Here is a 230,686-nt window from a genome sequence, read left to right as displayed (position 1 = left end):
GTACGGCGATTGATTGCCGCGCTCGAGCGGCTCGCGCGGCCGGCGTGCCCGCCGGCCGCCGCCGCGTTCCCGATTCAAATCCCCTGAGCAACCGATGAAAATTTCCCGATCCATTTCCACCGTCGAAGTCCACACCGGCGGCGAAGCGTTCCGCATCGTCACGAGCGGGCTGCCGCGTTTGCCGGGCGACACGATCGTTCAGCGCCGCGCGTGGCTGAAGGAGCACGCCGACGAGATCCGCCGCGCGCTGATGTTCGAGCCGCGCGGCCACGCCGACATGTACGGCGGCTACCTGACCGAGCCCGTGTCGCCGCACGCGGATTTCGGCGTGATCTTCGTGCACAACGAGGGCTACAGCGATCATTGCGGGCATGGCGTGATCGCGCTGGCGACCGCCGCGGTCGAGCTCGGCTGGGTGCAGCGCACGGCGCCGGAAACGCGGGTCGGCATCGACGCGCCGTGCGGCTTCATCGAGGCGTTCGTCAAATGGGACGGCGAGCACGCGGGGCCGGTGCGCTTCGTCAACGTGCCGTCGTTCATCTGGAAGCGCGACGTGACGGTCGACACGCCGTCGTTCGGCGCGGTGACGGGCGACATTGCGTACGGCGGCGCGTTCTATTTCTACGTCGACGGCGCGCCGTTCGACCTGCCGGTGCGCGAGGCCGCGGTCGAGCAACTGATCCGCTTCGGCGCGGAAGTGAAGGCGGCCGCGAACGCCGCGTATCCGGTCGTGCATCCCGAGATTCCGGAGATCAACCACATCTACGGGACCATCATCGCGGGCGCGCCGCGCCACCCGGGCTCGACGCAGGCGAACTGCTGCGTGTTCGCGGACCGCGAGGTCGACCGTTCGCCGACCGGCTCCGGCACCGGCGGCCGCGTTGCGCAGCTATACCAGCGCGGGCTGCTGGCGGCGGGCGACACACTTGTCAACGAATCGATCGTCGGCACGATCTTCAAGGGCCGCGTGCTGCGCGAGACGACCGTCGGCGAGATCCCGGCGGTGATCCCGGAGGTGGAGGGCCGCGCGTACGTGTGCGGCTTCGCGAACTGGATCATCGACGAACGCGATCCGCAGGCGTACGGCTTCCTCGTGCGCTGAGCGCGCAGCCCGGCTGCCGGGCACGGGTCGAACCGGTTGCAGTACCAGGCTTGGCGCGCGGTTCCGGTTGCCGGACGCGCGCCTTTTTTGCGCGCGTCGCCGGCCCGGCGGCCAGCGCGCGAACGAGCGTCGGCGAGGCGTTGCGCCGTCCGCCGGACGGCCCGCCGCGCGAGTTTTGGTACGATGCTGCCTTTCCAGCAGATCCCACATCCGCGTGAATCGCCGAAACGTGTCGTCAGTGCGTGACCTTTGTGCCAAGTGGGTCGCGCGCGCCCAACCCGTCGCGGCCGCCGTCGCCGCGTTGCTCAAGCGTCTCCTCGCCGCCGCCTGGCTCCACCTGCGTCATCCGACGCGGCGCAGCGTGCTGCTCGCCGTCGCCGCCGTGCCGGCGCTGTTCGTGCTGTACGTGCTCGCGCTGATCCCGTTCACGCCGGGCATCGGCGACATCCGCAAGGCGCGCGTCGACCAGCCCGCGCAGGTGCTGTCCGCCGACGGCAAGCTGCTCGCCGAATTCAAGCCGTCGAACCGCGAATGGGTCGGGCTCAAGCAGATCTCGCCGCACATGATCGACGCACTGATCGCGACCGAGGATCACCGCTTCTACGAGCACCACGGGCTCGACTGGCGGCGCACCGCGGGGGCCGCGCTGCACACGTTCTCGGGCAGCCGCCAGGGCGGCTCGACGATCACGCAGCAGCTCGCGCGCAACCTCTACCCGGACGAGATCGGCCGCGCGCCGACGCTCACGCGCAAGCTGAAGGAAGCGATCACCGCGCTGAAGATCGAGGCGGTCTACAGCAAGGACCAGATCCTCGAGACCTACCTGAACACGGTGCCGTTCCTGTACAACGCATACGGCGTCGAGATGGCCGCGCGCACCTATTTCGACAAGTCGGCCGACGAGCTCGACGTGCTCGACAGCGCGACGCTCGTCGGGATGCTGAAGGGCAACAGCTACTACAACCCGGTGCTGAACCCCGAACGCGCGCTGCAGCGGCGCAATACCGTGCTCGGCCAGATGGTGAAGTACGGCAAGCTGTCGCCGGCGACGTTCCAGCAGCTGCAGCGCCGCCCGCTGCGGATCGACTTCGAGCGCCAGAAGGAGCCGCCCGGGCCTGCGCCGCACTTTGCGCAGCAGCTGCGCAAGTGGCTGATCGCATGGGCCGACCGCAACGACTACAACATCTACTCGGACGGCCTGATCGTCCGCACGACGATCGACGCGCGCCTGCAGGCGATGGCGACGCAGGCGCTGAAGCAGCAGGCGAACGCGCTGCAGGGCATCGCGAACGGCGCATGGAGCGGGCGCGACGGCTGCGGGACCGACAACGAGGTGTTCCGCGCGTTCATGCGCGAAGCGCCCGAATACAAGGCGATGCAGGACGCCGGCAAGAGCGACGCCGCCGCGATGAAGGCGCTCGCCGCCGACCGCGGCTTCATGCGCGCGCTCTGCAAGACCAAGACCGACGTGCAGGCGGGCTTTCTCGCGATCGATCCGCGCAGCGGGCAGATCCGCGCGTGGGTCGGCAGCCGCGACTTCACGGCCGAGCCGTTCGACCACGTCGCGCAGGCGCGCCGCCAGCCGGGCTCGACGTTCAAGCCGTTCGTCTACGGCGCGGCGTTCGCGAGCGGAATGAAGCCGGACGACACGTTCGTCGACCAGCCGGTCGAGATCCCGCTGAAGGGCGGCGAGATCTGGCGGCCGAACGACGACGCGCCGCCGACGGGCAAGCCGATGACGCTGCGCGACGCGATCGCGCTGTCGCGCAACCGGATCACCGCGCAGGTGATGGAGAAGATCGGGCCCGCGAAGGTCGCGCGGCTTGCCTACGCGATGGGCGTGCGCGACAGCGCGCTCGAACGCGTGCCGTCGCTCGCGCTCGGCACGAGCCCGGTGACGCTCAAGGAGATGGTCGCGTCGTATGCGACGATCGCGAACGGCGGGCTGTACGTCGAGCCGCAGATGGTGACGCGCATCGAGACCCGCCAGGGCGAGGTGCTCGCCGAGTACGCGCCGGCGCCGCCCGAGCGCGCGCTCGACGCCGAGACCGACAAGACGCTCGTCGACGTGATGCGCGACGTCGTCGACCGCGGCACCGGCACGAGCATCCGCACGCGCTTCGGGATTCGCGGCGACGTCGCGGGCAAAACCGGCACGACGCAGGACAACGCGGACGGCTGGTTCATCCTGATGCAGCCGGACCTCGTCGCGGGCGCGTGGGTCGGCTTCAACGACGGGCGCGTGACGCTGCGCAGCGATTACTGGGGGCAGGGCGCGCACAGCGCGCTGCCGATCGTCGGCGACTTCTTCCAGCGTGCGCTGCGCGCGCGGCTGATCGACGGCAAGGCGAAGTTCGATACCGAGCCCGCGCCGGGCTGGCTCGAATCGCTGCAGGATCGGATGACGGGCCTGTTCGGCGGCTGGTTCAAGGCCGACACGAAGACGCCGCCGCCCGCGCCGAAAGCGCCGCGTGCGCCGCAGCCGGCCGAGCCGGAGGCGAGTGCGGCGTCGGAGGCGTCCGCGCCGGAAGCCGCGTCCGGCGGCATCGTCGAGGAATGGGTGCCGGCGTCCGAGGTGGCCGCGTCGGCGGCAGCGTTGTCGGGCAGCGCCGCCAGTGCGCCGCAGGCGCCGTCGAACGGGGCGGGCGGCGGCAACGGCGCCTCGCCGGCCGCGCCGACGTCTCCAGCGTCACCGTCGCCGGCTCCCGCGCCGGCTGCGCCCGACACGCAAGCGCCCGTCGGGGCGAGCGGCGCGGAGTGATCCCCGGGTAATCCTCCGATTCAGGTTTCGCGCAGGCTGCCGTAATACCGCCATCACGACAGCCTCGCGCGGCTCGTCCGCGTCCCCCCGATGCGCACTTCCTACCATTACGTCGCGCTCGAGCACGACGATTTCCTGGCCGGCGCGCCGCTCGGCTTCGACGTCTACGATCTCGGCGGCGCAGCGCTGCTGCCGGCCGGCACGACGCTGCACGACCCGGCGCAGCCCGCTTTCCTGTTCGACCATTTCCAGCCCGCGAGAAGAGACACGGCCGGTCTAGGCGCGGCCGGTTCAGGCGCAGCCGGCCAAGGCTCAGCGGCCGGCCCGGCGGAATCGCCGAAAGGCGACGTGCCGTCGGTCGCGCACATGGGCCTGTGGATGGGCGCGCCGCTCGGCCTGCGGCGGCGGGTCGGCGCGACGCGCACGATGCTGCGCTGCCGGCTGATCGGCCAGCGGGCGTCGCAGTCGCTGCTCATCGAGCCTCAGCATGCGACGGCGCTCGAATTCAGGCCGGGCGACGACGTCGAGGCGATCGCGATCGGGCGCGCCGCCGCGTACCGCTTCGCGGCGACCGTCGAGATGGTGCAGCCCGGCCCCGCGCCGTTCATGGCCCTGTCGCCGCCCGGCTTCATCGAATGCCTGCGGGTGCGCGCCGAGCCGCGCGTGCCGGCGCGGCTCGCTGCCCGCTGCTGCGGCGGACAGGACGGCGTGGGCAGCTTCGGGATCGTCCGCGACATCAGCTTGAGCGGGCTGTCGGTGGCGGCGAGCCAGACGATCGCCGCGGCGGGCGAGCCGCTGCGGATCCGGCTGCCTTACGAGGTCGGCGGCAATGTTGCGCTGCTGACGCTGGACGGCACGGTGCGCCACACGCACGCCGACCCGGCCGCGCCGCAGCTCGTGCTGCATCACGTCGCGTATGGCGACGATATCGAGGCGGCCGACGTCGTGCGTCTCAAGGCGCTGCTGTTCGATCGGCTGATGGCATCGGCGGAATGGGGCGGCGTGAATTGAATGGCGTCGCGTCCCGCGCCCGTGATGCGCGGGGCATTCGTTGCCGCCGGCTCGATAATCATCTGATTAATTGGCTGGGCAGACGGCGATTGTACGTTTTGCGTCAACAGTGAATTTGCGATTTAAGTATTTACCCTGATTGCCGGGGCTCCTAGACTTCCACTCATCCGCACCGAACCATGAGTCCGATGCGTTTGAAAAACAATCTCGGAGGTTCCAAATCATGAATTCGCTGATCAAGGCAGTTGCACTGGCCGTCATCGTGGCCGCCCCGGCCGTTTCGTTCGCGCAATCGAACCAGCAGCCGCTGACCCGCGCGCAAGTGCGCGCCGAACTGGTCGAGCTCGAGAAGGCCGGCTACAACCCGAACGACTGGATCAACTATCCGGAAAACATCCAGGCCGCGCAGGCGAAGATCGCCGCTACCCGCAACCCGGGCGCGCAGGCGGACACGACGGGCTACGGCGCGAATGCCGCCGCCGCGTCGCAAGCCGGCCAGCGCGTGGTCGTGCCGGTGTCCGGCGACACGTCGTCGGTCTACCGCGGCCACTGAGCCGACGCGCCGGCGCCCGCGAGGGCGGCCGGATCGCCCTGGAATGACGGAAGGCCCGCACTCGGTTCGAGCGCGGGCTTTCTCGCATAAAGGGGGGCCGCGCCGATGCTTGCCCGCATCGGCGCACGCACGCGCCCGGCGCTCATTCCCGCGTGTCGGGCGGACGCTGCGCCTGCGGCGCGGCTTTCCCGTGCGCGCGGCTGGCGAGCACGAGCGCGATGCCGCCGAGGATCGCCGCCGACGCGATCGCGAGCCGCCACGTCGGCCGTTCCGCGAGAAACAGCACCGCGCCGCACGCGGCGATCGGCGGCACCGACAGCTGGACCGCGGCTGCGCGCATCGCGGTGAGGTGTTTCAGCGCCGCATACCAGATCACGTAGCCGATACCGGACGTCAGCGCGCCCGACGCGACCGCGAGCAGCGCGCCGCGCGTCGTCGGATGAAAACGCCCGGCGAACGCCGCGCTCAGGGCCAGCGCCATCGGCGCGGCGCGCAGGAAGTTGCCGGCGGTCGCCGCGAGCGGATCGGCGAGCCCGCGTCCGCGCAGCGAATAGACGCCCCACGCGACGCCCGCGGCCGACATCAGCACGACGCCGCCCGGCGTCGGAGCGGACATGCCGGGCGACACGAGGTACAGCAGCCCCGCGACCGCGGCGGCCATCCCGACCCAGCCCGGCGCGGTGAACCGCTCGCCGGCGTGCAGCCCGGCCGCGAACATCGTCAGCTGGACCGCGCCGAACAGGATCAGCGCACCGGTTGCCGCGCTGACGCTCAGGTACGCGAACGAGAAGCACGCGACGTACGCGAACAGCATCGCCGCGGCCAGCCAGTCGGCGCGCGGCGGCGGCCGGCCGGCGCCTGCGCGGACGACGATCGCGAGCATCAGCGCGCCGGACACGAGGCGCAGGCTGCCGAAGCTGGCCGCGTCGATCTGCGCGTCGCGCAGCGCGAGACGGCACAGCAGGGAATTCGATGCGAACGCAAGCATCGCGGCGGCCGTCAGCAGCACGGTGCGCGCAGCCGGCCGCAGGCGCTCGACGGAACCGTGCGTGACGAGCGGGCGCATCGCGGCCTCACAGAAGATGCCCGGCGGCGATCAGCACCGCGCCGCCGAGCAGCGCGAAGCCGAGCGGCGCGGTGACGCGGCGCCCCCACGCGGCATTCTTCTCGAGCGCCATCGCGGCCGCGAGCGCGAGCATCCAGCCGAGGCTGCCTGCGCCGACGACGAACATCAGCAGCATCAGCGCCCAGCAGCAGCCGACGCAGAATAGCCCGTGCCGCCCGCCCAGCGCGAACGCGTGGCGCTGCGGCGCGCGCCCGCGCCAGTGGCTGATCACGAAGCTGAGCGGCGTACGGCAGCGCTCGAGGCAGCGCGTCTTGAGCGCGCTGAACTGGAATGCGCCGGCGAGCGCGAACACCGCCGCGCCGATCAGCCAGCCGCGCCACGCGAGCGCCGGCACGTGCGCGACGCCGGCCAGCAGCAGCGCATGCAGCGCGTGCGCGAGCAGCCCGAAGCCGCTCCACGCCGCGACGTAGCCGAGCCCCACGAGCGCGAGCAGGCGCGCGCGGTCCGGCCGGCCCGCGACGACGCGCGCGAACGCGTTGAACAGCGACAGCGTGGTCGGCAGCATCATCGCGAGGATCATCAGCGTCCACGCCGCGGCGTCGATCGCGGCCGGCAGCCATACCGCGCCGCCCGGCAGCGCGCGGCACAGCGCGGCGGCCGGTCCGGACTCGGTCCAGCCGCCGTGATCGAGATAACGTCCGTACGGACTGCTCGACCACGCCCACAGCGCGGCCCACGCGAGCGCGACGAGGCTCGCGAAGACGAGCGGAAAGACGCGCCGATGCGCGCGCGCGGCCATCGCCGTTGCCGGCGCCGTTCAGGCGTCGAACAGGAACGTGCTCTGCAGCGCGTTGTGGTTCGTCAGGTTGACGTCGATGCCGATCGCCGCGTTCTTCGAGCGATAGACGGGCGCCTTGCCGACGAACACGGGCGCGCCGGGCACGGTGGAGAACACGGTGTCGGCCAGCGTCGTCTGCGCGCCGCTCGGGCCGAGGTACGGCTCGAGCTCCGCGTGGTAGTCGGCGCCGATCGTCAGCGTGCCCTTCGCGCCGACGACGTCGAACCTGATCGGCGCGCGCTCGACCGATACGACGGTGCCGATCAACTGCGCCAGCTCGGCGATCGGCCCGCCGGCCTTGCCGGTATAGACGTCGAGCAGCACTTTCTCCTGTTCGTCGGTCGCGGTGTCGTTGACGAAGATCGCGGCGGTCCAGTTGCCTTGCAGCACGTTGCCGGGGATATGGCAGACGGCGGCGATCGTGCAGCCGCCGACGTCGACGTCGTCGACGGCGCCCTTGTCGATATGCCACGCGACGATCGAGTCGCAGGTGCCGAAGTCGGGATCCTCGCCGATCCAGCACGGACACAGCACGCGGCAGTTGCAGACCTCGAGCAGACGGCCTTCCAGGTGATAGCTCATTGTTTCCTCCATTGTGCGAGGGCGACCGCGCGAAGGGCGACGCACGGGCGACCGGCCGACGCGACGTCGCGCGCGTGTCGACGGTGCGAACGCGGATTGCGCTGAGGAATGCAGCGGTTGCGGGGAGCGGGATGGATGCGCTAGCGGGATCGAAACGGGGTTTCGATTTTCCAGTGTAGGCGGGCGAGGGGCGGATGCAAGCACGACACTATGCGGCTGACAATTACACGGGCGTGCGCTAGCATCGCGGTCGATGTCGCCGCGCCGAGGCGGCCGCCGCGCGTCGACACGCGCCGGCCCGGCGCGCGGCGCCGTGCTCCGAGGCACGGCAGGGCGGCCGGCCCGGCATCGTGTTCCACGACATCAACGAATAAAAGGAGCGTCCATGCGTGTCTTGACCGGTTTGCTGTTGCTGCTGGCGGTAGCGGCGAATGCCCATGCGCAGGCGAACTGCGCGAATGCCGCCGACCAGGCGTCGATGAGTGCGTGCGCCGAGCGCGCGTACCGGAAATCCGATGCGGAGCTGAACCGGGCTTACGAGGCCGTCACCGCGCGGGTGCGGGACAACCGGCCGCTGGCGGAGAAGCTCGTCTCCGCGCAGCGCGCGTGGGTCGCGTATCGCGACGCCGAATGCGGTTTCTCGAGCGCGGGCGCGGAAGGCGGCAGCGTCCATCCGATGGTGGTGTCGATGTGCCTCGACGATCTGACGAAAGCGCGCACCGAGAGCCTGCAGGGCTACCTGTCGTGCGAAGAGGGCGATCTCGCCTGCCCGGTGCCCGCAAAGTGACGGCGAGCGGACGCGTGCCGGCGGCGTTGCCCGTTACACGTCGTCCGTCTCGTCGAGCAGCTTGTGCCGCATCGCATAGCGCACCAGCGCGGCCTCATGCGGCATCTGCATCTTTTCGAGAATCCGCGTCTTGTAGGTGCTGACCGTCTTCGCGCTCACGCACAGCGCCTGTGCGATCTCGGTCAGCGTCTGCCCGGCGGCGATGCGCCGGAACACGTCGAACTCGCGGTCCGACAGCCGCTGGTGCGGCAACGTTTCCGCCGGCTCGTTCAGGCTCTGCGCGAACTGCTCGGCCATCGCGAGGCTCACGTAGACGCCGCCCGACGCGACCTTCATCACCGCGCCGACCAGCTCGGCGCTCGCGCTTTCCTTCGTCAGATAGCCTGATGCGCCCGCGCGGAACGCGCGCACCGCATATTGCTGCTCCGCGTGCATCGTCAGCACCAGCACGCGTAGCGCCGGCTTCTCGTCCTTGATCTGCTTGATGAGTTCGACGCCGTTGCGACCGGGCATCGACAGGTCGAGCACCAGCACCTGCGCGGGGGTCGAGCGCACGAGCGCGATCGTCGTCGGGCCGTCCCAGGCCTCGCCGGCGACCTCGAAGCCGCTGGCGTTCTGCAGAATGTGCCGCAACCCGTCGCGCACGAGCGTATGGTCGTCGGCGATGAGCACCGTGATCATGTGATTGAGGTTTCCTGTTGAATCGTGGTCAGCGGCAATGCGACCGAGATCGAGAAGCCGCGCGAGAGCGCGGTGTCGATCGTCACGGTGCCGCCGAGCATGTGTGCGCGCTCGCGGATGCCGATCAGGCCGAACGACTTGTCTTCGGGCGTCGGCCCGCCGGGCGCCGCGCCTCGGCCGTTGTCGGCGATGCGCAGCACGCAGAAGCCGCTTTCGACGTCGAGCGTCAGCGTGACCCGGGTCGCGTCGGCGTGGCGGGCAACGTTGGTCAGCGCTTCCTGGACGATGCGGAACAGCGTGGTCGCGCCGGCGCTGGTGAACGCGAGGCCGCCGGGCTCGATGTGCCGCTCGACGTCGATCCCGTAGCGGTTCGTGAAATCGTTCGCGAGCCATTCGATCGCAGGCACGAGGCCGAGATCGTCGAGCATCACCGGCCTCAGGTCGGCCGCGATGCGCCGCACCGACGCGACCGTCGCGTCGATCAGCCGCCGCATGCCCTGCAGGTGGGGGAGCACGTCTTCGCCGGGCCGTCCGCTGTCGGGCGCGCGCAGCGTGTGCTCGACGACCGACAGGTCCATCTTCAGCGCGGTGAGTTGTTGGCCGAGATCGTCGTGCAGCTCGCGCGCGATGCGGGTCTTCTCTTCCTCGCGGACGTTCTGCAGGTTCGCCGACAGCTCGCGCAGTTCCTCGCGCGACTGCTTCAGCGCGTTCTCGGCGCGCACGCGCTGGGTGATGTCGCGCAGCATCACCGTGTAGAGCTTGCCGGACGCATCGCGGATCTGCGAGATCGATGCTTCGATCGGGAATTCCTCGCCGTCGCCGCGCAGCCCGAACAGCACGCGCTGGCGTCCCATCTGCCGCTCGGACACGCCCGTCACGCCGAACTGGTCGACATGCTTCGCGTGCGCCGCGCGGAACCGCTCCGGGATGAAGCGCGACAGCGGCGCGCCGATCGCCTCCATCGCGGACACGCCGAACACCTGCTCGGCCATCGGGTTGAAGATCACGATCGTCTGCTTCTCGTCGATCGTGATGATCGCCTCCATCGACGAGCGGATGATGCCCATCATCCGCACTTCGTTCAGGATGCCGCTGCTGCGGGCGCCGAGCTCCGCAGCGGACCCCGGCCGGCCGCGCACCAGCGCATGCACGAGCGCCGCGAACACGACCGACGCGAGCAGGCCGGCGGCGAGCACCGTGCCCGCCGCGCGCTGCGCGCCGGTGGCGCTCGGTCGCCCGTCCGCCGAATAGGCAAGCGTCAGCGTGCTGCCGCCGAAGTTCAGCACCTCGGTCCGGCGCATCAGGTCGGACGAGAGCGACGCCTCGTCGGTGGTGGTCTCCGCGCTGAAGATCGGCCGCGGGTCGCCGTCGACGCTGATCCGCAGGTCGATCCCGCGCTCCGAGTCGAGCGCGCGCTCGACGAGCCGCCGCGGGCTGAGCTCGGCGAACAGCACGCCGTCGATGCCGCCTTCCCGCGCGGCCGGGTGCTGCGGGTCGGCGACGGGCAGGTACAGCGCGACGGCGCGGGCGGCATCGTCGTCGGCCGCCCGGATGCCGAGCACGGCGTTGCCGGTCTGCACGGCGCGCCGCAGCGACGCGGCGTCGGCTGCGCCGAAGCGCGCGACGGGTGCCGACGACGCGGGCGCGCTGAGCGCGGCGACCGCGAGCGGCACAGCCGTGGAAGGCGCGACGTCACCGGTGAGCTGGCCGCGCACGGCGGGCGGCAGCGGTGCAAAACCGAGCTGCCTGATCGGCGAACGGCTGTTGTCGATGGCGAGCGCGTCGACGTACTGGCGCCACTGTACCGGTGTCATCTGCGGCGCGAGGCCGAGCGCGCCGCGCGCGCCTTCGAGCACGGCGACGCCGCCCTGCAGCTCGTGGAGCAGCATTGCCGTCACGTGCGTGACGCGGCGCTCGAAACGGGCATGGACGGTGTCTTGCCACTGCTCGCGCACCATCAGCGCGACGCCCAGCGAGAGCGTTGCGCCGGCGCAGAGCGCGACGATGCCGGCCGCGAACGGCTGGCGTAACATGCTTTGAAAGCGCGTGCGCACCGGGGCGTCGCGCGTCGGGGTTCCGCTGGCGGTCATCTACGGGCCACTCTGTCCGAGGTCGCCCTGGCACCGGGGCGACAAAGGAAAAATCGGGCGCGGTTGGCGCCCGATGCTTGGCGGTATCTGTTATCGAGATGAAATTGTGCGCGTTTTATGACTTTTTTGTAATGGGGGCGGCGGAAATTCAGACAAAAGATCGGGGGGGCAGGGGGGCGACCGTATTTGATGCGCGTCAACGGGCGCCTGGGAGCGTGGGGCCAGACTTAGCACAGGGGCCGGCGGAACCGCCGGCGATCGGATTCGAACCTGCCTTGCGCAACGCGCAAGGCTGTCCGGTGAGAGGTGCGGAACATGTACAAGCGAATTTTCGTGGCGCTCGACGACAGCCCAAGTGCGCGTCTGGCGCTGGATGAGGCGATCAGGATCGCGGTCGCGTCCGGCGGCGCGATCACCTGTGCGTCCGTCGTCGAGCACAAGACGCAGCTCGTCGACGTCGACGCGGGTTTCGCGGACACGCGGGAACCCGAGCCGTCGGCGCTGGACGCCGCGACGCTCGTGCTCGACGACGCGAAGGCCGCGCTCGATGCGCACCACGTGCCGGGCACGGTGCGCGCGCTCACCGCGTACGGCGAGGACGTCGCGGCCGTGCTGATGCGCACGGCGGCCGAGGCCGACGCGGACCTGATCGTGATGGGCACGAGCGGGCGGCACGGCTTGCGCCGGCTGCTGGTCGGCAGCGTCGCGGAGTCGCTGCTGCGCGCGGCGGACCGGCCGGTACTGCTGGTGCGGCACGACGAGAAGACGCCGGCGCCGCCCGCCTGAGCCGTGCGTACATGAACCGTGCCGCGTGCGAGCGCGGCGATTGACGGCGCGCCGCGCAATGCGCCGAGCCGGCGCCGCACGCCCCGAGCGGCGCACCGGCCGTGGCGCGTCCGCCCGCGTTGCGACCGCGCACGCCGCGTTCAGCCGCGCGAAAGTTGCATGAAAGTTGCGCCGCGCCGCGCACATCTGGCAGCATCCTTGGCGTAGCCCTTTTTTTCGCTCATCGCCGGGCGCGCGTCTCGCCGACGCGCGACGGGGCCGGCGTCCACGGAGCCCATCACGCATGACAATATCGACCAAGGGACTGCGGCTCGCCGAGGTGTGGTTCCAGCGCGCGCTGTGGATCATCGCCGTCGTGTTCGCCGGTTTCCTGATCGGACTCGGCGGCCTGATCGTCGGCGATTTGCCGCGCGTCGAGGTGACGCTGGACCGCGACGCGCTCATCGACCGGCAGGCGGCCGCGCCGCTGCGCCAGTCGCTCGCGAAGCTGTCGGCGGACCTGACCGCGAATCGCGACGCGACCGAACAGGCGTCGATGCTGCTGACCGCGGCCGGGCAGGACACGCAGCAGGCGCGCGAAGCGTTCCGCGCGACGATCGCGAGCCGCCATGCGACCGAGCGCGCGGAACAGGATCCGGCCGTGCTTGCGCATGCGCGCGCGCTCGAGGCGGCGACGCAGCGCGAACGCGACGCACAGGCCCGCATCGGCACGCTGAAGCAGGCCGCGCAGGCGCTCGAGCGCGAGCAGGGCGCGACCCGGCTCGCGCTCGGCGAACTCGAAGCGCAGGCCGACCGCAAGCTCGAAGCCGCGCAGCGCACGCAGGAACTGCGCGTGTTCGGCATCCGGCTGCTGTTCACGCTGCCGCTGCTGCTGGTCGCAGGCTGGCTGTTCGCGAAGAAGCGCGGCAGCCGCTACTGGCCGTTCGTGTGGGGCTTCATCTTCTTCGCGCTGTACGGATTCTTCGTCGAGCTGGTGCCGTACCTGCCGAGCTATGGCGGCTATGTGCGCTATCTCGTCGGCATCGTGCTGACGATCGCGGTCGGACAGTACGCGATCCGCGCGCTGTCGCGCTATCTCGAGCAGAAGCGCCGCGAGGAGCAGCAGCCGGACGTGTCGCGGCGCGAGGCGATCGATTTCGTGACCGCGTACGCGCGCATCGCGAAGAAGGTCTGCCCCGGCTGCGAGCGGCCGCTCGACACCGCCGATCCGAACGCGAATTTCTGCCCGCATTGCGGCATCTGCGTGTTCAACGCATGCGGGCAGTGCCGCACGCGCAAGAACGCGTTCAGCCGCTTCTGCCCGTCGTGCGGCGCGTTTGCCGGCACGACCGCGCCGGCCACGCCGTCCACCCCCGCCGCGTGACGCGCGCGGCGTCCGGCGCACCGTACAGCGCGGCGTTCGTCAATCCCGTTTAGAATGCCGGACATGCCGTCCCAGCTGCGCAACTGTCGCAGCGACCGTTGCACGGCCGGACGCCGGCGTCGGTCCGGCCCGCATGTCATCCAGGAGCGCCGCCGTGTGGCACTTTCCCGTCGCGATTCCCTCGTCGCTCGGCCCGTGGGCCGTGTTCGCGAGCGTGCTCATCACGCAGCTCGGCGTGCCCGTGCCGGCCGTGCCGATGCTGATCCTGGGCGGCACGATGGCGGCGATGGGGCAGGCGTCCTATGCGGCCATGTTCGCGGCGGCCGTCGGCGCGACGATGCTCGCCGACTCGCTGTGGTTCTTCATGGGCCGCACGCGCGGCCGGCGCCTGCTCAACGGCCTCGTGCGCTTCTCGCTGTCGCTCGACACGACGCTGCGCTTCGCGCGCAACCTGTTCGAACGCCACGGCGCGCCGCTCCTCGTGCTCGCGAAATTCCTGCCGGGGCTCGGCCTCGTGTCCGCGCCGCTGCTCGGCACGACGGCGATCGGCGTCGGCGTGTTCCTGCTGTGGGACTTCGCGGGCGCCGCGCTGTGGGCGGCGTTCTGGCTCGTCGGCGGCTCGGCGGTTCATGACCAGATCGTCGAGGCCGTGCTGTGGGTGCGCGCGAGCGGCGGGACGATCCTCGACGCGTTCCTCGCGATCTTCATCACGTTCGTGCTGTACCGCTGGGTGCGCCGCGTGCAGTTCCGGCGCTGGCTCGCGCAGGTGCGCATCTCGCCGCCGCAGCTCGCCGAGATGATGACTTCCGACGAGCCGCCGCTGATCTTCGACGCGCGGCCGCGCGCGGTGCGCGAACGCGAGCCGTTCCGGATCGCCGGCGCGGTGCCGCTCGACCTCGATTCGCCGGACCTGATCGATCCCGACGCGCTGAAGCGGCCGATCGTCGTCTATTGCGTGTGCCCGAACGAGGCGACCGCCAAGCGCATCGTCGCGCAGCTGCAGCGCAAGAAGATGGCGCATCACATCAAGGCGCTGAAGGGCGGCCTCGACGCGTGGGAAAAGCACGGCTATCCGGTCGAGCCGATGCCGGACGACCTCGACGCGTCCCGTTACTTCGTGCAGCACGCTGAAGCAGCCGCAGGCGATGAATACACCGTTCGCGCTGCGCTAAGAGGCCGCTCGTGACCGAAATGACCGGGAATGCGACGCCACGGCTGCCTGGTCGACGCGATGAGCATGAATGCCAACCCGATCAGCATGCGGATCGGGTTGTGTCGGTCAGGCTGGCCGTCCTGTTACGGCCTGCCGATATGGGCGTTGTGTAGCGGAATTATTTTTCCCACCAGTGGCGATTGGCGTCCTTCAAGTTCTTCTCCACGCCTTTGCTGACGTTGCGATTTGCATCCGCCTGAGATTGCACCGCATCCGTTTCCGCTTTCGATCGCGCGAGGTCGGCATTGATGCGATCGTTTTCGCGCGCAACTTGCGCTTCCAGCTTTTTCAGCTGCAGTTCCTTGTAGCGGTTTTCGTAGCTGCGGTCCTGATCTTCGATGGCGCGCTGACGGTTGACCGCAGCTTGCCGTTCGCGATTGGCCTGCGCTTGCGCCGCGGCATGCGCCTCGCTGCGCTTGCGCTCGGCCGCAGCCGCCTGCTGTCGCTGCCTGCGGCGGTCGGCTTCGGCCTGCTGCTGTTGCGCGGCGCGCTCGTGTTCAGCGTTCGATTCGAGCGCCTGCATACGTGCGATGCCGTTATCGAGATTGACGGGCGCTTGTTCCTGCGCGAATGCGGGAAGGGTCGTCAGCAACAAAAGCGTAAAAATTTTGCGCTTCATTTACTTCACCTGCGCCGGTTGTTGTGCCGCGTCGACGACCGGACATTGCGAGTTCGGCTGAATGCGCGTCGTCTTGCCCGAGCCGACCATCAGCGCCGTACCCGGCTTGAATTCGCACACGCGGCCGACCTGAGCCGATGCAAATGCCGACTTGCCGTCGCGGTACATGATTTGCACGCCATCGACCAGCACCTTGTCGTTCACCATCGAACCGGCCGCGGCACCCACGGCACCACCTGCGACCGTACCTACGCCCGTGCGGTTCCAGCCGCCGGGGCCGGTCGTACCGCCGATTGCAGCGCCCGCGATGGCGCCGAGCATCGCGCCGGCCAGTTGCGCGGTTTTCTTGTTCTGCTCGTTGCTTACCTGCACTTTGCCCGGCAGGATCGTCAGGATTTCGATGGTGCGCACTTCTTGACGCTGATTTACATCGAGCACGTTGTACGCGTCCGCCTTGTTTTCCATGCCAGGCGTAGCGCAGCCAGCGAGTGTGAGCGAACCGGCGATGAGGGTGAGAGCAACCTTCCTCATGAATTTCCTTTGCGTGTGGTTGTTAATTGAATATCTCGGACTTCAAAAATGAGACGTCCACGGGCTGAATCGGCAGGCATCGCGCAGTGCGGGACGTTGAAATCCGGTTAACAGTTTACGGCAATATTACGAATCCCTTTAGGCGGTTGCAGCGCGAAATGTATTTAAAAAAACATGGCCGTGTGCAGTCATGGAAAGCACCGGCAGCATTCGCGAGCGGCGTCGGCACCTGCCACGCAAAATCGACTGGCGCGAATCGTCTGAACATTCATATAATCCCGCCTGCATGCGCGTAAAGGCGCACACAGGAGGCGCGGCATGCCGCGCCGAATTCGATCGAATTCCCGTTGAACGCGATGTCCGGCACGGCGCGCACTGGCGTACCGCGTCCGGCCTGTCGGCGCGTTCCCGAACAGGCACGAGCCGCTTTCCGGATTGTTTCGGAATATCCGGATAATGTGCGGCGATTCCGAACGGTTTCGCTCAATATCCGTTTCATTTCCAATCCGGAAATAAGCGGCGGGAATCATTTCGTTTTCGGTGGCCTGAGCGGCACCGGCAAGCCGTGCGCTGATATCGACACAGTGACGGCGGTCGCTCACGGCCGCCAGGAGACGCAATTGAAACAACAAGAAGACCAGCTGCACCGCAGGCTGGAAGAGCGGCACATCAACCTGATGGCGCTGGGCGCGACGATCGGCGTCGGCCTGTTCCTCGGCTCGGCCACCGCGATCCGCAGCGCCGGCCCGGCCATTCTGCTGACCTATCTGCTGGGCGGCGTCGTGATTTTCCTGATCATGCGCGCGCTCGGCGAAATGGCGATCACCAACCCGGTCGCCGGCGCGTTCAGCCGCTACGCACGCGACTATCTCGGCCCGCTCGCGGGCTACCTGACCGGCTGGACCTACTGGTTCGTGTGGATCGTCACCTGCATGGCGGAGGTCACCGGAGTCGCCGTCTACATGCACGTGTGGTTCCCCGACGTGCCGAACTGGATCTGGGCGCTGCTCGGGCTCTCGGCGATGGGCGCGGTCAACTTCGTCGCGGTGAAGCTGTACGGCGAGTTCGAGTTCTGGTTCGCGCTGATCAAGATCGTCACGATCGTGCTGATGATCATCGGCGGCGCGCTGATGATCACGCTCGGCCTCGGCAACGGCGGCATCCCGACCGGCATTTCGAACCTGTGGTCGAACGGCGGCTTCATGCCGAACGGCTGGTCCGGCGTGATCGGCGCGCTGCCGATCGTGATGTTCGCGTATCTCGGCGTCGAGATGCTCGGCCTGACCGCCGGCGAGGCGCGCAACCCGGAGAAGTCGCTGTCGAAGGCCGTGAACTCGGTGTTCTGGCGCGTGCTGATCTTCTACATCGGCGCGCTGTTCGTGATCATGTCGATCTACCCGTGGAACCAGATCGGCACGCAGGGCAGCCCGTTCGTGATGACGTTCTCGCGGCTCGGCATCCCGGCCGCCGCCGGCATCATCAACTTCGTCGTGTTGACGGCTGCGCTGTCGTCGTGCAACAGCGGCCTGTTCAGCACCGCGCGGATGCTCTACAACCTCGCGCAGCAGGGCCAGGCGCCGCGCGTGCTCGGGCGCGTGAACCGCAACGGCGTGCCGGTCTACGGCGTGATCGTGTCGGTCGCGCTGCTGCTGGTCGGCGTGCTGCTCAACTATCTCGCGCCGCAGCACGTGTTCACGTGGCTCACGTCGGTGTCGACGTTCGGCGCGATCTGGACGTGGTGCGTGATCCTGATCGCGCAGATGCGCTTTCGCCGCACGCAAGCGGCCGACAAGATCGCGCGCCTGCCGATCCGCGTGCCGTTCTATCCGCTCGGCTCGTACGTCGCGCTCGCGTTCCTCGCGCTCGTCGTCGTGCTGATGGCGTTCACGCCCGATACGCGCGTCGCGCTCGTGATCGGGCCGGCGTGGATCGTGCTGCTCGGCGTCGCCTACCTGTTCTTCTACGCGAATCGCCCGGTGGCGTCGGTCTCGACGGAATCGTAGCCCGCGCGCGTCTCGTCCGGCCTGCCGCTTGATTTTCATCATGCACGCGCGGGCCGGGCGTTCTATGCTGTCGGCATCGCTTGTCCGCGCTTCGCGCGGCCGCCCGCCGATGCCTGCGATCGTGCGTCGGCGGCCCGATCCGCCGCGCGAAGCCCCGGCGCCGTCCCCCAAGGACGGCGCGCACGAACGGAGGCCTTCGCCATGCAGCCTGACTCATCCGTCCCGCCGCTTTCGCGACTCGTGCTGGCCGTCGATCCGACGCCCGAATCGCTGCACGCCGCGCAGTACGTTCGCACGCTGCTGCGTCCCGGCATGCAGCTGCGCGTCGTCAGCGTGATCGACAATCCCCGCCTGCTGCTGCCCGACATCCCGCGCGTCGATGCGTTGCTCACGTCCGCGCGCGAGGAAATGGCGCACGATGCGCAGGCCGTGCTCGACCGCATCACGCCGCTGTTCGCCGGATGCGGCGCGGACGTCGAGCAGGGCATCGTCGACGCGTCGGTCGCGGGCGGCACGATCGCCAGCGCGCTCGTCGGCGACACCGTCGCGTGGCAGGCCGATGCGCTCGTAGTCGGCGCGAGCGCGCATCATGGCCTGCTGCGGCTCGTCGAGGGCGCGGTGTCGGACACGTTGACGCGGCGCGCCCGCTGCGCGCTGCTGATCGTGCCGGCGAGCTACGAGCGGCCGATGGACGGACCGCCGCAGCGGATGATGTTCGCGGTCGACGGCAGCGAGCCGTCGCTGCACGCGTTGCGGGCCGGCATGGCGCTCGCGACGCCGACGACGCTGCTCTACGCGGTGTACGTCGTCGATCGCGCGATTCGTCTGACGGACATCGTGCCGGTGCGCGCGCTCGAGGACGCGTACCGCGCCGAAGGCGAGGGCGCGCTCGCGCGGGTGGCGGCGCTGTTCGACGGATGCGCGAATCCGACCAAGCGCGGCATCATCGAAACGCACGCAACGAGCGATGACGTCGCGCACGCGCTGATGCGCGAGGCCGTGCGCTGGGATGCGGAGCTGCTGGTGGTCGGCACGCACGGCCGGCGCGGGCTGGCGGCGCTGCTGATCGGCAGCGTCGCGCGTCGCGTCGCCCATCTCGCGCAGGTGCCGGTGCTGCTCGTGCGCGGCTCTGACTGACGCCGGGCGGACCCATTCGGGAGCGTGCGATGAAAACCGACAGGCAGGTGAAGCAGGACGTCGAGGAAGAGCTCGCGTGGGATCCGGCGGTCGATTCGACCCGCATCGGCGTCGAGGTCGAAGACCGGGTCGTCACGCTGTCGGGGCATCCGTCGAGCGTCGCGGAGAAGGTCGCGGCCGAACACGCCGCGCATCGCGTGGCGGGCGTGAGGGCCGTCGTCGTCGACATGACCGTGCATCTGCCGCACGACGAGCGCCATACCGACGAAGACATCGCGAAAGCGGTGCGCGCCGTGCTGCACTGGACGGCCGGCCTGCGCGACGACGCGATCCACGTGCAGATCGAGAAAGGCTGGATCACGCTGAGCGGCAAGGTCGACTGGGGCTACCAGCGGCAGCGCGCGCTGCGCGCGGTGTCGGAGATGCGCGGGATCGTCGGCGTATCCGATGCGATCGAGGTGGGTGGCGACGTGGTCGCCGGCGACATCGGCGCGACGATCCGCAAGGCAATGCAGCGGCACGCGGAACGCGAAGCGAACCATATCGATGTGATCGTGCAGGACGGCACGGTCACGCTCAACGGCAAGGTCGACTCGTATGCGGAGCGCGAAGTCGCGCGCGGCGCGGCCTGGTCTGCGCCCGGCGTGCGAGCGGTGGTCGACAACCTGGTGGTCGAGTAGGCGTGCGCACGCGGATGCCGCCGGCCCCGGACACGAACTCTCCGGCACGAGGGTAGGCAGCCGTCAGGTTGCCATGGAGGACGGGCGGGGTGGTTGACCCCGCCCGCTTTCCTCGTCTCGTTGCCTGGTCCCGCTTCTTGGCCCCGCGCCGACGCTTCTCCTCGTATGTGAACCGGTGATGGACGAACGCGGCCCGGCGTGCGCACGGCCGCGCGCACGCCTGTCGGCATGACGTCCGCCATCGATGATGCCGCGCTGCGCGCCGGGCCGGTTCGTCAGCGCGGCAGCGGCGGCGTGCGCGATGTCAGGACACGCAGCCCGGACGGGCGCTGCGCCGCTGGCGCCCGCCGTGTCGCACATGCGCGCGGTGGCGCGCCGTCTCGAGGGGGCAGGTGCGGCACGGCGAGAAGCGGCGCGTCCGGCTCACGCGCACGTGCCCGCGACGCGACGCGCGCCGCACCGGCGACGGCGCGGGCGCAGCCACCGCCGCCTGCTGGCGCAGCGCGGCCGCGAACCGCTGCAATGCGGCCACCGACCCGACGATGCTCTGATACTTCTCGCGGCCGATCTGTCCGTCGAGCGTCACGAGCAGCCCGGCCTGGCGGGCGAGCGCGAGCAGCGCATCGAGATCGTCGCGGGGCGCCGGCGCGGGTTCCGCGATCGCGCGCGTCGCGCGCCGCTGTCCGTCGCCGTTGGGAAAACTGCCGAAAGCCATGGGTGGTCTCCTCCGCCTGACCTGCGTGCCCGCTCGACGGCCGGCTGCGCGATGGCCCTGCATGAACGATGTGTCCATGGCATCAGTATCGTGTGGTTAAAGAGCGCTTCCAATCAGGGCGTGCTGAAGTCTGCGTCAGGAATTCCGCCGCGCCATAGGAATTTCCTGACACGCGCACGTCGCGTTCGGCGCGCGACCGCGCGGTTTTAAGCAGGTGATTCAAGGCGCAAGCGCCTTGACGCGCCTTTTCGTCCGGTCTAACTTGGTCTTTACGCCGACCGCCGATGCCTGTCCACGACAGGTTCACAAGTCGGCGCCGCGCTTTCGGGGAAGCGTGGTCTTTCATCGGATGATCCGTGCGGCACAAGCCCGCACCGGCCAGGTTGCAGGCGATCCGCCGTCGGATCGCGGCGCTCGACGCCCGCTTGACGCTGCCCACGTCGCACAGGGTTGTTGATGCCGCGCAAGGGCACGATCGCGCGTCGCGCGTGTCGTCGCTGTTCAGTCTTTAAGCTACGAATACATCCATCTTTATTTGCCTCGACAGTAAGGAGTCCGTCGATGTCACGGGACACGTTGTTGGAAGCGCTAGCGGAAGTTGCCGCGCAGCGGTCGATCAATGCAGACCAGTTGCGCGCCATGATCGACGACGAGGTGCGCGCACTGTCCTCCGACGCACGCGTGCATGACTACATCCACGTGTTTGCAGTCCGGCATCTGCGCGAGCGGATGCGGCAGCTCGACGAGCAGGCTGCGGACGAGCCGCCGGCGCGGCAGCCCGCGGAGCCGGACGTTCAGGCGAGCCGTCGCCTATGAGGGGAGGTCGCCTGAGTTGCTGACCGAACGGCCGTGACGAGTCGCGCGCGGCCGTCGTTCTGACGATGCGCTGACGCAATACGGCCACGCCTTTTCACGAGGGCGGGCGGATTCATGCGCGCACGCGCGGATTTCCCCAATCCGGGACCGTATCCGCACACCCATGCAGCCCGCAATCGCCGGGCACCGGGTTTTCCCCCAATTGATCGATCACGCGCCCGCATGCAAGGAACGTGCTGTCGCGCGTCAAGCAACGAATCGTCTGATGAATTCGACCCTTAAGTAATCGCGAACGCCGCCGTTTACACGGAGAATTCGTCCACCGTGCGTTCGCGCTTCCTCATAGAGTCGTTGCCATGTTTTCGTCCATTCGCGCCCGCATCATCGCCGCGTGCGTCGCCATCGTCGCGGCCGCACTGCTCGCCAGCACGCTGATCAACTATTTCATCGCCCGGTCGTACAACGACGACGCGATCGACCGGAACCTCACGTCGGTCGCGAGCGGCCACGTGGTCGGGATCGGCGACTGGGTCGCGACAAAAAGCCGGATGATCGCGTCGCTGCAGGACGCGGCGCTGTCGCCCGATCCGCTGCCGGTCTACAAGCAGATGGCCGCAGCGGGCGGCTTCACCAACGTCTACGCGGGTTATGCCGACAAGACGTTCAAGTTCTCCGACCCGACCGGCATCCCGGCCGACTACGATCCGACCGGCCGCCCGTGGTACAAGCAGGCCGCGCAGGCCGGCAAGCCGGTCGTCACGCCGCCGTACGTCGACGCGGGCACCGGCAACCTGGTCGTCACGTTCGCGGTGCCGATCATGCGCGACGGCGCGGTCAAGGGCGTCGTCGCCGCTGACGTCGCGATGAACGCCGTGATCGCGAACGTCAAGTCGATCCACCCGACGCCGGCCAGCTTCGGGATGTTGATCGACAGCAACGGCCACGTGGTCGCGCATCCGGACTCCAAGCTGACGCTCAAGCCGGTCAATGACGTGTCGCCGGAGCTCGGCGCAATTGCGCCCGCGTCGATCGTGAACGCGAGCGCGCCGGTCGAGGTGGAAGTCGGCGGCGCGGCGAAGCTGGTCCGCGCGCTGCCGGTGCCGGGCACCGACTGGTACGCGATCGTCGCGCTCGACAAGTCCGAGGCGACCGCGGGGATGCGCTCGCTGCTGACCGCGTCGCTGATCACGCTGGTCGCGGACGTCGTCATCGCGTCGCTGATCGTCGGCGCGATCACCGCGACCGCATTCCGCCGCCTGTCGCTGGTCCGCCAGGCGATGGCGGCGATCGGTTCGGGCTCGGGCGACCTGACCCAGCGCCTGCCGGCGGACGGCAGCGACGAGGTCACGGACATCGCGCGCTCGTTCAACAGCTTCGTCGACAAGCTGCAGGAGGTCATGCAGCAGATCCGCGACGCGAGCGAATCGGTGCGCACGGCGGCCAACGAGATCGCGGCCGGCAACCAGGACCTGTCGTCGCGCACCGAGGCGGCGGCCGCGAGCCTCGAGGAGACGGCCGCGTCGATGGAGGAAATCACCGCGACGGTCGGCCAGTCGGCCGCGGCGGCGGGCCAGGCCGACCAGCGCGCGGAGGCCGCGTCGAAGATCGCGTCGCACGGCGGCGTGGTAGTGTCGGACGTGGTTTCGACGATGGAGAAGATCGAGGAGGCGTCGGGCCGGATCGGCGACATCATCGGCGTGATCGACGGCATCGCGTTCCAGACCAACATCCTTGCGCTGAACGCGGCCGTCGAGGCCGCACGGGCGGGCGAGCAGGGCCGCGGCTTCGCGGTCGTCGCGCAGGAGGTGCGCAGCCTTGCGCAGCGCAGCGCGCAGGCCGCTCGCGAGGTGAAGGTGCTGGTCGAATCGACCGTCGCGAGCGTCGAGGCCGGGTCCGGCCAGGTGCGCCAGGCCGGCGAAACGATGCAGGAGATCGTCACGAACGTCGCCAACGTGACAACGATCATCTCCGAGATCACGCACGCGGCGAACGAGCAGACTCGCGGCATCCAGGAAGTCAACCGCGCAGTGACGCAGCTCGACGAGATGGTGCAGCAGAACGCGGCGCTCGTCGAACAGTCGACGGCCGCGGCGGCGGCGCTGCAGACGCAGGCGCACGCGCTCGCGGCGACCGTCGGGCAGTTCAAGGTCGCCTGACGCGACACCTGTCGGACCGGGGCCGGCCGCGCGGCCGGCCCGTCACGCAGCCCCCCGCATTCCGGTCTTGTCCGGATCAAATCCCGCCGCCGCAAGGGCGAGCCAACGGACTGCCGCAGCTTGGCCAGGCAGACTGAATGAAACACGCCATGCAATGCCGTTGAAAGGCTGATCGGCCGGTGCGACCCAGGCACTGCCAGTATTGAGCCGTGCATGAAACAGCAATTCGCGCAATAACTGTTTCGATCGCGTCAATCAATTTGAAGCCCTTTGTCAGGCTGTTCGACGGAGCGTCCGGATCATGGAAAAGCTCCTTGGAAACAACCGGCAAATTCCTATACTTCGCGATATTCACCGGTCGCAGCGATGGTCAACCGATCGCTGGAGGCGGCACATGGACACGGCTTCCAGAGAAGCACCAATCTTCGCAAACGAGGACGCGGAACGCGCGACGCATGCGAGCGCGCATTGCGTTCCTGATGCATCGGATTTCCACAATCATCTTCGCATCGCTCCAACCATTTCCCATCGCGGCTGACGCACAAAACCATTGACACGACGGTGTCGAAGCCGCGGGGCGTGTTCGACTCAAACCGAAGAAGGAGGTCAGCGATGAATGCAACAACAAGGAATGGTGCTGCACCCGATCAACCGCTCATCGACACAACGCCATACGGATACGGTCCGCACGATTCAATCAGCGACGTCACCGAAATTGCCGCGATTACGCATCACACGTTGAATATCAATGGAAGGTCGATTGACTATACGGCGCGAGCGGGCCACCTTGTCACGACCAACGCCTACAGCTCACAGCCTGCGGCAAAACTGTTCTATGTCGCGTTCACCGTCGATCAATCGACGCCATCCACGCGCCCGGTCACGTTTTTCTATAACGGCGGCCCCGGATCATCGTCGGTTTTCCTGCTGCTGGGGTCGTTCGGCCCGAGGCGGATCAGGACGAGCATGCCGAACTTCACGCCCCCGTCTCCGTATGCGCTGGAAGACAACGCGGACAGTTTGCTCGAGCAGACCGATCTGGTGTTCATCGACCCGGTCGGCACGGGTTACTCGACCGCGGTCGCGCCTCACACCAACAAGGATTTCTGGGGCGTGGACAAGGACGCCGGCTGCATCAAGCAATTCATCAAGCGCTACCTGACGGTTTTCAACCGCTGGAACTCTCCGAAGTATCTGTTCGGGGAATCTTACGGAACGCCGCGCACCAGCGTGCTCACGTGGATGCTGCATGAAGACGGCGTGGACCTGAACGGGATCGTTCTGCAGTCCTCGATTCTCGATTATTCGCAGGCGGGCAACGCGGTCGGCGTCCTCCCGACGTTTGCGGCCGACGCATGGTTCCACAAGAAAGTCACGGTGTCCCCCGTGCCGGCCGATCTGCCGGAATTCATGAACACGGTGACGGCGTTCGCGAGCGGTCCGTATGCGGACGCATTGGCCGCTTATCCCGCTTTCGATGAAGGAACGCTGCGGTATCTGAGCGAGATCCTCGGCATCCCGTCGACGGTCCTCAAGTACTGGCAGCTCAATCCTTCGACGGGAAACGGTGCGTCGTTCCTGACGAGTCTGCTGCTGGACGCGGGGCTGGCGGTCGGCGCCTATGACGGGCGCGTCACCGGGATCGACACCGGCATCGCCCAGTTCGTCGCGCCGAATTCGGGCGGCAACGATCCGACGATGACCGCCGTGAGCGGTGTGTACACCGCCATGTGGAACGTGTATCTCAACGACGAATTGCAGTACACGTCGGTCGCGCCCTTCATGGACCTGAACGACAAGGCGTTCGCCAATTGGGATTTCAGTCATATCGACCCGACCGGCGCGGAAAGAGGGGGGAGCGGAAGTCTCTACACGGCGGGCGACCTGGCCGCCGCGATGTCCGTCAATCCCTACCTGAGGGTGTTTTCGGCAAACGGGTATTACGACTCGGTGACGCCGTTCTTCCAGACCTTGATCACCTTCCAGGGCATGCCGCTCGCCAACGCGCAGATCGACAGCAACCTGACGGTTCGCAACTATCCGTCAGGGCACATGATCTACCTCGACAATGCATCGAGAACCGCGATGAAGGCAGATCTTGCGTCGTTCTATGGGGCGGCGCAAGCGCATGCCACGGCATTGATGGAAGCCGGCGCGCCCGCGAGGGCGGCAATCGAGGGCGGTGCGCGATATCGCAGGCGTTCGACCCGCACGCCGTACTGAGTCTCTGACGGAAGCCCGCGCGCGGACGCTCGACCGCAGCGCCCGCCGCGGCGGCTTGCGTGCCGCGCCCGTGCAATCGCCGCGTCAGCCCTTGTCGTGCGGTTTCGAAGGCGTGTGCGGCGTGCGCTTTTCATGTTCGCCGGACGGCTTCGACGGATCGATGCGGGAAGCGCCGCCGATCGCGGGCGGATCGCTGGCGGGAAACGTTTCTTCGAGCCCTTCGTCGATGCGTTCTTCGGTCTTGTCCGCGGGCGGCTTGCGCTGCGACGCGAGCAGGCGGGACAGGCCGGCGGTCGTCAATACGGTGCTGCGGCTGCCGGTGGGATGGACGATCATGGTCGAACCTCCTTCGGTCGATGGACGAATGTTCGCAGGCATCATGCCGAGCCTTCGTCGCAGCGCCGACGCCCAGCCGCGCGGATCGTGACGAAAGCCTCCACACAAAGTCTACGTTACCGGGCGGACCTCTGCTGCGGCGCATGAAAGCCGCGCGGAAAAACCTGCGCCGAAGTGCACGCAGCGCATCGGCAGTTCACGAATTCAGCGTACACTGCATTTCATGCATGCCGCCTGCGGCTTGCCGGTACGGCAAGCGGTGCGCGGCGTTCCCCGGTTTTCATGCAGCCGTCGGATACCGCCTATGGTCATCGCTCGCCAGTTGCTGTCGCCCGGCGCATGCCGGTTCCTTTCCGGTGTGTCGACGGTCGCGGCGCTCATGGCGGCCGGCCCGCAAGCCGCACGCGCGCAGACGCCGTCGCCGCTCGGCGAGTGGCAGTTCTCGGCCGGCGTGCCGCTGATGAAGCTGTTCGAGCCGAACCCGCCGGACTGGGAAGTCAGTGTCGGCGCCGGGATGACGCTGGAGCCGCGCTACGCGGGCGCCGATCGCTATCACGTGCTCGGCGGGCCGAACGTCGACGTGCGCTATCGCGACCTGTTCTTCCTGTCGACCGGCGAGGGCATCGGCGCGAACGTGCTGCGCGGCCCCAACTGGCGCGTCAGCCTGTCGGTGGGCTACGACCTCGGGCGCCGCAGCGCGGACGACCTCGACCACCTGAGCGGCTTCGACAACATCAATCCGGCGCCGGTGCTCAAGCTGTCGGCCGATTACGTGATCTCGAAGGACTTTCCGCTCGTGCTGCGCGCGGACGTGCGGCGCAGCGTCGGCGGCTCGAACGGCTGGGTCGGCGACCTGTCCGCGTACATGCCGATGCCCGGCAGCAACGAGCACTTCTTCTGGTTCGCGGGGCCGACCGTCTCGTTTGCCGACGCGCGCTACATGAACAGCTGGTTCGGCGTCAGCGATGCGGCCGCGGCGCGTTCCGGGCTGCCGCGCTATTCGTCGGGGGCGGGAATCCGGTCGGTCGGCGCGGGCGTGACGATGGTCTGGTTCGTGAACAAGCACTGGTTCCTGACGATGGACGGCGCGCTCGAGCAGCTCGTCGGGCGCGCGGCGCGCAGCCCGGTCACGCAGCAGACGACCAACGGCGTGCTCGATCTGTCGGTCAATTACCAGTTCTGAACTGTGAAGGCGGCGGGAAGGCGATCGGTGCTTTACACAAGCGCTGGACGCGCGTCACGACCCGCGGCCGAACGCTTCGCGCAGCTTCTGCTTCGCGCGTTCGAGCGTGTCGCGACGATCTTGCGGCAGATGCGCGCCTGCCCGGTTGATGTAGAAGTTGAGCATCGACATCGCGGACTGATACGGCGTGCCCTTGCGGCGCGTGCTGCGCTCCGCCGCGCGTTTCAGCGCCTGCGCGATGTCCTCGGGATCGTCGTGCGAGAACGTGCCCGGTTCGAGATCGAGCGCGTCGCTGTGCTCGGTCACGCGTTGCGACCAGCGCTGCGCGGCCGACGGCGCGGTAGTGTCGCGGGCAGGGCGCCGTGTCGCGGAACGGCCGTCTTCACGGGAACTGACAGGCGGACGGCGGGTAGTCATCGCGAACTCCTTCGGCGCGACGCGCCGATGTGCGCCGGACGATCCGCGTGCTTCTCGGGGGCACCGGCCGAAGCACGTGGGCCGTGGCGCCGTGTGACGCTTTCGATTGTGCGCGCGTGCGAGCGGACGAGGCAACCGCGCTGCACCCGCCGCCGGTTTCACATTTGCTATGATTCCGACCTGTACAAACGTACAGTGACCGATCTCCGTGACGCCATCTTCGCCGCCTCCGCCGGCGTTTTACTACCTGACCAATTTCGAACGTGCGCTGACCTGGCTCGGCGAGCGCTACGACGACGTGCTCGACGACAGTGAGCGGGCATTCCTGCAGGCCTTCCCGTTGCTGCCGCAGGCGTCGCGCGCGCTGCTCGTGCGGATGCTGATGCGCAACGGCCCGGATTTCCGCGCGAGCAAGCTCGCCTACGACGAGATCGGCTGTCCGCTCGCGGCGGCCGCGCCGCTCGTCGCGGCGGGCTGGGTCGATCCGGCCCCGGCGCTGACGCTCGATGAAATCTTTGCGTTGTGCACCAAGGCGGAACTGCTGCGGATGTTTCCATCGCTCGGCGCCCATGCGGGCGAGCGCAAGAGCGAATGGCTCGACCGGCTGCGGCTCGCGCACGACTTGGCCCAGCCGTTCGACGTGTGGTTTTCTGGGGCCGGCCAACCGGGGGCCGGCCAACCGGGGTCCGGCCAATCGCCGCGCGACGACCACGTGCTGCGCGTGACCGTCGGCGCGCTGTGCGACCGGCTGCGGCTGATGTTCTTCGGCAATCTCCATCAGGACTGGAGCGAATTCGTGCTCGCCGATCTCGGCGTGTTCCAGTACGAAAGCGTGCCGTTCGCACCGTCCTCGCGCGCGTTCCAGCGGCGCGGCGACGTCGACGCGTATCTCGCGCTGCACGCGTGCCGCGATGCGCTCGACGCGTGGCCCGACGACGCGCCGCTCGAAGCGCTCGTCGACGCAATCGGCATGGTCGCCTGCGGGCAGCCGTGGCTCGAGACGCGCCGCGCGAAGCTGCTGTTCGCGGTAGGCCAGGCCGGCGAACGCCGCGGCGCATGGCCGCTCGCGCTCGACGCGTACACGCGCAGCGCGTGGCCCGGCAGCCGCCACCGGCGAATCCGCGTGCTGGAGCGCAGCGGATGCGACGACGACGCGCTCGCGCTGGCCCTCGACGCGCGGGCCGCATTCGAGAGCGACGAGGAACGCCAGCGCGTCGAACGAATGCTGCCGCGCCTGCAGCGCCGTGCCGGCCGAGCGGTCGAGCGCGCGCCCGCCGCGCCGGACGTGCCGCGCGACACGCTGGTGCTGGCGCGCCCCGACGCGCTCGTCAGCGTCGAATACGCAGTGCGCGACCATCTCGCGCAACCCGGCGCACCGGTCCATTACGTCGAGAACACGCTGATCAACTCGCTGTTCGGCCTGCTGTGCTGGGAGCCCGTGTTCGCCGCCGTGCCGGGCGCGTTCTTCCACCCGTTCCAGCGCGGGCCGGCCGACCTGCATGCACCCGATTTCGCCGCGCGCCGCGCGGGCGCGTTCGCCGCGTGCTTCGCGCAGCTCGATTCCGGCGCGTACCGGGAAACGATCCGCCGCCATTACGCGACGAAGCTGGGCCTGCAGTCGCCGTTCGTGTTCTGGGGCGTGCTGAGCCCGGAATTGCTCGACGAGGCGCTCGCGTGCCTGCCCCCCGCGCATCTGCGGCTCTGGTTCGCGCGCCTGCTCGCCGACATCCGCAGCAACCGCTCGGGGCTGCCCGATCTCGTCCGTTTCTGGCCCGCCGAGCGGCGCTACGAGCTGATCGAGGTAAAGGGGCCCGGCGACCGCCTGCAGGACAACCAGACGCGCTGGCTCGGCTACTGCATCGGCCACGGGATGCCGGTGCGCGTCGTCGACGTCGAATGGGCGGGCGACGTCGTCGTGCCCGCCGCCGCCGCGGGGCACTGCGCATGACCTACGTCGTCGCGGTGCGGGCGATGTGCGAGTTCACCGCGCGGCGCGGCGATCTCGATCTGCGCTTCACGCCCGCGCCGACCGCGCTCGAAGGCATCGCGGGGCACGGCGCGGTGACGTCGCGCCGCGGCGCCCGCTACGAGACCGAGATTGCGCTGACGGGCACGTGGGGGACGCTGACCGTGCGCGGCCGCGCGGACGGCTACGATCCGGCGGCGAACCGCCTCGAGGAAATCAAGACTTACCGCGGCAACCTCGACGCGATGCCCGCCAATCATCGCGCGCTGCACTGGGCGCAGGCGAAGGTGTATGCGCACCTGCTGTGCGACGCGCGCGAATTGCCGGAGATCACGGTCGCGCTCGTGTATTTCGACATCGTGTCCGAGCGCGAGACCGTGCTGAGCGAGACGCTGGCGGCCGACGCGCTCGCGGCGTTCTTCGCCGAGCAGTGCGCGTGCTTCGTCGGCTGGGCCGAACGCGAAACCGCGCACCGCGCCGCGCGCGACGCGGCGCTGCGCGCGCTGCAGTTTCCGCACGGGCAGTTCCGCAGCGGGCAGCGCGAGCTGGCAGTCGCCGTCTATCGCGCGGCGCGCGACGAACGCTGCCTGATCGCGCAGGCGCCGACCGGCATCGGCAAGACGCTCGGCACGGTGTTTCCTCTGCTGAAGGCGTGCGGCGAGGATCAGCTCGACCGCGTGTTCTTCCTGACCGCGAAGACGCCGGGCCGCGCGCTCGCGCTCGACGCGGCCAAGACGCTCGGCGCCGGCACGCCGGCGCTGCCGTTGCGCGTGCTGGAGCTCGTCGCGCGCGACAAGGCGTGCGAGCACCCGGACAACGCGTGCCACGGCGAATCGTGCCCGCTCGCGCGCGGCTTCTACGACCGGCTTGCCGCCGCGCGCGACGCGGCGATCGGCAACGGGCTGCTCGACCGCGAAACGGTGCGCGCGGCCGCGCTCGCGCACGACGTCTGCCCGTACTACCTCGCGCAGGAACTGGCGCGCTGGTCGGACATGGTGGTCGGCGACTACAACTACTACTACGACGGCAGCGCGATGCTGCACGTGCTTGCGCAGCAGAACCAGTGGCGGATCGGCGTGCTCGTCGACGAAGCGCACAACCTGCTCGACCGCGCGCGCAAGATGTACAGCGGATCGCTCGACCCGTTCGCGTTCGCGGCCGCGCGCGACGCGGCGCCGGCCGCGCTGCGCAAGGCGTTCGAGCGGCTCGGCCGCGCCTGGGGCGCGCTGAATCGCGCGCAGCAGACGCGCTACGCGGCGTATCCCGACATCCCCGGTTCGCTCGTGTCGGCCGTGCAGAACCTCGTCGCGGCGATCGGCGAGCACCTGGCCGACGCGCCGCGCGCGAACGACGACGCGTTGCTGCGGTTTCATTTCGACGCGATCCAGTTCGGCGCGCTGGCGGACGCGTTCGACGACGCGTCGATCTTCGATGTCACGCTGCACGGCGAGCCGACGCCGCGGCAGCCGGGGCTCGACGGCGTGGCGCCGGCGGGCCGGCGGCGCCGTGCGCAATCGACGCTGTGCGTGCGCAACGTGATCCCGGCCGGCTTCCTCGCGCCGCGCTTCTCGGCCGCTCGCGCAACCGTGCTGTTTTCCGGGACGCTGCGCCCGTTCCACTTTTATCGCGACACGCTCGGGCTGCCCGCCGACACCGGCTGGCTCGACGTCGACGGGCCGTTCCGCGCCGAGCAGCTGACCGTGCGCGTCGCGAGCCACGTGTCGACGCGCTGGCGCGACCGCGACCGGTCGCTCGTGCCGATCGCCGACCTGATCGCCACGCAGTACGCGGCGCGCCCCGGCAACTACCTGAGCTTCCTGAGCAGCTTCGATTACCTGCAGCGCGTCGTCGCGCTGATGCAGGAGCGTCATCCGGACGTGCCCGTCTGGGCGCAGGCGCCCGGCATGGCCGAAGCCGAACGCGATGCGTTCCTCGCGCGTTTCGACGCGAGCGGGCGCGGGGTCGGCTTCGCGGTGCTGGGCGGGGCGTTCTCGGAAGGGGTGGATCTGGCCGGCGAACGGCTGATCGGCGCGTTCATCGCGACGCTCGGCCTGCCGCAGGTCAACGACGTCAACGAGCAGATGCGCCGCGCGATGGACGCGCGCTTCGGCAACGGCTACGACTACATCTATCTGTATCCGGGGCTGCAGAAGGTCGTGCAGGCGGCCGGGCGGGTGATCCGCACCGAGCAGGACGAGGGTGTCGTACACCTGATCGACGACCGCTATCGGCGGCGCGAGGTGCGGGACCTGCTGCCGCGCTGGTGGCGGATCGGTTGAGCATGCGCGGGAGACGGCTCACAGCACGTTGAGCATCGCGAGCGCGGTTTCCTGCAACTGCGGCAGCACGCGCCGCACGGCCGCTTCGGTCGTCTCGGTGCCGATCGGCATGTTGGTGCTCAGCGCGGCGACGACTTCGCCGTGACGGTTCTTCAGCGGCACCGCGATCCCGCGCACGCCGACCTGCAACTGCTGCTCGATCACCGCAAACCCGTCGTCGCGCGCCCGGTCGATCTGTTCGAGCAGGCGCGCGTTGTTGGTGATCGTATGCGGCGTGAACGGCGGCAGCTCGGCGCCGTCGAGCCACGCGCGGACCGCGTCGCGATCGGGATGATGCGCGAGCAGCACGACGCCCGGCGACGTCAGCGGCGCCGGCACGCGCGCGCCGAGCACGAAGCCGGTCGTCATCACGCGCGACACGCCGTTGCGCGCGATGAATATCAGCTCCCACCCGTCGAGCACGCTCACGTATGCGGATTCGTTCAGCGTCGCGCTCAGTTGCTGCAGATACGGCTGGACGGTGCGCGGCAGCCGCGCGGAATCGAAGTACGACCAGCCGACCCGCAGCACGCGGGGCGTCAGGCCGTACAGCTTGCCGTCGGTATAGACGTAGCCGAGCGATTCGAGCGTCAGCAGGTAACGCCGCGCGGCGGTGCGCGTGAGACCGGTGCGGGCGGCGGCCTGGGTCGGCGTCATGCGCGCATGCTGGCTGTCGAACGCTTCGAGGATCATCAGGCCCTTCTCCAGGCCGGCGATCCAGTCGCGCTTGTCGAGTTCGGCCTTTTTCATTTCGCGCGGCGCCGCACGGCTCGCATCATTCGCCGCTCGTCCACTCGACGTTCGCGCCGACCGAACGCAGGTTCTCGACGAAATGCGGATGCGCGCGGCGGATCGGTAGCGCGTTCATGATTTCCGAACGGCCCTCGATGCTCGCGGCGACCATCAGCAGCGCGATCGCGACGCGGATGATGTACGGGCTCTCGACGCGCGCCGGCGTGAGCTTCAGCCCGCCGAACGTGATCAGCCGGTGCGGATCGGACAGCAGCACGTGCGCGCCGAACTTCGACAGTTCGCCCGACCAGCCGAGCGCGCCGTCGTAGACCTTGTTCCAGAACATCGCGCTGCCTTCGGCTTGCACGCCGAGCGCGATGAAGATCGGCAGCAGGTCGACCGGCAGGTACGGCCAAGGCGCCGCTTCGATCTTGGTCAGGATGTTCTGCGTGAACGGCCGGCGCACGCGCAGCGGGCCGTCGCGCTCCGCGCGCGACCAGCCGTCCTGATGCGTGACCTGCACGCCGAACTTCGCGAACGTGCGGTCGATCAGCGGGAAATGCTCGGGCACCGAGTTGCGCACGGCGATGTCGCCGCCCGTGATCGCGCCGAGCGCGAGGAACGTCGCGATTTCGTGGAAATCCTCGGCGAAGCGGAATTCGCCGCCGCCGAGCTTCGCGCCGCCGGTCACGCAGAGCCGCGACGTGCCGATGCCTTCGATTCCGACGCCGAGCATCGCGAGGAACTGCGAAAACTCCTGCACATGCGGTTCGGACGCGGCGTTCATCAGCGTCGACGTGCCGGCCGCGGCGGTCGCGCACAGCGCGAAGTTCTCGGTGGTCGTCACCGACGCGTAGTCGAGCCAGTGGTCGTTGGCCTTCAGCGGGCCGTCCGAGCGCACGATCAGCGAGTCGGGCGTGCGTTCGATCTGCGCGCCGAAGCGTTCGAACACCTCGACGTGCGGATCGATCTCGCGCACGCCGAGCGTGCAGCCCTTCACGTCGTTCTCGAGGCGCGCGACGCCGAAGCGCGCGAGCAGCGGCGGGATCAGCATGATCGACGAGCGCATCGCCTCGGGCAGCCGGTGGACGGCCGGATCGAACGTCGTGTTGCGGTGATGGAGCTCGAGGAGGCCGGTGTCGAAATCGATCGACACGTCGCTGCCGAGCGTGCGGAAGATGTCGAGGATCTTGCGCACGTCGGTGATGTCGGGCACGCCGACGAGCCGCAGCGGCTGGTCGGTGAGCAGGGTGGCGCACAGGATCGGCAGGACGGCGTTCTTGTTCGCGGACGGCTGGATGTCGCCGCGCAGCGGTGTGCCGCCGTGAACGATGAGATTCGACATGATATGGGGGTAGATCGGTGACTGACGTAGCCCCATATGATGCCATCGCTCGGGATGCCGGTGGAAAGTGCCAGCGGGAAAAGGGGAAATCGGGGCAGCGCTTGACAGTGTTTGACGCGGTGAGCTGCAGCTCGCCCGTGCCCGACGTTTGCACGCGGCCGGCCGTCGCAGCGGCCGGCCGCGGACAGTCAGCCCGCCGCCCGCATCCGCGCGGCGACGACCAGCGAGATCAGGCAGCCCGCCGCGAGGTAGCCGGCGACGAGGTGCCACGAGCCGCCCGCGAGGCTCACGAGCCCGACTGCGATGAACGGCGTGAAGCCGCCGCCGACCACGCTTGCGAACTGGTAGCCGACGCCCGCGCCGCTATAGCGGTATTCGGCGCCGAACAGCTCGGTGAAGAGCGGTTGCTGGACGCTCACGACCATGTCGTGCGCGGCGTTCGCGAGCAGGATCGAGAAGATCACGATCCACGCGATCGAACGTGCTTCGAGCGCGACGAAGAACGGCACCGCGGACGCGAGGCCGATCAGCGCGCCGACCAGGTAGATGCGGCGCAGGCCGAAGCGGTCGGCGAGCCACGCGAAGCACGGGATCGTCACGCAGCTCACCGCGCCGACCAGCAGGCCGATGTTCAGGAACAGGTCGCGCGACATGCCGAGATTGGTCGTCGAATAGCTGAGCGCGAACGCGGTGACGATATACATCGTGAACAGTTCGGCGAGACGCAGCGCGACGATCAGCAGGAACGCCTTCGGATGGCGCGTCAGCGCTTCGAGCACCGGCAGGCGGACCTTGCGGTTCGCGTGCTCGACCTTCTCGACGAACTCCTGCGACTCGTCCATGTTCTTGCGCACCCACAGGCCGATCAGCACCAGCACGATGCTGAACACGAACGGCAGGCGCCAGCCCCACGACTTGAACGCCGCCTCGCCGAGCGTGTGGCTCAGGATCGACACGCTGCCGGTCGCCAGCACGAGGCCGACGCCGTAGCCGACCTGCACGCCGCTGCTGTAGAACGCCTTCTTTTTTTGCGGCGCGCTCTCGACGGCCATCAGCGCCGCGCCGCCCCATTCGCCGCCGACCGCGAAGCCCTGGATCGCGCGCATCAGCACCAGCAGCACGGGCGCCCACCAGCCGATCGTCGCGAAGGTCGGCAGCAGGCCGATCGCGACGGTCGACAGGCCCATCATCATCACCGTCAGCACGAGCATCCGCTTGCGGCCGAGCCGGTCGCCGTAGTGGCCGAACACGACGCCGCCGAGCGGCCGGAACAGGAAACCGACGCCGAACGTCGCGAACGCCGCGAGGGTGCCCATCGTCGGGCTGATCTTCGGGAAGAACTCGGAATTGAACACGAGCGCGGCGACGATCCCGTACAGCAGAAAGTCGTACCAGTCGACGACGGCGCCGACGAAGCTGCCGAGTGCGGCCTTGCGGGCCTGGCTGCGCGCCCGGATGGTGCTCGGGGTGTCGACGGTGTCAAAGGCTGGGGTCATGGCGGAGTCTCCTGGCACGGCGCATCATGGAATCGTGGCGGCGCCGCGTCCGATGCTGCATTGAAGGCGTTGGGTGAACGGAGCATAGGGCGCACGTCGCGGCGCGGCAATTGGCTAAACGGCCAAAGTGCGCGATTATCGTTCAAGTTCGTGCGTTAATCGCACGATTTTCGGGTTTGCACTAGGCGGATGCCGTGCAGTCCGTTCGGCCAGGGTGCGCCGCCATGAACGGTTTGGTTAAAATCTGCACCATTGACGACATCGCGTGGAACAGTCGCAGGCCCGGACGCCGCGCACGCCGGGTCGCGCCACGGACCCGGCCCAATACACTATCGACCCCGCTTGCCTTCGGAGACTGGAATGCCTGGCACTCATCCCCCCCTGACCAGCGATACGCCGCCTGTCGAGAACCCGGCCGCCAATCCGCTCGGGATGGCCGGGCTGGAATTCGTCGAATTCGCGGCGCCGGTGCCGGACGCGCTCGCGCAACGCTTCGAGCAGCTCGGGTTCAAGGCGATCGCCCGGCACGTCAGCAAGGCCGTTACGCTGTACCGGCAAGGCCGGATGAATTTCCTGATCAATGCGGAGCCCGATTCGTTCGCCGCGCGCTACGCGGAGGAGTACGGAATGGGCGTATGCGCGATCGGCCTGCGCGTCGCCAACGCGCGGCGCGCGTTCGAGCGGGCGATCACGCTCGGTGCGTGGGCGTTCGAAGGCGAGCGGGTTGGCGTCGGCGAGCTGAAGATTCCGGCGATCCAGGGCATCGGCGATTCGCATCTGTACTTCGTCGACCGCTGGCGCGGCCGGGACGGCCAGCTCGGCGGGGTCGGCGACATCTCGATCTTCGACATCGACTTCCGGCCGATCGACGTCGCCACCGCGCATACCGATCTCGATTTCGCCGGCACCGGGCTGCAGCAGGTCGACCATTTCACGCAGACGGTCGGTGCGGGGCGCATGCAGGAATGGCTGGATTTCTACCACGACCTGCTGCATTTCCGTGAAATCCACGAAATCGACCCGCGCTGGCACGTGTCCGAGGAATCGCGCGTGATGGTGTCGCCGTGCGGCGCGCTGCGGATTCCGGTGTACGAGGAGGGCACGCGGCGCACCGAGCTGATGCACGCCTACCTGCCGGACCATCCGGGCGAGGGCGTGCAGCACGTCGCGCTCGCGACCGACGACATCCTGTCGTGCGTCGACGCGCTGCGCGCGAACGGCGTCGAGTTCATCGAGCCGCCCGCAGGCTACTACGACACGGTCGATGCGCGGCTGCCGGGGCACCATCTCGATCTCGATGCGCTGCGGCGCCGCGCGGTGCTCGTCGACGGCGAAATCGGCGACGACGGCGTGCCGCTGCTGTTCTTCCAGACGTTCGTCAAGCGGCGGCCGGGCGAGATCTTCTTCGAGATCGTCCAGCGGCAGGGACACCACGGGTTCGGGGAAGGGAGCCTGGCGGCACTGGCGCAGGCGCGCGACGCTGGCTAAATGGCCGACTGCCTCGCATCCGGCGCCGCGCCTTACATTACCTGTTAGCAACCAGATGTGACGTGTCCGGCAGACGCGGAATCGGGCCGCTGCACGCGACGTTCCACGACTCGCCGGCGCCAACCGGGGCGATCCGATTTGGGGATTGCGATGATATCAATGCTTGCATCCTGCCGACGAGGCGCTATCATTGATAGCAAACCCGACTGGAGGGATGTATGGCCAATCTACTGGTGCGTAACGTGGATGACAGTATCGTTCAGAGCCTGCGCGAGCAGGCCGCGGCGCACGGCCGGAGTGCAGAGGCCGAGCATCGCGCCATTCTCGCGAGCGCGCTCGCCCGGCCGAAGCGCAAGACCTTCGCGGAAGCGCTGAAGGGCATCCCCGAGGTTGGCGAAGACACGGATTTCGAGCGCGTGCAGGATTCCGGCGAGGCCAGGCATGTTTTTGATTGATACGAACGTCATCAGCGAAATCAGAAAGGGAAAGCGAACCAACGATGGGGTGCGGGCATTCTTTCGGCAAGCCGAAGCCGACGCGAGCGCGCTTTACCTGTCCGTCGTGACGGTGTCCGAGCTGCGGCGCGGCGTCGAGATGATCCGTCATCGCGGCGACGTCCGGCAGGCGTCGACCCTCGAAGCATGGCTGGAGACGCTCCTGTCCGACTATGCGCCGAACATCCTGCCGGTCGATATCGAGATCAGCCAGGTGTGGGGGATGCTGCGCGCGCCCCATCCGGCGCACGAACTGGACAAGCTGATCGCAGCCACCGCGCTGATCAACGACCTGACGGTCGTGACCCGCAACGTCGGCGATTTCGCGAGAACCGGCGTGAGGCTGCTGAATCCGTTCGAGTAGGGGGGCGGCGCAGCGATCCGGCCCGTCTTTGCGGCGCCCGCCGCGGCTGGCCCGGCGACGCCGTGCGACACCACATCGCATCGCAAGAACTTGACGCGGCGACCTGCACCGTGTAGTGTCCGACACCGAAGTCTTCAAGAAGCTCGATTGCTCATCATTGGCCGCTGCCCGCGGCAGTCGTTGGTCTCTCCCTCTTCAATTCTTTGTCCGTTGCCGTCAACAGGCACGACCATTCATTTGTTTTAAGGAAGTATTTATGGATACCGGTACCGTCAAGTGGTTCAACGAAACCAAGGGTTTTGGCTTCATCACGCCCGACAAGGGCGGCGATGACCTGTTCGCGCACTTCTCCGAGATTCGCGGCACGGGTTTCAAGACCCTCGCTGAAAATCAGAAGGTCAGCTACGAAGTGAAGCGCGGCCCGAAGGGCCTGCAGGCATCGAACATCACGCCGCTGTAAAGCCGTATCGGCACCGGCCTCCCGCAGGGGCCCGGTGCCGCAACGGATGCTTCGCGCGGCACCTGCCGCCATGGCGGACGCCGTCGGTTCACGACGGCAATCGCCTCCTTTTCAAGCGTCCAGCGCTCATGGACGCGCACGTATCGCCGGCGAAAGAGTCGGCACGTCGCGATCTTTGCGACGCGCCCATCGTCAGGCGCTCCATTCATCGCGCGCTCGAACGACGCGCAACGCAACACCCCCGCGAAGCGGCAGTCGCATCGCATCGAGACAATCGAAGCAACTCAAGCACGCCGAGGCCATGCCGAAGCCGGCACGGCCTTGATCCTGGCGGCACCCATGGCACCGCCTTCCTGATCGCACCAAGCAGCGACGCGTCGGGCTCCGATCACGAGCCGGATCAACCGCTCGTTTGCATGAACGCATGCGCTCGACATCGAGCCGTACATCGAGCCGTTTTGTCCGCCCCTAGCGAGGGAACAGCGCTCGACGGACCGTTGCAGCTGCGGTCAATCATCTTGTCTGGAGGAATTGGTTTGGCAAAAGAAGAACTGCTGGAATTGGACGGAATCGTGGACGAAGTGCTGCCGGACAGCAAGTATCGCGTCACGCTGGAAAATGGCGTGGTGGTCGGCGCATATGCGTCGGGCCGCATGCGCAAGAACCATATCCGCATTCTCGCGGGCGACCGCGTGACGCTGGAGCTGTCGGTCTACGACCTGACGAAGGGGCGCATCAATTTCCGGCACAAGGATGACCGCTCGCCGGCCAGGCCGCCCCGCAGCGGGCAGCCGCGCCGCTGATCGGCCGCAGCCGGACGGAAGCGGCGGCCGCAATCCGCCGCTTGAATCCGGCTGATGCGGCGGGGAGGCCCGCCGCGTCGCGACGTCGTCACGGTCAAATCCGTGACGGCAAATCGACTGATCTTTACGCGAGTGCCAGCCGAACAGTACACTCGTCGGCACTCCGCGACCGACACGCATTACAACACTTTCAACGATCGGCCACGCAGCCCGGCGAATCCAGCTTTCCCTCGAACGACGGAAGGAGGCTCCATGAGCGCAGACGCAGCGGCCGCATCAACGTCAGTCCAGTCGCCGATCCAGCATGTATTCGTGCTGATGCTGGAGAACCGGTCGTTCGACCATCTGTTCGCGTTGTCGGGCATTCCCGGCATCGTTGCCGCCACACCCGCGAACACCAATACCTACTCCGGCAACGTCTATCCGTTCGGCGGCGGCGCACCCGCGCAGATGCCCACCGATCCCGGTCATGAGTTCACGGATGTCGTCGTACAGCTATGCGGCGCGGGCGTCGAATTCCGGAAGGGCCAGCCGTATCCGCCGATCGATAATTCCGGCTTCGCATCGAACTATGCGACGACGCATACCGAAGGCGCACCGCCGCAGGCCGCCGACGTCGGCAGGATCATGCAGGCGGTCGATACCCGCACCCAGATTCCATCGCTGTACCAACTCGCCACGTCCTTCGTGCTGTGTGACGGCTGGCATGCGTCGATGCCCGGCCCGACCTGGCCGAACCGGTATTTCGTGCACGGCGCGTCGTCGGCGGGCCTCGACCATTCGCCGACCAAGGAGGAAATGGGCGGCTGGGAAGCCGTCGACGGCTTCCCGTACCCGAAAGGCTCGATCTTCGATGCGCTGGGCGACGGCAGCTACCGGCTTTACCAGGACCAGTCAGGGTCGCCGTTCGGACACGTGCCGCAGGTCGCATCGCTCAAGGGCATCAGCTTCTTCGACGTCGACGACCTCGCGCATTTCGAAGCGGATCTCGCGGCCGGCTACACGGCCCGCTACACGTTCATCGAACCGGGCTACGGCGACATCGTGGACGGCACGTACGAGAACGGCACGTCGCAGCATCCGATGGACGGTCTCGCCGGCGGCGATCAGCTCGCGGCACGGGTCTACAACGCGATCCGCAACTCGCCGCTGTGGGAACGCAGCCTGCTCGTGATTCTCTACGACGAACACGGCGGCTTCTACGACTCCGTCAAACCGGGGGCCGCGCCACCGCCGAACGATGGCGCGGCGGCCACGCTGAACGCCAACGGGTTCGGGTTCGACGTGTATGGCGTGCGGGTTCCGGCGATCGTCGTGTCGCCGTGGGTCGCGCGCGGCCACGTCGACCACACCGTGTACGACCACAGTTCGGTGCCCGCGACCGTCGAGCGCCTGTTCGGCCTCCAACCGCTGACCGACCGCGACCGCAACGCGAACGACCTGCTGTCGCTGATCACGTCGACCTGCCGCGCGGATTGCCCGTCGAGGATCGGATCATGACCCATCAAGCCACCCGTCAGGGCCCGCGCGACAACGAACCGCTGCGCGACGGCACGAGCCTGGTTGCCTACCTGCACATCCTGAAGAAAGCGCATGCGGCGCTGGTCGGGCACGACCGGGCGCATCAGCGCTTCGGCGAGGTCGTCACGCACGGTCAGGCAAGGAAATACATCGAGGAGCTGATGCCGCAGTTGCGGCAGGAGCGCGACGTGCACCGGCGACGGCGGCGCGGCTGATCGACCCGGCGGCCGGAGGCGAGCGACGGTGCGCTGCGGCGGCACCGGGACGACAACGCTGCAATGTGCAACCCCGATGCCGCCGTGGCTCCGATCAAATCGATCAGTACGACGAAAGGAAAGGGCGATCCGAAGCGCGACGTTCAAAACCTGCCGCCCGCGCGGCGGCCCGACGGTTCGCCGCCGCGATCAGGCGGCGTATTGTTCTGATCGATCTTCGCGAGCACGAGACCGTGAGTGGAGGGCAGGGTGCCGGGTACGCGAGACACCGTGTGCGCGATCCCGGCCTGCGCCGCGGCGCGTGGTGTACTGAATGACGTAGCGCCCGGTTGAGCAAGCGCCGAAACGGAAACGGCCGCCAGGGCGGCGGCGATCGCGTGCGTGTTCATGGCAACTCCTTTCGCGACGAAACCGCGTAACAACGTATTGAGTCTAGGTCGCGAAACTTAACGCCACGTCGTTGAGTGATGACGCAAGGACCCGCTCAAAAAGCATCCCGTTTCAGCCATTCCTAAGTCGAAACCAGGAGCACGTTGCGAGAAAGGAAACAGTTCTGCGCGCTTCTCACGCGACACGCGCGCACACGTACTACTCCCGATTGCCGTCCGCGCTTTTTTGCGCCGTGACGTGTGGTGGCCGGATGTTTGTGTACGCAACCTAATTCAGGGTTTGCCGCACTGGCGAAAACGTGAATGTGCTCGCGATACCGGCGCGCTCGTCGCGTGCATCCGGCGCGCGCTGGCCTTACCGTATCCGCGTAACCCTTGCGGGGCGGGGCTGTGCCGCGAGCATGGCAATGCAGCGCTCGAATCGCGCCAGTAAGAATTACGCACACGCAACGCTCGTGCCCGCCCGCGGGCGCGTGACTTCCTTGCTGCAACGCAATGCCGACGCGAGTTCGGCGATGGTATGCTGGCCATCATGTAGTTGTACGTCAGGTTGCATGCATGGCGAAACTCGCGTTCGCATATTCCAACGAGACATCCAGCCCTCTCGCCCGCATCACGGCTCAGACACGCGCACCGCTCGCGCGATTCGTCCTGCGCGCCGTGTTCGCGGCAACCTGCCGCCCGATCATCCTCCCCATCTCGCGGGCCCGGCCCGCTTCCCCCATCCTTGCCCAATAATTCTGGAGACAATCTCATGGACCGAAACACCACGGACGAAGCAATGCATGGCGCGAAAATCGCACCGCCGGCCTTCGTCAAGCATCGCGGACTGATCGAATGGGTGACGCGCATCGCTGAGCTCACCGAACCCGAACGCGTCGTATGGTGCGACGGCTCGCAAGCCGAGTACGACGCACTGTGCAACGCGATGGTCGAGCAGGGGACGCTCAAGCGGCTCAATCCCGCGAAGCGTCCCAACTCGTTTCTGGCGCAGTCCGATCCGTCGGACGTCGCGCGGGTCGAAGACCGCACGTTCATCTGCAGCGCGTCGCGCGACGACGCCGGACCGACCAACAACTGGACCGCGCCCGACGAAATGCGCGCGACGCTCGACGGGCTGTTCCGCGGCGCGATGCGCGGCCGCACGCTGTACGTCGTGCCGTTCTCGATGGGCCCGCTCGGCTCGCCGATCGCGCATGTCGGCGTCGAGCTGTCCGACAGCCCGTACGTCGCGGTGAACATGCGGATCATGACGCGCATGGGCCGCGACGTGTACGACGTGCTCGGCGAGGATGGCGAGTTCGTGCCGTGCGTGCACAGCGTGGGCCATCCGCTCGAAGCGGGCCAGAAGGACGTGCCGTGGCCGTGCAACCCGGTCAAGTACATCGTGCACTTCCCGGAAACGCGCGAGATCTGGAGCTTCGGCTCCGGCTACGGCGGCAACGCGCTGCTCGGCAAGAAGTGCTTCGCGCTGCGCATCGCGTCGACGATGGGCCGCGACCAGGGCTGGCTCGCCGAGCACATGCTGATCCTCGGCGTGACGTCGCCGGCCGGCAAGAAGTATCACGTCGCGGCCGCATTCCCGTCGGCCTGCGGCAAGACCAACTTCGCGATGCTGATTCCGCCGAAGGGCTTCGACGGCTGGCAGGTCACGACGATCGGCGACGACATCGCGTGGATCAAACCCGGCCGCGACGGCCGGCTCTACGCGATCAATCCTGAGGCGGGCTTCTTCGGCGTCGCGCCGGGCACCGGCGTGAAGACCAACCCGAACGCGATCTCGACGCTGAAGGAAAACGTGATCTTCACGAACGTCGCGCTGACCGAAGACGGCGACGTGTGGTGGGAGGGGCTGACCGACACGCCGCCCGCGAAGCTCACCGACTGGCAGGGCAACCCGTGGACGCCGGAAATCGGCAAGGAAACCGGGCGCAAGGCCGCGCATCCGAACTCGCGCTTCACGGCGCCGGCCGCGCAATGCCCGTCGATCGACGCGGACTGGGAGGATCCGGCCGGCGTGCCGATCGATGCGTTCATCTTCGGCGGCCGCCGCTCGACGACCGTGCCGCTCGTCACCGAGGCGCGCGACTGGATCGAAGGCGTGTACATGGCCGCGACGATGGGTTCGGAGACGACCGCGGCGGCGGCCGGCCAGCAGGGCGTCGTGCGGCGCGATCCGTTTGCGATGCTGCCGTTCTGCGGCTACAACATGAGCGATTATTTCGGCCACTGGCTGGCGCTGGGCGAACGGCTCGCCGCGAGCGGCGCGACGCTGCCGAAGATCTACTGCGTGAACTGGTTCCGCAAGGGCGAGGACGGCAAGTTCGTGTGGCCGGGCTTCGGCGAGAACATGCGCGTGCTGAAGTGGATGCTCGATCGTCTCGAAGGGCAAGGCGGCGGCGCCGAGCATGCGTTCGGCGTGTCGCCGTCCTACGACGACCTGCACTGGGACGGACTGGACTTCACGCGCGCGCAGTTCGACACGGTCACGTCGATGAATACCGCCGAGTGGCGCGACGAACTGAAGCTGCACGCGGAGCTGTTCGACAAGCTGAAGCTCCGCCTGCCGGCCGCGCTGCTCGATACGATGAAGCGGATCGAACAGCGCATCGGCGCATAACGCACGTCGCGCCGGCTCGTCCGGCGCAATCGCGGACAAGGTCCCGCGTCGGCCACCGGTGCCGACGCGGGATTTTTTTGCGCGCGCGTTCAGTGCACGCGCGTCAGCCGAGATCGAGCGCGTTCGTCAGATCCCCCGGCGGCGTCTGGCCGCGCGCGGCGAACGCCTGGTTGCGCGCAACCACGCCGTCGAGCGGCGCGAGCCCGTGCACCCGGCTGATGAAGCGCAGAATCGAGTTCGTGTCGTACAGCGTATGGTCGACGTAGCCCTTCTTCGCGAACGGCGCGATCACCAGCGCCGGAATCCGCGAGCCCGGCCCCCAGCGGTCGCCGAGCGGCGGCGCGACCGGGTCCCACCAGCCGCCGTTCTCGTCGTGCGTCATGATGATCACCGTGTTCGCCCACTGCGGGCCGCGCCGGATGTGCTCGATCACGGTCGCGATGTGCCGGTCGCCCGAGGCGATGTCCGCGTAGCCCGCATGCATGTTCAGGTTGCCCTGCGGCTTGTAGAACGTGACCGCGGGCAGGCGGCCCGCATCGATGTCCGCGAGCAGGCGGTTGGTCGACGGCTCGTCGCCGAGGCCCGCGTCGCGCAGATGCCGGCGGCGCGCTTCGGTGCCGGGCGCGTACTTGACGAAATAGTTGAACGGCTGGTGGTGATACTGGAAGTCGGGCACGTTGCCGGTGTCGCGATGCTCGAGCGCGTATTGCCATGCACCGCTGTACCACGCCCAGTCGATGCCCTTGTCCGACAGGCGGTCGCCGATCGTCGCGTAGCCCTGCGGCGGCATCACGCGATGGTCGTCCGGATCGGCATACGCGGCGTTGCCTTCCACGGGCGGCGGCACGTAGCTCGGCTGGTACGGCGGTGCCATCGTGTTCACGCCGTAGCCGTCGGGCGTCAGCGCGCCGTCGCTCGCGAACTTCGGCGGGCCGTCGAGCGCGGATGCCGGCGAATCGGCGGCCAGCTTCAGGCGCGTGCCGGTCGGGTCGTCGCCTTCGACCGCCGACAGCAGCTTCGCGGCCTGCGGATGCTTGTGTGCATCCGGATACAGCGGCGGCTGCGCGCCGATCAGGTACATGTGGTTGAGCCACGAGCCGCCGAACACAGCCATGAAGAAGTTGTCGCACAGCGTGTACTGCTGCGCGAGATTCCACAGCCGCAGCGTGTCGGCCGAATTGCGGTAATGCCCCATCACGAGGCCGCCGGAATCGGCCCACGCGACGAACTGGTCGTTGCGGCCCGCGTTGATCTGCATCTGGTTCTGGTAGAAGCGATGCCACAGGTCGCGCGTGATCACGCTGTTCGGCAGCGGCTTGCCGTGCGCGTCGCGGATCAGGAACGGCGCGTTGGGCAGCTTCTGGATGTCCTGCTCGGCGATCATGTAGCGCGTGCCGTCGACTTCCTGCGCCTGCGGCACGAGGCCGCCCCAGATCTTCGGCAGGACCGGCAGCGGGGTCTTGCCGTCGCGGTCGAGCTGGCGCGCCTGCGCGGGCGGCACCGCGGCGAGCGGATGCTGCACGCCGGGGAAATCGCCGTACAGGTTCGCGAAGCTGCGGTTTTCCGCGTAAATCACGACGATGTTGCGCACGTGGTGGCGCAGCGCGTCGTCGAGCCGGAGATCGGCGGCCGAGCGCGGCGGCGTGCCGGCGAGCGGCGAGGTTTCGCAGCCGGTCAGCGCAACGCCGGCAACGCTCGCGCCGAGCGCGGCGATGCCGCCGAGCACGCGGCGGCGGTCGGGATCGTCGGGAAGGTCGTCGGGGCGGGCAGGGGTGTCGTTCACGTCGTGTGCTCCTCGGATGGGCAGATGGATGTTGTCGTTCGATGCGAGGTTGCGCGCCGAAACCGCCGCGGCGCGCCGCATTGTCACAAAAATGTCACGATCGCGACTATAGCGCGACGAGGGTCGGAGTTGAAAGATCAGGTCCGACGAATCGCACCGGCGGCGCCCGCGTTCGCGTGACCGGCGACCGCGAACTAGACTGGATTTACGAGCCGCATGCAATCGCGGACCGGCATCGCCGGCCGCGCGGACGAAACCGCGGCATGCGGCGTGACAGAGTCGGTCAAGGGCGCGCGATCGCCGGCCGGTGCAGGGTCGCGCGAACGCGCAAGCGCCCATTCATTTGACGAAACGAGGCGACGATGAACCAATCGAACTCCACTCCCGGACAGTCGGCGATGCGGCACGACCAGCGGCCGCCCGCGCATACCGACGACAGCTATCACGCGCCGAAGCGGCTCAAGACCGCGACCCGTTGCACCACGTGCGGCGCATCCTACGACGACGGCCGCTGGACCTGGCACGAGGCGCCCGTCGACGCGAAGGCGCAGCAGTGCCCGGCCTGCAAGCGCACCGAGGACCATGCGCCGGCCGGCGAACTGATCCTGAGCGGCGCGTACCTGAACCATCGACGCGCGGACATTCTCGGGCTCCTCAATCATCAGGCGGATGACGAAACCCGCCAGCATCCGCTCGAGCGGATCATGGAAATCGACGACGGCGATGCGTCGCTGACGGTCCGCACCACCGGCGTGCACCTGCTGCGGCGCCTGGGCAAGGCGATGCTGCGCGCACACCACGGCAAGCTGACGCTGCATTACCCGGACGGCGAAGGCATGCTGCGGGCCGAATGGATGCGCGCGGACGCGTAGGAGAAACGACACGCCGCGCACGCGCGGCCGGCTCGATGCCATGGACAAGAAATTCGACTATCCCGGCCTGCTGATCGCGATCGGATTCTTCATCCTGTTCGCGGTGCAGCTGCTGATGCTGCACCCGACGTCGACGCCGATCGCGTACAGCGACTTCCATCGGCTCGTCACCGCGCGGCTCGTCGACGATCTCGAGATCAGCCAGGTGTCGATCTCGGGCACGCTGAAGATGCCCGAGGCCGGCGCGATGCTGCCGGCTTCCGAGACGTCCGTCGTGAAGGAGACCGGCGCGCCGTGGCGTTTCTCGACCAACCGCGTCACCGACGAACACCTGGTCGAGACGCTGACCGCCGCCGGCATCCGCTATCACGGCACGCCGGACACGAGCTGGCTCGCGGCGCTCGCGTCGTGGGTGCTGCCGCTGATCGGCTTCGTGTTCATCTGGAACATGATGCTGCGACGGCGTGGCGGGCTGCAGGACTTCAGCGGGATGGGCAAGAGCCAGGCGCGCGTGTACGTGCAGCAGGCGACCGGCATCACGTTCGACGACATCGCGGGCATCGACGAGGCGAAGGCCGAGCTGCAGCAGCTCGTCGCGTTCCTGCGCAACCCGGAGCGCTACCAGCGGCTCGGCGGCAAGATCCCGAAAGGCGTGCTGATCGTCGGCGCGCCCGGCACCGGCAAGACGCTGCTCGCGCGCGCGGTTGCCGGCGAGGCGGCGGTGCCGTTCTTCTCGATCAGCGGCTCGGCGTTCGTCGAGATGTTCGTCGGCGTCGGCGCGGCGCGCGTGCGCGACCTGTTCGAGCAGGCGCAGCAGAAGGCGCCGTGCATCGTGTTCGTCGACGAGCTCGACGCGCTCGGCAAGGTACGCGGCGTCGGCATGATGTCGGGCAACGACGAGCGCGAGCAGACGCTGAACCAGCTGCTCGTCGAGATGGACGGCTTCCAGGCCAATTCCGGCGTGATCATCATGGCCGCGACCAACCGGCCCGAAATCCTCGACCCCGCATTGCTGCGCCCGGGCCGCTTCGACCGGCACATCGCGATCGACCGGCCCGATCTCAACGGCCGCAGGCAGATTCTCGGCGTGCACGTGAAGCGCGTGAAGCTCGCGGCCGGCGTCGATCTCGCCGAACTGGCGTCGCGCACGCCGGGCTTCGTCGGCGCGGATCTCGCGAACGTGGTCAACGAGGCCGCGCTGCATGCGGCGGAGCACGGCAAGCCGGAGATCGAGATGATCGATTTCGACGAGGCGATCGATCGCGCGATGACCGGCATGGAGCGCAAGAGCCGCGTGATGAACGAGCAGGAGAAGGTGACGATCGCCTATCACGAGGCCGGGCATGCGCTCGTCGCGCAATGCCGCACGCACTGCGATCCGGTGAAGAAGGTGTCGATCATTCCGCGCGGCGTCGCGGCGCTCGGCTATACGCAGCAGGTGCCGACCGAGGACCGCTACGTGCTGCGCAAGAGCGAGCTGCTCGACCGGCTCGACGCGCTGCTCGGCGGGCGGGTGGCCGAGGAGCTGGTGTTCGGCGACGTGTCGACGGGCGCGCAGAACGATCTCGAACGCGCGACCACGATGGTGCGCCACATGGTCATGCAATACGGGATGAGCGAGAGCATCGGCCTCGCGACGTTCGACGACGGCGCGCCGCGCGCGGGCCTGCCCGGCGCTTGGAACGCCGGCGAAGGGCGCTGCAGCGAGCACACCGCGCAGCTGATCGACGAAGAAGTGCGCGCGCTGCTCGCGGACGCGCACGCGCGGGTCGCCGCGACGCTCGCCGAGCATCGCGACGCGCTCGAGCGGATCGCGCGGCGCCTGCTCGAATGCGAAGTCCTCGAACGCGACGCGCTGCAGGCGCTGATCGCGCCGCCCGACGCCACGCCGCGACATGCGGCGCCCGGCGCCGAAACGGAACCGGGCGCCGCGAACGGCCCCGGCGACGCAACCGCCGACGTGCACGATTTCATGACGTACGGCGCGCCGCACAAACCCGATCATTGACCGTCGGCGCGCCGGTCCGACGCCGGAATGCGCCGATCGCCCGGCAGGGCGCGAGTCGGCATCCGGCGCGAGCGGCGCGCCGATCACCACGATATCGATGGAGTCGCCATGAGCGAAGAGCGTGTGTCGGTCGACGTCGCGCAACGCGAACGCTTCCATTTCGAGGTCCGGTTTACCGGCACGGACCTGCCCATGATGCTGACCGACGAGCCGCCGCCGCTCGGCCTCGGCAGCGGGCCGAATCCGGTGCGCCTGCTGGCGGCGTCGGTCGCGAACTGTCTCGCGGCCAGCCTGCTGTTTGCGCTGGAGAAAAATCACATCGATCCGCAGCCGGTCGGCGCGCATATCGACGTCGACATGGTGCAGAGCGAATCCGGGCGCGTGCGGGTCGGCTCGATGGCGGTGCAGTTGACGATCGGCAAGGCGTGGACCGATCTCGCGCTGGCGTCGCGCGCGCTCGAGCAGTTCGATGCGTTTTGCGTCGTCACCGAAAGCGTACGCACGGGCATTCCGGTCTCGGTGGACGTGTGCGACGTGAACGGCGCGGTGCTCGCGGACGTGCAGACGAGCCTGTAACGCCGGACCTGCCGCACGGCATGCGGTCGATCACGGCTGGGCCGCGGCGGCAACCTCCGACGCATCGGCGAGCGCGTCGAGAAAGCGCGTGCGCCACCAGTGCACGTCATACTTGCGCACGGTCGCCATCAGCGCCGCGTGGCGCTGCCGGCGCTCGTCGATCGACATCGTGAGCGCGCGCTGGATCGCCTGCGCGGTGCCTTGCGTGTCGTACGGATTGACGAGCAGCGCTTCCTTCATTTGCTCGGCCGCGCCCGCGAAGCGCGACAGCACGAGCACGCCCGGATCGGTCTCGTCCTGCGCGGCGAGGAATTCCTTCGCGACCAGATTCATCCCGTCGCGCAGCGGCGTGACGAGTGCGACGCGGCTCGCGCGATAGAGGCCCGGCAGCCGCCGGCGCGCGACCGTGCGATGGATGTAGCGCATCGGCATCCATTCGAGCTCGCCGTAGTCGCCGTTGATCGCGCCGCACAGGCTGTCCATCTCGCGCCGCAGGTCGTCATAGGCGCCGAGATCCTCGCGGCTCGGCGCAGCGATCTGGATCAGCGTCGCGCGATTGCGGTTCTCCGGATACTGCTCGAGCAGTTGGCGGAACGCGTGCACGCGCTGCGGCAGGCCTTTCGTGTAATCGAGACGGTCGACGCCGACGAGCAACTGGCGGCGCGAATACTCGTCGCGCATCCGTTCGAACATCGCGATGCCGTCGCGGTCGCCCGCGAGCGACGCGAATTCGTCGACGTTGATGCCGATCGGAAACGCGCCCGCCGACAACGTGCGGCCGAAGGCGCGCAGCCGGCCGTCGGGCAGGCGCGCCGCGCCGGCTTCAGCCTCGACGTAGTGCTCGAAGTGCAGCAGGTCGCTTTCCGTCTGGAAGCCGACGAGGTCGTACGCGAACAGCGAGCGCATCAGCCACTCGTGCTCCGGGATCGCCGCCATGATCGGCGGCGGCGGCATCGGAATGTGCAGGAAGAAGCCGATCGGGTTCGTGCAGCCGATCGCGCGCAGCTCGGCCGCGAGCGGAATCAACTGATAGTCGTGCACCCACACGACGTCGTCGGGGCGCAGCAGCGGGTAGAGCTTGCGCGCAAAGAGCTGGTTGACGCGGCGATAGCCGTCCGCGAAACGTCGGTCGAATTGCGCGAGGTCGAGCCGGTAGTGAAACACCGGCCACAGCACGTTGTTCGAATAGCCGAGGTAGTACGCGTCGTAGTCTTGCGGATCGAGGTCGATCGTCGCGAGCTGGATGCGACCGACGTTCTGAATCTGCACGTCGTCGCCGCGGCTCGGATGGTCGTCCTCGCCGCGCAACCGGCCGCTCCAGCCGAACCATACGCCGCCCGTTTCCTGCAGGCTGTCGCGCACTGCGACGGCGAGGCCGCCTGCAGCGGCTTTACGTGGATCTGCGATGCGATTCGAAACGACGACGAGACGGCTCACCAGCTCTCCTGACGAATGATGGGGAACATGCCTGTGCGGCCGTGGCGCGCGACAACCGCCGCCATCGGCTCAATATGCACGATGGGGCCGCGTCGGTCGGGCTCGTGTCAAGGCACGCGACCCGTCGCCCGACCGGAGATGCTTTTTTTAGGATACTCGGCAATCGTCGGTTTTAAAAGTCTGCATCTACGCCGATGCGGCGCACGGCGTCAGCACCAATGTGCATCCATCTGCCCGAACGCGCCGCCGGGGAACACCGACGGGAACGTCGGATCGGGGCGGAAGATCGTGATGCTTTTCAGGCGTTCGCGCCACGCGGCGAAGAACAGCGCGTCGATTTGCGCGAGCGAGCAGCGCCGATCGACGTTGACCGTTTTCGAGATCGCCGCGTCGACGCAGGGCTGCAGCGCGGCGAGCATCGACACATGATCGGCCGGCGCGATGTCGGCCGCCTTCACGAAATAATCGGGCAGCGGCGCGTGCTCGCCATGCAGCTGACGAAACAGCCGGTACGCGTGATTCTCCGCACGAATCGCATGCAGGTGGTTGTCGCCGGTCCGCACTTCGCGGCGCTCGATCCAGTCGATCGCGGGCTCGATGCCGTGCGAGCAGTTGTCGCCGAACGCGACGCTCACGCTGCCCGCCGGCGCGAACGACATCAGGTGGCTGTTGCGCAGCCCGTGACGTGCGATCGCTTCGCGTACGGTGACGGGCAGCGGTGCGCGATGCGCGGCGCCGTCGAGATAGTCGGCGGCGTCGTAGGCGGGAAACACGCCGCGCTCGGCCGCCAGCGACGCCGATGCGGAGAATGCGTGCTGGCGCATCGTCAGCGCGATCTCGCGCGCGACCATGCGCGCGGCGCCGCAGTCGTAGCGCAGACGCAGCATCGTCAGCGCATCGGCAAGCCCCGTCACGCCGACGCCGATGCGCCGTTTCTCATGCGCTTCGCGCGCATGCGCGGCGAGCGGCCACACGGTCAGGTCGATCGCGTTGTCGAGCAAGCGCACCTGCACGCGCACCGCGTCGGCGAACGCCGTGAAATCGAAGTGCGGCTTGCCGTCGACGCCGAACGGATGGCGCACGAACCGGGACAGGTCGATCGGCCCGAGCACGCTGCTGCCGTATGCGGGCAAAGGCTGCTCGCTGCACGGGTCCGTCGCATCGATGCGCTCGCGCGCGCGCAGCGAATCGGCCGCGTCGATCGTGTCGAGAAACAGCAGCCGCGGCTCGGAGCTGTCGCGCGCTTCGTTGACGATCACATGCCAGAGCGCACGCGCGGGCACCGTCGCGTAGGTCCAGCTGCCGTCCGGCAGCGCGGTCTGCGTGCAGACGGGCGAGCAGGGCGGCGCGCGGTGCCGCAACGTCCACGGCAGGTTGCCGGCGACCGCTTCCATGAAGGCGTCGGTCACGCCCACCGCGAGGCTGAAGGTCGGCCAGCGCCGCCGGCCGTGCTTTGCTTCGACGAATTCGATGATGTCCGGATGATCGCAGCGCAGGACCGCCATCTGTGCGCCGCGCCGCGGGCCCGCGTAAGGCAGCGCGCGGCACACGATGTCGAAGCGGTCGATCGCCGCGCAGACGTCCGGCGTATCGGCGCCGCGCCGCTCGTAGGCCGTGGCCGGCGGCAGCGGCGAAAAATCGTAGCCGACGCCGCCGCCCATCAGCAGCGTGATGCGCGCCTCGTCGAGCGCCTGCGCGAGCGCCGCTTGCACGGCGGCGAGCGAGGCGACGCCGGGCATCGCGACCGGATGCACGAAGCAGTTGACCATCGTCCCTTCCGCGCCGGTGCCTGCGTTGGCCATGATGCGTCCGGCGCCGATCGCGCCGCGCTGCATGTTGCGATAGAACAGCTGCTCGACGCGCGCGCGCGATGCCATCGGCTCCGCGAGCGCGAGCGCATGCGCGACCCGCCGGAAAATCGCCGCGCGCGTCGTCTCGCCCGCGCGTGCATAACGATCGGCGAGCACGGCGGCGGATAGCGGTTGTTCGTCCATGGCAGCGCTTTCGTTCCGGCAATGAGGACACTTTATGAAGCGCGCGAAGATTGATTTTGATCAAACGCAATTCGTCCACGGTAGGACGAATGCCTGCAGTGCGATATGAACGTCGAAAGGGCGCGTGACAGTCCATGCGCAAGGGGTTTGCGAAACGCGAGACTTCTACGCATGCGCGTTTACGTGTACGCCGCGTGCAGAAAGATTCTCCCTACGACACGTGTTCGTCCGACGTGACGTGACGTGACGGCACGCGGCATGCACGCATGCCGCGCACGCGAATCATCGCGAACCTCGTCACGCAGCGACCGCACGCCACGCGCCGCGCGCGCCGGCCGCATCCGGACTGGCGCTCGACTGCGCCCGTTCGCCGGCCGGCATCCGGAACGCGGCGACCGTTTCGCTCAGCTCGTGTCCCTGCGCCTCGAGCGACTTCGACGCCGCCGCGGCCTGCTCGACGAGCGCCGCGTTCTGCTGCGTCGTCTGATCCATCTGCGTAATCGCCACGCTGACCTGCTCGATTCCGCGGCTCTGTTCGGCGGACGCGGCCGCGATCTCGCCCATGATGTCCGTCACGCGCGCGACTGCCTGCGTGACGTCGCGCATCGTGTCGCCGGCCTCGCCCGCGAGCGTCGAACCGTCGCGAATCGTCTGCACCGATGTGGTGATCAGTGCCTTGATCTCCTTCGCAGCGCTCGACGAGCGCTGCGCGAGGCTGCGCACCTCGCTCGCGACGACCGCGAAGCCGCGGCCCTGTTCGCCCGCGCGCGCGGCCTCGACGGCCGCGTTCAGCGCGAGGATGTTGGTCTGGAACGCGATGCCTTCGATGATGCCGGTGATGTCCGCGATCTTCGACGAGCTGTCGCCGATCTCCGTCATCGCGTCGACGACGCGCCCGACCACGGCGCTGCCGCGTTGCGCGACGTCCGACGCATTCGCGGCGAGCGTGCTGGCCTGCTGCGCGCTTTCCGCGTTGTGGCGCACCGTCGACGTGAACTCCTCCATCGTCGCGGCCGTTTCCTGCAGCGACGCGGCCTGCTCCTCGGTCCGCTGGCTCAGGTCGAGGTTGCCCGCCGCGATCTGGTCGACCGCCGTGGCGATGCTGCTCGACGTATCGCGCACGCGGCTCACGATGTCGACCAGCCGCCCGTTCATCGTACGCAGCGCGTGGAGCAGGTCGCGCGTCTCGTCGTTGCCGTGCACGTCGATACGACTGCCGAGATCGCCGTCGGCGACCGTGCGCGCGACGCCGACCGCCGTGACGATCGGCGACGTGATCATGCGCGTCATCCACAACCCGCCGACGATCGCGAACGCGATCGCGATCACGCTGATCGCCGTGAGCACGTTGCGGTCGAACGCATAGCGGTCCGCGAAGGACTGCGCGATCGTGCGTTCCCGTTCGTGCGTGAAGGATGCGTACGCGTTGGTTGCGCTCACGAGCTCAGCGAGCAGCGGACGGCAGTGGTCGTTCATTTCCGCGATCGCCTCGTCCCTCTTGCCGCTCTGCGCGAGGCTCACGATCTTGAGCGCGACCGGCCCGTAGCTGGTTTCGACGCGTGCGATCTCGGCGACCAGCTCGCGCGCCCGCGCGGTCGTGCCTGTCGTCATCATGTCCTTCAGCTTGCCGAGCCGTTCCTGCACGTCCTGGTGCGCGCGCTGCACCTCGGCGAGCTCGAATGCGACGTCGGCCGGTTTCGTGACCAGCACGAGGTTGCGCGCCGCGAGCGCACGCCGGTCGACCGCGGTGCGAACCTGCGCGGACAAGCTCGCCCGCGCGTTGACGCCGTTCACGTAGCGGGAAAACTCGTCGTTGGCGTCGGACAACGCGTTCAGCGCCATGCCCGACACGATCACGACGACCGCGGCAAGCATGCCGAAGCCGCCAAGCAGTTTTGCTTTGATGGTTATTCTGGCGATTTTCACGACAGGCCCCTCGGATGAATGAAGATCGGGTGATTTATTTTTCGATCGATAATCCGGATCGTGCCGGCTTTAACGGGCGACCCGGATAATTCTTTACCCTTCCCAAACCCTAACCCTCACCCTTGCTGCCCGAAATCCGCTGACAGCAAAGGCTCGCGCCGCGCCGTCATTCGGCGCGAGCCGTGATTATTGTCAAAGGGATCAATCGCCCCGGATTCAGTCACCTTATATTCAAGAAATCACCGGGATGATTGTCGAATGATTCAATTGATTCGTTTGTTTTGAAAAATAGCCAGTAAATGCTTCAATATTTTCCCGAGGTTTTAAATGGGCAGGGCCAAGCGCCCGCGGACGCCGCCGCGGGCCGTGACGTCAGAACGTCGTCCGCAAGCCAGCCATCACGCTGCGGCCGCCTTCCGGCGCGAAGTCGCGCACCACCGAGCTCGCGTAGCGGATGTCCTGGTTCGTCAGGTTGTCGCCGCGCAGATACGCAAGCCAGCGCGTCGCGCCGACGCGGAACTTGCACGTGAGCATCACGCCGAGCGACGTGTAGCCGGTGGTCGGCAGGTCGTGGTCCGGCACGCGATGCTGCGACCACGCGTGCGTGATCTGCGCGCGCGCGCCGAACGGCCCGTAGCCGTAGTCGGCCGCGAGCGTCGTGCGCAGCGGCGCGATGCGCGGCAGCGGCTGGCCGGTGTCGACGTTGCGTGCATGCGTATAGTCGGCGGTCAGCTCGAGGTCGACCGTGTGGCCGCGCCGCGCGAACGCGCGCCACTTGCCGTCGAGTTCGACGCCGTAGAACTCCGCGCGCACGCCGCGGTAGACCGCCTCGGACAGCGCGCCGTCCGCGCCCGGCGCGACCGGGTCGCCGTCGCTGTCGACGATGCGGCCCGTATTGAACTCGGTCAGGTAGTTCGAGAAGCGGTTGTAAAACACGCCGACGCTGCCGCGATTCGGCCCGCTCGCGTAGCGCAGCGACAGGTCGGTCGACACCGCCTTTTCCTTCGACGCGTTCGGGTTGCCGATCAGGAACTGGCCGGTCGCGTCGTGCGGGCCGTTCGAATACAGCTCGTAGAACGTCGGCGCGCGCTCGGTGTACGCGACGTTCGCCGCGACCGACCATACCGGCGTCAGCGAGAACAGCGCGCCGGCGGACACGCTGCCCGCGTTGACGTCGCGCGGCTGCGCGCCGGCGAATTTCCCGGCGCCGTCCGCATCGGGCCGCAGCTCGACGTGCTCGTAGCGGCCGCCGACGCTCAGCTTCAGCGCGTCCGACACCTTCCATTCCTCGAGCCCGAACAGCGCGACGCTCGTCGTGCGCGTGCTCGGCACGAGCGTTTCGTCGCCGAGCGCGGAGAAGCGGTTCTGGCCGAACTGCACGCCGAGCGCCCCCTCGAACGGGCCGATCTTGCGGTGGCGGGCCTCGATGCGCGCCTCGTAGCCGCGATTGCGGAACATCGTCGCGGTTTCGCCATGGTCGACCTCCTTGTGCCGGTAGTCCGTGTATGCGAAATCGAACTTCAGCTGCGAGAACGGCCCGCTCAGGTTGCGCACTTCGGACGCGAGCGCGAGGCGCTCCTGGCGCATCTTCAGGCGCACGTCGTCTTCGGCGACCGAGCCGTAGTTCGATTCGTAGCCGCTGTACGACAGCCCGGTGAAGCCGTCCGCCCACGTGTACGACGCGCCGACCGAGCCGCCGTGCGTGCGGCCGTCGCTGTTCGGCACGCTGCCGTACGGCTGCGGCCGGTCCGGACCGTCGAGCGCGCGCTGCGCATCGCTGCGTGCGTAGCCGGGAATCCGCAGCTTGCTCGTCTCGCGATCGAACGCGTCGACGTGGAACGCGAAACGGCCATTGCCGCCCTCGACCTGCGCGGCGCCCGCGCGCACCGCGTTCGCGCCGCCGTAGCGCGCATCGACTGCGCCCGTCACGCCTTCGATCGCGTCGCGCGGGATGCGGTTGTCGATCGTGTTGACGACGCCGCCGACCGCGTTGCCGCCATACAGCAGCGCGGCCGGGCCGCGCACGATCTCGACGCGCTCGATCGTCAGCGGGTCCTGCGGCACCGCGTGGTCGTACGACAGCGACGACGCGTCGTAGGCGGCGACGCCGTTCTGCAGCAGCCGGATCCGGTCGCCGTCCATGCCGCGGATGATCGGGCGGCCGACCATCGGGCCGTAGGTCGTCGTCGATACGCCGGGCAGGCCGTTCAGCGTCTCGCCGAGCGAATCGGCCTGACGGCGCGTCAGCGCGTCGCCGGACAGTTGGGCGGTCGGCGCGATCAGCTGTGCATCGCCGAGCGGGTTCGCGGTCACGAAGATCGGCGCGAGCGGGCGGTCGGCGGACTGGCCGGGCGCTACGGGCCGAGTATCGGCCTGGCCGTGGGCCACGCCGGCGAGCAGCATCAGGGAAAGCGGGGAGAACGGGCGAAGCGGGTGACGAGGGTGGTCGCGCATGGTCGATGAATCTTGTCGAAGGAGGAATCAACCGGGGACATGGCGCAGCAACGATATATTGTTGCATTTGCTGCGCGCAGTAACCCCGTAGAAGCATGCTTTGGGCGCCCCGGCTGATCTCGGGGCGGCACGTCAAGCGGTTGCGATGATACGTTATATCATCTCAAAGCGACAACCCGGCATGTTCGTCTGACCGCGCTTGAGGCCACGCGACGCCGCGATGCAGGACCGGCGGGACGCGCGGATTTCTTTTCCCTTGGAAAGGTTGATTGGTGACAAGTCCGCTCAGTCAACTTGAACAACCTTAAAATCGAGATATTCCAATCTTGAAATATGGCCCTTGAATTCTCGCCATTGGTCGATTATTGTGTTCAACGCATCACGTTTTTCACAAACTCGAAATCAAGGACGGCGAATGACACGACCTAGCTTCACTGCCGCATGGGCCGCTTCGCAGCGAATTTACGATGCCAAAGATCCAGGCGCCAAGGTTGCCAATGTAATCGGTGGACATGTTGAGAGGAACATCAATAATCCCGTTCCAAAACAACGCTGGAGCAACACCTGCGCGGTGCGAATGAGTTACATCTTGAATCATGCCGGATTAACCATTCCAGCCATTCGAGGGCAGACGGTATCAGGGGCAGATAAACGCCAATACTTCTTCCGGGTTAAAGACCTCATTGCATTTCTTGAGCAACGATGGGGCAAACCCGAAATCGTCAAATATCCCCCGTCGGGCGGAGGGACGCTCGCCAGCAAGAAAGGCATCGTATTGTTTGAAGTTTCCGGCTGGGACGATGCCCAGGGGCATGCCACGCTGTTCGATGGCAAAGCCTGCTACGACCACTGCTATTTCAACGAGCCAGAAGCGAGATACCGCACCGACCGTGCGAACTTTTGGAGCCTGCCGTGATGAAGCGCTTATTTCTCGTCCTGCTGGCCATGTTCGCGTTAATGGCAACGACAGCGCGCGCAAAGGATCAGGCCATTACTTCGCCGCAGGCGGGCGCTCGAACCTACGCGCAGAATTACAGAGACATGATTCTCGCCACGTGCATAGCAACTGCCTATAAAAACGACAAGGACGCACCGGTTGATGCCGGCAGCAGCATAAGCGCACTGCGGGATTGGACCTCCTACGATATGGAAAAGAGTCCGGATGCAGTCAGGTCATTGGTGGATCGCTATTTGGCCCGCGATTATCACAATCCGCTGGCCGAGTCGGAAATCAAGGGCGTCAGATTCGACTTTCTCAAGTGCCTGGACCTGTATCACAGCAAGGAGCTGGATAGCCTGGTCAAGCGGCTTGTCATTAACCCGGGGCGCACTTATCGGCAAGACAATGCTTCGCCGGCAGCACGAAAGTGAGAATGCCTGCCCGCGTCAACGGCGCTCGACGCAGGATTACCGAGCCAGGCGATACAGAACATCGGGGCAGCCTTCCTCATTGCTGCTTCCATCACGGTGCGCGATCGCGACAAACGCATGCCGTTCGTAGAAGGCCGCGGCGGCACGGTTCATCGCGAACGTATAGAGCTGGACGGGAAGGCGGGTGCGTGACGTCACCGAATTCAGCAGGAGCGTGCCGATTCCGCAGTGCTTGACGCTGGGGCAGACATACAGCTGATCGAGCCAGACGACGCCGTCGGCCTCCGATCGAGCGGCCATGCCGACGATCGTGCCGTGGTCCACCGCGACCGTGACGTCGCCTGACGGAACAAGCACGTTGGCGACCCAGTCGCGCACCGAAGCATCTGTGTGCGCGAGCGGGGCATAGGATGCCAGTTCGGATCGCGACCGCAGGTACAGGTCGGCCAGTTCCCCGGCATCGGCCGAGGTCGCGGGACGCAAGGTCACGGCCATGCGCGCTCCTTTCAAGTCGAGGCAAGACACGATTCGATGCGGCCCGGCTAGTCGCGCTCGGGCGCGCCCAACGGGAAGAAGCGCCGATAAGGCCGCGCCTCGTCGACGACGCGGGCCACGGACGGGCGGGACAGCAGCCGAGCCCGGTACGCGGCGAGCGCGGCATGACGCGCCGCAATCGGATGAACCCAGTCCGCATAGAACAGCGCCGGCGCGGCGGCGCAATCGGCAATCGTGAACCGGCCGCACGCGGCCCATTCCTTCGCCTGCAGACGCGCGTCCAGCCACGCGTAGCTGCGATCGAGCAGCGCATGCGCGTCGGCAACGCCGCGCGGGTCCCGCTCGTCTTCCGCGCGCAACGCATCGCCGACGATGCGCTGCATCGGCGCGTTGACGTAATCGTCGAACACGTCGGCCATCACCCGCGCGTCCAGCGCCTCGCGCGGGTCCGCCGGCACCATCGGCCCGCCGTTGCCATGAAACAGGTCGAGATACTCGATCACGGCGTTGCTCTGCGTGATCGCCGTGTCCCCGTCGACCAGCGCCGGAAATTGCCCGGTGGGCGAGAGCGCGGCCATGCGCGCCTGGTTGTCCGGATGATCGGGATCGACGATCCGGAACGTGAAGGCCACCTCGCGCTCGTAGAGCGCGATCAGCGGCTTCCAGACGAACGACGCGAACGGGTGTCCGTAAAGTTCGACCGTCATAGCATGGCTCCCGAGGATCGAAGGACGGTCCCGATTGCGTCGTACATGAATGCGCTCCCTTGGCGGCGATCGGCGGTGCCGTCCTTGCCGTCCAGAAACACGATCTGCTCGGTGTAGGAAACGCGCGTCCCGTCTGCCTGAGGTTCGAGCTCGAGACTCGACAACGTGACCGAATGAAAGCGCCCCGAGTGATGCAGATCGTAGCTGTAGACGAGGCGCCGGGCCGGCTCGATCAGGTGATAGCGGGCCTCGAACAGCGTCTCCATGCCGCTTTCGTCGAAGCGGCCTTCCAGCACCTCGGCGCCGCCCACCCGAAAATCCATCGAGCGGCGCAGCAGCGTCCAGCGCTCGGCCGGGCCGGTGAACCACTGGGCCTTGAGGTCCGGATCGGACCACGCGGCGAACACCCGGTCGGGCCGGGCCGCCCACACGCGGCTCAACGTAAACGTGCCGTGGAAAAACGGGGTTTCCGTCATCATTCGTCTCCTTTGCGTTCATCGCTTTCAAGCAGTTTGCCAAGGCGATCGAAGCGGCTCTCCCAGAGGAGGCGACGCTCGCTCAGCCAGTTTTCTACGCGCTGGACCGCCTCGCTGGAGATCCGGCATTCGCGGACGCGCCCGCGCTTTTCCGTCACGACGAGCCCGCTCGCCTCGAGCACCTGCACGTGCTGATGGATCGCGGCGAGGGACGTGCCGTAAGGCTCGGCCAGTTCGCTCACCGACGCCGGCCCGCGCGACAGGCGTTCGAGCATCCCCCGGCGCGTCGCGTCCGCGAGCGCATGGAAGGCCCTGTCAAGTTGTTCCGAATACTCAATCATTCGCTTAAGTTATGGCGCGCTCCCGAAAAAGTCAAGCCATCGCTTAAGTATCGTTGCGCGACCGGGTGCCGCGTCCGCGCCGCGCCTTTCCGTCTCGTTGACACACGTCAACCGTCCCCGATTCCGCGTGCGGATACTGGTTCGCTCATTGATCCATCAGGAGCGACGCATGACGCAAACCATGAAAGCCGCCGTAGTGCATGCCTTCGGCGAACCGTTGCGCATCGAGGAGGTGCCGGTGCCGACGCCTGGCCCCGGTCAGATCCTCGTCAACATCAAGGCGTCCGGCGTCTGCCATACCGACCTGCATGCGGCCGACGGCGATTGGCCCGTCAAGCCGACGCTGCCGTTCATTCCGGGCCACGAAGGGGTGGGCGTGGTCGCGGCGGTCGGCGCGGGCGTCACGCACGTGCGCGAGGGCGACCGGGTCGGCGTGCCGTGGCTGTATACGGCGTGCGGACATTGCGAACACTGCTACTCGGGCTGGGAAACGCTGTGCCACGGGCAGCAGAACACCGGCTATTCGGTGAACGGCAGCTACGCGGAATACGTGCTCGCCGATCCGGACTACGTCGGCCACCTGCCGGCGCAGGTCGCGTTCGACGAAATCGCGCCGATCCTCTGCGCGGGCGTGACGGTCTACAAGGGGATTCGCGTCACCGATACGCGCCCCGGCCAATGGATCGCGATCTCCGGGATCGGCGGCCTCGGGCACGTCGCCGTGCAGTATGCGCGCGCGATGGGGCTGCACGTCGCGGCGATCGACATCGCGCCGGACAAGCTCGCGCTCGCGAAGCAGCTCGGCGCGGAGCTGACCGTCGACGCATCGAGCGCCGATCCGGCCGCGGTCCTCCAGAAGGAAATCGGCGGTGCGCACGGCGTGCTCGTCACGGCGGTGTCGAGAAGCGCGTTCGCGCAGGCGCTCGGGATGGTGCGGCGCGGCGGCACGGTCGCGTTGAACGGACTGCCGCCGGGCGATTTCCCGCTGCCGATCTTTTCGACCGTGCTGAACGGCATCACGGTGCGCGGCTCGATCGTCGGCACGCGGCGCGACCTGCAGGAGTCGCTCGACTTCGCGGCGGACGGGCTCGTGCGCGCGCACATCCACCGCGACCGGCTCGGCAACATCAACGACGTGTTCGCGAAGCTGCGCGCGGGACAGGTCGACGGCCGCATCGTGCTGACCGACATGCATTGACGCCCACGCCCGCCCGCGGCGACTACCGCGGGCGGGCGGTCCGTCACGCCATCCGGCTGATGGTCTGGCGGAACCGTTTCAGCGACGCCAGGAACAGCACGCCGCCGATCGCGAGCAGGAGCGCGAACTGCGGCCACACCGCGTCGAGGCCCGCGCCGCGATAGAGGATACGCTGCGCAAGCTCGACGAAATGCGTCGTCGGCGCGGCGAACATCACGTCCTGCACCGCCTGCGGCATGCTCTCGCGCGGCGTGAGCCCGCCGGACAGCAACTGCAGCGGCAGCAGCACGAGCACCAGCAGCATCCCGAACTGCGGCATGCTGCGCACGAGCGTCGCGAGGAAGATCCCCATCGACGTCGTCGCGAACAGGTGCAGCGCCATGCCGGCGACGAACAGCCCGAGCGAGCCCGCGATCGGCACCTGCAGCGCGCCGCGCACGACGAAGACGAGCGACGCCAGCGCCGCGACCGTCACGACGAGCCCCATCGACCAGACTTTCGCGAGCATGATCTCGGCGGGGGTGACGGGCATCACGAGCAGGTGCTCGATCGTCCCGTGCTCGCGCTCGCGGATCAGCGCCGCGCCCGTGAGGATCATCGACAGCATCGTGACGTTGTTGATGACCTCCATCAGCGCGCCGAACCACACCTCGTCGAGATTCGGATTGAAGCGCATGTGCACCGCGAGATCGACCGGCAGGTCGGGGCCGCCGCGATAGCGGCGCACGAACGTGTCGATCTCGCCCGACACGATCTGCTGCACGTAGCCGCTGCCGGTGAACGCCTGGCTCATCCGCGTCGCGTCGACGTCGAGGCGGATCGTCGCCGGGCGGCCGGCCAGCACGTCGCGCTGGAAGTTCGGCGGGATGTCGAGCGCGAACGTGTAGTCGCCGTCGTCGAGGCCGCGATCGACCGACGCGGCGCCGACCATCGCGGGCAGCGTGAACTGCGGCGGAAAGAACGCCGACGCGATGCGCGCCGACAGCGGCGACGCGTCCTCGTCGACGATCGCGATGGGCGCCTTGTGCAGCGTATCGGGCCGCGCGGTGGCGGCCGCGTAGATCGACGCGCTGAACGTGTAGACGATCAGCACGAGCATGATCGGGTCGCGCGCGAGGCTCCACAGTTCCTTGATGCCGAGCCGGTAGATCGTGAGCAGACGCTGCATGGTCAGGTTTCCTGCTTGCGGAGCAGCGCGACGGTGGCGGCCAGCAGGACCGGCACCGATGCGAGCATCGGCCAGAACTGCGGCCACAGGTCGGCGAGGCCGAGCGCCTTGTTGTACACGCCGCGGCTGATCGCGAGCATGTAGGTGGCCGGGTAGAGCGTGCCGATCCACTTGCCGGCGCCTTCGAGCGACGACAGCGGCGTGAGCAGCCCGGAGAACTGCACGACCGGAATCAGCGTGCCGATGATCGTCATGAAGATCGCGGCGATCTGGCTGCGCGTGAACGTGGATGCGAGCAGCCCGACGCCGGTCGCCACGACGTTGAAGATCAGCACGGCGAGCAGCAGCGTCGCGAAGCTGCCCTTGATCCGCACGCCGAACGCGAGATCGGCGAGCACCACCATCAGCAGGAAGTTCAGCATCGCGAGCACGATGTACGGCGCCTGCTTGCCGATCAGGAATTCGGTGCGCGTGACGGGCGTCACGTACAGGTTGACGATCGAGCCGAGCTCGCGCTCGCGCACGACGGCGAGCGCGGTCAGCATCGCCGGCAGCATCAGCAGCAGCATCGGCATGATGGCCGGGATCATCGCGGGCAGGCTCTTCACGTCGGGGTTGTAGCGATAGCGCACCGCAATCTCGACCGCCGGCGCGAGCGACACGCCGAGCCGGCGTTTCGCCTCGTCGCGCAGCCAGTTCTCGTGCATGCCCGCCACGTAGCCGCGGATCGTCTCCGCGCGCAGCGGCATCGCGCCGTCGATCCACATGCCGATCTGCACGCGTCGGCCGCGCGCGACGTCCCGCGCGAAATCCGGCGGAATCTCGATCGCGAGTGAAAGCTGCCCGCTGCGCATGCGCCGGTCGAGGTCGTCGTAGCCCGTCAGCGCGTCGCGCTGCACGAAGTAGCGCGAACCGGCGATGTTCTGCGTGTAGCCCTGGCTCAGAATGGTCTGATCGCGATCCAGCACCGCGAACGTGAGGTTGTCGACGTCGAGGCTGATGCCGATGCTGATCACGCACATCAGCACCAGCGAGCCGAGCAGCGCAAGCGTCGCGCGCACCGGGTCGCGGCGCAGCTCCAGCACTTCGCGCCACGTATAGCTGCCGGCGCGCGCAAGACTGAAGCGCGGCGCGGGCCGGGCGGCGGCGGTGGACGGCGGCGCGCCGGCATCCCCGCCGGCGTCCCATGACGCATCGTCCGGCGCGGCTTGCGGCGCGTCGCCCGTGCGCTGCGCGTCGACGAGGTAGCCGATGAACGCTTCCTCCAGCGTGGCCGCGCCGCGTTGCCGCACCAGCTCGGCGGGCGCATCGCTCGCGAGCACGCGGCCCGCATGCATCAGCGAAATGCGGTCGCAGCGCTCGGCTTCGTTCATGAAGTGCGTCGAGATGAAGATCGTCACGCGGTCGCGCCGCGCCAGCTCGATCATCAGCTGCCAGAAACTGTCGCGCGCCACCGGATCGACGCCGGAAGTGGGCTCGTCGAGAATCAGCAGTTCCGGCTTGTGCACCATCGCGACCGCCAGCGACAGCCGCTGCCGCATGCCGAGCGGCAGGCTGTCGGGCAGCGCGTCGAGCGCGCCGGCCAGGCCGAAGCGCGCGGTCATCTCGGCCACGCGCGCGGCGACGTCCGCCTCCGGCACGCCGAACAGGCGCGCATGCAGCACGAGGTTCTGCCGCACGGTCAGCTCGCCGTACAGCGAGAAGCCTTGCGACATGTAGCCGACCCGGCGGCGCGTGTTGATGTCGCCGGCCGCGACGGGCCGGCCGAACAGCTTCGCGTCGCCCTCGGTCGCGGGCAGCAGGCCGGTCAGCATCTTCATCGTCGTCGACTTGCCGCAGCCGTTCGAGCCGAGAAAGCCGAAGATCTCGCCGCGCCGGATCTGGAAGCTCACGTGATCGACCGCGACGAAGTCGCCGAACCGCATCGTCAGGTCGCGCGCCTCGATCGCGTAGCCGGCGGCGTCGTCCGCCTGCAGCGGCGTCACCCGCACCGGCACGTAGCCGCGCCGCTTCTCGTCCGGCAGCAGCGCGATGAACGCCGATTCGAGCCGGTCGCAGCCGGTGCGCGCGAGCAGTTCGTCAGGCGTGCCGGTGGCCAGCACGCGGCCGGCGTCCATCGCGATCAGCCAGTCGAAGCGCTGCGCCTCGTCCATGTACGCGGTCGCGACCACCACGCTCATCGACGGGCGCGCCGCGCGAATCCGGCCGATCAGCTCCCAGAACTGCGCGCGGGCGAGCGGGTCGACGCCGGTGGTCGGCTCGTCGAGGATCAGCAGGTCGGGATCGTGGATCAGCGCGCAGCACAGGCCGAGCTTCTGCTTCATGCCGCCCGACAGCTTGCCGGCCGGGCGATCGAGGAACGGGTCGAGGCCGGTGCTGCGCGTCAGGCTGTCGATCCGGCGCCGCCGCTCGGCCGCGTCGTGACCGAACAGCCGCGCGAAGAACTGCAGGTTCTCCTCGACCGACAGCGTTGCGTACAGGTTCTTGCCGAGGCCCTGCGGCATGTACGCGATCCGGCCGCACACGCGATCGCGGTGCGCGACCGACGCCATGTCGCCGCCGAGCACGGTCACCTGGCCTTGCTGGATCGCCCGCGCACCCGACGCGAGCGCGAGCAGGCTCGACTTGCCGACGCCGTCCGGGCCGATCAGCCCGATCATGCGCCCGGCGGGCACCGCGAGCGTCACGCCGTCGAGCGCGCACGTCGCGCCATAGCGCAGCGTCACGCCGGACAGGCGGATCACGTCGCCGTCGGCGCCGCCGGCCGAAACCGGCTCACGCTCGACCAGGCCGGTGGCGTCCTGCTCGGGCGTCACTGCGGCACCTTGACCGCAAGCGTGTCCGGCCAGCTCGCGTGCGGATCGATCTTCAGCCACGCGACGCCCGGCAGCCCGGTCTTGACGAGCCGGAGATGGCGCAGCAGCAGGTCGCGGTCGATGCGCGCCTTCACGCGGAACATCAGCTTCTGCCGTTCGTTGGCCGTCTCGACCGTCTTCGGCGTGAACTGCGCGGTGCTCGACACGAACGACACCCGCGCCGGGATCACGTACTGCGGCGCGGCGTCGAGCACGATCCGCACGTCGGCGCCGAGCGGCACCTTGCCGACCACGGTCTCCGGCAGGAAGAACGTCATGTAGACGTCGGACAAATCGACGACGTTGAGCACCTTGCCGCCGGCCGGCAGCACTTCGCCGGCCTCGGCCACCCGATACTGCACGCGGCCGTCGCGCGGCGAGGTCAGCTCGCTGTCCGAGATGTCGGCCTGCACGCGCGCGACGGTCGCCTGCGCGGCCGCGACGGCGGAGTGCGCGGCGACGAGCTGCGCCTTCGTCGCATCGATCGCGGCCTGGGCCGCATCGACCTGCGCACGGGCGGCCCGCACGGTCGCTTCCATGCTGCGTGCGCGGGCGCGATCGTCGTCGAGCTCCTGCATGGACGAAGCGCCTTCGCGCGACAGCGTTTCGGAGCGCGCGAGCCGGCGCCGCGCGGCGTCCAGCTCGCTTTCGCGCTGCACGACGGACGCCTCGGCCGCCGCCTTGTCGCTGCGGCGCTGCGCGACCTGCGCGTCGACGCTCGCGGCCGTGTTCAACGCCTGCTGCTCTTTGGCGCGCGCCTCGTCGAGCTGCGCGTGCAGCACGAGCACGTCCATGCTGGCGAGCGGCTGGCCGGCCTTCACGAAGTCGCCTTCGTCGACCCGCATCGCGCTGACGCGCCCGGGCAGCTTGGTCGCGACGTCGATCTCGGTTGCCTCGATGCGGCCGTTGCCGCTCACGAGCCCCGCGTCGGCACGGCCGTCGCGCCAGAGGGTCCAGCCGTACCAGGCGGCGCCGAGCACGAGCGCGGCCGCGCCGAACCCGATCAGATAGTGGCGGTTGGGCATCTTCATTGGATGGAACCCGAATCGGTCGAAACGTGAGGGGAGAGGGCCGGCGCGTTGTCGTCGCCGGCCTGCGGGGCGCCGCCGAGCGCGCCGTACAGCGCGACGCGGCTCGACAGCAGCGCGCGGCGCGTCTGTACGAGCTGCTGCTCGGCATTCAGCAGGTCGCGCTGCGCGTCGAGCACTTCGAGAAAGCGCACCGCGCCGCTGTCGTAGCGCAGCTTCGCGAGCCGCGCGCGCTCCGTCTGCGACGCGAGCGTCGCGCGTTCGACGCGCAGCTGCTCGGCCAGCCAGTCGCGCGCCGCGAGCGCGTCGGACACGTCGCGGAACGCGCTTTGCACGGTTTTCTCGTATTGCGCGACGGCCTCGTCGCGCTGCGCCTGCGACAGCGCGAGATTGGCGCGATTGCGTCCGGCGTCGAAAATCGGCATCGCCAGATTCGGAATCACGCTCCATGTGCCGGTGCCGGACGTAAACAGCTTGTGCAGCTCGCTGCTGCCCGAGCCGATCGCGCTCGTCAGCGCGATGCGCGGGAAGAACGCCGCGCGCGCCGCGCCGATATTCGCGTGCGCCGCGCGCAACTGGTGCTCGGCCGCGATCACGTCCGGACGGTTTTCGAGCAGCGCGGACGGCAGCCCGGGCGCGAGCGCCGGCATCACGGCCTGGTCGTCGAGCGTGAGCGGCGCGGCGGGCAGCTCGGGCGACGCGCCGACCAGCAGCATCAGCGCGTCCGCGGCGCTCGCGCGCGCCTGGCCCAGCTGCGCGCCGAGCGATTCGGCCTGCTGCAGCAGGATTTCCGATTGCGTCAGGTCCAGCCGCGAGATTGCGCCTTCGTCATGACGCCGCCGGAAAATCCGCAGCGACTCGCGCCGGCTGTCGATCGTCGCGCGGGTCAGCGCGATGCGCTCGTCGTATGCGCACACGGCCAGGTACGCGTCGGCCACCTGCGTGATCAGGCTCAGCGACACCGCGCGGCGGGCCGCGTCGCTCGCCAGATAGCGTTCGCGCGCCGCATCCTTCAGGTTGCGCACGCGACCCCAGAAATCGATCTCCCATTGCGTTTCCGCGAGCTGCACGTCGTAGAGCCGGCCGATGAACGGCGACGGCGCGAGCAGGCCGCCGGGCGTGCGAAAGCGTGCATACGCGGCACCGGCATTGATCGACGGCCATTGATCCGCGCGCCGGATGCCATAGACGGCGCGGGCTTCGTCGACCCGCGCGACGGCCACCCGCAGGTCGCGGTTGTTCGCGAGCGCTTGCTCGATCAGCGTGCGCAGCCGTGCGTCGGTGAAGTACGTGCGCCAATCGGGGACGGCCGTCGCGTTCGCGGCTTCGTCGGCCTTGCCTGCCGGATAGGTCGCGGGCACCGGCTGCGCCGGACGCGTGTAGTGCGGCGCGAGCGACAGGCAGCCCGACAGCAGCCCGCCGCACGTCAGTGCGATCGCAACGCGCGCGGCCCGTGCAAGGGCGGCGCGCGCCCGGGCAGGCGGCGGGTCGGGGAGCGCAACGTGGCGCATAACTTTCCTCGTTATCGGTTGGCAACCGTGCGTGACGTTGCCATTGCTGGGGCGCCCGGCGAGCGCCGGGCCGCGCATTACCGATGCGCTCGCCCGTTCGCCGGAACGCGTCCAGTTATAGCCGATGATTGCAGTGACAACCGTTGATCTGGGTCAGAGGCGGACGGAAGTGCGTGTCGAGCGTTTCCTCGCTTGACACGCGCGCGGCGCCGGGCGGCTGCGGCCAGCGGATGCGCCGACGAGCGTCGGCGCGAGGCGATGAAGAGGATTCTGACCGGCCGCCGGGAAGGCGGCCGGTCGGCCGTCACGGCGCGAAGAACACGTCCGTGCGGTTCGCGAGATTGTTGGAATTGGTCTGGATGAAGAACGGATGGAACGACGACGACGGCCCCACGTCGAGACCCTGGTAGTCGCCGATGAAGAAGCCCTCCGCATTCGGCGCGACCTTCAGGTCGAACGGCCCGCCGACGCGCCGCTCGGCGACGAACGTGCGGCCGCCGTCGAGCGAGATCTTGCGCCAGAAGCCGGTCGGCAGCGTCGTCGTATCGCCGGCCGGCAGGTCGCGGAAGTCGTAGTGGGTGACCATCACCGCACCGCCTTCGTTGACGCGCACCGACGGGTTGAACGCCGCGCGGCCCGTCGGCGTGTTGACCTGCAGCGGCGCGCTCCAGGTCGCGCCGCCGTCGGTCGACGTCGACAGCGCGATCTCGTCGAAGTTGCCGCCGTTGAAGCGGCTGTCCTGCCAGACCACGTAAAGCTGCCCCGACGCCGGGTCGATCGCGGGCTCGGGAATGATGTCGCCGGTGCGCACCGGCTCGCCGGTATTCGGATCGGTCACGCCCACCGTCTGCAATCCGGCGATCACCTGCGGCTGCGTCCACGTCGCGCCGTCGTCGGTCGACTTGATGAACGCGACCTTGCCGGCGGCCTTGCTGAACGGCGGCTTGATCAGGTTGAAGAAGTTGTAGAGCGTGCCGCTCTTCGGATCGACGACGATCTGGTTGCCGATCGTCTGCTGCCGCGACGGCACGTGGACGATGACCCGCGCCTTGCGCCACGTCTTGCCGCCGTCGACCGTCTTCGAGAACAGCGTCGGGCCGCGGAATGCCTGCGTATGCAGGTTCGCGCGCGGATTGCCGTTCGGCTGCTCGAGGCGGTCCCACACCGCGTACGCGGTGCCGGCCTTCACCGGGTTCGCGGTCACCGATTCCTTGTCGTTGAAGAACTGCGTCGTCGGCTCGTTGTCGGCGATCAGCAGCGCCGGGCTGCTCCACGTCTGGCCGCCGTCGGTCGACACGGACGCCCCGACCGCGTTGCTGTTGTTCGACTGGTTGAACGAGATCGATACCGAGTACGCGGTGCCGTCCGGCCCGAACGACACCCACGGATCGGACGCGCGCTCGTAGGGCAGCCCGCCCGGCGCGCAGGCGCTGAACGGCTGCGGCGTCTGCGCCCAGGTCGCGCCGCCGTCGAACGTGTAGCCCGCGACGAGGCCGTGCGCGCCGCCGTTCGACCAGCGGTCCTGCTGCCAGACGCCGATCATGTTGGTCGGACGGGCTGGATTGACCGAGAGCCACGGCTCGACTTCGGCATTCACGTAAACGGTGCCGGGGCCGCCGGTCGTGCAGGCGGCGAACGGGCTCGGGCCGGACACGCGCACGGGGTCCGCGTGGGCGGCGGCCGTGAACGCGAGCGCGGCGGCAATGGTCAGCCGGGTAACGAGCGGGTGAGGCAGGGTGATGCGTCGCATGGACTGCTCCTCGTTGACGTGCGGAAGCCTTGGCCAGACAGGCCGCGGCCTCGCGCGTCGTCGCGCGGGGCGTGCGCCTGGACTTCAACGCAGCGCGTCGACGCCTCGGATTTCGCGTCGGTGCGTGCCGGCCAGTACGCCGCTTCTGCCATCGCAATCCGCCTTCGCTGGGTTCCGCCAGCGCATCGGTCAAGACTCCTTGTGATTCTTGTTGCCGCAGGGGCCGCTGCCCTGCCTGTGTCCTTTCGATACGACGATTGCCGTGAGGTGGACTGCAATGTAGGCCAACAAAACCCCGGACAGCAGGCGATTTTTTGTAACAGAGCGTAGCCGGCAAGCGTTGCCGAAATCGCATGCGCGTGGGCAGAAAAAATTGCGGGAAAATTCGCGGTATCGCGAGTGGAGAATCGAATCGAAGCGCGAATTGAAATCGATTCGGAAATCGATTCGGAAATCGCTGGGGAAATCGCTTCGCGTTCAGCGATCCGCCGGAAAGCGCGCCTGCAGCGTGCGCAGCCAGCGCGCGACGACGTCGAGCTCGTCGTCGGAAAACCCGTCGCACAGCTTCGCGTTCAGCTCGCGCAGCAGCACGCGCGCCTTCTTCAGCGCGGCGTGGCCGTCGTCGGTGAGGAACAGGCGAGTCGCGCGCCCGTCGTCCGAATCGCGATGGCGCGTGAGCAGGCCGGCCTTCGCCATGCGGTCGGCGAGGCCCGTCATCGCGGACGGCGCCAGTTGCAGCGCCGCGCCGACTTCGCCGACGAGTGCGCCGTCGTGCTTCGCGAGATGGAACAGCACGCCGGCCTGCGCGGCGCTCGCGTGCGTATCGGTTTCCGCCTTGCGGTCGACCCAGCGCTGCGCGCGCCGCTGGCCGATGTTCAACAGCAAAAACAGTCGTCGATCGTCGCTCAAGCTCGGTTTCCTGCTGGCGTGGAGGAGGGCGCGCGGTCCGCATCGCGCGGCCGGTCGAGCGCCTGCGCGAGCCAGTCCGCGACGCCCGGCCACAGCACCGCGCCGGGCCGGCTGCGGAAGAAGCCCATGTGCCCGACCGGCCCGCTGCCCGTGGCGCGCGGATCGATCTGGCGGCGTTCGACCGCCGCATGCGTCAGATAGCTTACCAGCAGGTCGATGGCCACCGGGTTCGCCCATGGGTCGTCGTCGAAGCCGAGCGCGAGAATCGGCAGCCGCTGCTGCGCGAACCGCTCGGCCGCGCCGAGCGTCGGGTCGTCGAAAAAGTAGCGCGGCAGCGTCGTCCAGCCGCTCCATTCGCGGAACACGCCGGCCGGCAGGTCTTCGCCGAGCCCGAGCCGACGGCCCGGCACGTAGCCGAGCAGCGTGGCCGTCAGCGGCCCGAGCACGCGCAGGATCAGCCGCACCTTCAGCCGTTCGGCCGCGCGCGCGATCAGCCGCGTGCTGCCCGCGTGCGCCGCGACCATCACCGCCGCCCGCAGGTGGCGCGACCCGGCCGACAGGCCGATCGCGTGGCCGCCGACGCTGTGGCCGACCGCGAGCAGCGGCACGCCGGCGAACGCGCGCCGCGCCCACGCGGTCGCCGCCTCGACGTCGAGGTCGACCCAGTCGCGCATGCGCGCGCGCAGGCGGTTCAGGCGAGCCGGACGCGACGCGTCGATGCCCCGGTAGTTGTAGGTCAGCGCCGCGAAGCCGCGCTCGGTCAGGTAGCGCGCGAAGCCCGCATACAGGCGCTCCGGCACGGCGGTCGCCGGATGGATCAGCACCAGCGCGGACGGCTCGGCGGCCGGCCGCCACAGCGTGCCGCGCAACGGGTAGCCGTCGGCGGCGGAGAATTCGATGGGTCTGGGCGTCGTCACAGTCTCGAACATGGAGTTATTGCGCGTACGAAATATAGTCCAGAGTTTATTTCGCGTGCGAAATACAATTCGAGGAAGGGCTCGAACCCAAGTCAAGCCGCTGCGATATGCGCGATCGACGGCGCCGGTGGCGCGATCCGGAGTCGTTTCCGCAGCGGCCGGCCTGCATCTCGCGATGCGCACGCAAGGCGACATGTCTGGTTCAGATCGCGATCGACGAGTTGATCGCATTTGGTATCACGCTGTTTCGCGCGGTCGACCGGCACGTACGGTAGCGGATCCGCCGCCGCATGACCACGCCGTTTTTGGCCCCGGCCAGCGTATTGTCGTTGCGGCGCCGCAGGCGCGGTGGTCCCCGCATGCAAGCTTGCGAAGTCCAGATGCCGCGGACATTGCAGATTCAATTGAATATTATTAGAATTTTTGCGATAGACGCGAGGGTTGATATTTAAAAATAAGGTGATCATGAAAATTTCCTATATTCTGGCTTCAACGAAGCATGGAACGCTTATCGTCAATAGAAACGATGAAAACCATAGCGAAGAATACGGAACTTATGGAGTGGGATGGAATATCCTGGAGACCGGTAGTTTCTACAATGACGACATCGAATTGCTCACTTCGATTCTGGAATTGAAGAAGCGTGAACTGAACGGCAAGCGGCCCATCGTCGCGATCGACTGTGGCGCCAATATCGGTGTGCACACGATCGAATTTGCGCGAGCGCTGGGCAGCGCGGGGAGTGTGATCTCGATCGAGGCGCAGCGATCAGTGTACTACGCGCTGTGCGGGAATATCGCCATCAATAATTGCTTCAATGTTGATGCCAGAAATGTCGCAGTCGGCGGCGAAAGCGGTTCGTTGAGAATACCGTTCGTGGACTACCATAAAAAATCAAGCTTCGGCAGCCTGGAGCTCGTCAGGAGCGCCGGCAACGAAAATATTGGCCAGCAAATCGATTACGACACCGGATACGACGTCCCGCTAATCACGATCGATTCCTTGAATCAACCCGACGTCGATTTTATAAAAATCGACGTCGAGGGCATGGAAGAGGCTGTCATTGCCGGCGCATTGGGAACATTGAGCGCTTCGGGCCCGATCATGTTTATCGAAAAAATCAAGTCAAATCTCGGCAGCATGTATCAGACACTGGTCGACCTGAAATATGATATCCATGACATTGGCCCCAACATTCTTGCGGTTTCGCGCAATGATCCGATATCGCGGGAAATCCGCAAATCCATCGAAGGTCAACGCAGATTGTCCGCAGCGAGCGATGTCTGACCGTGTTCGCCCGGCAGTGGGATGTCACGCACGGGAAGCGATCGGTAAGGGAGCGTGACCTTGAAGGCCGTACCCTTGCCGACATCGCTTTCTACGGATATGCGCCCCCCCAGGACCTCAACCAGGCCACGGACGACCGCCAGACCCATACCGTATCCGGAAATCGCCGAGTTGTCCGGAAACTGGGTTTGAAAGAACGGAGAGAATAGGAAATTTATCTTGTCCTTGTCAATGCCGATTCCCTGGTCGACGATTTCTATCTTTACCTGGGAATCGTCCGATTCTGAAAAAATCCCGCACTTTATCTCGATCATGCCGTCTGACGAGAATTTGAGCGAATTCTCGACGAGATTGTCGATGATCTGCTGCACGCGTTGCGCGTCGGAGATGAATTGCGTCCGTGGTGTGTAGATCGTCGCTTGCAGTCGGATGCCCTTTTGGTCCGCCTTGGGCTTGAACCTGCGGACCACCTCGTTGACGATCTTCTGCAGATCGATGAGGGAGATGCGAAGGTTGACCTTGTTCGTCCTGAGTCTCAGGTAGTCGGTCAGATCTCGCATATGGGTTTCGATATGTTTTACCGCTTGGTCAATGTTGTCCACTGCGTACATCAGCTCGCGACTGGTTGCATAGTGCGAGATGTTCTCCGTCGCGGACACGATGGTCTGCAGCGGGTTGCGCATTTCATGATTGATTGCGGCGAGAAATACCTGCTTCGTGTGCGCCACTTGCTGCGCGGTTCGCAGCGCCTGATCGAAATTTCGAATCGATCGCGAAAAGATCAGCACTGCGATGAAAAACAGCGCGGAAACGCCGATGTTGCTGTAGAGAAGGATGCTTCTGTTTTGCAACGCGTCGGATAACAGCGAGTCGCGCCGTCTGACCTCGGAGAGTCCGACGGCGCTGACGAATCGGTCGTAGGCGCTGTCGAAGATGGACGTTGCTTCGATCAGCGAATCGGTCGCGCTTTCTCCGTCCGCCGGAAATCGACTCATCAATACGTCCATCCCGGAGAATGCCTTGTTGAGATCCTGGATGGTCGACGAATACAGCGGCTGCCGATAGGCAAATTGTGTCGTCTCCGAGCGCTGGGAAATAATGAAGAATTTCGACCTCAGAATTTCATATTTTAATTTTATTTTCCCCGGATCATGTCGTGCGCCGTATTTGTATTTAATCAGCGACGTTCTGAAATCGTCCGCGGAGATGCGAAACTGCGCGATACCCCAATAAGGGTTTTCAGTGGGGCCAACGAGATCGTAAACCGATTGTTGCTTGATGATGCATGTCAGAAGAAAGAATAACCAGATCAGCAGCAGCGCGATCAGCGCCGGAATCAGACGCCGGGACTTGAGGAGTTTGCTTGCAAGGATGAATCTCATTTTACGACGATGGCCTTGATTTGCCTGATTTCCCGAGTGGAGTAATCGGATGTCTTCAGCGATCTCTGATGCCTGTCTCGCGGGTAGACCAGGAACAGAGGCCCCAGGTCTCGCAGCTTCAGGAATGTTCCGTCCTTCATGTATGCCAGCAGCGGATGAAAGGCAACGATATCCGTCGTCGGGATGTCGTGTGCGACATAACCGTCATAAGCCTCGATGTCCAGATGAGTCCCTGTCGCCTTCACGCGATCGAGCACATCCTCGAGCAGTGGGCCCCTGAATCTCGCGACAGGCGTCCACGGAGTCGACGTGTCCATCTCGTACTGCGGAAGGGACTGCAGCGAACGTTGATCGAAGCAATACGTCTGGTGGTTCGTATCGTTATGGATTTGTATTTTCCCGGATACCGTCAAGGCAAGCGGAACAATGTCGGCATGTCCAGTCGCACTCATCGAGAGCGCGAGGCAGGAGACCATGAATTGCAGCAGGCGGTGAGCGATGGTCGACATGATCGGGTGGGGTGCGCTGATTCATCGTGTGCAATAGGGTTCGAGGGCTGCTGCAATCACCGGGGCACGAGCGGGCTTCTCGTACGGACCAATGATCTTGTGAATCGTCATCATTTCCGCGATGGCGATCGCGTGCCCCGCATGCCCCATGTAGGCGGTCAAGATGATAATCGGAGAATCAATGTTGTGTTTGACCCTGATCGCCTCGATGCACCTCCGGGCAGTCTCGCTGCCAATCATCCAATCGAGGATGAAGCCGCTGAAGCGCGTCCTTTCCACGGCGGCCAGCAGTGCATCGATAGAGTAGAACGGGACGGTCGAAAAGTCCCTTTTCTGCAGTGAGCGAGAGAGCTCGTCCGCCGCATTCGAATTGTCGTCGAGAATGGCAATGATCGGTTTATCGGCCAGCGGGCGCCTGCCGTCGATCTCGATTTTTTCCACCTGATATTGCTTTCCGGCTGGCGCTTGCCCGGTACGATAGACGCGCCACTGCTCACCAATCCGCAATGCGACAAACAAAGTAGAAGGAGCGTCAGTCGTGACCTCGCCGCCGATCTGCGCGATGCATGTCAGTTCGTCGTTGCCGACCATCAAAACGGAACGTTGGCCAATATAATTCAGATTATCGAAATCATCCACTTCCTGAAATAATTCGGCGGGCGCGACATCGAATGCCGATGCAATCTCCCTTATCTGTGCCAGTGTCCACGGGCTCTCGCCCTTGATCTTGCGATGCGCCTGCGATGGGCTCAGGTGCAGGTATTCGCAGATCGTTGCGGCATGGCGGCGCTTCGTGATGCCTTTTCGCTCGAAGAGATTTCTGACGCGTTCCGCGATCAGGCGAGCATCGAGGTCCGATTGAATACCATCCAGTGGCTGTGAGTCTGAGGTCATTTGTGATCACAAGAAAGTTGCATGCCATGCGATTTTAACCGCACAAAAATATCTTGACGAGACTATTCGACAGGGATATCGTCTGATCAATCTCATCGTATGCTACGAATAGCAGTTGAGACAACTCGACAGTCGTATCGGTCACGCTTCTTTTCGCATTGCATGCGATATGGCACCAACAAGAATGATCCAGTGTGTGACTGGATGACGTTCTAATTGACGTTCGATGTTACCCCGCCAGGATCGACGACGCGCTTGCCAGGTTGCAGCGTATTGGTGGGCAGTGCATTTGCTTGATCTTGTTTGAGATCGCCACTGTTTCATTCGATTTCGCATCAATCGTCGTACTTGAAGTCGTCATGCAGCAAAACCGCCTAACGCGGTTGTTGTGCTTGCCATCGTGTCGTTGTATTCAGCATCGTTAATTTAAAAATCTGGGCGAAGCCTCGGATGGTTGAGACTCGACCCCGAATATCCGGTCCGTTGCGGCCGGCGAGGTGCCGTCCGAGATAGCTGATCGGATTTCTGTTTGCAGTTTGATCGAAGGATCCAATTCACCTTTATCCAATTTATTCGGCCATTTGGAATCTCAATCATGGAAGTCATTTATCTGAATGCAGAGGGCGGCGATCTGGATGTTTGGAGAAAAATATACAGCAGTAAAGTCGAGATCAAGCTGACGCAGGGAGCATGGGCCTCGACCGATGCCGCAGCCAAGGTGCTCCGGGAGTTCGTGGAAACCAAGAAGACAATTTACGGCGTTACCACCGGGTTCGGGAATTTCTCAAATACCCCTATCTCCCCGGATGAGCTCAACGAGTTGCAAAGCAACCTGGTGCTGTCAAATACTGTGGGCGTCGGCGCGCCGCTTCCCGATGACATCGTCAGACTGGCGATGACGCTGAAAATCGCCACGATTGCCAAGGGCCATTCCGGAGTCAGTCGCGACGTTGTAACGTTCTTTCTCAAGCTGATCGGCGAAGATGCGTTGCCGGTCATTCCCTCGCAAGGATCGGTTGGCGCGTCCGGAGACTTGGCGCCGCTGGCCCACATGTCAGCGGTACTGCTTGGCAAAGGAAGCATTCGATTCAAGGGGGAAATCCTGCCGGCGGAGGTGGTTCTTCCCAAGCTTGGTTTGACTCCGGTCGTGCTGGGGCCGAAGGAAGGACTGTCGTTGCTGAATGGGACGCAGGTTTCGACAGCTATCGCGTTAGCGGGTTTGTTTGAAACGGAGCGCTTGTTCCGCAGCGCAATTGTGACCGGCGCCTTGAGCACGGAAGCGACGCTCGGGAAGCTCGAGGCATTCGACCCCCGTATTCATGAAATCCGCCGGCAGAAAGGACAGATTACCGTTGCGTCGGCGCTGCGGGCGCTGCTCGCGCCGAGCGGATTCAGGCGTGAATCCGCACATTCCGGGCGCGTGCAGGATCCCTATTGCATTCGCTGCCAGCCTCAGGTCATGGGCGCCATCCTGGATCTTTTGAAATTTGCGGCTACGACGCTGCAGTTGGAGGGCGATGCGGTGACAGATAACCCTCTCCTGTTCACCGAGACCAAGGAAATATTGTCAGGCGGGAATTTCCATGCGGAGCCAGTCGCCTTCGCGGCCGACATCATGGCAATCGCGGTGAGCGAGATCGGCGGAATCTCGGAAAGACGAATTGCGATGCTCGTCGATAGCACCCAGTCCAAACTCCCTCCGTTTCTCACCAAGGGAGCCGGAATCCATTCCGGTTTCATGACGGCACAAATCGTGGCCGCTGCACTGGCAGCTGAAACCAAGCAACGAGCGAATCCCGCGAGCGTCGACAGCATTCCCACTGCCGCCAATTTCGAGGACTTTGTATCGATGGCAACGCATGGCGCGCGTCGAGTCCTGGACATGGTGGAAAACGTCAAATCCATCCTCGCGATCGAGTTGCTGGCGGCCATCGAGGGTTGCGACCATCGGGGCCTGGAGCACGGCGATCGGCTTGGCCCGTTGCGCGATCGCGTCAGGCAAGATGTCGCGTCCATGGCGTACGACCGGTGGTTTGAACCCGCGATTGCCGCCGGCAAGGCATTTATCGATGACGGAACGGTTGCGTCGATCCTGACCCGTCAGGATCTCGAATATCTCGGCTCCTGATTGACTAACGGACACTCGCTATGCGTACCATTGAAAGCGCTTCGACTTCGAGGGCTGGGGAACGTCACGAGATCGGTCTGACGCAGGGCAAACAGTCTGCTGAAAATGTCTACGATCTGTTTGTGCAGCAAGCACTAAGGACACCTCATCGAGTTGCCATTGCCGGTGACGATGGGATAGTGACGTACGAAAAATTGCAGGAGAGGGTACAGGTCATCTCAGGGCAGTTGTCCCTGCTCGGCGTGCGGAGAAAGTCGATTGTTGCGTTATCGGTCGCACATGGATCCGATCTGATTGCGGCGGTGTTTGCCGTCCTGAGGCTCGGAGCCGCGTATTTGCCGATTGATATCCGGAATCCTGCAGATCGAGTGTCGAGGATACTGGAGAACAGTGAGGCCGATCTGCTGCTGTACTCCCGATCCCATGCCGACAGGCTGAAGTCGGCCACGACGAAATCCCTCTGCATCGATGCCATTTCAGGTGACGCAGAAGGCGGGGTGGAAGGCGCGGCCGCGATCGCGGGAGATGATACCGCCTACATCATCTACACGTCCGGATCGTCGGGACAGCCAAAGGGCGTGCTTGTCACGCATGCCAATTTGTTGCATTACACGAAGTTCGCCATCGAGCGATACATCGACTCTTCGTCCACCAGGATCGCGCTGTATTCGACGCTCGCGTTTGACTTTACCGTGACGTGCATATTCCCGCCGTTGTTGGTTGGGGCGTCCGTGAGCGTGTTCGATGGAATATCCGATCCCTTGGTGATTAAAAAGATCGTTCGCGATCGATCTATCGATGTCGTGAAGATCACACCGGCCTATCTGCAAGTGCTCGAGGCATACGCCGACTCGAGGGTGAGTATCAAACGCCTCATCGTGGGTGGGGAGGATCTGAAAACGAAGGTGGCGCGTGAAATCACCACCAAGCTGCCGGCAGTCGAGATCATCAATGAATATGGGCCGACTGAAGCGACGGTCGGATGCATGGTCCATCGATACGATCCTCGGGTCGATATCGGCGTTTCGGTGCCGATCGGCGTGCCTATCCCAGGGGTGGGTATCGCTTTGCTGTCGGATGAATTGGTGCCTGTCGCTGCCGGAGAGATCGGCGAGATATATATATCGGGGCCAAGCGTTGCTGCCGGCTACTTGAAACAGCCCGAGAAGACGCGAGATGCATTTATTTCCGATCCTCGCGCGGAGAGTTCCATTTTTTACAAAACCGGGGATTTTGCGTATAAAAATCGCGAAGGGTTGTTGATTTACGTAGGGCGGGAAGATGGGCAATTGAAAATAAACGGCAATCGGGTGGAGCTGGGGGAGGTGGAGTCTGCACTACTGAAATGTCGGGGCGTGCGATCGGTTTATTTGACCGTGTCTCAAGATGGGGGAGGCAATGCAATTCTGGTAACGGCGTTGATCTGTGACGAGGGATCGAGTCTGGATGCTATCCGAAAGGCGCTGCGTGAGATGGTCCCAGATTACATGATCCCATCACGAATGGTGCTGGTGAGCGATTTTCCGTTGACTGAAAATCAAAAAGTCTGTAGGCGAAGTGTGCTGGAATTATTCAATAAGGACATGAAATGAATGCATTTATTGAGTCTAGCCGTGCTGATTTCGAGAGAAAAGTCTTGCCGATCTGGCAGAAAATATTGAGCGATGATTCGGTCGGAACCGAAGCCAACTTCTTTGAGTCCGGCGGTCATTCACTGACCGCCATGTTGTTGGTCAGTCGACTCGAGGTCGAACTGGGTATTGCTGTCCCGCTTTCGGAGCTGGTATCGAACCCGAGCGTCAGTTCGCTTGCCGCCTACCTGGCGAGAGCGTCAAAGGAAACCGCGGGTTCGCACGAACCGTACAGCATCGACGGCAAGGAAACGCAGATTCAATATCTGTTGAATTACAATAATTCGGACAAGCAGAGCGCCAGAGCGGCTTCATACGAGAAGTATTACGCGGAGGCGCTGTCGAGTGCCGCGCATGCCGAGTTCTGCAGGCGGGTTTATGGAGAAAACTTCGGCCAGCATGGCATGGCTGATTTCAAGCAACTCGACGTGATGCTCGCGAAGCTGAATCCGACACCGAACGATCGCATTCTGGATGTCGGCTGCGGCTATGGATTGATCGCCGAGTACCTCTTCGATCGGACCGGTGCGAAGATCACCGGCATCGACCTGGCCCGAAGCGCCATCCAGGAGGCGCAGGCACGCGTATCGAAACTGAACAAACCTCTCGAATTTCGCGAGATGGATTTGCAGAATCTGGAATTTCAGGACAATTCATTCAATTTTGTAGTATCGATCGATACGATTTATTTTACGCGTGATCTTGCCCATACCCTGAAGCAGTTCCGGGATATCACGGCGCCCGGCGCGAAAATCGCCATCTTCAGAACGTTTCCGAAGCGATCGTTCACGAGGGATACATGGCGCCCCGAATTGACCGAACTGGCTCATGAACTGAAGAAGAATTTCGGCAATTATGAGGCAATCGACTTCTCCGCGGAGGAAAACGAGCATTGGGCGAAGAAGGTCGAGATCCTGAGGTCGCTGGAGAAGGACTTCCGCGACGAAGGCTCGGATGATCTGTACAAGTTCAGGCTCGACGAGGCTGCTTACGAGGCCGGCATTGAACAGTTCAGATATTTGTTCATCTCGGAAAGAAAGTAATCTGATCGTTTTCGTAAACGATCGCCGTCATATTTAATGGCGGATGACTCTGGATGAGCGATGAACCGCGATCACCTGATCATCAGGCGAATATAATGAACGTATTCTGGAATATAATAGAATTGCTCGATAGGTCGGCAATCGGCTTCGAATTTATTCCTCACATTCCGGAGGGGCGCACCGACGTCGCGAGCATAGTTCGCCGCCACGAGCTTTCCGAGGCGGCAAAATCCATGCTGATCGAGGTGCGGTACTCGAAGAAAAATGAAGACAAAAGATACGTTCTGGTCGTGGTGCCAGGGAACAAACGCGTGGATTTCAAGGCCGTTGCCATGCTGATGGACGGGAGGAACGCACAGCTTGCCACCGAAGGCTCGGTGCATTCGATGATGCATTGTGTGCCAGGTGCCGTTCCTCCTTTCTCGTTCAATTCCAGTGTTCCCGTTATCGCCGACTCCAGCTTGCTCGCGAGCAGCAGGATGATATTCAACGCGGGCAGGCTGGATCGATCGATTGCGATCAAGACGAAGCACTATTTCGATGCTTTTTATTTTCAGTGCGGGCTGGTGTCCATGCAGTAAATCTGCCGGCTTGAACCTGGATTGCGAGAGGTGGCTATGTGTGATGAGAAAGTCATTGGTTCGGTAAAAAAGAACATGCTGAACGCGGACGCCGATGAGCAGGATTTTTTCCGCCGTATGCGCGAGAAGATCGACCATCGCCCCGAGCGCGCCTATTCTCAGCAAATGTCCTATCCGTTCTGCGTCGAGGATCTGACGCATGCGCTGCATGAGAATTTTCCGACCTTCATGGGATCGCAGCAGTTCTTTTTTACCAGGCAGTTCAATCACGGGGATCACGGTTTCAACCAGTGGGAATGGCGGGTCGTCGAGCACACGGGAACGCATGTGGACGCGCCGCTGCACTTTACCGCCGATGGGAAATCGGTCGACGAAATCCCGGTCGAGGACCTGGTGTTGCCGCTGGTGGTGATCGATATCAGGGAGAAGGCTCGCAAAGACGCGAATGCCAGTGTGACGCCCGACGATCTGAGGACGTGGATGGACCGGAACGGGGAGGTGCCTGACGGTGCCGCGATCGCCATGTTGTCAGGGTGGGACAAGTATGTGTCGGATCGAAAGTTCAAGAATATGAGCGCCGACGGGGCGTCCATGCATTTTCCGGGATTTCACGTGGAGACCGTCCACGCCATCCTCGAGTCGACGATGGCGAAAGCATTGGTTGTCGACACGCTGTCGCTGGATCCAGGCGCGGAGAAGGATTTCCCGGTGCATCGGCTTTGGCTGGGAAGCGGACGCTACGGAATCGAGGCGGTATCCAATCTGGACAGGCTGCCCGCGAAAGGCGCGATGCTTTCGGTTGGGGCGCCAAAAGTACGTGGTGGAAGCGGTGGGCCGAGTCGGGTTGTGGCATTTTATTGAACTCAAGATTTCGAGGTCGGACTTCGGACATGATGAAAAATTCGATGAGTCAAGCTGGAGAGCGGTCTTTCCGGGGGCCCGCAGGCGACATCAGCGCCGGTACGACCTTCCTGTTTGCAGCGGCGGTCGCAGTCATCGCGCTGAACCTGTACGCGTCACAATCGCTGGGCGCCGACATCGGGCGCTCCTTCGGAGTGCCCGCGACCTTGGCCGGGTTGGTTACCACGGCATGCCTGCTTGGGTACGCCATCGGCCTGTTTTTTGTCGTGCCGCTAACTGACCTCATCGACAACAAGTACCTTCTGAAAATGGCGTTGTTTTTCGACGTGCTCGCGTTGGTGCTGATGTGTGTCTCGATGAACTTCACGTTCATGGTGATCGTGTCGTTCGTGTCCGGCGTTACCACGAGCGCGACTCAATTGCTCGTACCGATGGCCGGACTGCTGAGTTCCGAGCAGCGGCGCGGACGTGTCGTTGGCAACGTAGTCAGCGGATTGATGTTGGGATTCCTGCTTTCCCGGCCATTGGCGAGCATTGCCACGGATTTCGCCGGCTGGCGATCGTTCTATGCGCTACTGGCCTGCCTGGTGGCGTGCGTGGTGGTGGTGATTGTGCCGAAGATTCCGGCGCGCTCGGTCTCTCGAGACGAGAGGTATTTCAGATTGATCGGCTCGGTCTGGATGCTGCTGGTGCAGGAGAAGCAGTTGCGCCGGCGAGCCCTGTATCAGGCGCTTTGCATGGTTGCGTTCGGGATGTTCTGGACTTCGATTGCCCTCAGGCTGGCCCAGTCGCCATTCAATCTGGGAAAGATCGGCATAGCGATGGTCACGATGTCGGGCGTCGCGGGCGTGTTTGTCGCGCCCATGGCGGGCCGTTTGGGCGATAGAGGACTGACGACGATCGGGACGATCGTCTCCCATCTGCTGATCATCTTTTCGATGCTGCTGGCGGCCGCCGGCGGATGGCTCGTTCCGAGGCTCGCCATACAGCACGGCGTGCCGGTGGGGCTGGGCTTGCTGGTGTTGTCTGCCCTGGTGCTGGATGCCGGTGTCATCGGCGACCAGACCTTGGGACGCCGGGTCATCAATCTGCTTCGCCCGGAAATCAGGGGCCGCGTGAACGGGGCGTTTGTCGGCGTGTTCATGGTCGGCGGAGCGATTGGTTCGGCGATTTCCGGCTGGGCGTGGGTCGAATACGGATGGCTGGGCGTGTGCGTGCTTGCCGCGCTGTTCGGGCTGCTTGCATTGCTGGCGTTCGTCGGTGAGTTGGTGCGGGAAAGACCGGCACATTGAGTGGCGGTGGTTCCTGCGCGTCGATGCGAAGCGGTGGCGATGACTGGCTTGGTATCGATGACATGGCAGGGGCGGCGCGTTGCGTCGGGTTCGCGCATGTGCCGCTCTAATCGAGAAACGTGATGCCCTCGCGGGCCGGAACAGTGATGCACGATCAACTCAGTGACGATCAATCAGATGAGGTCAAACGTCACATTGAGTCGTCGATTCGCTATCTCACGGAGAGCCGCAATATTGCGAATTTATTGGCGCTGACCGTCAATGTTGCGCCACCGGGAATTCAATCGCTTGAAATTATTTTCCCGTTGATTAATCCCGGATACAGGGTTAGATGGGGGTTGTTCGCCAAATATGTCGCCGATTGGCGATTGATTCACGCTGCGCTTTGCGAAACGGGGAGGTACATGTCCACGGAAAGTCATCACGCAGGCAAATTCGATGACTTTTGCAAAACCGCATCGAATGACATGAACATTTCCGAGCGTGCCTTCCGGGCAATCATCATGATTGCGATCAGCGGTTCGGATGTGATGCTGGAGATCCGGGATATCATCGACACTCTCGGAATCGGATTTGTGGCCGGCAGGATTGAATTGGTTCGCGATCAGATCAAATTTTCAAATCTCATCGGATGAGTCAAGTCGCCGTTGCCCTGATCGTTTTCATTCGGGCGCTCTGCACGGAAGCGGCCGCTTGAGCGGCACCCGATCGGTATCTGGTGCGCCCGGCTCGGCCTCGGGCGACTTTACATTCATGGTTCGGCGCATGCTGCCCAACGCGGCGAAATTCATCAAAACGCCGGCAACCCCGGCGGATTCGTCTCCGCACGCGCCACGGCCTCGTTCTGCAGGCCCCAGCGCGCAAGCGCCTGCCCATACCGCCCATTGGCAATCAGCGTATTGGTGGCAAGCGTCAACGCGGCGGCCAGGCCGCTGCCCTTGCGCGTCGCGATCGCGACGTCCGCATTGGCGGGCCAGCCCGCATTGACGAGCCCGACGCGCCGCAGCTTGCGGTCCCGCGCCGCTTCATAGGCGAGTGCCGCGTCCGGGTTCAGTACTGCATCGGCGCGCCCCGACAGCAGCGCGACGCGCGCGGCCGCGTCGTCGTCGAAATACTGCAGCTCGGTCGGCCTGAGCCCCTGCGCGACGTTGCGGCGGCTCCATTCGAGCAGGATCCGCTCCTGGCTCGTCCCCGCGCCCGTGATGATGCGCAGCCCGGCAACGTCCTTCGGTTCGGCGATCTTCACGATCGGGCTCGCGGTGCGCACGTAGAAGCCGTGCAGCCCGAGCCGGTAGGTCGTGAAATCGTATTTCTCCTTGCGCTTCTCGGTCACGCCGACGTTCGAGATCACCGCGTCGTACTTGCCCGAGGTCAAGCCGAGCGGCCAGTCGGCCCACGCGATCGGCACCAGCGCGAGCGTGCGGCCGAACGCGTCGGCCACGAGCTGCGCATAGTCGGGGTCCGCGCCGACCACGGTGCGGGCGTCCGTCGCGTAGGTCGATACGGGCGGCGCATGCGGCGAGATCGCGACGGTGAACGCGCCGTCGCGCACCCAGCGGTAGCCGCTCGCCGCACGAATCGCGGCCGGATCGCGCGGCGCCCGCACGCGGCCCGCCTGGCGCGGGTCGAGATCCGCGAGCGCGGCGGCGGCGAACGCCGTGCGCAGCGGCAGGCCCGCCGTCGCGGCGAAGGCGGCGGTGAGGAACAGGCGTCGGTCGATCATCGGCATGTGTCTCGCTGGTCCGGAGAGGAAAGCGGGCGTCACAGCACCCGCGACAGGAATTCGCGCGTGCGCGGATGGGTCGGCTGGTCGAGCACGATCGCGGGCGGCCCCGCCTCGACGATACGTCCGCTTTCCATGAACAGCACGTTGTCCGCGACTTCGCGCGCGAAGCCGATTTCGTGCGTGACGATCACGAGCGTCGTGCCGGAGCGCGCGAGTTCCTTGATCACGTCGAGCACCTCGTTGACGAGCTCCGGATCGAGCGCGGACGTCGGCTCGTCGAACAGCAGCACCTTCGGCCGCAGCGCGAGCGCGCGTGCGATCGCGACGCGCTGCTGCTGGCCGCCGGACAACTGGCGCGGATACGCGTCGGCCTTGTCCGCGAGCCCGACGCGCGCGAGCAGCGCGCGCGCGGTGCGCTCGGCGGCGTCGCGGGTCGCGCCGCCGACGGCGACCGGCGCCTCGACCAGGTTCTCCAGCACGGTCAGATGCGGGAACAGGTTGAAATTCTGGAACACCATGCCGACCGCGGTGCGGCGCTTCAGCACGTCGCGCTCCTTCAGCTCGTAGAGCACGTCGCCGTCGCGCCGGTAGCCGATCAGCTCGCCGTCGATGTCGATGTAGCCGTCGTCGACGCGCTCGAGATGGTTGATCGTGCGCAGCAGCGTCGACTTGCCGGAGCCGGACGGCCCGACGATCGCCGTCACGCTGCCGCGCGGCGCGACGAACGATACGCGCTCGAGCACGCGCTGCGCGCCGAACTGCTTCGACACCGCGTGCACCGCGACCTCGCCGCCCCGTTGCGGTGCGGCCGTGTCGGCCGCGGCCGGCGCCGCCGCAACGGCTGCGTTGCGCACGGCCAGACGCCGCCACAGCGCGCCGGCACGCGCAAGTACGAAGGTGAGGGCGGACGGCGGCGGGTTGCGCAGCGCGCCGCGCGCGTAGTGCCGCTCGACCTGCACCTGGATCGCCGACAGCACCGTGAGGATGATCAGATACCAGACGGTCGCGACCATCAGCAGCGGAATCACCTCGAGATTGCGCCGGTAGATCACCTGCACCGTGTAGAACAGCTCGGGCATCGCGAGCACGTACACCATCGACGTGCCTTTCGCGAGCATGATCAGGTCGTTGAACGCGGTCGGCAGGATCGCGCGCATCGCCTGCGGCAGCACGATGCGCGTCGTCTGGTGCGCGCGCGGCAGGCCGAGCGCCGCCGCGGCCTCGAGCTGGCCCTGGTCGACCGAGAGGATGCCGCCGCGAATCACTTCGGCGGAGAACGCCGCGTGGTGCAGCGTCAGGCCGAGCACCGCCGCGAGGAACGGGCTGATCAGGTCGGTCGTCGCGATGTCGACGAACGTGATGCCGGTGAGCGGCACGCCGAGCCGCACGTGCTCGTACAGGTAGCCGAGATTGTTGAGGATCAGCAGCAGCACGATCAGCGGGATCGAGCGGAACAGCCAGATGAACGTCCACGCGCTCGCCGACAGCAGCCGCGAGCGCGACAGCCGCGCCAGCGCGACGAACGCGCCCAGCACGAGGCCGAACACCGCGCCGAGCGCCGTCAGCGCCAGCGTGCGCGCGAGCCCGGACAGCACCGGCGGCGCGAAGAACCATTCGGCGAACACCGGCCAGCCCCATTGCGGATTGCCGATGACCGAAACCAGCACGAGCGCGATCAGCGCCAGCGCGAGCACGGTGCCGGCCGCGCTCGAACGATGCCGCGCCGGTACGATCCGGAAGCGCGTGCCCGCGTCGCGCGCGGCGGGAGCGAGGGGTGAAAGATGCGGCGAGGCCGCGCCGAGGTGGGTGGTGTCGCTCATGTCGATACGGGCTCCGGTACGGTTCCTGTGGTTCCGCCTGTCTGTCGGCCGGCGCGCCGCATGCGGGCGGCGGCCGGCCGAATGGTCGTCGTCAGGCCTGCGCGTCGGCCACGGTGGCGCGCTCCGCCTCGGCCGCCGCGTAGCGGCTCGCCTTGCGCGGCAGCCCGAGGTGATCGCGCAGCGTGCTGCCGGGCAGGTCGCGGCGATAGCGGCCGCGCGCCTCCAGCACCGGCACCACGAGCTCGAAGAAATCGTCGACGCCCTGCGCCTGCACCGCGAAGCCGAGGATGAAGCCGTCGGCGGCGCCCGCGTCGATCCAGCGGATCAGCTCGTCGGCGACGTGCTCGGCGGTGCCGATGAAGTTCGGCCGCGGCGTCGCGACCTCGAGCGCGGTTTCGCGCAGCGTCCACCCGTGCTGCTTCGCATCGGCCTTGATCCGGTCGGTGGTCGAGCGGAAGCTGTTGCGGCCGATCTCGCCGAGCTCGGGGAACGGCGCGTCGAGCGGGTATTGCGAGAAGTCGTGGTGATCGAAGAAGCGGCCGAGGAATGCGAGCGCCTCGTCGATCGTCAGCAGGTTGCGGATCGCCTGGTATTTTTCCTCGGCCTCGGCGGCCGTGCGCCCGACGATCGGCCCGATGCCCGGAAACACCTTCACGTCGTCGGCGCGGCGGCCGTGCTCGACCGCGCTCTGCTTCACGCGCTGCGTGAACGCGCGCGTGTCGTCGAGCGTCGGCGAATGCGTGAACACCGCGTCCGCGTACTTGCCCGCGAGCGCGATCCCCGTGTCGGACGACCCGGCCTGGAAGATCACCGGCTGCCCCTGCGGCGAGCGCTGGATGTTGAGCGGCCCCGCGACGTCGAAGAAGCGGCCGTGGTGGTCGAGCGTGTGGAGCTTGTCGCGCGCGAAGAACTGCCCGGTCGCGCGGTCGCGCACGAACGCGTCGTCGTCCCAGCTGTCCCACAGCCCCTGCACGACGCTCAGGTACTCGTCGGCGATCTCGTAGCGCAGTGCGTGATCGGGATGCGTCTTGCCGAAATTCTTCGCGGTGCCTTCGAGCGGCGTGGTCACGACGTTCCAGCCGGCGCGGCCGCCGCTGATCGCGTCGAGCGACGCGAGCTGGCGCGCGACCGTGAACGGCTCGCTGTACGACGTCGAGATCGTGCCCGCGAGCCCGATCTTCTCCGTCGCGGTGGCGAGCGCGGACAGCACCGTCAACGGCTCGAAGCGGTTCAGGAAGTGCGGGATCGACTTCTCGTTGATGTAGAGGCCGTCGGCGACGAACGCGAACGCGACGCCGTGGTCCTCGGCCTTGCGTGCGATGCGCGTGACGAAGTCGAGGTTGATGCTCGCGTCCGGCGGGTTGCTCGGATGCCGCCACGCATTCATGTGGCTGCCGGCGCCTTGCAGCATCAGGCCGAAGGTGATGGATCGTCTGGTCATGGGCGGGTCACGGATGAGAGTCGGTGAGAAGGGGAATTCCTGCGACAACGGCGTCGTCTGCGCGTTGGGGCGTGGCCGCGAGCGCGCCGCCGAGCCATTCGACCGATGCGAGCCGCGCCGCATAGTCGGTCAGCGGCGAATCGACGACGAACTCGTCGACGTCGAGCCGCCGGCTCAGCGCGTCGAGCGCGCGGTGCACGCGCTCGGGCGTGTCGGCGAGCACGGCCGGACGCAGTTCGTCGATCCGGTAGTCGGTCGCGCCGCTTTGCCGCGCGAACTCGGCCGCCGCCTGCGCGCTGGCGAGGTTGAAGCTCTGGCCGCTCGCCAACTGCAGCTTGAAGATCCGCAGCGGCCCGATCAGCCGTTCGGCGTCGTCGCGGGTCGCCGCGGCGACCGCATACAGCGCGACGAGCGGCTGCGTGCCGCCGGCGCGGCGATACGCGTCGAGCGAACGCTCGATATTGGCTTCGTCGCCGTTGAAATGCCCCGCGTAGCAGAAGCGCCAGCCCCGGCGCGCGGCGAGCTCGGCGCTGTCCGGCGAGCCGCCGAGCAGGATTCGCTGCGGCGGCTGCGGCGGCACCGGCGTCGCGACCGCGCCCGCGAGCGGGTGGTCCTCGGCGACGCCCCAGCCGAGGAACGCGTCGAGCTCCGCGAGCTGGCCGGCGAAGCCGGGCTTTTTTGCGCGGTCGTGGAACCACTGCAGCGCGCGGGTCGTCAGCGGCAGCCCGCCGGGCGCCTTGCCGACGCCCAGGTCGACGCGGCCGGGCGCGAGCGACGCGAGCAGCTTGAAGGTCTCGGCGACCTTGAACGGGCTGTAGTGCTGCAGCATCACGCCGCCGGAGCCGACGCGGATGCGCGACGTATGCGCGAGCAGGTGGGCGACGACGATCTCCGGCGCGGAGCTTGCGAACCCGGGCGCGCCGTGATGCTCGGCGACCCAGAAGCGGCGGTAGCCGAGCTGTTCGGCGCGCTGCGCGAGCGCGACGGTGAAGCGCAGCGCGTCGGCTGCGCTCGTGCCGTCGGCGATCGGGCTCTTGTCCAGCAACGATAGCGAGTAAGACATGATGGGCGGCGAATCCTGCGGATGACGTTGACGATGGCGCGCGGATCAGGACTTCGGCAGGCCCGGCGGATTGGTGCGCGCCTCGCCGATCGCCTCGGAGCCGAGACTCCAGCGCTCGAGGATCCGCTGGTACAGGCCGTTGCGGATCAGCCCGTTCAGCGCGATCGTCACCGGCTCGGCGAGGCCGCTGCCCTTGCGCGTCGCGACGGCGATGTCGGCGGTGCGCGGCCAGCCGCCGCTGATCGCGCCGACGAGCCGCGTCTTGCCCTGTTGGGCGCTCTGGAATGCGAGCACCGAGTTCACGCTGAACACCGCGTCGGCGCGGCCCGACTGCACCGCGACAAGCCGCATCGCCTGGTCGTCGTAGTACTGGACGGCGACCGGCTTGAGGCCATGCGCGACGTTCTCGCGATCCCATGCGAGCAGGATCTTTTCCTGGTTGGTGCCCGCGTCGGTCACGACGCGCAGGCCCGCGACGTCCTTCGGCTCGCGGATCGCCGTGATCTTGCTGTCGTTGCGCACGTAGAAGCCGACCTGGTCCTTGCGGTACGACGAGAAGTCGAACTTCTGCTTGCGCTCCTCGGTGACCGTGACGTTCGAGATCACCGCGTCGACCTTGCCCGACGCGAGCGCGAGCGGCCAGTCGGGCCATGCGAGCGCGACGATCTTCACCTTGCGGCCTAGGCTGTCCGCGACGAGCTGGCCGAGGTCCGCGTCGAAGCCGACGACCGTGCGCGCGTCGGTCGCATAGGAGCTGATCGGCGGCAGGCTCGGCGCGATGCCGATGGTCAGCGTGTCCGGCTCGGCGAACCGGAACCCGGCGGGCAGCGCATGCTCGGCCGCCGGGTCCGCGGCGCCGCGCGGGCGGCCGCGCTGCTCGGGGCTCAGGTCGAACGTCGCGGCGGCGGCGGCGAACGCGCTCAGGCCGAGCAGCGCGGCGGCCAGCGTGCGGATGACGTGGGAAGCGAAGGGAGCGGCTCGTTGCATGGAAAGCGTCCTGTTTCTATCGTGGAGGGCGGAGTCGGATGGGAAGGCGGCTCAGCGCGGCAGCGCCGGCTCGGGCGCCCACAGGTCGGCGAGCGTCGACGTGCGCGACGGGTCGATCAGGTCCTTGCCGAACGGCAGATGGAAATACGCTTCGGGATCGATCGACGAATCGAACAGGCGCGCATAGCCGGTGCGGTCGTACAGCGCCCACGCTTCGGGCTGGCGAAAGCCCGTGGTCAAGTAGAGGCGGCGATAGCCCTGCTGCGCGGCGCGCGCTTCGAGCGCTTCGACGATGCGCCGCGCGAGCCCCTGGCGCCGGAGGTCCGTGCGCGTCCAGATGCGCTTCAGCTCGGCCGTCTGCGCGTCGTAGCGCTTGAATGCGCCGCCGCCGATCGTCTCGCCGTCGCGCAGCAGCAGGATGAACGCGCCTTCGGGCGGCGCGAACCGTTCGGCCGGGTAGCGTGCGAGTTCCTCGCGCGCGGAGGCCCGGCTATCGGGGCGGTACGCGTCGTAACGCGTGGAATACTCTTCGATCAGCGCGTCGATCAGCGGTTGCGCGCGGACGTCGAGCGGCGTCGTGTCGAGGATGCGGTCGGTCGTGGCCATGGGCGTCGCGAAAGGCGCGCGACGCGGACGTTCGTTGCGGGGCTCGGGCACATGGCCGGTCCGTTATCGTCCGTTATCGCGGCGCGGTTGTCGTGATGACGGCGGCCGGTGCGCATCCTGCGATGCGAGTGGCGGTCCGCCGCCGTTTCGAACACGTTAGCGGCGCGGCAGGCAAAGGCGAACGAAGCAATTTCGATAAGTATTTCGCGGGGAACGTCAGAAGGCTTGCAGGGGGAGCGGGGTAGGTGGGCGAAGGGGGCGCGCATGCGTCGAAGATCGGGCTCCACGCATGCGCGATATCGAATGGCGCGCGTCTACGCCGCGCGTACTTCGGCAAGCAGATCCGGATGACGGTCCAGGATCTTCAACAATTTCACCAGGGCGAGCGGCGGGTTCGTCTTGCCGGTCTCGTAGCGGGAGAACGCGTTGATCCCGCCGCCGAAGAGTTCCGCTGCCTCGCGCTGATCCAGCATCAGCTTCTTGCGCACCTTCGCGATGAACTTCGGGTCGACGATGGTCGCGTTCACCTGCTTGTTGAACTCCGTTACCGCTTCGCCGAGACGGGTCGCCTCGTCGATGTCCAGCACCGACTCTCCGCAGGCCGGACAGAAATCGCCCGTTATGCCGGGAACGACCGTCGATCGCCCCTTGTAGGTATAGGGAATGTCTCGTGTGTCACGGATCAGTTTTGCGGCACCGCACGCAGGACACTTCATTGTCATTGCTCCTTGAAAGACACGATCAGCACGTCGTCGATCACCGTCAGTTTCAGATACACGTCGCCACGCTCGGTGCGGCGCCGATACACGTCTTGCCATATCGTGTGGTCGGCATAGGTCGTCATGCTCTTGTGGAAATCGACGACTGTCAGCGACATCACGACGCCGATTGCTTCCAGTTCGGTGAAGCCCAGTTGTCGGGCGCCGATTACCGCTGTTGCGGTCAAACGCACCTTGCCGATCTCGACGAGCGCTTTGACTCGGGACAGCTTGCAGTGAGGCGTATTCTTTTCCATCTGCGATCATAACCAAAAGGGTTAATTTGTCAAGTTGGTTAATGGCGCACGCATGCCGTCCGCCACGTATGGCAGACAGCACGAGGAAAAGAGGGATCCGGTTTTGGCCTATCGGCCGATGCTGGGCGGGTCGGCCGGCTCCGCGAGCTGGAACAGGCAGTCGCCGCGCTGCACCTGCGCCTGCACGCGCTTGCAGACCACTTCGCCGTCGCCCGCGAAGCGGTGCAGCACCGGCTCGCGCAGCGGCGTGTCGGGGAAGTGCACCCACGCGGCCGGCTGTCCGGCGCGCACCTTGTCGCCGAGCTCGGCGAGCGGCTCGTAAAGGCCGCGCTCGTACGCGTACACGTGGTGACGCTCGCCGTCGACCCGCATGAAGCGCGTGACGGCGGGCGGCGCGGCGGGCACCAGCGCGCCGTGCAGCAGGCCGATGAAGCCGAGGTAATGCAGCAGCCCGTGGCGGCCGAGCCGGATCAGCGCCGGATCGGCCATGCCCGCGCCGCCGAGCTCGGTAACGATCGAGATCGCGCCTTGCCTGCGTGCGGCCGACGCCGAATGCACGGGATTCGGCGCGTGCAGCAGCGCGTTCGGCAGCCCGAACGCGACCAGCAGCGCGTTGAGCCGCGCGGCTTCGTCCGCGTCGAGCGGATCGATCGCGAGCATGTTGCCGCTGTGATAGAGCAGCGAGCTGCCGCCCGAATGCAGGTCGACGAGGTATTGCGCGCGGGACAGCAGCGCGTGCTCGATGTAATGGGCGATCATCTGCGTCGGCGTGCCGGCCGGATCGCCGGGAAAGCTGCGGTTCAGGTTGCCGCCGTCGAGCGGCGACACGCGCAGGCCCGCGTCCGCCGCGGGGAAGTTCGCCATCGGCAGCAGGATCAGCTGCCCGCTGACCATCTCCGGCTCGATCTCGCGCATCAGCTGCGACACGATGATCTGGCCTTCGTATTCGTCGCCGTGGTTGCCGGCCATCACCAGCGCGACCGGGCCGTCGCCGTTGCGGATCGACACGATCGGGATCGGCAGCCACCCGTAGGCGGAGCGGTGCACCGAATGCGGCAGGCGCAGATAGCCGGCATGCTTGCCGGGAGCGTCGAGGTCGATTTCACAGCGGATCGGGTTGCTGGGCTGATAAGTGGCGGTCATGTTCGTCGGAGCGGGCGTCGAGCGGAGCATGCGCCATCTTATCGGGAAACAGGCGGGATGCGACGGACGGACGGGCCGCGCGGAGCGGAGCGGTCAACGCGCGGGGATGCGCCGGTTGGCCGGGCGACGCACGCCGGTCACGCATCGCGCGCAGCTTCGCGTCGAAGGCCCGTGCGCGTCGTATCGCCAACAAACATCGCGGATGCAATCGCTACGCGCAACGATCGCCGCGGTTGCATCGATGAAACCATCCGGCGTCACGCCGGCGGCGGCGCATGCGCCGCGTCGCGCGCTGCCGCCTGCTTCGGCGCGGCGCCGGCGCGCGACTGGCGTCACCGCGCATCGGTTTCAGCTTCGATACGTCCTTCTTCCCACAAGGCCCAGAAGCGGCTGCCCGCGCGATACGGATTCGCGCGGCGCGCGGCGTAATCCTCGACGCCCTGGCGATATGCGCCGTACAGCGTCAGCGGCGGGTTGTCCATGCACGCGGTGTCGCGCGGGTCGGGACTGCGGACGGTGGTCAGGCGGCGGATCAGCGCGGCGCCGTCGATCACGCTCTTTTCGTTGATCGGCTCGTTGCGGCAGATGACTTCGACGGTATCCATGATTGCGCTCCCCGGGCACGTTCGTTGTTACCCGTTGAACAGCAATAAGAGTGCCAGGATGGAATACCTTGCCGATGCGCCGATCATGCGGGCTTCTGCAGCGAACTGCACGGCCTGTTCGGCCCGATGTTACGGAACATGTAACGTGACGCCGCGCGCGGCGCATGAATCGTATCGAGCGTGAAACCGGCCGTGCCTGGGGATGCCGCACACCCCGGATGATGAACCGCGAGCGCCGTCAGCCCGCCGCAGCCGGCGCGACGCTCCGGCTGCCGTTCGAATAGAAGCGGTAGATCCCCTTGCCGGACGACTTCGCGTCGTACAGCGCGCAGTCCGCCTGCCGGATCAGCTCGTCGGGCGCGTCGCAATCGCGGTCGAGCGCGATCCCGATGCTGATGCCGAGGCTCACGGTCTCGCCGATCGACAGCGTGTACGGCGCGGAAATCTTCCGGATGATCTGCGCGGCCTGGGCCGAGCACGCCTGCATCGTCGTGTCGTCGATCGCGACGACGAACTCGTCGCCGCCGATCCGCGCGACCAGCTCGCCTTGCGACAGCGTCTCGCTGAGACGCGCGGCGACCTGCGTCAGCACGTCGTCGCCGGCATGATGGCCGAAGCGGTCGTTGATCGCCTTGAAGCCGTCGAGATCCAGGTACATGACGGCGGGCGCAAGGCCGTGACGGCGCGTGCGCCGCGCGAGCATGCGCTTCAGCTCCGCATGAAGCTCGTGCCGGTTCGGCAGGCCCGTCAGCGCATCGTGCCGCGCCAGGTGGCGGATGTGCATCTCCGCGCGGCGGCGTGCGGTGACGTCCTCGACGATGATCACCGCGTTGCCGTCCGGCACCTGGCGGCGCGTCATCTCGAGCTGCCGCCCGTCGGCCAGCGTGATCTCGAACGGCGCGGGCTCGCGGCCAAGCCAGCCGGTGCAGCGCGCGGCCAGCTCGGCGCCGTCCGGGTCCGCGGCCACGCCTGCGCCGAGCGCGGCCACGGCGTCCGGAAACGGCATGTTCAGCATGATCTCGCGCGGCGAGCCGAACAGCTGCGCGGTGCGCCGGTTCGCGACGATCACCCGGTTGTCGCCGTCGACCATGCACAGCCCGTGCGGCATGTGCGTGAGCGCGGCGTCGAAGCGCGCGACGAGTTCGGCGTTGCGCTGGCGCGCGGCGATCAGCGCGACCAGCACCGTGTAATGCCGCTGCACGACCGTGCGCATCGCGACGAGGTAGATCGCGATCGGCGGCAGCAGCAGCCATGCGCCGCTGCGCGGCGCCAGCAGCGCGCCGAGGGCGATCGGCAGCACGCCGAGCGTGATCTGCGTCATTGCGAGCCGCGGCAGCGCCGAATTGCGCGACGCGATCCCGCCGAACACGCCGCCCGCGACCAGCACCGACAGCGTGCCCAGCTCGACGTCGGCGGCTTCCACGCAGCCCATCGTGCCGAGGCCGAGCAGGAAGCACGCGACGAGCGACACCGGCGCATAGCGCAGCGCCCAGTATTCGGCGCGATCGCCGCCGGCCTCCCGGCGCGCGACGCAGACGCGCGCGATCGAGACTCGCGCGGCGAGCAGGCCGATGTCGGCGATCAGCCAGATGAGACACCACGTCTGGTGCAGCCGAAGCAGCGCGACGATTGCGACGAAGCCGCTCGCGAGGCCGGACAGGAACATCGGCCGGATGTCTTCGAACAGGGTGGAAAGCAGGGACGGGCGCATCGCCGCCGTGACGCGGTGATTGCCGGAAGGAGGCGTAGCGAGAACGGAGTGCAGGAGTGACGTCCTGACTGCCATGATCGATATCCTCGACACGAAGAGGGCTGGCAACGCTCGCACGGCACCGTTGCGGGCGAAACCGTTCGCCGGATGCGCACGACATTATCACGAAACATGGCCGTCCGGTCGGGCAAGCCCCGGGCTCATCACGATGCAGCGGGCCGGCGCGCACGGCGCTTGCGCGATCGGCGCGCGCGTATCTTGCGCTCGCATGGGCCGCGCCGGCCGTAACGCGTGCGCGGGCATCGTCGGCGTCCGGTCCGCAGACGCCCGGACTGTCATTCCCGCCGCGCATGGCGGGCCGATGGCGCCGTCGGCCGGGCCGAGCGCCCCGTACGGATGACGAGGCCGGCGGCGTGCCGCCTTCCCGCGATGACCGTTATAAGCATTCCAATAAGTAATACATGCGAGAAACGCTATAGCCGCCATCCTGTAAAAAATGACAGAATGCGCGCCGCTCCGAACGCCGCGACACCCGCCCGCCTTCGCGAGCCGCACCAGGAGGTCCCCCCATGAAAAACCACGGCCTGTCACGGCGAGGTTTTCTGAAAGCCGGCGTGCTGGCGGGCGTCGCGGTCTACGTCGCGCCCATCGGCAGCCGCGCATTCGCAGCACTCTTCGAAGAAAAGCTCCTCACCCCGGTCAAATGGAACAGCGTGACCGGCATCCCGCAATTCCGCATCGACGGCATCGCGAAGGTCACCGGCGCGAAAGTGTTCGCTCGCGACGTGCGTGCGGCCGACATGCCGCATTGGCCGCAACAGCAGTCGCACGCGCTGATCCTGCGCGTCGCGCAGGCCGACCGCGTATACGAAGGCTTCGACCTGTCGCTGCTCGGCGACGACCTGAAGCCCGACCGCATCGTCACCGCCGACGATCTCGCGCGCGACGGCGTCGCCTTCCCGGCGTTCTACGGCGACGACATGCTGCTGCCCGCCGGCAAGACGCCCGCGTATCTCGGCCATGCGGTCGCGATCCTGATCTACCACGACTTCGCGCGCTTCCGCTTCGCGAAGAACCTGCTCAAGTTCCGCGACGACGTGATCCGCTACGGCGCGGTCACGGGCCCGCTCGAACGCGACCCGTGGGGCACGTTCCGCTACGTGCGCGTCGGCGGCAAGAGCGCCTACGACGACGACGCCTATTCGAGCCTGAAGGACGCGCCGATCTTCCCGAGCATGATGCGCAAGCACCAGCCGGTATGGCCGGACGGCAAGGAGCACGGCAAGCTCGACGAGCAGGGGATGTTCCATGCGGCGCGCATCGCCGACGAGCTCGACCATCCGTCGGCCGACTGGCTCGTGTTCGACCGCGAGTACAGCACGCAGTCGGTCGACACCGCCGCGCTCGAGCCCGACAACGCGAACTGCTGGTACGACGCCGCGACGCAGGCGCTGCACCTCGTCGTGCCGACCCAGTCTCCGCTCGAAGTCGCGGAAAACGCCGCCGCGATGGTCGCGAAGTGCCGCTTCCCGGTGAAGAAGCTGTTCGTGCATCCGTGCTACACGGTGGGCTACGGGTCGAAGGACCACTTCAACGTGCCGTTCTACGGGCTCGTATGCGCGCTGTACGCGGACGGCCGCCCGGTGCGCTTCGCGAACGACCGCTACGAGCAGTTCCAGACGTCGCTCAAGCGCCACGCGTTCAGGATGCGCTACCGGATCGCCGTCGACCGCAATACGGGCCTGCTGCAGTCGTTCAAGGGCGACTTCGAGGCGAACGGCGGCGGCCGCAGCAACTTCTCGCCGTCGGTCGCGATGGTCGGCGCCACCGCCGCGCAATCGATCTACTACTTCCCGAAGAGCGATCTCGCCGCGGTCGCGATCGCGTCGCGCGCGATCGACGCGGGCTCCGCGCGCGGCTACGGCACGCTGCAGAGCATGGCCGCGACCGAGATGGCGATCGACGAGATCGCCGCGCAGCTGCGGCTCGATCCGATCGAGTTCCGCCTCAAGAACGCGCTGCGCTCGGGCATGAAGAACACGCAGGGGGCGATTCCCGCCGGCGCGTTGCGCGTCGACGAGGTGCTCGAACGCGCGCGGCAGCATCCGCTGTGGACGCGCCGCGCGGCGCGCAAGGCCGAATTCGAGGCCGCGCATCCGGGCCGGCGCTACGGCGTCGGCTTCGCGTGCGTGCAGAAGGACTTCGGCACCGGCGCGGAAGCGTCGTTCGCGAAGGTCGAGTTCGACGAGAACGGCCGGGTCACGCTGCATCACACGGCCGCCGAGATCGGCACGGGGATGTCGACGTCGCAGGCCGTCGCGGTCGCGAAATGGCTCGGCCGGCCGGCGACGGAGGTGCGCGTCGCGGTGACGGAATGGCCGGACCTGCCGGTCGAGACGAGCGGCGATCCGTATCTGATGTCGCAGGCCGACCAGGACCGGCTGAGCGCGAACCCGCGCTGGACGCCGAGCGTCGCGTCGCCGTCGAGCGCGACGAATTCCGCGTACTACTTCACGCACAGCACGCGTGAAGCCGCGCGCGCGGTGTTCCGCTACGGGCTGTGGCCCGCGGCGATGTCGATCTGGACGCGCGGCCTCGGCGGCGGCCAGGCCGCGCCGTACACGGTCCGCATCGAGGATGCGCGCTGGGTCGACGGCAAGCTGACTGCCGACGGTCTCGAGCCGCTGCCGTTCGAGGAGCTCGCGAAGCAGGCGCATGCGCTCGGCCTGCCGACCGGCGCGGTCGTGCACGTGTTCAACCGCTGGCAATGGACCGACGCCGAGTTCGAGATCGGCGGCGCCGTCGAGCGTCTGCCGATCGACGGGTTGTCGCTGCGCATCGGCGCGCCGAAGACGGGCGACGGGAACGCGCCGGTGCCGGGCACCGCCGCACCAGCCGGCGCGACCGCGATGCGCGGCACGCTGCCGCCGACCGCGAACGGCTATCGCGTGCTCGACCGCAAGCGCGTGTTCATCCCGCCGACCAGCCGCAACAACGCGGCCGTCACGTACTACACCGCGGTCGGCACGCTCGTCGAGCTGGCCGTGCACGAGGCGACCGGCAAGGTCGAACTGCTCACGCATCACTCGATCATGGAGTGCGGCAACCAGATCTCGCCGCAGCTCGTGTCGGGCCAGCTGCAGGGCGGTCTCGCGATGGGCATCGGCCACGCGCTGCACGAATACCTGCCGCTGTACGAGGACGGCCCCGGCAACGGCACGTGGAACTTCAACCGCTACCGGCTGCCGCGCGCGTCCGACGTCGCCGTGTGGACGCAGACGGGCGAAGTGCTGCCGCCGCTGTCCGAAACCGATCCGCCGAAGGGCGTCGCCGAAGTGGTGATGATCCCGGTCGTCGGCGCGATCGTGAACGGCATCGCGCACGCGATCGGCCATCGTTTCACCGACTTGCCGGTGACCCCGCAAAAGATCCAGGAGGTGCTCGCATGACGACCGCCCAAACCGCCGCGTCGACTGCCAGCGCTACCAGCGCCGCCGGCGTCGTTCCCCCGGCCGCCGTCCCCGCCGTCTCCACCGGCGCGGCCAGCGCGCCGGCTCCGGCATCCGCCGCTGTCCCGGCGCCGGCGTCCACGCCTGCCGCGCCGGTCGAGCGCCCGCTCGTCCGCTATCGGCCGAAGCCGCTGTCGGTGACCATCAACGGCAAGTCCGTCGGCCCGATGCAGGTGCCCGAAGGGCTGATGATGATCGAGTTCCTGCACGAGTATGCGGGGCTGACCGGCTCGCGGCTCGGCTGCGGGCAGGGCATCTGCCACGCGTGCGTCGTGATCCTCGACCAGCCCGACGGCACGAGCGAGGAAGTTCGCAGCTGCATCACCGGTGCGCACTTCTTCCACGGCCGCTCGATCCGCACGATCGAAGGCCACGCGAAGCGCAACGACGCGGGCGAAGTGGTCGAGCTGTCGCCGATCCAGCAGAAATTCCTCGAGCATTTCAGCTTCCAGTGCGGCTACTGCACGCCGGGCTTCGTCAACGCCGCGACGGTGCTGATCGAGCGGCTGAAGCGCCAGCCGGTCGCGAAGGCCGACGTCGAACGCACGATCACCGAAGCGCTCGACTCGCACCTCTGCCGCTGCACCGGCTATGTCCGCTACTACGAAGCGGTGAAGGACGTCGTGATGACGACGCCGGGACTCGTGAAGGACGCCGCATGACACGCACATTCGCCCAACGGGCCGCGCGCGTTGCCCGCGTGCCCGCGCTCGCGGCCGCCTGCGCGCTGCTGCTCGCCGCCTGCGGCGGCCGCGATGCGCCGGCCGCCGGCATCGCGCCGACGCCCGAGCAGATCGCGCGCGGCCGGTATCTCGTCAAGGCCGCCGACTGCGCCGCGTGCCATACCGCGAAGGACGGCGCGCCGTTCGCCGGCGGCGCGAAGCTCGATTCGCCGTTCGGCACGTTCTACGGCTCGAACGTCACGCCCGACAAGGACCAGGGCATCGGCAGCTGGAGCGCCGACGACTTCTACGCCGCGCTGCACGACGGCAGGGCGCCCGGCAAACGGCTGTATCCGTCGATGCCGTTCACGTCGTACCGGCAGCTCACGCGCGCCGACTCCGACGCGATGTACGCGTACCTGATGTCGGTCAGGCCGGTCGCGCAGGAAAACCGTGCGCACGAGCTGAGGTTTCCGTACAACCTGCGGTTCGGGATGGCGGCCTGGGATCTGCTGTTCCTGAAGGACAGCCTGCCGGATGCGTCGACCGGCCAGTCCGCCGACTGGCGGCGCGGCCGCTACGTCGCGAACGCGCTCGGCCACTGTGCGGAATGCCATACGCCGCGCAGCTTCACGGGTCAGCTCGACGGCGCGAAGCCGTTCGCGGGCGCCGCGCTCGGTCGCGTAGCCGCGCCGGACATCACGCCGGCGGGCCTCGCCGCGCGCGGCTGGACGGGCGCGGACCTGCAGACCTTCTTCAGTGTCGGCATCGCGCCGCAGGGCTCCGCGTTCGGCGAGATGTATCCGGTCGTGCACCTGAGCACGCAGCACCTGGCGAAGGACGACCTGCGCGGGCTGTCGGTGTACCTGCTCGGCGACAACGCGCCGGCGCCGCAGCCGGTCAAGCCGGTGTCGGCCGACGCCGCGCAGCTTGCGGCGGGCCGCTCGGTGTACGTCGCGGTGTGCGCGGGCTGTCACGGGCTGAACGGCGAGGGCAAGCCGCACGTCGCGGTGCCGATGAACGGCAACTCGACGCTGCGCCAGGGCGATCCGCGCAACCTGCTCGTCGCGATGCTCGACGGCATCGACGAGCAGAAGTTCGCCGGCGTCGAAAACATGCAGCCGATGCCGGGCTTCGCCGCGACGTTGAGCGACGACGAGCTCGCGCAGTTGTCGAACTACCTGCGCGCGACGTGGGGCGGGCAGCCGGCCGGCGTGACGCCGGCCGACGTGAAGGCGATGCGCTGACGGAAAGGGCGGGGCGGCCGGCTGCCGGCAACCCCGCGCGCGTCAACGATAGACCAGATCCGCGCGCCGGTTCTGCGACCACGACGCCTCGTCGTGACCGAGCGCCACCGGTTTTTCCTTGCCGAGGCTAACCGCTTCCAGTTGGGTCTCCGGCACGCCCAGCGTCACGAGCGCGCTCATCACCGCGTGCGAGCGGCGCTGGCCGAGCGCGAGGTTGTATTCGGACGTGCCGCGCTCGTCGGTATTACCCTGGATCAGCACGCGCTGCGACGAGTGGCGGCGCAGGTAATCCGCGTGCGCCTGCAGCAGCGTCAGGTATTCCGGTTTCACGTCGTAGGCGTCGAAATCGAAATAGATGCTGCGCTTCGCGAGCGGGCTGTTCGGATTATTGAGCTCGTCGGTCGCGACCGACGGCGTGGAGGGCGCCTGGCCGCCCGCGCCCTGATTCATGCCGGCGTTCTCCGGCGTCTTCGCCGCGTGGTGGCAGCCCCCCAGCAGCGCCAGGACCACGATCACCGCATATCGGTTCGTCTTGTTCATCGTTCGTCTCCTGCGGGGTTGCTCGTACCACTGCAATCAGATTAGGAAAAATGTCATGACGTGACCAGTCGCGCCGAGCGTCTTGCGGCCGGTTGCAGCGGAGCGAGCAGGGGACGGGATACGCGGCTTGCGGTTCGCGAAGCCGGTGGTGCGCCATGGTTCGGGCAGCCGGTCAGCGTGACGCCAGCCGACCTGGAGCCGATGCGCCGCAAGGGAAGGGTAAGGCGCCGCGGCGCGACGCGGCCGGTTTCCGGCGCTCGCGCGACGCGGGCCAGACGACGGTCGAAAGTGACGGGTCAGTATCCGCCACCGCCGCCGCCCCCACCGCTTCCACCGCCGCCCGCACCACCGTAGCGGCCGACCGAGTGGTTCTGCGAAGCGCCGTTGTCGGACATGCATCCCGCGGAAAGCAGGAGCGTCAGCGCCGCAACCACGGCTGCGACAAACGCTGTCGATTTCATTTCAGACTCCTGTTGTCGACATGCAGGCGGCCCGATCGCATCGTCCGGCCGACCGGCCGGACAGGGCGCCCGCGCGATCACGTAACGTTCGGGGCAGCCGGCTTATTCCATGTCCGGGCCAGCCCCGTTTTCGGGCTTCCGGCCGGCTGAGCGGGAATCCGCCGACGCGTCGCACGTTCAGGCGTCCGGCGCATCGCCGGAATCGTCTTGCGTCAACCGCGCCAGCACCTGCGCGACCACCCGGTCGCATTGCGCCCCGCGAAAATCGAACGCGTCGCGCCCGGCCATGTCGAGATCGAGCGTCAGCGACGTACGCAGCATCCGCCGCGCGCGATGATGCCGGCTGCGCACCGTCGCCTCGGGCAACGCGAGGCATTGCGCGGTTTCCTCGACGGTCATTTCCTCCACCGAGCGCATCATGAACACGATCCGGAAGGCCGACGGCAACGCATCGATCCGGCGCTCCAGCAGGTTGCGCAGCTCGGCGCACGCGGCCGACCGCTCGGGCGAATCGGACGAGAAATCGATCATGTCTGTCTCGTCGAATGCATCGCCGACGTCGCGCATCGGCAGCGCGCCGGCGCGCCGTCTCGCGCGCCGCGCGCGGCCGAAGCATTCGTTCAGCACCAGCCGCGACAGCCACGTGCCGAGCGTCGCGTCGCCGCGGAATCGCGCGATCGACCGGTATGCGGACAGGTACGCGGCCTGCAGCGCGTCCTCGGCTTCCGCGTCGTCGCGCAGGATCGCGCGGGCCAGCCGGTACAGGCGCCGGTTGTGCCGGCGCATCACCAGCTCGAACGCACCGGGGTCGCCGGCGACGATCCGGCGGATCAGGTCGGGTTCGTCGCCGGGCGACGCAAGCACGCGCGAATCGGAAACCGTCGTCATGGGCGACACCTCGTCGGCGAATCTAACGGACGATCAACGTGCCGTGCATCGTCGGATGAAACGTGCACGAGTACGGGAACCGGCCGTGCTTGCGCGCCACGTAATGCCACGACGCCTGCGGCGCGATGCTGCCGGAATCGAACCCATTGCCGTCCGCGCTCGCCGTATGCGGAAACAGGTCGCGGTTGACCCAGGTTACTTCGTCGCCGCGATGCACGGTCAGCTCGGCCGGCGTGAAGCGCATCTGCTCGATCACGACCACGTGCGACTCCGCGTTCGCCGCAGACGCCGCGAACAACGCGAACAGCAGCGCTGCCGCCAGCGCACCGATGGGCGCCGTCAGCGCATCATTGCGCGCCGCCACCGCCTTTCCCCAGCGTCGACTGCAGACGCCGCGCATGTTCGAGGTGCGCGACGAACGCCGGCTCGCTCTTCACGAGCAGCGCCTTCAGCTCGGCATTCTTCGCCGACGGGATCAGCGTGTGATCGATCGCGTCGAGCACCGCTTCATGATAGGTCACCTCATGATCGATGTAAGCGCGGTCGAAACGCGCGCCGTCGAGCTTGCCGAGGTTCTGCAGATTGGTATCGCCGCCCTGCTTGAGGTTCATGCTGGTCGGGTTCTCTTCGGGCGTCACGCCCAGCTTGTGCACGAGGTCGGTCGCCGCCTTGTTGACCCCGGTGTGGTCGGTCACCATGCGGCCGGCGAATGCCTTGACGTCCTTGTTACGGGTTTTCGATTCCGCCAGCTTTCCCGCGTCGATGTCGACCTGGTTGGCGGTGACGACGATCGCCGCGATCTGCGGGTCGGTCGGGCCGGCCTGCTGCGCGGACACGGGGAGGGCGACGGCGAGCAGCGCGCTGCATAGCGCGGCATCGAGGACAGTGTTCATCTGAATTTTCCTCCGGACATTGGCTGACGGAATCACGCCGTCACGCGGACGCGGTTCGGGGCCGCTCAGTCAATTGGATGTCGCGTGCCGCGCGCCCGTTTCCGGCGCGCGGCCGGGGAGGGCTCGATAGCGTGCGGGCTTGATACACTTCGGCGGGCCGCCATTCCGACCACCGACAAGAACATGAAGACCGCCGCTCGACGTCAGCCGCGCCACCGCCATAGCCCCCTCGACCGCGTCGTGCTCGGCGTCGCCGCATTCGCGATCGGCGGGCCGCTCGTTGCCGCGCTCGTTGCGCCGACGATTGCGTTGATCATCTGGTGCGCGTTCGGCCAGCCTTTCTGGGGGATTCTGAAGTTTGGCGCCGGCATGGCGGTGCTGATCCTGTTCGGCTCGGTCCGGTTCGGCTATTTCGTGCCGATTGCCGTGACCGGCGGCATCATGGGTGCGCTCGGCACGCGCGTACGGCGCCGCTGGTTCGTGCTGCTCGGCATGCTCGTCGGCACGGCGACGATGATCGGCTATGTCGTTCTGGACGCTCTCCAGATGCACGCGCTCGACGAAGAGATCAGCGGCCTCGACGTGATCGTGATCGCCGATGCGTTCATCACGTCGGGCGTGCTGTCGGGATGGCTGCACCGGCGGCTCGCGCGGCAGGCGAAAGCCAGCGAAGCGGTTCGATCGAATGGGGGCGACTGTCCCGACGCGCCGCATCTGTCACCGCCCGCGCCGGACCAGGCCGCGGCCGACGCCCAGCCTGGACCGGCACCGGCACCGGCAGACCGCGCGTCGCCGTAGTTACCGCGACGCCATTGCCGTGCCGCGTGGCGTCACGGCGCCCGTCACATGTTCCAGAGGAACACTTCGTGAACGTGCGACGACGCCTGCACCTGCACGCTGCGCCGCTGGGTCTGACCGTTGTAGGTCGCCGTCACCGAATAGCGTCCGGCCGGCAGCGCGGCCAGCAGTAACGGACCCTCGGTCACTGTCGACAGAACCTGACGGCCGTGCGCGTCGGTGACGTTCACCGGGATGTCCGCCAGATATTCGTTGTTGCCGCTGCCGGTTCGTCCGGCGAACTCGAGCGCCAGCGAATAGTCGCGCATCTGCTGCTTGAGCGCGGCCGACTGGTCGCTGCCGATGCCGCCCGACACATAGGCGACCTGGCCCTCGTGATTTTGCGGCGGCAGCGACGACGCATCGGCGGCCAGCACAGATTGGCCGCCCAGGCCGATCGCCACGGCGGCGATCCCCAGTTTCAAGGTGGATAAGCGTTTCATCGTGACCTCCCTCCATTGGCGCCATGCAAAACCGCACATGAATGCATATGCGGGACTCGCGTCCGCAGTCGCTGGCAGGCGTTCGCGATGGCATCGAACACGCGGCAATGGCGCGACGGCACGCATCAGGTCGGGACCGGCGATGGATTGGCGTTCGGGAAAGCGCGCCAAGTCAGACGCGGAGGAACGCCACCGGCTCGTCGTATTCGGGGTCGGGTTCAGGTGTCGATGCCCGCCTTTCGACGCTGCGCCGTGACGTTTGCGGTACCGGTTTGCCGTACCGTCAAGCAGACCGTGGCGGCTGACGCGCGGCAGCGGGCGCGGGGAAAGGGGCGGTAAAACCGCGCCGCGCCGGCCGCAGCGGAGGCGAGGCGGTCACATCGAAGAATGCAACGCGTATTCGCACGTTGCGTGCCATGCCTGGCTCCTGTCGCATGGCGTGGCCGTAAGCCCACGCATGACGCGCCGGGCCGGAATGGCCGCTTCACGGTACGACAATTTCAGCCTAGGTCGAAAGGATTAAGACAGGCTTAAGCGCGCACTTTTAACCGGCACGCATTAAGCTGACGAACGACGCGATGCATGGACGCGATGCGCGAGAATCGGAAATGTGCCGGACCATTCCGGCTTTCAACGAACCGAGTGGAGGGCAACATGCGCTACGAGCTTTATTACTGGCCCGGCATCCAGGGCCGCGGCGAATTCGTACGGCTCGCGCTTGAAGCGGCCGAAGCCGACTACGTGGACGTCGCGCGCCGATCCGGGCGCGGCATGGGCATGCCGGCCATGATGCGCGTGCTGGAGAGCACGACCGAAACCTGCCTGCCGTTCGCGCCGCCGTTCCTGAAGGCCGGCGACCAGATCATCGGGCAGACCGCCAGCATCCTGCTGTTCCTCGGCGGCCGGCACGGCCTCGCGCCTCAGGACGAAGCGGGGCGGCTGTGGGTCCACCAGCTCCAGTTGACGGTGGCCGACTTCGTCGCCGAGATTCACGACACGCATCATCCGATCGCCGGCAGCCTTTATTACGAGGATCAGAAGGCGGAGGCCGCGATGCGGGCGGAGGATTTCCTCAAGCATCGCGTGCCCAAGTTCCTCGGCTACTTCGGCAAGGTGCTCGCGCACAACCCGCACAAGAGCGGCTATATGGCAGGCGGCGAACTCAGCTACGTGGATCTGTCGATGTTCCAGTTGATCGAAGGGCTGCGCTACGCGTTTCCGAACGCGATGGCCCGCATCGCGCCGAAGCATCGCGGGTTGATCGACCTGCACGACCGGGTCGCGCAGCATCCGCCGGTCGCGCGCTACCTCGCGTCCGCACGGCGGATTCCGTTCAACGAAGAGGGGATCTTCCGGCATTACCCGGAACTGGACGCGTAACGCGCCGGGCCGCGAACTCAGGCGACCAGTTGCACCGCGAGACTCCCGAGCGCGCCGAATCGTACGGTCAGCGTCTGGCCGAGCGGGGTTTCGATCGCACCGGCATACGAACCCGTCGTCACGATCTGGCCGGCCCGAACGGATTCGCCGCGCGCGGCGAGGAAATTGACGAGCCACAGCAGCGGCCTGACCGGATGTCCATCCGGGTGCCGGCCGTCGATCGACCGGTTCACGCCGCCGTGCAGCTCGAGCGCGATCGCGTCGAGCGTCGCGTGCAGGCCGCCGGGCACGGCCGGCCCGACGCACAGGCCCTGGTTGAACTGCCCGTCCGCGAGCAGTTCCGGCACGGTCGCCCGCGACGGCTCCGCGTAGCGGCAGCCGAGCACTTCGAGCGCGAGACGGACCTCGCGGATCGCGCCGCGCACGTCGTCTTCGTCGTAGGGCCGCTCGCGCGGCGGCAGATCGCGGTCGATCACGAACGCGATTTCCGGTTCGATCCGGACGGTCGGCGCATCGGCCACGACCCGAAACGGGCCGCCTGACGCGTGGATCGTCGACGCGAGGATCGGCGCGACGACGACGCGCCCCGGCGGCGGCAATGCGCATTTCCATCCGCCGACCGGCTCGCCCGACAGTTCGACGACGCGGCGCTGGATCGCGAGGGCCGTTTCGATGTCGTCGGGCCGGCAATCATCCGGCAGCAGGGGGCCGGCGACGCCGGTGCGGCGGGCTGCAAGCAGATGGCGGGCGGCGCGTTCCACGCGTTCGGGGGTGTTCGTCATGTCGTTTCCGGGAGTCGGCGGCGCCTCGCGGTGGGTTGCGCGTCGCGAGGCGAAGGGATCGATGATAGCGGGTTTGGAGCGGTTCGATTGGCCTGGAAAGGCATGCTGACTCGTCAATGTCATGCTTGAATGTGCAACCGACATGCGGACGAAAAATACTCGTCCGGTTTTCGGTTGTGACGCATCGAGCCGAACCCACATACTGACGGCACGTTCAATCGAGGAGCTATCCATGCACTTTGCCCGACTGCACCATCAAGCCGAACCGCTGCTGCTCGCCAACGTCTGGGACGTCGCAAGCGCCGTTGCGGCGAAAGCCGCGGGCTATGCCGCCATCGGCACGTCCAGCGCGGCCATCGCCGAGATGCTGGGCTATGCCGACGGCGAGGGCGTGAGTTTCGCGGAACTGAAAGCCCTGGTCGCACGTTTGCGTGCTGCGACCGACTTGCCGCTGACCGTGGACATGGAAGCCGGCTATGGCGAGACGGCCGGGACGGTTGTAGCCAATCTGCGCGAGCTGGCGGCCCTGGGCGTGGTCGGCGTCAATCTCGAAGACAGCGTGGTACGCAACGGCCAGCGAACATTGTCGGACGCGGAAGCCTTCGCCCGGCGTCTGCGCGACATCCACGCCGGCTTGCAGGCGGCCGGCGTGGAATTGTTCGTCAACGTGCGCACCGATGCCTTCCTGCTGGGCATCGCGAATGCTCGTGCGGAGACCATCGCCCGCGGCCAGAGCTATGCCGCGTGCGGCGCCGACGGCCTGTTTGTGCCCTGTGTGACCGACGAAGCGGATATCGCCGCCATCGTGGCTGGCGTGTCCTTGCCGTTGAACGTGATGTGCATGCCGAATCTGCCGTCGTTCGAGCGCCTCGCCGCGCTGGGCGTCAAGCGCATCAGCATGGGCAATTTCCTGCACGGGCGGGTGCAGCAGACGCTGCGGCAACTCTTTGCCGCCGTGCGCGACGAACAATCCTTCCGGGCGCTGTTCGACCATGCTGGTCACTGATGCCCGACAAATCGACGCCTACTACCGCGCGCTGGTCGAGCGCGCGGCGGACCATGTCGGCATCTTCTACGTCGCGGTGAAAACCACCGGCGTGTTCTGCATCGCCACCTGCCGGGCACGCAAGCCCAAGCGCGAGAACGTGGTGTTCTACACCGACCTCAAGGAAGCGCTCGACGCTGGCTACCGGCCGTGCAAGGTATGCAAGCCGACCGAGAACGCCAACGCCGCGCCGCCCGACGTGGCCGAGGCTATCGCATGGGTACGCCAGCACCCCAAGGAGCGCCTGAGCGACTGGCACCTCAGGCAGCGCGGCCACAGCCCGGAGCGCATCCGGCGCTGGTTTCAGCAGCATTACGGGATGAGCTTTCAGGCTTTTCAGCGCTCGCTGCGCATCAATACGGCGCTGGAGGAGCTGAAGACCGGTCGGCGCACGACCGATGCCGCACTCGACAACGGCTACGATTCGCTCAGCGGCTTCGGCTACACCTGCAAGAAATTGACCGGCGGCGCGCCGACGGCGGCCGCCCACGTCATCCTCATTCACCGCTTTACCACGCCGTTGGGGCCGATGTTCGTCTGCGCAAGCGAGCGCGGCGTCTGCCTGCTGGAATTCGTGGACCGCCGGATGCTGGAGACCGAGTTCAAGGATCTGCAAAGGCGCCTGCGGGCACGCATCCTCGCCGGCGAAAACCCGCATACCCGTCAGGCCGAGCGCGAAGTCGGCGAGTATTTCGCCGGCACGCGCCGCCAGTTCGAACTGGCGCTCGACACGCCGGGCAGCGCGTTCCAGCAGTCGGTGTGGCAGGCTCTGCAGGCCATTCCGTACGGCAGCACCGCGAGCTATTCCGAGCAGGCCGGGAAACTCGGCAAGCCGCAGACGGTGCGAGCCGTGGCCGGCGCCAACGGCGCCAACCGCGTGGCGATCGTCGTACCGTGTCACCGGGTGGTCGGAAAGAACGGCGCGCTGACCGGCTACGGCGGCGGGCTCGCCCGCAAGCAATGGTTGCTGGAGCACGAGCGGCGGCACGCGTCGAGTGGATAGGCCGTGGCGCGGCTTCGCCGGCAAGCCGGCCCGCGCCAAGCGCGCGGCCGGCGTCCGTCGCGATCAGACCATCGCGTTGTCGCTGCCCGGGATCTCGTGCGCCTTGATCTGCTTGCGGTGCAGTTTGTACAGCAGTTTGCCCAGCATGCCGTCCTCGTGATACATCCGCGTGATGTTGCGCACGTATTCGTCGTCCGGCGCGATCGCCTGGGCGCCCATGATCCAGCGCACGCTCTCGCGGTAGTTGTAGAACGTCTTGTCGCGGCCGTCGCACAGGATCACCGACAGCGCGGCCATCGCCGCCGGATGGCCGCCGTCCGCATAGCGGCGCAGCTCGTCCATGTAACGGTGGCGCGACGGGATGTCCTCGAGGACGCCGATGTAAATCAGCATGTCCTTCAGGCCGTCGGTGTGCCCCATCTCGTCCGCCTTGCGCGCGGCCTCGATGGCCTCGATCCTCAGGTGCTTGCGTTCGTCGGGGTCCTTGCTCGCATTGGCGAGGCGATAGCAGGCATCCGCGAGCATGTACGCCCCCATGTTGCCGCCGCTTTCCATCGTCAGCCGATAGTAGTGGGCGGCCCTGTACAGGTCGGGCTGCACATGGATGCCGTCTTCGTGGAAGAGCCCGAGCAGGTATTCGCAGGAATCGCCGCCGGCGGCCAGCCCCAGCTCGGCGATCGCGAACGCTTCGGCGCAGCGTCGACGCTCGAAGCGCAACGCGGACGCCACCTGGTTCCAGGCCAGCGACCCGGGCTCGTGCGCGCGCGCAGCGTCCAGCCAGGCTTCGCCGCGCGCCTCGTCCAGCGCAAAGCCGAACGTGCCGTGGCGGTGGCCGTAGCCGCGCAGGATTAGGGCCGCCGTGCATTGGTGCGCGTCGGACGCGCGCTCGATGGCCCGGGTCAGCCAGTTACCGTCTGGATCCTGTCCCAGCGTCAGGTTCACGGCCATCGCCATCGCGCGGTTGTTGTCGATCGGATGGTGGCGCTCGGCTTCCAGCAGGCACGCGTAAGCCGGCTCGTATTCGCTGCGCATGAAGTGGCTGACCGCAAGCCAGTGCAGGGCCTCCCAGCGGTGAAACGGGTGCAGCGCGGCGTCCGCCCGGGCGCGCGTCTCGGCCATCCAGTGGCGCACGTCGTCGGCATCATCGTCCTCGTCCGCGGTGTCGTTCAGGTACTCGTCGCGCCAGATTTCGTGGCGCAGCCGGTCTTTTTCGACTTCGCTCAGGTGCGCGCAGGCGCCGGAGCCGATGAACGCGAGGATCTGCTCGTGGGTGCCGCCCCAGCGCGGCTGCATGTACCAGATGAACTTGCGCAGCACGAAGAACAGTTGCGGATGGAGATGCAGCGTGGCGTCCATCCAGTACCACTTGCCGCTGCGCATCTTCCTGCCTTGAACCGGGCCGGGCAGTGCGTCGGGAAACTCGGCCGGGCAGGCGACCGGTTCGTCCGGATTCAGGCCCGAGCGCGCCAGCACGCCCAGCAACGCGTCGCGTGCGGCCGCGTCGTCCACCGGCAGCTCGTCGTTCAGCTCGGTGACGGGCCACTGCCGCTGCTTCACCAGCCGGGTGAGCCAGCCGGGCTCGCCGAACGACGCCACGCTCTGGAAGAGCAGCGCGGGCGCGCCCCACATCGTCGGGGACAGCAGCAACGCCCGCAGCGCGGCCACCGCGGTGCGCGTCGCGCACGCGTGGGCGCAGGCCCAGCTCGCCTCGGTGACCGATTCCGCCCAGCCGGCGCCCCGGTATTCGTAGGCCCAGTGGTGCCAGTAATGCGCTTCGCACAGCCACGCGTGGGCCGAGCGCGGATTGGCCGCCTGCCACGCGCGCAGGCGCGCGAGCCCTTCGGCGCCGGCCTCGGTGCAGTGCCGCAGATCGCCGGGCAGGGCGTCGACGTAGCGCGCCTCTTCGTCGCGATCGGTCAGGCTGGCGGCCAGCGCCGCATCCAGTTTCGCGTCGAGTGCGGCATAGTCGCCCGCGCGCAGCAACGCGTCGATGTCGAACAGGAACCATTTCGACGGTGCTGGCGGGATCAGGTCGTGAGGGGCGGAGGACATGTCGGTGTCGGCGTTCATGATGAAACGGGTTGGGGATCGAAGATGCGATAGCGCTTCCAGGGCAGCGTGACCCAGTTGCCGGCCGGATTGCGCAGATGCTCGCGCACTTCCTGCGTGGCGCGAGAGGAAGCCGGGCCGTCCTGGCCGCTGCCGCTCAGCCATTGCCGGCGGGCGCGGGCGTAGGCGAGACCGAAGTCTTCCCAGCCGTCGAAGCTGTCCTGCGCGCGCTGGGCGTTGAGCAGCAGCACCAGCCACGCCTGCGGCTCGGGCGCCCAGCCCAGCAGCGCAAGACAGCGGACCAGAAAGGCGGTGCGGGCGCAATCGAAGGCGAGCGCGTCGCGCACGCGCCCCTCGGCGGCCAGTTGCTCGTAGAAGCCGTCATGCGAGCGGCCGACGCCGCCGACCCATCCGGCCAGCACGTGTTGCACACGCTCGGCGATCTGCGGCTCGGGCAGGTCCGCCGGCAGATCCAGTTCGCGCAACAGCTGGCGGGCAAGCTGCTCGCGCTGCGCGTCCGGCAGCGCATAGACGAGCGCGTCGCAATCGCAGCGCATACCGTTGCGGATCAGCAGGATGTCGGCCAGCGCGAGCGCCCAGCGGCGGCGGTTCGGCGGCGCCTGTTCGGCCTGGCTCCGGGCGAAGCGCATCGCGGCGCTGTCTCGCGCCGGCACGGCCTGGTCCGTCCCGGCGGCCTGCTCGGCGTCGACCTCGCGCACCAGGCGGGCCGCGATCCGGAACGTGCGCAGCACGTACCACGCCAGCACCAGCCCGACGAGGCAAAGCAGCAGCTTCAGCATGGCTCGTCTCCGTGCGTGGCCGAATCGAGCACGAGCGGGCCGCAGAGCGCCGGATCGATCGGGATGCCTTCGATTGCGAATGCAACGGGCGCCGCCGGCGTTGCAGCGGGGTGCTGCGCGACGGGCACAGCGTTGCCCGACAGCGTTTGCCGCGCGGCGGCCGCCACCGCGGGATCGATTTGCCGAAGGCGGCCCAGCGCGTGAGGCGCGTTGCGCAACAGCAGCCATTGCAGCACGGCAGGCGGCTGCTCGAAGTGCTCGATCAGATGGAAGTTGGCGCTCATCACGCTCAACAGGTAGTCCGGGGAGCGCACGTCGGTGACGAACGTCCATTCGCCCACCGCGGCGCCCGGCGCTTCCGGCTCGAACACCAGACCCATGCCTTCGCAGTCCGGATGGCGTTCGCCCTTGGGTGCGAGTGCGCGCAGGAACTGCCGCACGTCGTCGGTGTAGCGGCGCACCGGATGGCGGTTCTGCTTGCCCTTGATCTGGTCGATGCGCAGGCCGTCGGCGCGCATCGACAGGCTGATCGTCACGTGCGGCTGATTGCCCGCGCCGCGCAGCGTGAACAGGCGCAGCCGCCCGTCCCGGACGGCCTCCGCATACTGCTCGCCATAGCCGCCGCGCAATTGCCGCCGGTCTGCAAACTGGCCGAGGCAGTGCTGCATGTGATACGACTCGTAGGCCATCTCCTCGCGCAGCGCAGCGTGGCTGCCGACGAATTCGAAGATCATCCCGTTCGCGGTGCGCAGCACTTCGTGCAGTGCCAGGCCGCTGCTGGGCACCCAGCCCTTGTCGCGTCGCGCCTGCATGCGCTGGTGTTCGCGCTCCCACATCGCGAGGGCCATCGCACACGTGATGCGCTGCAGCTTCTGCGCGAGCCGCGTGCCCGTGCGCGAGCGCAGGAACTCGACCAGCACGCGCTCGCGATCGATCAGCAGCAGGTGCTCGGGATCGATGAAGTAGAGCGGCTTGGGCAAGGCCGGTGCCCGCGATGCCACGGCGTCGGCCCCCGGTGCATCGGCCCCCGGTGCATCGCCTGACGCCGGACGCGGCATGAACCGGCGCACCAGCCATTCGGGGGCCGGCTGGTCCGCGCCGGCGACCGCGCGGTAGTCGGCCAGCGAATGCAGCGGCTGTGCCTGCTCGAAGCCGCCGATGACCCAGCGGAAGAAATGGTTGGCCAGCCAGGCCGAGATGTCGGCGGGGTCGCCGCGTTCAGCGCTGCGACGCGCGATTGCCGCCTTGATGTCCGGCGCGTTGACCACATCGCGCGGCTGATACGAGGCAGACGAGACCGGGGACTCGGTCACCATGCGGGACCTCCGGTCATCGGGAAATGCTCCGTCGCGCACCGGGGTCGGGCTTTAGAAATTCATTATGCATATTGGTTGGATGGCCCTGAACTGCAGCGCCGTTCTCTCGGGCGGCGTCGTGCCGGCATTCTAATTTAATCGGCGGCCCGATGGCTGAAAACGGCGTTGACGCTCGATTCCCGGCATCGATGGCTTGTTTCGAAACTGAAACAGCTTCCGTGTTTTTTCTCGGCCTTATGTGCCAGGGGATACGGCGAACCGCAATCAAATCATTCGGTTACCCGCGTATGGCATGAACGATGCGTGCTCGCGCAGACGGAGCCGGAACTCGACGTGCTCCGGCCAGCCCGGCAGAGACATTCAACGACGAAGGCACACGAGGGGCAGTCGGCTTCCCGGAGAAGATCATGCTCAAGAAATTGAAATCGGAAATCCTGATACCGCTTCTCGGCATTCTGCTGGTCATCGCCCCTGGCTTGCCCCAGGCAAGGACGGTTTCGCCTTCGCGACTCGTCACGCAGGTCATCGATGAACGCCAGACCGTGGAATTGCCCGGCAATATCCGTCAGGAGGCAAGCGCCGGCAACGATCGCGGCCGGGTTGACGACAGCCTGGTTCTGGAACACATGCAGCTGCTCCTCAATCGTCCCGCGGAAACCGAAGCCGCGCTCGATCGCTTCATCGATCAGCTCTACGATCCGAATTCAGCCAATTCCCATCGCTGGCTCACCCCGGAACAGTTTGGGGCCGAGTTCGGTCCCGCCAAGGAGGACGTGTCGGCGGTCACGGATTGGCTGGGCCGGCATGGCTTTACCGTCAACAACGTGCAAAAGAGCGCGATGGTGATTGATTTCTCGGGAACGGCCGAGCAGGTTCGCCGTACGTTTCTGACCGAAATCCACAAGCTCGATATCAACGGCGTTGCCCACATCGCGAACATGAGCAATCCGCGCGTTCCGCAGGCGCTCGCCGGTATCGTGCGCGGCGTCGTGTCCTTGCATGACTTCCGCCCCCATGCGAGCTTCAAGCCAAGGCGGGCCTATACGATCCCGTCGCTGTTCGCGACGTACAACGCCGTCGTCCCGGCCGATCTTGCGACCATCTACAATCTGCAGCCGCTGTTCGCGGCCGGAATCACCGGCAAGGGGCAGACGATCGGCGTCATCGAAAATACCAACATGTACGACGTTGCGGACTGGACCGCATTCCGTTCGACCTTCGGCTTGTCCGGCTATGCGACAGGCTCGTTGTCGCAGATCCACCCCGGCAATTGCGCCGACCCCGGTGTCGTCGCCGGCAACGAGATGGAAGCCGAACTCGATGCCGAATGGGCCAGCGCGGCGGCCCCGGGCGCAGCCATCGTGGTCGCGTCGTGCAAGGACACCAGCACCACGTTCGGTGGGCTGATCGCACTTCAGAACCTGCTCAACAGCGGGAGCGCGCCGGCTATCGTCAGCATCAGCTACAGCGAATGCGAGGCGGAAAATGGCGCGGCCGCCAACGCGGCCTACAACGCCGCGTATCAGCAGGCGGCCAGCCAGGGCGTTTCCGTGTTCGTGGCGGCCGGCGACGAGGGGGCAGCCGGCTGCGACCCGAACGTCACGAGCGCCACGCACGGCATCGGCGTCAACGGCCTTGCATCGACACCCTACAACGTCGCTGTCGGCGGCACCGACTTCGGCGACACCTACGCAGGGACGAACTCGACCTACTGGAGTTCGACCAACAGTTCCACTTACGGCTCGGCGCTGTCGTACGTCAACGAAATTCCATGGAACGATTCCTGCGCGAGCACGCTGCTCGCCGCGGCAAACGGCTACTCGACGACATACGGACGCGCGGGCTTTTGCAACAGCTTGTACGGCCTGTTGTTTTACCAGACCACGGCAAGCGGCAGCGGAGGACCGAGCGGTTGCGCCACGGGTGTCCCGCGCCAGCAGGGCATCGTCGGCGGCACGTGCAAGGGCTACGCCAAGCCGTCCTGGCAGATGTCGCTCGTCGGCAATCCGTCCGACCTCGTGCGCGATCTTCCCGACGTTTCGCTGTTCGCCGCCGACGGCGCGTGGGGACATTTCTATGTGTTCTGCGACTCCGACGCCGCGGATGGCGGCGTAGCCTGCACCGGCGAGCCGAGCGGCTGGGCGGGGGCGGGCGGGACGTCATTTGCCTCGCCGATCTGGGCCGGATTTCAGGCGCTCGTCAACGAGAAGATGAATGCGAGTCAAGGGAATCCGAATCCTGTTCTCTACCGGCTCGCCAAAACGGAATATGGGGCTGGCGGAAGCAGCAGCTGTAATTCGAGCAACGGCAGGAATGTCGGCGGCAGCTGCATTTTCTATAACGTCACGCAGGGTGACATGGACGTGGACTGTACGGGTTCGATCAACTGTTATCGAGCGGGCGGCGTCAGCGGCGTGCTGTCGACGACGAGCAACAGCTACCGGAAAGCCTTTGGCGCCGGTGTCGGCTGGAATTTCGCGACCGGCATCGGGACGGTCAATGTGACGAATCTGGTGAACAGTTGGTGAGGTGTGGGTCGTTTGGCTAGTGCCGCTCGACCTGTCGTCGACTGACATCGAGTCGCTCCGCGGCTCGCCACGGCATCAGCCGTCCTTCGACGACTGCTTCGACAACTTTGAGTCGATCCAGCTCGCGCATGCTCATGGTGATCGTGTTGGTGTTGGTGTTGTTGGCCACGGGCGGCTCCTGGTTGACCATCAGGAGCCGCTCAGGATGAACCAACCAGCAGCCAACTACGACATTTCAACTTTGCCCAGATACGACATTAGAACTTTGCTCCCACATGCGATCTGGTGATAATTCACGTTATGTCAACTTAAAATCCAATCAAAGCCACTGCACAGTCGTGACCTGCAACAGTGTAAGCCCCAGAACCGCATCTATCGATAAGCCTGCCATGAGCTCTGGCAATCCGTTTCAAGCGGGCATTGTCCGTCATGTTCCCCGGTAAGTGTGACCGCGATCATCCGATCTGCTCCAATCGCCTTGCAGCGGAACGCCCATGGTCGAAATTTGATTAAAAATCGCCTCGATTATTGGTTAATTGTTGAATTAAAATTGCGCCGCAGTTTCCATAACAGCCGAGCCCTGCATTGACGCCGTGAACCATACACGGCCGATTGGAGGGGCGCCAAGGCAAATTACAAAACACTGTGCTGCCGTGCCCACGGGCGAGCAGCCGGAACCACCGCTTCTTGATGAGCACCGTAGACCAGAACCCTGTCCTCGCCTTCGCGGATCCGCGCGGCGAGACGAAAAGTCATGCCTCGCGCCAAGCGCCAGGCTATCGCCCCGACATCGATGCCTTGCGCGCCCTCGCTGTCGTAAGCGTCGTCATATTTCACGCCTTCCCGAACTGGCTCCCAGGCGGCTTCGTCGGAGTCGACGTATTTTTCGTAATCTCGGGCTACCTGATCACATCGCATATCCTGCGCGAACTCGATGAGTCGACATTCTCGTTCGGAAGCTTCTATGGCAGGCGCATCCGCCGCATTTTTCCCGCGCTGCTGATCACACTTGTCGGCACCTACCTGGTGGGGTGGTTCAACCTCCTCCCCGAGGAATTCAAGGCTTTGGGCAAGCACATCGCGGGCGGCGCATTGTCGGTCGCCAATCTCGTCCTGTGGCGCGAGGCGGGATACTTCGATGCGGCCGCCGACCAGAAACCGCTGCTGCACCTCTGGTCGCTTGGCGTGGAGGAGCAGTTCTATCTCTTCTGGCCGATCATTCTTTGGGGCCTGTCGCGCGCGAGACGATCGCCGATGTGGGCAATCGCCATCCTCGGCACGCTGTCATTCGTATCGTGCATCATCATCGTACGCACGAACCCGGTATTCGCGTTTTACCTGCCAGTCACGCGCGCGTGGGAATTGATGGCCGGCAGTGTGCTGGCATATCGAGAACGCCAGCGCGTCGAGCGCGCGATAGGATTTTCGGAAGGTGGCGTGGTTGCCGGCGCCCTCCTGCTCCTGATTTCCATTGCGCTGCTGAACTCGCATCTCACGTTTCCCGGATGGTGGGCCATCGGCCCGACGCTTGGCACCTGTCTCGTGATTCGCGGCGGACACGATTCGGCGCTGATGCGCAGAGTGTGCACCAAGCCGGTCCTGTTGCTCGGCCTGATCAGCTATCCACTCTACCTCTTCCACTGGCCGATCCTCTCCTTCCTACGGATAATGTCCACCGGTGTACCAGCCTGGCACCTCCGCGCAGCGGCAGTCGCAATCGCCATTCCGTTGGCATGGCTCACCTATCGCTGTGTCGAACGGCCGATTCGGCGTGTACGGCGCCCCAACCTCCTCGCCCTGTCGCTCCTGATCCTGGTCCTCGGCGCGGGATTCGGCGGCTACAACGCGTACGCCCGCAACGGCATGGAGTTCCGCATGTCCCGTCTTGCGTCGCAGTTTGCTGACGGCGCGCGTTTCGACCGCGACCGTGAATGGCGCCGCGGATCTTGCTATCTCGAGGGAGCAGACGAAGAAACCTTTGCACCCGAGTGCGTCGGGCGCGGCACTGCGCCCATGGTGTTCCTCTGGGGTGATTCGCACGCAGCCGCGATGTACCCCGCTTTCCGCGACGAACAAGCCCACTATGGGGTGCGCGTGGCAGAGTTCAGCGCATCCGGTTGCCCACCGCTGCTCGGCGGTAACGATCACTGCGGCCGAATCAGCAAGCGCGTGCTGATCGCGCTAAAGCGTGCTGTGCCGCATACCTTGATCCTGACCGCGAACTGGAGACCCGATACGTTCGCCGCCCTCAAGACGACCGTAGCGGCCGCCCGTGATGCCGGGGTGAAACGTATCGTGCTGCTGGGGCAGGTCGCGACCTGGCAGAGCTCGCTTCCCAAGCTGTATTGGCTCTACTGGCGTCAACATCATGAGGTTCTGTCCGCACGGTCGTGGTTCGCCGTCGATCCCAAGGCATCGGAATACGATCGCCTGGGCAAGGCTACGGCAGAGGAACTGGGCATCGAATACGTGTCTGCGTACGGCGCGATGTGCGATGCCGACGGATGCATTACCCGCACCGGGAAAGGACGCGGCACGCTCGTGACGTTCGATGGGTCGCATCTCACGCCGGCAGGAGCGCAGGCGGTGATGAGCGCGACGGCATCAGCGCTGTTGAAGTAGGCGTCATGTACTGGCTGCGTCGTGGCTATTCCTGGGCGTCGTGTTCGATGCTCGACTAATCGCAGGTAATATTGGACTCGCGTCGCCCGGACCTCGCGCTCGCACCTGACGAGGTTATCTCGCGCGGCCTGCGGCGACACCCGCATCCGGCCAAGACAACGCGCCATCTTCTGCGCGGCGGCGTCGAGTGCCGATGCGACATCGCGCTCGCGGAACTGCAGCATGCCGTTGGCGCGTGCCCCACCCGGACGACCGCAGCGCCATAAATAAAGCAAAACGATCGCTCACTGGAGACAGGCTTGAACACGGCAACCCGATCAGACCTCGCACTAGACGCGGCAAGCGGACGGAACACCTTGGTGCTTGTCGTGTTCACCGCGTTAACGAATCTCGCGGACGGCGTGACCAAGGTCGCGCTGCCGCTGATGGCGACCGCGCTGACCCAGTCGCCGCTCCAGGTATCCGGCGTGTCGCTGACGCTCACGTTGCCGTGGCTGCTCGTCGCCCTGCATGTCGGCGTGCTGGTCGATCGCGCCGATCGCCGCGTGCTGCTGTGGCTCGCCAACGGGATGCGGCTTGCCGCCATCGCGGTGCTCGTCCTGCTGTCGCTGTCGAACGGTATCACGCTGCCGGTGCTGTACATCGGCGGCCTCACGCTCGGCATCGCGGAAGTGATCGCCCTGACCTCCGCCGCCGCGCTGGTTCCCGACGCGGTGGCGCCCGCCGGGCGCGAGCGCGCGAATGCATGGGTCGCCGGCGCGGAAACGGTCTGCAACGAGTTTTGCGGGCCGCTGGTGGGCGGCCTGCTCGTCGCCGCCGGCACCGCGCTCGCGCTCGGCACGGTGGCAAGCGCATACCTGATCGGCGTGCTGGCGCTGTGCTTCCTGGTCGGACGCTTTCGCGTCGTTCACGCGCCGGACGCGCCGCGCGAGCCGGTACACCGGCAGATCGCAGAAGGGCTGCACTACCTGTGGCGGGAACCGATCCTGCATCTGATGGCGGTCACGCTCACGGTGCTGTGCGCATGCTGGGGGGCCTGGCTCGCGATCATGCCGTTGTTCGCAACGAAGGTGATGGGCCTCGATGCGCGCGGTTACGGCGTGATGCTGAGCGCGCTCGGCATCGGCGGCTTCGTCGGCGCATTGAGCGTGACCACGCTGAATTGCTGGCTCGGGCGGCGTACGGTGATGTTCGTCGACCTGCTCGGCACGCTCGCGATGATGGCGATGCCGATAGCGACCGTCAATCTGTGGGCGGTGGCGGCAAGCGCGTTCGCGGGCGGGCTGGGCGGCACGCTGTGGAGCGTCAACTCGCGCACCATCAGCCAGGCGCTCGTTCCCGGCGCGCTGTTCGGACGGTATAACGCCGCCGCGCGCCTGTTCAGCTGGGGCGCGATGCCGGTCGGCGCGGGGCTCGGCGGGGTGCTCGCCGAACTCTTCGGCTTGCGCGTCGCGTTTGCGGGATTCGCCGTCGCTACATTGCTTTTGATCGTGCCGTTCCTGCGAATCGCTACGCCAGCGGCGTTGAATGCCGAGAAACCCGGACCGCGCTGAGCGCGACGGCCGTGATGTCGCTATGCGCGGAGCCACTGTCGCTCTGGTATCGATGACATTCGTTCGCGAAGTCGACCAGCCCGCCGACAAATTCGCCGTCGGCGACTGGCGGCTCGCCGTGAATAACCTTCCCTACTCGCCGATGCGCAATCGAACCTCGTATGCCGCGTCGCGTCTGTGTTCGAGCATGGCACTCACAAGCGCCTTCGTCGGCAATTGAGAACGATCACGAACGGACAGGCGGTGGCGCCGTTGCTCTACGCAAACGGCACGTATGGCACGCTCGCGGAGATAGATCGATGACGGTCATTCTGCGTCGTCGCAGCTCGACTCCAGCAGCAGGTACTCGCCGTCTTCCGCGGCGCCGGCGCCGATCTCGGTAAAGCGGCTCGCGCGATAGAACGCCAGCGCCGGCGCGTTGGCACGCAGGCACTTGAGCCGGTAGCGCGTCGCCGGCCAGCCCGGCAGCGCGCGCAGCAGCGCCCGGCCTATGCCGCGCCGGTGATGCGACCGGTCCACGTACAGGTGATGGATGAAATGGTCCGGCTCCCAGACCGACACGAAGCCGGCCAGTCGCCCGCCGTCGTCCTCTGCGACCAGCAGTCGCTCGCCTTCCGTCTGCGCGTCGAAGTCGGCCAGCTGGAACGCATCGCCCGGTTGCCAGACGAAGGTTTCGCGGCGCGATCGCAGGAAAAGCTCGCGCAAGAACGGCACATCCTCGGCCACGGCGGCGCGTATGGTGATGCTCATGAATCTGTTACCTCGCAGTGTAATGGTCGCCGGGGCCCACGGCCGCGACGGTCTGTCGAGCACGGTCCTGCGAGTGACTGGATTACTGCACTCCCGTTTCATTCTTCACTTTGTGATACTCCTGAAGCCTGTGGCAATCATGGCATGCATACCCCTGATGGTTCGCGTCGCTGTATGTCCATTGCCTTACGGCTCTGCTGTCCTCGTCTATGCCGCGCTGAATGCCTCTTGCTTCGGCGTGGTTACAAGCCGAACCGGGCACCTTGTCATCATGGTGGTGCCCTTCGTGTGCTGGACGATCCGGGGCGAAGTGTTCAGGTTCGAGATTACCGCTGCCTGGCTTGTAGTTCGGATTGGGAGAATCATAGCCAAGCCCGGTGTACGGCCTTGTTCTTGTCTCCGTCTCACCCTTGTTTTTCGGCGTGAACGCGTATGTATCGCCTCCGCCATAGCCCAACGGACTCTTTTTCCGATTTCCCGGGATAATCACGTCTTTGTCCATGTCGAATCCGTGATTTCCCAGCCGGTCGAACGCGACCGCCACCTGTGCAGGACTCAATGTGCCGTTTGATGTGATCGCAATTCGCCCGTCCTCCAGTTCGGTGAGGGCGGTCACGTTGCGTCCATCCGGGTTCGTCCCCTTCCCGCTATGGTAGTAGTCCCATCCGGCCCGATGAATGTCCGCCACGATCTCATTCCCCTGCTCCGCCGTCAGCGTGGGCCGCTTGTGCGGAACGTCACTGTTGCCTTCCTTGGCTTGCTCTTTCGAAGGCCCCAGATCGGGATGCTGTGCACCGTCCTCCGACGAAGCGGCTGCCTGTTTGTTGCTGTGCAGCCCGCGCAGATCAACCGAAACAAGCGGATTGGGGACATAAGCATAGAGATTGACGCCGCCCGCTTGTCCCTTGGGATCCGACTGCAAATACCGCCCAAGGTCCGGGCTATATGATCGGAACCGGTTGTAGTGCAGCCCGATCTCTCGCTCGAGCCAATGCCCCGGCCATCGCAAGTCGTACTCCAGTGCGTTTCCCGCTTCGACCCGTACGGCCCCATACGCGTCAATTGCTTGCGCGCGCCAGACCACTTGGCGGTCGCTGTCTTCGATCCACTCGGGCAGGCCAGCCTGATTGCAGAAAACGAAGTACGCTCGGCCGGCCTCCGGTGACGCGTGAACACAGGGATAGTCGATAAACATGAAAGGCAGGAGCGCAATCTCGTTCACGTACACGTAGACCCGCAACTCACCGTTTGGCGCAATTTCAGCGGCAACGCGGTCACCGTCCCAGTAGTATTCAGTGTGTTCAGCGCCCATTGTCTTGCTGACTCGCCGGCACAGTCCATCGTACTTCGCAGTCCATACCTCGTTGCGGTCGCTCCAGCTCACCTTTACGAGCAGGTCCAGACTGTTGTAATGCCAGGCGGTGCGAGCGTTGCCGCCGAGTTCTTCACAAAGGTGATTTCGGTCGTTGTAACGAAACGTGCTGAAAGACGACGTCGCAAGACGATTACCCTCGTCATAGCGCATCCACTCGCGTGCCGGAGTCGACAACAGATTGCCGCCGGGGTCATATTCGTAGCGTCGCACACGCCACCCATCCCGAGTTTCTTCAATCGGCCGATGCGCCGCATCGTACTGATACTCGGTCATGCCTTTCGCGCTATCGATTACCCGCCGCAGGTCACCCGTCGCGCTGTACCGATACTGCACCCAGCCGATATCCATTGCGCCGCCCCCTGTCCAGACGATGCGACCGCCACAACGTCCGGCCTCGTCGAAACCGTATAGCGCATTGGTTCCATTGCCGAGGCATAGCAAGATCCGCCCGTCGCACGTACGATAAACCTTGTGGGAGCCCCCTGTGGGAGGATGAATCCGAACTTCTCCGTCGCCCACCGCCTCGTAATGCACCTCGAAACGATCGAGGTACGTCGTCCTCGCGAGCTGGCCTCCTGCATAGGCGTGCTCGACACCACGACCATCGCGCTTGTCGACCGTACGGCGATTGAGGGCGTCGCGAGACATGGAGACATCGAACTCATCAGTCGAGACCTTTATCAAGTTTGCGCGCGCGTCATATGCGTAGGTGTGTACCTCGCCGCTCGCGCAAATGCGCTTGCTGTACAGGCCATCGTCGCCGACTTCGAACTGCAACAGGACATTTCCCGCGCCGTCCCGCTTCTCGATAACCCGATCGCCGGCGTCGTAAGCGTACGTCTCCCGCAGCACGCCATGGCGCCTCACGCTGGTCACGCGATCCTTGAAGTCATAGGTGTACGCGCTTTCGTTGCCGTTTGCGTCGACGATCGCCGCAATCCTTCGCTTCGGCGTATACCGATACCGGACCGTGTTGCCCAGCGGATCGGTTTCGCGCTCACGCAGGTTCCAAGACGTCACGCTATAGTAATAGTCGCGTCCGTCCTTGTCGCGACGCTGCTGCAAATTTCCAGCCCCGTCGTATGTCAGCCGTTCAATCCGGCCATGTTCGTCGGTACGGGCGATGACCCGCCCTGCCGCATCGCGCTGTTCAGATGGTGATGACGCCGGTGCGTCTGGGGCGAAGATCGTTGCGGCTTTCTTCGCTATTTCGGGCGGAAGCAATACCGTATCAGCAAGCCGTATTCGCCCGCCCTTGCCCCACTGCAAGTCAAGTGGCGATCCAGGTTCGGGGTGGGCGAAAGGATTGGGCAAGACTGGCGCCTCATCCTTCGTGGGCCAGCCGTTCCCCCAGCGGTCAACGCGCGCCGTGTTGCGGCCGCGCTCGTCATAGATCCAGCGCAACACACGGCCGCTCGAATCGACCTCCTCGATGACGCGCCCATCTGAGCCCGTCACCCGCTCCTCAGCTCCGCCATACGGATCTATTATCCGCGTAATCGTGCCGGCCTCGTTGTACAGGACTGTCCACTTACCGCCGTCGCCCTCGATAACGATCGTGCGTCGAGGATGGTACTGGAAAGCGACGCGCCACATCCCGTCTTGCCCGGTGCTCTCGACGCAACGGCCTTCGCTGTCGTACTGGTAAAAGAATGAATATCCGCTCGGGTCAGTGAGACGGATGACGCGATGCCCGGAATCGTACGCGTACGTTGACGTTGCGCCCATCGCATCTTGGTGCTCGACAAGACAGCCTTCGGTATCGTATTCGTAATGTGCGATCCGTATGGTCTGCCCGTCAGGGTCGGTCAGCAGGACCTCAATTATTCGTCCGCGTGAATCGTATTGAAATTCTATTGTTCGCCGGACGTTGCCGTTCTCGTCAGCCTGCGCGATCCACTCGATGTCTCCCGCGATGTTCCGGCGGAAGGTTGTCCGAACACCATTACGATCATGAAAAACGAAACGGGCCAACGACGTGGTTTCACGGCTCCGCTCGAAAAACAGATGTCCGTGCGCGCCATGCCAGAGAACGAACTGGTTAGCGTCGTGCTGCTCGAGTTCATAGCCATCACTGCAGCCGGCATAACTTCCGTCCGCATTCTTGTCGAATTCGAATTCGCGGCCACGCGGGTCAGTATAAATCGCTCGCGTTCGCAAAAGCCGAAGCTCGTGCTGGAAGGTATGTCGAAACCCGCATCCGAGAAGCCCGTCGCGCTCGTGCCATGCGCTGCTGTAGTGACGACCCCATTCGAACGGTGCAGTTTCGTTGGTTTCATAATCCATGAACCGGTTTTCGACATCACCCGTTACCGGATTGATCGGCTCACCTCTTCCATCGCACTCGTGATGTTGCGTGCGTGCCCTACGCTTTCCAGGGTTGACATTCTTCCTCAGCCCCCACCCAGCCATTGCCGCCGCCATCGCATCCGGCATCGGAAACCCGCCGACCAGCACGGTCGGATTGCCCGCGAGCAGCATACCCATGCTCGGCTCGATGCCAGGATCCTTGCCCATCAGATTGCCAAGCAGCATCATCGCTGCATCCGCAACCGTCTGCGCGGCCATCATCGCGGCCGCCAGTCCCTCGCCATGCGCTGCGTCGGCGGCAGCACCCGCTGCGCCCGACGCAGGCCCAACCGCCGCATTGCCGACCTTCCATGCCTTGCCTGCGCGTCCCATCCAGCGCGCCCGGCCCGACACCTCTGCGGCCTCGCTCGCAGCCTGCTCGCCTTTCTCCGCAGCGCTCCCCGCTTCCTCACCGGACTTCCCCGCATGCCCCATCGGATTGCAATGCCGCGTCATGTCGATGCCCATGCGCGCCGCACGCATCCCGCCGAAGAACGTATTGCTCGATCCCGTCTGAATATCGAAGTAAGGCGTCAGCCCGCCACAGGTAGGCGCAATGCCGATGTCCAGCACGCGGGCCGCAGGAATGCCGCCGATCAGCACGCTCAAGCAACCGCTGCCGATCGTCGCACCCATACTCGGCAACGGAAAACCGCTGCTCGGCGGATGACTGTGCGCATGCGGCGTGCCGAGGTGCGGCACGCCGATGGTGGCCGCCGGCATCCCCGGCATCTTGTCGAGCAGCGGGATCTGCGCGATGCCGGTATTGAGCAACTGCGACGGCGCGCTTTGCAGGGATGCAAGCGCATTCACGGCCTCGCTGACATGATGGAGCGCGCTGCCGTCCGACGAGAACGTCTGCTTGAATGGATCGAAAGTCGACTTGACCGTATCGAGCAGCGAGTCGCACGCAGTGTCCGCCTTCGATTCCGATGGCGCCGCATGGCTCTCGGACGGCTCGGATGCGCGCGTCAACCGGTTTGCCGGTTCACTCATTGCCGTGCCCGTTCATATCCGGCCATCGGATCATGCGTGACCCGCGCCGCGGCGCCACGCAGGCGAGCCACGTAAAGCGGATCCTTTTCCAGTTCGTACGCCCTCGCCTCGGTTTTCAGTCCGGCGTTCCCGTAAAGCGACACGAGCCGATCGAGGATGCCGATGCGCTGTCGTTCGCAGCCGAACTGCTCGCACAGACCCTTCGCATCGATCCAGCCCTTCGCGGCTTCCGCCGCCTTGCCGCACGCGAGCAGCGCGACGCCGGCCTTCTCCATCGCCTCGATTTTCGTATGCACGAGCATCAGCCTGCCGGCGGCGCCGCTCGCCAGATCGAAATAGACAGCCGCCTTCGCATGTTCGCCGAGCGCGTTGCAGCAATTGCCTACCGCCATCAGCGAATTGAGCACGACCAGCAGATTGCTGCCGTCGAGCGCCGCCGGCAGCGCCCGCACGTACCAGTCCTTTGCATCGCGCGGCGACCCGTGGCGCAACGCCACGTCGCCCAGGCCATGCAATGCCACTGCGCAGCCTGTCGCATCCTTGCGCTCCGCATGAAACGCAAAAAGCGCGTAATACTTGCGCTGTGCGTCGGGCAACCGGCCGTGCGCAAGGTCGATCGCCGCGATCTGCATCAAGGCTCCCATGCGCTGCTCGATCGGCTGCGCCGCATCGTTCGCGGTGGCGACCAGGTTGCGGGTTGCCTTTTCGGACGAGAAATCCACCGGAAGGATCAACACATGCTCCGCTTTTTTCTCGCGAGCGAGCGGAATCAGGCAGGGATGATTCCGATCGTCGCGAATGCAGAACCGATGCCCCTCCATCCAGTCCTCAAAGCCGTTCAGCGCCAGGCATTGCAGCAGCATCTTCGCGAAGCCGCCGACGTCGCCGACCGGTGACGGCAACCACGCCCAGACGACCTTCACGCCTTCGGGCACCAGCATGCGAACATGCATGACGGCATCGCGCAGCCGTTCCGCGGGTGTGCGCCTCGGATCGGTACACGTCAGCGGCAAGGGCGGCCAGCCCGCTTCGCCACGCTCGACGCGCGCCGCGCTCTCTTCGTCGACCTGGCGGGCGAGCGTCTCCATGCACGTCTGGAGATACGCGCCGGCCGCGTCGCATGGAAACGGAAAGATCAGGAAAATCGCATCGCCGACGCGCTCGTCGAGCGATTGCATCATTTTGAGAACAGGCACGACGTCGTTATCGGTCGCTTCGAGCAACAGCGTCGGATCGTCGGGCTGCTCGATGAAGGCTTCGATCGACGATTCGATGGCGGCGAATTCACGATGCATGAGGGCGCGCTTCCTTGTCAGTTCAACCGGACGTACCGGCTGCGCACCACCGTGTCCGCCTCGGTTCGGATGTCGACGCCGCCGCGCCCACCTTCGAGTTCGAGCGTCTGCGCGCTCAGCCGAAGCTTGCCGGCGACTTCGATGTTCACGTTCCGGTTCAGCAACGTCACGACCGGCCCGTCCGGCGACGCACGCACCTGCAGCAGCGGGCAGCCCGACGCATCCGTCACCTGCACGCATTTGTCCGGTTCGAGCGCAAGCGCCACGGCCGGCTCGACGATCGGCTCGACCGGCTCGCCGCGGCCGGCCCGCTTCAGCAGGCCGGAGACCAGATACTCAGGCCAGTTCACCGGCGACTGCAGCAGCACGCGATCGCCGATGCCGGGCTTCACGCCGTCCACGCATTCGAGCCAGCGCTCGCACGCATTGCCGTCCTGCATCGACCATTTCACGCGAACCCGCCCCATCGCGTCGGGATGATGCGTATCCGTCACCTCGCCGATCAACGTTGCCGATTCGGCGCGCTCGACCGGAGGGGAAGGTTCGGGCGGCATGTCGTTCTCGAACAGCCGCCGCAATGCACTGACGGTATCCGCTTCAAGCGCATCGTCGATCGTCATCTGATCCGCTTCGTTTTCCATCGAATGCCTCCCATGCTTCGAATGCAACCGGGCAACCGGCAAGCGCCGGTGTAAATCAATTGATATGGGCGATCGTCCCCTGTATCGTCACGCCCGAACCATCGAGCGTGACGGAGCCGCCTTTCGTCGAGAGGACGATCTTCGTCGCCGTGACGTTGACTTCACAACTGTCCGTACCGTTGTCGATATGGATCTTCGGTGCCTGCAGACTCGCCGTCGCCTTGCCTGAAAGCTTGAGATCGTCCTCGCCGTAGATCTTGACGCCTGGCTTAAAGCCGGCAATGTCCACGCCCTTGCCATCTCCGACGATGCTCACGCCGCCGACGCGGCCTGAGAGACTGACACCGGAGTCGCCGCCGGTCCCGTCGATGACCACTCCGACCTTTTCCTTGTTGATTTCCACAAAGCTCTTCTCGACGCTCATCGCGATGCAATCGCCTGCGACCGTCGACGCAATTTTCTTGACGTCGACCGCATGATTTCCCGACTTGACTTGCGCGGCATACGAGCCGGCTTCAACGACATGCGTGCTGTCCCCCTTGACGAACACGTCATGCTTTCCGCTCACCACCGCGAGGCTGTGATTGCCTTTCGCAACGGTATGCGAACTATCGCCTTCGACGGACACGCTGCGGCTCCCCCCCACCCCATGCGTCTCGTTCCTCACGATCTGCGCGACCCTGTCCTGCCCGATCGTCACCGTCTCGTCCCGCCCGACGCTGCGTTGCCGGTTTTTCTTCACCTGCATCGTCTCGTCGTTGCCGACCGTATGCGTATGGTCGTGCCCGACCGACAGCGAATGATCGGCCTCCGTCTCCGCGTCGAAATTCCGCTCGGCATGCATCCATAGCTGTTCCGCGCCCTTCTTGTCCTCGAACCGGAACGCGTTCGCATGCTCGGTCGTCCCGCCCGGCGACGACCTCGACAGCAGCCCGCTTTGCGTCGCGCTCCCGGGCAGCCCCCACGGCGGCATCCGCTCGCCGTTGTATACGCGCCCGGTCACGATCGGCTGGTCGGGATCGCCGTTCAGGAAATCGACGACCACCTCGTCGCCGATGCGCGGAATCTGCACGCCGCCGAAGCCGCCGCCCGCCCACGGGCTCGACACGCGCACCCAGCACGACGAATCCTGGTTGCTCTGACCGTACCGATCCCAGCGGAACTGCAGCTTCACGCGGCCGTACTGGTCGGTCCAGATCTCCTCGCCCGGCGGCCCGACGACGGTCGCGGTCTGCGGGCCGCTGGTACGCGGCCGCGGTGTCACGCGCGGCGAGCGGTACGGCAGGCTCGACGGCTGCACGACCACCTGCGACGCATGCACGACCGCATCGGCGCCGCCGCCGGTCGCGTACGCGTTTTCCTGGAACCGGTACGCGCATTCCACGATCAGGTATTCGCGGTTCTGGTCGGCGCGCGGGCAATGCGCGAGCGTGAACAGCCACCCCGGCGCGATCCCGCGTACGTCCGTGCTCGCGCTCGCGCGCTCGTGCTCCGCCTGCCGCTCCTCGAGACGCACGCGGCTGTAGCGCACGCCGGGCGCGTCGTCGCGATAGCCGCCCGGCCATTCGAACGACGCGAAGCCGTCGTGGTCGTGGCCGCGCGGATCGATCTGCTGCGCGGATAGATCCGCGCGCGGCTTCGTGTAGTCGTAGTCGCTGGTCTGGTGCTTGCCGATGCTCACCTCCTGCGCGGGCAGCCAGCTGTCGACATGTTCCTCGTCGGCGATCGCCGTGCGGTCGGGCGCGATGAACGGAATCGTCGCGTAACCGGGCAGCGCCGCATGCGACGACATCGCGTCGCACAGCACGAGCGTATGACTGTCCGCCGCGTGCCTGAAATAAAAATAGATGCCCTCGAACTCCATCAGCCGCGACACGAACGCCTCGTCGGTCTCGTTGTACTGCACGCAGTAGTCGCGCGGCGCGTACGACTCCGTCAGCCGGCTCTCGATCGGAAAACCATAGGGCGCGAGCACCTCCTGCACGATTTCGGGCACGGTCTTGCTCTGGAAGATCCGGCAGTCCGAGCGGCGCGTCGCGAGCCACAGCCACGGGCGCACGACCAGCGCGTAGCCGTAGTAGCGCTCCGCGCGCCGGCCGGCCAGCGACGCACGCGCGACGATCCCGTTCAGGTAGCGCGTCGCGCCGTCCTGCTGCGCGATCCGCACCGTGACCGGCTTGCCGAGCAGGTCCTTCAACGACAGGCTGTGACTGTCGGCAAGCGCCTCGATCCGGTATTCGAACAGGCGACCGAGCGCTTCCTCGCCGTCGAGCCGGTGGAATTTCAGGTCGTCGCCGTTCGGGCTGTCGAGTGTGAACACGCGGGTCACGTCGTCTCCTCCTCGCCGGACTGGCCGACAAACCGATAAACGAACTGGCCGTCGGCCGCGCTCACGTCGATCGCCGCGAGCGCGCGGCCGTCGAGCGTCGCGCGCAGGATCGCCTGGCTGATGCGCGGCAGCACGGTGTGCGTGAGGATCGCGTCGACCATCCGGCCGCCGGATTCGATCGTCCGGCAACGCTCGACGATCAGCGCGGTGGCCGGGTCGGCGCAATGCAGTCGGATGCCGTGATGCGCGTCGATCCGCCGCTCGATGCGCCGCAGCTGCAGCGCGACGATGCGCGCGAGCAGCGCGTCGGTCAGCGGGTAGTACGGCACGACGGTCAGCCGGCCGAGCAGCGCAGCCGGAAACACGCCGAGGAGCGGCGCGCGCAGCGCCTCGGCGAGCGCCTGCGCATCGGGCAATTGTTGCGGATCGCGGCACAGCTGCATCACGCGCTCGGAGCCGACGTTCGACGTGAGCAGGATCACCGTGTGCCGGAAGTCGATCGCACGCCCTTCGCCGTCCTCCATCCAGCCCTTGTCGAACACCTGGAAGAACAGCTCGTGCACGTCGCGATGGGCCTTCTCGATCTCGTCGAGCAGCACGACGCTGTACGGCCTGCGCCGCACCGCCTCGGTCAGCACGCCGCCCTGCCCGTAGCCGACGTAGCCGGGCGGCGCGCCCTTCAGCGTCGACACGGTGTGCGCTTCCTGGAATTCGCTCATGTTGATCGTGATCGCGTTGTGCTCGCCGCCGTACAGCGTGTCGGCGAGCGCCAGCGCGGTCTCGGTCTTGCCGACGCCGGACGGGCCGCACAGCAGGAACACGCCGTGCGGCTTCGCGGGATCGTCGAGCCGCGCGCGGGCGGTCTGGATGCGCTCGGCGATCAGCTCGATCGCGTGACGCTGGCCGACGACGCGCTCGCCGAGCGTATCGGCGAGGTTCAGCACCGCCTGCGTCTCGTCGCGCACCATCCGGCCGAGCGGAATCCCGGTCCAGTCGGCGACGACGGCCGCCACCGCGTGCGCATCGACCGCCGGCAGCACGAGCGGCGCGTCGCCCTGCAGCGCGGCAAGTGCCGCCTGTGCGCCGGCCAGTTTCGCCTGCAGGTCCGCGCGCGCCGAGGCGTCCGGCGTTTCGTCATTCAGCAGCGCCGCGCGCGCGCCTACGATCGTCTCGAGCGCGTCGCGCTCTGCCCGCCAGCGCGCGTCGAGCCGGTCGAGGTCCGCCTGCGCGGCGGCGAGCGCCGTGTCGATCTCGTCGAGCCGCGCCGTATCGCCGGCGCCGAGCGCGCACTCGCGCGCGATCCGCTCGCGTTCGACGCGCAGGCCGTCGATGCGCCGGCGCGCATCCTCGACCTGCGCCGGCACTGCGTGCTGGCTGACCGCGACGCGCGCGCACGCGGTGTCGAGCAGGCTGATCGCCTTGTCGGGAAGCTGGCGGGCCGGAATGTAGCGATGCGACAGGTTGACGGCCGCCTGCAATGCATCGTCGAACACGAGCACGCGGTGATGCGCTTCGAGCTTCGCGGCGAGCCCGCGCAGCATCGTGAGCGCGGCGTCCTCCTCCGGCTCGCTCACCTGCACGAGCTGGAAGCGCCGCGTCAGCGCCGGGTCCTTCTCGATGTGCTGCTTGTATTCGGACCACGTCGTCGCGCCGATCGTGCGCAGATGGCCGCGCGCGAGCGCCGGCTTCAGCAGGTTCGCGGCGTCGCCGGTGCCGGCCGCGCCGCCCGCGCCGACGAGCGTATGCACTTCGTCGATGAACAGGATCACCGGCCGCTCGCCGGACATCGCTTCGTCGATCACGCCGCGCAGGCGGCTCTCGAACTCGCCCTTCACGCCGGCGCCGGCCTGCAGCAGCCCGAGGTCGAGCAGGTACAGCGCGACGTCGCGCAGCGGCGGCGGCACGTCGCCCGCGACGATGCGCAGCGCGAAGCCCTCGGCGACGGCGGTCTTGCCGACGCCGGCCTCGCCGACCAGCAGCGGGTTGTTCTGCCGGCGCCGCAGCAGGATGTCGACGATCTGCCGGATCTCGCCGTCGCGCCCGACCACGGGGTCGATCTCGCCCGCCCGCGCGCGCGCCGTCAGGTCGACCGCGAAACGCGCGAGCGCCGTGCCCGGTCCGGCGGAAGCGTCCCGCGCGTCACCCGCGGCGGCGCGCGCGGCCGGCGGCGGCGCTTCCGGCGAACCGTCGACGATCGATTCGAGCGCGTCGGCCAGCACGTCCGGCACGACGCGCTCGAACTCGCGCGCGATCCCGTACAGCACGCTGCGCAATTGCGGCGTCTTCAGGATCGCGAGCAGCAGCGTCGCGCCGCGGATCTGCGCCGCATCGTATTTCAGCGTCGCGTAGACCCATGCGCGCTCGACGGCGTCGTCGATGTGCGCGGACAGGTCCGACACCGAACCCGCGCCGCGCGGCAGCCGGTCGAGCGCGGCGACGATCCCGCGATCGAGCGCGGCGGCGTCGACCTCGAAGCGGCGCAGGATGCGGTGCAGGTCGCCGTCCGGCCGCTGCAGGATCTGCTTCAGCCAGTGCGCGAGCTCGACGTACGGGTTGCCGCGCAGCCGGCAGAAGCCGGTCGCCTGCTCCAGCGTCTCGTAGAGGAGCGGATTCAGTTTTCCGAACAGGGTGACGCGGCCGATATCGGACATGGCGGCTCCGGCTTGGTTGATTTACGCAGGTTCACGATGACGCGCGGCCTGGCGGATGACCAGATCGCGCGCCGGTCCCGGGTCGAGCCGCCGCCCGAGCCACGCGGTGCGGCCGATCCCGTGCGGCGCGCCGAGCGCGAGAGCCGGCACCGCGTCGTGCGCGAGTTCGAGCTGCACGTCCCAGTCGAATTCGACGCCGGCGTACTCGCGCACCCACTGCGCGAGCTGCCGCGCATACGCGCCGCCGGGCAGGAACCGCCGGTACGCGTCGAGCGACAGCGGGCCGAGCACGATCCGGAAGCGCGACTGCGCATCGCGCACCGCGAGGCCGAGCACCGCGCCGCCGAGCGGCTGGGTCGGCCGCGTCGCGTGGAGCGCGCAACGCTGCGCGCGGTCGATCGCCACCCATTGCGGCACGTGCTCGACGATGCGCGCCGCGACGCCGAAATGGCGGCGCAGGATCTGCACGAGCCCTTCGGGGTTGCGCGTATGCCGCACCAGATGGCCCGCGTGGAAATAGCGCGCATGCGGCGCGAGCGCATCGGCCGGGGCCGCCGGGGCATCGGCCGCGCCCGCACGCCCGATCAGGCTCGCGACGTAGCCGTCGAAGCGCGCACGCGCGGGCCGGTCGAGGCTCACGGTCGGCTGCGCGTCGGCCCATGCGCGATAGAACAGCAGGATCAGCCGGTGATGGAACAGGTCGGCGAACGCGGCGAACGCGCGATCGCCGTGCTGGCTCGCGCGCTCGTGCGCGTATTCGGTCAGGTGCGACGGCAGCGGCCCGTTCGGCCCGAACAGCCCGAAACCGTGGATGGCGATGCGCGGCACGCCGCCGCCGTCATCATCCACGCCGGCCAGCATCGCCGCCGCGAACGCGAGCGACGGCGCCTGGCCGAGCCGCACCGGTTCGTCGCGCGCTCGCGCGGCGCGGCCGAGCGGCGCATGCGCGGGCGACAGCGCGTCGAGCCAGCGCAGCGCGTCGAACAGGTCGTACCCCTGCGGCGCGGCGCGCAGGCGCGCCCAGAACGCGTCACGACGCGCCGCGGTGTCGGCGGCAGCGGCGGCGGGATGCGTTGCGGCCGACGGGCCGCGCGGGTCCGGTGCGCGCGTCATATCGCGGGCCGCCTGCCGACGCGCGCCGGCCAGTGCGCGAGCCTGCCGCGCTGCGCGCTCGTCAGCACGCATTCGGCGAACGCATTGATCGACACGTGCCGCGCGAAGAACTGTTCGAGCACCGCGCCGAGCAGGAACGGGCTGTCGCCGGAAAACGCGTGATCGTCGACGGTCACGTCGACCTGCACGCCGCGCCCGAACATCAGCGGCCCGGCGGCGGGCAGGCGGTGGAACACCGGCGCGAACGCGACCCGCCGCACGCCGTCGATCTGCCGGCGCATCGCGGCATCGGCCGGGTCCGCGTGCAGGCCGAGCAGTTCCCGCAGCACGTGCGCGCCCTCCTCGTCGTCGAGATCGGTCAGCGTGTGCCGCGCGAGCCCGAGATGGCGGATCAGCCGCCATGCGGTCTGCGCGTCGGCGATCGGCGGACGCGGCCGCGACGGCCCGCGGATCGCGACGATGCGCTCGACGGGCGCGGACACGCGCAGCGTGAACGTGTTCGCGTCGCCGGGCGGCTGCAGCAGCACGAGATCGCGGTTCGTGCACAGCGTGTCGACGGCCAGGTAGCGCATCGACTCGTCGTACGGCGCGCACTGGCTGTCGACCAGCGACACGTAGACCTCGCTGCCGACGTAGCCGGTGCGCGTGCCGTTCGCGCGCACCTGCGCGGACACGAGACGCGGCTCGCGCCGCACCGTGTAATACGCGCCGTAATTGCCGTCGTCGCCGGCGAACGACGCATGAAACGGCCGGAATTCGCGCGTCTGCCCGCGCACCTGGCCGTCATCGCGCGGCTCGCTCGCGAGCCGCTCCACCGCATAGACCTCGTAGTCGAGCGGCCGGCTGCGATCGACGACGACGTGATGCTCGCGCACGCCGGGCGCCACCGGGATGCGGTCGCCGCGGCGCTTGAACAGGTTCACGGCCGGCGTGCAGTTCAACGCGAGATGCCGCGCGTCGACGGCAGCCTCGAGCGCCGCGTCGTGGCGATCGAACAGCAGCGTCAGCTCGCATTCGTCGCCGGTCGCGCGCGCGAGCGCGGGCCGCAGCCCGTCGATGCTGAAGAACAGGAACCGCGCGGGAAACGCGAAATACTCGCGCAGCAGCCGGTAGCCGTGGAAGCTGCGGCCGTCGTCCGGCAGGATCGCCTGCTCGGCGTCGAAGCCCTGGTGGACGACCGCGTCGGCGCCGAGCGCATGCGCCCAGCGCGGCGGCTGGCCGGGATCGTGAACGACGACGCCGAGCGTATGCGCGGCGATCAGTTCGAGCAGATGCAGCGCATCCCGCTCCGGGCCGGCGAGATGGAACATCAGCCGGTCGAGCGGCAACTGCGCGAGATGCGCGCCGCCGCGCGCGCGCAGCCGGATCCGCAGCGCGCCGCGCACGTCGCGCCGGGCCGGCACGATCCCGCGCGGCAGGGAGGCCGGCGCGCCCGTCACCGCCGCGTCCGCCAGTTCGAGCGGCCACAGCGTCAGGTCGTGCGCGGTGCGGAATTCGCATGCGGTCGGCTGTTCGGCCGCGGCGGGCCGCGCGCGCAGCGCGGTGCCGGCCGGCAGCCGCCAGCCCTGCGCGAGGCTGCCCTCGTTCATCACCGGCGCGAACTGCACGATCGCCATCGACGGCAGCGGCGCGACGTAGCCCGGATACACCGCGTCGAGCAGCGCGTGCGTGAAACGCGGAAACTCCGCGTCCATCTTGAGCTGCACGCGCGCGGTGAGAAAGCTGAAGCCTTCGAGCAGCCGCTCGACGTACGGATCGGGCGGCCCCGACTCGGGCAGCCGCAGCCGCGCGGCAACCTTCGGGAACTGCTGCGCGAACTCGGCGCCCAGCTCGCGCAGGTACGCGAGTTCGCGGTTGTAGTACTCCAGCAGGCGCGTCTCCATCGGTTCAGGCTCCCGCCGCCGATTGCAGCGACATCGCGCCGGTCTCGAGATCGAGATCCGAGCGCAGCACGAATTCGACCGGATGCGGCACCGACCACAGCGTGCCCCGGATCTCGAACAGCAGCACGTTGTGCCGCCGCTCGCCGGCCGCGCCGCCGGGCGCATCGGGCACGCTGCGCACCTCGACGCTGGCGGGCGCGATGCGCGGCTCGAAGCGGACGATCGCATCGCGGATCGACGTCTCGACCGCGATCCGCTCGACGCCCGACATCGGCTTGCCGACGAGCGGCCGCATCCCGTAGTTGAGCACCGACGCCTGCGCGTGCGCGAACGCCGACCAGTCGACGAAGCCGTCCTCCGCGTTGCGCGTGTTGAGCAGCCACGCGAGATCGCGCAGCACCGCCGCACGCAGCCGCTCGGCGCCGATCCACTGCGCGCCGGGCGGCTCCGCGCGGCGCTGCGGGTCGGTGTCGGTCAGCCGGTCGAGCAGCGCGGGCTGCAGCCGGTCGCGCATGCCGCCGTCCCGGTCGTCGCCGGGGCGCAGGTCGTCCATGGTTCGGCCTCCGCGCCGCTACATCTCGGAGTTTTCCTTGATGTTCCAGCCGACCGACACCTCGGCGCCCTTGCCGCCGTTGTCGTTCTGCTGCCAGTACTGCTTCTTGACCTTCGCGGCCTGGAAGCCGTAGTGCATCAGCAGCCGGTCGGCGGCGTCGCCGGGGTCGACGCCCGCGACCTGCGCGGACGTGACGAGCACCTCCTGCAGCGTCACGCGCATGAACTCGACCTGCGTGCCGCCGGTCTTGCACGCGGAGATCTCGACCGACGGCAGGTGCTTGCCGCTCGCGCAGTTCTTGATGATCGCGGGCGCGCCCTTGTCCATGTAAGCGGCCACGACGAGATCGTTGAAGCTCGCCTTGCCCGCGTTGCCGCCGCTGCCGCTCGCCATCGCGCCCGGCTGGCTCGCGCCCCACGAAAACGTCTGGATGTCGGTCCAGCCCTTGTGCTGGGCGTCCGCCGATTCGCCGGTGACGCCGTCCACCTTCATAAACATCGCCACGCCCATTGCTGCCTCCGTCTGGTTGAATGCCGGTCGCCGCTCACTCGCCTGCCGCCTTCGCGGACGGCAGCTTCGAGATGAGCCGCAGCGATACGGTGAGCCCTTCGAGCTGGTAATGCGGCCGCAGGAAAAACTTCGATGCGTAATACCCGGGGTTGTCCTCGATCTCGTCGACGACGACCTGCGCGGCCGCGAGCGGCTTGCGCGCCTTGGTTTCCTGCGACGAGTTCGCCGGATCGCCGTCGACGTAGTTCATGATCCAGTCGTTCAGCCAGCGCTCCATGTCCTCGCGTTCGCGGAACGAGCCGATCTTGTCGCGCACGATGCACTTCAGGTAATGCGCGAACCGGCAGCACGCGAACAGGTACGGCAGGCGGCCGGACAGCCGCGCGTTCGCGGTCGCGTCGGGATCGTGGTATTCGGCCGGCTGGTACAGCGACTGCGCGCCGATGAACGCCGCGAAATCCGAGTTCTTCCGGTGCACGAACGGCATGAAGCCGTTCTTCGCGAGCTCGGCCTCGCGGCGGTCGCTGATCGCGATCTCGGTCGGGCATTTCTGGTCGACGCCGCCGTCGTCGGTCGGGAACGTGTGGCACGGCAGCCCCTCGACCGCGCCGCCCGACTCGACGCCGCGGATCGACGAGCACCAGCCGTACAGCTTGAACGAGCGGTTGATGTTGGCGGCCATCGCGTACGCGGAGTTCGCCCACGTGTAGCGATCGTGGCTCGCCGCGCCGGTGTCCTCCTCGAAGTCGAATTCGTCGACCGGATTGGTGCGCGCGCCGTACGGCAGCCGCGCGAGGAAGCGCGGCATCGCGAGCCCGACGTAGCGCGAATCGTCGGACTGGCGCAGGCTGCGCCACGCCGCGTACTCGGTGTTCTGGAAGATCTTGGTCAGGTCGCGCGGGTTCGACAGCTCCTGCCACGAGTCCATCTGCATCAGCTCGGGCGACGCGCCCGCGATGAACGGCGCATGCGCGGCCGCCGCGATCTTCGACAGCTCGCCGAGCATCTCGACGTCGGGCGGACTGTGGTTGAAATGGAAATCGCCGACGAGGCAGCCGAACGGCTCGCCGCCGAACTGGCCGTATTCCTCCTCGTAGACCTTGCGGAACAGCGGGCTCTGGTCCCACGCGACGCCCTTGTAGCGCTTGAGCGTGCGCGCGAGCTCGTTGCGCGACGCGGGCAGCGCCTTGATCTTCAGCAGCTCGTCGGTTTCGGTGTTCGTGACGAGGTAATGCAGCCCGCGCCACGCGCCTTCGAGCGTCTGGAACTCGCCGTGATGCAGGATCAGGTTGATCTGCTCGGACAGCTTGCGGTCGATCTCCGCGATGATCCGCTTGACGCTGCCGTACGCATCGGTCGTCATCCCGACCGTGTTTTCCAGCGCCTGCTGCGCGAGCGTGCGCACGGCCCGCTCGACCGATTCGCGCGCCTCGGCGGTCTTCGGCTTGAACTCCTTCTGCAGCAGCGCGGCGAACTCGTCGCGCGCGACGGCGGGCTGCGCGGCCGGGCGCGCGTCGGGTCGGGTCTGGGCGGATTCATTCATCGCGCACCTCCGGTTGGGTCGTGCCGTCCGGCAAGGCCGGCGCGTCGTTTGCTACTGCTGTTGCCGCGCTCGGCTGCCGCGACAGCGACTTCAGCAGCTCGGGATCGTTGATCGCCTGCTCGATCAGCTGCTCGGCGCCGTGCTTGCCGTCCATGTACGACAGCAGGTTCGACAGCTCGGTGCGCGCCTCCAGCAGCCGGCGCAGCGCGTCGACGTTGCGCGCGATCGCGGCCGGCGAGAAATCGTCGATGCGCTCGAACGTCATGTCGACGTTGAGCATCCCGTCGCCGGTCAGCGTGTTCGGCACCTGGAACGCGACGCGCGGCGCGACCGACTTCATCCGCTCGTCGAAGTTGTCGACGTCGATCTCGAGAAACTTGCGCTCCGGCAGGTCCGGCAGCGGCTCCGCGCGCTTGCCCGCGAGATCCGCGATCACGCCCATCACGAACGGCAGCTGGACCTTGCGCTCGGCGCCGTACGTCTCGACGTCGTACTCGATCTGCACGCGCGGCGCCCGGTTGCGCGCGATGAACTTCTGTCCGCTGCCCGCCCCTTTGATTCTGTCCGTCATCGTCTGCTCCTTCGCATCAAGTTGCGCCGTTCGCCGCCGCCCGCGCGGCATCGTGTCATTCGCTCCGCTGGCCGCTCAGCAGGTCCAGCTTCGGCAGGCTTTCCGGAGCGAGATCCCGGATGATTTCGTAGAAGTCGAGCGCGAGCAGCCGCTGCGCGCGCCGCAACAGCAGCGGCGCGGGATGGCTCGGCTCGTGCAGCTCGAAGTACCGGCAGATCTTGTCGAGGCCGATCCGCACGTCGTCGCGGCTCGTCACCTCGGCGTCGCGCCAGGCGCGGCCGTCGGGCTGCGCCGGCGCGGTGGCCGCCGCGTGCGGCGCGGCGGTTCCGGATGCGTCGGCCGGTTCGCCGGACGGGGCCGCCGGCTGCGGGCCGGACACCGTGAGCACGTCGAGCGCGATTCGCCGCAGCGCCTTCTCGAAGTCGCTCTCGTCGGGCGCCCATTCGCCGCCGAGCTTGTCCGTCACGCGCGCACGGATCGCGTCGAGCGCGTCCAGCACGGCAAGGCCCGCCTGCATGGACCGCGAGCCGTCGCCGCGTACGTGCGCGAGTTCGGCGATCAGCCGTTCGCGGGCGCCCGGCGCACGCTCCGCGTCGCCGTCGCGGCCGTCGAGCACGCGCTCGGCGTCGCGCACGCTCGGCCCGCCGTCGAACAGCGGCTGGCGGCGCGCCGCGCGCGCGCAGTCGTGTGCGCCCGCCACGTCGGCCAGCGCGTTGATCCGCAGCGTCGGGTCGGGGTCGCCGTCCGCATCGACGCGCGGATGCACGTCGTCCCACCACCGGTCGAGCAGGCCGGCGACGACGGCAAGCCCGTCCGCGTAGCCGGCCACGCCGTGCAGCTCGGTCCAGCTGCGCGCGAGGTGCGCGGCGATGCGCAAGTCCTTCGTGCGCGCCGACAGCGCGAGCGCGAGCCGCTCGACCGCGCTCCAGTCCGGCGCTTCGGCCGGGATCACGGTGTCGCCGTACTGCTGCTCCGGACGCGGCGTCGCGCGCTCCTGCAGTTGCAGGAACTCCGCCTCGTACTCGAGATTCGCGCCGCACGGCGCGTCGGGCGCGAGGCCGGCGAGCAGGCGGTCGATCAGGTCGGCGCGCGGCGTCTGCATGCGGGCTCCGTTGGCGGGTGCGGCGGCGGCGCGCGCCGTTTCGCTGGCGTCATTCGAATGCATAGTCGATGCTGATCGGCTTGCTGCCGGGGTCGATCGTCACGGTGCGCCGCAGCGGCGGCAGCGCGCCGTTGCGGATCTCGATCTGGTAGGTGCCCGGCGCCAGCGACACCGAGCGCAGCGGCGGGCTCGCGCCGCGCCGCACGCCGCTCACGTAGATGTCGCCCCACGGCCGCACGTGAAAGCGCACCGCGACGGTTTCCGGCCGGTCGGGCGGACGCTGCTCGTCCGGGGCGGCGGCGACGGCCTCGGCGGCGGACGGGGCCGGCGGGGCGGACGAAGCCGGCGGCGCCGCGGCGTCCGACGGCGGCACGGTGACGACCCGCTCGGACGCATCGAGGCTCGCGGCCGGCGCGATGCGCGAGCCGGGCGCGGCCGGGGCGGCGCTTGCGGTGTTCTTCGCGATCTGTGGCGGCGGTGTCGCGGCGGGTTCGCTCGCGACCGCCGTCGCGACTGCCGGCGTCGGCTCTTGCACGGATGGCTCTGCCGGTTGGCTCGACGGCGGGATGACGATCGGCGTGGGGCCGTGCTGTGCGGCGGCGAGCCCGGTGTCGCGGCCCGGTTCGGGTGCCATCGCCGGCGCCGGCGCGGCTGCCTGCGGCACGCTTGCACCCGATGCCGGCGAGTCGGCCGTGCGCACCGGTTTCGCGAGATAGGCGGCGCCGATGCCGATCGCCAGCAGCACGGCGAGCGCGCCGCCGACGTAGACGCCCGCGCGGCGGCCGCCGTGCCACGGGGTGTGCGCGGGGCGCCGGGCGTCCGTTCTCTGCGGACCGCTGGCCGGAGCGGCGGCTGTCGCGGCGTTGGCGGCCTTCGCGGACACGCTGGACGTGTCGGCGACAGGCTGCACGCCGGGCGTCGAAGATGCCGCGCCGGATTGACCCGATACGGCGTTTTCATCACGCGCGGGCTGGCGTTGCGTCGACGTCGCGGGCGTCTCGCTCGACGCAGGCGCTGCGGCACTGTCGGCGCTGGACGCCTCGTTCGACGCAGCCGCCGCGGCATTCCCGGCCCCGGCCGCCTGACGCTTCAGCGCCGGCTCGGCATCCGCCGCCGGCGAGGCTTGCGCGGACGCCGGCGCATCGCCGGACGAAGCGGCCGCCACGTCGGCCCCATACCCCACCCGACCGAACCCGCTCAGCCCCAGCTCCGCCGCGAACGCGGCCACCGATTCAGGCCGGTCCGCGATCCGCAATTGCAGCGCGTGATCGACTGCCGCGAGAAACCCCGGGCTGTACCGCTCGCGCGCCGGCAGCTCGCGCGTCGCGAGCGGCCGGTACGTATCCTTGATGCTGCGCACGACCGCGGCCGGCGGCAGCTCGCCGGTGATCATCGCGTGCATCACCGCGCCGAGCGCATACAGGTCGGTCCACGGCCCCTGGCTGAACGCGGGATCGTCGGTGTACTGCTCGATCGGCGCATAGCCGGGCTTGATCATCATCGCGCCGTCGTCGACGAGGTCGCCGATCTGTTTGCGCGCCGCCCCGAAGTCGAGCAGGATCGCGTTGCCGTCCGGACGGATCAGCACGTTGTCGAGCGCGACGTCGCGATGGAAGCACTGCGCGCGATGCAGCGTGTCGAGCGCGCCGAGCAGCGCGGCGACCACGTCGCGCAACTGCGTCTCGCTCATCTGCACGCCGCCGTCGAGCAGTTGCTTGAGCGTGCGCCCCTCGTAGAACGGCATCACCATGTACGCGGTGCCGTGGCTCTCCCAGAAATGCAGGACCTTGACGAGCCCCGGATGATCGAACTGCGCGAGCAGCCGCGCTTCGTTGAGGAACGCGCCGCGCCCCGCGTCGAACGCGGGCGCGAAGCGCTCCGAGCGCAGCGACACCGTGTAGTCGCCGCCGCGCGTCGCGAGCATCGACGGCATGTATTCCTTGATCGCGACCGCGCGCCGCAGCGTGCGGTCGAACGCCCGATAGACGATCCCGAAGCCGCCGATGCCGAGCACCTCGTCGAGCTGCAATTCGCCGAGCCTGTGACCAAGCGGCAGCGGCCGCACCGTGACTTCGGCCGCGTCGCCGCGGCTCGCCGTGTCCTGTCCGTTGTCTCTCGCGATTGAATCCTTCATGTCCAACCCTCTCGATGCCGCTACGCGTCGCCGCCGAACAGCCGCAGGAACAGCCGGCTGTCCGGCGCGCCGGTATGCGCGAGCGTACGCAGCGGCGATCCGTCGGCGCGATTGGTCCACCAGAAGCTCGTCGCGCCGTGCGGATCGAAATACCCGGACAGCCCCGGCCATGCGGGCGCCACCGTCTGCTCGGGCCGCTCCGGCCACGCCTGCGGCGACGGCGCGTCCGGGTCGCCGTCGCGCGCGGCCGGCCCTGCGCCGTCGGGCGCGAGCCGCACCTGTTCCAGCACATCCTCGAGATCGACCGGCGTGCGCGCATGCCGGATCGCGTCGAGCAGCGCGCTGCCGATCTGCCAGTAGAACGCGTCGGCTGAGTCCGGCAGCCCGCTCCAGTAATCGGCGGTGTTGAGCGGCAGCGTGACGAGCACCGGGTAATAGCGCCCCACCCGATCGCAGCTCGGCGCGACGCAGCCCGGCTGCACGCACGCCGCGCCGGCCCCCGCCGGAATCAGGAAATTCCAGACCGGCGCGACCGTGTAGTGGCGCGCGATCTCGTCCGCGCCGCGCTGGCGCAGCGCGGCCATGCCCTGCTGAAGCCAGCGCTCCCACCAGCCGGCGAGCGTGTGCGGCAGCCGGCGGTTCACGAAGTCCCCCGCGCCCGGAATCTTTCCGTACCAGGCCGGCGGTGCGCCGCTGGTCGTGTGCGCCGGTGTCGTGCTCATGGCTTCGGAGGGCATGCGAAGGACTCCATCTGGGCCAGCCTGAACGGATTGCGGACGCTGCTCGCGGTCACCAGCAGCACGATCGGTTTGCCGTCGACCGAGAAGCGCGCGACCATCTGCTCGGACCCGCGCCCGGCCGACAGCGCCGCGCGGTCGAACAGCCGGTGCAGCGCCCACGGCCCGTCGGTCGTGATGCCGTCCGCCGCGCCCGTCGTGCCGGTCGCCTGCAGCCGCACCTGGTTGCTGCCGCGCGGGCCCGGCCACTGCACCGCGCTCGGCACGAGCGGCCCGTGCGCGTAGCGGACGATCTGGCCGTCGACGTCGAGCACCATCTCGGCGATCGCCGGGTCCATTTCGAGCGGCTGGATCTGCGCCTTCAACTGCGCGGTGCGCGCGCCGCCTCCGAAATACACGTCGCGGATCACCGCGGCCTTCTCGAACGACGCGAGCATCGCGGCCGCCGCCGGGTCCGCGTCCGCGTTGCGGTTCGCGAAGCGCCACGGATGCGACGTCGTGTCGACGATCGGCTGCAGGTTCTTCTGGAAGAAGTCGTCCATCAGGCCGCCCGGCGCGAACAGCTGCGCGAAGTCCGACGGCGCGACGTCGCGCGACGAGCCGCGCGCAAACGGATAGCGGCCGTCGATCGCCTGCCGGCAGAAGTCGCCGACGTTCGCGCCCGCGCGCTGCGCGACGCTGCGCTGCTCGACGGTCGCGACGCTGCCGTTCGCGACGTTCGACAGGTCGTCGAGCACTTCGCGGAACGGCGTCGGCAGCCGGCCGGCCTGCGCGCGCAGCCGCGCCGGCGCGTCGGACGGAGGCGGCGTCGCGCCGCTCCTCAACGCGTCGTCGGTCGCGGTCAGGTACGTGTACAGCACGTCGATCGCCTTCAGCACCGAATCGAACGACGCGGCCTGGTCGCCGCTGCCCGGCGCGAACGTGCGCAGGCCCGCGAAATGGCTGTCGACGACCTGTTCCGGGCTCGCGGGCGCGGCGGCCCCCGCATCCGCATCGCCGCCCGGCTGGCCCGCGAAGATCTGCGCGAGCGAGCTGCGCGCCTCGTCGACCTTGTCCTGCGCGCGCGATGCGAGATTGCGTGCGCCGCCGGGCGCATCGCCGAGCGCCGTGTCGCGCGCGAGCGCGACCATCAGCCGGGTCAGCGGCGAATCCGCCGACGACAGCGCGCGCGCGACCTGGATGCTCTGCGCAAGCGACGACGTGCGCTGCAGCCGGACGTCGCCGAGATAGTCGTCCCAGATCTTCAGGTAGTCATTCAGGTAAAGCTGCCGGACGTCGCGCGCCCACGCGGCCGCGTCGTTCGCGCCCGGCATCTCGGACGCGCCGAGATTCAGCACCCACACCTCCTCGCGTCCGAACGCCTCGACCGCACCGGCCAGGCGCGGCGCGAACACGTTGCGATAGCCGTTGCGCGTGTAGAGGCCCGGCACGCCGTCCGCGAGCGGCTTGCCGCTCTGGCGGCGGAACACCATCGACGCGTCGGGGCCGACCGCGCGCGCGACGCTGAAGTCGAACGACGCGGTGGCCGGCCGCAGCGTGCGCGCGAGCTGCCGGTACAGCCGCTGCGAGAACGGCACCTGCCGCAGCCGATCGCGCACGTCGGCGACGAGCCGCTCGTTCATCGGGAACGGCGACACCGCGACGCGATTGCCGAACAGCGCCGCCAGATGCGCGCGCAACGCCGCGCGCTGCGACGGCGTGAAATCGGCGGGCAGCGCGCGCTCCATCTCGAGATCGACGACGGCCTGCACGAACGCGGGATCGTAATGCGCGCCGTCGTAGAGCATCAGGTACGCCTTCAGCGCCGCGTACGCGTATTCGACGTCGTCCGGCCGCGCTTCGCGCAGCGCCGCTTCCATCCGGCTCGCGGCGATCGGCAGCAGCACGTCGTCGAGCGCGCGCCGGTAAATCGCGTCGACCGCCTCGTCGATCTTCTCGCCCTGGAACAGCCCCCAGCGATACGCGAGCGGCGGATGCGCGAGATCGACGCCGCCCGCATTCGACAGGCTGCCCAGCGCATCGAGCACCGGCAGCAGCCGGGCGACGTCGGCGGCGCCCGCGATCGTCGCGCCGGCGATCTGCACGTCGACGGCCGGCACGCGCGCGGCGATCTGGTCGAGATACGCGCGGTTGTTCGAATAGCTCTTCAGCCACGCGGCCAGCATCGCGATGCACAGGAACGCGAGCGCCACGTAGCCGGCGAGCTGCAGCACGCGCCGCCGCTGATGCCAGCGCAGGTTGCTGCCCGCGAGCGCGGCCTCGCGGAAGATGTGGTCCTGCAGCAGCGATTTCAGGAAGAAGCTCTTGCCCGTCGCCCCCGACTGCGCGACGGGCGGCACGCCCTCGATCTTCAGGAAGCGCTTGATGCCGCTCATCACGCGATCGAACGCGGTGCCCTCCTGCGTGCCGCTCGTCAGGTAGACGCCGCGCAGCATCGGCATCGGCTCGAAGCTCGACACCGAGAACACTTCGGCGACGAACTGGCCGAGCAGGTCCTGCAGATCGGCGATCTGCTGCGGCAGCAGATAGCTCATCTCGCGCTGGCGCGCATCGGTCTGCGACGCGAGCAGCTCGGGCAGCGCATCGTTGAGCCGGCGGTGCAGAAGCCGGTATTCGCGGTCGAACGCCGCGCGCAGGTCGAAGCCCGATGCCTCGGCCTGCGCGAGCGGGAACGTGAAGCCCCACACCTGCGCGCACTCCGCGCGGCCATATCCGCCGAAATACTCGGCGAAGCCCGCGAGCAGGTCGGCCTTCGTGACGAGCAGGTACACCGGGAAGCGGATGCCGAGCTGCGCGCGCAATTCGAGCAGCCGCTTGCGCAGCACCATCGCGTGCTGCGTGCGCTCCGCTTCGGACGCGCCGAGCAGGTCGGCGACGCTGATCGTCAGCATCGCGCCGTTCAGCGGCTGGCGCGCGCGGTATCGCTTCAGCAGGTCGACGAAGCCTTTCCACTCCGCCTCGTCGAGCGCGCGGTTTCCCTCGTGCGTCGTATAGCGGCCGGCGGTGTCGATCAGCACCGCGTCGTTCGTGAACCACCAGTCGCAGTGCCGCGTGCCGCCGACGCCGCGGATCGCCGCGCGGCCGAACTGCTCGGCCAGCGGAAAGCTGAGCCCCGAATTGACGAGCGCCGTCGTCTTGCCCGAGCCCGGCGCGCCGATGAACACGTACCACGGCAACTGATACAGGTACTGGCGCGACATCCGTTCCAGCCAGCGCGGCAGCCCCTTGCGCGCGCCGCCGTCGGCCTGGCCGAAGCGGACTTTCTTCAGCAGCGTCGCGGCCTCGTCGAAGCGGCTGCGCAGCTCGTCGAGCTGGGCTTTCGCCGCATCGTCGGGGCCGCCCGAGCGCGGCGCGGCGTCGCGCAACTGGTTCAGCAGCTGCGCGTTGAGCCGGCCCGCGCGCCAGCCGCGCCACGCGAGGCGCCCGCCCCATGCGGCGAACAGCACGACGATCGTCAGCGCGCGCGCCCAGCCGCTTTCGAGCGGGCGAACCTCGGCGAACGCGAGCAGCGGGCCCGCGAGCCAGACGAAGCACGCGAGCACGACGAGCCCCGCGAAGGTCCAGATTTCCCGCGACGGCAATGGGCGGACGAAGCGTGCGACGGCCTGGCTCATGGTCAGCGCGTCTCCCTGGCGGCTGCGGCGTCGCCGCCCGGCGCGGGCAGCAGCGTGATCTCGACGCGCCGGTTGCGCGCGCGATTGGCCGGCGTATCGTTCGGCGCGACCGGGTCGAGCGTGCCGCGCCCTTCCGCCGCGAGCCGCTCCGGACGGTCGAGCCGCGCCGCGAGCAGGCTGCGCACGCTTTCCGCACGCTCGCGCGACAGGTCCCAGTTCGATGCGAAGCGCGCGGTGTGCACCGGCGTGTCGTCGGTATAGCCGCTCACGCGCACATTGCCGGGCACCTTGTTCAGCGCATCGGCGACCCGCGCCAGCACCGGCAGGTAGCGGTCGATCACCGACGTCGAGCCCGACTGGAACAGCCCGTCGCCGCGCAGCACGATCACGCTGCGGTCCGCGTCGTCGCGCACCGACACGAGCCCCGCCGCGATCTCCGGTTCGAGGAACTTCGCGATGCGCGGCGCCGGCGCGGGGCGCGGCGCCGGCTGCGCGGGCTGCAGCTTCGGCACGTGCAGCGCGTCGATCGACGCGAACAGCCGGTCCGAATGCCCGGCGAGCGCGATCCGCAGGCCCGCGAACACGCCGAAGCCGAGCAGCAGCGCGAGCGCCGCGCACACCCACAGCGGCATCGTGAAGCGCCGCGTGACGTCGCGCGTGACGACGTCGCGCCAGTGCGGAGACAGCGCCGCATCGAACTCGCCGCGCACCGAGCGGATCGTCTGCGCGAGCTGGCGGCGCAGCGCGTCGAGCTGCGCGTGGCCGTTGTCGAGCACGCGATAGCGGCCTTCGAAGCCGAGCGCGAGACAGAAATACAGCAGCTCCAGCAGGTCGAGATGCTGGCGCGGCTGCTGCGACAGCCGTTCGAGCAGGTGGAAGAACTTCTCGCCGCCCCAGGTCTCGTTGTGGAACGACACGAGCAGGCTGTGCGACGACCACACGCTGCCGCCCCACGGCGTCAGCGCGGCGGCCTCGTCGAGCGCCGTGCACAGGCAGTAGCGCGCGCCGATGATCGCCTCGGACGCGACGCCCGCCTCCTGCGCGCGCGCCTCGAACTGCCGGATCTCGACGACGAGATGCTCGCGCAGCCACGCCGGGTTCGGGTGGTGCACCGTCGAGCGGATCTGCGGCACGAGGTTGAGCAGCGGGTTCGCGGCGGCGACGAGCGGGTTCGTGCCGCTCGCCGCCCAGCGGCCCGGCCTCGGCTGCATGACGGACGCACCGGCCGGGCCGGCCGCGGCCGCGTCGGCAGCCGCGTGCATGCCGCCCGGGTTGGGCGGCACGAAGCCGCCTGCGCCGGTGGAGAACGAATCGGTAGAAGGGTTCATCGCGCGCCTCCCGCCCTTATCCGCGAATCGCCCAGAACTCCATCGAGAGTCCCGGGAATTCGCCGGCCAGATGCAGCGCCAGACCGCCGGAGCGCGCGAGCTGCTTCCACAGGTCGCCGCCCTTGTCGATCTCGAAGTAGGTATGGCCCGCGTGATACGGAATCTGCCGCGGCGCGACCGGCAGCTGGCGCATCGCGATCCCCGGCAGCTGCAGCTGCACGAGATCGCGGATGCGCTCGACGGGCCCGAGCTTCGCCTGCGCCGGAAAGCGTGCGCGCAGGCTGTCGGCCGGCACGTCCGCGCGCACCGCGAGCACGAAGCCCGCCGTGTCGCGCAGCGACGGATCGGCGAGCGTCGCGACCCGCATCCCGTTGCCCGCGTCGCGCAGCTCGATCTGGATCGCGTTCTGCTCGAGCACCGTCGACAGCGAGCGGCGCAGCTCGACCATCAGTTCTCCGAAGCTCGCGCGCAAGTCGTCGTGCCGGTAGATCGCGAGCGTCTGCGGCCGCCGGCCGGCCGCGGTGAACGTGCTCAGGTCGCACGCGAGCTTCAGCCAGTCGCAGAACAGCGTCTCCGGATGCGCGGCGACGTCCTGCTGCGCATGCCAGGTGAGCGCCAGATAGCGGTTGACGAGCTGCAGCAGCAGGAAATCCGCGACCTCCGACACGCCGCCGCGCCCCGGCTCCGACAGCCGCTCGGCCAGCGCCTCGCTGCGCTGCGTCAGCAGCCCGTGCAGCTCGCGCGTGTGGCGCAGCAGCACCGGGTCTCGCTGCGCGACGAGCCGCGGCGGGATGTAGCCGTCGTCGACGAGCAGCCGGCCGTCGGTGCGCCGCTCGACGATCCGCGCGACGCCGAGCGCGTGCCAGTCGCCCGTCAGTTCCGCTTCGAGCATCAGCCGCACGTTGAGGCGGCCCGTTTGCAGCAGCGCGGGGCCGAGCGCGACCGCGTTCGCGTCGGCGATCTCGTATTCGCGCACGACGTAGCGCGCGACGTCGGCGTCGCCTTCGCCGCCGAACGACACCTCCTCCGCGCCGCCGCGCCAGTGCGGCAGCGCAAGCACGACGAGCTGGTCCTTCGCGTCGGCGGGCACGTCGAACGGCTCGGGCAGGTCGTCCGGATGCGCGAGGTCGAACGGCGTGCCGTCGCGCATCACGCCCGACGCCGCGCGCAGCGCGACCTTGCCGAGCGCGAGCAGCTCGCGATCGATCTCCAGCGCGTCGAACCCCCAGCCGAACCCCAGCAGCGGCAGGCAGCGCAGGCTCACATAGCGTTCCCAGTGCCGTTCGAGCTGCTGGAAATGCTGCGGCCGCAGGAACATCCCTTCGGTCCATACCACGCGCTGACGCAGGGCCGCGACCGGCGTCGCGGACAATGACGGTTCGTTCATGGGCGCCCCCGTGCATCGCCGCCGAGCCCGATTCCGCCGTTGCGCACCGCGATCGACAGCTTCAGCTCGCCCGGCGAGGTCTGCCAGAACTTGTAGACGTTGAGCTGCTTCGCGCGCGGCAACGGCACGGTGAGCCGCCAGCGGTTCTTTTCGAGCACGCGGTATTCTGCGACGACGCCGAGCGCGCCCGCTTCCACGTTGCCGCGGTAATGCAGCGTGCGCGCCTCGCCCGGCCGCAGGATGATCCGGTCGACGCCGAGCAGGTCCGCGCCGAGCACGCCCTCCGGCTTGTCCTGCAGCGAGAAGAAATCCGCACTCTCGAATGCCGACGCGGCCTTGAGCTGGAACACCTTCAGCACGATCGGCGACGGCTTGCGGTTGAGGTCCGGATTGACGTCGGGCGCGACGTCGACCGTGATCGCATACGGCACCGCAGCGGCGCGCTCCGTCGCGCCGCATCCCGGGAGCAGCAGCACGCACCCCAGGACGATGAAACCACCGGACCGCCGTCGCATATTCGATCCTCGCAGCGCAATCAGTCTCCACCGGTTTCCCGACGACGAAAACCGGCCCGATCGGTGAATCAGGAGCAATGCTTCATTCGGTAATTATGTAATTCCGATTTCCTTTCATCACGATCCAATTCGGCAATTTATTCATTTAAAAGCCGGGTCGAATCATCCTTGCTTTCCGAAAAATCCTGAATCGGAAAAACGGAAATCAACTGGAATCGATTCCCGACCGATTCCCGGATGCGTGGCTTGCCGACGCGGCACGAATCTCGTACGCGGACACCCATCAGACGGACGCGCGGCGCCGTCCTCCGGCCTGGAAGCCGGCGGCGGCATGCGACTCGGGTGACGTGCCAAGCTGTTCACGCCGCCGGAATAAACGGCCCGCTTTTACGCACTGGGATGAGCGCTGCAAAACAACTGACGAAACCAAAAAGCACACCGAACTATAGGTTCGATTTTCCGGATTCACAAGGCGCATTCCGAATCAAATAAGGCGCCCGCCCCGGATTATTGTTTCAAGATGAAACGAAACGTAACAGCCTGTCCGGTTCCGATGATTGGCACTAGAATCCAACAGCACCGCGCGTCACCCGTCCAATCACCGGAAACCGTCCAAACAAGAATGAAAGGCCGTTCGTCGCTGGTTGTCTGCCTTGGCCTCGTGTTGCTGGGCATGAGCGGCTGCAGCAGCACGTCCACGAGCACATCGCCGACCCAGTCGGCCGCGCGTGCCGCGGTCGACAGCGCGCGCGCCGCGTACGCCGCGGGCGACTACGGCCGCACCATTGCGATCCTCGGCCATGCGCGCGAAATCGACGGCGCCGACGTCGGCACGCAGGTCGCCGCGCACAAGCTGCTCGCGTTCAGCTACTGCGTGACGAACCGCGTCGCGACGTGCCGGGCCGAGTTCTCGAAGATTCTCGATCTCAATCCGCGCTTCGAGCTGTCCCCCGCCGAGAAGGGGCATCCGATCTGGGGACCGGCGTTCGAGACCGCGCGCCGCAAGCATGCGTCGGCGTCCTGAACGAACCGGTTTCCCGGCGAGCGCTTCATTCAGCGAGCGACGTCTGACATGCAACTGATCGTGATCGAACATGCCGGCGAGCCGGTCGGCAGCGACCGCTTCGACGCCGTCGTGTTTCACCCGCCGGGCGGCACCATCGGCCGGGACGGCGACAATCATCTGGTGCTGCGCGACGACACGCGGCAGATCTCGCGGCTGCAGGCGCTGCTGCAGGTCGGCGACGACGCGTGCCTGCTGAAGAACCTCAGCAGCGTGTCCACCATCGAAGTGAACCGCGTGCCGATCGCGTATGCGCAGGAGCGGCCGCTCAACGACGGCGACATCGTGCGGATCGGGCCTTACGTGCTGCGCGCGGAGCGCGAGGATGCGGCCGGGCGCAACGATGCGGCCCCGGCGCGCACGGTCGATATGACCGGCGGCGCACGCGATCCGGCGGTGCCGCACGACGATGCGAAAGTGACCGGCAACCGCCTGTGGGGCCGGCTGCACGACCGCTTCGCGCGCGGCAAGACGCCGGACGAAGCCGCGCCGCGTGCGCCTGTCGGCCAGGACGGCAAGCCTGCCGTGCACTCCGCCGCGGCGCCGTCGTCCACGCCGCCGCGCGACCTGCATCAGTTGTCGACCGATCCGCTCGATCTGTTCGCGCAACCGTCGGGGGACGCCGGCCCCGACGATGCGCACCGTGCGGCCGAAGGCTCGCAAAGCGCATTTACGCAGGCCGACCATGCGCCCGAATGGACGCAGCACGTGCGCGTGCAGCCGGCGGCCGCAGCCGCCGAAGCGCCCGATGCCGATGCCGACGCCCCGCCGCCCGCAGCACACGCGCCGGAACCCGCGACGCCGGACGCGCTGCTGCGCGCGTTCTTCGAAGGCGCCGGGATCGACGCCGCCGATCCGCATCGTTGGTCGGCCGAGCAGTTGTACATCGCCGGCCAGTTGCTCGCGCTGTTCGCGAACGGCACGGTCGAGCTGCTGTCGTCGCGCAGCATCCTGAAGCGCGAGGTGAAGGCGCACATGACGATGCTGCTCGACCGCGAGAACAATCCGCTGAAGCTGCTGCCGGACGGCGGCGCGGTGCTGCGGCAGATGTTCGGGCTGCCGCTGCCGGGCTTCATGTCGCCGCAGAGCGCGGTCAGCGATGCGTTCCAGGATCTGCACGCGCATCAGATCGGCATGGTCGCCGGCATGCGCGCCGCGCTGATGGACCTGCTGACGCGCTTCTCGCCGCAGCGCCTGCGCGAGCGCGACGACACGCCGCCGCCGTGGTACGAGAAGCATCTGCCGGTGCTGTACAAGGCGCGGATGTGGGACCGCTACGCGGCGACGCATCGCGACACGGTGTTCGCGATCGAGGACGATTTCGCGTCGGTGTTCGGGAAGGCGTTTCTGGCGGCTTACGACGCGGAAGTCGAGAGCTATCGGGGGAGCGGCCGGCATTGAGGGGGCGATGCCGGCCGTGTCGCATGGATCGCGCGACGAACGTCAAACCAGCGGCGGATGAACCGCCTGCTTCAAGCCGCTCGAGTAGTGCTTGTAGTCCCAGGCCACGCTATCGCCGGGTTGCAGCGTGTAAACCGCACATGAGACTTCGAGCATCTGGCCGTTGACGAAATACACCCACCAGTAGCCGTTGCCGCCCTGGTTCGCCTCTACTCCACCCAAGCCCGTAATGAACAGGCTCGCCCCTGAGCCCTGCCATTGCGCGTTGAGGGCGGGCGACACGCCGTCGGCCGTCAGCAGATCGAACACGGTTGTCACGCCGGGGGCGATCGCGATGCGGTCGTTCGCTTGCCACGGAGGATTGTGAAATTCAGAACCCCCAATCGACGAATTGATTCGCTACCGAATTGGCCATGACGATATCTCCGTAGTGGTGGTGAATGCCTGAACTGCGTCCCTCTGCTCTATTTCGTTATCAGGCGGCGCAGCACGGTGATTGCCGCACGTTCTGTCGGCATGATCCCCGTTTCGTATCGCGCATTTTCCGTTCTTCTCTGACAGGCGCCTTTGCCGTCCGTGAAGTCCTGATATTCGTATTGATCAGAGAATAGGCGATGGCCCCGCACCTCGCAATGTCAGTCAATCGACGGGCCCTGGTTCACTTCAGCGCGGACGTCGATCGTCACGGCAAACAAAGGGACCCCGGCGATCACCGCTAGTTTTCGATGCGGTTGATCTGCTCGGTGTAAAAAAGGTCCGTGCGCAGCACATACTTCTCGCCCGAATTGACCGACCTGCCTTCGTGCCATACGCGATGTTCGAAAAGGAGCGCATCCCCCGCGCGTGGCGAAATCGGCCGATAGGCCCACTGCTCACGCGGACCATAGGGCATCAGTACCGTTTCCCCGCCATCGGCGTCATTGAGATAGAAGAGCGCGGTGACGAGACTTTCGTTCTGCCCGTCCTGTTGCGTCCCGTCCCGATGGGGCTTGAAATACTGCCCCTCCCGATAGCGGTAAAAGCGAAAATGGCTCCCCGTCGCCACATAGCGCATCCCGTCCAGCAAACGAGGAAAGCCATCTCTCATCGCTTTAAAAAGATGGGCTTCAAGCCGTGTCGCGAGTTCAGGATTGTCCCACTCGAGCCGGTCGTTGTTCCGCACGGATTCCCGGCGCTGTATCTCGCCGTAGAAGTTGACCGGCGCCGCTTCGAAAGCCCGCTGGCGCGCGTACTCGAGCAACTCGGCGCACAGATCGGCTGGAAGTGCTTCAGACAGGTGTTGGATGAACATTGGTTGCGGACGAAAGCGTTGACGGCATCCAGATCGAGATGGCGCTCAATCATTTAAAAGGATTATTATTGAAATAAATGTCAATATCGTATCAGAATAAATAAACCAGGCGCGTCGAAGTGGCGGTGCAATGATCCCTGTCGCACGTCGTTGCGTCGGCGCGCATGGCCTGGGGCATTTGAAACGTTGTAGAGAACAACTGTGACGAGGAGGTTGTAAATGGAAAGCTTGATCCCGGCAGCGAAGCGGCATGGACACATGCGACACAGGTTGCGTCGGCACTGTGCGATGCTGCTGCTCGCCGGCTCGGCCTGGGGAATGTCGGGCGCGGCGCATGCGGCGCTCGCGTGCGACGCGCCCTGGATGCACAAAGGTGGCGGTTTCACGATGTCGGTGTTGCCGGCGGGCATCGTCCTCGAGGTCGAAATGCTTGATTTCAAAAAGACCCTCGACGGCAATTGCAGCGGTACGTTACGGGCGAACGGGACGCTGAACGTGGCGGGCCGCACTTCGCGCAGCCAGAACGACATGGCGCTCCGGATCGTTGACGGTCACGCCCGCTTTGGGGCGCTCTCTTCCGATGGATCGATACGCGCATCGTCAAACGACGCGTCGATGGCGGGCTCGGTATCGGCGCAAGCGGCCGGCCTGCTCAGCTACGTCGGCGAATCCCTGACCGAGGGCGCAACGCTGCCTGCCACACGCAGCGAGGTGTCGTTCGCGGGCACGGTGTCGGCAATGGGCATGAACGTCAATCACATCTCGTTGCCGAAGGCGGTCGTGACGACCACCGCAAAGCGCATTGGAAAACCGGAGCAACTCGACACGGTTGCCGGTCGGCTCGTGTGTGTGCCGATCAGCTACGACCAAACGCAGCAAGCGGCCAAGATCACCATGCTCGGCCACGCGACGACCGTGCCGGCCGCTACGCAGCACGTCGTCGATCATTTCTGCCCCGCGACCGGGCTGGTGATGCTCAAGGACGCGGGCGACAACGGCAAGAGTGGAGCGGTGAAGATCACCGCAATGCATTGAGCGCGCTGCGGTGTTATCGCGTAACTCGGTTCCTGTCTATTGGACCTTCAGTGGAAGGCGCGCCCCCGAACGGAATTCCAGCATGACTTGGTATCGATCGATTCTCGCCGCAGCGTGCGGCACACTCATGTTTGCCTCCCACGGCGCACAGGCCCAAGGCGGGAGCGAAGTACCCGGCGTGATTCTGACGCAGCTGACGATGTTCATCACGAGCGCCTATCTGAAGGCGGGCAAGATCGAGGAGGCCCCCGACCTCGACGTTCCTGAGCCTGCAACGGCTGCCGCCCTGCAAGCCAAAGTGTTCGCCGGCACGGCTCAGACCCTGCGCATGCGCAAGAAGAAGTGTACGAATGTCATTGGCGCCCGAGTGCCGGAAGACAAGCACGATACCCGCACGATCGCCGTAACCTGCTCGGATGGCGGTCGCTACATGATCGTCGTAGACGAGGCAACGATCACTCCGTGAGCTCGATTTCCCGATATTCGTATTGATCAGCGAATAGGCGATGGACCGGCGGCCCGCAATACCGCTCGGGCGTGACTGGGCGTGACTAACACGCAGCCCCCTCCGCTCCCCGCGCAGGTCACAACAGCCCGCCCCGAGCGTCCCTTCCTCCTGTGTCCTTCATCCCATGACGTCGGGCAGCGCTTTCGGCCCATAGGCCGTCTGCGTGCGCCTGCTTATCGTTGACGCATGCCCGCTCGTGGGCCTTCTCCCATCCACGAAATCACTGGAGCCCGTTCATGGATATCGATCGTCACCGTATCGGCGGCACCCTGGGGATCGCCGCATGTTCGTTTGCCGCCGCACTTTCTTTCGCCACGCAGGCGCAGGGGGCGACCGCCTGCTATGCCGTCGACATGCGCGGAGGGCCGCTCTACGTGACGTCGGATGTGTTGCGCGATGCCGCGCTCAGGGTCGCGAACGCGCAAGTCGCCGCCGCCGTGAATATGCCGTTGACGCCGGTCACGCCCCCGCCCGACCCGAAACGTTGCGACGGGGCGAACGATCGCCTTCCTGCGGAGGGGCCCGGCGCCCGCAACTACTTCGGCAATGTCGTGAGCCCGTTGAAGTTCCTGCGTCTCGCGGCCTATCAATGCGCGGGAGCAGGCGGCCAAAGTCAGTTCTTCTCGATGAACCAGGCCATTTATTATCGCCAGTGCGGCGGCGGGCAATACTCGAACTACATTCACTTCTGGGGACGCGCGAACGGGAACCCGAGCACGTGTTTCGCCAGCGACTACCCGACGATGTTTGCCAAGGCCACCAAAGACAGGAAGCCGGCGGACCTGCTCAACGCGATGAAGACGGTTTACTCGGGCGGCCTGAGCGGAACCGCCGCGAACGATCAGGCGCTCGGCAACGCGATGGCGGCGATCCTGATCGCCGAAAGCAATCGTGACTATCTCGTCAATCTCGAGAACTACATGCTGATGGACCTGGCCGACGTGAAGAAGGCCACGCCGGAGCAAATCATCGGGGGCCACTGCGTGCCGAATGCCGGGTCCTGCCAGAACCGCGGCGAGTCGCAGAACGGCAAGCACCCGATCGCGTGGGGCGGAGCCCAGGAAACCATGATGGTGAACGGCTGGGGCCAGGGGGCAGGCGCCAATAGCCCCTTCGGCATGACATTCGAAGGCAATCTGTCGTCCGAGTGGGCGGTCGCGAAAGGAAAGGCCACGAGCGCGAAGGTCGCCCAATGCGGCGCGGTTCCGCCAACCTACGGAAATCTGACCCCCGACCAGCAGAGCGCAGTGAGAGCCGTCTTCGAGGGCATTCTGCCGGCCCGCTGAGATTCGCCGCCGGTCAACGCGCCAGGAAAAGGCCGCCGCCCCCATACGCGGAAGCGGCGGCCTCACTACGCTCGCCCCGTTGTCAAACCGCCATCACCGTCACCGACTTCGTCACGAGATACGGCTCGAGTGCCTCCGGCCCGCCTTCGGACCCATAGCCCGAATCCTTCACGCCGCCGAACGGCATTTCCGGCCACGGCGTCGCCGGCTGGTTGATCCACAGCATCCCGACCTCCAGACGCTGCGTGAGCAGGTGCACGTTCGCGAACGACCGCGTGAACGCATACCCGGCGAGCCCGTACGGCAGCCGGTTCGCTTCCGCGATCGCGTCCTCGAGCGAGTCGAAGCCGCGAATCGCCGCGACCGGCCCGAACGGCTCGTTGTTGAACACGTCCGCCTCGAGCGGCACGTCGGCCAGCACCGTCGGCGCGAAGAAGTTGCCTTCCGTGCCGATCCGCTCGCCGCCCGTCTCGACGCGTGCGCCGACCGCGCGCGCGTTCTCGACGACCGACGTGATCGCGGCGATCCGGCGCGCGTTCGCGAGCGCGCCGAGCGTCGTGCCCTCTTCGAGCCCGTTGCCGACCTTCAGCCCTTCCGCATGCTTGACGAGCGCGCGCGTGAATTCGTCGCGGATGCTGTTGTGCACCAGGAAGCGCGTCGGCGAGATGCACACCTGCCCCGCGTTGCGGAATTTCGCGCCGCCGGCGGCCTTCACCGCGAGCGCGACGTCCGCATCCTCGGCGACGATCACCGGCGCATGCCCGCCGAGCTCCATCGTCGCGCGCTTCATGTGCTGGCCCGCGAGCCCGGCCAGGTGCTTGCCGACCGGCGTCGAGCCGGTAAACGTCACCTTGCGGATCACCGGATGCGGAATCAGGTACGCGGAGATCTCGGCCGGATCGCCGTACACGAGGCCGATCACGCCGGCCGGCACGCCCGCGTCGACGAACGCGCGCAGCAGCGCGGCGGGCGACGCCGGCGTTTCCTCCGGCGCCTTCACGAGGAACGAGCAGCCGGTCGCGAGCGCGGCGCTCAGCTTGCGCACGACCTGGTTGACCGGGAAATTCCACGGCGTGAACGCGGCGACCGGGCCGACCGGCTCCTTCACGACCGTCTGCTGCGCGCCGAGGTTGCGCGGCGGCACGATGCGGCCGTACACGCGCCGCCCTTCGTCGGCGAACCATTCGATGATGTCCGCGGCCGCCAGCACTTCGAGGCGCGCTTCGACGAGCGGCTTGCCCTGCTCCTGCGTCATCAGCTGCGCGATTGCGTCCGCGCGTTCGCGCACCAGCGCGGCCGCCTTGCGCATCGTCGCCGCGCGCTCGTGCGCGGGCACCCGGCGCCACTGCTCGAAGCCGCGCTGCGCGGCGGCCAGCGCGCGGTCGAGATCGGCGATGCCCGCGTGGGCCACCTTGCCGATCACCTTGCCGGTCGCCGGGTTGACGACGTCGATCGTCTTGCCGCTCGCGGCATCCGCCCATTCGCCGTTGATCAGGAGTTGCGTATCCGTATAAGTCACGTGAGCCATCCAGACACCCCTACTGTTGCGTCAAAAAAGGTACGCCGCCTCGCGAACGAGCGCGCACCGGTCAACCGGATCGCCGCCAGCGCGCGACGCGCGCAGCGGCAGCCTCGTCGGCAGGCAGCATACCCGCCTTTCGATTTTCATGCGCGACCCGGGCCGCGCTCAGCGCGCCGCCTGCGTCGCCCGGCGCAGCTTCGCAACCTCCGCCGCCTGCACGGCCGGCGCGCCATTGTTCCAGCCGGTGCGCATGAACGTCAGCACGTCGGCGATCTGCCGGTCGTTCAACTGGTCCGCGAACGCGGGCATCGGATACGCGGACGGAACGCCGTCGATCACCAGCGTCTCGCTGCCGTTCAGCGTCACGTTGATCAGCGACGTCGCGTCGCGCTCCAGCACGTTCGGATTGCCCGCGAGCGGCGCGAGCAGCGGCGCGAACGCCTTGCCGTCCGTGCCGTGGCAATGCATGCAGTACGCGGTGTACACCTTTGCGCCCGGGTCATTCGCCGGCCGCAGCAGCACCGCCTGCGTCGCCTTCGGATCGTCGCGGTAAGGCGGCGCACCCGTGCCGCCCGCCGCCGGCAGCGACTTCAGGTAGCGGGCCATCGCCGTCAGGTCGTCGTCGGTGAGCGCCTGCGTGCTGTGGTTGATCACGCTCACCATCGAGCCGAACGCGGTCGCATGCCGGTTCGCGCCGGTCTTCAGGAACTGCGCGACGTCCGCCTCGCTCCAGCGGCCGAGCCCCGTATTGTGCTCGCCCGTCAGGTTCGATGCGAACCAGTTGTCGATCGACGCGCCCGACAGGAACGCCGCGCCGCCCTCGTCGAGCGCCTTCTCCTGGAACCCGACGCCGCGCGGCGTATGGCATGACCCGCAGTGCCCGAGCCCCTGCACGAGATACGCGCCGCGATTCCACATCGCGTCCTTTCCCCGCTTGTCGGCATAGGCGGCCGTGTCGACGAACACCGCGTTCCACAGCTTGAGCGGCCAGCGCTGGTTCAGCGGCCACGGGATGTCGGACGCGCGGTTCGGCTGCTTCACGGGCTCGACGCCATTCATGAAATACGCATAGAGCGCCTTCACGTCGTCGTCCTTCAGCTTCGCGTACGACGGATACGGCATCGCCGGATACAGGTTATGGCCGTCCTTCGCAACGCCCGCGCGCAGCGCGCGCGCAAAGTCGCCTTCGGTGTAGCCGCCGATGCCCGTGTCCGGGTCGGGCGTGATGTTGGTCGAGTAGATCGCGCCCATCGGCGTGTCCATCTTCAGGCCGCCGGCGAACGGCGCGCCGTCGTGCGGCGCGGTGTGGCAGGCCACGCAGTCGCCCGCCTTCGCCAGATACGCGCCGCGCGCGACGAGCGCCGCGTCGGGCGTCGCGGCCTTGGCTGCCTGTGCGGCAGTGGCGGCCGCCAGCGCGACGGCGACTGTGAACGCCTTCGAGGCGCGCGCCAGGGGTGTGATTCGAATCATCCGGGTCCTCGATGTCAGGCGGTTTTCAGCTGGTTGCCGACCGGCAGCTTGCGCACGCGCTTGCCGGTCGCAGCGAAGATCGCGTTCGCCAGCGCGGCCGCGAGCGCCGCAGTGCCGGGCTCGCCGATCCCGCCCGGCGCTTCGCCGCTTTTCACGATGTGCACGTCGATCGGCGGCGTCTCGTTGATCCGCAGCATCCGGTAGTCGGTGAAGTTGCTTTGCGCGACGCGGCCGTTCTCGATCGTGATCTCGCCGTACAGCGCGCCCGTGATCCCGAAGATGATCCCGCCCTGCACCTGCGCGTCGATCGTGTCCGGATTCACGGCCATCCCGCAGTCGACCGCGCATACGACGCGCTTGACCTGCACGTCGCCGTCGTCCACCGCGACGTCCACGACGATCGAGAAGAAGCTGCCGAACGCGTGCATCACCGACACGCCGCGCCCCTGGCCCGTCGGCAGCGGCGTGCCCCAGCCCGCGGCCTTCGAAGCGACGTCGAGCACGTTGCGCGCACGCGGCGACTTGCCGAGCAGCGCGCGGCGGTACTGCACCGGGTCGGTCTTCGCTTGCGCGGCGAGTTCGTCGATGAAGCTCTCGACGACGAACGTGCCGCGCGTCGGCCCGACACCGCGCCAGAACGCCGTCGGCACGTGGCGCGGCTCCTGCCGCACGTAGTCGACGAGCTGGTTCGGCAGGTCGTACGGCAGCTCGGCCGCGACCTCGACCGCGTCCGGATCGACGCCGTTCTTCACTGCGGGCGGCGCGAAGCGCGCGAGGATCGACGAGCCGACGATCCGGTGCCGCCACGCGATCGGCCGGCCGTTCGCGTCGAGGCCGGCCGAGATCCGGTCGTAGTAGTACGGCCGGTACATGTCGTGCTGGATGTCTTCCTCGCGGGTCCACATGACCTTCACGGGCGCATTGACCTGCTTCGCGATCTTCACCGCCTGCGCGACCATGTCGATCTCGAGCCGGCGGCCGAAGCCGCCCCCGAGCAGATGGTTGTTCACGACGATCTTCTCGCGCGGGAAACCGGTGATCTGCTGTACGGCGTCGAGCGCGCGCGTCGGCACCTGGGTGCCGACCCAGATCTCGCAGCCGTCAGGGCGCACGTGCACCGTGCAGTTGACGGGCTCCATCGTCGCGTGCGCGAGCAACGGCTGCTCGTAGACGGCGTCGATGCGCGTCTTCGCGTTCGCGAATGCGCGGTCGACGTCGCCGTCCTTGCGCGCGACGGCGCCCTTGCCGCTGTCCGCCGCCCGCGCATGATCCGCCGCGATGTCCTTCGTCGACACCTTCGCGCCCGCGCCTTCGTTCCATTTCACGACGAGCGCCGACGCGCCGCGCTTGGCCGCCCACGTGTGGTCGCCGACCACCGCGACCGCGTTATCGGCGCGCACGATCCGGCGCACGCCGCGGATCTGCCTGGCCGCCGTGTCGTCGACGCTCGCGACCGTGCCGCCGAACACCGGGCTGTTGACGATCACCGCAACCAACATGCCCGGCAGCCGCACGTCGAGCCCGAACCGCGCGGTGCCGTCGACCTTTTCCGGCGAATCGAGCCGCTTGACCGGCTTGCCGACCAGCTTGAAATCCGCGGGCTTCTTCAGCGCGACGTCCTTCGGCACCGGCAGCTTCGCCGCGGCGTCCGCGAGCTGGCCGTACGACGCGCGCCGTCCGCTCGGCGGGTGCAGCACCTCGCCGTTCTCCGCGCGGCAGGCGGCCGGATCGACGCCCCACTGTTTCGCCGCCGCACCGACGAGCAGCGTGCGCGCGGTCGCGCCCGCCTGGCGCATCGGCTCCCACGCGTAGCGGATCGACGTCGAGCCGCCCGTGAGCTGGCCGCCGAGCAGCGGGTCGAAGAACAGCTTCTCGTTGGGCGGCGCATGGTCGAGCGTCACGTTCGACAGCGGTACTTCCAGCTCCTCGGCGATCAGCATCGGCAGCGACGTGTAGACGCCCTGTCCCATCTCGACCTTCGGCATCACGAGCGTGACCTGCCCGTTGCGGTCGATCTGCACGAACGCATTCGGCGCGAACACGCCGGGGCGCGGCGCTTCGTTCGCATTGCCGTCGACCACCGAGCGGCGCGCGTCGCCGCCCGCCGCCGGCACGCTGAAGCCGAGCAGCAATCCGCCGCCCGCCGCCGCGCCGAGCGTCATGCCGAACTTGAGGAACGTGCGGCGCGACACGCCCGCGCCTGCCTGGCCTGCTTCGATCAGTCCGCGCGACATGTCAGCCTCCGCAGAGCCGCCTCAAGAAGGCTGACCGCCCCCTCGGGGGGCAACGAGCAAAGCGAGTGTGGGGGTCGTTTCATCTCAAACCTCCTTCGCGGCCTGCTTGATCGCCGCGCGAACCCGGTTGTAGGTGCCGCAGCGGCAGATGTTGCCGGCCATCGCGGCGTCGATGTCGGCGTCGCTCGGGTGCGGGTTCGATGCGATCAGCGCGGCGGCGGCCATCACCTGGCCCGACTGGCAATAGCCGCACTGCACGACGTCGAGCTCGCGCCACGCCTGCTGCACCTTGCGCCCGGCGGGCGTCGCGCCGACCGCCTCGATCGTCGTGATCCTGCGCTCGCCGACCGCCGCGACCGGCAGCACGCACGCGCGCGCCGCGACGCCGTCGAGATGCACGGTGCACGCGCCGCACTGCGCTATGCCGCAGCCGAATTTCGTGCCGGTCAGCCCGACGAGATCGCGCAGCACCCAGAGCAGCGGCATGTCCGCGGGCGCGTCGACCGCATGGACCGCACCGTTGATGTTCAGATTGATCATTCAGCCTCCGGGCTGGCGTAGTGTGGGGACGGCGCGACGCGCGCGCCGGGGGGCGGACGGCTTACGACTGCGCGGCGTCGAGCGCCGTCAGCACCTTCACGACGGGCGGCTGCGCGAGCCACTCGCCGGCCTTCGCGCGATACGCGTTGTAGTGCGGGCTCGCGCGGTGCGCTTCGAGCGCCGCCGCGTCCTCATAGACCTCGAACAGGTCGAAGCCCGGCGAACCGTCCGCCTGGCGGAACAGGTCGTAGCGCAGGTTGCCCGGCTCGGTACGCGTCGCGGCGACGAGGCCGCGCAATTCGGTCTCGACCGTCTGCGCATGTTCGGGTTTCGGGATCAGGCTGGCGATGACGTAGACAGGCATGTTGATTCCTTCTTTCCTTCGTTGAATCGTGATGGACGATGCCGCGCGCCGGAGCCGGCGCACGGCGTGGAACATGGGACGTGGGCTCAGACCAGCTCGTCGGGGCCGACGCGCACGACGACCTTGCCGAAGTTCTTGCCGGCGAGCAGGCCGATCAGCGTGTCCGGCGCGGCGGCCAGACCGTCGACGACGTCCTCGCGCGCCTTCACCTTGCCGGCGGCGACCCACTCGCCCATGTCCTTCAGGAACGCGGCATAGCCCTCCGCAAAATGATCGAGGATGATGAAGCCCTGCATCCGGATGCGCTTCGCGAGCAGCGCATACGTCAGCAGCGGCAGGCGATCCGGACCCGCCGGCAGCGCGGTGTCGTTGTAATGCGCGATCAGCCCGCACACCGGCACACGCGCGCCGATGTTGAGCAGCGGCAGCACCGCCTCGAACACCGCGCCGCCGACGTTCTCGAAATAGACGTCGATGCCGCCCGGGCATGCGTCCGCCAGTTTGCGCGCAAAATCCGCGTCGCGGTGATCGATGCACGCGTCGAAGCCGAGCGCCCCGGTGACGTACGCGCACTTGTCCGCGCCACCGGCGATGCCGACCACGCGGCAGCCCTTCAGCTTCGCGATCTGCCCGACGACGGCGCCGACCGCGCCGCTCGCCGCCGCGACCACCACGGTTTCGCCGGCCTTCGGCTCACCGATCTTCAGCAGCCCGTGATACGCGGTGAAGCCCGGCATCCCGAGCACGCCGAGCGCGTACGACGGGTGCGCGAAATCGCGGCCGAGCGGGAACAGGCCGGCGCCGTCCGACAGCGCGTAGTCCTGCCAGCCGCCCATGTCGACGACGAGATCGCCCGCGCGGAACGCCGGCAGGTTCGACGCCACGACCTGGCTGACGGTCCCGCCGACCATCACGTCGCCGAGCGCCACCGGCGGCGCATAGGACGGCGCGTCGTTCATCCGGCCGCGCATGTACGGGTCGAGCGACAGCCAGATCGTGCGCAGCAGGACCTGGCCCGGCCCCGGCGTCGGCACCGCGACGGTTTCGGTGCGGAAGTTGTCCGGCGTCGGGGCGCCCACCGGGCGCGAATTCAGGACGATCCTGCGGTTTGCGGTCTTGCTTTGCGACATGAAAATCTCCGTCAATGGGGATGCGCGCTCTCGCACGATCCGGTCAGGAAAGGAACCCGGCGACACGGCAGGCGACGTCCGCGCGTCGCTCGGCGGCATTGCCGATTCAGATAAAGTAGACCAGTCGTCTATTATCGGGACATAAAATAAGGCGCGCGATGCGCGCCTCGCTTACTGCCACGCTCCGTTGCCGGCCGACTGCGGCAGATTCAGCATCCGCAGCGTCGCGACCATCGCGGTTTCGAGCGGCTTGCGGTTGCGGTGGATCTTCTCCAGCAGCGTCGCGCCGAGCCACAGCTCGTACAGCGTCGCGGCGGTGTGAGACGGATCGTCGATCCCGTGCAGCGAACCGTCGGCGAGCCCCGTTTCGATGCCGGCCGCAAGCCGCTCGATGATCTGCCCGGTGCCGCGCCGCAGGACCGAGCGCATCGCTTCGGACAGATCCGCCACCTCGGCGCCGAGCTTCACCGCGAGGCACTTGCCTTCCGGATCGTCGTTGCACTGCGTGCGCAGCCAGTTGTTCCAGTAGCTCATCAGGCGCGCGGCGCCCGTGCCCGGCTGCCGGACCAGCAGGTTGTCGAGATGATCGAGATAGCCTTCGAAGTACGCTTCGAGCAGCGCTTCCCCGAATGCCTCTTTCGAGCCGAAGTAATGATAGAACGAGCCCTTCGGGATGCCCGCCGCGGCGAGAATCTCGTTCAGACCGACCGCCGAAAACCCCTTGTGGAGCATGATCGGCTTCGCGATATTCAGGATGTGCTGGCGGACTTCCGCGCCTGAAGATGCATTCATGATGGCGTATGGTAGCAACGATTAGACCGGTCGTCTAGCAATGTGCAACCGGCATTTTGAGTCGCACTTTACCTGATCCCCGATAGGTTCCCAATGCCCCGCTCCGTTCATGGGCGGGAATGTGCCCCCCACCGCGCCGCCGCGCCGCCGCGCGATGCGCGCGCATTGAACCGACGGCAGTCGCGCCGTCAGCTCGACGCCTCGTCAGCGCGCTTCCTCGCACGCGGCTTGCGCTCGCCCTGGGCCGCAGCGGACGTTTTCCTGGCGGCACGCCCCGGCGGCGTGCGGCTCGCCATCGCCAGCGCGGCGATCTCCCGCCTCAGCGTGTCGAGTTCGCTCCCGTAAACCGCACTCGTCGCCTGCGCGCCGTCGAGCTGCCCCTGAAGCACGCCGCATCGATGCAGCGCATCGCCCAACTGCGCCTGCAACGCGGCCAGATCGTTCCGATACTGGATATCGCGCTGCTCGGCGCGCGCGGACAGCGCGTCGAGCTCCTTCTGCAGCCGCGCGGCCGCCACACGCTCGCGGTCGATCTCCTGCAGCGCCCGCTTCTCCGACGCGCGCAGGCGCTCTTCGGCACGATTCGCGTCGTCGCGCAGCCGGTCGAGCTGCGCTGTGAAATCCGCGCGCGCCTGCGCGAGCGCACGATCGCCTTCCGCGTTGTCGGCCTTCACGCGCTCGATCTCGGCCGTGAGCGCGCGCTGAGATGCGCTGTCGGCAGCACGGGTCTGCTCGAGTTCCTGAATCCGCACCTGCGCCGCGAGCAGCGCGGCCGTGCGCTGCTCGAGCGCCGTCTCGGTGCGCGCGAGTTCGGCCTGCAACGCGGCGACCTCGTTCCTCGCGGCGGCCCGCTCCGCTTCCACCTCGGCGCGCAACGCGTCGAGCGACGTCGTGGCCGCGGCCGCCGATCGGCTCCACAACGCCGCCACCAGCTCGCCCGCCGCCGCCTGCAGGTCGGCCGGCAAGTCCGGATGCTCGATCCGCACGCGGCTCTTTTCCCGCAGCTCGGCCCAGAACTCGCCCAGCACCGCCGTCGGCGTGCTCATGCTGCCCCTGCGCACCAGCTGATACAGCCGGTTGGCGGTCGGCGTGATGCCGAAGCGGAAGAACAGCAGGGCACACACCTCGCGGTACAGCTCGCGGGTTTTCGGGAAGTCGGCCTTGAGGCGCTCGATTTCGGCGGCGACGCGGGTTTCGTCGGGGGCGAGGTCGGACATGGTCGGGATTGGCTGGGGATTTCGTTAATAATATAACGTAAACCGTCATATATCCAACCAACCATCCTTATATATTTGACATTATTTCTATAATGTTGAAATTCTGACCTGCAAGCTTGCGTAGATTTGCAACCGCCTAACGTGGCCGCCCCCAGCCCTGCCGCGCCCCGGTCAGCAGCGGCGACTGATCACGCTCAGCGTCCGGCCTGAGCCCGGTAGCTTGCCGGCCGGCCGTGACGCTTCCCGAGCGTGAACGAGAGCGCCAGATCCACGAACTTGCCGAACGGCGCGCGCAACAGGCCCGGAAGGTTCCAGCGCCCCTGGACGAACACCCCTTTCGCGTGGCTCATCGCGCGAAAGCCCTCGACGCCGTGGTACGCGCCCATCCCGCTCGGCCCGACGCCCCCGAACGGCAGATCGTCCTGCGCAACATGCATGAGCGTGTTGTTGATGCCGACATTGCCGGAGGTGGTCCGCTTCAGCAGCGTCTCGCAGTCGGCGTCCCGGGCGCCGAAGTAATAGAGCGCGAGCGGACGCGGCCGTTCGTTCACGTAGTCGATGACCTCGTCGATCGCGCGATAGGTGCGCACCGGCAGGATCGGACCGAAGATCTCCTCCTGCATGATCGCCATGTCGTCGGTGGCCCCGACAACCATCGTCGGAGCCAGCGTGCGCAGCCGGGCAGCGGCGCGCTCCGGACTCACGCCCGCCTCGATCACCCGCGCCCCCTTGCGCCGGGCATCCTCGATCAAGCCTTTCAGGCGGTCGAAATGCCGTTCGCTCACGATCGATGTGTAGTCCTTGCTGGTTGGCCCGTCCGGATAGAAGCCGGCCACCGTCGCGTCGTACTGCTTGACGAACGTGTCAAGGTCATCTTCATGGACCAGCGCGTAGTCGGGCGCGACGCAGGTCTGGCCGCCGTTCGACAGCTTGCCGAAGACGATGCTGCCGAGCGTCCGGGCGTCGGCATGGCCGCGCGCGACGATCGCGGGGCTCTTGCCGCCCAGCTCGAGCGTCACCGGCACGAGGTTGTCGCTCGCAGCCTTCATGACCTTGCGGCCCACCTGGGTGCTGCCGGTGAAGAGCAGATGGTCGAACGGCAGGCCGCTGAACGCGGCGCCGACCTCCGGGCCGCCGAGCACGACAGCCACTTCGTCGGGCGGGAAGCTGTCCGCGAGCATCCGCCGGATCACCTCGCTGGTGCGCGGCGTCAGTTCCGACGGCTTCAGCATCGCGCGGTTGCCGGCGGCGAGCGCGGTCGCCAGCGGGATGATCGTCAAGGAGAACGGGTAGTTCCACGGCGCCATCACGCCCACGACGCCCACCGGCTGGTATTCCACATGAGCACGGCCGGCGCGGTAGAACATGCCGACATGCCGGCGCTCGGGCTTCATGAAGCGGCGCAGGTTCCGGGTCAGGTAGTCGATCGACTGGATCACGCCGACCAGTTCCATGATGCCGGTCTCATGGTGCGAGCGATGCCCGAAATCGGCGCTGATCGCCTCCTCTACTTCACTGCGACAAGCGAGAACCGCGGCGCGCAGCCGGGCGAGCCGCGCCTTGCGCTGATGCAGGCTCGGCGGGCCCTCCCTGAGGAAAGCGCTGCGCTGGAGAGCCAGCAATGCCGTTGCGTCAATTACGTGGCCGGGTTCGGCAGGAATGGTCATCTTGCACCTCATGAGGTAATTGCAATGTAGACACCGTCAACTTGATACGTGGCGATGATAGGAGCACAATGTGTTCCCTGTCAACATCGATTGGGAGCAAATGAAATGACGTCGGAAGCGCTCGCCGAGCAGAAGCCGTATCACCACGGCGACTTGCGGCGCGTGATCATCGAAACGGCCCTCGACACGTTGCAGGAGCAGCAGGGCTGGCAATTCACGCTGCGCGAAATTGCCCGGCGGGCGAATGTCAGCCACTCGGCGCCCTACCGGCATTTCCCGGACAAGGCCGCATTGCTGCGCGAGCTGGCGCTGATCGGGTTCGACCGCCTGCGCGACGAACTGGACGCGGCGCTCGATCCCGCGCTGGATGCGCCCGTGAACTTGATGGCACTGGCTTATGCGCACCTGGACTTCGGCGCCAGGCGCCCGGACCTGTATCGCCTGATGTTCGCGGCGGATGCCGGGGAGCCGTCGGACATCCACCTCGATCCGCGCGCGCAGGCCCCCTTCCTGCTGGTGATCGACGTCCTGGAGCGAGGCCAGAGCGAGGGCACGATCCGCCGGCGCTCGGCGCTGGGTCAGGCGACCGCCTGCTGGGCGCATCTGCACGGCCTGACGATGCTCGCGATCGACGGCCGGCTGGTGCCGGCGAAGGTGGGTGATCACGCTATCGAGGATGCGCTGACGACGCTGCTGGATGGGCTGGTGCTGGACGAGGCGCGGCCCACGCAAAGGCAGGTAAAAAGACCTTGACCTTGGACTTCACTTGAAGGTTATGGTTGGACATGGCAAGCGTATCGCGGCCATGGGTATGTTTTCCGCAATCAGACAAAAGGCGGCATGTCCACGACTGCCGCCCGTGGCCGATGAAGAGGAGGTGTCCAACATGACCAAACGCATACTTCACGTCGTCAGCAATGTCGCCAATTATGCGGACCAGTCCGAGCCAACCGGCCTGTGGCTGTCGGAGTTGACCCATGCCTGGCACGTCTTCGCCGGGAAGGGGTATGACCAGCGCCTCGTCAGTCCCAAGGGCGGCGCATCCCCCCTGGAACCCCGCTCCCTGAAATGGCCGCTTGCCGATGCGTCCGTGAAGGAGTGGCTGAACGACAAGGACCGCCAGCAGCTCTTGGCGACCACTGCCCGGCCCGACCAGATTGATCCGGCGGACTTCGACGCGATCTATTTCACGGGCGGGCACGCCGTCATGTGGGACTTTCCCGACGACGCGGGGCTGCAACGGCTCACGCGCGACATCTACGAGCGCGGCGGGATCGTGTCGTCCGTCTGCCACGGCTATTGCGGCCTGCTGAACACGAAGCTGACCGACGGCACGCTGCTGGTTGCCGGCCGCCGGGTCACCGGCTATTCGTGGGTGGAGGAAGTGCTGGCCGGGGTCGCAAAGAAGGTGCCCTACAACGCGGAGCAGGAGATGGTGCGACGCGGCGCACGCTACGAGAAAGCGTTGCTGCCGTTCACGTCGAAGGTCGTTACGGATGGCCGCCTGGTGACCGGCCAGAATCCGCAATCCGCGAAAGCGACAGCCGAGCAGGTCGCGGCGCTGCTATGACGGCAGGCCAGCCTTTACATTGCGGCATGCATACTGCCTACGAGCGGCGCCGGCCTCCCTTGACGACGCCGGTCGCCGGGGCTGAGTCGTCCTTCGCCCCCCGCCTCATCCGCGACAACACGCGGGTCGCGTTGGCGGCGCAGTCGATTTTCTCCGGCTTGGCCTCGATCTCCGCCATCAGCGACACGAGGTGCACCTTGCTCTGCGCAAGCCGCGCCTCCATTTCCTCGATGTCCCGCACCTTGCGGCGGAGCGTTTCGAGCAGCGGGCCATGCTGCCACTGCGCGAGGTCAGGCGGCAGCAGCATGCGGATCTCGTCGAGGCTGAAGCCCGCCTTCTGTGCCGTCGCGACCAGTCCGAGCACCAGCACGGCTTCTGGCGGATAGATTCGATAGCCGTTTGGCTGGCGTTCGACCACCGTCAACAGGCCGATGCGTTCGTAGAAGCGGATGCGCGAAGGGGTAAGGCCAGTGCGCTCCGCCAGTTCCCCTATCTTCATGTTCTCGATGTCCGTTCGATTTGCCGTAAACCCCTTAGTTGAAGCGTGCCACCCAGCGTAACGGCAGCGTTTGCATCAGCACGCCCACGAATGCCCACGGCAAGCCAGGAACACAGGCCTCGTCCGGTTCGCGCTCGATGGTCTTTACCATGTAGTGACAGCCGAGATCCTCACGGATCTCGAAAGGCAATTTCTTCGCCCCTGCGTTGAGTTCCGTGCGGATATAACCGGGAAACAGCGTGCTGACCTTTATCGGGGTATTCAGCAACTCCGCGCGAATGCCTTCGGCAAGGTGAGCCACTGCTGCCTTGCTTGCCGCATAGGTAGTCAGGTGCCTGGGCAGGCCGCGCTTTGCACTCATGGAGGAGATGACCACCAGATGCCCGCTGTTCTGTTTTCGGAAAATCCCCACCGCCGCTTCGCATTGTGCAAGCGCCGCTATGAAGTTGGTTTCGGCGGTTCGCAGGTTGGTGGTGAAATGGCCGGTGCCGATGCGTCGCCCTTCACCAATCCCGGCATTGACGACGATCCGGTCGAGCCGACCGAACATCCGCGCGAACTCGTCGAATATGGCGAACACCTGGTCGTGCTCATTGACGTCGAGCGCCCTGACCTCAACGCGTACGCCGAACGTTCCGCATAGCTCCGCCTCCAGTTCCTGAAGTCGTTCAGTGCGTCGCGCACAGAGCGCAAGGTTGTAGCCGCGCGCGGCGAATTTCCGGGCCATGCCGGCTCCCAGCCCCGAACTGGCACCGGTAATCAGGACAGTCTTGGATTGCTGTTTCATTTCGATCTCGTCCGGTTCGGTCCTTCAGCGCCAAGTCAGCAGATGCTGACAGTCGCCGTGAAAGTGCGAATACTCGTTAAGGGTCATGAGCCGGCGTTTGTGCTGACCGCTCGCCTGTATTGCCGTCATGCCGGCATTGGCCAACGTCCAGTTGACCTGCATCGCGGCCGCATCGCCAAGGCCGAGCATTGCCTGAGCAATCACCGCGATCACCCCGCCCGAGGTCACCACCAGATGCGTCTCGTCCGGCCCTGCCCGGTTCAGCACCTGCTCCAATGCGGCCAGGCAGCGCGACTGGAACCGGCACCACGGCTCGTCGTAGTCTTCGTCGGCAGTGCCACCGTACCAACGCGCCAGCGCCGCGCCAAACATGCTGAAAAACGCATCTCGCGGGTTATTTGCGGCGGCGAGCTCGCTCATCATCACCTTGTGGTCGGTATAGCGAGGCTCGTAACGGACGATCACCTGCTGGTGGTCGAACTCGTCGAAACCTGCAAGACAGTGCTGCTCAGGCGCCCAATTGGCGCCCTTGAGCAACCCTTCCGCAGTTTGCCGGTGACGTTGGAGCGTTCCGGACCAGAGCGCGTCGATCGTTTCGCCGCGCTCGCGCAGTACCTTGCCGAGATGCTCGGCCTGCTCGAGTCCCTTGGCGGAGAGACAGTCGTAGTCGGCGGCGCCGAAAGAAGCCTGACCATGACGCACCAGAATGACGCGCGTCATGATCGAGCTCCGTTGCCCTGGCGGATCAGTTGCCGACAGCGTCGATGGAGTGCATGAACCATCAGCCAGAAATGCTTGAATGCCGGATTGTTCGTTTGCTTGTGGTGATAGCGGTAGTAGATCTGTTGAATGATGACCGCCAGCCGGAACAGTCCGAAGACTTCGTAGAACACCCAGTTGTCGACCCTGAGGCCGGTCTTGCGGAAGTAGTAGTCGACCACTTCCCTGCGCGTCAGCATGCCCGGCAAATGGGTCGGTTGACGTCGCGCCGCACGCATCAGGAAGTTGTCGTCGGCTTGTATCCAGTAGGCCAGCATGGCGCCGAGGTCCATGAGCGGATCGCCCAGCGTGGCAAGCTCCCAATCCAGCACGCCGATCACCTGAGTGGGTTCCTGAGCGGACAATACGACGTTGTCGAAGCGCCAGTCGTTATGGATGATGCAGGTACGACTGTCCTCCGGCGTGTTTGCCCTCAGCCACGCACGCACGCTCCGAAAGCGCGGTACGTTCCAGGTCAGGCTTTTCTCGTAGCGGCTATCCCATCCGTCGACTTGACGCTTGCAGTAGCCGGCCCCCTTGCCCAGCGAACCGAGCCCGGCCGCCTGGTAATCCGTCTGGTGAAGGGCGATTAGCTGGTCCAGCACGTTCAGGCACAGTTCACGCACGCGTGGCGCTGTGAAATTGAGCTCTCGGGGCAGGTTCGCGCGCGGGATGATCCCGGCGACGCGCTCCATCACATAGAAGTCGCAGCCGATCACTGAATGGTCCTGACACAGTGCAACGGCGTCAGGCACCATTGGGTATGCCGGCTTGAGACTTTTCTGAATCGAGTATTCGCGCGCCATGTCGTGCGCGCCTGCCGCCTTGGTCCCTGCTGGCGGACGCCGCAGCACGAGGTCGCGGTTTCCGTACTCGAGCCGGTAGGTCCAGTTCGAAGCGCCACCAGAATACTGGGTGATCCTGGGCTGCCCGGACAGGCTGCTGTCCTGCGCCTTGAGCCATCGATCGACAGCCTCTACGTCAAGCTCTTCGCCCGGGCGGACCGTTCCCCCTTGATCCATGACTGTCATGCTTGGCTTCTCCAATATCCGCGTATCGCCAGCGACATCCTGGCAATTCCGCTTTTTTTTTCAAATTCATCGAGCCCGTTTGTCGAACCCTGCGTTACGTCTCGCGACCGATGGCCGTCAGCCAGACGGCGTTCCTCGATCACGCATCGGCACAATCGAAAGTCTTCAACCGCGTCGGCAGATTCAGGACCAGTTGCGCGTCCTTGACCACGTCCAGGCGGACCATGGTGGAAGCGCCCAGCCCGTCGAGCAATTGACTCAGCGGGCCGCCATGGCGCGACAGCTTGACGTCTCGAGGAAAGAGGCGCTGGGCGAACGACAACATGTTGGTCTGCACCGAGGTCTGGTGCCATTCCCCGTCGATCCGGTTGATCATGGTCGTCGTCCCCATATGGGACTGGGGCGCGACATTGCGCAAGGCCGGCAGCGGCGCACTCAGGGTCAAGTCCGGCTTGCCGCCGGGGCCGGCGATGCTGGCCTTCACGTCGGCGCCGATGTTCACGTCGATGTCGGTGCGCCACTTCGGCAACTGATAGCCATGCACGCCACGCACCCGCGCGATTTCGGTGGTGACGGGCAGCGCGAGCACATGCGCGAAGAAGCTTCGGCGTCGCATGGAATTGAGCAGTTCCAGCGTATGGGATCCCCGTGCACCCGGCCGACGGATCACCACGGCAACGGACACTTCGTCGTAGGGGTCGTTATCGCAAACCGAATATGAGAAAAAGGTCAGCGCCACCAGCCCGTAGCCCGTAAACGCGCGCAGCGGCTCGAGCGGCATCGGCAGCATCGCCCGCAACCGGGCGAGAGGCGCAAGAAACAGCAGTTGAATATTGCTGGAGCGGTAGTAGAAGTTCGGCGCCCAGGTCGGGCCGACTCTCGATGACACCAGTTGCTTTGGAATCCTTCGGAAGAAATCGATATTGCCCGCGGCAGGATCCCGTGCCACCTCATCGAGGTTCGGATTCATCCGGAAACGGTCGTAGTATCCGCCCGCAGGCACTTCGACCTTGTGTGTCCCGAATTCGACCTGTGTAAACCGCTTATCCATATTCGTTGACCTTTCTCGGTGATTGAACCGGCGGGCAGCCCCCAAAGGCATGCCGATGAACAGCCAGCAGCAACCACTCTAAGATTGAATATGACTTTAAGGTCAAGCACTCTGATACGAATCGGTACGGTTGGCCTCCGTTACGGCCGGGCATGTGCACGCATCCTCGGCCGCATTGGACAATCCGGGCGCGTCAGACAGGGCCTGTAGCCGAATCATTGGAGAACCGGGAACGGATGTCCCGGTCGATGTTCTGCCTGCATCGAGCATGCAGGTGTTCTCGCAGCCCAGCGGGTTTTCCGGGCTGACATGACGATCAGCCGAGGTCGGAGCCGTCCAGCTTGTCCAGTGCCGACGCGCCCGCTGCTTCGCGGAGGCGGTCCAGCACGCGCTTCTTGTTATCGGTGCAATTGATTCCGTCAGGCCTGTTCTCGATGCTCTCGATCGCGACGAGCAGTTGCGCCCGGTTCTGCACGAGGCGCTTTTGAAGGTTCTCGATTTCGGCCACCTTCTGCTTGAGGGCATCCAGCAGCGCGTCATGATGCCAGGCGCCCGGCCCGACCGGCAGCAGTTGCCGGATCTGCTCGAGCGTGAACCCCGCATTCTGGGCGATGGAAATGATCCCCAGGATCGCCGCCGCCTCCGGAGGGTACTCGCGATAGCCATTCGCCTTGCGCTCCACCACCCTGATCAATCCGGCCGCCTCGTAAAAACGGATACGGGAGGCCGTCAGGCCGCTGAGCTTCGCCAACTCTCCAATTCTCACACTACACCCCAAAAAACCATTGACATTAACGTTGACTTTAATCCTAGAGTTGTCCCATGGCTACGCGAGGCAACACAATGGATTTGTTCGACAAGCAAACGTTCCCTGACCGCTCGAACATTTCAAATTGTCTCAACAAAGCCTATCCGAAGGAGAGCATCGTAAACACGGACTTGGCCCGGTCCGGGAGGATGATGCGTCTCCACCAGGCCTGAGCAAATGGTGACGCCGGCCTGCGTATCACCGGCAACGTGGCTGGAGACATGTCTCCAGCCACGTTGCCGTCTCGATCGTCACCATCATGAAAGGAGCCGAACCTTACCGAGCAGCCACGATCATCGAGCACGTCACTGAATTTTCAACTTACATATTGAACAGGAGTACAGACCATGGGATACGTCACAACGAAGGATGGCGTTGAGATCTTCTACAAGGACTGGGGTCCGCGCGATGCGCAGGTGATCTTCTTCCATCACGGCTGGCCGCTCAGTGCGGACGACTGGGATGCCCAGATGCTCTTTTTCCTGTCGCACGGCTACCGGGTCATTGCGCATGACCGTCGCGGCCACGGGCGATCCAGCCAGGTCTGGGACGGTCATGACATGGACCACTATGCCGACGACGTCGCGGCAGTGGTCAAGCACCTCGGCGTGCAGAAGGCCATCCACGTCGGCCATTCCACGGGCGGAGGCGAAGTCATCCATTACGTCGCCCGTCATGGGGAGGACCGCGTCTCCAAGGCGGTGCTGATCAGCGCGGTCCCGCCGCTGATGGTCAAGACCGAGAGCAACCCGGGCGGCCTTCCCAAGGAAGTGTTCGACAACCTCCAGGCCCAGCTCGCGGCGAACCGGGCGCAGTTCTATTACGACGTTCCGGCAGGCCCCTTCTACGGCTACAACCGCGCCGGTGCGACGCCGTCGCAAGGCGTCATCTGGAACTGGTGGCGGCAAGGCATGATGGGCAGCGCCAAGGCCCACTACGACGGCATCGTCGCCTTCTCGCAGACCGACTTCACCGAAGACCTGAAGAGCGCCACGATCCCGGTTCTCGTGATGCATGGCGACGACGACCAGATCGTCCCTTATGCGGACTCCGGCCTCCTGTCTGCGAAGCTGGCCAGGAACAGCACGCTGAAGACCTACAAGGGCTTCCCGCACGGCATGCCCACCTCCAACGCCGAAACGATCAACGCCGATCTGCTCGCGTTTATCCGCAGCTGAAAGCCGCGGGTGTCAAGGGGACAGCCTCCTGGCACCCGCCTGCCCCCTGCGGGGGGCAAATAGCCATACTGAAAAAACGCTCAAGCGTTGTGCAAATGTCCGTTTGCGCGGCTCGCAGCACGGGTGATGATCGGCCCCGGCGAGTCCTGCGTGCGTGACGATACATCTTCACGTCCTCACACAGAGGTGCTTATGTCGAAGGAAGGGCAGTGCCCGTTCAACCACGCTGCCGGTGGCGGCACGACCAATCGTGACTGGTGGCCAGGAGAATTGCGACTGGATCTGCTCAGCCAGCACTCGAGCAAATCCAGCCCGCTCGATTCGAGCTTCAACTACGCCGAGGCCTTCAAGCGCCTCGATCTCGCCGCGGTGAAGGCGGATCTGGCGGCCCTGATGACCGACTCGCAGGACTGGTGGCCGGCCGACTTCGGCCACTACGGCCCCCTCTTCATCCGCATGGCCTGGCACAGCGCCGGCACCTACCGCATGGGCGACGGCCGCGGCGGCGCCGGGCGCGGCCAGCAGCGTTTCGCGCCGCTCAATAGCTGGCCGGACAACGTGAGCCTCGACAAGGCTCGTCGCCTGCTCTGGCCGATCAAGCAGAAGTATGGCCAGCAGATCTCGTGGGCCGACCTGCTGATTCTCACCGGCAATGTCGCGCTCGAGACGATGGGATTCAAGACCTTCGGCTACGCCGGCGGCCGCGAGGACACATGGGAGCCGGATCGCGACGTCTACTGGGGCAGCGAGACAACCTGGCTCGGCGGCGATCTGCGCTACGGCAAGGGCGCGGCCGACGAACCGCAACACGGCAACGAACCCGCTCGCAACCTAGAAAATCCGCTCGCCGCGGTGCAGATGGGCCTCATCTACGTGAACCCCGAAGGTCCGGATGGCAATCCCGATCCCGTCGCGGCGGCGTACGACATCCGCGAGGTCTTCGCGCGCATGGCGATGAACGACGAAGAAACCGTCGCGCTGATTGCCGGCGGCCACGCGTTCGGCAAGACGCACGGCGCCGGTCCGGCCGACAACGTCGGTCCCGAACCCGAGGCCGCCGGCCTCGAGCAGCAGGGGCTTGGCTGGAAGAACAGTCTTGGCACCGGCAAAGGCGCGGATACGATCACGAGCGGCCTCGAAGTCACGTGGAGCGACACGCCCACGAAGTGGGGCATGAGCTTTTTCAGGAACCTGTTCGGCTACGAATGGGAACTGACGAAGAGCCCCGCGGGCGCGCACCAGTGGGTGGCAAAAAATGCGCAGCCGACGATTCCGCACGCGCACGATCCGTCGAAGAAGCTGCTGCCGACAATGCTGACCACCGACCTCTCGCTGCGCTTCGATCCCGCATACGAGAAGATTTCGCGTCACTTCATGGACAACCCCGACGTGTTCGCCGATGCGTTCGCACGCGCGTGGTTCAAGCTCACGCACCGCGACATGGGGCCGCGCGCCCGCTACCTCGGGCCGGACGTGCCGGCGGAAGAACTCATCTGGCAAGACCCGGTTCCGGCCATCGACCATGTGCTCGTCGATGAAAATGACGTTGCCTCGCTCAAGGCAAAGATCCTGGCCTCGGGGCTTTCCGTGGCCGAGCTGGTGTCCACAGCGTGGGCCTCGGCCTCGACATTCCGCGGCTCCGACAAGCGCGGCGGCGCCAACGGCGCGCGCATCCGCCTCGCGCCGCAGAAGGGCTGGGCGGCCAACGAACCTGCGCAACTGGCGAAGGTGCTGAAAGTGCTGGAAAGCATCCAGGGCGAGTTCAACGGCACGCAATCCGGTGGCAAGAAGATCTCGCTGGCCGACCTGATCGTGCTCGCCGGCGGCGCCGGTATCGAGCAGGCGGCGAAGCTCGCAGGCCATGATGTGCGTGTGCCGTTCTCGCCCGGCCGGACGGACGCCTCGCTGGAACAGACCGATGTGCATGCCTTCGCGGTGCTCGAACCGGCCGCCGACGGCTTCCGCAACTTCCTCAAGGGCAAGTCCGCCGTGCCGGCCGAAGCCCTGCTGGTCGACAAGGCGCAATTGCTGACGCTGACCGCCCCCGAGATGACGGTGCTCGTCGGTGGCCTGCGCGTCCTGAACGTCCACACCGGTAATGAACACGGCGTTTTCACCAGCCGGCCCGAAACGCTGACCAACGACTTCTTCCGCAACCTGCTCGACATGGGCACGGAATGGAAGCCGGTCTCGGCGGCTGACGTGTTCGAAGGGCGCGACCGTCAAACCGGCGAGCTGAAGTGGACAGGTACGCGCGTCGATCTGGTGTTCGGTTCGAACGCCGTGCTGCGTGCGCTGTCGGAAGTCTATGCGAGCGCCGACGGCGAGGATAAGTTCATTCGCGACTTCGTCGCGGCGTGGGTCAAGGTGATGAACCTCGATCGCTTCGATCTTGCCTGAGCGACGACGCCGGAATGCGGATGCGGGCGAACTGCCGAAGCAGCTTGCCCGTTCGTTTCCCGGCTGATGAAAGTCACGCGACCCGCCACGACACGTTGCGGGTCGCGTGATGTTTTGCAGGCAGGCGTTCGATGCGGCGATGTCATTCGCCAGAATGAGCACTGGCGGGACTACCCATGGTGCCCATGAGAGGCGGTCCCTCCGCAGGGAGGCCGCCTTCACTTTCAGCTCTTGATGAACTTCAGGATGTCCGCGTTGATGACATCCGCATTGGTCGTCAGCATCCCGTGCGGGTAGCCCGGATAGATCTTCAGCGTAGCGTGCTTAAGCAGCTTGGCGGACAGCACGCCGGCATCCTTGTACGGCACGACCTGATCGTCATCGCCGTGCAAGACCAGTGCCGGCTGTGTGATCTTCTTCAAGTCCTCGGTGAAATCCGTTTCCGAGAAGGCCTTGATGCAGTCGTACTGGGCTTTGATTCCACCCATCATGCCCTGGCGCCACCAATTGCGAACGATGCCTTCGGACACTTTGGCGCCCGCCCGGTTGAAACCGTAAAACGGTCCTGCCGGAACATCGAGGTAGAACTGCGCCCTGTTGGCGGCAAGCTGCTTCCTGAAACCGTCAAAGACTTCGATCGGTGTTCCATCGGGATTGCGCGCGCTCTTCACCATGACCGGCGGCACTGCACTGACCAAAACAATCTTGGCGGTTCGCTTCATGCCGTGGCGCGCAACGTAGGCAGCGACTTCACCACCGCCAGTCGAGTGCCCGATGTGGATGGCGTTTCTGATATCGAGCGCCTCGGTCAGGGCCGCCAGGTCGGCGGCGTAGTGATCCATGTCATTACCGTTGGCTGTTTGCGTGGATCGCCCGTGTCCCCGGCGATCATGCGCGATCACGCGATATCCATGCTCGACGAAGAACAGCATTTGAGCGTCCCAGTCATCCGCGGACAGCGGCCAGCCGTGACTAAAGACTATCGACGGACCTTTGCCCCAATCCTTGTAGAAAATCTCGACACCGTCCTTCGTAACGATCTTGTTACCCCGGTCCGCATCTCCTGCCGACGGATATATCGGATGCTTGGTTGTTGCGGCACTGGCCGTGCCACTCGCGGAAAACAGAGGCAGCGCCATTGAGGCAGCAGCTACCGCACCGGCTCCGATCATCAGTTCGCGACGAGATTTGCTGATGACGTCGACTTCACCCTTACCGCTCATGACAGCCTCCTTTGGTAATCGAAAAGCGGTTACACCTGACCACCGGATACTCGGACCGAGATCGACCACGCTCTCGGTACCCCCGTTGCGCGAACTCAATGACAGCGCGCCCCGTTTCCTCTTGCTTGCTCCGCCCGTATCGGCAGCCAATCAATTCATTTCCCTGATCCGCTTGACCACTGCTTCGGCAATTTCCTTGCTCGATTGCGGGTTTTGTCCGGTAATGATCCGATCATCACTGACGACATAAGACGTAAAGGGAAGAAACGCCTTCTTGTAGTGAGCACCACGGCTCACAAGCGAATCCTGCAAAAGGAACGGCACCTGGGACTTCACTCCGGACAGCGTCTCCTCCATATCGGAGAATCCCGTAACCGGCACGCCTGCGAGGAGAGACTTGCCTTCGGCATCCTGGAGCGGCAACAACGCAGATACGCCGTGGCAAACGGCCGAGACAATGCCCCCCTGACGATAAATCTGCTCACTGACGGCTTTCAGTGCCGCGTTATCGGGAAAGTCCCACAACGTGCCGTGCCCACCAGTGAAGTAGATCGCTTTGTAGCTGGAGGAATTGACGGCAGCAGCCGGCAAAGTTGCCTTCAGTCGCATCATGAAAGCAGGATCGGCCAAATGCGCGCGTGCCGAATCGTCCAGGTAGAAAGACTTCAGGCTGCGCTCGTCAATCGGAACTTCGCCACCTTCCGGACTCGCAAAATCCATTTGCAGTCCAGCTGCCTGGGCGACGTCGTAGAAATGCGTCAACTCGGTGAACCAAAGCCCGGTCGTATCCGATCGAGACGGATACTTGGAGTGATTGGTCATCACGACCAGAATCTTGCCGTTTGGCTGTTGCACGCCCTCGTTCCGCGCAACATCGGCTGCATAGGCGTATCCGCCCGTCAACAAGGAGGCAATGATGGCCAGGAGCCAGTGCCTGAAAAACCAACGCTTAAACATTTCCGATTCCTCATATGAGTCGGTGCGATGTCGGGTCATGAGCCAGATCGCACCGCACAGAAGCAACGACGCGAAAGGATGCAGACGAAATCCTAGGATTGAAGTTAAGTTGAATGTCAAGTGATTGGAGCGTTGCGTCACAACCGCCATGCATATCGATGCCATGCCACTCAACCGTGTAGCTCTCGACCATCCGCACCATCACTGATCGAAGCGATGTTGCCGGGTTGTCGATGCGGTTCGATGCACGTGCCGGCTGACTGCAGACCGACGAAGCATCCGTGGCTTGGATCGCGTCAGCTCGCGTACCATGGGCGCTTCATCAAACCGCATACAAATAATTTAGTTTGCCGAAATATAGATGAAAATCCGCGACCATCTATCACTCAGCAGAGCCTCACGAATGCGCTGATCATCGACCAGCTCAAGGCTGGCAAGCAACCCAAGGTGCCATTGCGTGACGACGCACGGCGAACGCTCATCTGGACGCCCGACGCGAGCCGTGCGCTCGCGACCCTGGGCAACACGCCAGATGCGTTCGGGCAGACCTGGCATCTGCCGTGCTGCGATGACCGGCCGACATGCCGGGAGTTTGTCGCCATGGCCAGCGAGGCCTTCGGGCGAAAGCCTGCCTATACGGCAGCGTGCAGTGGCTTGTGATATGTGTCGTGGTCGTAGCCGCGATCGGCCTGCACGACGACCGGCCTGGAACTTGCAATGCCGATTGTCGTCCGCTGCCCCGGCCGTGACACGTGTGACTGCGCCGGCCAGCCCGCTGCGCCATGCGCGATTCAGAATGCGTGGCGCAGCCCCACCATGCCCACGAACTGCGAAGGCCCGGACGACGGCGTCGTATTCTGCGAGTCGCCGACGACCGCCACCGCGTCCGCGATGCTGGTACCCGCGCCCGACGTGATCAGCGACTTGCCGCGTGCGTGTTGATAGGCTTCCAGCGCATAGATCGTCGTGCGCTTGGACAGGCTATAGGTCTGCTCGAGCGAAATCTGGTGATAGCGCGCCGGGTCGGTGATCCCGTTCGACTTGCTCGCCATCGTGTAGCTGTATCCCGCGCCGACCGTGATCGCGGGCGTGAAGCGGTACGTCGCGATCACGCCGTACGTGTTGAACACGGCCTCGTTCGCGAACAGCGACTTCGAGCCCGGCGCGTACTGCACGTTCGAATAGTTCACGCCGACCATCAGGCTGTTCATTTCGTAGCGGGCCGCGGCGGCGATCAGCTGCACGCCGCGTGCCGTTGCATAGCCGTTGTTGACCGGTGAATTGGCCGCGAAGCTGCCGAGCGCCTGACTGGTCGCAATTTCTTTCAGCTTCACGTAACCGGCTGCCACCGAAAAGGGCCGATAGTCATAGCGCATCGCCGCGCTGAAATTGCTGCCGCTCGCGACGCTGCCCGGCACGCCGCCGAGCGCGTACTGGCCGCTGAACACCAGGCCGCCGAAGGCCGGCGACACGTAGGTGATCGAATTGTTGAACCGCAGCGTCGTATCGAGCGCGTCGACATCGCCCGGGTGCGCGCCCGTCGCGCCGGTCAGCACGCCTGTCGGCCCCAAGGCGCCGACCATATTGAAGTACGGCGTGTACTGGCGGCCGAGCGTCACCGTGCCGAACCTGTTGTCGCTCAGGCCGACATAGGCCTGTCGGTTGAACATCACGCCTGCGCTGCTCTGCGCGCCGGTCAGCGAGTTGAAACCGCTTTCCAGCCGGAAAATGACCTTCGTGCCGCCGCCGAGATCTTCCTCGCCAAGCAGGCCGAACTTGCTCGCCTGCAGGTTGCCCTGGCTCATGTAGAAATTCGAATGGCCGCGCTGGTTGCTCGAATAGGCGAAGGCATTGTCGACGACACCGTACAGCGTCACGCTGCTTTGCGCGAATGCGCCCGTCGACAGCACTGCACCGGCCAGCGGCAGGCACGAGAAGACAAGCGCACGCGCTCGCGTGCATCCGGTTTTTTTCATGGTTCGAAGATCTCCAAAATGTCATGCGGCCGGCCGATCCGCCGGTCGATGTTGTTATCAACGGGAAAGCGGAATGGTCAGGTGGCGCCAGCCGTCGGCCACGCGCTCGTCGGCGATGTCGCCGTGCGTGCAGACGGCGTCACGCCGGTCGGCTAACGGCACGCTCACCCGCACGTGCGTCTGGTTGCTGCGCATCGGGTCGGCGCGATCGACCGAGATGCGCAACGTCGCCGCATCGCTCGCCACGGTGACGTTCCATCTCCCCTGCTCGCCGCCGCGCCATGCTTCGGTTTCGCCGTCGTCCTCGACACAGCCGCCCATCGCGACGCCGCTGCCCGCATGCGGCACGACGACGAATGCGCGCTCGTCCGCGGGGCGATTGAAGTGCTGTTCCGCGACGTTCAGCGGCAGCACGGCGCCCTCGCGCAGCAGCATCACGGGCTGCTCGAACGGCGCCGGCAAGGTGACCGTCCGTCCCCCGTCGAACGTGTCGCCGCTCCAGTACGACACCCAGCGCGCGCCCGCCGGCAGATACACTTGACGCTCGCGCTGCCCTTTCTCGACCACGGGCGCTACGAGCAACGACGGGCCCAGCATCATGTCGTCGCCGTCGACGAGGCACAGCGGATCGTGCGGAAACTCGGCGAACGTCGGCCGCAGCACGGGCTCATACGCGCTGTGCGACTGCCACAGCAGCTCATACAGATAAGGGATGAGTCGATAGCGCAGCTTGATCAGCCCGGCGATCTGGCCGGTCACGTCCGGATACATCCACGGCTCGTTGACGGTGCCGTCGTCGTTCCACGAGTGAATGCTGAAGCGCGGCAGGAAGCAGCCGAACGCGACCCAGCGCAGCAGCAGTTCCGGTTCGGGCGCCGGGCCGGCGAAGCCGCCGATGTCGTGGCCGCTGTTCGACACGCCCGACATCGCGAGGCCGAGCCCCATCTTCAGGTTGTAGCGCAGCGTTTCCCACGACGTGTAGTTGTCGCCGGACCAGGTCTGCACGTACCGATGCATGCCGACGCCGCCCGAGCGCGACACGAGAAACGGGCGCCGCTGCGGCGCATGTTCGCGCTGCGCGTCGCGCGACGCGCGCATCATCAGCAGGGTCTGCAGCACCTTCGCCTCGCGCGCCGGGAACGGCTGGCCGAAGCCCTGCGCGATCGCTTCGGGCGACCAGATCTCGAACTCGTTGTTGTCGTTCCACGTCGCGGCGATGCCGTGACGCAGCAGGCTTTCCTTCACGCGCGCCTTCCACCAGTCGATCGTCGCGCGATTCGTGAAGTCGAGATAGGCGCCCACTTCGTCCCAGAACTGCACCCACGCGGGATCGCCGTCGCGCGCTTCGATCAGCAGGCCCGCTTCGGCGACCTCGTCGAAAGCCGGATGGTCCTGCAGCAGGCACGGCTTGATGTTCGCGCACAGACGCACGCCGTGATCGAGGTAGCGCCGCACGAAGCCGTCGACGTCCGGGAATTTGTCGTGATTCCAGTTGAATACGTAGCGCTTCGGGCCGATCGACGTGTAGCCCGACGACAGGTGAAACGAGTCGCACAGGATGTCGTGCTCGCCGCACCGCGCGAGGAATTCGCCCATCCGCTCCTGCGCGTCGGGCGCATCGGTGTAGCTCATCGTCGAGCCGGAATAGCCGAGCGCCCATTTCGGCATCAGCGCCGGCCGGCCCGTCAGCCACGTGAAGCGCCGGACCGCGTGCAGCGGCGTTCCCGGCGACGCGATGAAGTAATAGTCGAGATCGCCGTGCTCGGCGACGAAATGGCGGTAGTGCCCGTGATAGTTGTCCAGCTCGCGCCCCATGTCGAAGCGGCAATCGGCGAGCGTGTCGTAGAACAGGCCGAACCCTGTCGCCGCCTGCGGGTGCCACGTCACGTAGAACGGGATGTGCTTGTAGAGCGGATCGCTCGTGCGCGCGCTATAGCCCATCGCGTCGATATTTCGCATCTCGAAGCGCTGGTTCGCGCGATCCAGCGCGCCCGCACGCTCGCCGAGGCCGACATACATCTCGTCCGGGCGGCGCTCGACGTAGTGATACGCGCGCGCGTCCCACCAGCCGAAGTTGTATGCCTGGGTCTTGCGATCGTTCATCACGCGCTGCCATGCGCCGTCGTGCAGGATGTCCCACGCGCAGAAGCCGCCGTCGAGCGCGACCGTGAGCCGGACGCGCGCGGTTTCGATCGTCACGCGATCGGCATCGACCGCCGTCGCGTACGGCACCGCGTCGAAACCGCTCATGTCGCGCCGGTCGCGCCCTTCGAGCGGCACGTCTTCCATGCCGGGCGCGATCGCCCACGTGCGCGGCCCGCGCAACGCGCCGTCGGGCAGCACGAGAACGCGGATGATGTCGTCGGCGAGGACGAACAGTTCGATCCGGCAACCGTGCGCGGCCGTCAGAACGAGGTGATTGCCCTGCCGGGCGGACAACGCGAAGCGCGGTCGATTCTTCAAGGTGGCCATGATGGATGTCGAGGTCAGGTCAGGCGGCGGAATGCGCGCCGTTGTCGATCTTTTGCGGGCTCGCGTCGCGCGTCACGCCGCGCATCAGGAGCACGAGCAGCGTCGCGCCGATCAGGTCGAATGCGCCGAGCGCGCCGAACAGCGGCCCGTAGCCGAGCTTGTCGGCCAGCGCGCCGACGAGCAGCGAGAAACCGAGCCCGCCGGTCCACGCCGCCATCCCCGCGAAGCCCGCGGCCGTGCCGACTTCGCCGGGCTCGAAGACGTCGGCCGCGAGCGTGTTCACGAGCGCCGAAATCATCTGGTGCGCGAAGCCGCCGACGCAGAACAGCGCGATCGCCTGGTACGGCGACGCGACGAGCCCGATGCAGGCCGGGCCGATCATCATGAACGCGCCCAGCACGACGCCGGCGATCCGCGACCAGATCAGCGGCATGCGGAAGCGCTTCATCAGGAACGGCGACAGGTAGCCGCCGAACAGCCCGCCGAGGTCGGCCGCGAGGAACGGCAGCCACGCGAACAGCGCGATCTGCTTCAGGTCCATGTGCCGTTCGGTCGCGAGATACAGCGGAATCCAGAAACTGAACGTCTGCCACGCCGGCTCCGCGAAGAAGCGCGCCTGCGCGATCGCCCAGAAGCGGCGCGTGCCCAGCACTTCGCGCACGCGGCGCTTGTCGCGCGCACCGGACGCCGCCGGCGTCTGGCCGCCGACGATCGCGTCGCGCTCCGTCGTGCTGATGCGCGCATGATCGGTCGGCGAGCGGTAGAACAGATACCAGATGGCGGCCCAGACGAACCCGAGCGCGCCCGTGACCGCGAACGCGCTCTGCCAGCCGTAGCGCAGCGAAAGGAACACGACCAGCGGCGGTGCAAGCAGCGAGCCGAGCGAGGTGCCGGCGTTGAAGTAGCCGACCGCGACCGACTTCTCGCGGTTCGGAAACCATTCGGCGACGACCTTCATCCCGGCGGGAATCGCGACGGCCTCCGACAGCCCCATTAGGCCGCGCAGCGCCGCGAGCGACAGCCAGCCGCCCGCGAAACCGTGCAGCACGCCCGTCAGCGACCAGAGACATGCGAACACCGCAAAACCGATGCGCAAGCCGATCAGGTCGATGATCAGTCCGCACACCGGCTGCATGATCGTGTAGCCGACCTGGAATGCTCCGACGACATATGAGTATTGCTGCGTATTCATGTGCAGCAGGGTCTTCAATTCAGGCGCCATCACGCCGAGCGCGTTGCGCGACAGGTAATTGACGATGGTCCCAACGCATACGAGCGCGATGATCCACCAGCGCAAGCCCATGATTTTTCGCAAGATTGTCTCCATCCATATACGGGACTGCGGCCGGCCCCGCTCGGCGACGTGGCGTTCGTCCGATGCTCGAATTCGAACATTGCATCGATATCCCACGTCGGTCATCGTATCACTTGAAAACTCGACCGGCATCAGGGAAAACCATGCCGGCGTACCGGCCAACCCCTGTAGGCCTTGCTGGATTGGGCGATCGTGACGTCTGGACCGGGGGCCGGCCGGATCTCGCATGCCAGATGGATTGTTCGTTTTGATGTTCGAATCCAGCTTCATGCGCGAATTGGAACTTTTTTTAAATGTAATGCGACGAGATCGGCGTGACTCGTGGGCCGAATTCATGCAAAAAGCCTTTGCATCAATTTGTTCTTCCGGCTCGCAACCATGCGCCTCGATTTTCCGCAGGACCTGCCGTTAACCCGGCTTTCGCCTCCCCGTCCGGACTAACTAGACCGACCACCCGACAGCCGTTCAAGCATGTCCGCATCCATTTCAATCGAGAAAATTGCCGACTGGGCGGGACGACACCACATCGTCGTCGGCGCGCTGGGCACGTTGATGTCGTTGGCTGCCGTCGGCGTCAGCATGATCACGCTTTGGGCCGCGAGAAGCGAAGTCGTCGCGCATGCGCACGAGACGTCCCGGAACGTCACCGCCGTCCTGGTCAGCGAGATCGAGCGAACCGTGGAAACGGCCAATAGCGCCCTCTTTGTTCTCGCGTCCGAAATCGGCAATCCCGCCGTTCAGCGCATGGATCCTCTATTGCGGCACGATTTGCTGTTCGAGCGCACCGCCGCGCAATACGTTACCGGGATGGGCGTAACGGATCGCTACGGCCAACTGATCGACGGCTGCTGCAGCACGCCGCATATTTGGGATTTCAGCGATCGCGACTATTTCACCGTCCATCGCGAGTCGGCTGACGTCGGTCTTTACGTATCGGAGGCCTATCGGGCGCGTTCGCGCGACGGCAAGGAGTCCATTGCGCTGTCCAGACGAATCAACCGGCCGGATGGTTCATTCAACGGCATAGCGGTCGTCGCCATCGACCTGAACTACTTCGGCCGGCTCCTTTCCAGGCTGAACGTAGGGCCCCACGGCATCAGCGCAATCCTGCGCGCGGACGGCACCGTCCTGGCCAGAAATCCCCCTCTCAGCGAGCACCAGTTGATCCGGCTGCGCAACTCGAAGGCATTCGCGCGCATGGTCAGCCGCGATTCCGGGTTCTATGCCGCCCGCTCGACCATCGACGGGATCGTGCGGCTGTATACGTTCCAGCGCGTTCCGGGTACGCCGCTCATCGCCGTCGTTGCGCCGGCCGAGCGGGACGTGCTGGACAACACCACGCGCATGTCCTGGAAAGTCGGCATTTCCGCTTCCCTGATCGCGGCATTGTTCTGTGCGGTGGTCTGGTTGCTGGCGTTCGCATTGCGAGACAACCTTCGCAAGCAGAGCCTGTTGACGGATCTCACCCGGACCGATCCGCTGACCGGCCTGCGAAATCGCCGCGCACTCGACGCGGCTCTCTCGGACGAGTGGGAAAGGCTCCGTCGCAGCAGCAGCGGCAGGCTGTCCCTGCTGTTTATCGACGCGGATCATTTCAAGCAATACAACGACCGTTACGGACATGCGCAAGGCGATACGGCTTTGAGATATCTCGCCGAATGCATCCGGAAACATACGCGGCGGCGCTGCGATATCGCAGCGCGGTACGGCGGCGAGGAATTCGTCGCCGTCTTGCCGGACACCGACGAAATCGGGGCCGCGAAGGTTGCGGAAGCCATTCGCGACGCAGTCGAACGCAATCGGCTGTCCGGATTTCCTGACGCCGTGCCCCCTTTCACCGTCAGCATCGGCTGTGCGACCGCCCGCGACTCATGGCCTGCTTCGCTCGACGCGTTGGCAAGTCACGCGGATTCGGCGCTGTATGCCGCCAAACGCGAGGGAAGAAACCGGGTTTCGAGCAGCAAAAACACAATATCCTGAACCCCGGAAAATCGAGAGCGGATTACGACGCAGGTTCGCAATCCGTCCAATACGCAAAGGGATCACGATGATCGGGGTAGTTCTCGTCAAGCCATTTCAGCAATGTCGTTCGCGCACGGTCCAGATCGGCTTTCAACGACGAACTCGTTATTTCATGTACTTCGCCGGATTTCTCCCGATCCATCACGAAGCATTGCCAGTCGGGGCCGTCCAGCTCAGGATCATCGGCCGCCATCGATGATCGTCCCCAGGCGAACCCCTTGCGTGCGTCGATATGGTATCGAGGATGCACTTTCAGATAGGACATCTCGCCGCCCTGCAAGCTGCTCTCCGCTCGCAATACGTCGTGCCTGTCGACGATCTGCGTGACGCCCGGAAGCTGGCGGAATCGCCATCCGGCAGGCAGCTTTGCGACGGCCTGAACGTTGTCGTATGCGCCCCACTCCAGGCCCCAGGCTTCGGCCATGCGCTTCATGAACGCGTCCGCATTCGGGTAGCCGCGCAACTGGATTCTCGTCGACAGCGCGACTTCGACTCTGCCGCGAACGCCCGGATCGACGCCGGCGCCGTCATCCGGCGCGTCGAACGGACTGCCGGAACGTGGCGCGCGATTCGCGTCCGCAGGCGGGACGCCCGAAAACAGTTGGTCAAGTGCCGCGCGTGCTTTTGCCGACTTGTCTGACCGATCCATCACTCACCTCTCGTTCACATGGGGAATCTCGATTCGAAACACTAACACGCATTTCTGTCCGAGCTTCGCAATGCGCGACCTTACAATGCCACCTCCGGCGGCGGCTGCCTGAACCATCGCGTAATCCACGCCAGATAGGCAACCCCGATCGCGAACCACGCGAGCCCGAGCACGATCGCCGTCCGCTCGAGACTCGTGAGCAACCAGATATCCGCAACCAGACCGATCATCGGGAAGACCAGTCCGCCAACGAGTCCCATGCGCCTGTTTTCGTGACGGCCGGACAGATGGATCTTCGCTACCGACAGGTTCACCATCGAGAACGCGAGGAATGCGCCGAAATTGATAAACGACGTCGATGTCGTCACGTCGAGCTTCAATGCAAGCAACCCGATCGTGCCCGCAATCGCGATATTGAACACCGGCGTCTTGAAGCGCGGGTGAATGAACCCGAACACCCGCTTCGGCAGCACCTCGTCACGCCCCATCGCATACAGCAACCGCCCGACGCTCGCCTGGGCCGAAATCCCGGACGCAAACTGCGCAATGATCAACCCCGCGAGAAATACGCCGACGAACACGTCGCCGCCGACCTTCTTCGCGACTTCGAACGCAGCCGAATCCGCGTCATGGAATTGAACGCCCGGATGCGCGAGCTGCATCGAATACGCGGCGACGATAAAAATGATCCCGCCGATCAGCGCAATTCCGACGATCGCCCGCGGAATGTTCTTTTCCGGCTCGACCGTCTCCTCGGTCAACGTCGACACCGCGTCGAATCCGAGATACGAATACGCCGCGATCGCCGCACCCGCGAACATCGACGACACCGGCACATCGGCCTTGAAGAACGGCGCGGCCATCGCAATGCCGCCCGGGCCCGCCGCCGACGACGCATAGTGCCAGCACAATGCGACGAACAGCACGAGGATCGCAAACTGCATCGCCATCAGCACGATGTTGAATCGCGCCGCCACTTCGATGCCGACGATGTTGAGCACGCTCGTCGTCACGATGAATGCCACGATCCACACCCATGCAGGAATCGCCGGAAACGCCGCCCCCAGATACGCGGCGCCGATCAGCCAGATCACCATCGGCAGAAAGAAATAATCGAGCAACGTCGCCCAGCCGATCAGGAAGCCGAGATTCGCATTGAATGCCTTGCGCGTGTACGTATAGGCGGAGCCCGCCATCGGATAAAGTCGCGCGAGCTTGCCGTAGCTCATTGCGGTGAACACGATCGCGACGAGCGCAATCAGATAGGACAGCGCGGCCGTATCGCCGCTGGCCTTCGCAAGCACGCCATACGTGCCGTATACGATGAGCGGCGCCATGTAGGCCAGCCCGAACAGCAAGACGGACGAAAAGCCGAGCGTCCGCTTCAGATGTGAATGTGTCTCCGTGTCGCGCATCGCGCTTCCTGCCTTGTCTCGTTGTATGAAGTCGTCAACGGCCGCCGGATACGTGCCGGCGGCCTGTCGTAGCAAGCGGTGCGCTTATGCGGCGCTCCGCGCCTTGCGCGGGATGACCAGCGCGTTCGCCCCGTCTGCCGCCGCCGGGCTGCGCGTCAGATCGAGCGACACCCGCGCATCGTCCAGATACCGATAGTCCTTGCGGCTCGCCGCAAGCAGCGAGCGGTCGATCCGCGCCTTGATGGTGGTTTCGCCGGCGCCCGCCAACGCGACGACCTCGCCGAACGGATCCACGAGCGCCGATTCGCCGGGGAATGTCAGGTCGTCGTCGCCGTCGCCGCAGCGATTCACCATGACCGCGAACGCCTGGTTCTCCATCGCCCGCGCGGCGATCGCTCGCCGGTGCACCGGGCCGAGCGGATCCATGTTGCCGTCGGTGACGATCAACAGATCGGCGCCGAGCGTCGCGAGCGCACGCGCCCCTTCGGGGAATTCGATGTCGTAGCAGATCTGCAGGCCGACGGTCATTCCGTTCCATGCGCAGGTCTCGTAACGGTCGCCCGGCGTGAATACGCCGACATCCGTCGCCCACAAATGAACCTTCCGATAGCGCAACACGATCTCGCCGCTTGCGTCGATCAGCACCGAGGTGTTGTAGCATTCGCCACCGTCGCGCTCGGCGAGACCGACCACGACCGCCACACGCGTACGCCGGGCCGCCGCACGGACTGCGGTCAATGCCGCACCGTCGATCGGCTGCGAGATGTCAAAGACGTTCTCGCGCGTCGGAAAGCCCGACAACGTCGTCTCGGGAAAGACGACGAGCTGAGTGCCGCCGGCCACGTCGGCGGCCTCGATCGCGTTGATCACTTTGCGCGTGTTGTGCTCGACGTCGCAGTCGACGAGTGTGAGCTGCGCGAGTTCGACTTGCATCCGGATGCTCCTTTTGAATATGCAGCAGTGGTTGGCCGCTTCGTCGCGGGCCGCCTGACTTGATCAACGCATTATCTTCATAATGTTTTTGTCCGTAACGCCCCGGATGGGTTACCTCAATGGAGACGTCATGAACCTCGAATGGCAGGATCTCGCTTTTCACCGCGAGATCGGCACCTTGATCGACGCGCTGGACGGGCCGCATTTCTGGGCAAGGCTCACGCGTGTGCTGGAGCGCCACGTCGCGGTGGATGCGTGGGTCACGTTGCGCTTCGCGCGTCATGGGCCGCCGCTTGTCTGCGCCGAGCAGGCGCTGCCCGACGGCCAGGTCGACCTGCTGTTCCAGGAGTACGTCGCCGCGTTCTATCAGCTCGACCCGTTCTATCTCGACGCGTTCGAGCGCCGCGCGTCCGGCCTCTGCTTGCTCGCCGACGTCGCGCCCGACAACTTCAAGGCGACCGAATACTATCAACGCTACTTCCGACGGAACATCGTCGGCGACGAGGCCCATTTCAACCTGGTCGTCGATTCGGATCATGTGATGGGTTTCTCGATCAGCAAGAAGCGGCGTTACGACGAGCGCGAAACGTCACTGCTGACCCTGTTTTCGCCATGGGTGCTGGCGCTGATGCAGCAGCGCCTGCGTTTCGAGGATTTCGGCAAGCCGGCGTCCGGTTTGCCCGCCGCGCAAGCGCGCGCGCCCGATCTTCGCGATCGCCTGACGATATTTTCCGAACACGTGGGACACGGCGGACTGACCGCGCGGGAAATCGACGTGACGATGCTGTCGCTCAGCGGGCACTCGTCGCGCGCGATCGCCGACAAACTGGCGATCTCGTTCGAAACCGTCCGCACGCACAAGAAGCACATCTACGCGAAGCTCGGCGTGGGCTCGCAATCGAGCCTGTTTTCGATGTTCTACGAGTGGTGCGGCACGGAGGAAGCGGAGGCGGCCGTGGCCAAGCGCGCGCGTCGCGGCGGCCGCGCCCGCGACGACGAATCCGCATAGGCGCCCGGCCGCTCGCGCCCACGACGATGCGTCGGCACGCGCGGCAGCCTGAACGGTGTCACGCCCGCATCCTGCCCGCTCGGCGCGGGTGTTATCGCGGCGACTGCAACCGCGCAACCAGCGCCTTCGCCACGAGGCTCAGCGCATCGCCGCGTTCGAGCGGCGAGCGGTCGCGCTCTATCCCGCTTTGCGCATCGCGCGCGCGGGGCGCAAAATCCGGCGACGACGAGAATTTCACGATCGTGAGCGCGGCCTTCGGATCGACGAGGATCGCTTGCCCGAAGCGCCCTGCGGCAGCAAACGAGCCGTCGCCATCGCCGAGCTGATACCAGTAGTCGCGATACGCATAACCGTCCTTGCCCGGCACGACGTTGCCCTTCGCGAACAGCGCCGTGTTTTGCGCGGGCCGCAGCGCCGCGCGGATCGTCGACGCCGGGAGCACGCCCTGCGCGCCGCCGAGCCCCATCCGCATGCGCTCGGCAAAGCGCGCCGCATCGCGCAGCGTCGTATGCAGGCCGCCGCTCGCCATCGCCATCCCGTTGCGGTCGACCGCGACATACGCATCGTCTTCCGCGAAATCGCGCCACAACCACTGTTCGACCAGCGCGCTCCATGATTGGCCGGTCGCGCGCTGCATCGCCCATGCCACGGCTTCGGGCGACCCGTTCTGATAGAACCACACCGTGCCGGGCGCCGCGTCCGCGGCCGGCTGCACCGTCTTCAGGAACGCGACGATGCTGTCCGGCGCGTCGGCGCGGCGCGGCAGCAGGCCGACCGCGCCGAACAGGCCGAGATCGGGCGGCAGCCCCGGCGCGTAGGTCATCGGCACTTCCATGTCGAGGTTCTGCTGCAGCGTCGCCGCGCCGAACGGCGTGGCGGCCAGTTCCGGCACGTCACGTGCAAGCGTCGCACCGGCGTCGAGCGCGCCCGCTTCGATCAGCCGCGCGGCGAGCAGCCCCGTCACGGACTTCGTCATCGATGCCCACGCATGCGGCCGGTCGGGCCGGAAGCCGTCGAAATACCGCTCATAGACGATCCGGCCGTGATGCACGACGATAAAGCCGTCGGTCGCGGTATGGCGCAGATAGTCGTCGAGCGTCAGTGTCGCGCCGCCGATCGTGACCGGCAATGCGTCGAGATCCGGCACCGCGCGCTCGGGCAGCGGCATCGGCGCCGCCGCGTGGCGGATGCCGTCGGTCGGCACGAGCAGGCGCGTGTTGCGCAGCGCCCAGCGCAGGTTTGTCGGCGTGAAGACGTTCGCCTTGCCGACCACCTTGTCGGCGGGCGGCGGAAAGCCCTGCATCACGTCCGTGGCGCGCAGGCCGGTTGCAGCCTGCGCGAACGCCGCGCCGGACGCGAGACAGCCGGCCAGCATCAGCGGGACGGCGATCCGGCTTGCGCCGGCCGGATCGCGAAGGAATCGATGGATCTGCATGAGTGAGTCGTCCGGTAAAGACGACGGCCGCACGCCGTGCGGCCGCGTCGGTGTCACAAAGGCTGGTCGTCGATGCGCAACTGGCTCGTCACCGATACGACGCCGTCTACGTGCTTCGCGACGGCTGCCGCGAGGTTCGCCTGGCTCGTGTCGGCGACCGAGCCGGCGAGCGTCACGCTGCCGTCGCGCACCCGCACGAGAATGCGTGTCGCGTTCAGTCCGCGGGTGCGGCCCAACGCCGCGCTGACCTGTCTCATCAGCTTGCGGTCGGCCGTCTTGCGCTGCTTCGGCGTCAGGCTTGCGGACGCCGCCTCCGCAGCGGATGCCGACGGGCCGGCGTCACCGGGCTGCGCGTGCACGGGCGCGAAGGTAGCAGCGCCACCCAGCGCACCGGCCAGCATGAGTGAAAAAAGCGTGAATCGGATTCGCATGATCGGGATGGACTCCGGGTCGATGGTTGAAAGAAAGGTCGCCACTCAGAAGCGCGTCATCAGGCCGAGCGACACGCCGGTCGTCGCGCTCGCACCGGGCCGCAGGCTCAGCGCGGCAAGCGTCGCGGGGTCGCGCATGTAGGCGCCGGTCACCCCGTTGCGATCGACTTCGGCATATATCTCGGTGCGCTTCGACAGGAAATACTCGGCGATCGCATAGGTCGTCAGCTTGTGGCCACCTGCACCCGGGACGTTGCCGAGATCGCGCGCGCGGTCGTAGTAACCCGCAGCGGTGATCTGCAGGAACGGCGTCGCCTGCACGACCACGCCCAGCGACGGGATGTCGTCGCGCCGTGTCGGCGCGCCGGCTTTGCGCGCGGTGACCGCGAGCGATGCGTAGCTCGCGTAGAAGCGTGCGCGGCCGAGCTGCAGCGTGCCGCCGGCCTGGATCGTCTGCGTGGACTGCGTGCCGTCGGCGCTGTACGTCTTCGCATACGATGCTCCGCCGAGCACGTTCTGGAATGCATACATCGCCGCCACCGAGAAGTTCGTGCCGGCGCGCACATTGCCCGCGACGCCGCCCGGCGACCAGCTCGCGCCGAACCGCAGGCCGCCTGCCTGCCCGAGATACTTGACCGTGTTGTTGAAGCGCGAATCGAGCGTGAAGAAGTTGCCGTCGAACAGCACGCCGGGCTCGACCGCGAGCGACTGCCCGCGCCCGCCGAGCGGATCGAGCGCGATGCCGAGGTCTTCCGCCGCGTTGAACTGGCGCCCGAGCGTGATGCGGCCGAAACCGCCGGACAAGCCCGCATAGGCGGCCTGCGAGAACAGCATGCCGGCGGTCTTCAGCGCACCGGTGCCGCTGTTGAACGCGCCGTCGAGCACGAACAGCGCCTGCATGCCGCCGCCCAGGTCTTCCTTGCCGTGCAGGCCGAACTCGTTGCCGGCAATGACGTTGTTGTTGAAACCGACCTGGCTGCCGCCCGTCAGCCCGTTCACCCAGCGCACGCCGCCGCCGATCCGGCCGAACAGCGTGACGCTCGACTGCGCGTGCGTTGCCTGCGGCAGCCCCGACAGCGCGCCGAGCAGCGCCGCCACCATCACCTTCTTCATGCGTCTCCTCCTTCTCTTTCGTTGAACTGCCTGTCTCCATCCTTCTTTTCGTACGACTGATTTCCTGTCCGTCTACTTCGAATCGGCCGGACTTGCGCGAGCGATCCTGCCTAGCCGCGAGAGATCCGCATCTCCGCGGAAGCACATCGCGGTTCGCGCGCCATGCGCCGCAGCGATCGCTGCGGATCGAGGCACAGCGCGCAGAGCAGTCCGCACGCAACGAGCACGACGCCGCACACGACGCACGCCTGCTCGAAACCGCGCGCGGTCGATGCGCCGCTCGCGTCGATCAGCATCCCTGTGACGACCGGCGCGCCCAGCCCGGCGAGCGACGCAAACCCGTTGCTGAGCGCGAGCACGCCGCCGCGCTGCGCATCGGGCGTCACTTCGGCGAGCATCGCCGGCCCGATCGAATACATCGTCAGCGTCATCCCGCTGCCGAGCGTCAGCAGCGCGAGCTTCACCGCGGGCGGCAGGCCCGGCGTCACCATCGCCGCGAGCATCAGACCGGCGACGGCAAGCGTCGCCGCGACGAACGTGCCGCGCCCGTGCCGCGACGGCACGCCGCGCGCGAGCAGGTATTGCGAGCACCACGCGAACGCGAGGCTCAGCGGCGACGTCGTCGCGACGAACAGCGCGAACAGCCGCCCCGCCTCATGCGGCCCGAAGCCGAGCCCGAGCTGCAGATAGCGCGGCATCCACGTGAGCGTCATCGCGAGGATCCAGTTCGCGGCGAAGTGCCCGAGAAAATTGCCGATCACGGTGCGGTCGGTGAGCAGCAGGCCGTACCGCACGCGCTCGCCGCCCGCCCGTTGTGCTGCGCGCACATGTGTGCCTTCCGCGCCGAACACGGCCCATGCGACGCACCATGCCGCACCGAGCAGCGCGAGGAGTGCGAAGTTCGCGCGCCAGCCCCAGTGCGTCGTGACGATCGGCATCGCGAGCCCGGCGATCAGCAGGCCGAGCGCGCTGCCCTGGTGCAGCAGCGCGACCGGCAGGTTGCGCCGCGCGTCCGGAAACCACTTGTAGAGCGCATGCACCGCGACCGGCGATGCGGGGCCTTCGCCGATGCCGAGCAGCACGCGGCATGCGATCACGACCCAGATCGAACCGGCGACGAGCATCGGAAGCTGCAGCACCGACCACGCGGCCGCCAGCCCGAGCAGCAGCCATTTCGCGGGCCAGCGGTTCGCGGCGAGGCCGCCCACGACGGCCGCGATCGCGAACAGCCAGTTGAGGCTGCCGCCGATCAGGCCGAACTGCGTCGGGCTCAGATGCAGGTCGCGCATCATCGGCACCGACACGAGCCCGAGCACGACCTTGTCGAGGAAGTTCACCAGCATCATCAGCGCGAGCAGGGTCGCGATCGACCATGCCCGCCACGGACGGTATTGCGCACCGTCTGTCGTCATCCGAGTCTCCATCTGTTGTCCTTTTCTTCGCCGGCTTTGATGCCGGCCGGTCAGCCGCCGTGTTCGCCGAGCGCCGGCACGTGATCGTCTCCGTCCGGCAGGCCGAGCGAGAACTTCACCGGGAAGCGCACCGCGAGCGAGCCGTCGCCGGCGATCTCGCGCGCGATGCCGCGCGCACGCACGTGCGGATCGGCGAACAGTTCGTCCGCATCGTGCAACGGCGACACCGGCAGATCGAGCGCACGCAGCGTGCGCATCCAGTCGGCCTGCGTGCGCGTTGCGAAGACTGCGCGCAGCAGCGCACTCACGTCGCGCTTGTGCCGCTGCCGGCCCGCGCGCGCGGCAAAGCGCGGATCGCGCAGCGCGCGAAACGCGTCGCCGAGCGCATCGGCCAGCGTGTTCCAGAACTTGTCTTCGAGTGTCGCGAGCGCCACGTGACGGCCGTCGGCGGTCTCGAACAGATCGTTGTCCGGCATGACCCATCGAACATCGTCCGGCGCGTCGCACTGCCCGCGCATCGCCCACGCCGCCGGCGCGGTCCACGCGCACATCGCGTCGTGGATCGACACGTCGAGATGCTGGCCGCGACCGTTCGCGCGCGCGCTCATCACCGCGACCGACAGCGCGAGCGCGGCGTGCAGCGCGGCCGCGTAATCGGCGAGCCGCACGCGCGGCCGCGCGAGTGCATCGTCGATCTGCGCCGGAATCGCCCAATAGCCCGCTTCCGCGAGGAAATTCAGGTCGTGGCCGGGGCGCGCCGCATACGGGCCGTCCTGCCCGTAGCCCGAGATCGAGCACAGCACGATGCGCGGGTTGATGCGCGCCAGCGCGTCGTAGCCGAGCCCGAGCCGCGCCATCACACCGGGCCGGAACCCTTCGACGACCGCGTCCGCGTCGCGGGCGAGCGCGAGGAAGCGTTCACGGCCGGGCGCCGTCTTCAGGTCGAGCGCGACCGAACGCTTGCCGCGGTTGAACTGCGCGAACGCGTCTGCGCCGAAGTGCCGCAACGCATCGCCGGTTCCAGGCGGCTCGACCTTGACGACGTCGGCGCCGAGCTGCCGAAGCAGCGCACACGCATGCGGGCCGGGCAGGAGCTGGCTGGCGTCGACGATCGTCACGCCGTTCAGGCACGACCACGACGGCTTGCCGCCGCCCGGCGCAGCGGCGCCGTCACGTTCCGGAGCGGCCGCCATGCGTCACGCTCCCGCGCCGGCCGGCTCGAGGATCGCCTTCGCGATCGTGTTGCGCTGGATCTCGCTCGTGCCGGTCAGGATCCGGAACATCCGCAGCTTGCGGAACGTCTGCTCGACCGGGTGATGGCGCGTCACGCCGACGTTGCCGTGAATCTGCACGGCCTTGTCCGCGACTTCGAAGCAGCGCTCCGACACGTACAGCTTGCACGCGGCGGCCGTCATCCGCAGATCCGCACCCGCGTCGGCGAGCGCGGCGGTATGCGCGATCATGCTTTCGCACGCCCACAGCGCGGCGGCCATGTCGGCGAGCATGTGCTGGATCGCCTGGAAGCGCGCGATCGGCCCGCCGAACTGCCGGCGCGTGCGCGCATAGTCGAGCGACGCTTCGTAGGCCGACATCGCGAGGCCGAGCATCGTCGGGCAATGCAGCAGCCGGTTCACGTTGATGCGCGACATCCCGAGCCGGAAGCCGTTGCCGACACCGCCGAACACGTTCTCGCGCGGCACGCGCACGTTGTCGAAGCGGATGTCCGCGTCGATATGCTGGCCCGACATCGGCACGTACTCGTGCTCGACCGTCACGCCCGGCAGGTCGAGATCGACCAGCACCGCGGTGATCTGCGGCGGCGTCGCCGACGCGTCGGTCACGCACATCACGATCGCGAAATCGGCGAACGGCGCGCCGCTGATGTAGTGCTTCGTGCCGTTCACGACAAGCATGTCGCCGTCCTCGACCGCAGTCGTGCGAATGCTCATCGCATCCGAGCCCGAATGCGGCTCGGTCAGCGCGAAGCAGGTCGACTTGTCGCCGCGCATCACCGGCTTGAAGTAGCGATTGAGCTGCGCGGGCGTCGCGTACTTCAGCATGTTGCCGACGCGCGGCGGCCCGCCCAGCTCGCCGAGCACGTGCGGCGCGAGCGCCGCGCCCGAAGCGGCAAGGTCCGCCTTCAGCGCGCACAGCTCGACGATCGACAGGCCCTTGCCGCCGATCGCGACCGGCAGGCTCGCCGTATAGAAGCCGAGCTCGGCCGAGCGCCGCCACACGCGGCGCAGCACATCGCGCGGCCACGCGTCCTCGGAGCCGAGGCCGAGCTCGCGCTCGATCGGCCGCAGTTCCTCGTCGACGAAGCGGCGCACGTCGGTGCGCAGCGTCACGAATTCCGGGCGATTCAGATGATCGAACATGGGCATCCCCTTCAGTTGACGCGTCGTGCGACGCCGTGCCAGTACTGTTCGCGCACGAGCTTGCGGGCGATCTTGCCGCTCGCGTTCTTCGGCAGGTCCGCGACGAAATCGACGGAGCGCGGCAGCTTGTAGTCGGCAAGCCGCGCGCGGCAGTGCGCGACGAGATCGCCAGCCAGTGCGTCGCGGCCCGGCTTCAGCACGACGACCGCCTTCACCGTCTCGCCCCACTTGTCGTCGGGCACGCCGACGACGCACGCTTCGAGCACGTCCGCGTGCTGGTACAGCGTGGCCTCGACTTCGGTCGGGTACACGTTGAAGCCGCCCGAGATGATCATGTCGTTCTTGCGGTCGACGAGGTAGATGAAGCCGTCGCCGTCGGTGCGCGCGAGATCGCCGGTATGCAGCCAGCCGTCGACCAGCACGTCGCGCGTCAGCTCGGGCGCATTCCAGTACCCCTGGAACACGTCCGCGCCGCGAATCACGATCTCACCGATCGCGTCGCCTTCGACCTCGCGGCCTTCCGCATCGACGACCCGGACCTCGGTCTCGCCGAGCGGCCGGCCGCATGACGCGAGCCGCGCGCGGTCGCGCAGCAGCGCATGCGCGTGATCGGCGATGCCGAGGCGCGTGACGCCCGACGTCGATTCGCTCGCGCCATAGCCTTGCGACAGCACCGGGCCGATGCGCGACCACGCCTCCTCGATGCGCGCCGGCGCCATCGGCGCTGCCCCGTAGCCGAGCACCTTCAGGCTGCGCAGGTCCGCGCTCACGAGATCGGGCTCGTTCAGCACCATGTTGACCATCGCCGGCACCATGAACGCGTGCGTGATCCGCAGCCGCGCGACCTCGGCAAGGAAATGCGCGGGGTCGAACGCGTCGAACAGCACGAGCGTCGCGCCGCAGAACAGGTACGGCTGCATCAGCATCCCCGACGCATGCGTGACCGGTCCGATCAGCGCGAGCCGGTCGCCGGGCTGCGCGGGGCGATCCATCCCGAGCACGATCTTGCGCAGCGACGCGAGCCGGTTGCCGTAGCTCTGCATCGCGGCCTTGATCCGGCCCGTCGAGCCCGACGAGAAATGCAGCACCGCGAGATCGTCGGGCGCGGGCGCGTAATCGGGCGTGGCGGCGCTCGCCTGCGCGAGCAGCGTTTCATAGTCGAGATAGCCGTCAGCCGAATCGTCGAGCGACACGAACCGCTCGACCGACCGGAAGCCCGGCGAATCGGGTGTGTAGTGCGTGTAGCCGCGCCCGCCGATGAACGCGACCGGCGTGCAGTTGCCGACGACGTCCGCCGCCTCGGCAGCCGTGAAGCGCGGGTTCAGCGCGGCCTTCACGAGGCCCGCCTTGTACAGCGCGCACTCGATCTCGACGAGTTCGATGCAATTGCGCGCCTGCACGGCGATCCGTGCGCCGGGCGCGAAGCCGAGCCCGCGCAACGCGTTCGCGAGCCGCGACGAACGCTCGTCGAGCTGGCGGTAGGTGATGCCGCGGTCGCGGTGAAGGACGGCGGGCTGGTCGCCCCAATAGCGCGCCGCGCGCCGCAGGAAGTAGGCAAAGCTCAATCGGGTTCTCCGTAGTCCAACAGTGCCGCCAGTCTGTAAGATGTGCAGGCATCACCACAATGCAGTGATGGCTATAAAGGCATAACCAAGAGGAATCCCCTGATGGAGACGCGCGACCTGGAATACCTGCTGGCCGTGGAGCGGCACGGCAGCATCGGCAAGGCGGCCGACGCACTGGGCCTGAGCCAACCCGCGCTGACGAAGGCGATGCAGCGGCTGGAGGCGCAAATCGGCGTGACGCTGTTCGACCGCACCGCGAACGGGATGCAGCCGACGCCGGCCGGCGCGCAGTTCATCGCCCGCGCGCGCCGCATCGCGCTCGAGTACGACGACGCGATGAAAGAGATGCGCGCGATCAGCAGCGGCGAACAGGGGTTGGTCCGGATCGGCTATTCGCCGACGGTGCCGAACGGGCTCGTGCTCGGCGCATGCCGGCAGCTGATCCGCGAGCGGCCGGCCGCCCGGCTGCGCCTGCGGCGGCGGCTCGCGCGCGATCTGCTCGACCTGCTGGCGGCCGGCGAGCTCGATCTGGTCGTCGCGCCGGAACCGCAACAGACGCGCGACGCGCTCACGGTCGTCGAGCTGTTCCGCGACCGGCTGTCGGTCCTCGCGGACGACGCGCACCCGCTGCAGCGCAAGCGTGGCCTCACGCTCGCCGATCTTGCCGAACAGGAATGGCTGCTGCCCGAAACGACGATTCCGGTGCGCCGGCAGATCGACGACGCGTTCCGCGCGCGCAAGCTCGCGGGGCCGCGCCTGCGCATCGAAACGGATTTCGGCAGCACGGCGCTGATCCAGCTATTGCGCGGCACGCAACTGCTGTGTGTCGGCGGCACCGAGGCGCTCGACATGCTGGCGGGGGTGCGCGCGCTCGACTTGCGGCCCGGAGAGCTCGAATTGCGCAGGCGCATCGGCGCGATTCACCGCACGGATGCCTACGTGTCGCCGCTGGCGCAACGGATGATTGCGTTGCTGCAGGAGCACGTCAGATAGCGACGACTGACTCACGTTGGGTGGAAACGCAACGACTCGTCATCGCACCACAGGCAAACCGGACCGGCTGACCTAGAATGGTTTTCGGGCTTTGTCCCTTTCTCGCGGTCGTGCCGTTGCCGCGGCAAAGCCTGCGTTTCCCTTTCCACGTGTTCTTGCTTCCGGTGCTCGCGCCCCGGTCGAACGACGACGAAGGGTCGCCGTCCGGCCCGGCGGAACCGGATCGGAGATAGCAGATGCCTACTTCAATGTCGCGGCGCGCCTACGTGGTACTCGCCGGGCTCGCGTGCGCGGGATCGATGACGCTCGCGCAGGCGGCGCCGATGTCGTTTTCCGTGCCGCTGGCCGGCTCGCAGGAAGTCCCGCCCGTGCAGACCCAGGGCACGGGCACGGCCGACCTGACCTACGATCCGGACACCCGCGTCGTCAAGTGGACGGTCACCTTCAACGGCCTGTCGAGCCCCGCCATCATGGCGCACTTCCACGGCCCGGCTCCGGTCGGCAAGAATGCGTCGCCCGTGGTCTGGCTGTCGCAGAAAGGCGTGATGTCGGCCGAGAGTCCGCTCACCGGCCAGGCGACGCTGTCGCCGTCCGACGCGCAGGCGTTCCAGGCCGGCAACCTGTACGTCAACGTGCATACCAAGGATCACCCGGCCGGTGAAATCCGCGGTCAGGTGGTGCCGCCGAAGTGAAGCCGAAAGGCAACTGACGGCCGCCGCAACGAGGAACAGCGGCGGCCGTCCCGCCGACGCCGGCCGTGGCGCGGGAATCGCGCATTCGACGGTGCCGCTCACTTGCGCGTTCCGGCACGGCCGCCCCCCATCGATTCGAGCAGCGGCCGCAGCGCGTCGAGCTCGGCGCCGAAGCCGGCCCAGTCGCCCGCCTTCAGCCGTTCGAGCGCGCGCTCGTAATGCGCGAGAGCCTCGCGGCCACGCGCATCCGTCGCCCCCGAAGGCGGCGCGCCCGCCGATGTCGTCTCCTTGAACAGCGCCGCGAGCGCCGCGCTCAACGTGTCCTCCATCACGACGCGCTCGCCGTACGCGGCGATCACGCGCTTCAGCTCCGGCAGTTGTCCGGACGCCGCGCGCAGATAGAGCGGCGAAACGTAGAGGATCGAGTGCTCGATCGGCACGACGACGAGATGGCCGCGGATCACGCGCGAGCCCATCTGGTTCCACAGCGAGATCTGCTGCGAGATCTCGGTGCTCTGCTGGATGCGCGCCTCGATCTGAAACGGCCCGTACACGAGCTTGTCCTTCGGGAACGTGTAGACGATCAGCTTGCCGTACTCGGGCGGATCGCAACGCGCCGCCAGCCACGCGATCATGTTCTCGCGCTGGCTCGGCACCATCGGCAGCATCAGCACGAACTCGGCGCCTGCGTCTCCCGGCAGGCGCATCATCGTGTAATACGGCGCCATCCGCGTGCCCGCGGCATCGCCGCCGTCGATATCGCTCAGCTCGCGCGGGAACTGCCACAGATCCTCGCGGTTGTAGAAGACTTCCGGCGTATCCATGTGATAGGCGCGGTACAGGTTCGCCTGGATCAGGAACAGGTCCTCCGGGTAACGGACATGCCGCCGAAGGTCCTGCGGCATCGCCGCGAGCGGCTTGAACATGCCCGGGAAGATGCGCGCGTAGGTCCGCACGAGCGGGTCGGCCGGATCGCTGACATAGAAGTCGACCGTGCCGTTGTACGCGTCGACCACCACCTTGACCGCGTTGCGGATGTAGTTGTCGCCGTCGCCGACGCCCGGCGGCGCATACGGGAACCAGCGGCTGGTGGTGTACGCGTCCTGGATCCAGAACAGGCGTCCGTTGCTCACGACCGGATACGGATCATGGTCGAGCGACAGAAACGGCGCGATCATGCCGATCCGGTCGCGGATGTTGCGATGAAACAGGATCCGGCTGTCGCGCGTGACGTAGCGGGTCAGCAGGATGTTGGGATCGTCGAACTGCCACGCGAACAGGCTGCGCCGCGCGATGCCGCCGATCGCGACGCCGTCGCGCCCGCCGTACGTCGTGTAGACGTTGCCGTCCCCTTTCGGGTAGTCGAATTCGGGCACGCTGCCCTTCACGATCACATAGCCCTGCTCGCCTTCGCCGAAATAGACGCGCGGCTCGCTGATCGCCGGCCCGCCGTCGGCGACGGGCGGAATGTCCCGCAGATAGAGCGACGGCAGGCCTTCCGTCGATTTCTCGGTGACCGGCGACATCACGACGCCGTTGCCGTGCGTGAACAGCAGGTGCAGGTTCACCCAGGTACGCGCGTTCCCCGCGAGCATCGCCGGCTCCAGTTCGCGCGCCGACAGCATCACCTGCCGGTAGCCGGACGCGAGCGCGTAACGGTCGATATCGACGGAGAAGAACTTGTAGTAGGTGCGAATCTCCTGCAGCTGCGCGTAGGTGTCCATCAGCGGCTGCGCATCCCACAGCCGGATGTTGTCGATGGTCGCGCGATTGGCCTCGAGCGACGCGGGATTCAGGCCCTGCCCCGCGTCGAAAGGCTGGACCGCGATCTGCGTGAGACCGTAGGCCTGCCGCGTGAGCGCGATGTTGTGCGCGAGATACGGCGTCTCCAGCTGCAGTTCGCTCGGCTTCACGTAGAAGCGCTGGAACAGCGCGGGATAGACGATCCCGAGCACGAACCCGCCGCCGAATACCAGCAGCGCGGCGGCGGCCGGCAGCCGATAGCCGGGCCGGCGCAGGTTGACCGCCAGCGCGGCGGCCGCCGCGATCGCCACGCCGATGAGCAGCCACAGCACCGGCAGCACGACGTGGACGTCGGTATAGCCGGCGCCGACCACGACGTCGTTGTTGTCGTAGAGCAGCAGAAAACGGTCCAGCCACCACGACCACGCCTTCAGCAGGAACAGGAGCGCCAGCAGCACCGAACCGTGAATCGCGGCGGCTGACGCCATCCCTTTCGGCGCCCGCAGCACGAGGTCGCCGCGCAGCCAGTAGACGGCGCCCGCGACGAGCGCGCTGCAGACGAGCAGCTGCAGCAGCCAGTTTTTGATCGCGATCCACGCCGGCAACGAGAACAGGTAGAAGCCGATGTCCTCGCCGAAGATCGGATCGCGTTCGCCGAACGGCACCTGATGAACGAAGCGCAGCGCGATCGGCCAGTTCGACATCTCGTTGCCGGCGATCGCCAGCGCCAGCACGGCCGCGGCGACCGCGATCACGAAGCGCCACGGAATGCGCGCCAGGACCTGCCCGGCCAGCGCCCTGACGGCCTCCTCCGCGCGCGTCGACAACGCCTCTTCCACTTGCCAGATCTCGATGCGCGTCGCGTAACGATGCGCGAGCAGGCCCGATGCGCCGATCGTCGCCGCCGATGCGGCGAACGCGACGACGAACAGCAGCATCCGGGTGAGCAGGATCGTCCAGAACACGCCCGCGTAGCCGACCGACGCAAACCACAGCCAGTCGACCAGCACGCCGGTGATGCGCCCGACGGCGATCAGGCCGGCGACGACGATCGCGGCCGCGATCGCATAACGTCTGACGCGTGACGCGGAAGTCGCTTGCGGGCGCATCGAGGCTCCTTTGCCGGCCCGTCACGCTCGGCCGGCCGCGACCGGTCCGTGGTGCACGGCTCCTCCGCCAGGATCGCGGCTGGCCGGATTCCTCATGCTACGCCTGTCGCCGGCGCGCGGCCATCGGGCGGGACACGCGGCGCGGCGCGCAATTGCATGCCCTCCGGACCCGGATCACAATGAACGTCCACGCGGCTCGCCGCGGCGGAATGGACGGAGGGAGACATGGACGATCCCTATGACCTTCGGCGCTTCGTCGATGCGCAGGACCCGGTGTATGCGCAGGTCTGCGACGAACTGCGCAGCGGGCGCAAGCGCAGTCACTGGATGTGGTTCGTCTTTCCGCAGATCGAAGGGCTCGGCGACAGCGTCATGGCGCAGCGGTACGCGATCGCGTCATTGAGCGAAGCCGACGCGTATCTTCGGCATCCGGTGCTCGGCGAACGGCTGCGCGAATGCACGCGGCTCGTCAACCACGTCGACGGCCGCTCGATCCAGGAGATCTTCGGCTATCCGGACTATCTGAAATTCCGGTCGTCGGTCACGCTGTTCGCGCATGCGACCTCCGACAACGCGGTGTTCGTCGAAGCGCTCGAAAAATACTATGGCGGCGAAGCCGATCACAGCACGCTGGCGCGGATCTAGCGCGTGTTCACGCTACGCCGCGCACTGCTCCGTCTCGCCTGCGGCGTCGCGCGACCTGCCCAGATACGCGTCGACCCGGTCGGCCACCTGCGCCACCGTCGCGCGCGGCGCAAGCCGCAACTGGCGATCGTAGAGCGCCAGCAGGCCGCCGATCGCGTCCGATGCCGCGGCGCTCGCCGGCGCGCAGGCGCCGGCCACGGCCGAGGCGGGATCGCACCGGTTGATTGCCTCCTGGGCCGCATCGAACGTCGCGCGGCGCTCGCGATCGTCGCTCACCCCCGCCTCCAGCAGGAAGTGCGTCGCGACGAGCGCGTGCGTCAGCACGGTCAGCGTATGGCAATCGCCCCGGCCGGAGCGGAGCGTGCACAACGCCATATAGCATTCGAGCGCGATCCTGTCCCGTTCCGCGGCGGGGATGGGCAGCAGATCGCCCTTGGTTCGAACGGCGGTCTTCAACGGTCTCATGTGAACAGAATGGCGGGCGCTATCAAACGTTTGCGATAGCCGGTGATAACGGCAGGTATGCCCATAGCTTTAGGGTCGGTTTACCCTGGGCCCTGGCCCGGCGCGGTTCCGAATGCCCCCGCTCCTGGCCCGATCCGCCACCGGCATCCACGCCGGCGCCCGCCCTCAATGCACCCTCGGAAAGCCGTGCCGCTGCGCGAGCAGTTCGAGAATGCGGCGCGGGTCGGTGACGAAGCGGACCTCGCCGAGCGCCAGCGCGTCCGGCGGCGCCGGCTGGTCGCTGCCGAGCACCAGCGCCGGCAGGCCCTGATGCGCGTCGTCGAGCGCGGCGATCACGTCGTGGCGCGGCCGCGCGAAGCCGACGCGCCTCACGTCGAGCGACGCGGCGCGCGCCGGGTCGCTCGCGAGCAGCCCCTCGATCGACAGCCCGTGCGGACAGACGAAACGCTCACCCGGATGCGTCGGATCGCTGAAGCCCGGCTCCAGCAGAAACAGCACATCTCGACTCATCGTTGCATGCTCCCTGGTTCGGATCGTTCGAACACGATACGACCGCCGACGGCGATTCCGAACCAAGCAATTCACCTATCGATATGCCGCGATCCGTCAATCCAGATAATCCGCGTACTCCTTGTGCGCGTAGGTTTCGAGCGCGTGCCACGGCAGGCCCTCGCCGCGCTCGGCCGGAACCTGCGTCAACGTCAGCTTGCGCGCGACACGGCCGTCGGCGCTTCGATACTCGACCGCGAGCGGGGCCTGCAGCCGCTCGCTCCAGAGTATCCGGTTCACGCCGCGCGCACCGGGCGTATCGATCGTCTGCTCGTACCAGCGGGTACCGGGCGCATTGCCGGACCTCGCCGCACCGAGCCGCTTCAGCTGCGACGGCGGCGTGATGTAGTACGCGTTGTCCCATGAACCGTCGAAGCCCGTGGTTTCGTACTCCGCCGGCGGCACCCGCACGACGGTCCGGCCTGCCGCGTCGACATACTCGATCCGCACCGTCTTCCCGTCGTACGTCACGTGCCGCGCCGCCGCCTGGAAGTCGAAGTGCTTGTGTCCGGCATGAGTCGCGGCCTGCTGCACGCCACCGCCTCTCGTATCCGGGTGAACGTGAGCAGGATCGTGGCCGTGATCACCATCGCGCCCGCCGCTTGCGGCTGCAACGGGGCGCACGCGCTCGACCCAGACATGCCCGTCGCGCCGCACCATCCGTTCGCGATACGTCACGGTGCGGGTCACGCCGTCTGCGCTCACCGTACTGCTTTCGTGCAGCAGCACGGCGTCGAGCTCGCCGGCCGCGAATGCGGGCGACACCGCGAGCCAGCACGCGATCACGCCGATGCTTCGTTTCATCGCTCGTCCCTGTCTGCCATGAAAAGCGTCGGTCAGAACCCGAACGCGGACCTCACGAGACCGAACACCTTCGTATTGTCGATCGTGCCCTTGAACGCCTTCGCGCCCGCACCGTCGGCGAACAGCATCACGTCGCCGCCGCCGTGCGTCTCGGAGCCGGCGCTGCCCATCCGCACGCCGACTTCCTGCAGATACGCGCTGTCGAGCGCCGTCGCCGAATCCACCGGCGCGCGCACGTTCGGGCGGTTCGCGCCGTTGCCGAATACGAGCGTCGTGTACGTGTTGCCGTCCGCGTCCTTGCTCGGCTGGCCGTCGCGGTAGCTGCGGCTGATGTCGAGGATCGGATTGCCGCGTTTCGAATAGCCGTTGATCGTCATCGTATGGTCATGGTCGGCCGTCACGACGATCAGCGTGTTCGACAGATCGACCTTCGACAGCGCGACGCGAATCGCGTCATCGAATGCGGCCGTGTCCTCGAGTGCGCGCTTCGCGTTGGTGCCGTGCAGCGCATGGTCGATGCGGCCGCCTTCGACCATCAGGAAATAGCCGTTGGAATTTTTCGACAGCAGGTCGATCGCCTTCGACGTCATCTCGGCCAGGCTCGGTTGCGTCGCGCCTTCGCCTTTGCCCGCGACGCGATCGAGCTCGTATTCGAGATGGCTCGTCGAACTGAAGAGGCCGATCAGCTTGCCGCCGCCGGCCTGCGCCAGCTGATCCTTCGTTGCCGCGACCGTATAGCCTTTCGCCTTCATCTCGTCGAGCAGATTGCGCCCGTCCGCGCGGCCGCGCTTGTTGGCGGCGGGATCGAACGGCGTCCAGTGATTGCGGCCGCCGCCCATCAGCACGTCGACGCCGTCGCCGAGCGCCGCGTTGTAGCCGGCGCCGCCCGGTGCCGCCTGCGCGGCGATGTCGTACTGTGCGTCGCGATGGCAAATGTGCGAATAGGTTGCGGCGGGCGTCGCGTGCGTGAGCTCGGTCGTCGTGATCGCGCCGACTGCCTTGCCGCGCGCCTTGGCCAGCTCCAGCAGCGTGGCGACCGCCTTGCCGTTGCCCGGCGCGCAGTTGTTGACCGTACGGTTGCCGTTCGCATCGGTGCCCGGCGCGACGGCGCGCGTGCCGGACGACATCGACAGCACTTCGTTGTTCATCTTGACGCCGGTCATGTACGCGGCCATCGACGGCGCGCTGTCCGTCGTCTGCGCATCGTTCGAAAAGGTCTTGATGCGCGCCGTGCGCGCGAGTTTCTCCATCGTCAGCTGCCCCGACTCGCCGACCTTGTAGATCCGGCTCGCCGTCACGGTCGTCGGCCCCATGCCGTCGCCGAGGAAGAAAATCACGTTCTGCGCCTGGCCGGCGGCGTGCGCCGCCTGCCCCAGCGGGCCGCCCGCGAAACCCGCAGCGGCAAGCGTCGCCATTGCGATGCGCTTGATAGTCGACATCCTGTTTTCCCCTGTACCTGTAGAGACCGCGCTTACAGTTGCACCGCGCTGCGCACCAGCTCGAAGACCTTGTTGTTCTCGATCACGCCGTGAAAGCCGTCGGCGCCCCGGCCGATCGCCCCGAGGAATACGTCGGTGCCGCCATGGGTTTCGCTGCCCTTGTTCATCCGCACGACCGCTTCCTGGCGGTAGTCGTCCGCGCCGGTCACCGCGTCGGTGAGGTTCGTTCCCGCGCGGCTGCCCTGCACGCGGCTCTCGCCGTTGCCGAAACCGATGATCGTGTAAGGCGCGCCGTCGGCGTCCTTCGCGATCGAGCCCGTCTGATAGCTGCGCAACACGCCGAGCACGCCCGGCTTGCCCGCTTCGGTCTTGCCGGTGCGCGCCGCGTAGCCGTTCAGCACCAGCGTGTGGTCGTGGTCGGCCGTCACGACGATCAACGTATTGCGCAGGTCCGGGTCGGTCTTGCGCACCTTGTCGAGCGCCGCCTTGATCGCGTTGTCGAACGCGACCGTGTCCTGCAGCGCGCGCTTCGCGTTGGTGTCGTGCAGCGCGTGGTCGATGCGGCCGCCTTCGACCATCAGGAAATAGCCGTTCGCGTTCTTCTGCAGCACGTCGAGCGCACGCGTCGTCATGTCGGCGAGGCTCGGCTCCTTCGTCGCGTTGCGATCGAGGTCGTAGCTCATGTGACTCGACGCGAACAGGCCGACGAGCTTGCCGCGCTTCGTCGCGTCGGCGGCCAGCAGGTCCTCGCGATTCTGCGCGACCGCGTAGCCCTTTGCCTTCAGTTCATTGACCAGATTGCGGCCGTCGCTGCGCTTGCCGCCGCCGTCCTTCGGCGCAAAGAATTGCGAACCGCCGCCCAGCACGACGTCGACCCCGTCGCCGAGCGCGGCGTTGTAGCCCACGCCTCCCGGCACGAGCTGCGCGGCGATGTCGTTTTCCGCGTCACGATGGCAGACGTGCGCGTAGGTCGCGGCAGGCGTCGCGTGGGTGACGCGCGTCGTCGTCACGACGCCCGTCGCCATGCCTTTGGCCTTCGCGATCTCGAGCAGCGTCGGCGCCGGCTTGCCGTTGTTCGCGCCGCAGTTGCCGGTGAGATTCGCGGTCGGCTCGAACGCCTTCGTATCGGGCGTCATCGAGATCACTTCGTTGTTGGTCTTCACGCCCGTCATGTACGCGGACATCGACGGCGCGCTGTCGGTCACCTGCGCATCGTTCGAGTAGGTCTTCACGAACGCGGTTTCGGGCAACGTATCGAGCGTCAGCTCGCCGTCCTCGCCGACCGCATAGATCCGCGCGGCCGTCAGCGTCGTGAGGCCCATGCCGTCGCCAAGGAAGAAGATCACGTTGCGCGCGGCCGTCGTGCCGGGCGTCGGTCCGTCGTCGCTGCCGCAACCCGCCAGCGCGAAGGCGCTTGCACACAGCAGCGCCGCCAGTCTCGTTCGCTTCATGTTTTCGGCTTTCCCTTACGTGAATGCTTTCTGAATGAAAGGATGGTAAGGAGCCAGTGTGACGCGATCGTGAATGCGATTTGGAAGAAAAAGAAGGATTGTTGAAAGATACCTGCCACAAGCCGGGCGAGAGGCCTACGCCGGGTCGCGCTCCCGTGCGGTTCTAGCGGTCTTGCTTGTGCATCACGTCGATGCGCGCGGGCGGGATGTTTCTCCAGACGATAGGACTCCGCGTGACCACGAAACCCGGGTATCGGGATGGACGGTAAGCCGGCGACCGCAAGTCGTAGGTGAACTGAATCATGACGCCGTCACCGGACAGCGCGCGGTGGCATTGCCCGACGATGGTCGACACCACCTGTCGCGGCAACGAGCGCAGCGGCAGGCACGACACGATCGCGTCGACCCGCGCATCGGGCGGCAGCAGGCGATCGAGCTCCGCCGCGTCGCCGTGCGCGATCGTCACGCCTGGGAACCGCGCCTGCAGATGTCGTGCGAACACGTGCGAGCGCTCGACCACCACGAGCCGCTCGGGGGCGATGCCGTGCTCCAGCAAAGCGCGCGTCACCGCGCCGGTTCCTCCGCCGAGTTCGATCACGAGCCCTTCGCCGGCCGGCACCGCGGATGCGATCTCGCAAGCGAGACGCGGCGAACTGGGGCACAGCGCCCCCACCGCGGCGGGACGGTCGACCCATTCGCGCACGAACAGCGCGGACACGCGCCATGCGTTCGGCCAGATCACCGGATGTCCTTGGTCGGCTTGACCTTCATCTTCGTTGCGGAGCCCATGCGAGCAGGTACGGCCAGAGCAAGCGCGATGAATGTCACTTTCATGGGAGTCCTCTGTGATGAACGGGTCGCGCGTCAGGGAGAGCGGCGATCGAGCGAATTCTAGGAAACGCAAACTTAAGCCCACGTGAAGACGTCGCGCTGCCATCGTTGGGCGACGACCTCCGTCTCGAATGATAGCTTGCGACCGCGCGTCGACTTGCCCGGGTATGTCCGGAGAAATTGCCGCTTGCCGCCCGGCGAATCGAGCGCACCAAACATCAGACGTCTTCACGACAACCCTGCAACCCGCTAACATCGCTCGTGGCACGCTCTTCCGGCCACGCCGCAAAAAGCTGACAAAACGCTTTCGGACGGCGCGGCCGCGCGTCGAAGAATCCCCGTCATGACCCGCACCACATCACACCCCGCCCTGCTCTGGATCGTCGCGTCCGCGTTCTTCATGCAGACGCTCGACACGACGATCGTCAATACCGCCCTGCCTTCGATTGCGCAAAGCCTGCACGCGTCGCCGCTCGCGATGCAGCCGGTGGTGGTCGTCTATACGCTGACGATGGCGATGCTCACGCCCGCATCCGGCTGGCTCGCCGACCGCTTCGGCACGCGTCGCGTGCTGTCGGCCGCGATCGTGCTGTTCGTGCTCGGCTCCGTGTGCTGCGCGGCCGCCCGCAGCCTCGACCAGCTCGTCGTCGCGCGGGCGCTGCAGGGCGTCGGCGGCTCGATGCTGCTGCCGATCGGCAGGCTGTCGGTGCTGCGCGGCGTGCCCGGCGAACGGTACGTGTCGGCGCTCGCGTTCGTGTCGATCGGCGGACAGCTCGGCCCGATCTTCGGGCCGACGCTGGGCGGCTGGCTGTCGGAAGCCGTGTCGTGGCACTGGATCTTCCTGATCAACGTGCCCGTCGGCGCGGTCGGCTTCGTCGCCGTGCAACGTTATCTGCGGCACGATCACGCGACGCAGCCGCCGCCGTTCGATTTCATCGGCTGCGCGCTGCTGTCGGCCGCGATGATCCTGCTGTCGCTCGCGGTCGATCCGCCGGCGCAAGTGCACCACGCGCTGTGGCCGGCGGGCTGCGCGGCGCTCGGCGTGGCCGCCGCGCTCGCCTACGTTCCGTACGCGCGCCGGCGCGCGCGGCCGTTGTTCAGGCTCGCGCTGTTCCGCGAGCCTAACTTCGGCGCGGGGCTGCTCGGCAACCTGCTGTGCCGGATCGGCTCGAGCGCGGTGCCGTTCATGCTGCCGCTGCTGATGCAGGTGCAGCTCGGCTACACGCCGACGCGTTCGGGCCTGATGCTGCTGCCCGCCGCGATCGCGGGCGTGCTCGCGAAGAACCGGATCGCGCCGCTCGTGAAGCGCTACGGCTACCCGGCGTTCCTCGTCGTCAACACGGTGATCATCGGCGTGACCATCGCCGGGTTCGCGCTGGTGTCCGGCCAGTCGTCGCCGCTGCTGGAAGGCGCGCTGCTCGTCGTGTTCGGCGCGGCCAATTCGATGCAGTTCGCGGCGATGAACAGCGTGACGCTCAAGGATCTGTCGCACGCGGACGCCGCCAGCGGCAACAGCCTGTTCACGATGATGCAGATGCTCGCGATGGGGCTCGGCGTGTCGATCGGCGGCGCGCTCGTGAACCTGTTCGCCGCACGCTCGGGCTCGGCCGCGAGCGGGTTCATGCTGGCCTTCGTGTGCGTCGGCGCGATCACGCTGCTGTCCGCGTTCGTGTTCCGGCGGATCGGCCTGCCCGCGCCGCAGCGCGGGAGCGCGAGCCGGCTGTCGGGCGGCACGACGGCGGAATAGACCGGATTCCCATGACCACGCCCACTCCCGGCGATTGCGCGCTGCGCCCGCTGCCGATCGACGCGCTGACCGTGCCGGCCGCGCTCGACGGACGCGCCGGCGCCAACCGCGCGCGCGCGGGTCACGCGCAGATCGCCGCGACCAACGATCTCGATGCGGTGCGCGCGTGGCTCGCCCGCTTCGTCGACACGCCGGCCACGTTCCAGAACTACCGGAAGGAAGCCGAGCGCCTGCTGCTGTGGGCCGTGATCGCGTGCGGCAAGCCGCTGTCGTCGCTCACGCACGAGGATCTGCTCGTCTACCGGCAGTTCCTGCTCGCGCCCGCGCCGGCCGACGTCTGGTGCGCGAGCGGCGGCCGCAAGCATCCGCGCGGCGATCCGCGCTGGCGGCCGTTCTACGGGCCGCTGTCGCCGGCCAGCCAGCGGCAGGCGATGGTGATCCTGAACGTGATGTTCGCGTGGCTCGTGCAGGCCGGCTACCTCGCCGGCAATCCGTTGTCGCTGTCGCGGCAGCGCATGCGCAAGCCCGCGCCGCGCGTCACGCGCCATCTCGGGCCCGCGCTGTGGCAGTCGGTCAAGGACGCGATCGACGCGATGCCGCGCGACGATGCGCGCGCGTGCTTTCACTACGACCGCGCGCGCTGGCTGTTTACGCTGCTGTATCTTGGCGGGCTGCGGATCACCGAAGCCGCCGGCAACACGATGGGCGGGTTCTTCTGCCGGCGCGACGCCGAGGGACGCGACCGCTGGTGGCTCGACGTGACCGGCAAGGGCGGCAAGCAGCGGCTCGTGCCGGCCACCGACGAGATGATGGCCGAGCTTGCGCGCTACCGGCGCGCGCATCAGTTGCCCGCATTGCCGGGCCCCGGCGAGGACACGCCGCTCGTGCTGCCGGTCGGCCACGCGCGCAAGCCGCTCACGCGCGCGGCGCTGCATACGATCGTGAAAAGCGTGTTCCGGCACGCGGCGGACCGGCTGCGCGCGCAAGGCGACGCGGGCGAACAGCAGGCGCGCGTGCTCGAACAGGCGTCCGCGCACTGGCTGCGGCACAGCGCCGGCTCGCACATGGCCGACGGCCGGCTCGACCTGCGCATCGTGCGCGACAACCTCGGCCACGTGTCGCTGACCACGACGAGCCAGTACCTGCACGCGGACGACGACGTGCGGCATCGGGAGACCGAGGAGAAGCACCGGATCGGGTGGTGAGCGGCGCTATCGCCTGAGCCCCGAAGCCGTTTGGCCGGCGCGGCAGAAACTTGAAAAGCGCACGCAACAAGAATGTCGGTTTTCGCGGCCTGCTTATTTATGGCGCGACATCTTTCAACGCCGCCATTAATGATGGACCTGCACATATAGATCGCAAATGTTTCAATTTCCGATCATGCGCAAAACATGTGCCAAAAATCATTTTCGGCCCGCCCGGGAAAATACCGACCATATCGACCAAATACAGCCGCTAATCTTCATTCCAGTCACACAACTCCAAGAATAAGAGACGTTAACTGGACCACTGAACTGCCATCTCACGGTTCCCATTCAGGCGACGTCGTTCGCTCGTCGAGCGACGCCCCTCTTGCGTGCCCGCTCCGTGAATTTGCGCGCCCGTTGATCGCGCGGTTTTCCGCGAAAGAGCCAAACACTCGGTGACGTGTTGAGGCGATGTCACGCCCAATCAGTCCACGTCGTGCGTGGATGCGTCACATAACCCAAGGAAGCGAGACATGTCGAATTGCACAGTCTTTCGGCGGGCCTTGTGTGTAGGCGGTCTGGTCGCGGGTTTGGCCCAGTCCGCGCCGCTCGGCGCCCAAGTTGCCAAACTGCCCGCATTCAACGTCGATATCAAGCAAACGTCGGTTTCGGGCCTCTCTTCGGGCGGATTCATGGCGGTTCAATTCGACGTCGCCTACTCGTCGATCGTGAAAGGCGCCGGCATCATCGCCGGTGGCCCTTACGCGTGCTCCCAGGGAAGTCTGGTCATCGCCATGACGGCCTGCATGGATGCCATCATGCCGACCGACATTCCCACCCTGATTCAAATAACGAACGCAAATGCGCGCAGTCAGGCGATCGATTCGACCGCCAATCTGGCCAACCAGAAGATCTGGATGTTCTCGGGCAGTCAGGATTCCGTCGTCATGCAGTCCGTAATGAACGACCTGCGGACCTATTATCGGCACTTCATCAGCACCGCCAACATCAAGTACGTAAAAAATGTCCCGGCCGAACATGCGATGCCCACGGATTTCTTCGGGAACACCTGTGATTTCAAGGGCAATCCGTTCATCAACAACTGCCACTTCGACGCATCGGGCGAGTTGCTGAAGTGGATCTACGGCCCCCTGAATCCGAGGAACACCGGCAGCCTCGACGATCAACGCTTCATCGAGTTCGACCAGAGCGAGTTCATCGGCACCCCCCGTCAGCACAGCATGGCCGACACGGGCTGGATCTACGTGCCCGCCGATTGCGCCAATGGGCAAGCATGCCGGCTGCACGTCGTATTCCACGGGTGCTTGCAGTACCCCGCCTTTTCGGAAGGCGAAGCCACTTTCGGCACGACGTACGTCAGGAATACCGGCTACAACCAGTGGGCGGATACCAACAACATCATCGTGCTCTACCCGCAGCTGTTCATCGGCCAAGGCGACCCGGAAACGTTGAGCAATCCCAATGGTTGCTGGGACTGGTTTGCTTACGACGATCCGAACTTTGCCACCAAGACGGGAAATCAGATGAAAGCCGTAAAGGCGATGATCGACAGAATCTCGAGCGGAGCGCATTAAGCGTTGCCAGCCAACACAAGTCGTGCATGGCAAGCGTTCCGGCCAACCTCCCGAATACGACACGGCTCAGAGCACAGGTCGGTTTCCTGCGCCGCCCCCGAAGGGGCGAGCGCAGGGATCTTCGGTCGGGACGCTTCGCGTGGCAGGCGACAAACCGCCTTGAACGGCCTACTTGGGCGTTGCAAACTTGATAACACCCAAGCCCGCGGTGGCGTCGAAGATCGTGTAGTAGCCGTTCATGAGCGGCAAACCAAGGATTGCCCCGCCATCCGCCTGCGCTGGCGAAATGGCGGCAATCGCTTGTCCCGCTTGGCCGGCGTCGAGTTGCCAGTAGTTCTCCGGCGGCACTTGCAGTGTTACGTCGTGCCCGCCGCTTATCCCCTGGAGCGTGAAAGACAGCGTCGGCCACACCGAAAGGTCCAGATCGGAGTTGGGTATCAATTTCCCACCCATCGATCTCTTGAGCAACGCCTGCTGGGCAGTTGGCAGAGCGGACAGGATACGGTTGATGATCGTCGGACCGAGGACGAGCGTGTTCGTGCCGCTATCGACAATCGAGTTTGTCGGCATACCTGTCTGGGGCCGCGATGAGACAGGGAATTGCTGATCGCCAATGCCCACCGACACGAGGTTTGTGCTGTACCAGTCGTCTGCCAGAACCGCAGCAATTTGAAAAGTCCCGGTATAGAGATCGGTCGCCTCCTCTCCTCCTCCAAGGATAAAGGTCCCCTCGTTCAACGGATCAGTGCCCGGAGTGGGACCGACCTTCACGAATGAGCGACGTGTACGAAAGGCCATCTTCTCCAGCAGCAAGCCCTCATTGGCCAACTGCATCAGGCACGGGACAACGGTCGTCCGCTTGCCGTGCTCGATCTGGGACGGCGTGTACTTTTCCGGCCACGTGGGGCCAGGTAGCAAAAACGCATCGTCGAGCCCCTGATAGGCCAAGCCCAGAATGCCATCCGCGCCGCGGAACATGGAATCCGTAGCGTCGTAGGCAACCGCAACCGGGACATTCGTACCGGTAACATCGCCGATTTGGACGGTGTCTCGCAGGACCGCGCCCGCAAAGCTGCTTCCATCACCGTAGGATTCGACCTGGCCGAGGTTCGTCGCTGCTGTCCCGGCACCGAGTACAGGCGAATACTTCTTGTCGCTTACCGCCAAGGCGCTGCTACCCGTGTCAAGAATCAAATTCAAAGATTTGGCGCTCTCGCCGACGCCGACCGTGACGACACCGGTATAGTCACCGTCCATGTTGATGTTGGTGATGGGTATCCGTACATAGCTTGGCATAATCGACTCCTCTCCGAACAAGTTTGAGGATCCGCGTCTCCGAGTCAGGTTCTTTCCTTCGACGAAGCCGGGAGTTGCACAGCAACACCTACAACAGATCTAAACAAGGGCATGTCGAAAAACGCCTCTCCAATGCATCGTCCTTTTCGGAATTCATGCAGTCGTCGAGGTCGTTCTTATAACCTCGCGTAATGCCTCATTGAAGCGCGTGTACGACCGTATGCATCGTTGACGGCCGACGACCATACGCCCCCGGCGTCCGGAACAATGGAGCGTGCAATCGACATCCGCACAAATGCAATGGCGCGGACGCGCAAGGGAGACGTCCCTTGCAGCGCAAACGGCGTCGCAAAAATTGAAACTGAGAGTGGAAGCCCCGTGGTCATGTCGAGTGGCCAATTAAAGTTTCTAATTCTTTCAGCCATCTATGGCGTAAAGATTAGCCTACAGTTTTGGCATTTCCGTCAGTACTTTCCCGGATAAATCGAAGGCGGCTATTTGACATCTTTATTGCGCCGACCGCTACCGTGTCGCTTTGTCGATGTCCAGCATACAGGCTGCAAACACCTTTCATTCAATTTCGATTTTTTAAAATCCATCGATGCAATGGCTCTTCATAAAAATCAGTTTCTGTCGCTCCAGTTGATTCGTCTTACTAGTAGAAATTTCCGGAACATATCGTTCCCCCAATGAACAGGACGATGCATGGGACCGTCTCGCCGAATAAAAAAACGCCAACCCGCACGGGTTGGCGTTTTGCTTGGGGTATGACTGGCATCAGAACTGATTCATCGTGTTGTCCTTACCCGCCGCCTTCAGCGCCGCTTCGCCGCTGAAGTATTCCTTGTGGTCGTCGCCGATGTCCGAGCCGGACATGTTCTGGTGCTTGACGCACGCGATGCCCTGACGGATTTCCTTGCGCTGCACGCCGGCCACGTAGCCCAGCATGCCCTGGTCGCCGAAGTATTCCTTGGCCAGGTTGTCGGTCGACAGCGCGGCGGTGTGGTACGTCGGCAGCGTGATCAGGTGGTGGAAGATGCCCGCTTCGCGCGATGCATCGGCCTGGAAGGTGCGGATCTTTTCGTCGGCGAGCTTCGCCAGTTCGGACTCGTCGTATTCCACGCTCATCAGTTGCGCACGGTCGTATGCCGACACATCCTTGCCCGCGGCCTTCATCGCGTCATACGCCTGCTGGCGGAAATTCAGCGTCCAGTTGAACGACGGGCTGTTGTTGTACACCAGCTTGGCGTTCGGGATGACCTTGCGGATCTCGCTGACCATGCCGCCGATCTGCGCGATATGCGGCTTTTCGGTTTCGATCCACAGCAGGTCGGCGCCGTTTTGCAGCGACGTGATGCAATCCAGCACGCAGCGCGCTTCGCCCGTGCCGGCGCGGAACTGGAACAGGTTGCTGGGCAGGCGCTTCGGACGCAGCAGCTTGCCGTCGCGCTTGATGACGACGTCACCGTTGCCCAGTTGGTCGGCCGACAGTTCTTCGCAGTCGAGGAACGCGTTGTATTGGTCGCCCAGGTCGCCCGGCGTGTTGGTCACGGCGATCTGCTTGGTCAGGCCGGCGCCCAGCGAGTCGGTACGGGCGACGATGATGCCGTCGTCCACGCCCAGTTCCAGGAACGCGTAGCGGATCGCGCGGATCTTGGCCAGGAAGTCCTCGTGCGGCACGGTGACCTTGCCGTCCTGGTGGCCGCACTGCTTCTCGTCGGACACCTGGTTTTCGATCTGGATGCAGCATGCGCCCGCTTCGATGAACTGCTTGGCCAGCAGGTACGTGGCTTCCGCGTTGCCGAAGCCCGCGTCGATGTCGGCGATGATCGGCACGACGTGGGTGACGTGGTTGTCGATCTTTTCCTGGATCGCGGCCTTCGCAGGGCCAACGGCCGCGTCCAGCTCGCGGAACAGGCCGCCCAGCTCACGGGCGTCGGCCTGGCGCAGGAACGTGTACAGCTCGCGGATCAGCGCGCTGACGGAGGTTTTTTCGTGCATCGACTGGTCCGGCAGCGGGCCGAACTCGGAGCGCAGCGCGGCCACCATCCAGCCGGACAGGTAAAGATAGCGGCGCTCGGTGCTGTTGAAGTGCTTCTTGATGGAGATCATCTTCTGCTGGCCGATGAAGCCGTGCCAGCAGCCCAGCGACTGCGTGTACTTCGACGGGTCGGCGTCGTATGCGGCCATGTCGGCGCGCATGATCTTCGCGGTGTACCTTGCGATGTCCAGGCCCGTCTTGAACTTGTTCTGAGCACGCATGCGGGCGGCATACTCGGGGCTGATGGCATTCCACGCGCTGCCGTGGTTCTCTTTCAAACCAGCAACTGCCTTGATGTCGTCTTGATATTGGGACATGTCTATCTCCTGGGAACGAAGCGCAATTGAGTAAAGGGTTCAGCGTGCCCGCCTCGTCTGTCGAAGCGAACTGCATGACCAAATAGTAGCGCTGCTTCGCTGCATTGCGGCGAAGTCTTATATAAGACATAAGATATAAATTTCCCTTGCTTTTCAATGAGATAAGCAGCTGTTTTTGCGATGCAAAACATATTTTCAATCGATGAAACGACGACGGACGCGGGAATCCGAAGTGGATTCCGCAATGCGAAACGCGCTTTCGGCTGCTGGAGGCATGACAAGCACGTGGGCCGCCGCCCCCACTGTCACAACCCGGCAAAACTCCCCGTCAACAATGCGTGTCGCCGGGATCCCGCTCGTTTCCGGCCCACGCGTGCGCCAGCCCGTGTTGCGCGGACTGAGCCGCTTCGCGTCCTCGTGCTCCTTTCACCGAGAATCCCGACCATGTCGAACCAGGACAACGCCCCCGATCAACAAAACGAACCGGTCGCCGCCGTCTCGCGCCGCGGCTTCCTGAAACTCGCCGGCGTGTCCGGCCTCGCGACCGCGGCGGGCGGCCTCGCGGCAGCCGGCAAGGCCGCCGCGTCGAGCCCGGACGGCACGCCCGAGCAGATCCACCTGACGTGGGGCGACGACCCGGCGTCGGAAGTCGTGATCTCGTGGGCGTCGCTCGCGCCGGCGGTCAATCCGCGCGCACGGATCAGCGCCGACGGCGAGCATCCGCACGTCGTGCACGGCGTGCAGCGCCTGTATACGGACGGCCTCAACGGCGAGACGGTGTTCACCTATCACGCGCGCGTGCACGGCCTCAAACCGGGCACCCGCTATCAGTACGTGCTCACGGCCGACAACGACGGCAACGCCGCGCAACCGTTTACCGCGAGCTTCGCGACCGCGCCGCGCGGCCGCGCGCCGTTCCGCTTCACGAGCTACGGCGATCTCGCGACGCCGAACGGCGCCTGGGTGCTGTCGTCGCCGCAAAGCCGCTTCGCGGTGCAGGCGGTCGAGCAATTCCAGCCGCTGTTCCATCTGCTGAACGGCGACCTGTGCTACGCGAACCTGAACCCGGCGCACCAGCCCGAGGTGTGGCGCGACTTCGGCAACAACAACCAGACGTCGGCCGCGAATCGCCCGTGGATGCCCTGCCCCGGCAACCACGAAGTCGAGTTCAACAACGGCCCGCAGGGTTTCGATTCGTATCTCGCGCGCTACGCGCTGCCCGGGAACGGCACGCACTTTCCGGGCCGCTGGTACAGCTTCCGCGTGAGCTCGGTGCTGTTCATCTCGCTCGACGCGGACGACGTGGTCTACCAGGACGCGGGCGCGTTCGTCGCCGGTCCGAACCCGCTCGCGCCCGCGGCGAGCACCGGCCATCCGCCGATCGAGCCGGGCACGTCGTTCTACATCCGCGGCTACAGCCGCGGCGAGCAGACCCGCTGGCTCGAACGCACGCTGCACCACGCGTCGAAGGACGACGGCATCGACTGGATCGTCGTGCAGATGCACCAGGACGCGCTGAGCTCGTCGAAGACCGGCAACGGCTCGGACAAGGGCATCCGCGAAGCGTGGCTGCCGCTGTTCGACCGCTACGGCGTCGATCTCGTGCTGTGCGGCCACGATCACGACTACGAGCGCAGCTACCCGGTGCGCGGCTGCAACCACCGCGCGGGCGTCGACGCCGCGACGGGCGAAGTGGTCGACACGCTGCAGCCGCGTCCGGTCGTGACGGCCGATCCGGCGCGCGCGACGTTCGACACGAGCCACGGGACGATCCACCTGATCCTCGGCGGCGGCGGCACCAGCGCGCCGCTCGACGTATACGGCGAAAACCCCGCAACGGGCTTCGCGCAGGCGAAGGTATTCACCAAGCCGAACCGGCCGGTGCCGGGCACGACGCCGAATACGTTCGTGCGCAAGCCCGCCGACGCGCTCGAGGACGCGATCTGGTCCGCGCGCCGCGATACGGGCACCGGCTACGGGATTGCGGTGTTCGACCACGATCCGGGCACGCCGGGCGGCGACACGACGATCACGATGCGCTACTACCATGCGCCGGGCGCGGACCAGCAGCCGACCGCGCAGTACGAGCTGTTCGAGACGATCGTGATGAGCAAGAAGCGCCGCGAACGGTAAGCAAGCGGCAAGCGGGTTGCGCGGCTTCATGCACGCAACCCGCCGGCAATTGGATGACGGGCGACAATCCCGGGGCTGAAACAGCGTGTATTGCAAAACATCGAATACGCCGTTCGATCGTGCAGGTATCGATAAATAACTGATGCCGGGAGGGAAACCGCGTTCCCTCCCTCCAAAATCTCCGATTAAAAACAACGGCACACCTGTCAACTCAGGCAGCCTGCTTGCCAAAAGCCTCCGTTAAAACAATACTGCATTAGCGGCGAATATATGGGGCCGGCCAGCCATTCAGGGGACAACCAAACAGGAGCCGAAAATGTCCAAACCTTTTGAAATCGTACATCCCGCGGAAAACGAGATCCTTGCTCCAGGACCACTGCGCATCCGGGGCTCGGGCCCAGTCGAGCACCAGGTTCATGTTTGCCTCAAGAAGGCGGGGAAAATCGTGACGGATGGCGAATGGAAAGTGACGATCGACGCCGATGGGGAATGGCGAGCATCCTATCCCTTCGTCATCATTGGGGAAGATTGGAGCGCTCATGCGACGCTCATCACAAACATTCCAATTGCACCGGAAACGAGAGTAGTCAATTTTAAAGTGTTATGAGATTTTCACGCCGGGTACGCTGGCTTATCAACCCGGCGTGCCCTATGCTGATCGAGAGCGAATGGAGCGTGCCGCTCGATCAAGTATTCGCGCCAAATCTTTTAATCGATTATTTTAATTCCGTAACCAATATCGCATACGTGCCGGCCTGCGCGCCGTGCGCGGTTCGTCGTCGATGCGATTCTTGAGCCATTCAGGAAGGAGCCGAACATGAACCGAACAACCCGGGCCGTGCTGTGGTGGCTGTGCCTTTTCGTCGCGCCGCTCGTGCTGGCGACGATCGAGCTGTTTCATCCTGCCGGGTTCACGCAGGAACCCGGCATGTTCGATTACCTGTCGAAGCCCGAATACGATCACCATCACGAAGCGCTTGCGTATTTCGGCCCCGGCTGGTGGTTTGCGCTGCACATGATCCAGACGCCGTGCGTCGTGCTCGTCTGCATCGGGCTGTGGCTGCTCGTCGGCGACGATCCGGGCCCGGTCGCATGGCTCGCGCGCCTGTCGACCTTCGTTTTCCTGGTGGCCTACACGGTGCTCGACGCGGTCGGCGGCATCGGGCTCGGCCGCTTGCTGCAGATCGCCGCGCAGATGACGCCCGACCAGCACACGGCCATCGCGACGCTGCTGAACAACTTCTGGGTCGACCGCTGGACGGGCGGTGTCGGGTCGTTCATCAGCCTGACCGGCTCCTGGGCGGCGTTTTTCGCGACGGCGTTCGTCGGGCTCGAACGCTGGCTGCGCCGGCGCACGCGAGCCGCCGTGGTGCTCGGCATCATGCTCGCCGTGGCGGGATATCTGCTGCAGATCAGCCATGCCGCGATGACGGGCCCCGCCGCGTTCGCGTTGCTGACGATCACCGCGCTGGCGATGCATTTCCTCGAAAGGCGCGAAAACGCGAAAGCGCCGCAAGCAGCCGCCGCCCCGCTCGCCGCGCCGCCGGACACGCGCCAGCCCGAGCTGGGAGCGTGAGCTCAGCGGAACACGTCGCGGATTCTCAACCCTTCGTTAGCCAGGGTCGCGGCAATGCAGGACGCGTTAGACTGTCCGCCATGGACACATGCCGTTATTGCCAGAGAATCCGTGACGAATGGGACTGCCACGGGGACGAATGCCGCCGGGCAATCGCGAAGGCGCTGCGCCGGCAGCGCGCGGGCCTGCCGATGGTGGCCGACCGCATCCGCAACGAACTCCCTTCCGGCGCCCCCACCCAGCAGGTGATCGCCGTGCTGTCGCGCCAGCGCCTGCGGGCGCGCCGCGGCAACGAGGAGCGCCGCGAGCGCAAGGAAATCGACGACGCCGACAGCGTCTGACCCGCTGCGTCACTTGGGCGCGCCGCCTGCCCCGATCCATTACAAGACTCACCGCAATCATTAGGGACCGACGGCATTTTTCTCGAAATTGTTATCTCAGGCGCAATGATCTTTCATCCAAATCAACGTTTACCCTGAATCCTCCGACGCCTACGATGTATTCAACCGCTTACGACATGGTGTCGAAACGCGGAAAGCCAAACAAACATCGGAGGTCATCATGAAATCGCTCATCGCCGCAGTCGTTGCCGCCACCGCCCTGTCCGCCTCGTTCGGCGCATTCGCGCAAAGCACCGTGACCCGTGCGCAAGTGCGCAACGAACTGGTCCAGCTCGAGCAGGCCGGCTACAAGCCGAGCGTCGCGAGCCCGCACTACCCGGACGACATCCTGGCCGCGCAAGCCCGCGTGCAGGGCGCCGACAGCACCGGCTACGGTGCGCAGGCCGCACCGGTCGTCCAGGGCGGCGCCCCGGCGATCAACGCACGCAACCCGCGCGACTCGGTCTACTTCGGCCACTAAGTCCGCCGCTGCGCACCCGGCGCGCAGCCCCGCTCCCACGATGAGCCCGTCCGACGACGGGCTCATCGCATGGGCGGCGCCTACGAAGACGCATGCCGCGCGCCGTCCGTGCACGCGCCGGCGACCAGATCCTGGTAGCGCACGTACTCGCAGCGCGCCGACGCCTTCGCCGCGTACATCGCGGCATCCGCCTTGACCAGCAGTTCCTCGGCCGACGCGCCGTCGACCGGATACTCGCTCACGCCGATGCTCGCGCCCACCGCCATGCGCCGCTCGCCGAACTCCAGCTCCTCGGCCATCACGATCTGGATGCGCGACGCGATGTCGCCGATCAGCCCCGGCGCGCGCACCCCGGCGATCAGCACGATGAACTCGTCGCCGCCGAGCCGCGCGGCCATGTCGCCGCTGCGCAGCACCAGGTTCAGGCGCTTCGCAACCGCGACGAGCGTGCGGTCGCCGGCCGAATGCCCGAGCTGATCGTTGATCTGCTTGAAGCGGTCGAGATCGACGAACATCACCGCGAGCCCTTCGTTCGTCGACGCCGCGTGGCGGATCGCGCCGTCGAGCCGCTCCATGAACAGCATCCGGTTCGGCAGGCCCGTGAGCATGTCGTGCCCGGCCAGATGGGTGAGCTCCTGCTGCTTCGCGCGCAGCATCGTCACCTGCGTGCGGATCTCGACGCGCATGCAGTCGAAGCAGCGCGCGAGAATGCCGATCTCGTCCGAGCGCCCGACCGGCAGCCGCTCGGCCGCGGGGTCGTCGAACACGTGCATCGCCGCACGCGCGAGCACCTGCAGCGGCCGCGTGATCGCGCGCGCGAACAGGATCGCCAGGATCACCGCGAGCACGCTCGAGATCAGCACCATCCGCACGATCCGCTCGCCGAGCATGCCGGCCGGCGCCAGCACCTCCGACAGCGGCCGGGCGAGCCCGAGCACGACGAAACGGTTGCCTTCGCCACGGCTGAACGGCGTGCGCGCGAACGCGAGCATCTGCCCGATTGCCTGCTCGGGATCCGCGAGGCCGTTGATCGTCGCATGCGTGCGCGCCTCGTCGAACAGCGGACGCGTGACCGGGAAGCTGTCCTGCATCAGCACGCGCCGCCCGCGGTCGAAGCCGAACGCCTGCGCGGGATCGGGATGGACCAGAAAATCCCCCCACTCGTTCGCGAGATAAACGAGATAGCTTTCCGGCAGGTCGCGCTCGAGCCGCGTAAACACACGCGTCAGGTCGATGTCGATCACGAGCGCGCCGACCGTCTCGCCGAGCGCGTCGACGACCGGCGTGCCGACGCGCAGGATCGGCTGCCCTTCGGCCGCGTGCGAGCCGATCTCGTGGTTGATCGCGATCGGCGACAGGTAGACGTGGCCCGGCGCGGTCGACAGCGTATCGAATACATAGGAGAACTGCCCTTTCTCCTGCAGTGCGCTCCCCGGCAGCACGACGACGCCGCGCGCATCGCGATCGACGCGAATCCTTTCGATCCCGTAGTGCGCGCGCGCGATCAGGCGGATCTGCATGTATTCCGGATGATGCGTCATGAAACTGTAGTACACCTGCTCGAGCCGCAGGCGCTGCGCGGCGCTCGCTTGCATGACGCCCTTGTGCATGGCGCCCTTATGCACGTCGCCCGCGTCGCTGCCGACTGCGACGGCCGGCGACGACGGCATCGTCGCGAGCACCAGCGCGTCGTCGGCGACGTCGCCGAGCGCGGCGGTAAAGCGCTGCCCCAGCAGCTGCGTCGACATCAGCAGGCTGTGCTGCGCCTCCTGCACGAGCATCGCGCGATTCGCGCGGTACGTGTAATAGCCGGTCGCGCCGGACGCGACGACGCCGATGCATGCAAGCAGCACCGACAGCTTCGACGTGAGGCCGAGCTTGATCATTTGTCGAAACGCTCCGGCCGGTCGCCCGACACGATGCGGCTCCACAGCGCTTCGCGGCGCGCGATGTTCTCGACCGGCTGGATCCACACCAGATGCTGCCGGCCCGCGTCGAGGCCCGGCGGCGGCGTGAGCGTATTCGCGAGCCCCTGGCGCTGCGTGAGCAGCGAGCCGATCGCCGGCTCGAGCATGTAGTTGATCCACGCGAGCGCCAGCTCCGGATGCTCGACGCCGCGCGTCATCGCCCAGCAGTCGAGCCACGCGAGCGCGCCTTCGTCCGGAATCACGTAGCCGACGTCCGCACCGGCGCGGCGCAGCAGTTCGACCTGCTGCGTGCCGTAGTTGCCGAACATCAGCGCCGCGCGATGCAGGACGAACAGCGCGGTCGCCTCCTCGGGCAGCGTGTAGTAGGTGAGCAGGTTGCGGCGCAGGTCGATCAGCTTGCGCGCGACGATGCGCGTCTGCGCCGGCGACAGGTGGAACGGATCGGCATAGCCGAGCGCCAGCGCGGTGAACGAGAAATTGTGCTGCGCGCTGTTGAAGTCGAGCACCTTGCCGCGATAGCGCGGGTTCCACAGCTCGAGCATCGAATGCGGTGCGACCGGAATCTGCTTGCGGTCGTAGATCAGCCCCATCGACGAATACGTGAACGGAATCCCGTATGTCGCGGCGCCGCGCATGAGCCCGCCGATGTTCGCGACGTGCTGGAAGTTCGGCAGCTGCAGCCGCCGGTTCGGGATCCGCGACAGATCGAGCGGCGCGAGCAGGTTGTCGCTCGCATAGCGCTGGATCTCGGCGGTGTTCGCCGCGAGCACGTCATAAGGCGGCGGCGACGCGCTGTGCATGCGCGACCATAACGCTTCGTCGGAATCGACGAGCGTCACTTCGACGCGAACATGAAAGCGCGTTTCGAATGCGCTGACGACGTCGTTGTCCGCGTAACCCGGCCACGCGAGCACGCGCAACACGCTTTCGTTTGCGGACTCCGGCGCGGCAAAGCCCGCCGGGCACCCCAACCCCAACGTCAATGTGACGAGAATCGTGCGCAACGCTACGTTGACCCCGCGCCAACCCGCGCCGATTCCCCTGAACAATCGGACTGTGTCCGCAACGCCTGGCTGCATTCGACTGTCCTTTTTTCTCTAGTCGATGCGATAGCTTGAGCTTGCTACAAGACCATAAAAAGAATCCTCACGCAATAAGCACTCGCCGCATGCATCTTTATTTTTTACGGTTTATTTCATGGAAAATGGAATGATTCGCGATACGGATTTAATTCGATATCCTGATTCGTTGTGCCCGCAAGCAAATCACAATTGGCCGGGACAATTGCGTGCGGGACTCACGCGGATCGCAATCTTCTTATCAACATATCAATCGGCAGCGCGTGCGCGAATTGACGCTCGTTGCGAGGCAATCTTCTCCGCACGCACGCCAAACTCATCGCGGCGCCTGCGTGAACTCGGCGATCACGCGCGACGGATGCGCGCGCATCTGTCGCGCGGCGTCCGCATCGCGGTGACCATGTGCAGCAGCACGGCATTACCAGCGGATTCGGCGATGCGCAGATAAAACCGGCGATCGGCTGCATCGTCGGCGCACAGCCCGACAAGCTTTCCTTTTGCCGACAGCCATTGGACAATGAGCCCGCTTGCCGCACGCGGCTCCTGTCCTGTTCGATGAAACGCTACGAAACCCTCGCCCACACGATCGCCGACGAGATCCGCAACGGCAACCTCGCGGTCGGCACGCGCCTGCCGTCGCTGCGCCAGATCATCGCGCAGCACGGCGTCAGCCAGTCGACGGTGTTTCGCGCGTATTACCTGCTCGAACAGTGGGGGCTGATCCGCGCACGCGAGCGCTCCGGCTACTACGTCGCGCCGGGCGCCCGCCCGAGCACGAAGCGGCGCGCGCCCCGCGCCGCCGCGACGCGCAAGGTCGACATCAGCGACCTCGTGTTCTCGGTGCTCGACGCCGCGACGCAGCCCGGCATCGTGCCGCTGGGCTCCGCGTTTCCGGCGCCGCAGCTGTTTCCGCTGCCGCGCCTCGCGAAGTCGATCGCGCAGGCGACGCGCCTCGTCAGCCCGTGGAGCACCGTGGTCGACCTGCCGCCCGGCAACGAGCAGTTGCGCCGGCAGATCGCGCTGCGCTATCTCGCGATGGGCGTGTCGCAGCCGGTGGACGAGATCGTCGTCACGAACGGCGCGCTCGAAGCGCTGAACCTGTGCCTGATGGCCGTCACGCGGCCCGGCGACGTGGTGGCCGTCGAAGCGCCGGGCTTCTACGCGGCGCTGCAGGCGATCGAGCGGCTCGACCTGCGGGCGGTCGAGATTCCCGTCGATCCGCGCACCGGTCTCGACCTCGTCGCGCTCGAGAACGCGCTCGACCGGCACGACGTGCGCGCTTGCTGGTTCATGACGAATTTCCAGAATCCGACCGGCGTCACGCTGACGGCGGAGAAAAAGCGCGCGCTCGTCGAGCTGCTCGCGGCGCGCGACGTGCCGCTGATCGAAGACGACGTCTACGGCGAGCTGCACTTCGGCCCCGACTATCCGCTGCCCGCGCGCGCGTTCGACAGGCACGGCCTCGTCATGCACTGCAGCTCGTTCTCGAAGACGCTCGCGCCCGGCTACCGGATCGGCTGGGCCGCCGCGGGCCGCTATGCGGAGAAGGTGCAGCGGCTCAAGCTGATGACGACGCTGTCGGCCAGCATTCCCGCGCAGGCCGGCATCGCGAACTATCTCGAGCACGGCGGCTACGACCGCCATCTGCGCAAGCTGCGCGGCGCGCTGCAAGGGCAGCTCGAGCGGATGGACGACGCGCTGCGACGCTGGCTGCCCGCCGGCGTCGAATGGGTGCGGCCCGACGGCGGGTATTTTCTGTGGCTCGAATTTCCGCAGGCGATCGACGCGATGGAACTGCATCGGCAGGCGATCGCGCGCGGGATCAGCTTCGCGCCGGGGCCGCTGTTTTCCGCGGCGCACGGCTTCGAGCGCTGCGTGCGCGTGAATTTCGGCCATCCGTGGAGCCGCGAGATCGAGCGCGCGATCCGCGTGCTCGGCGAGCTGGTGGGGGAGCCGCCGGTGCGCAAGGCGGGTTGAGCGCGCCGCCGCCGTCATCTGCTGCGCAGATTGCGCCCGCATCTGCTGCTTGTTCGCCCGCCCCGCCTTCCCTACCCTGTCCTACCTCGGCGCAACGCCTGTCGCGCCTTCCCCAACGAGCGGCCAGCGTCCCGTGCGTCGCCGCTTTCCACGCATCCGACGTCATGTATCGATATACGGTATTCGACCGCGCGCTCGTCCGCAGCCGCGCGGCCCAGTTTCGCGACCAGCTCGAACGCTGGCAGCGCGGCGCGCTGAGCGAAGACGCGTTTCGGCCGCTGCGCCTGCAGAACGGCTGGTACGTGCAGCGCCACGCGCCGATGCTGCGTGCCGCCGTGCCCTACGGCGAGCTGTCGAGCGCTCAGCTGCGCGTGCTCGCCCGGATCGCGCGCGACTACGACGTGCCCGACGCGGCGACCTACCGCGCCGCCTGCGACGCGCAGGCCCTGCTCGGCACGACGCGCCTGCCGACCCGCAACGCACACTTCACGACCCGCACCAACGTGCAGTTCAACTGGATTCCGCTCTCGAAAGCGGCCGACGTGATGGACCTGCTCGCGACCGTCGACATGCACGGCATCCAGACGAGCGGCAACTGCATCCGCAACATCTCGTGCGACGAGCGCGCGGGCGTCGCGCCGGACGAGATCGCCGATCCGCGCCCGTTCGCCGAGGTGATGCGGCAATGGACGACGCTGCATCCCGAGTTCGCGTTCCTGCCGCGCAAGTTCAAGATCGCGATCACCGGCGCGGCCGAGGATCGCGCGGCGACCGACTGGCACGACGTCGGCCTGAAGCTCGTGCGCGACGATGCGGGGGAACTGGGCTTTCGCGTGAGCGTCGGCGGCGGGATGGGCCGCACGCCGATGACCGCGACGCTCGTGCGCGCGTTCCTGCCGTGGCGGCACGTGATGAACTACATCGAGGCGATCGTGCGCGTGTACAACCGCTACGGCCGCCGCGACAACAAGTACAAGGCACGCATCAAGATCCTCGTGAAGACCGAGGGGCAGCGCTACATCGACGACGTCGAAGCGGAGTTTCGCCAGATCGTCGAGCACGACGGCGGCCCGCATACGATTCCGCAGGCCGAGTTCGACCGCATCGCCGCGTGCTTCGTGCCGCCGTCGCGCGAGCCGCGCAGCGTCGACCTGCACGACGCGAACGCACGCGTCGCTGCACACGCGCACCGGCATCCGGCCTTCGCGCGCTGGCTCGCGCGCAACGTCGCCGCGCACCGTGACCCGGCGCTGCGGATCGTCACGCTGTCGTTCAAGCGGCGCCTGCAGGCGCCCGGCGATGCGTCGCCGGAACAGCTCGACGCGCTCGCCGAGCTCGCCGAGCGCTACTCGGCCGGCGAGGCGCGCGTCACGCATGCGCAAAACGCCGTGCTGCCGTGGGTGCACGTCGACGACCTGTTCCCGCTGTGGGAAGACGCGCGCGCGGCCGGTCTCGCGAGCGCGAACGTCGGCCTGCTGACCGACATGATCGCGTGCCCGGGCGGCGACTTCTGCGCGCTCGCGAACGCGCGCTCGATCCCGATCGCCGACGCGATCGCCGAGCGCTTCCAGGATCTCGACGAGCTGCACGACGTCGGCGACATCGACCTGCACATCAGCGGCTGCATCAACTCGTGCGGCCATCACCACAGCGGCCACATCGGCATCCTCGGCGTCGACAAGGACGGCGCCGAGTGGTACCAGGTGACGCTCGGCGGCTCCGACGGCTCGGCCGCGAGCGGCCCCGCGCAGCCGGGCAAGGTGATCGGCCCGTCGTTCTCCGCGGACGAGATCGTCGACGTCGTCGACGCGCTCGTCGCCACCTATCTCGACGCGCGGCGCGACGTCGGCGGCCGCAGCGAGCCGTTCATCGACACGGTGCGCCGCATCGGCCCCGAACCCTTCAAGGCCGCCGCCAACCACGCGCGGCGTCTCGTCGCGAACGCATGATGAACACACGGCAAATGAACGCTCCACAGCGCATCCGGCTGCTGACGCCTGCCGAACACGATGGCGAAACGCGCGACGCGGCGCTGACGATCGCGAACGACGACGAGCTCGAACCGCATGCCGAGCAAATCGCGCAAGCGACGCGCATCGACCTGCAGTTCCCGGCGTTCACCGACGGCCGCGCATACAGCCAGGCGTATCTGCTGCGCAAGCGCTTCGGGTTCGCGGGCGACCTGCGCGCGACCGGCGACGTGCTGATCGACCAGTTGCTGCTGATGGAGCGCACCGGCTTCTCGAGCGCGGTGCTGGGCGCGGACGCCGATCCGGAAGATGCGCGGCGTCAGCTCGAACGATTTTCCGGGTTCTATCAGCGGGATGTGCGATCGGCAGCGCCGAATTCGCGCCGGAACGGCAGAGCGGACGATTAGCCGACGCGCGACGAAAGCATTCGTCAGGCCAGCCCGTTCATTACCCGGCAATATCTGCGCAATCCCGCGCCAGATCCTTGCATTGCTTGACATTTCAGGTGCGTGACCTAGCTTGACTCTACGGATCAAACGCGCGGCGAATCCAGGCCGGTTCGCATAACGACACGCCGATCGCGCGAACGCCCGTCAAAACACAACTCGTCTTACAAATTCATTCCAACCAGGGGACTCGCCATGGACAAGTCATCGTCTCTCGGCGTATCGAACACCGCTGCATGCATCTGCTTGCCCCACCGGGCTGATCCCGCTGTCTCGTTCCTGATTCGCTCCATCGAAGCAAAGCAACGCGTCCCGCCGATCGCCGTCGGCGCGTGACTTTTGCCCGCGCGCGGAACGCGGGCGCGATCACTCGCGAGCTTGCATATGGACAATTCGAAACCGTTTGCAGTCCGGCCGCCGCCACGGAACCCGGTGAGGATGAGTCACTGGACGGCCCGTTGCCGCGCGTATTTGCTGAGCGGCTATCTGATTTTCGTCAACGTGGCCGGCATTGCGATCGCCACGCTCGCGACCAACCGACCGATTCACGAGAGCAGCTTTTGGAAAGGGTTTTGCGCGATCCAGTGGCCCTGGACGGTCATCCTGGTC

193 protein-coding genes and 3 pseudogenes (2 of these 196 cut by a window edge) are annotated in these 230,686 nt (G+C 66.6%); 77 read left to right on the top strand and 119 right to left on the bottom strand.

Annotation, left to right across the window (positions count from 1 at the left end; genetic code table 11):
• The 5 genes from HWX31_RS19220 to HWX31_RS19200 form a co-directional block, all read left to right on the top strand.
• On the top strand, positions 1-13 hold the 3' end of the coding sequence (locus tag HWX31_RS19220; RefSeq protein WP_174960372.1) for a branched-chain amino acid ABC transporter substrate-binding protein. Its footprint begins 1,109 nt before the window's first position; only the last 13 of its 1,122 coding nucleotides appear in the window; the start codon falls outside the window, past its left edge; the stop codon is at positions 11-13.
• An 81-nt stretch (positions 14-94) separates the two neighbouring features.
• A complete protein-coding gene (lhpH, locus tag HWX31_RS19215) occupies positions 95-1,102 on the top strand; it encodes a trans-3-hydroxy-L-proline dehydratase (protein ID WP_059613509.1) in 1,008 nt (335 codons plus the stop codon).
• Between the two features lie 238 nt (positions 1,103-1,340).
• Complete coding sequence (locus HWX31_RS19210) at positions 1,341-3,863, top strand: penicillin-binding protein 1A (protein WP_244143782.1); 2,523 nt, start codon at positions 1,341-1,343, stop codon at positions 3,861-3,863.
• Between the two features lie 90 nt (positions 3,864-3,953).
• On the top strand, positions 3,954-4,874 hold the full coding sequence (locus tag HWX31_RS19205; protein WP_174960368.1) for a PilZ domain-containing protein: 921 nt from the start codon (positions 3,954-3,956) through the stop codon (positions 4,872-4,874).
• A 223-nt stretch (positions 4,875-5,097) separates the two neighbouring features.
• Positions 5,098-5,427: a DUF4148 domain-containing protein gene (locus tag HWX31_RS19200; RefSeq protein WP_060284469.1), complete on the top strand. Its 330-nt coding sequence runs from the start codon at positions 5,098-5,100 to the stop codon at positions 5,425-5,427.
• 142 nt (positions 5,428-5,569) lie between these two features.
• On the opposite strand, the gene HWX31_RS19195 is transcribed toward HWX31_RS19200, so the two are convergent.
• From HWX31_RS19195 to HWX31_RS19185, 3 genes are read right to left on the bottom strand one after another with little or no spacing between them, the layout of a single operon-like run.
• Positions 5,570-6,493, bottom strand: coding sequence for a DMT family transporter (locus HWX31_RS19195; RefSeq protein WP_174960366.1), 924 nt, complete (start codon positions 6,491-6,493; stop codon positions 5,570-5,572).
• Between the two features lie 7 nt (positions 6,494-6,500).
• The gene (locus HWX31_RS19190; protein WP_174960364.1) at positions 6,501-7,292 is read right to left on the bottom strand and encodes a DUF2182 domain-containing protein; all 792 of its coding nucleotides are present in this window, start codon (positions 7,290-7,292) and stop codon (positions 6,501-6,503) included.
• An 18-nt stretch (positions 7,293-7,310) separates the two neighbouring features.
• On the bottom strand, positions 7,311-7,913 hold the full coding sequence (locus HWX31_RS19185; protein WP_174960362.1) for a DUF1326 domain-containing protein: 603 nt from the start codon (positions 7,911-7,913) through the stop codon (positions 7,311-7,313).
• A gap of 385 nt (positions 7,914-8,298) precedes the next feature.
• Between HWX31_RS19185 and HWX31_RS19180 the strand changes: the two genes are divergently transcribed.
• On the top strand, positions 8,299-8,700 hold the full coding sequence (locus HWX31_RS19180; RefSeq protein ID WP_174960360.1) for a lysozyme inhibitor LprI family protein: 402 nt from the start codon (positions 8,299-8,301) through the stop codon (positions 8,698-8,700).
• A gap of 33 nt (positions 8,701-8,733) precedes the next feature.
• Here the strand turns inward: HWX31_RS19180 and HWX31_RS19175 are convergent, their stop codons facing one another.
• Both HWX31_RS19175 and HWX31_RS19170 read right to left on the bottom strand, forming a co-directional pair.
• Complete coding sequence (locus tag HWX31_RS19175; RefSeq protein WP_059773892.1) at positions 8,734-9,381, bottom strand: response regulator; 648 nt, start codon at positions 9,379-9,381, stop codon at positions 8,734-8,736.
• The gene (locus tag HWX31_RS19170; protein ID WP_174960358.1) at positions 9,378-11,471 is read right to left on the bottom strand and encodes a PAS domain-containing sensor histidine kinase; all 2,094 of its coding nucleotides are present in this window, start codon (positions 11,469-11,471) and stop codon (positions 9,378-9,380) included. Before HWX31_RS19170 ends, HWX31_RS19175 begins: the two co-directional genes overlap by 4 nt.
• A gap of 315 nt (positions 11,472-11,786) precedes the next feature.
• On the opposite strand from HWX31_RS19170, the gene HWX31_RS19165 reads away from it, so the two are divergent.
• The 3 genes from HWX31_RS19165 (at position 11,787) to HWX31_RS19155 (ending at position 14,806) form a co-directional block, all read left to right on the top strand.
• Entirely contained in the window at positions 11,787-12,257 is a 471-nt protein-coding gene (locus HWX31_RS19165; RefSeq protein WP_174960356.1) for a universal stress protein, read from the top strand.
• A gap of 283 nt (positions 12,258-12,540) precedes the next feature.
• Positions 12,541-13,620, top strand: a complete 1,080-nt coding sequence (locus HWX31_RS19160) for a zinc ribbon domain-containing protein (RefSeq protein WP_174960354.1) — start codon at positions 12,541-12,543, stop codon at positions 13,618-13,620.
• 154 nt (positions 13,621-13,774) lie between these two features.
• The gene (locus HWX31_RS19155; RefSeq protein WP_174960352.1) at positions 13,775-14,806 is read left to right on the top strand and encodes a VTT domain-containing protein; all 1,032 of its coding nucleotides are present in this window, start codon (positions 13,775-13,777) and stop codon (positions 14,804-14,806) included.
• Positions 14,807-14,951: 145 nt separating this feature from the next.
• On the opposite strand, the gene HWX31_RS19150 is transcribed toward HWX31_RS19155, so the two are convergent.
• Together HWX31_RS19150 and HWX31_RS19145 are read right to left on the bottom strand one after the other, a co-directional pair.
• The gene (locus HWX31_RS19150; protein ID WP_174960350.1) at positions 14,952-15,452 is read right to left on the bottom strand and encodes a DUF5384 family protein; all 501 of its coding nucleotides are present in this window, start codon (positions 15,450-15,452) and stop codon (positions 14,952-14,954) included.
• Positions 15,453-15,983, bottom strand: coding sequence for a hypothetical protein (locus HWX31_RS19145; protein ID WP_174960348.1), 531 nt, complete (start codon positions 15,981-15,983; stop codon positions 15,453-15,455).
• Positions 15,984-16,603: 620 nt separating this feature from the next.
• On the opposite strand from HWX31_RS19145, the gene HWX31_RS19140 reads away from it, so the two are divergent.
• From HWX31_RS19140 to HWX31_RS19130, 3 genes are all read left to right on the top strand, one after another.
• Entirely contained in the window at positions 16,604-17,986 is a 1,383-nt protein-coding gene (locus HWX31_RS19140; protein WP_174960346.1) for an amino acid permease, read from the top strand.
• A gap of 201 nt (positions 17,987-18,187) precedes the next feature.
• Positions 18,188-19,123, top strand: a complete 936-nt coding sequence (locus HWX31_RS19135) for a universal stress protein (protein ID WP_174960344.1) — start codon at positions 18,188-18,190, stop codon at positions 19,121-19,123.
• A gap of 29 nt (positions 19,124-19,152) precedes the next feature.
• Positions 19,153-19,803 carry a BON domain-containing protein gene (locus tag HWX31_RS19130; protein ID WP_174960342.1) on the top strand — a complete coding sequence of 217 codons (651 nt, stop codon included), beginning with the start codon at positions 19,153-19,155 and terminating at the stop codon, positions 19,801-19,803.
• A 493-nt stretch (positions 19,804-20,296) separates the two neighbouring features.
• Here the strand turns inward: HWX31_RS19130 and HWX31_RS35390 are convergent.
• Positions 20,297-20,518 (bottom strand): annotated as a pseudogene (locus HWX31_RS35390) (hypothetical protein); the annotation flags it as partial.
• A gap of 82 nt (positions 20,519-20,600) precedes the next feature.
• On the bottom strand, positions 20,601-20,864 hold the full coding sequence (locus tag HWX31_RS19120) for a hypothetical protein (protein WP_174960340.1): 264 nt from the start codon (positions 20,862-20,864) through the stop codon (positions 20,601-20,603).
• A gap of 215 nt (positions 20,865-21,079) precedes the next feature.
• On the opposite strand from HWX31_RS19120, the gene HWX31_RS19115 reads away from it, so the two are divergent.
• From HWX31_RS19115 to HWX31_RS19105, 3 genes are all read left to right on the top strand, one after another.
• Complete coding sequence (locus HWX31_RS19115) at positions 21,080-21,334, top strand: DUF3562 domain-containing protein (RefSeq protein ID WP_059773905.1); 255 nt, start codon at positions 21,080-21,082, stop codon at positions 21,332-21,334.
• A 356-nt stretch (positions 21,335-21,690) separates the two neighbouring features.
• Complete coding sequence (locus HWX31_RS19110) at positions 21,691-23,490, top strand: methyl-accepting chemotaxis protein (RefSeq protein WP_059649954.1); 1,800 nt, start codon at positions 21,691-21,693, stop codon at positions 23,488-23,490.
• Positions 23,491-24,069: 579 nt separating this feature from the next.
• Positions 24,070-25,713 carry a S10 family peptidase gene (locus HWX31_RS19105; RefSeq protein ID WP_415494063.1) on the top strand — a complete coding sequence of 548 codons (1,644 nt, stop codon included), beginning with the start codon at positions 24,070-24,072 and terminating at the stop codon, positions 25,711-25,713.
• An 84-nt stretch (positions 25,714-25,797) separates the two neighbouring features.
• Here the strand turns inward: HWX31_RS19105 and HWX31_RS19100 are convergent, their stop codons facing one another.
• Entirely contained in the window at positions 25,798-26,049 is a 252-nt protein-coding gene (locus tag HWX31_RS19100; RefSeq protein ID WP_059613544.1) for a hypothetical protein, read from the bottom strand.
• 304 nt (positions 26,050-26,353) lie between these two features.
• On the opposite strand from HWX31_RS19100, the gene HWX31_RS19095 reads away from it, so the two are divergent.
• Entirely contained in the window at positions 26,354-27,232 is an 879-nt protein-coding gene (locus tag HWX31_RS19095) for a MipA/OmpV family protein (RefSeq protein WP_174960336.1), read from the top strand.
• Positions 27,233-27,286: 54 nt separating this feature from the next.
• Here the strand turns inward: HWX31_RS19095 and HWX31_RS19090 are convergent, their stop codons facing one another.
• Complete coding sequence (locus tag HWX31_RS19090; protein ID WP_174960334.1) at positions 27,287-27,649, bottom strand: DUF3175 domain-containing protein; 363 nt, start codon at positions 27,647-27,649, stop codon at positions 27,287-27,289.
• Between the two features lie 208 nt (positions 27,650-27,857).
• On the opposite strand from HWX31_RS19090, the gene HWX31_RS19085 reads away from it, so the two are divergent.
• Both HWX31_RS19085 and HWX31_RS19080 read left to right on the top strand, forming a co-directional pair.
• Entirely contained in the window at positions 27,858-29,597 is a 1,740-nt protein-coding gene (locus HWX31_RS19085; RefSeq protein ID WP_174960332.1) for a VRR-NUC domain-containing protein, read from the top strand.
• Positions 29,594-31,894 carry an ATP-dependent DNA helicase gene (locus HWX31_RS19080; protein WP_174960330.1) on the top strand — a complete coding sequence of 767 codons (2,301 nt, stop codon included), beginning with the start codon at positions 29,594-29,596 and terminating at the stop codon, positions 31,892-31,894. Before HWX31_RS19085 ends, HWX31_RS19080 begins: the two co-directional genes overlap by 4 nt.
• Before the next feature lie 18 nt (positions 31,895-31,912).
• On the opposite strand, the gene HWX31_RS19075 is transcribed toward HWX31_RS19080, so the two are convergent.
• From HWX31_RS19075 to shiA, 3 genes are all read right to left on the bottom strand, one after another.
• A complete protein-coding gene (locus HWX31_RS19075; protein WP_174960328.1) occupies positions 31,913-32,683 on the bottom strand; it encodes an IclR family transcriptional regulator domain-containing protein in 771 nt (256 codons plus the stop codon).
• Between the two features lie 25 nt (positions 32,684-32,708).
• Positions 32,709-34,010, bottom strand: a complete 1,302-nt coding sequence (locus tag HWX31_RS19070; RefSeq protein ID WP_174960326.1) for a UDP-N-acetylglucosamine 1-carboxyvinyltransferase — start codon at positions 34,008-34,010, stop codon at positions 32,709-32,711.
• Positions 34,011-34,198: 188 nt separating this feature from the next.
• The gene (shiA, locus tag HWX31_RS19065; protein ID WP_174960324.1) at positions 34,199-35,506 is read right to left on the bottom strand and encodes a shikimate transporter; all 1,308 of its coding nucleotides are present in this window, start codon (positions 35,504-35,506) and stop codon (positions 34,199-34,201) included.
• 360 nt (positions 35,507-35,866) lie between these two features.
• Between shiA and HWX31_RS19060 the strand changes: the two genes are divergently transcribed.
• From HWX31_RS19060 to HWX31_RS19030, 7 genes are all read left to right on the top strand, one after another.
• Positions 35,867-36,994 (top strand): 4-hydroxyphenylpyruvate dioxygenase family protein, encoded by a 1,128-nt coding sequence (locus HWX31_RS19060; RefSeq protein WP_174960322.1) that lies wholly within the window; start codon positions 35,867-35,869, stop codon positions 36,992-36,994.
• A 218-nt stretch (positions 36,995-37,212) separates the two neighbouring features.
• Positions 37,213-37,449, top strand: coding sequence for a FitA-like ribbon-helix-helix domain-containing protein (locus HWX31_RS19055; RefSeq protein WP_174960320.1), 237 nt, complete (start codon positions 37,213-37,215; stop codon positions 37,447-37,449).
• The gene (locus tag HWX31_RS19050) at positions 37,436-37,852 is read left to right on the top strand and encodes a type II toxin-antitoxin system VapC family toxin (RefSeq protein ID WP_059613565.1); all 417 of its coding nucleotides are present in this window, start codon (positions 37,436-37,438) and stop codon (positions 37,850-37,852) included. Before HWX31_RS19055 ends, HWX31_RS19050 begins: the two co-directional genes overlap by 14 nt.
• A gap of 256 nt (positions 37,853-38,108) precedes the next feature.
• Complete coding sequence (locus HWX31_RS19045) at positions 38,109-38,312, top strand: cold-shock protein (protein ID WP_010089472.1); 204 nt, start codon at positions 38,109-38,111, stop codon at positions 38,310-38,312.
• A 536-nt stretch (positions 38,313-38,848) separates the two neighbouring features.
• Positions 38,849-39,115 carry a translation initiation factor IF-1 gene (gene infA, locus HWX31_RS19040; RefSeq protein ID WP_010089473.1) on the top strand — a complete coding sequence of 89 codons (267 nt, stop codon included), beginning with the start codon at positions 38,849-38,851 and terminating at the stop codon, positions 39,113-39,115.
• A 252-nt stretch (positions 39,116-39,367) separates the two neighbouring features.
• A complete protein-coding gene (locus HWX31_RS19035; protein WP_174960318.1) occupies positions 39,368-40,615 on the top strand; it encodes an alkaline phosphatase family protein in 1,248 nt (415 codons plus the stop codon).
• Positions 40,612-40,851 carry a hypothetical protein gene (locus HWX31_RS19030; RefSeq protein ID WP_174960316.1) on the top strand — a complete coding sequence of 80 codons (240 nt, stop codon included), beginning with the start codon at positions 40,612-40,614 and terminating at the stop codon, positions 40,849-40,851. Before HWX31_RS19035 ends, HWX31_RS19030 begins: the two co-directional genes overlap by 4 nt.
• A gap of 143 nt (positions 40,852-40,994) precedes the next feature.
• On the opposite strand, the gene HWX31_RS19025 is transcribed toward HWX31_RS19030, so the two are convergent.
• Entirely contained in the window at positions 40,995-41,240 is a 246-nt protein-coding gene (locus HWX31_RS19025) for a hypothetical protein (RefSeq protein ID WP_174960314.1), read from the bottom strand.
• 754 nt (positions 41,241-41,994) lie between these two features.
• Here HWX31_RS19025 and HWX31_RS19020 point away from each other — a divergent pair.
• Positions 41,995-43,860: a phosphoenolpyruvate carboxykinase (GTP) gene (locus HWX31_RS19020; protein WP_174960312.1), complete on the top strand. Its 1,866-nt coding sequence runs from the start codon at positions 41,995-41,997 to the stop codon at positions 43,858-43,860.
• A gap of 103 nt (positions 43,861-43,963) precedes the next feature.
• On the opposite strand, the gene HWX31_RS19015 is transcribed toward HWX31_RS19020, so the two are convergent.
• Complete coding sequence (locus HWX31_RS19015) at positions 43,964-45,643, bottom strand: acid phosphatase (RefSeq protein WP_174960310.1); 1,680 nt, start codon at positions 45,641-45,643, stop codon at positions 43,964-43,966.
• A gap of 362 nt (positions 45,644-46,005) precedes the next feature.
• On the opposite strand from HWX31_RS19015, the gene HWX31_RS19010 reads away from it, so the two are divergent.
• From HWX31_RS19010 to HWX31_RS19000, 3 genes are all read left to right on the top strand, one after another.
• On the top strand, positions 46,006-46,515 hold the full coding sequence (locus HWX31_RS19010; protein WP_059613576.1) for a BCAM0308 family protein: 510 nt from the start codon (positions 46,006-46,008) through the stop codon (positions 46,513-46,515).
• 40 nt (positions 46,516-46,555) lie between these two features.
• A complete protein-coding gene (ftsH, locus tag HWX31_RS19005) occupies positions 46,556-48,523 on the top strand; it encodes an ATP-dependent zinc metalloprotease FtsH (protein ID WP_174960308.1) in 1,968 nt (655 codons plus the stop codon).
• A gap of 108 nt (positions 48,524-48,631) precedes the next feature.
• Positions 48,632-49,099, top strand: a complete 468-nt coding sequence (locus tag HWX31_RS19000) for an OsmC family protein (protein WP_174960306.1) — start codon at positions 48,632-48,634, stop codon at positions 49,097-49,099.
• A 30-nt stretch (positions 49,100-49,129) separates the two neighbouring features.
• Here HWX31_RS19000 and otsA read toward each other — a convergent pair whose 3' ends face one another.
• The 4 genes from otsA to HWX31_RS18980 form a co-directional block, all read right to left on the bottom strand.
• On the bottom strand, positions 49,130-50,536 hold the full coding sequence (otsA, locus tag HWX31_RS18995; protein WP_174960304.1) for an alpha,alpha-trehalose-phosphate synthase (UDP-forming): 1,407 nt from the start codon (positions 50,534-50,536) through the stop codon (positions 49,130-49,132).
• Positions 50,537-50,745: 209 nt separating this feature from the next.
• A complete protein-coding gene (locus tag HWX31_RS18990; RefSeq protein WP_174960302.1) occupies positions 50,746-52,530 on the bottom strand; it encodes an adenosylcobalamin-dependent ribonucleoside-diphosphate reductase in 1,785 nt (594 codons plus the stop codon).
• 297 nt (positions 52,531-52,827) lie between these two features.
• The gene (locus HWX31_RS18985) at positions 52,828-54,405 is read right to left on the bottom strand and encodes a methyl-accepting chemotaxis protein (protein WP_415493521.1); all 1,578 of its coding nucleotides are present in this window, start codon (positions 54,403-54,405) and stop codon (positions 52,828-52,830) included.
• Between the two features lie 423 nt (positions 54,406-54,828).
• Positions 54,829-56,859, bottom strand: coding sequence for a TonB-dependent receptor (locus HWX31_RS18980; protein ID WP_174960447.1), 2,031 nt, complete (start codon positions 56,857-56,859; stop codon positions 54,829-54,831).
• 466 nt (positions 56,860-57,325) lie between these two features.
• On the opposite strand from HWX31_RS18980, the gene HWX31_RS18975 reads away from it, so the two are divergent.
• Entirely contained in the window at positions 57,326-57,826 is a 501-nt protein-coding gene (locus tag HWX31_RS18975) for a type VI secretion system amidase effector protein Tae4 (protein WP_080405199.1), read from the top strand.
• Positions 57,826-58,281 (top strand): type VI secretion system amidase immunity protein Tai4, encoded by a 456-nt coding sequence (locus HWX31_RS18970; protein ID WP_059651248.1) that lies wholly within the window; start codon positions 57,826-57,828, stop codon positions 58,279-58,281. The genes HWX31_RS18975 and HWX31_RS18970 overlap by 1 nt, the downstream gene beginning before the upstream one ends.
• Before the next feature lie 36 nt (positions 58,282-58,317).
• On the opposite strand, the gene HWX31_RS18965 is transcribed toward HWX31_RS18970, so the two are convergent.
• From HWX31_RS18965 to HWX31_RS18950, 4 genes are read right to left on the bottom strand one after another with little or no spacing between them, the layout of a single operon-like run.
• On the bottom strand, positions 58,318-58,776 hold the full coding sequence (locus HWX31_RS18965) for a GNAT family N-acetyltransferase (protein ID WP_174960298.1): 459 nt from the start codon (positions 58,774-58,776) through the stop codon (positions 58,318-58,320).
• 47 nt (positions 58,777-58,823) lie between these two features.
• Positions 58,824-59,483, bottom strand: coding sequence for a glutathione S-transferase family protein (locus tag HWX31_RS18960; protein WP_174960296.1), 660 nt, complete (start codon positions 59,481-59,483; stop codon positions 58,824-58,826).
• Positions 59,480-59,959: an SRPBCC family protein gene (locus tag HWX31_RS18955; RefSeq protein WP_174960294.1), complete on the bottom strand. Its 480-nt coding sequence runs from the start codon at positions 59,957-59,959 to the stop codon at positions 59,480-59,482. Before HWX31_RS18955 ends, HWX31_RS18960 begins: the two co-directional genes overlap by 4 nt.
• The gene (locus HWX31_RS18950) at positions 59,959-60,234 is read right to left on the bottom strand and encodes an ArsR/SmtB family transcription factor (protein WP_373373835.1); all 276 of its coding nucleotides are present in this window, start codon (positions 60,232-60,234) and stop codon (positions 59,959-59,961) included. Before HWX31_RS18950 ends, HWX31_RS18955 begins: the two co-directional genes overlap by 1 nt.
• A 235-nt stretch (positions 60,235-60,469) precedes the next feature.
• Here HWX31_RS18950 and adhP point away from each other — a divergent pair, with 235 nt between their 5' ends.
• The gene (gene adhP / locus HWX31_RS18945; protein ID WP_059660210.1) at positions 60,470-61,498 is read left to right on the top strand and encodes an alcohol dehydrogenase AdhP; all 1,029 of its coding nucleotides are present in this window, start codon (positions 60,470-60,472) and stop codon (positions 61,496-61,498) included.
• A 43-nt stretch (positions 61,499-61,541) separates the two neighbouring features.
• On the opposite strand, the gene HWX31_RS18940 is transcribed toward adhP, so the two are convergent.
• From HWX31_RS18940 to HWX31_RS18905, 8 genes are all read right to left on the bottom strand, one after another.
• Positions 61,542-62,666 carry an ABC transporter permease gene (locus HWX31_RS18940; RefSeq protein ID WP_059613514.1) on the bottom strand — a complete coding sequence of 375 codons (1,125 nt, stop codon included), beginning with the start codon at positions 62,664-62,666 and terminating at the stop codon, positions 61,542-61,544.
• A 2-nt stretch (positions 62,667-62,668) separates the two neighbouring features.
• Positions 62,669-65,455, bottom strand: a complete 2,787-nt coding sequence (gene rbbA, locus HWX31_RS18935) for a ribosome-associated ATPase/putative transporter RbbA (protein ID WP_174960445.1) — start codon at positions 65,453-65,455, stop codon at positions 62,669-62,671.
• 23 nt (positions 65,456-65,478) lie between these two features.
• A complete protein-coding gene (locus HWX31_RS18930) occupies positions 65,479-66,552 on the bottom strand; it encodes an HlyD family secretion protein (RefSeq protein WP_059613516.1) in 1,074 nt (357 codons plus the stop codon).
• Positions 66,549-68,060 (bottom strand): efflux transporter outer membrane subunit, encoded by a 1,512-nt coding sequence (locus HWX31_RS18925; RefSeq protein WP_174960292.1) that lies wholly within the window; start codon positions 68,058-68,060, stop codon positions 66,549-66,551. The genes HWX31_RS18930 and HWX31_RS18925 overlap by 4 nt, the downstream gene beginning before the upstream one ends.
• A 304-nt stretch (positions 68,061-68,364) precedes the next feature.
• Positions 68,365-69,810, bottom strand: a complete 1,446-nt coding sequence (locus HWX31_RS18920) for a sialidase family protein (protein ID WP_174960289.1) — start codon at positions 69,808-69,810, stop codon at positions 68,365-68,367.
• Positions 69,811-70,287: 477 nt separating this feature from the next.
• Positions 70,288-70,719, bottom strand: a complete 432-nt coding sequence (locus tag HWX31_RS18915) for a MarR family winged helix-turn-helix transcriptional regulator (protein WP_059613521.1) — start codon at positions 70,717-70,719, stop codon at positions 70,288-70,290.
• Complete coding sequence (locus HWX31_RS18910; RefSeq protein ID WP_174960287.1) at positions 70,716-71,648, bottom strand: alpha/beta hydrolase family protein; 933 nt, start codon at positions 71,646-71,648, stop codon at positions 70,716-70,718. The genes HWX31_RS18915 and HWX31_RS18910 overlap by 4 nt, the downstream gene beginning before the upstream one ends.
• Before the next feature lie 80 nt (positions 71,649-71,728).
• A complete protein-coding gene (locus HWX31_RS18905; protein ID WP_174960285.1) occupies positions 71,729-72,103 on the bottom strand; it encodes a hypothetical protein in 375 nt (124 codons plus the stop codon).
• On the opposite strand from HWX31_RS18905, the gene HWX31_RS18900 reads away from it, so the two are divergent.
• On the top strand, positions 72,102-72,923 hold the full coding sequence (locus HWX31_RS18900; RefSeq protein WP_174960283.1) for an FkbM family methyltransferase: 822 nt from the start codon (positions 72,102-72,104) through the stop codon (positions 72,921-72,923). The genes HWX31_RS18905 and HWX31_RS18900 overlap by 2 nt on opposite strands.
• On the opposite strand, the gene HWX31_RS18895 is transcribed toward HWX31_RS18900, so the two are convergent.
• From HWX31_RS18895 to HWX31_RS18885, 3 genes are read right to left on the bottom strand one after another with little or no spacing between them, the layout of a single operon-like run.
• Entirely contained in the window at positions 72,890-74,305 is a 1,416-nt protein-coding gene (locus HWX31_RS18895; protein ID WP_174960281.1) for a sensor histidine kinase, read from the bottom strand. The genes HWX31_RS18900 and HWX31_RS18895 overlap by 34 nt on opposite strands.
• Entirely contained in the window at positions 74,302-74,814 is a 513-nt protein-coding gene (locus tag HWX31_RS18890; protein WP_174960279.1) for a putative pterin-binding protein, read from the bottom strand. Before HWX31_RS18890 ends, HWX31_RS18895 begins: the two co-directional genes overlap by 4 nt.
• Before the next feature lie 21 nt (positions 74,815-74,835).
• Entirely contained in the window at positions 74,836-75,708 is an 873-nt protein-coding gene (locus tag HWX31_RS18885) for a helix-turn-helix domain-containing protein (RefSeq protein WP_174960277.1), read from the bottom strand.
• A gap of 595 nt (positions 75,709-76,303) precedes the next feature.
• Between HWX31_RS18885 and hutH the strand changes: the two genes are divergently transcribed.
• The 7 genes from hutH (at position 76,304) to HWX31_RS18850 (ending at position 83,879) form a co-directional block, all read left to right on the top strand.
• A complete protein-coding gene (gene hutH / locus HWX31_RS18880) occupies positions 76,304-77,836 on the top strand; it encodes a histidine ammonia-lyase (RefSeq protein ID WP_174960275.1) in 1,533 nt (510 codons plus the stop codon).
• Between the two features lie 20 nt (positions 77,837-77,856).
• Positions 77,857-79,428, top strand: coding sequence for an amino acid adenylation domain-containing protein (locus HWX31_RS18875; protein ID WP_174960273.1), 1,572 nt, complete (start codon positions 77,857-77,859; stop codon positions 79,426-79,428).
• A complete protein-coding gene (locus HWX31_RS18870; protein WP_174960271.1) occupies positions 79,425-80,510 on the top strand; it encodes a class I SAM-dependent methyltransferase in 1,086 nt (361 codons plus the stop codon). The genes HWX31_RS18875 and HWX31_RS18870 overlap by 4 nt, the downstream gene beginning before the upstream one ends.
• Before the next feature lie 53 nt (positions 80,511-80,563).
• A complete protein-coding gene (locus HWX31_RS18865; RefSeq protein WP_174960269.1) occupies positions 80,564-81,091 on the top strand; it encodes a YbaK/EbsC family protein in 528 nt (175 codons plus the stop codon).
• A gap of 36 nt (positions 81,092-81,127) precedes the next feature.
• Positions 81,128-81,952 (top strand): cyclase family protein, encoded by an 825-nt coding sequence (locus tag HWX31_RS18860; protein WP_174960267.1) that lies wholly within the window; start codon positions 81,128-81,130, stop codon positions 81,950-81,952.
• Positions 81,953-81,981: 29 nt separating this feature from the next.
• On the top strand, positions 81,982-83,244 hold the full coding sequence (locus HWX31_RS18855; protein ID WP_208456084.1) for an MFS transporter: 1,263 nt from the start codon (positions 81,982-81,984) through the stop codon (positions 83,242-83,244).
• Between the two features lie 146 nt (positions 83,245-83,390).
• Entirely contained in the window at positions 83,391-83,879 is a 489-nt protein-coding gene (locus HWX31_RS18850; protein ID WP_174960265.1) for a hypothetical protein, read from the top strand.
• Positions 83,880-84,034: 155 nt separating this feature from the next.
• Here HWX31_RS18850 and HWX31_RS18845 read toward each other — a convergent pair whose 3' ends face one another.
• The 11 genes from HWX31_RS18845 to HWX31_RS18795 form a co-directional block, all read right to left on the bottom strand.
• Positions 84,035-84,967 (bottom strand): ABC transporter substrate-binding protein, encoded by a 933-nt coding sequence (locus HWX31_RS18845; protein ID WP_174960263.1) that lies wholly within the window; start codon positions 84,965-84,967, stop codon positions 84,035-84,037.
• A 38-nt stretch (positions 84,968-85,005) separates the two neighbouring features.
• The gene (locus HWX31_RS35200) at positions 85,006-86,790 is read right to left on the bottom strand and encodes an amino acid ABC transporter permease/ATP-binding protein (RefSeq protein WP_174960261.1); all 1,785 of its coding nucleotides are present in this window, start codon (positions 86,788-86,790) and stop codon (positions 85,006-85,008) included.
• Between the two features lie 91 nt (positions 86,791-86,881).
• Positions 86,882-88,231, bottom strand: coding sequence for an LLM class flavin-dependent oxidoreductase (locus HWX31_RS18835; RefSeq protein WP_174960259.1), 1,350 nt, complete (start codon positions 88,229-88,231; stop codon positions 86,882-86,884).
• Between the two features lie 7 nt (positions 88,232-88,238).
• Positions 88,239-89,294 carry an LLM class flavin-dependent oxidoreductase gene (locus tag HWX31_RS18830; protein ID WP_174960257.1) on the bottom strand — a complete coding sequence of 352 codons (1,056 nt, stop codon included), beginning with the start codon at positions 89,292-89,294 and terminating at the stop codon, positions 88,239-88,241.
• Positions 89,295-89,339: 45 nt separating this feature from the next.
• Positions 89,340-90,281, bottom strand: a complete 942-nt coding sequence (locus HWX31_RS18825) for an ABC transporter substrate-binding protein (RefSeq protein ID WP_174960255.1) — start codon at positions 90,279-90,281, stop codon at positions 89,340-89,342.
• Positions 90,282-90,332: 51 nt separating this feature from the next.
• Positions 90,333-90,887 (bottom strand): GNAT family N-acetyltransferase, encoded by a 555-nt coding sequence (locus HWX31_RS18820; protein WP_059970091.1) that lies wholly within the window; start codon positions 90,885-90,887, stop codon positions 90,333-90,335.
• Positions 90,888-91,201: 314 nt separating this feature from the next.
• A complete protein-coding gene (locus HWX31_RS18815; RefSeq protein WP_010096397.1) occupies positions 91,202-91,603 on the bottom strand; it encodes a type II toxin-antitoxin system MqsA family antitoxin in 402 nt (133 codons plus the stop codon).
• Between the two features lie 2 nt (positions 91,604-91,605).
• Positions 91,606-91,902 (bottom strand): type II toxin-antitoxin system MqsR family toxin, encoded by a 297-nt coding sequence (locus tag HWX31_RS18810; RefSeq protein WP_174960252.1) that lies wholly within the window; start codon positions 91,900-91,902, stop codon positions 91,606-91,608.
• Positions 91,903-92,010: 108 nt separating this feature from the next.
• Positions 92,011-93,045: a succinylglutamate desuccinylase/aspartoacylase family protein gene (locus HWX31_RS18805; protein WP_059613585.1), complete on the bottom strand. Its 1,035-nt coding sequence runs from the start codon at positions 93,043-93,045 to the stop codon at positions 92,011-92,013.
• Between the two features lie 332 nt (positions 93,046-93,377).
• Positions 93,378-93,650, bottom strand: coding sequence for a hypothetical protein (locus HWX31_RS18800; RefSeq protein ID WP_059588792.1), 273 nt, complete (start codon positions 93,648-93,650; stop codon positions 93,378-93,380).
• Between the two features lie 238 nt (positions 93,651-93,888).
• Positions 93,889-95,436 (bottom strand): sensor domain-containing diguanylate cyclase, encoded by a 1,548-nt coding sequence (locus HWX31_RS18795; RefSeq protein WP_174960250.1) that lies wholly within the window; start codon positions 95,434-95,436, stop codon positions 93,889-93,891.
• A 494-nt stretch (positions 95,437-95,930) separates the two neighbouring features.
• Between HWX31_RS18795 and HWX31_RS18790 the strand changes: the two genes are divergently transcribed.
• The 3 genes from HWX31_RS18790 to HWX31_RS18780 are packed head-to-tail and all read left to right on the top strand — an operon-like array spanning position 95,931 to position 100,779.
• On the top strand, positions 95,931-98,810 hold the full coding sequence (locus HWX31_RS18790) for a xanthine dehydrogenase family protein molybdopterin-binding subunit (RefSeq protein ID WP_174960248.1): 2,880 nt from the start codon (positions 95,931-95,933) through the stop codon (positions 98,808-98,810).
• Complete coding sequence (locus tag HWX31_RS18785) at positions 98,807-99,532, top strand: (2Fe-2S)-binding protein (RefSeq protein ID WP_174960246.1); 726 nt, start codon at positions 98,807-98,809, stop codon at positions 99,530-99,532. The genes HWX31_RS18790 and HWX31_RS18785 overlap by 4 nt, the downstream gene beginning before the upstream one ends.
• On the top strand, positions 99,529-100,779 hold the full coding sequence (locus HWX31_RS18780) for a cytochrome c (protein ID WP_174960244.1): 1,251 nt from the start codon (positions 99,529-99,531) through the stop codon (positions 100,777-100,779). The genes HWX31_RS18785 and HWX31_RS18780 overlap by 4 nt, the downstream gene beginning before the upstream one ends.
• Before the next feature lie 42 nt (positions 100,780-100,821).
• Here the strand turns inward: HWX31_RS18780 and pal are convergent, their stop codons facing one another.
• From pal to HWX31_RS18755, 5 genes are all read right to left on the bottom strand, one after another.
• Positions 100,822-101,319: a peptidoglycan-associated lipoprotein Pal gene (gene pal / locus HWX31_RS18775; RefSeq protein ID WP_174960242.1), complete on the bottom strand. Its 498-nt coding sequence runs from the start codon at positions 101,317-101,319 to the stop codon at positions 100,822-100,824.
• A gap of 296 nt (positions 101,320-101,615) precedes the next feature.
• Positions 101,616-101,780 (bottom strand): hypothetical protein, encoded by a 165-nt coding sequence (locus HWX31_RS18770; RefSeq protein WP_174960240.1) that lies wholly within the window; start codon positions 101,778-101,780, stop codon positions 101,616-101,618.
• Between the two features lie 177 nt (positions 101,781-101,957).
• On the bottom strand, positions 101,958-102,668 hold the full coding sequence (locus tag HWX31_RS18765; RefSeq protein ID WP_174960238.1) for an RNA polymerase sigma factor: 711 nt from the start codon (positions 102,666-102,668) through the stop codon (positions 101,958-101,960).
• A gap of 22 nt (positions 102,669-102,690) precedes the next feature.
• Positions 102,691-103,032 carry a cupredoxin domain-containing protein gene (locus tag HWX31_RS18760; RefSeq protein WP_244143781.1) on the bottom strand — a complete coding sequence of 114 codons (342 nt, stop codon included), beginning with the start codon at positions 103,030-103,032 and terminating at the stop codon, positions 102,691-102,693.
• The gene (locus HWX31_RS18755) at positions 103,016-103,561 is read right to left on the bottom strand and encodes a DUF4142 domain-containing protein (RefSeq protein WP_244143780.1); all 546 of its coding nucleotides are present in this window, start codon (positions 103,559-103,561) and stop codon (positions 103,016-103,018) included. The genes HWX31_RS18760 and HWX31_RS18755 overlap by 17 nt, the downstream gene beginning before the upstream one ends.
• A 183-nt stretch (positions 103,562-103,744) precedes the next feature.
• Between HWX31_RS18755 and HWX31_RS18750 the strand changes: the two genes are divergently transcribed.
• Positions 103,745-104,359, top strand: coding sequence for a hypothetical protein (locus tag HWX31_RS18750; protein ID WP_174960234.1), 615 nt, complete (start codon positions 103,745-103,747; stop codon positions 104,357-104,359).
• A gap of 44 nt (positions 104,360-104,403) precedes the next feature.
• Here the strand turns inward: HWX31_RS18750 and HWX31_RS18745 are convergent, their stop codons facing one another.
• Positions 104,404-104,841, bottom strand: a complete 438-nt coding sequence (locus tag HWX31_RS18745; RefSeq protein WP_244143779.1) for a carboxypeptidase regulatory-like domain-containing protein — start codon at positions 104,839-104,841, stop codon at positions 104,404-104,406.
• Between the two features lie 654 nt (positions 104,842-105,495).
• On the opposite strand from HWX31_RS18745, the gene HWX31_RS18740 reads away from it, so the two are divergent.
• Positions 105,496-106,221, top strand: coding sequence for a glutathione S-transferase (locus HWX31_RS18740; protein ID WP_174960232.1), 726 nt, complete (start codon positions 105,496-105,498; stop codon positions 106,219-106,221).
• 17 nt (positions 106,222-106,238) lie between these two features.
• Here the strand turns inward: HWX31_RS18740 and HWX31_RS18735 are convergent, their stop codons facing one another.
• On the bottom strand, positions 106,239-107,003 hold the full coding sequence (locus HWX31_RS18735) for a 2-keto-4-pentenoate hydratase (RefSeq protein WP_174960230.1): 765 nt from the start codon (positions 107,001-107,003) through the stop codon (positions 106,239-106,241).
• Between the two features lie 232 nt (positions 107,004-107,235).
• Here HWX31_RS18735 and HWX31_RS18730 point away from each other — a divergent pair, with 232 nt between their 5' ends.
• Both HWX31_RS18730 and HWX31_RS18725 read left to right on the top strand, forming a co-directional pair.
• Positions 107,236-108,009, top strand: coding sequence for an isocitrate lyase/PEP mutase family protein (locus HWX31_RS18730; protein WP_174960228.1), 774 nt, complete (start codon positions 107,236-107,238; stop codon positions 108,007-108,009).
• Entirely contained in the window at positions 107,996-109,051 is a 1,056-nt protein-coding gene (locus HWX31_RS18725; RefSeq protein ID WP_174960226.1) for a bifunctional transcriptional activator/DNA repair enzyme AdaA, read from the top strand. The genes HWX31_RS18730 and HWX31_RS18725 overlap by 14 nt, the downstream gene beginning before the upstream one ends.
• A 63-nt stretch (positions 109,052-109,114) precedes the next feature.
• Here HWX31_RS18725 and HWX31_RS18720 read toward each other — a convergent pair whose 3' ends face one another.
• Genes HWX31_RS18720 through HWX31_RS18710 form a run of 3 tightly spaced genes read right to left on the bottom strand, consistent with a single transcriptional unit; the run spans position 109,115 to position 113,216 of the window.
• Positions 109,115-111,103, bottom strand: a complete 1,989-nt coding sequence (locus tag HWX31_RS18720) for a DUF4034 domain-containing protein (protein ID WP_244143778.1) — start codon at positions 111,101-111,103, stop codon at positions 109,115-109,117.
• Positions 111,104-111,117: 14 nt separating this feature from the next.
• Positions 111,118-111,900, bottom strand: a complete 783-nt coding sequence (locus tag HWX31_RS18715; RefSeq protein ID WP_174960222.1) for a DUF1266 domain-containing protein — start codon at positions 111,898-111,900, stop codon at positions 111,118-111,120.
• Positions 111,894-113,216, bottom strand: a complete 1,323-nt coding sequence (locus HWX31_RS18710) for a hypothetical protein (protein WP_244143777.1) — start codon at positions 113,214-113,216, stop codon at positions 111,894-111,896. The genes HWX31_RS18715 and HWX31_RS18710 overlap by 7 nt, the downstream gene beginning before the upstream one ends.
• Positions 113,217-113,623: 407 nt before the next feature.
• Here HWX31_RS18710 and HWX31_RS18705 point away from each other — a divergent pair, with 407 nt between their 5' ends.
• Complete coding sequence (locus HWX31_RS18705; protein ID WP_174960220.1) at positions 113,624-115,744, top strand: S53 family peptidase; 2,121 nt, start codon at positions 113,624-113,626, stop codon at positions 115,742-115,744.
• A gap of 16 nt (positions 115,745-115,760) precedes the next feature.
• On the opposite strand, the gene HWX31_RS18700 is transcribed toward HWX31_RS18705, so the two are convergent.
• Complete coding sequence (locus HWX31_RS18700; protein ID WP_174960200.1) at positions 115,761-115,913, bottom strand: helix-turn-helix domain-containing protein; 153 nt, start codon at positions 115,911-115,913, stop codon at positions 115,761-115,763.
• Positions 115,914-116,434: 521 nt separating this feature from the next.
• Here HWX31_RS18700 and HWX31_RS18695 point away from each other — a divergent pair.
• Both HWX31_RS18695 and HWX31_RS18690 read left to right on the top strand, forming a co-directional pair.
• The gene (locus tag HWX31_RS18695) at positions 116,435-118,366 is read left to right on the top strand and encodes an acyltransferase family protein (protein ID WP_174960218.1); all 1,932 of its coding nucleotides are present in this window, start codon (positions 116,435-116,437) and stop codon (positions 118,364-118,366) included.
• Between the two features lie 359 nt (positions 118,367-118,725).
• Positions 118,726-119,919, top strand: coding sequence for an MFS transporter (locus tag HWX31_RS18690; protein ID WP_174960216.1), 1,194 nt, complete (start codon positions 118,726-118,728; stop codon positions 119,917-119,919).
• Positions 119,920-120,225: 306 nt separating this feature from the next.
• On the opposite strand, the gene HWX31_RS18685 is transcribed toward HWX31_RS18690, so the two are convergent.
• The 18 genes from HWX31_RS18685 to tssJ form a co-directional block, all read right to left on the bottom strand.
• Positions 120,226-120,669 (bottom strand): GNAT family N-acetyltransferase, encoded by a 444-nt coding sequence (locus tag HWX31_RS18685; protein WP_174960214.1) that lies wholly within the window; start codon positions 120,667-120,669, stop codon positions 120,226-120,228.
• Between the two features lie 82 nt (positions 120,670-120,751).
• Positions 120,752-125,389 carry an RHS repeat-associated core domain-containing protein gene (locus tag HWX31_RS18680; protein WP_174960212.1) on the bottom strand — a complete coding sequence of 1,546 codons (4,638 nt, stop codon included), beginning with the start codon at positions 125,387-125,389 and terminating at the stop codon, positions 120,752-120,754.
• Positions 125,386-126,924 (bottom strand): hypothetical protein, encoded by a 1,539-nt coding sequence (locus HWX31_RS18675; protein WP_174960210.1) that lies wholly within the window; start codon positions 126,922-126,924, stop codon positions 125,386-125,388. The genes HWX31_RS18680 and HWX31_RS18675 overlap by 4 nt, the downstream gene beginning before the upstream one ends.
• A 456-nt stretch (positions 126,925-127,380) precedes the next feature.
• Positions 127,381-129,654, bottom strand: coding sequence for a type VI secretion system Vgr family protein (locus HWX31_RS18670; RefSeq protein WP_174960208.1), 2,274 nt, complete (start codon positions 129,652-129,654; stop codon positions 127,381-127,383).
• On the bottom strand, positions 129,651-132,305 hold the full coding sequence (gene tssH, locus HWX31_RS18665; protein ID WP_174960206.1) for a type VI secretion system ATPase TssH: 2,655 nt from the start codon (positions 132,303-132,305) through the stop codon (positions 129,651-129,653). Before tssH ends, HWX31_RS18670 begins: the two co-directional genes overlap by 4 nt.
• A gap of 21 nt (positions 132,306-132,326) precedes the next feature.
• Complete coding sequence (gene tssG, locus HWX31_RS18660) at positions 132,327-133,451, bottom strand: type VI secretion system baseplate subunit TssG (RefSeq protein WP_415493587.1); 1,125 nt, start codon at positions 133,449-133,451, stop codon at positions 132,327-132,329.
• Positions 133,415-135,301 (bottom strand): type VI secretion system baseplate subunit TssF, encoded by a 1,887-nt coding sequence (tssF, locus tag HWX31_RS18655; protein ID WP_174966153.1) that lies wholly within the window; start codon positions 135,299-135,301, stop codon positions 133,415-133,417. The genes tssG and tssF overlap by 37 nt, the downstream gene beginning before the upstream one ends.
• 4 nt (positions 135,302-135,305) lie before the next feature.
• Positions 135,306-135,854 (bottom strand): type VI secretion system baseplate subunit TssE, encoded by a 549-nt coding sequence (tssE, locus tag HWX31_RS18650; protein ID WP_059660142.1) that lies wholly within the window; start codon positions 135,852-135,854, stop codon positions 135,306-135,308.
• A gap of 18 nt (positions 135,855-135,872) precedes the next feature.
• On the bottom strand, positions 135,873-136,364 hold the full coding sequence (locus HWX31_RS18645) for an Hcp family type VI secretion system effector (protein ID WP_059610250.1): 492 nt from the start codon (positions 136,362-136,364) through the stop codon (positions 135,873-135,875).
• A gap of 34 nt (positions 136,365-136,398) precedes the next feature.
• Positions 136,399-137,907: a type VI secretion system contractile sheath large subunit gene (gene tssC / locus HWX31_RS18640; RefSeq protein ID WP_042587906.1), complete on the bottom strand. Its 1,509-nt coding sequence runs from the start codon at positions 137,905-137,907 to the stop codon at positions 136,399-136,401.
• Complete coding sequence (gene tssB, locus HWX31_RS18635; RefSeq protein ID WP_059714690.1) at positions 137,900-138,478, bottom strand: type VI secretion system contractile sheath small subunit; 579 nt, start codon at positions 138,476-138,478, stop codon at positions 137,900-137,902. The genes tssC and tssB overlap by 8 nt, the downstream gene beginning before the upstream one ends.
• A gap of 55 nt (positions 138,479-138,533) precedes the next feature.
• The gene (gene tssA, locus HWX31_RS18630; RefSeq protein ID WP_174966154.1) at positions 138,534-139,580 is read right to left on the bottom strand and encodes a type VI secretion system protein TssA; all 1,047 of its coding nucleotides are present in this window, start codon (positions 139,578-139,580) and stop codon (positions 138,534-138,536) included.
• A gap of 49 nt (positions 139,581-139,629) precedes the next feature.
• A complete protein-coding gene (locus tag HWX31_RS18625) occupies positions 139,630-141,714 on the bottom strand; it encodes a serine/threonine protein kinase (RefSeq protein ID WP_175933947.1) in 2,085 nt (694 codons plus the stop codon).
• Positions 141,715-141,734: 20 nt separating this feature from the next.
• Complete coding sequence (tagF, locus tag HWX31_RS18620; protein ID WP_244143775.1) at positions 141,735-142,451, bottom strand: type VI secretion system-associated protein TagF; 717 nt, start codon at positions 142,449-142,451, stop codon at positions 141,735-141,737.
• Complete coding sequence (tssM, locus tag HWX31_RS18615; RefSeq protein ID WP_174962946.1) at positions 142,433-146,065, bottom strand: type VI secretion system membrane subunit TssM; 3,633 nt, start codon at positions 146,063-146,065, stop codon at positions 142,433-142,435. Before tssM ends, tagF begins: the two co-directional genes overlap by 19 nt.
• 2 nt (positions 146,066-146,067) lie before the next feature.
• Positions 146,068-147,393: a DotU family type VI secretion system protein gene (locus HWX31_RS18610; RefSeq protein ID WP_174962947.1), complete on the bottom strand. Its 1,326-nt coding sequence runs from the start codon at positions 147,391-147,393 to the stop codon at positions 146,068-146,070.
• 16 nt (positions 147,394-147,409) lie between these two features.
• Positions 147,410-148,780, bottom strand: coding sequence for a type VI secretion system baseplate subunit TssK (gene tssK / locus HWX31_RS18605; protein WP_059610256.1), 1,371 nt, complete (start codon positions 148,778-148,780; stop codon positions 147,410-147,412).
• Positions 148,777-149,295: a type VI secretion system lipoprotein TssJ gene (tssJ, locus tag HWX31_RS18600; RefSeq protein ID WP_059610257.1), complete on the bottom strand. Its 519-nt coding sequence runs from the start codon at positions 149,293-149,295 to the stop codon at positions 148,777-148,779. Before tssJ ends, tssK begins: the two co-directional genes overlap by 4 nt.
• A gap of 622 nt (positions 149,296-149,917) precedes the next feature.
• On the opposite strand from tssJ, the gene HWX31_RS18595 reads away from it, so the two are divergent.
• Both HWX31_RS18595 and tagH read left to right on the top strand, forming a co-directional pair.
• Positions 149,918-150,319, top strand: a complete 402-nt coding sequence (locus tag HWX31_RS18595; protein WP_059637888.1) for a TssQ family T6SS-associated lipoprotein — start codon at positions 149,918-149,920, stop codon at positions 150,317-150,319.
• Between the two features lie 48 nt (positions 150,320-150,367).
• A complete protein-coding gene (gene tagH, locus HWX31_RS18590) occupies positions 150,368-151,759 on the top strand; it encodes a type VI secretion system-associated FHA domain protein TagH (RefSeq protein ID WP_174962949.1) in 1,392 nt (463 codons plus the stop codon).
• A 42-nt stretch (positions 151,760-151,801) separates the two neighbouring features.
• Here tagH and HWX31_RS18585 read toward each other — a convergent pair whose 3' ends face one another.
• Entirely contained in the window at positions 151,802-152,068 is a 267-nt protein-coding gene (locus tag HWX31_RS18585) for a DUF4430 domain-containing protein (protein WP_174962952.1), read from the bottom strand.
• A gap of 406 nt (positions 152,069-152,474) precedes the next feature.
• Positions 152,475-153,050: a prolyl hydroxylase family protein gene (locus HWX31_RS18580; protein WP_174962954.1), complete on the bottom strand. Its 576-nt coding sequence runs from the start codon at positions 153,048-153,050 to the stop codon at positions 152,475-152,477.
• 219 nt (positions 153,051-153,269) lie between these two features.
• Between HWX31_RS18580 and HWX31_RS18575 the strand changes: the two genes are divergently transcribed.
• From HWX31_RS18575 to HWX31_RS18565, 3 genes are all read left to right on the top strand, one after another.
• The gene (locus tag HWX31_RS18575) at positions 153,270-154,085 is read left to right on the top strand and encodes a hypothetical protein (protein ID WP_174962956.1); all 816 of its coding nucleotides are present in this window, start codon (positions 153,270-153,272) and stop codon (positions 154,083-154,085) included.
• 82 nt (positions 154,086-154,167) lie between these two features.
• The gene (locus tag HWX31_RS18570; RefSeq protein ID WP_174962958.1) at positions 154,168-154,551 is read left to right on the top strand and encodes a hypothetical protein; all 384 of its coding nucleotides are present in this window, start codon (positions 154,168-154,170) and stop codon (positions 154,549-154,551) included.
• Between the two features lie 278 nt (positions 154,552-154,829).
• Positions 154,830-155,879, top strand: coding sequence for a hypothetical protein (locus HWX31_RS18565; protein WP_174962960.1), 1,050 nt, complete (start codon positions 154,830-154,832; stop codon positions 155,877-155,879).
• Positions 155,880-155,961: 82 nt separating this feature from the next.
• Here the strand turns inward: HWX31_RS18565 and HWX31_RS18560 are convergent, their stop codons facing one another.
• From HWX31_RS18560 to HWX31_RS18520, 9 genes are all read right to left on the bottom strand, one after another.
• On the bottom strand, positions 155,962-157,407 hold the full coding sequence (locus tag HWX31_RS18560) for an NAD-dependent succinate-semialdehyde dehydrogenase (protein WP_174962962.1): 1,446 nt from the start codon (positions 157,405-157,407) through the stop codon (positions 155,962-155,964).
• Positions 157,408-157,566: 159 nt separating this feature from the next.
• Positions 157,567-158,871 (bottom strand): c-type cytochrome, encoded by a 1,305-nt coding sequence (locus HWX31_RS18555; protein WP_174962964.1) that lies wholly within the window; start codon positions 158,869-158,871, stop codon positions 157,567-157,569.
• A gap of 14 nt (positions 158,872-158,885) precedes the next feature.
• Entirely contained in the window at positions 158,886-161,105 is a 2,220-nt protein-coding gene (locus HWX31_RS18550; RefSeq protein ID WP_174962966.1) for a xanthine dehydrogenase family protein molybdopterin-binding subunit, read from the bottom strand.
• Between the two features lie 84 nt (positions 161,106-161,189).
• On the bottom strand, positions 161,190-161,645 hold the full coding sequence (locus HWX31_RS18545) for a (2Fe-2S)-binding protein (RefSeq protein ID WP_076476924.1): 456 nt from the start codon (positions 161,643-161,645) through the stop codon (positions 161,190-161,192).
• A gap of 61 nt (positions 161,646-161,706) precedes the next feature.
• Positions 161,707-162,009: a putative quinol monooxygenase gene (locus tag HWX31_RS18540; RefSeq protein ID WP_059651140.1), complete on the bottom strand. Its 303-nt coding sequence runs from the start codon at positions 162,007-162,009 to the stop codon at positions 161,707-161,709.
• 86 nt (positions 162,010-162,095) lie between these two features.
• Positions 162,096-163,139 carry an NADP-dependent oxidoreductase gene (locus HWX31_RS18535; RefSeq protein WP_174962968.1) on the bottom strand — a complete coding sequence of 348 codons (1,044 nt, stop codon included), beginning with the start codon at positions 163,137-163,139 and terminating at the stop codon, positions 162,096-162,098.
• 171 nt (positions 163,140-163,310) lie between these two features.
• Positions 163,311-163,931 (bottom strand): TetR/AcrR family transcriptional regulator, encoded by a 621-nt coding sequence (locus HWX31_RS18530; RefSeq protein WP_174962970.1) that lies wholly within the window; start codon positions 163,929-163,931, stop codon positions 163,311-163,313.
• Between the two features lie 188 nt (positions 163,932-164,119).
• Positions 164,120-165,148: a DNA-binding protein gene (locus HWX31_RS18525; protein ID WP_174962972.1), complete on the bottom strand. Its 1,029-nt coding sequence runs from the start codon at positions 165,146-165,148 to the stop codon at positions 164,120-164,122.
• Between the two features lie 194 nt (positions 165,149-165,342).
• Positions 165,343-166,815, bottom strand: a complete 1,473-nt coding sequence (locus HWX31_RS18520) for a coniferyl aldehyde dehydrogenase (RefSeq protein WP_174962975.1) — start codon at positions 166,813-166,815, stop codon at positions 165,343-165,345.
• 105 nt (positions 166,816-166,920) lie between these two features.
• On the opposite strand from HWX31_RS18520, the gene HWX31_RS18515 reads away from it, so the two are divergent.
• Positions 166,921-167,568, top strand: coding sequence for a TetR/AcrR family transcriptional regulator (locus HWX31_RS18515; RefSeq protein ID WP_174962977.1), 648 nt, complete (start codon positions 166,921-166,923; stop codon positions 167,566-167,568).
• Between the two features lie 133 nt (positions 167,569-167,701).
• Positions 167,702-168,385, top strand: a complete 684-nt coding sequence (locus HWX31_RS18510; protein WP_174962979.1) for a type 1 glutamine amidotransferase domain-containing protein — start codon at positions 167,702-167,704, stop codon at positions 168,383-168,385.
• 37 nt (positions 168,386-168,422) lie between these two features.
• Here HWX31_RS18510 and HWX31_RS18505 read toward each other — a convergent pair whose 3' ends face one another.
• The 6 genes from HWX31_RS18505 to HWX31_RS18480 all read right to left on the bottom strand — a co-directional run bounded on the left by HWX31_RS18505 (position 168,423) and on the right by HWX31_RS18480 (position 173,278).
• Positions 168,423-168,884 (bottom strand): MerR family transcriptional regulator, encoded by a 462-nt coding sequence (locus HWX31_RS18505; protein WP_174962981.1) that lies wholly within the window; start codon positions 168,882-168,884, stop codon positions 168,423-168,425.
• Between the two features lie 34 nt (positions 168,885-168,918).
• Positions 168,919-169,671 carry an SDR family oxidoreductase gene (locus tag HWX31_RS18500; protein ID WP_174962983.1) on the bottom strand — a complete coding sequence of 251 codons (753 nt, stop codon included), beginning with the start codon at positions 169,669-169,671 and terminating at the stop codon, positions 168,919-168,921.
• Between the two features lie 24 nt (positions 169,672-169,695).
• A complete protein-coding gene (locus HWX31_RS18495) occupies positions 169,696-170,391 on the bottom strand; it encodes a histidine phosphatase family protein (protein WP_174962985.1) in 696 nt (231 codons plus the stop codon).
• Entirely contained in the window at positions 170,388-171,461 is a 1,074-nt protein-coding gene (locus tag HWX31_RS18490) for a phosphotransferase family protein (RefSeq protein ID WP_174962987.1), read from the bottom strand. The genes HWX31_RS18495 and HWX31_RS18490 overlap by 4 nt, the downstream gene beginning before the upstream one ends.
• A gap of 139 nt (positions 171,462-171,600) precedes the next feature.
• On the bottom strand, positions 171,601-172,512 hold the full coding sequence (locus HWX31_RS18485; RefSeq protein WP_174962989.1) for an acetoacetate decarboxylase: 912 nt from the start codon (positions 172,510-172,512) through the stop codon (positions 171,601-171,603).
• A gap of 316 nt (positions 172,513-172,828) precedes the next feature.
• A complete protein-coding gene (locus tag HWX31_RS18480; protein ID WP_174962991.1) occupies positions 172,829-173,278 on the bottom strand; it encodes a MerR family transcriptional regulator in 450 nt (149 codons plus the stop codon).
• A 389-nt stretch (positions 173,279-173,667) separates the two neighbouring features.
• Between HWX31_RS18480 and HWX31_RS18475 the strand changes: the two genes are divergently transcribed.
• Both HWX31_RS18475 and katG read left to right on the top strand, forming a co-directional pair.
• Positions 173,668-174,498, top strand: coding sequence for an alpha/beta fold hydrolase (locus HWX31_RS18475; protein ID WP_174962993.1), 831 nt, complete (start codon positions 173,668-173,670; stop codon positions 174,496-174,498).
• 192 nt (positions 174,499-174,690) lie between these two features.
• Complete coding sequence (katG, locus tag HWX31_RS18470; RefSeq protein WP_174962995.1) at positions 174,691-176,898, top strand: catalase/peroxidase HPI; 2,208 nt, start codon at positions 174,691-174,693, stop codon at positions 176,896-176,898.
• Between the two features lie 224 nt (positions 176,899-177,122).
• On the opposite strand, the gene HWX31_RS18465 is transcribed toward katG, so the two are convergent.
• Both HWX31_RS18465 and HWX31_RS18460 read right to left on the bottom strand, forming a co-directional pair.
• A complete protein-coding gene (locus HWX31_RS18465; protein ID WP_174962997.1) occupies positions 177,123-178,121 on the bottom strand; it encodes an alpha/beta fold hydrolase in 999 nt (332 codons plus the stop codon).
• Between the two features lie 150 nt (positions 178,122-178,271).
• Positions 178,272-179,078 carry a type 1 glutamine amidotransferase domain-containing protein gene (locus HWX31_RS18460; protein WP_174962999.1) on the bottom strand — a complete coding sequence of 269 codons (807 nt, stop codon included), beginning with the start codon at positions 179,076-179,078 and terminating at the stop codon, positions 178,272-178,274.
• A 390-nt stretch (positions 179,079-179,468) separates the two neighbouring features.
• On the opposite strand from HWX31_RS18460, the pseudogene HWX31_RS18455 reads away from it, so the two are divergent.
• A pseudogene (locus HWX31_RS18455) lies at positions 179,469-179,714 on the top strand (NAD-dependent dehydratase); the annotation flags it as partial.
• 155 nt (positions 179,715-179,869) lie between these two features.
• Here HWX31_RS18455 and HWX31_RS18450 read toward each other — a convergent pair.
• Genes HWX31_RS18450 through HWX31_RS18440 form a run of 3 tightly spaced genes read right to left on the bottom strand, consistent with a single transcriptional unit; the run spans position 179,870 to position 184,841 of the window.
• Entirely contained in the window at positions 179,870-181,054 is a 1,185-nt protein-coding gene (locus HWX31_RS18450; protein WP_174963001.1) for a porin, read from the bottom strand.
• Positions 181,055-181,111: 57 nt separating this feature from the next.
• Complete coding sequence (locus HWX31_RS18445; RefSeq protein WP_174963003.1) at positions 181,112-183,526, bottom strand: glycoside hydrolase family 31 protein; 2,415 nt, start codon at positions 183,524-183,526, stop codon at positions 181,112-181,114.
• Between the two features lie 19 nt (positions 183,527-183,545).
• Entirely contained in the window at positions 183,546-184,841 is a 1,296-nt protein-coding gene (locus HWX31_RS18440) for an MFS transporter (RefSeq protein WP_174963005.1), read from the bottom strand.
• Between the two features lie 471 nt (positions 184,842-185,312).
• Here HWX31_RS18440 and HWX31_RS18435 point away from each other — a divergent pair, with 471 nt between their 5' ends.
• Positions 185,313-186,821 (top strand): GGDEF domain-containing protein, encoded by a 1,509-nt coding sequence (locus HWX31_RS18435; RefSeq protein ID WP_174963007.1) that lies wholly within the window; start codon positions 185,313-185,315, stop codon positions 186,819-186,821.
• A 22-nt stretch (positions 186,822-186,843) separates the two neighbouring features.
• On the opposite strand, the gene HWX31_RS18430 is transcribed toward HWX31_RS18435, so the two are convergent.
• The 3 genes from HWX31_RS18430 to HWX31_RS18420 form a co-directional block, all read right to left on the bottom strand.
• Positions 186,844-187,512, bottom strand: coding sequence for a nitroreductase (locus HWX31_RS18430; protein WP_174963009.1), 669 nt, complete (start codon positions 187,510-187,512; stop codon positions 186,844-186,846).
• An 80-nt stretch (positions 187,513-187,592) separates the two neighbouring features.
• On the bottom strand, positions 187,593-188,927 hold the full coding sequence (locus tag HWX31_RS18425; protein WP_174963011.1) for an APC family permease: 1,335 nt from the start codon (positions 188,925-188,927) through the stop codon (positions 187,593-187,595).
• 84 nt (positions 188,928-189,011) lie between these two features.
• Complete coding sequence (locus tag HWX31_RS18420; RefSeq protein ID WP_174963013.1) at positions 189,012-189,860, bottom strand: carbon-nitrogen hydrolase family protein; 849 nt, start codon at positions 189,858-189,860, stop codon at positions 189,012-189,014.
• Positions 189,861-189,990: 130 nt separating this feature from the next.
• Between HWX31_RS18420 and HWX31_RS18415 the strand changes: the two genes are divergently transcribed.
• Positions 189,991-190,869, top strand: coding sequence for a helix-turn-helix transcriptional regulator (locus HWX31_RS18415; protein ID WP_174963015.1), 879 nt, complete (start codon positions 189,991-189,993; stop codon positions 190,867-190,869).
• A 91-nt stretch (positions 190,870-190,960) separates the two neighbouring features.
• Here the strand turns inward: HWX31_RS18415 and HWX31_RS18410 are convergent, their stop codons facing one another.
• From HWX31_RS18410 to HWX31_RS18380, 7 genes are all read right to left on the bottom strand, one after another.
• On the bottom strand, positions 190,961-192,304 hold the full coding sequence (locus tag HWX31_RS18410) for a serine hydrolase domain-containing protein (RefSeq protein ID WP_174963017.1): 1,344 nt from the start codon (positions 192,302-192,304) through the stop codon (positions 190,961-190,963).
• Positions 192,305-192,357: 53 nt separating this feature from the next.
• Entirely contained in the window at positions 192,358-192,780 is a 423-nt protein-coding gene (locus tag HWX31_RS18405) for a BON domain-containing protein (protein ID WP_244143774.1), read from the bottom strand.
• Entirely contained in the window at positions 192,781-193,848 is a 1,068-nt protein-coding gene (locus HWX31_RS18400; protein ID WP_174963020.1) for a porin, read from the bottom strand.
• Positions 193,849-193,958: 110 nt separating this feature from the next.
• Positions 193,959-195,260, bottom strand: coding sequence for an MFS transporter (locus tag HWX31_RS18395; RefSeq protein ID WP_174963022.1), 1,302 nt, complete (start codon positions 195,258-195,260; stop codon positions 193,959-193,961).
• A 50-nt stretch (positions 195,261-195,310) separates the two neighbouring features.
• Positions 195,311-196,453, bottom strand: a complete 1,143-nt coding sequence (locus HWX31_RS18390; protein WP_174963024.1) for a CaiB/BaiF CoA transferase family protein — start codon at positions 196,451-196,453, stop codon at positions 195,311-195,313.
• 3 nt (positions 196,454-196,456) lie between these two features.
• Positions 196,457-197,638, bottom strand: coding sequence for an acyl-CoA dehydrogenase family protein (locus HWX31_RS18385; protein ID WP_174963026.1), 1,182 nt, complete (start codon positions 197,636-197,638; stop codon positions 196,457-196,459).
• Between the two features lie 11 nt (positions 197,639-197,649).
• Positions 197,650-199,203, bottom strand: a complete 1,554-nt coding sequence (locus HWX31_RS18380; RefSeq protein ID WP_174963028.1) for an AMP-binding protein — start codon at positions 199,201-199,203, stop codon at positions 197,650-197,652.
• 102 nt (positions 199,204-199,305) lie between these two features.
• Here HWX31_RS18380 and HWX31_RS18375 point away from each other — a divergent pair, with 102 nt between their 5' ends.
• Both HWX31_RS18375 and HWX31_RS18370 read left to right on the top strand, forming a co-directional pair.
• Positions 199,306-200,196 carry a LysR family transcriptional regulator gene (locus tag HWX31_RS18375; protein ID WP_174963030.1) on the top strand — a complete coding sequence of 297 codons (891 nt, stop codon included), beginning with the start codon at positions 199,306-199,308 and terminating at the stop codon, positions 200,194-200,196.
• A gap of 236 nt (positions 200,197-200,432) precedes the next feature.
• Positions 200,433-200,888: a CHRD domain-containing protein gene (locus HWX31_RS18370; protein ID WP_174963032.1), complete on the top strand. Its 456-nt coding sequence runs from the start codon at positions 200,433-200,435 to the stop codon at positions 200,886-200,888.
• A 98-nt stretch (positions 200,889-200,986) separates the two neighbouring features.
• Here the strand turns inward: HWX31_RS18370 and HWX31_RS18365 are convergent, their stop codons facing one another.
• A complete protein-coding gene (locus HWX31_RS18365) occupies positions 200,987-203,740 on the bottom strand; it encodes a UPF0182 family membrane protein (protein WP_174963034.1) in 2,754 nt (917 codons plus the stop codon).
• Between the two features lie 225 nt (positions 203,741-203,965).
• Here HWX31_RS18365 and HWX31_RS18360 point away from each other — a divergent pair, with 225 nt between their 5' ends.
• A complete protein-coding gene (locus HWX31_RS18360) occupies positions 203,966-204,385 on the top strand; it encodes a DUF1810 domain-containing protein (protein WP_174963036.1) in 420 nt (139 codons plus the stop codon).
• A gap of 12 nt (positions 204,386-204,397) precedes the next feature.
• Here HWX31_RS18360 and HWX31_RS18355 read toward each other — a convergent pair whose 3' ends face one another.
• From HWX31_RS18355 to HWX31_RS18330, 6 genes are all read right to left on the bottom strand, one after another.
• On the bottom strand, positions 204,398-204,850 hold the full coding sequence (locus HWX31_RS18355; protein ID WP_174963038.1) for a hypothetical protein: 453 nt from the start codon (positions 204,848-204,850) through the stop codon (positions 204,398-204,400).
• Between the two features lie 165 nt (positions 204,851-205,015).
• On the bottom strand, positions 205,016-205,360 hold the full coding sequence (locus HWX31_RS18350) for a DUF3088 domain-containing protein (RefSeq protein ID WP_174963040.1): 345 nt from the start codon (positions 205,358-205,360) through the stop codon (positions 205,016-205,018).
• A gap of 96 nt (positions 205,361-205,456) precedes the next feature.
• Positions 205,457-206,203 carry a hypothetical protein gene (locus tag HWX31_RS18345; protein ID WP_174963042.1) on the bottom strand — a complete coding sequence of 249 codons (747 nt, stop codon included), beginning with the start codon at positions 206,201-206,203 and terminating at the stop codon, positions 205,457-205,459.
• 32 nt (positions 206,204-206,235) lie between these two features.
• A complete protein-coding gene (locus HWX31_RS18340) occupies positions 206,236-207,642 on the bottom strand; it encodes an alkaline phosphatase (RefSeq protein WP_174963044.1) in 1,407 nt (468 codons plus the stop codon).
• A 32-nt stretch (positions 207,643-207,674) separates the two neighbouring features.
• A complete protein-coding gene (locus HWX31_RS18335) occupies positions 207,675-209,093 on the bottom strand; it encodes an alkaline phosphatase (RefSeq protein WP_174963046.1) in 1,419 nt (472 codons plus the stop codon).
• Positions 209,094-209,256: 163 nt separating this feature from the next.
• The gene (locus HWX31_RS18330; protein ID WP_174963047.1) at positions 209,257-209,835 is read right to left on the bottom strand and encodes a class I SAM-dependent methyltransferase; all 579 of its coding nucleotides are present in this window, start codon (positions 209,833-209,835) and stop codon (positions 209,257-209,259) included.
• A gap of 432 nt (positions 209,836-210,267) precedes the next feature.
• Between HWX31_RS18330 and mdtD the strand changes: the two genes are divergently transcribed.
• The 3 genes from mdtD to HWX31_RS18315 all read left to right on the top strand — a co-directional run bounded on the left by mdtD (position 210,268) and on the right by HWX31_RS18315 (position 214,453).
• Positions 210,268-211,671, top strand: a complete 1,404-nt coding sequence (gene mdtD, locus HWX31_RS18325) for a multidrug transporter subunit MdtD (RefSeq protein ID WP_174963050.1) — start codon at positions 210,268-210,270, stop codon at positions 211,669-211,671.
• Positions 211,672-211,682: 11 nt separating this feature from the next.
• Positions 211,683-212,876: a tyrosine-type recombinase/integrase gene (locus HWX31_RS18320; RefSeq protein WP_174963052.1), complete on the top strand. Its 1,194-nt coding sequence runs from the start codon at positions 211,683-211,685 to the stop codon at positions 212,874-212,876.
• Positions 212,877-213,391: 515 nt separating this feature from the next.
• Entirely contained in the window at positions 213,392-214,453 is a 1,062-nt protein-coding gene (locus tag HWX31_RS18315) for an extracellular catalytic domain type 2 short-chain-length polyhydroxyalkanoate depolymerase (protein WP_244143773.1), read from the top strand.
• Between the two features lie 168 nt (positions 214,454-214,621).
• Here the strand turns inward: HWX31_RS18315 and HWX31_RS18310 are convergent, their stop codons facing one another.
• Complete coding sequence (locus tag HWX31_RS18310) at positions 214,622-215,749, bottom strand: pepsin-like aspartic protease (protein ID WP_174963054.1); 1,128 nt, start codon at positions 215,747-215,749, stop codon at positions 214,622-214,624.
• A 777-nt stretch (positions 215,750-216,526) separates the two neighbouring features.
• Positions 216,527-218,107 (bottom strand): isocitrate lyase, encoded by a 1,581-nt coding sequence (locus HWX31_RS18305; RefSeq protein ID WP_174963056.1) that lies wholly within the window; start codon positions 218,105-218,107, stop codon positions 216,527-216,529.
• 444 nt (positions 218,108-218,551) lie between these two features.
• Between HWX31_RS18305 and HWX31_RS18300 the strand changes: the two genes are divergently transcribed.
• The 5 genes from HWX31_RS18300 to HWX31_RS18280 all read left to right on the top strand — a co-directional run bounded on the left by HWX31_RS18300 (position 218,552) and on the right by HWX31_RS18280 (position 222,677).
• Positions 218,552-220,240, top strand: coding sequence for a purple acid phosphatase family protein (locus HWX31_RS18300; protein ID WP_174963059.1), 1,689 nt, complete (start codon positions 218,552-218,554; stop codon positions 220,238-220,240).
• Between the two features lie 316 nt (positions 220,241-220,556).
• The gene (locus tag HWX31_RS18295) at positions 220,557-220,847 is read left to right on the top strand and encodes a hypothetical protein (protein WP_174963061.1); all 291 of its coding nucleotides are present in this window, start codon (positions 220,557-220,559) and stop codon (positions 220,845-220,847) included.
• A 210-nt stretch (positions 220,848-221,057) separates the two neighbouring features.
• Positions 221,058-221,816: a hypothetical protein gene (locus tag HWX31_RS18290; RefSeq protein ID WP_174963063.1), complete on the top strand. Its 759-nt coding sequence runs from the start codon at positions 221,058-221,060 to the stop codon at positions 221,814-221,816.
• Positions 221,817-221,896: 80 nt separating this feature from the next.
• Positions 221,897-222,157 (top strand): hypothetical protein, encoded by a 261-nt coding sequence (locus HWX31_RS18285; RefSeq protein ID WP_010094057.1) that lies wholly within the window; start codon positions 221,897-221,899, stop codon positions 222,155-222,157.
• A gap of 220 nt (positions 222,158-222,377) precedes the next feature.
• Positions 222,378-222,677 carry a DUF4148 domain-containing protein gene (locus HWX31_RS18280; protein WP_059610294.1) on the top strand — a complete coding sequence of 100 codons (300 nt, stop codon included), beginning with the start codon at positions 222,378-222,380 and terminating at the stop codon, positions 222,675-222,677.
• Positions 222,678-222,757: 80 nt separating this feature from the next.
• On the opposite strand, the gene HWX31_RS18275 is transcribed toward HWX31_RS18280, so the two are convergent.
• From HWX31_RS18275 to HWX31_RS35260, 3 genes and pseudogenes are all read right to left on the bottom strand, one after another.
• Positions 222,758-224,563: a diguanylate cyclase domain-containing protein gene (locus HWX31_RS18275; protein WP_174963065.1), complete on the bottom strand. Its 1,806-nt coding sequence runs from the start codon at positions 224,561-224,563 to the stop codon at positions 222,758-222,760.
• A complete protein-coding gene (locus HWX31_RS18270; protein ID WP_174963067.1) occupies positions 224,560-225,684 on the bottom strand; it encodes an ABC transporter substrate-binding protein in 1,125 nt (374 codons plus the stop codon). The genes HWX31_RS18275 and HWX31_RS18270 overlap by 4 nt, the downstream gene beginning before the upstream one ends.
• Before the next feature lie 316 nt (positions 225,685-226,000).
• Positions 226,001-226,158: pseudogene (locus tag HWX31_RS35260) on the bottom strand (FCD domain-containing protein); the annotation flags it as partial.
• 81 nt (positions 226,159-226,239) lie between these two features.
• Between HWX31_RS35260 and HWX31_RS18260 the strand changes: the two are divergent.
• The 4 genes from HWX31_RS18260 to HWX31_RS18245 form a co-directional block, all read left to right on the top strand.
• Positions 226,240-227,661, top strand: coding sequence for an aminotransferase-like domain-containing protein (locus HWX31_RS18260; RefSeq protein ID WP_174963071.1), 1,422 nt, complete (start codon positions 226,240-226,242; stop codon positions 227,659-227,661).
• 164 nt (positions 227,662-227,825) lie between these two features.
• A complete protein-coding gene (locus HWX31_RS18255; RefSeq protein WP_174963073.1) occupies positions 227,826-229,610 on the top strand; it encodes a nitrite/sulfite reductase in 1,785 nt (594 codons plus the stop codon).
• 14 nt (positions 229,611-229,624) lie between these two features.
• Positions 229,625-230,038, top strand: a complete 414-nt coding sequence (locus HWX31_RS18250) for a DUF934 domain-containing protein (protein ID WP_244143772.1) — start codon at positions 229,625-229,627, stop codon at positions 230,036-230,038.
• A 477-nt stretch (positions 230,039-230,515) separates the two neighbouring features.
• Positions 230,516-230,686, top strand: partial view of a hypothetical protein gene (locus HWX31_RS18245; RefSeq protein ID WP_244143771.1) — the 5' portion only. 1,209 nt of this gene lie beyond the right edge of the window; 171 of the gene's 1,380 nt are visible here — the first part of the coding sequence; the start codon lies at positions 230,516-230,518; its stop codon lies beyond the right edge, outside the window.

The organism is Burkholderia ubonensis (genome assembly GCF_902833085.1).
Taxonomy (GTDB): Bacteria; Pseudomonadota; Gammaproteobacteria; order Burkholderiales; family Burkholderiaceae; genus Burkholderia; species Burkholderia ubonensis.
Note: the sequence above shows the minus strand (reverse complement) of the source record. Positions and strands in the feature narration are given on the sequence as shown.

Bases quoted from the DNA above. Each gene is read 5' to 3' on its own strand.
- tssE (WP_059660142.1), bottom strand. From the start codon at position 135,854: ATGGACGACCTGCGCCCCGGCGACGACCGGGACGGCGGCATGCGCGAC.
- HWX31_RS19100 (WP_059613544.1), bottom strand. From the start codon at position 26,049: ATGATCGTCCATCCCACCGGCAGCCGCAGCACCGTATTGACGACCGCC.
- HWX31_RS18575 (WP_174962956.1), top strand. From the start codon at position 153,270: ATGGAAAGCTTGATCCCGGCAGCGAAGCGGCATGGACACATGCGACAC.
- HWX31_RS19200 (WP_060284469.1), top strand. From the start codon at position 5,098: ATGAATTCGCTGATCAAGGCAGTTGCACTGGCCGTCATCGTGGCCGCC.
- HWX31_RS18390 (WP_174963024.1), bottom strand. From the start codon at position 196,453: ATGGCGGCCGCTCCGGAACGTGACGGCGCCGCTGCGCCGGGCGGCGGC.
- shiA (WP_174960324.1), bottom strand. From the start codon at position 35,506: ATGACCCCAGCCTTTGACACCGTCGACACCCCGAGCACCATCCGGGCG.
- HWX31_RS18970 (WP_059651248.1), top strand. From the start codon at position 57,826: ATGAAGCGCTTATTTCTCGTCCTGCTGGCCATGTTCGCGTTAATGGCA.
- HWX31_RS18410 (WP_174963017.1), bottom strand. From the start codon at position 192,304: ATGCAGATCCATCGATTCCTTCGCGATCCGGCCGGCGCAAGCCGGATC.
- HWX31_RS18730 (WP_174960228.1), top strand. From the start codon at position 107,236: ATGCACTTTGCCCGACTGCACCATCAAGCCGAACCGCTGCTGCTCGCC.
- HWX31_RS18430 (WP_174963009.1), bottom strand. From the start codon at position 187,512: ATGGATCGGTCAGACAAGTCGGCAAAAGCACGCGCGGCACTTGACCAA.
- HWX31_RS18990 (WP_174960302.1), bottom strand. From the start codon at position 52,530: ATGGACGAACAACCGCTATCCGCCGCCGTGCTCGCCGATCGTTATGCA.
- HWX31_RS18705 (WP_174960220.1), top strand. From the start codon at position 113,624: ATGCTCAAGAAATTGAAATCGGAAATCCTGATACCGCTTCTCGGCATT.
- HWX31_RS18955 (WP_174960294.1), bottom strand. From the start codon at position 59,959: ATGACGGAAACCCCGTTTTTCCACGGCACGTTTACGTTGAGCCGCGTG.
- HWX31_RS18680 (WP_174960212.1), bottom strand. From the start codon at position 125,389: ATGAGTGAACCGGCAAACCGGTTGACGCGCGCATCCGAGCCGTCCGAG.
- HWX31_RS18435 (WP_174963007.1), top strand. From the start codon at position 185,313: ATGTCCGCATCCATTTCAATCGAGAAAATTGCCGACTGGGCGGGACGA.
- HWX31_RS18960 (WP_174960296.1), bottom strand. From the start codon at position 59,483: ATGACGGTCGAACTTTACGGACACCCGTTCGCGTCGTTCGTCTGGAAG.
- HWX31_RS18315 (WP_244143773.1), top strand. From the start codon at position 213,392: ATGTCGAATTGCACAGTCTTTCGGCGGGCCTTGTGTGTAGGCGGTCTG.
- HWX31_RS18975 (WP_080405199.1), top strand. From the start codon at position 57,326: ATGACACGACCTAGCTTCACTGCCGCATGGGCCGCTTCGCAGCGAATT.
- HWX31_RS19035 (WP_174960318.1), top strand. From the start codon at position 39,368: ATGAGCGCAGACGCAGCGGCCGCATCAACGTCAGTCCAGTCGCCGATC.
- HWX31_RS18355 (WP_174963038.1), bottom strand. From the start codon at position 204,850: ATGAGACCGTTGAAGACCGCCGTTCGAACCAAGGGCGATCTGCTGCCC.
- HWX31_RS18335 (WP_174963046.1), bottom strand. From the start codon at position 209,093: ATGAAGCGAACGAGACTGGCGGCGCTGCTGTGTGCAAGCGCCTTCGCG.
- HWX31_RS18340 (WP_174963044.1), bottom strand. From the start codon at position 207,642: ATGTCGACTATCAAGCGCATCGCAATGGCGACGCTTGCCGCTGCGGGT.
- mdtD (WP_174963050.1), top strand. From the start codon at position 210,268: ATGACCCGCACCACATCACACCCCGCCCTGCTCTGGATCGTCGCGTCC.
- tssA (WP_174966154.1), bottom strand. From the start codon at position 139,580: ATGCAGACGCCGCGCGCCGACCTGATCGACCGCCTGCTCGCCGGCCTC.
- HWX31_RS19025 (WP_174960314.1), bottom strand. From the start codon at position 41,240: ATGAACACGCACGCGATCGCCGCCGCCCTGGCGGCCGTTTCCGTTTCG.
- HWX31_RS19190 (WP_174960364.1), bottom strand. From the start codon at position 7,292: ATGGCCGCGCGCGCGCATCGGCGCGTCTTTCCGCTCGTCTTCGCGAGC.
- HWX31_RS18285 (WP_010094057.1), top strand. From the start codon at position 221,897: ATGGACACATGCCGTTATTGCCAGAGAATCCGTGACGAATGGGACTGC.
- HWX31_RS18520 (WP_174962975.1), bottom strand. From the start codon at position 166,815: ATGACCATTCCTGCCGAACCCGGCCACGTAATTGACGCAACGGCATTG.
- HWX31_RS18930 (WP_059613516.1), bottom strand. From the start codon at position 66,552: ATGAAGATGCCCAACCGCCACTATCTGATCGGGTTCGGCGCGGCCGCG.
- HWX31_RS18755 (WP_244143780.1), bottom strand. From the start codon at position 103,561: ATGAACACTGTCCTCGATGCCGCGCTATGCAGCGCGCTGCTCGCCGTC.
- HWX31_RS18920 (WP_174960289.1), bottom strand. From the start codon at position 69,810: ATGCGACGCATCACCCTGCCTCACCCGCTCGTTACCCGGCTGACCATT.
- HWX31_RS19160 (WP_174960354.1), top strand. From the start codon at position 12,541: ATGACAATATCGACCAAGGGACTGCGGCTCGCCGAGGTGTGGTTCCAG.
- HWX31_RS18450 (WP_174963001.1), bottom strand. From the start codon at position 181,054: ATGAAAAAAACCGGATGCACGCGAGCGCGTGCGCTTGTCTTCTCGTGC.
- HWX31_RS19135 (WP_174960344.1), top strand. From the start codon at position 18,188: ATGCAGCCTGACTCATCCGTCCCGCCGCTTTCGCGACTCGTGCTGGCC.
- HWX31_RS18485 (WP_174962989.1), bottom strand. From the start codon at position 172,512: ATGGATAAGCGGTTTACACAGGTCGAATTCGGGACACACAAGGTCGAA.
- HWX31_RS18720 (WP_244143778.1), bottom strand. From the start codon at position 111,103: ATGTCCTCCGCCCCTCACGACCTGATCCCGCCAGCACCGTCGAAATGG.
- HWX31_RS18580 (WP_174962954.1), bottom strand. From the start codon at position 153,050: ATGTTCATCCAACACCTGTCTGAAGCACTTCCAGCCGATCTGTGCGCC.
- HWX31_RS18625 (WP_175933947.1), bottom strand. From the start codon at position 141,714: ATGAAGGATTCAATCGCGAGAGACAACGGACAGGACACGGCGAGCCGC.
- HWX31_RS18525 (WP_174962972.1), bottom strand. From the start codon at position 165,148: ATGTCCGACCTCGCCCCCGACGAAACCCGCGTCGCCGCCGAAATCGAG.
- HWX31_RS18425 (WP_174963011.1), bottom strand. From the start codon at position 188,927: ATGCGCGACACGGAGACACATTCACATCTGAAGCGGACGCTCGGCTTT.
- HWX31_RS18800 (WP_059588792.1), bottom strand. From the start codon at position 93,650: ATGGATACCGTCGAAGTCATCTGCCGCAACGAGCCGATCAACGAAAAG.
- HWX31_RS19095 (WP_174960336.1), top strand. From the start codon at position 26,354: ATGGTCATCGCTCGCCAGTTGCTGTCGCCCGGCGCATGCCGGTTCCTT.
- HWX31_RS18905 (WP_174960285.1), bottom strand. From the start codon at position 72,103: ATGATCACCTTATTTTTAAATATCAACCCTCGCGTCTATCGCAAAAAT.
- HWX31_RS18985 (WP_415493521.1), bottom strand. From the start codon at position 54,405: ATGCTTGCCGCGGTCGTCGTGATCGTGTCGGGCATGGCGCTGAACGCG.
- HWX31_RS18785 (WP_174960246.1), top strand. From the start codon at position 98,807: ATGACGACCGCCCAAACCGCCGCGTCGACTGCCAGCGCTACCAGCGCC.
- HWX31_RS18795 (WP_174960250.1), bottom strand. From the start codon at position 95,436: ATGGCAGTCAGGACGTCACTCCTGCACTCCGTTCTCGCTACGCCTCCT.
- HWX31_RS18550 (WP_174962966.1), bottom strand. From the start codon at position 161,105: ATGTCGCGCGGACTGATCGAAGCAGGCCAGGCAGGCGCGGGCGTGTCG.
- HWX31_RS19165 (WP_174960356.1), top strand. From the start codon at position 11,787: ATGTACAAGCGAATTTTCGTGGCGCTCGACGACAGCCCAAGTGCGCGT.
- HWX31_RS19030 (WP_174960316.1), top strand. From the start codon at position 40,612: ATGACCCATCAAGCCACCCGTCAGGGCCCGCGCGACAACGAACCGCTG.
- HWX31_RS18980 (WP_174960447.1), bottom strand. From the start codon at position 56,859: ATGCTGCTCGCCGGCGTGGCCCACGGCCAGGCCGATACTCGGCCCGTA.
- HWX31_RS18445 (WP_174963003.1), bottom strand. From the start codon at position 183,526: ATGGCCACCTTGAAGAATCGACCGCGCTTCGCGTTGTCCGCCCGGCAG.
- tssJ (WP_059610257.1), bottom strand. From the start codon at position 149,295: ATGCGACGGCGGTCCGGTGGTTTCATCGTCCTGGGGTGCGTGCTGCTG.
- HWX31_RS18695 (WP_174960218.1), top strand. From the start codon at position 116,435: ATGAGCACCGTAGACCAGAACCCTGTCCTCGCCTTCGCGGATCCGCGC.
- HWX31_RS18360 (WP_174963036.1), top strand. From the start codon at position 203,966: ATGGACGATCCCTATGACCTTCGGCGCTTCGTCGATGCGCAGGACCCG.
- HWX31_RS18740 (WP_174960232.1), top strand. From the start codon at position 105,496: ATGCGCTACGAGCTTTATTACTGGCCCGGCATCCAGGGCCGCGGCGAA.
- HWX31_RS18940 (WP_059613514.1), bottom strand. From the start codon at position 62,666: ATGCAGCGTCTGCTCACGATCTACCGGCTCGGCATCAAGGAACTGTGG.
- HWX31_RS19045 (WP_010089472.1), top strand. From the start codon at position 38,109: ATGGATACCGGTACCGTCAAGTGGTTCAACGAAACCAAGGGTTTTGGC.
- HWX31_RS18815 (WP_010096397.1), bottom strand. From the start codon at position 91,603: ATGAAGTGTCCTGCGTGCGGTGCCGCAAAACTGATCCGTGACACACGA.
- HWX31_RS18950 (WP_373373835.1), bottom strand. From the start codon at position 60,234: ATGCTCGAACGCCTGTCGCGCGGGCCGGCGTCGGTGAGCGAACTGGCC.
- HWX31_RS18825 (WP_174960255.1), bottom strand. From the start codon at position 90,281: ATGCAACGAGCCGCTCCCTTCGCTTCCCACGTCATCCGCACGCTGGCC.
- HWX31_RS18895 (WP_174960281.1), bottom strand. From the start codon at position 74,305: ATGAGATTCATCCTTGCAAGCAAACTCCTCAAGTCCCGGCGTCTGATT.
- HWX31_RS18570 (WP_174962958.1), top strand. From the start codon at position 154,168: ATGACTTGGTATCGATCGATTCTCGCCGCAGCGTGCGGCACACTCATG.
- HWX31_RS18250 (WP_244143772.1), top strand. From the start codon at position 229,625: ATGAACGCTCCACAGCGCATCCGGCTGCTGACGCCTGCCGAACACGAT.
- adhP (WP_059660210.1), top strand. From the start codon at position 60,470: ATGACGCAAACCATGAAAGCCGCCGTAGTGCATGCCTTCGGCGAACCG.
- HWX31_RS18715 (WP_174960222.1), bottom strand. From the start codon at position 111,900: ATGCTGAAGCTGCTGCTTTGCCTCGTCGGGCTGGTGCTGGCGTGGTAC.
- HWX31_RS18490 (WP_174962987.1), bottom strand. From the start codon at position 171,461: ATGACAGTCATGGATCAAGGGGGAACGGTCCGCCCGGGCGAAGAGCTT.
- HWX31_RS18875 (WP_174960273.1), top strand. From the start codon at position 77,857: ATGCGTACCATTGAAAGCGCTTCGACTTCGAGGGCTGGGGAACGTCAC.
- tssK (WP_059610256.1), bottom strand. From the start codon at position 148,780: ATGAACGAACCGTCATTGTCCGCGACGCCGGTCGCGGCCCTGCGTCAG.
- HWX31_RS19175 (WP_059773892.1), bottom strand. From the start codon at position 9,381: ATGATCACGGTGCTCATCGCCGACGACCATACGCTCGTGCGCGACGGG.
- HWX31_RS19145 (WP_174960348.1), bottom strand. From the start codon at position 15,983: ATGAGGAAGGTTGCTCTCACCCTCATCGCCGGTTCGCTCACACTCGCT.
- HWX31_RS19075 (WP_174960328.1), bottom strand. From the start codon at position 32,683: ATGAAAAAGGCCGAACTCGACAAGCGCGACTGGATCGCCGGCCTGGAG.
- HWX31_RS18835 (WP_174960259.1), bottom strand. From the start codon at position 88,231: ATGACCAGACGATCCATCACCTTCGGCCTGATGCTGCAAGGCGCCGGC.
- tagF (WP_244143775.1), bottom strand. From the start codon at position 142,451: ATGCCCTCCGAAGCCATGAGCACGACACCGGCGCACACGACCAGCGGC.
- HWX31_RS35200 (WP_174960261.1), bottom strand. From the start codon at position 86,790: ATGAGCGACACCACCCACCTCGGCGCGGCCTCGCCGCATCTTTCACCC.
- HWX31_RS19130 (WP_174960342.1), top strand. From the start codon at position 19,153: ATGAAAACCGACAGGCAGGTGAAGCAGGACGTCGAGGAAGAGCTCGCG.
- HWX31_RS19115 (WP_059773905.1), top strand. From the start codon at position 21,080: ATGTCACGGGACACGTTGTTGGAAGCGCTAGCGGAAGTTGCCGCGCAG.
- HWX31_RS18295 (WP_174963061.1), top strand. From the start codon at position 220,557: ATGTCCAAACCTTTTGAAATCGTACATCCCGCGGAAAACGAGATCCTT.
- HWX31_RS18910 (WP_174960287.1), bottom strand. From the start codon at position 71,648: ATGTTCGAGACTGTGACGACGCCCAGACCCATCGAATTCTCCGCCGCC.
- HWX31_RS18460 (WP_174962999.1), bottom strand. From the start codon at position 179,078: ATGTTTAAGCGTTGGTTTTTCAGGCACTGGCTCCTGGCCATCATTGCC.
- HWX31_RS18535 (WP_174962968.1), bottom strand. From the start codon at position 163,139: ATGTCGCAAAGCAAGACCGCAAACCGCAGGATCGTCCTGAATTCGCGC.
- HWX31_RS18320 (WP_174963052.1), top strand. From the start codon at position 211,683: ATGACCACGCCCACTCCCGGCGATTGCGCGCTGCGCCCGCTGCCGATC.
- tagH (WP_174962949.1), top strand. From the start codon at position 150,368: ATGCAACTGATCGTGATCGAACATGCCGGCGAGCCGGTCGGCAGCGAC.
- HWX31_RS18925 (WP_174960292.1), bottom strand. From the start codon at position 68,060: ATGCGCCACGTTGCGCTCCCCGACCCGCCGCCTGCCCGGGCGCGCGCC.
- HWX31_RS18260 (WP_174963071.1), top strand. From the start codon at position 226,240: ATGAAACGCTACGAAACCCTCGCCCACACGATCGCCGACGAGATCCGC.
- HWX31_RS19000 (WP_174960306.1), top strand. From the start codon at position 48,632: ATGAGCGAAGAGCGTGTGTCGGTCGACGTCGCGCAACGCGAACGCTTC.
- HWX31_RS18885 (WP_174960277.1), bottom strand. From the start codon at position 75,708: ATGACCTCAGACTCACAGCCACTGGATGGTATTCAATCGGACCTCGAT.
- HWX31_RS18900 (WP_174960283.1), top strand. From the start codon at position 72,102: ATGAAAATTTCCTATATTCTGGCTTCAACGAAGCATGGAACGCTTATC.
- HWX31_RS18305 (WP_174963056.1), bottom strand. From the start codon at position 218,107: ATGTCCCAATATCAAGACGACATCAAGGCAGTTGCTGGTTTGAAAGAG.
- HWX31_RS19120 (WP_174960340.1), bottom strand. From the start codon at position 20,864: ATGAAAGACCACGCTTCCCCGAAAGCGCGGCGCCGACTTGTGAACCTG.
- HWX31_RS18530 (WP_174962970.1), bottom strand. From the start codon at position 163,931: ATGAATGCATCTTCAGGCGCGGAAGTCCGCCAGCACATCCTGAATATC.
- HWX31_RS18790 (WP_174960248.1), top strand. From the start codon at position 95,931: ATGAAAAACCACGGCCTGTCACGGCGAGGTTTTCTGAAAGCCGGCGTG.
- HWX31_RS19180 (WP_174960360.1), top strand. From the start codon at position 8,299: ATGCGTGTCTTGACCGGTTTGCTGTTGCTGCTGGCGGTAGCGGCGAAT.
- HWX31_RS19185 (WP_174960362.1), bottom strand. From the start codon at position 7,913: ATGAGCTATCACCTGGAAGGCCGTCTGCTCGAGGTCTGCAACTGCCGC.
- HWX31_RS18365 (WP_174963034.1), bottom strand. From the start codon at position 203,740: ATGCGCCCGCAAGCGACTTCCGCGTCACGCGTCAGACGTTATGCGATC.
- HWX31_RS18345 (WP_174963042.1), bottom strand. From the start codon at position 206,203: ATGAAACGAAGCATCGGCGTGATCGCGTGCTGGCTCGCGGTGTCGCCC.
- HWX31_RS18420 (WP_174963013.1), bottom strand. From the start codon at position 189,860: ATGCAAGTCGAACTCGCGCAGCTCACACTCGTCGACTGCGACGTCGAG.
- HWX31_RS18805 (WP_059613585.1), bottom strand. From the start codon at position 93,045: ATGACCGCCACTTATCAGCCCAGCAACCCGATCCGCTGTGAAATCGAC.
- HWX31_RS18495 (WP_174962985.1), bottom strand. From the start codon at position 170,391: ATGACGCGCGTCATTCTGGTGCGTCATGGTCAGGCTTCTTTCGGCGCC.
- HWX31_RS18370 (WP_174963032.1), top strand. From the start codon at position 200,433: ATGCCTACTTCAATGTCGCGGCGCGCCTACGTGGTACTCGCCGGGCTC.
- HWX31_RS18415 (WP_174963015.1), top strand. From the start codon at position 189,991: ATGAACCTCGAATGGCAGGATCTCGCTTTTCACCGCGAGATCGGCACC.
- ftsH (WP_174960308.1), top strand. From the start codon at position 46,556: ATGGACAAGAAATTCGACTATCCCGGCCTGCTGATCGCGATCGGATTC.
- HWX31_RS18350 (WP_174963040.1), bottom strand. From the start codon at position 205,360: ATGAGTCGAGATGTGCTGTTTCTGCTGGAGCCGGGCTTCAGCGATCCG.
- HWX31_RS19010 (WP_059613576.1), top strand. From the start codon at position 46,006: ATGAACCAATCGAACTCCACTCCCGGACAGTCGGCGATGCGGCACGAC.
- HWX31_RS18830 (WP_174960257.1), bottom strand. From the start codon at position 89,294: ATGTCTTACTCGCTATCGTTGCTGGACAAGAGCCCGATCGCCGACGGC.
- HWX31_RS18870 (WP_174960271.1), top strand. From the start codon at position 79,425: ATGAATGCATTTATTGAGTCTAGCCGTGCTGATTTCGAGAGAAAAGTC.
- lhpH (WP_059613509.1), top strand. From the start codon at position 95: ATGAAAATTTCCCGATCCATTTCCACCGTCGAAGTCCACACCGGCGGC.
- HWX31_RS19070 (WP_174960326.1), bottom strand. From the start codon at position 34,010: ATGTCGAATCTCATCGTTCACGGCGGCACACCGCTGCGCGGCGACATC.
- HWX31_RS19170 (WP_174960358.1), bottom strand. From the start codon at position 11,471: ATGACCGCCAGCGGAACCCCGACGCGCGACGCCCCGGTGCGCACGCGC.
- HWX31_RS18855 (WP_208456084.1), top strand. From the start codon at position 81,982: ATGATGAAAAATTCGATGAGTCAAGCTGGAGAGCGGTCTTTCCGGGGG.
- HWX31_RS19055 (WP_174960320.1), top strand. From the start codon at position 37,213: ATGGCCAATCTACTGGTGCGTAACGTGGATGACAGTATCGTTCAGAGC.
- HWX31_RS18310 (WP_174963054.1), bottom strand. From the start codon at position 215,749: ATGCCAAGCTATGTACGGATACCCATCACCAACATCAACATGGACGGT.
- HWX31_RS18510 (WP_174962979.1), top strand. From the start codon at position 167,702: ATGACCAAACGCATACTTCACGTCGTCAGCAATGTCGCCAATTATGCG.
- pal (WP_174960242.1), bottom strand. From the start codon at position 101,319: ATGAACAAGACGAACCGATATGCGGTGATCGTGGTCCTGGCGCTGCTG.
- HWX31_RS18385 (WP_174963026.1), bottom strand. From the start codon at position 197,638: ATGTTCGATCATCTGAATCGCCCGGAATTCGTGACGCTGCGCACCGAC.
- HWX31_RS18300 (WP_174963059.1), top strand. From the start codon at position 218,552: ATGTCGAACCAGGACAACGCCCCCGATCAACAAAACGAACCGGTCGCC.
- HWX31_RS18475 (WP_174962993.1), top strand. From the start codon at position 173,668: ATGGGATACGTCACAACGAAGGATGGCGTTGAGATCTTCTACAAGGAC.
- HWX31_RS18745 (WP_244143779.1), bottom strand. From the start codon at position 104,841: ATGAAACGCTTATCCACCTTGAAACTGGGGATCGCCGCCGTGGCGATC.
- HWX31_RS18865 (WP_174960269.1), top strand. From the start codon at position 80,564: ATGAGCGATGAACCGCGATCACCTGATCATCAGGCGAATATAATGAAC.
- HWX31_RS18255 (WP_174963073.1), top strand. From the start codon at position 227,826: ATGTATCGATATACGGTATTCGACCGCGCGCTCGTCCGCAGCCGCGCG.
- HWX31_RS18735 (WP_174960230.1), bottom strand. From the start codon at position 107,003: ATGACGAACACCCCCGAACGCGTGGAACGCGCCGCCCGCCATCTGCTT.
- HWX31_RS18540 (WP_059651140.1), bottom strand. From the start codon at position 162,009: ATGCCTGTCTACGTCATCGCCAGCCTGATCCCGAAACCCGAACATGCG.
- HWX31_RS18395 (WP_174963022.1), bottom strand. From the start codon at position 195,260: ATGACGACAGACGGTGCGCAATACCGTCCGTGGCGGGCATGGTCGATC.
- HWX31_RS18515 (WP_174962977.1), top strand. From the start codon at position 166,921: ATGACGTCGGAAGCGCTCGCCGAGCAGAAGCCGTATCACCACGGCGAC.
- HWX31_RS18375 (WP_174963030.1), top strand. From the start codon at position 199,306: ATGGAGACGCGCGACCTGGAATACCTGCTGGCCGTGGAGCGGCACGGC.
- HWX31_RS18545 (WP_076476924.1), bottom strand. From the start codon at position 161,645: ATGATCAATCTGAACATCAACGGTGCGGTCCATGCGGTCGACGCGCCC.
- HWX31_RS19150 (WP_174960350.1), bottom strand. From the start codon at position 15,452: ATGAAGCGCAAAATTTTTACGCTTTTGTTGCTGACGACCCTTCCCGCA.
- HWX31_RS18280 (WP_059610294.1), top strand. From the start codon at position 222,378: ATGAAATCGCTCATCGCCGCAGTCGTTGCCGCCACCGCCCTGTCCGCC.
- HWX31_RS18765 (WP_174960238.1), bottom strand. From the start codon at position 102,668: ATGACGACGGTTTCCGATTCGCGCGTGCTTGCGTCGCCCGGCGACGAA.
- hutH (WP_174960275.1), top strand. From the start codon at position 76,304: ATGGAAGTCATTTATCTGAATGCAGAGGGCGGCGATCTGGATGTTTGG.
- HWX31_RS18270 (WP_174963067.1), bottom strand. From the start codon at position 225,684: ATGCAGCCAGGCGTTGCGGACACAGTCCGATTGTTCAGGGGAATCGGC.
- HWX31_RS19080 (WP_174960330.1), top strand. From the start codon at position 29,594: ATGACCTACGTCGTCGCGGTGCGGGCGATGTGCGAGTTCACCGCGCGG.
- HWX31_RS18400 (WP_174963020.1), bottom strand. From the start codon at position 193,848: ATGAAGAAGGTGATGGTGGCGGCGCTGCTCGGCGCGCTGTCGGGGCTG.
- HWX31_RS18610 (WP_174962947.1), bottom strand. From the start codon at position 147,393: ATGAACCCTTCTACCGATTCGTTCTCCACCGGCGCAGGCGGCTTCGTG.
- HWX31_RS19020 (WP_174960312.1), top strand. From the start codon at position 41,995: ATGGACCGAAACACCACGGACGAAGCAATGCATGGCGCGAAAATCGCA.
- HWX31_RS18565 (WP_174962960.1), top strand. From the start codon at position 154,830: ATGGATATCGATCGTCACCGTATCGGCGGCACCCTGGGGATCGCCGCA.
- HWX31_RS18710 (WP_244143777.1), bottom strand. From the start codon at position 113,216: ATGGTGACCGAGTCCCCGGTCTCGTCTGCCTCGTATCAGCCGCGCGAT.
- HWX31_RS19060 (WP_174960322.1), top strand. From the start codon at position 35,867: ATGCCTGGCACTCATCCCCCCCTGACCAGCGATACGCCGCCTGTCGAG.
- HWX31_RS18595 (WP_059637888.1), top strand. From the start codon at position 149,918: ATGAAAGGCCGTTCGTCGCTGGTTGTCTGCCTTGGCCTCGTGTTGCTG.
- HWX31_RS18860 (WP_174960267.1), top strand. From the start codon at position 81,128: ATGTGTGATGAGAAAGTCATTGGTTCGGTAAAAAAGAACATGCTGAAC.
- tssF (WP_174966153.1), bottom strand. From the start codon at position 135,301: ATGGAGACGCGCCTGCTGGAGTACTACAACCGCGAACTCGCGTACCTG.
- HWX31_RS19050 (WP_059613565.1), top strand. From the start codon at position 37,436: ATGTTTTTGATTGATACGAACGTCATCAGCGAAATCAGAAAGGGAAAG.
- HWX31_RS18275 (WP_174963065.1), bottom strand. From the start codon at position 224,563: ATGATCAAGCTCGGCCTCACGTCGAAGCTGTCGGTGCTGCTTGCATGC.
- tssB (WP_059714690.1), bottom strand. From the start codon at position 138,478: ATGACGGACAGAATCAAAGGGGCGGGCAGCGGACAGAAGTTCATCGCG.
- HWX31_RS18725 (WP_174960226.1), top strand. From the start codon at position 107,996: ATGCTGGTCACTGATGCCCGACAAATCGACGCCTACTACCGCGCGCTG.
- HWX31_RS18645 (WP_059610250.1), bottom strand. From the start codon at position 136,364: ATGGGCGTGGCGATGTTTATGAAGGTGGACGGCGTCACCGGCGAATCG.
- HWX31_RS18560 (WP_174962962.1), bottom strand. From the start codon at position 157,407: ATGGCTCACGTGACTTATACGGATACGCAACTCCTGATCAACGGCGAA.
- HWX31_RS18750 (WP_174960234.1), top strand. From the start codon at position 103,745: ATGAAGACCGCCGCTCGACGTCAGCCGCGCCACCGCCATAGCCCCCTC.
- HWX31_RS18890 (WP_174960279.1), bottom strand. From the start codon at position 74,814: ATGTCGACCATCGCTCACCGCCTGCTGCAATTCATGGTCTCCTGCCTC.
- HWX31_RS18675 (WP_174960210.1), bottom strand. From the start codon at position 126,924: ATGCGTGCAGGTGACGGATGCGTCGGGCTGCCCGCTGCTGCAGGTGCG.
- HWX31_RS18770 (WP_174960240.1), bottom strand. From the start codon at position 101,780: ATGAAATCGACAGCGTTTGTCGCAGCCGTGGTTGCGGCGCTGACGCTC.
- HWX31_RS18465 (WP_174962997.1), bottom strand. From the start codon at position 178,121: ATGAGCGGTAAGGGTGAAGTCGACGTCATCAGCAAATCTCGTCGCGAA.
- tssC (WP_042587906.1), bottom strand. From the start codon at position 137,907: ATGAATGAATCCGCCCAGACCCGACCCGACGCGCGCCCGGCCGCGCAG.
- HWX31_RS18780 (WP_174960244.1), top strand. From the start codon at position 99,529: ATGACACGCACATTCGCCCAACGGGCCGCGCGCGTTGCCCGCGTGCCC.
- HWX31_RS19205 (WP_174960368.1), top strand. From the start codon at position 3,954: ATGCGCACTTCCTACCATTACGTCGCGCTCGAGCACGACGATTTCCTG.
- HWX31_RS18810 (WP_174960252.1), bottom strand. From the start codon at position 91,902: ATGGAAAAGAATACGCCTCACTGCAAGCTGTCCCGAGTCAAAGCGCTC.
- HWX31_RS18500 (WP_174962983.1), bottom strand. From the start codon at position 169,671: ATGAAACAGCAATCCAAGACTGTCCTGATTACCGGTGCCAGTTCGGGG.
- HWX31_RS18845 (WP_174960263.1), bottom strand. From the start codon at position 84,967: ATGATCGACCGACGCCTGTTCCTCACCGCCGCCTTCGCCGCGACGGCG.
- HWX31_RS19090 (WP_174960334.1), bottom strand. From the start codon at position 27,649: ATGACTACCCGCCGTCCGCCTGTCAGTTCCCGTGAAGACGGCCGTTCC.
- HWX31_RS19110 (WP_059649954.1), top strand. From the start codon at position 21,691: ATGTTTTCGTCCATTCGCGCCCGCATCATCGCCGCGTGCGTCGCCATC.
- HWX31_RS18505 (WP_174962981.1), bottom strand. From the start codon at position 168,884: ATGAAGATAGGGGAACTGGCGGAGCGCACTGGCCTTACCCCTTCGCGC.
- tssH (WP_174960206.1), bottom strand. From the start codon at position 132,305: ATGTCCGATATCGGCCGCGTCACCCTGTTCGGAAAACTGAATCCGCTC.
- HWX31_RS18290 (WP_174963063.1), top strand. From the start codon at position 221,058: ATGAACCGAACAACCCGGGCCGTGCTGTGGTGGCTGTGCCTTTTCGTC.
- tssM (WP_174962946.1), bottom strand. From the start codon at position 146,065: ATGAGCCAGGCCGTCGCACGCTTCGTCCGCCCATTGCCGTCGCGGGAA.
- HWX31_RS18965 (WP_174960298.1), bottom strand. From the start codon at position 58,776: ATGGCCGTGACCTTGCGTCCCGCGACCTCGGCCGATGCCGGGGAACTG.
- HWX31_RS19195 (WP_174960366.1), bottom strand. From the start codon at position 6,493: ATGCGCCCGCTCGTCACGCACGGTTCCGTCGAGCGCCTGCGGCCGGCT.
- HWX31_RS18555 (WP_174962964.1), bottom strand. From the start codon at position 158,871: ATGATTCGAATCACACCCCTGGCGCGCGCCTCGAAGGCGTTCACAGTC.
- HWX31_RS18850 (WP_174960265.1), top strand. From the start codon at position 83,391: ATGCACGATCAACTCAGTGACGATCAATCAGATGAGGTCAAACGTCAC.
- HWX31_RS18685 (WP_174960214.1), bottom strand. From the start codon at position 120,669: ATGAGCATCACCATACGCGCCGCCGTGGCCGAGGATGTGCCGTTCTTG.
- katG (WP_174962995.1), top strand. From the start codon at position 174,691: ATGTCGAAGGAAGGGCAGTGCCCGTTCAACCACGCTGCCGGTGGCGGC.
- HWX31_RS18820 (WP_059970091.1), bottom strand. From the start codon at position 90,887: ATGGCCACGACCGACCGCATCCTCGACACGACGCCGCTCGACGTCCGC.